Annotated in this window: 205 protein-coding genes, 1 tRNA gene and 1 pseudogene (1 of these 207 running past the window's edge); 71 read left to right on the top strand and 136 right to left on the bottom strand. The window is 72.1% G+C overall.

All coding sequences use genetic code 11. The features are described from left to right. Positions 1 to 105: 105 nt before the first annotated feature. The 4 genes from AMA02S_RS26090 to AMA02S_RS26105 all read left to right on the top strand — a co-directional run bounded on the left by AMA02S_RS26090 (position 106) and on the right by AMA02S_RS26105 (position 3,259). Complete coding sequence (locus tag AMA02S_RS26090; RefSeq protein WP_067462520.1) at positions 106 to 465, top strand: histone-like nucleoid-structuring protein Lsr2; 360 nt, start codon at positions 106 to 108, stop codon at positions 463 to 465. An 18-nt stretch (positions 466 to 483) separates the two neighbouring features. Further along, entirely contained in the window at positions 484 to 810 is a 327-nt protein-coding gene (locus tag AMA02S_RS26095; RefSeq protein WP_067462523.1) for a histone-like nucleoid-structuring protein Lsr2, read from the top strand. A 177-nt stretch (positions 811 to 987) separates the two neighbouring features. After that, positions 988 to 2,862 (top strand): CASTOR/POLLUX-related putative ion channel, encoded by a 1,875-nt coding sequence (locus AMA02S_RS26100; protein ID WP_067462526.1) that lies wholly within the window; start codon positions 988 to 990, stop codon positions 2,860 to 2,862. Positions 2,863 to 2,968: 106 nt separating this feature from the next. After that, entirely contained in the window at positions 2,969 to 3,259 is a 291-nt protein-coding gene (locus AMA02S_RS26105; RefSeq protein WP_157430847.1) for a hypothetical protein, read from the top strand. A 2-nt stretch (positions 3,260 to 3,261) separates the two neighbouring features. On the opposite strand, the gene AMA02S_RS26110 is transcribed toward AMA02S_RS26105, so the two are convergent. The 3 genes from AMA02S_RS26110 to AMA02S_RS26120 all read right to left on the bottom strand — a co-directional run bounded on the left by AMA02S_RS26110 (position 3,262) and on the right by AMA02S_RS26120 (position 6,963). Continuing rightward, on the bottom strand, positions 3,262 to 4,275 hold the full coding sequence (locus tag AMA02S_RS26110) for a hypothetical protein (RefSeq protein ID WP_067462532.1): 1,014 nt from the start codon (positions 4,273 to 4,275) through the stop codon (positions 3,262 to 3,264). A 169-nt stretch (positions 4,276 to 4,444) separates the two neighbouring features. Then, the gene (locus tag AMA02S_RS26115) at positions 4,445 to 6,007 is read right to left on the bottom strand and encodes an FAD-dependent monooxygenase (RefSeq protein WP_245667841.1); all 1,563 of its coding nucleotides are present in this window, start codon (positions 6,005 to 6,007) and stop codon (positions 4,445 to 4,447) included. Then, positions 6,004 to 6,963, bottom strand: a complete 960-nt coding sequence (locus AMA02S_RS26120; RefSeq protein ID WP_067463432.1) for an MBL fold metallo-hydrolase — start codon at positions 6,961 to 6,963, stop codon at positions 6,004 to 6,006. Before AMA02S_RS26120 ends, AMA02S_RS26115 begins: the two co-directional genes overlap by 4 nt. A gap of 309 nt (positions 6,964 to 7,272) precedes the next feature. On the opposite strand from AMA02S_RS26120, the gene AMA02S_RS26125 reads away from it, so the two are divergent. After that, positions 7,273 to 8,607: a hemolysin family protein gene (locus tag AMA02S_RS26125; protein ID WP_067462537.1), complete on the top strand. Its 1,335-nt coding sequence runs from the start codon at positions 7,273 to 7,275 to the stop codon at positions 8,605 to 8,607. Further along, positions 8,604 to 9,623: a CNNM domain-containing protein gene (locus AMA02S_RS26130; RefSeq protein WP_067462541.1), complete on the top strand. Its 1,020-nt coding sequence runs from the start codon at positions 8,604 to 8,606 to the stop codon at positions 9,621 to 9,623. The genes AMA02S_RS26125 and AMA02S_RS26130 overlap by 4 nt, the downstream gene beginning before the upstream one ends. Positions 9,624 to 9,674: 51 nt before the next feature. Here AMA02S_RS26130 and AMA02S_RS26135 read toward each other — a convergent pair whose 3' ends face one another. After that, positions 9,675 to 10,247 (bottom strand): hypothetical protein, encoded by a 573-nt coding sequence (locus AMA02S_RS26135; RefSeq protein ID WP_067462544.1) that lies wholly within the window; start codon positions 10,245 to 10,247, stop codon positions 9,675 to 9,677. A gap of 256 nt (positions 10,248 to 10,503) precedes the next feature. Here AMA02S_RS26135 and AMA02S_RS26140 point away from each other — a divergent pair, with 256 nt between their 5' ends. The 4 genes from AMA02S_RS26140 to narI are packed head-to-tail and all read left to right on the top strand — an operon-like array spanning position 10,504 to position 17,169. Further along, complete coding sequence (locus AMA02S_RS26140; protein ID WP_067462548.1) at positions 10,504 to 14,169, top strand: nitrate reductase subunit alpha; 3,666 nt, start codon at positions 10,504 to 10,506, stop codon at positions 14,167 to 14,169. Continuing rightward, positions 14,169 to 15,848, top strand: coding sequence for a nitrate reductase subunit beta (narH, locus tag AMA02S_RS26145; protein WP_084265614.1), 1,680 nt, complete (start codon positions 14,169 to 14,171; stop codon positions 15,846 to 15,848). Before AMA02S_RS26140 ends, narH begins: the two co-directional genes overlap by 1 nt. Continuing rightward, positions 15,845 to 16,456: a nitrate reductase molybdenum cofactor assembly chaperone gene (gene narJ / locus AMA02S_RS26150; RefSeq protein ID WP_067462551.1), complete on the top strand. Its 612-nt coding sequence runs from the start codon at positions 15,845 to 15,847 to the stop codon at positions 16,454 to 16,456. The genes narH and narJ overlap by 4 nt, the downstream gene beginning before the upstream one ends. Then, positions 16,453 to 17,169, top strand: coding sequence for a respiratory nitrate reductase subunit gamma (gene narI / locus AMA02S_RS26155; RefSeq protein ID WP_067462554.1), 717 nt, complete (start codon positions 16,453 to 16,455; stop codon positions 17,167 to 17,169). The genes narJ and narI overlap by 4 nt, the downstream gene beginning before the upstream one ends. A 126-nt stretch (positions 17,170 to 17,295) precedes the next feature. Here the strand turns inward: narI and AMA02S_RS26160 are convergent, their stop codons facing one another. From AMA02S_RS26160 to gnd, 3 genes are all read right to left on the bottom strand, one after another. Beyond that, positions 17,296 to 18,093 (bottom strand): carbon-nitrogen hydrolase family protein, encoded by a 798-nt coding sequence (locus AMA02S_RS26160; RefSeq protein ID WP_067462557.1) that lies wholly within the window; start codon positions 18,091 to 18,093, stop codon positions 17,296 to 17,298. Between the two features lie 15 nt (positions 18,094 to 18,108). Beyond that, a complete protein-coding gene (locus AMA02S_RS26165) occupies positions 18,109 to 20,613 on the bottom strand; it encodes a DEAD/DEAH box helicase (RefSeq protein ID WP_067462560.1) in 2,505 nt (834 codons plus the stop codon). A gap of 135 nt (positions 20,614 to 20,748) precedes the next feature. Continuing rightward, the gene (gene gnd, locus AMA02S_RS26170; protein ID WP_067462563.1) at positions 20,749 to 22,173 is read right to left on the bottom strand and encodes an NADP-dependent phosphogluconate dehydrogenase; all 1,425 of its coding nucleotides are present in this window, start codon (positions 22,171 to 22,173) and stop codon (positions 20,749 to 20,751) included. 153 nt (positions 22,174 to 22,326) lie between these two features. Here gnd and AMA02S_RS26175 point away from each other — a divergent pair, with 153 nt between their 5' ends. Further along, on the top strand, positions 22,327 to 23,076 hold the full coding sequence (locus tag AMA02S_RS26175) for a beta-phosphoglucomutase family hydrolase (protein WP_067462565.1): 750 nt from the start codon (positions 22,327 to 22,329) through the stop codon (positions 23,074 to 23,076). Further along, on the top strand, positions 23,073 to 25,469 hold the full coding sequence (locus AMA02S_RS26180) for a glycoside hydrolase family 65 protein (RefSeq protein WP_067462568.1): 2,397 nt from the start codon (positions 23,073 to 23,075) through the stop codon (positions 25,467 to 25,469). The genes AMA02S_RS26175 and AMA02S_RS26180 overlap by 4 nt, the downstream gene beginning before the upstream one ends. A gap of 218 nt (positions 25,470 to 25,687) precedes the next feature. On the opposite strand, the pseudogene soxR reads toward AMA02S_RS26180, so the two are convergent. The 7 genes and pseudogenes from soxR to AMA02S_RS26215 all read right to left on the bottom strand — a co-directional run. Beyond that, positions 25,688 to 26,152, bottom strand: a pseudogene (gene soxR, locus AMA02S_RS26185) (redox-sensitive transcriptional activator SoxR); the annotation flags it as partial. 52 nt (positions 26,153 to 26,204) lie between these two features. Beyond that, complete coding sequence (locus AMA02S_RS26190) at positions 26,205 to 26,786, bottom strand: HdeD family acid-resistance protein (RefSeq protein WP_067462570.1); 582 nt, start codon at positions 26,784 to 26,786, stop codon at positions 26,205 to 26,207. 106 nt (positions 26,787 to 26,892) lie between these two features. Then, on the bottom strand, positions 26,893 to 28,710 hold the full coding sequence (locus AMA02S_RS26195; RefSeq protein ID WP_067462573.1) for a phosphoenolpyruvate carboxykinase (GTP): 1,818 nt from the start codon (positions 28,708 to 28,710) through the stop codon (positions 26,893 to 26,895). Between the two features lie 176 nt (positions 28,711 to 28,886). Beyond that, the gene (locus AMA02S_RS26200; RefSeq protein ID WP_067462577.1) at positions 28,887 to 29,939 is read right to left on the bottom strand and encodes an ABC transporter ATP-binding protein; all 1,053 of its coding nucleotides are present in this window, start codon (positions 29,937 to 29,939) and stop codon (positions 28,887 to 28,889) included. Beyond that, positions 29,936 to 30,760 carry a molybdate ABC transporter permease subunit gene (gene modB, locus AMA02S_RS26205; RefSeq protein WP_084265616.1) on the bottom strand — a complete coding sequence of 275 codons (825 nt, stop codon included), beginning with the start codon at positions 30,758 to 30,760 and terminating at the stop codon, positions 29,936 to 29,938. Before modB ends, AMA02S_RS26200 begins: the two co-directional genes overlap by 4 nt. Further along, the gene (gene modA, locus AMA02S_RS26210) at positions 30,757 to 31,494 is read right to left on the bottom strand and encodes a molybdate ABC transporter substrate-binding protein (protein ID WP_157430857.1); all 738 of its coding nucleotides are present in this window, start codon (positions 31,492 to 31,494) and stop codon (positions 30,757 to 30,759) included. The genes modB and modA overlap by 4 nt, the downstream gene beginning before the upstream one ends. A 67-nt stretch (positions 31,495 to 31,561) precedes the next feature. Continuing rightward, complete coding sequence (locus AMA02S_RS26215; protein WP_067462583.1) at positions 31,562 to 31,969, bottom strand: TOBE domain-containing protein; 408 nt, start codon at positions 31,967 to 31,969, stop codon at positions 31,562 to 31,564. A 195-nt stretch (positions 31,970 to 32,164) separates the two neighbouring features. On the opposite strand from AMA02S_RS26215, the gene AMA02S_RS26220 reads away from it, so the two are divergent. Next, complete coding sequence (locus AMA02S_RS26220; RefSeq protein ID WP_067463447.1) at positions 32,165 to 32,596, top strand: PPOX class F420-dependent oxidoreductase; 432 nt, start codon at positions 32,165 to 32,167, stop codon at positions 32,594 to 32,596. Between the two features lie 109 nt (positions 32,597 to 32,705). Further along, positions 32,706 to 33,326 carry a hypothetical protein gene (locus tag AMA02S_RS26225; protein ID WP_067462586.1) on the top strand — a complete coding sequence of 207 codons (621 nt, stop codon included), beginning with the start codon at positions 32,706 to 32,708 and terminating at the stop codon, positions 33,324 to 33,326. Positions 33,327 to 33,395: 69 nt separating this feature from the next. Here AMA02S_RS26225 and der read toward each other — a convergent pair whose 3' ends face one another. The 13 genes from der to AMA02S_RS26290 form a co-directional block, all read right to left on the bottom strand. After that, entirely contained in the window at positions 33,396 to 34,781 is a 1,386-nt protein-coding gene (gene der / locus AMA02S_RS26230) for a ribosome biogenesis GTPase Der (protein ID WP_067462589.1), read from the bottom strand. 19 nt (positions 34,782 to 34,800) lie between these two features. Next, the gene (cmk, locus tag AMA02S_RS26235; protein ID WP_245667842.1) at positions 34,801 to 35,463 is read right to left on the bottom strand and encodes a (d)CMP kinase; all 663 of its coding nucleotides are present in this window, start codon (positions 35,461 to 35,463) and stop codon (positions 34,801 to 34,803) included. Positions 35,464 to 35,614: 151 nt separating this feature from the next. Then, positions 35,615 to 36,694: a prephenate dehydrogenase gene (locus AMA02S_RS26240; protein ID WP_067462592.1), complete on the bottom strand. Its 1,080-nt coding sequence runs from the start codon at positions 36,692 to 36,694 to the stop codon at positions 35,615 to 35,617. A gap of 104 nt (positions 36,695 to 36,798) precedes the next feature. Next, positions 36,799 to 37,161, bottom strand: coding sequence for a chorismate mutase (gene aroH / locus AMA02S_RS26245; protein WP_067462595.1), 363 nt, complete (start codon positions 37,159 to 37,161; stop codon positions 36,799 to 36,801). A 53-nt stretch (positions 37,162 to 37,214) separates the two neighbouring features. Next, positions 37,215 to 37,946: a pseudouridine synthase gene (locus AMA02S_RS26250; RefSeq protein ID WP_067462598.1), complete on the bottom strand. Its 732-nt coding sequence runs from the start codon at positions 37,944 to 37,946 to the stop codon at positions 37,215 to 37,217. Continuing rightward, complete coding sequence (gene scpB / locus AMA02S_RS26255; protein WP_067462601.1) at positions 37,943 to 38,521, bottom strand: SMC-Scp complex subunit ScpB; 579 nt, start codon at positions 38,519 to 38,521, stop codon at positions 37,943 to 37,945. The genes AMA02S_RS26250 and scpB overlap by 4 nt, the downstream gene beginning before the upstream one ends. After that, complete coding sequence (locus tag AMA02S_RS26260) at positions 38,514 to 39,389, bottom strand: segregation and condensation protein A (protein ID WP_067463453.1); 876 nt, start codon at positions 39,387 to 39,389, stop codon at positions 38,514 to 38,516. Before AMA02S_RS26260 ends, scpB begins: the two co-directional genes overlap by 8 nt. 25 nt (positions 39,390 to 39,414) lie before the next feature. Next, positions 39,415 to 40,050 carry a SecDF P1 head subdomain-containing protein gene (locus AMA02S_RS26265; RefSeq protein ID WP_067462604.1) on the bottom strand — a complete coding sequence of 212 codons (636 nt, stop codon included), beginning with the start codon at positions 40,048 to 40,050 and terminating at the stop codon, positions 39,415 to 39,417. A 25-nt stretch (positions 40,051 to 40,075) separates the two neighbouring features. After that, the gene (locus AMA02S_RS26270) at positions 40,076 to 40,942 is read right to left on the bottom strand and encodes a ParA family protein (RefSeq protein ID WP_245667868.1); all 867 of its coding nucleotides are present in this window, start codon (positions 40,940 to 40,942) and stop codon (positions 40,076 to 40,078) included. 146 nt (positions 40,943 to 41,088) lie between these two features. Next, positions 41,089 to 42,144: a site-specific tyrosine recombinase XerD gene (xerD, locus tag AMA02S_RS26275; RefSeq protein WP_245667843.1), complete on the bottom strand. Its 1,056-nt coding sequence runs from the start codon at positions 42,142 to 42,144 to the stop codon at positions 41,089 to 41,091. 73 nt (positions 42,145 to 42,217) lie between these two features. Beyond that, positions 42,218 to 42,847 (bottom strand): NUDIX domain-containing protein, encoded by a 630-nt coding sequence (locus tag AMA02S_RS26280; RefSeq protein WP_067462610.1) that lies wholly within the window; start codon positions 42,845 to 42,847, stop codon positions 42,218 to 42,220. Beyond that, positions 42,844 to 44,547: a CTP synthase gene (gene pyrG / locus AMA02S_RS26285; protein WP_067462613.1), complete on the bottom strand. Its 1,704-nt coding sequence runs from the start codon at positions 44,545 to 44,547 to the stop codon at positions 42,844 to 42,846. Before pyrG ends, AMA02S_RS26280 begins: the two co-directional genes overlap by 4 nt. A gap of 183 nt (positions 44,548 to 44,730) precedes the next feature. Then, positions 44,731 to 46,437 carry a coiled-coil domain-containing protein gene (locus AMA02S_RS26290; protein ID WP_067462616.1) on the bottom strand — a complete coding sequence of 569 codons (1,707 nt, stop codon included), beginning with the start codon at positions 46,435 to 46,437 and terminating at the stop codon, positions 44,731 to 44,733. A 288-nt stretch (positions 46,438 to 46,725) separates the two neighbouring features. On the opposite strand from AMA02S_RS26290, the gene pip reads away from it, so the two are divergent. The 9 genes from pip to ehuA all read left to right on the top strand — a co-directional run bounded on the left by pip (position 46,726) and on the right by ehuA (position 54,723). Next, positions 46,726 to 47,694, top strand: coding sequence for a prolyl aminopeptidase (gene pip / locus AMA02S_RS26295; protein WP_067462619.1), 969 nt, complete (start codon positions 46,726 to 46,728; stop codon positions 47,692 to 47,694). Positions 47,695 to 48,334: 640 nt separating this feature from the next. Next, positions 48,335 to 48,868, top strand: a complete 534-nt coding sequence (ectA, locus tag AMA02S_RS26300) for a diaminobutyrate acetyltransferase (protein WP_067462622.1) — start codon at positions 48,335 to 48,337, stop codon at positions 48,866 to 48,868. Positions 48,869 to 48,944: 76 nt separating this feature from the next. Then, entirely contained in the window at positions 48,945 to 50,207 is a 1,263-nt protein-coding gene (gene ectB / locus AMA02S_RS26305; protein WP_067462626.1) for a diaminobutyrate--2-oxoglutarate transaminase, read from the top strand. A 45-nt stretch (positions 50,208 to 50,252) separates the two neighbouring features. Then, entirely contained in the window at positions 50,253 to 50,648 is a 396-nt protein-coding gene (locus tag AMA02S_RS26310) for an ectoine synthase (protein WP_067462629.1), read from the top strand. After that, entirely contained in the window at positions 50,648 to 51,553 is a 906-nt protein-coding gene (thpD, locus tag AMA02S_RS26315) for an ectoine hydroxylase (RefSeq protein ID WP_067462632.1), read from the top strand. Before AMA02S_RS26310 ends, thpD begins: the two co-directional genes overlap by 1 nt. 94 nt (positions 51,554 to 51,647) lie before the next feature. Next, complete coding sequence (gene ehuB, locus AMA02S_RS26320) at positions 51,648 to 52,538, top strand: ectoine/hydroxyectoine ABC transporter substrate-binding protein EhuB (RefSeq protein ID WP_067462635.1); 891 nt, start codon at positions 51,648 to 51,650, stop codon at positions 52,536 to 52,538. Positions 52,539 to 52,542: 4 nt separating this feature from the next. Then, positions 52,543 to 53,262, top strand: coding sequence for an ectoine/hydroxyectoine ABC transporter permease subunit EhuC (gene ehuC, locus AMA02S_RS26325; protein ID WP_067462638.1), 720 nt, complete (start codon positions 52,543 to 52,545; stop codon positions 53,260 to 53,262). Beyond that, the gene (ehuD, locus tag AMA02S_RS26330; protein ID WP_067462641.1) at positions 53,262 to 53,915 is read left to right on the top strand and encodes an ectoine/hydroxyectoine ABC transporter permease subunit EhuD; all 654 of its coding nucleotides are present in this window, start codon (positions 53,262 to 53,264) and stop codon (positions 53,913 to 53,915) included. Before ehuC ends, ehuD begins: the two co-directional genes overlap by 1 nt. Next, complete coding sequence (gene ehuA, locus AMA02S_RS26335) at positions 53,902 to 54,723, top strand: ectoine/hydroxyectoine ABC transporter ATP-binding protein EhuA (RefSeq protein WP_067462644.1); 822 nt, start codon at positions 53,902 to 53,904, stop codon at positions 54,721 to 54,723. Before ehuD ends, ehuA begins: the two co-directional genes overlap by 14 nt. Before the next feature lie 121 nt (positions 54,724 to 54,844). On the opposite strand, the gene AMA02S_RS26340 is transcribed toward ehuA, so the two are convergent. Continuing rightward, a complete protein-coding gene (locus tag AMA02S_RS26340; protein ID WP_218005128.1) occupies positions 54,845 to 55,498 on the bottom strand; it encodes an HD domain-containing protein in 654 nt (217 codons plus the stop codon). 94 nt (positions 55,499 to 55,592) lie between these two features. Between AMA02S_RS26340 and AMA02S_RS26345 the strand changes: the two genes are divergently transcribed. Continuing rightward, entirely contained in the window at positions 55,593 to 56,549 is a 957-nt protein-coding gene (locus AMA02S_RS26345; protein WP_067463463.1) for a GlxA family transcriptional regulator, read from the top strand. Between the two features lie 38 nt (positions 56,550 to 56,587). After that, positions 56,588 to 56,755 (top strand): hypothetical protein, encoded by a 168-nt coding sequence (locus tag AMA02S_RS42175; protein WP_157430848.1) that lies wholly within the window; start codon positions 56,588 to 56,590, stop codon positions 56,753 to 56,755. Between the two features lie 6 nt (positions 56,756 to 56,761). On the opposite strand, the gene AMA02S_RS26350 is transcribed toward AMA02S_RS42175, so the two are convergent. From AMA02S_RS26350 to AMA02S_RS26370, 5 genes are all read right to left on the bottom strand, one after another. Next, positions 56,762 to 57,811 (bottom strand): SGNH/GDSL hydrolase family protein, encoded by a 1,050-nt coding sequence (locus AMA02S_RS26350; protein WP_067462647.1) that lies wholly within the window; start codon positions 57,809 to 57,811, stop codon positions 56,762 to 56,764. A gap of 149 nt (positions 57,812 to 57,960) precedes the next feature. Continuing rightward, positions 57,961 to 58,458, bottom strand: coding sequence for a GNAT family N-acetyltransferase (locus AMA02S_RS26355; protein WP_067462651.1), 498 nt, complete (start codon positions 58,456 to 58,458; stop codon positions 57,961 to 57,963). Between the two features lie 40 nt (positions 58,459 to 58,498). After that, on the bottom strand, positions 58,499 to 59,137 hold the full coding sequence (locus AMA02S_RS26360; protein WP_067462654.1) for a response regulator: 639 nt from the start codon (positions 59,135 to 59,137) through the stop codon (positions 58,499 to 58,501). Beyond that, entirely contained in the window at positions 59,134 to 60,306 is a 1,173-nt protein-coding gene (locus AMA02S_RS26365; protein WP_067462658.1) for a sensor histidine kinase, read from the bottom strand. The genes AMA02S_RS26360 and AMA02S_RS26365 overlap by 4 nt, the downstream gene beginning before the upstream one ends. A 5-nt stretch (positions 60,307 to 60,311) precedes the next feature. Then, positions 60,312 to 62,501, bottom strand: a complete 2,190-nt coding sequence (locus tag AMA02S_RS26370; protein WP_067462661.1) for an MMPL family transporter — start codon at positions 62,499 to 62,501, stop codon at positions 60,312 to 60,314. A 97-nt stretch (positions 62,502 to 62,598) separates the two neighbouring features. Between AMA02S_RS26370 and AMA02S_RS26375 the strand changes: the two genes are divergently transcribed. Then, entirely contained in the window at positions 62,599 to 63,498 is a 900-nt protein-coding gene (locus tag AMA02S_RS26375; protein ID WP_067462664.1) for a phosphotransferase enzyme family protein, read from the top strand. Between the two features lie 187 nt (positions 63,499 to 63,685). Here AMA02S_RS26375 and uvrB read toward each other — a convergent pair whose 3' ends face one another. Beyond that, positions 63,686 to 65,803, bottom strand: a complete 2,118-nt coding sequence (gene uvrB, locus AMA02S_RS26380; RefSeq protein ID WP_067462667.1) for an excinuclease ABC subunit UvrB — start codon at positions 65,801 to 65,803, stop codon at positions 63,686 to 63,688. A gap of 79 nt (positions 65,804 to 65,882) precedes the next feature. Next, positions 65,883 to 67,037, bottom strand: coding sequence for a sensor histidine kinase (locus AMA02S_RS26385; RefSeq protein WP_067462670.1), 1,155 nt, complete (start codon positions 67,035 to 67,037; stop codon positions 65,883 to 65,885). Between the two features lie 201 nt (positions 67,038 to 67,238). Here AMA02S_RS26385 and AMA02S_RS26390 point away from each other — a divergent pair, with 201 nt between their 5' ends. The 3 genes from AMA02S_RS26390 to AMA02S_RS26400 are packed head-to-tail and all read left to right on the top strand — an operon-like array spanning position 67,239 to position 70,013. After that, a complete protein-coding gene (locus AMA02S_RS26390; protein ID WP_067462674.1) occupies positions 67,239 to 68,252 on the top strand; it encodes a hypothetical protein in 1,014 nt (337 codons plus the stop codon). A 44-nt stretch (positions 68,253 to 68,296) separates the two neighbouring features. After that, positions 68,297 to 69,076, top strand: a complete 780-nt coding sequence (locus tag AMA02S_RS26395) for a hypothetical protein (protein WP_067462677.1) — start codon at positions 68,297 to 68,299, stop codon at positions 69,074 to 69,076. A 28-nt stretch (positions 69,077 to 69,104) separates the two neighbouring features. Beyond that, positions 69,105 to 70,013 carry an inositol monophosphatase family protein gene (locus tag AMA02S_RS26400; RefSeq protein WP_067462680.1) on the top strand — a complete coding sequence of 303 codons (909 nt, stop codon included), beginning with the start codon at positions 69,105 to 69,107 and terminating at the stop codon, positions 70,011 to 70,013. Positions 70,014 to 70,055: 42 nt separating this feature from the next. Here the strand turns inward: AMA02S_RS26400 and AMA02S_RS26405 are convergent, their stop codons facing one another. Then, the gene (locus tag AMA02S_RS26405; RefSeq protein WP_067462683.1) at positions 70,056 to 71,279 is read right to left on the bottom strand and encodes an ArsB/NhaD family transporter; all 1,224 of its coding nucleotides are present in this window, start codon (positions 71,277 to 71,279) and stop codon (positions 70,056 to 70,058) included. A gap of 66 nt (positions 71,280 to 71,345) precedes the next feature. Here AMA02S_RS26405 and AMA02S_RS26410 point away from each other — a divergent pair, with 66 nt between their 5' ends. After that, complete coding sequence (locus AMA02S_RS26410) at positions 71,346 to 77,210, top strand: WD40 domain-containing protein (protein WP_067462685.1); 5,865 nt, start codon at positions 71,346 to 71,348, stop codon at positions 77,208 to 77,210. Between the two features lie 224 nt (positions 77,211 to 77,434). Here AMA02S_RS26410 and coaE read toward each other — a convergent pair whose 3' ends face one another. The 6 genes from coaE to polA form a co-directional block, all read right to left on the bottom strand. Beyond that, entirely contained in the window at positions 77,435 to 78,025 is a 591-nt protein-coding gene (coaE, locus tag AMA02S_RS26415) for a dephospho-CoA kinase (protein WP_067462688.1), read from the bottom strand. Positions 78,026 to 78,041: 16 nt separating this feature from the next. Next, positions 78,042 to 78,533: a GNAT family N-acetyltransferase gene (locus AMA02S_RS26420; protein WP_067462691.1), complete on the bottom strand. Its 492-nt coding sequence runs from the start codon at positions 78,531 to 78,533 to the stop codon at positions 78,042 to 78,044. A gap of 37 nt (positions 78,534 to 78,570) precedes the next feature. After that, complete coding sequence (locus tag AMA02S_RS26425; RefSeq protein ID WP_067462694.1) at positions 78,571 to 80,520, bottom strand: endonuclease/exonuclease/phosphatase family protein; 1,950 nt, start codon at positions 80,518 to 80,520, stop codon at positions 78,571 to 78,573. A gap of 217 nt (positions 80,521 to 80,737) precedes the next feature. Further along, positions 80,738 to 82,228: a 30S ribosomal protein S1 gene (rpsA, locus tag AMA02S_RS26430; RefSeq protein WP_067462697.1), complete on the bottom strand. Its 1,491-nt coding sequence runs from the start codon at positions 82,226 to 82,228 to the stop codon at positions 80,738 to 80,740. Positions 82,229 to 82,467: 239 nt separating this feature from the next. Continuing rightward, the gene (locus AMA02S_RS26435; protein ID WP_067463466.1) at positions 82,468 to 83,595 is read right to left on the bottom strand and encodes a polysaccharide deacetylase family protein; all 1,128 of its coding nucleotides are present in this window, start codon (positions 83,593 to 83,595) and stop codon (positions 82,468 to 82,470) included. 501 nt (positions 83,596 to 84,096) lie between these two features. Next, positions 84,097 to 86,787 (bottom strand): DNA polymerase I, encoded by a 2,691-nt coding sequence (gene polA / locus AMA02S_RS26440; protein WP_067462702.1) that lies wholly within the window; start codon positions 86,785 to 86,787, stop codon positions 84,097 to 84,099. A gap of 135 nt (positions 86,788 to 86,922) precedes the next feature. On the opposite strand from polA, the gene AMA02S_RS26445 reads away from it, so the two are divergent. Together AMA02S_RS26445 and AMA02S_RS26450 are read left to right on the top strand one after the other, a co-directional pair. Further along, the gene (locus AMA02S_RS26445) at positions 86,923 to 87,270 is read left to right on the top strand and encodes a PaaI family thioesterase (RefSeq protein ID WP_084265655.1); all 348 of its coding nucleotides are present in this window, start codon (positions 86,923 to 86,925) and stop codon (positions 87,268 to 87,270) included. 261 nt (positions 87,271 to 87,531) lie between these two features. Continuing rightward, positions 87,532 to 88,077: a hypothetical protein gene (locus AMA02S_RS26450; protein WP_067462704.1), complete on the top strand. Its 546-nt coding sequence runs from the start codon at positions 87,532 to 87,534 to the stop codon at positions 88,075 to 88,077. 66 nt (positions 88,078 to 88,143) lie between these two features. Here the strand turns inward: AMA02S_RS26450 and AMA02S_RS26455 are convergent, their stop codons facing one another. From AMA02S_RS26455 to AMA02S_RS26480, 6 genes are all read right to left on the bottom strand, one after another. Beyond that, positions 88,144 to 88,962, bottom strand: a complete 819-nt coding sequence (locus tag AMA02S_RS26455; RefSeq protein ID WP_067462707.1) for an ABC transporter ATP-binding protein — start codon at positions 88,960 to 88,962, stop codon at positions 88,144 to 88,146. Next, positions 88,952 to 89,743: an ABC transporter ATP-binding protein gene (locus tag AMA02S_RS26460; protein WP_439951608.1), complete on the bottom strand. Its 792-nt coding sequence runs from the start codon at positions 89,741 to 89,743 to the stop codon at positions 88,952 to 88,954. Before AMA02S_RS26460 ends, AMA02S_RS26455 begins: the two co-directional genes overlap by 11 nt. Continuing rightward, a complete protein-coding gene (locus AMA02S_RS26465; protein WP_067462710.1) occupies positions 89,740 to 90,891 on the bottom strand; it encodes a branched-chain amino acid ABC transporter permease in 1,152 nt (383 codons plus the stop codon). The genes AMA02S_RS26460 and AMA02S_RS26465 overlap by 4 nt, the downstream gene beginning before the upstream one ends. Next, positions 90,888 to 91,853, bottom strand: a complete 966-nt coding sequence (locus AMA02S_RS26470; RefSeq protein WP_067462713.1) for a branched-chain amino acid ABC transporter permease — start codon at positions 91,851 to 91,853, stop codon at positions 90,888 to 90,890. The genes AMA02S_RS26465 and AMA02S_RS26470 overlap by 4 nt, the downstream gene beginning before the upstream one ends. 104 nt (positions 91,854 to 91,957) lie before the next feature. Further along, the gene (locus AMA02S_RS26475) at positions 91,958 to 93,124 is read right to left on the bottom strand and encodes a branched-chain amino acid ABC transporter substrate-binding protein (protein WP_218005129.1); all 1,167 of its coding nucleotides are present in this window, start codon (positions 93,122 to 93,124) and stop codon (positions 91,958 to 91,960) included. Positions 93,125 to 93,442: 318 nt separating this feature from the next. Then, a complete protein-coding gene (locus tag AMA02S_RS26480; protein WP_067462716.1) occupies positions 93,443 to 94,033 on the bottom strand; it encodes an ANTAR domain-containing response regulator in 591 nt (196 codons plus the stop codon). Positions 94,034 to 94,156: 123 nt separating this feature from the next. On the opposite strand from AMA02S_RS26480, the gene AMA02S_RS26485 reads away from it, so the two are divergent. Continuing rightward, positions 94,157 to 94,229: transfer RNA gene (locus tag AMA02S_RS26485), tRNA-Leu, on the top strand. Between the two features lie 227 nt (positions 94,230 to 94,456). Here AMA02S_RS26485 and pyk read toward each other — a convergent pair. Both pyk and AMA02S_RS26495 read right to left on the bottom strand, forming a co-directional pair. Continuing rightward, entirely contained in the window at positions 94,457 to 95,890 is a 1,434-nt protein-coding gene (gene pyk, locus AMA02S_RS26490; RefSeq protein ID WP_067463479.1) for a pyruvate kinase, read from the bottom strand. A 108-nt stretch (positions 95,891 to 95,998) separates the two neighbouring features. Then, on the bottom strand, positions 95,999 to 96,553 hold the full coding sequence (locus AMA02S_RS26495) for a type 1 glutamine amidotransferase domain-containing protein (protein ID WP_067462718.1): 555 nt from the start codon (positions 96,551 to 96,553) through the stop codon (positions 95,999 to 96,001). A gap of 49 nt (positions 96,554 to 96,602) precedes the next feature. Between AMA02S_RS26495 and AMA02S_RS26500 the strand changes: the two genes are divergently transcribed. Next, a complete protein-coding gene (locus AMA02S_RS26500; protein ID WP_084265617.1) occupies positions 96,603 to 97,322 on the top strand; it encodes a helix-turn-helix domain-containing protein in 720 nt (239 codons plus the stop codon). Positions 97,323 to 97,350: 28 nt separating this feature from the next. Here AMA02S_RS26500 and AMA02S_RS26505 read toward each other — a convergent pair whose 3' ends face one another. The 20 genes from AMA02S_RS26505 to AMA02S_RS40695 all read right to left on the bottom strand — a co-directional run bounded on the left by AMA02S_RS26505 (position 97,351) and on the right by AMA02S_RS40695 (position 118,782). Next, positions 97,351 to 98,229, bottom strand: coding sequence for a hypothetical protein (locus AMA02S_RS26505; protein WP_067462721.1), 879 nt, complete (start codon positions 98,227 to 98,229; stop codon positions 97,351 to 97,353). Between the two features lie 268 nt (positions 98,230 to 98,497). Further along, complete coding sequence (locus AMA02S_RS26510; protein WP_067462724.1) at positions 98,498 to 99,379, bottom strand: hypothetical protein; 882 nt, start codon at positions 99,377 to 99,379, stop codon at positions 98,498 to 98,500. A 94-nt stretch (positions 99,380 to 99,473) separates the two neighbouring features. Further along, entirely contained in the window at positions 99,474 to 100,937 is a 1,464-nt protein-coding gene (locus AMA02S_RS26515; protein WP_067462727.1) for a glutamate synthase subunit beta, read from the bottom strand. Positions 100,938 to 100,950: 13 nt separating this feature from the next. Next, positions 100,951 to 105,522 carry a glutamate synthase large subunit gene (gltB, locus tag AMA02S_RS26520; RefSeq protein WP_067462730.1) on the bottom strand — a complete coding sequence of 1,524 codons (4,572 nt, stop codon included), beginning with the start codon at positions 105,520 to 105,522 and terminating at the stop codon, positions 100,951 to 100,953. Positions 105,523 to 105,806: 284 nt separating this feature from the next. Continuing rightward, positions 105,807 to 106,541 carry a hypothetical protein gene (locus AMA02S_RS26525; protein WP_067462734.1) on the bottom strand — a complete coding sequence of 245 codons (735 nt, stop codon included), beginning with the start codon at positions 106,539 to 106,541 and terminating at the stop codon, positions 105,807 to 105,809. A gap of 346 nt (positions 106,542 to 106,887) precedes the next feature. Continuing rightward, positions 106,888 to 107,685 carry a hypothetical protein gene (locus AMA02S_RS26530; protein ID WP_067462737.1) on the bottom strand — a complete coding sequence of 266 codons (798 nt, stop codon included), beginning with the start codon at positions 107,683 to 107,685 and terminating at the stop codon, positions 106,888 to 106,890. Between the two features lie 69 nt (positions 107,686 to 107,754). Further along, positions 107,755 to 108,459: a VIT1/CCC1 transporter family protein gene (locus AMA02S_RS26535; RefSeq protein ID WP_067462739.1), complete on the bottom strand. Its 705-nt coding sequence runs from the start codon at positions 108,457 to 108,459 to the stop codon at positions 107,755 to 107,757. Between the two features lie 12 nt (positions 108,460 to 108,471). Then, on the bottom strand, positions 108,472 to 109,719 hold the full coding sequence (lgt, locus tag AMA02S_RS26540; RefSeq protein WP_084265619.1) for a prolipoprotein diacylglyceryl transferase: 1,248 nt from the start codon (positions 109,717 to 109,719) through the stop codon (positions 108,472 to 108,474). 11 nt (positions 109,720 to 109,730) lie between these two features. Further along, positions 109,731 to 110,537, bottom strand: coding sequence for a DsbA family protein (locus AMA02S_RS26545; RefSeq protein ID WP_067462742.1), 807 nt, complete (start codon positions 110,535 to 110,537; stop codon positions 109,731 to 109,733). Positions 110,538 to 110,668: 131 nt separating this feature from the next. Continuing rightward, on the bottom strand, positions 110,669 to 111,445 hold the full coding sequence (locus AMA02S_RS26550) for a DsbA family protein (RefSeq protein ID WP_067462745.1): 777 nt from the start codon (positions 111,443 to 111,445) through the stop codon (positions 110,669 to 110,671). 58 nt (positions 111,446 to 111,503) lie between these two features. After that, positions 111,504 to 111,995, bottom strand: a complete 492-nt coding sequence (locus AMA02S_RS26555) for a vitamin K epoxide reductase family protein (RefSeq protein ID WP_084265620.1) — start codon at positions 111,993 to 111,995, stop codon at positions 111,504 to 111,506. 122 nt (positions 111,996 to 112,117) lie between these two features. Beyond that, positions 112,118 to 112,930: a tryptophan synthase subunit alpha gene (gene trpA / locus AMA02S_RS26560; protein WP_067462748.1), complete on the bottom strand. Its 813-nt coding sequence runs from the start codon at positions 112,928 to 112,930 to the stop codon at positions 112,118 to 112,120. Further along, positions 112,927 to 114,144 (bottom strand): tryptophan synthase subunit beta, encoded by a 1,218-nt coding sequence (gene trpB, locus AMA02S_RS26565; protein ID WP_067462751.1) that lies wholly within the window; start codon positions 114,142 to 114,144, stop codon positions 112,927 to 112,929. The genes trpA and trpB overlap by 4 nt, the downstream gene beginning before the upstream one ends. A gap of 99 nt (positions 114,145 to 114,243) precedes the next feature. Continuing rightward, positions 114,244 to 115,050 carry an indole-3-glycerol phosphate synthase TrpC gene (gene trpC, locus AMA02S_RS26570; protein WP_084265621.1) on the bottom strand — a complete coding sequence of 269 codons (807 nt, stop codon included), beginning with the start codon at positions 115,048 to 115,050 and terminating at the stop codon, positions 114,244 to 114,246. Positions 115,051 to 115,328: 278 nt separating this feature from the next. Continuing rightward, a complete protein-coding gene (locus tag AMA02S_RS26575) occupies positions 115,329 to 115,736 on the bottom strand; it encodes a DUF2752 domain-containing protein (protein WP_245667844.1) in 408 nt (135 codons plus the stop codon). Between the two features lie 190 nt (positions 115,737 to 115,926). Beyond that, a complete protein-coding gene (locus AMA02S_RS26580) occupies positions 115,927 to 116,592 on the bottom strand; it encodes a response regulator transcription factor (protein ID WP_067462760.1) in 666 nt (221 codons plus the stop codon). After that, the gene (locus AMA02S_RS26585) at positions 116,589 to 117,167 is read right to left on the bottom strand and encodes a Trp biosynthesis-associated membrane protein (RefSeq protein WP_067462763.1); all 579 of its coding nucleotides are present in this window, start codon (positions 117,165 to 117,167) and stop codon (positions 116,589 to 116,591) included. Before AMA02S_RS26585 ends, AMA02S_RS26580 begins: the two co-directional genes overlap by 4 nt. Beyond that, complete coding sequence (gene hisI, locus AMA02S_RS26590) at positions 117,164 to 117,547, bottom strand: phosphoribosyl-AMP cyclohydrolase (protein ID WP_218005130.1); 384 nt, start codon at positions 117,545 to 117,547, stop codon at positions 117,164 to 117,166. The genes AMA02S_RS26585 and hisI overlap by 4 nt, the downstream gene beginning before the upstream one ends. 106 nt (positions 117,548 to 117,653) lie before the next feature. Continuing rightward, positions 117,654 to 117,860 carry a cold-shock protein gene (locus tag AMA02S_RS26595; RefSeq protein ID WP_018657218.1) on the bottom strand — a complete coding sequence of 69 codons (207 nt, stop codon included), beginning with the start codon at positions 117,858 to 117,860 and terminating at the stop codon, positions 117,654 to 117,656. A 253-nt stretch (positions 117,861 to 118,113) separates the two neighbouring features. Next, entirely contained in the window at positions 118,114 to 118,782 is a 669-nt protein-coding gene (locus AMA02S_RS40695) for a TIGR03085 family metal-binding protein (protein ID WP_084265622.1), read from the bottom strand. 186 nt (positions 118,783 to 118,968) lie between these two features. Between AMA02S_RS40695 and AMA02S_RS26600 the strand changes: the two genes are divergently transcribed. The 4 genes from AMA02S_RS26600 to AMA02S_RS26615 all read left to right on the top strand — a co-directional run bounded on the left by AMA02S_RS26600 (position 118,969) and on the right by AMA02S_RS26615 (position 124,415). Further along, positions 118,969 to 120,765, top strand: coding sequence for an ABC transporter ATP-binding protein (locus tag AMA02S_RS26600; RefSeq protein WP_067462769.1), 1,797 nt, complete (start codon positions 118,969 to 118,971; stop codon positions 120,763 to 120,765). Continuing rightward, positions 120,762 to 122,573: an ABC transporter ATP-binding protein gene (locus tag AMA02S_RS26605; RefSeq protein WP_067462772.1), complete on the top strand. Its 1,812-nt coding sequence runs from the start codon at positions 120,762 to 120,764 to the stop codon at positions 122,571 to 122,573. Before AMA02S_RS26600 ends, AMA02S_RS26605 begins: the two co-directional genes overlap by 4 nt. A gap of 72 nt (positions 122,574 to 122,645) precedes the next feature. Next, positions 122,646 to 123,896, top strand: coding sequence for a hypothetical protein (locus AMA02S_RS26610; RefSeq protein WP_245667845.1), 1,251 nt, complete (start codon positions 122,646 to 122,648; stop codon positions 123,894 to 123,896). A 75-nt stretch (positions 123,897 to 123,971) separates the two neighbouring features. After that, positions 123,972 to 124,415, top strand: coding sequence for a hypothetical protein (locus tag AMA02S_RS26615; protein WP_067462777.1), 444 nt, complete (start codon positions 123,972 to 123,974; stop codon positions 124,413 to 124,415). 124 nt (positions 124,416 to 124,539) lie between these two features. Here the strand turns inward: AMA02S_RS26615 and AMA02S_RS26620 are convergent, their stop codons facing one another. Further along, positions 124,540 to 125,736 (bottom strand): FAD-dependent oxidoreductase, encoded by a 1,197-nt coding sequence (locus AMA02S_RS26620; RefSeq protein WP_067462780.1) that lies wholly within the window; start codon positions 125,734 to 125,736, stop codon positions 124,540 to 124,542. Between the two features lie 102 nt (positions 125,737 to 125,838). Here AMA02S_RS26620 and AMA02S_RS26625 point away from each other — a divergent pair, with 102 nt between their 5' ends. Further along, positions 125,839 to 126,411 carry a TetR/AcrR family transcriptional regulator gene (locus tag AMA02S_RS26625; protein ID WP_067462782.1) on the top strand — a complete coding sequence of 191 codons (573 nt, stop codon included), beginning with the start codon at positions 125,839 to 125,841 and terminating at the stop codon, positions 126,409 to 126,411. Positions 126,412 to 126,428: 17 nt separating this feature from the next. Here the strand turns inward: AMA02S_RS26625 and AMA02S_RS26630 are convergent, their stop codons facing one another. Beyond that, complete coding sequence (locus AMA02S_RS26630; RefSeq protein WP_067462785.1) at positions 126,429 to 127,079, bottom strand: phosphorylase family protein; 651 nt, start codon at positions 127,077 to 127,079, stop codon at positions 126,429 to 126,431. A 143-nt stretch (positions 127,080 to 127,222) separates the two neighbouring features. Here AMA02S_RS26630 and AMA02S_RS26635 point away from each other — a divergent pair, with 143 nt between their 5' ends. Together AMA02S_RS26635 and AMA02S_RS26640 are read left to right on the top strand one after the other, a co-directional pair. After that, positions 127,223 to 127,555: a hypothetical protein gene (locus AMA02S_RS26635; protein ID WP_067462787.1), complete on the top strand. Its 333-nt coding sequence runs from the start codon at positions 127,223 to 127,225 to the stop codon at positions 127,553 to 127,555. A 48-nt stretch (positions 127,556 to 127,603) separates the two neighbouring features. After that, positions 127,604 to 128,779 (top strand): winged helix DNA-binding domain-containing protein, encoded by a 1,176-nt coding sequence (locus AMA02S_RS26640; RefSeq protein ID WP_067462790.1) that lies wholly within the window; start codon positions 127,604 to 127,606, stop codon positions 128,777 to 128,779. Between the two features lie 72 nt (positions 128,780 to 128,851). Here the strand turns inward: AMA02S_RS26640 and AMA02S_RS26645 are convergent, their stop codons facing one another. The 9 genes from AMA02S_RS26645 to AMA02S_RS26680 all read right to left on the bottom strand — a co-directional run bounded on the left by AMA02S_RS26645 (position 128,852) and on the right by AMA02S_RS26680 (position 135,852). Then, the gene (locus tag AMA02S_RS26645) at positions 128,852 to 129,427 is read right to left on the bottom strand and encodes a hypothetical protein (protein ID WP_067462793.1); all 576 of its coding nucleotides are present in this window, start codon (positions 129,425 to 129,427) and stop codon (positions 128,852 to 128,854) included. 178 nt (positions 129,428 to 129,605) lie between these two features. Next, a complete protein-coding gene (gene hisF, locus AMA02S_RS26650) occupies positions 129,606 to 130,367 on the bottom strand; it encodes an imidazole glycerol phosphate synthase subunit HisF (protein ID WP_067462796.1) in 762 nt (253 codons plus the stop codon). Continuing rightward, positions 130,364 to 131,083: a bifunctional 1-(5-phosphoribosyl)-5-((5-phosphoribosylamino)methylideneamino)imidazole-4-carboxamide isomerase/phosphoribosylanthranilate isomerase PriA gene (gene priA / locus AMA02S_RS26655; RefSeq protein ID WP_067462799.1), complete on the bottom strand. Its 720-nt coding sequence runs from the start codon at positions 131,081 to 131,083 to the stop codon at positions 130,364 to 130,366. The genes hisF and priA overlap by 4 nt, the downstream gene beginning before the upstream one ends. 59 nt (positions 131,084 to 131,142) lie before the next feature. Continuing rightward, complete coding sequence (gene hisH / locus AMA02S_RS26660; RefSeq protein ID WP_067462802.1) at positions 131,143 to 131,781, bottom strand: imidazole glycerol phosphate synthase subunit HisH; 639 nt, start codon at positions 131,779 to 131,781, stop codon at positions 131,143 to 131,145. Beyond that, on the bottom strand, positions 131,778 to 131,948 hold the full coding sequence (locus tag AMA02S_RS43015) for a CG2302 family histidine operon protein (RefSeq protein ID WP_169806895.1): 171 nt from the start codon (positions 131,946 to 131,948) through the stop codon (positions 131,778 to 131,780). Before AMA02S_RS43015 ends, hisH begins: the two co-directional genes overlap by 4 nt. Positions 131,949 to 131,950: 2 nt before the next feature. Beyond that, the gene (hisB, locus tag AMA02S_RS26665) at positions 131,951 to 132,544 is read right to left on the bottom strand and encodes an imidazoleglycerol-phosphate dehydratase HisB (RefSeq protein ID WP_067462804.1); all 594 of its coding nucleotides are present in this window, start codon (positions 132,542 to 132,544) and stop codon (positions 131,951 to 131,953) included. Continuing rightward, on the bottom strand, positions 132,541 to 133,641 hold the full coding sequence (locus AMA02S_RS26670) for a histidinol-phosphate transaminase (RefSeq protein ID WP_067462807.1): 1,101 nt from the start codon (positions 133,639 to 133,641) through the stop codon (positions 132,541 to 132,543). The genes hisB and AMA02S_RS26670 overlap by 4 nt, the downstream gene beginning before the upstream one ends. After that, a complete protein-coding gene (gene hisD / locus AMA02S_RS26675; protein WP_067462810.1) occupies positions 133,638 to 134,945 on the bottom strand; it encodes a histidinol dehydrogenase in 1,308 nt (435 codons plus the stop codon). The genes AMA02S_RS26670 and hisD overlap by 4 nt, the downstream gene beginning before the upstream one ends. 97 nt (positions 134,946 to 135,042) lie before the next feature. Then, complete coding sequence (locus tag AMA02S_RS26680; protein WP_067462813.1) at positions 135,043 to 135,852, bottom strand: PhzF family phenazine biosynthesis protein; 810 nt, start codon at positions 135,850 to 135,852, stop codon at positions 135,043 to 135,045. 155 nt (positions 135,853 to 136,007) lie between these two features. On the opposite strand from AMA02S_RS26680, the gene AMA02S_RS26685 reads away from it, so the two are divergent. After that, a complete protein-coding gene (locus AMA02S_RS26685) occupies positions 136,008 to 136,682 on the top strand; it encodes an LON peptidase substrate-binding domain-containing protein (protein ID WP_439951609.1) in 675 nt (224 codons plus the stop codon). A 20-nt stretch (positions 136,683 to 136,702) separates the two neighbouring features. Continuing rightward, positions 136,703 to 137,221 (top strand): Cys-tRNA(Pro) deacylase, encoded by a 519-nt coding sequence (gene ybaK / locus AMA02S_RS26690; RefSeq protein WP_067462819.1) that lies wholly within the window; start codon positions 136,703 to 136,705, stop codon positions 137,219 to 137,221. On the opposite strand, the gene AMA02S_RS42180 is transcribed toward ybaK, so the two are convergent. Then, a complete protein-coding gene (locus AMA02S_RS42180) occupies positions 137,105 to 137,707 on the bottom strand; it encodes a hypothetical protein (RefSeq protein WP_245667846.1) in 603 nt (200 codons plus the stop codon). The genes ybaK and AMA02S_RS42180 overlap by 117 nt on opposite strands. Before the next feature lie 131 nt (positions 137,708 to 137,838). On the opposite strand from AMA02S_RS42180, the gene AMA02S_RS26695 reads away from it, so the two are divergent. Together AMA02S_RS26695 and AMA02S_RS26700 are read left to right on the top strand one after the other, a co-directional pair. After that, complete coding sequence (locus tag AMA02S_RS26695) at positions 137,839 to 138,546, top strand: DUF6882 domain-containing protein (RefSeq protein WP_067462822.1); 708 nt, start codon at positions 137,839 to 137,841, stop codon at positions 138,544 to 138,546. 214 nt (positions 138,547 to 138,760) lie between these two features. Then, the gene (locus AMA02S_RS26700) at positions 138,761 to 139,669 is read left to right on the top strand and encodes an LLM class flavin-dependent oxidoreductase (protein WP_067462825.1); all 909 of its coding nucleotides are present in this window, start codon (positions 138,761 to 138,763) and stop codon (positions 139,667 to 139,669) included. On the opposite strand, the gene dnaE is transcribed toward AMA02S_RS26700, so the two are convergent. Then, on the bottom strand, positions 139,635 to 143,165 hold the full coding sequence (gene dnaE / locus AMA02S_RS26705) for a DNA polymerase III subunit alpha (RefSeq protein WP_067462829.1): 3,531 nt from the start codon (positions 143,163 to 143,165) through the stop codon (positions 139,635 to 139,637). The two genes, AMA02S_RS26700 and dnaE, sit on opposite strands and share 35 nt — an antisense overlap. Before the next feature lie 193 nt (positions 143,166 to 143,358). Further along, the gene (locus AMA02S_RS26710; RefSeq protein WP_439951610.1) at positions 143,359 to 144,189 is read right to left on the bottom strand and encodes an AraC family transcriptional regulator; all 831 of its coding nucleotides are present in this window, start codon (positions 144,187 to 144,189) and stop codon (positions 143,359 to 143,361) included. A gap of 292 nt (positions 144,190 to 144,481) precedes the next feature. Here AMA02S_RS26710 and AMA02S_RS26715 point away from each other — a divergent pair, with 292 nt between their 5' ends. From AMA02S_RS26715 to AMA02S_RS26725, 3 genes are all read left to right on the top strand, one after another. Continuing rightward, positions 144,482 to 144,904: a chorismate mutase gene (locus AMA02S_RS26715; RefSeq protein WP_084265624.1), complete on the top strand. Its 423-nt coding sequence runs from the start codon at positions 144,482 to 144,484 to the stop codon at positions 144,902 to 144,904. A gap of 67 nt (positions 144,905 to 144,971) precedes the next feature. Then, positions 144,972 to 145,787 (top strand): AzlC family ABC transporter permease, encoded by an 816-nt coding sequence (locus tag AMA02S_RS26720; protein WP_084265625.1) that lies wholly within the window; start codon positions 144,972 to 144,974, stop codon positions 145,785 to 145,787. Then, positions 145,784 to 146,089 carry an AzlD domain-containing protein gene (locus AMA02S_RS26725; protein ID WP_067462834.1) on the top strand — a complete coding sequence of 102 codons (306 nt, stop codon included), beginning with the start codon at positions 145,784 to 145,786 and terminating at the stop codon, positions 146,087 to 146,089. Before AMA02S_RS26720 ends, AMA02S_RS26725 begins: the two co-directional genes overlap by 4 nt. A gap of 16 nt (positions 146,090 to 146,105) precedes the next feature. Here the strand turns inward: AMA02S_RS26725 and AMA02S_RS26730 are convergent, their stop codons facing one another. The 3 genes from AMA02S_RS26730 to AMA02S_RS44355 form a co-directional block, all read right to left on the bottom strand. After that, on the bottom strand, positions 146,106 to 147,038 hold the full coding sequence (locus tag AMA02S_RS26730; protein ID WP_067462837.1) for an RluA family pseudouridine synthase: 933 nt from the start codon (positions 147,036 to 147,038) through the stop codon (positions 146,106 to 146,108). Continuing rightward, positions 147,038 to 147,652, bottom strand: a complete 615-nt coding sequence (lspA, locus tag AMA02S_RS26735; RefSeq protein ID WP_245667847.1) for a signal peptidase II — start codon at positions 147,650 to 147,652, stop codon at positions 147,038 to 147,040. The genes AMA02S_RS26730 and lspA overlap by 1 nt, the downstream gene beginning before the upstream one ends. Before the next feature lie 68 nt (positions 147,653 to 147,720). Next, positions 147,721 to 148,101, bottom strand: coding sequence for a TraR/DksA family transcriptional regulator (locus tag AMA02S_RS44355; RefSeq protein WP_067463500.1), 381 nt, complete (start codon positions 148,099 to 148,101; stop codon positions 147,721 to 147,723). A 791-nt stretch (positions 148,102 to 148,892) separates the two neighbouring features. Between AMA02S_RS44355 and ileS the strand changes: the two genes are divergently transcribed. Then, complete coding sequence (gene ileS, locus AMA02S_RS26745) at positions 148,893 to 152,081, top strand: isoleucine--tRNA ligase (protein WP_281181923.1); 3,189 nt, start codon at positions 148,893 to 148,895, stop codon at positions 152,079 to 152,081. Positions 152,082 to 152,183: 102 nt separating this feature from the next. Next, positions 152,184 to 152,960: a DUF1707 SHOCT-like domain-containing protein gene (locus tag AMA02S_RS26750; RefSeq protein ID WP_067462840.1), complete on the top strand. Its 777-nt coding sequence runs from the start codon at positions 152,184 to 152,186 to the stop codon at positions 152,958 to 152,960. Between the two features lie 50 nt (positions 152,961 to 153,010). Here the strand turns inward: AMA02S_RS26750 and AMA02S_RS26755 are convergent, their stop codons facing one another. From AMA02S_RS26755 to mraZ, 19 genes are all read right to left on the bottom strand, one after another. Continuing rightward, positions 153,011 to 154,360: a hypothetical protein gene (locus AMA02S_RS26755; protein WP_067462843.1), complete on the bottom strand. Its 1,350-nt coding sequence runs from the start codon at positions 154,358 to 154,360 to the stop codon at positions 153,011 to 153,013. A gap of 139 nt (positions 154,361 to 154,499) precedes the next feature. Next, the gene (locus tag AMA02S_RS26760) at positions 154,500 to 155,432 is read right to left on the bottom strand and encodes a DivIVA domain-containing protein (RefSeq protein ID WP_067462846.1); all 933 of its coding nucleotides are present in this window, start codon (positions 155,430 to 155,432) and stop codon (positions 154,500 to 154,502) included. A gap of 51 nt (positions 155,433 to 155,483) precedes the next feature. Then, positions 155,484 to 155,768: a YggT family protein gene (locus AMA02S_RS26765; RefSeq protein WP_067462848.1), complete on the bottom strand. Its 285-nt coding sequence runs from the start codon at positions 155,766 to 155,768 to the stop codon at positions 155,484 to 155,486. Positions 155,769 to 155,789: 21 nt separating this feature from the next. Next, a complete protein-coding gene (locus AMA02S_RS26770) occupies positions 155,790 to 156,335 on the bottom strand; it encodes a cell division protein SepF (RefSeq protein WP_067462851.1) in 546 nt (181 codons plus the stop codon). Between the two features lie 97 nt (positions 156,336 to 156,432). After that, positions 156,433 to 157,167 carry a YggS family pyridoxal phosphate-dependent enzyme gene (locus AMA02S_RS26775; protein ID WP_067462854.1) on the bottom strand — a complete coding sequence of 245 codons (735 nt, stop codon included), beginning with the start codon at positions 157,165 to 157,167 and terminating at the stop codon, positions 156,433 to 156,435. 31 nt (positions 157,168 to 157,198) lie between these two features. Next, on the bottom strand, positions 157,199 to 157,942 hold the full coding sequence (gene pgeF / locus AMA02S_RS26780) for a peptidoglycan editing factor PgeF (protein ID WP_245667848.1): 744 nt from the start codon (positions 157,940 to 157,942) through the stop codon (positions 157,199 to 157,201). Beyond that, a complete protein-coding gene (gene ftsZ / locus AMA02S_RS26785; RefSeq protein WP_067462857.1) occupies positions 157,939 to 159,396 on the bottom strand; it encodes a cell division protein FtsZ in 1,458 nt (485 codons plus the stop codon). Before ftsZ ends, pgeF begins: the two co-directional genes overlap by 4 nt. A 430-nt stretch (positions 159,397 to 159,826) precedes the next feature. Further along, complete coding sequence (locus tag AMA02S_RS26790) at positions 159,827 to 160,582, bottom strand: cell division protein FtsQ/DivIB (protein ID WP_067462861.1); 756 nt, start codon at positions 160,580 to 160,582, stop codon at positions 159,827 to 159,829. Between the two features lie 75 nt (positions 160,583 to 160,657). Continuing rightward, positions 160,658 to 162,079 carry a UDP-N-acetylmuramate--L-alanine ligase gene (murC, locus tag AMA02S_RS26795; protein WP_067462864.1) on the bottom strand — a complete coding sequence of 474 codons (1,422 nt, stop codon included), beginning with the start codon at positions 162,077 to 162,079 and terminating at the stop codon, positions 160,658 to 160,660. After that, positions 162,076 to 163,179: an undecaprenyldiphospho-muramoylpentapeptide beta-N-acetylglucosaminyltransferase gene (gene murG, locus AMA02S_RS26800; RefSeq protein WP_067462867.1), complete on the bottom strand. Its 1,104-nt coding sequence runs from the start codon at positions 163,177 to 163,179 to the stop codon at positions 162,076 to 162,078. Before murG ends, murC begins: the two co-directional genes overlap by 4 nt. A gap of 103 nt (positions 163,180 to 163,282) precedes the next feature. Further along, positions 163,283 to 164,539 carry a putative lipid II flippase FtsW gene (gene ftsW / locus AMA02S_RS26805; RefSeq protein WP_067462870.1) on the bottom strand — a complete coding sequence of 419 codons (1,257 nt, stop codon included), beginning with the start codon at positions 164,537 to 164,539 and terminating at the stop codon, positions 163,283 to 163,285. A gap of 2 nt (positions 164,540 to 164,541) precedes the next feature. Continuing rightward, complete coding sequence (gene murD, locus AMA02S_RS26810; protein ID WP_067462873.1) at positions 164,542 to 165,963, bottom strand: UDP-N-acetylmuramoyl-L-alanine--D-glutamate ligase; 1,422 nt, start codon at positions 165,961 to 165,963, stop codon at positions 164,542 to 164,544. Beyond that, the gene (gene mraY, locus AMA02S_RS26815) at positions 165,945 to 167,006 is read right to left on the bottom strand and encodes a phospho-N-acetylmuramoyl-pentapeptide-transferase (RefSeq protein WP_067462876.1); all 1,062 of its coding nucleotides are present in this window, start codon (positions 167,004 to 167,006) and stop codon (positions 165,945 to 165,947) included. The genes murD and mraY overlap by 19 nt, the downstream gene beginning before the upstream one ends. Beyond that, on the bottom strand, positions 167,003 to 168,397 hold the full coding sequence (locus AMA02S_RS26820; RefSeq protein WP_067462879.1) for a UDP-N-acetylmuramoyl-tripeptide--D-alanyl-D-alanine ligase: 1,395 nt from the start codon (positions 168,395 to 168,397) through the stop codon (positions 167,003 to 167,005). Before AMA02S_RS26820 ends, mraY begins: the two co-directional genes overlap by 4 nt. Beyond that, entirely contained in the window at positions 168,394 to 169,962 is a 1,569-nt protein-coding gene (locus AMA02S_RS26825) for a UDP-N-acetylmuramoyl-L-alanyl-D-glutamate--2,6-diaminopimelate ligase (RefSeq protein WP_067462882.1), read from the bottom strand. Before AMA02S_RS26825 ends, AMA02S_RS26820 begins: the two co-directional genes overlap by 4 nt. Positions 169,963 to 170,042: 80 nt before the next feature. Then, entirely contained in the window at positions 170,043 to 171,752 is a 1,710-nt protein-coding gene (locus AMA02S_RS26830) for a peptidoglycan D,D-transpeptidase FtsI family protein (RefSeq protein ID WP_501162064.1), read from the bottom strand. A gap of 538 nt (positions 171,753 to 172,290) precedes the next feature. Continuing rightward, the gene (gene ftsL, locus AMA02S_RS26835; protein WP_067462885.1) at positions 172,291 to 172,965 is read right to left on the bottom strand and encodes a cell division protein FtsL; all 675 of its coding nucleotides are present in this window, start codon (positions 172,963 to 172,965) and stop codon (positions 172,291 to 172,293) included. After that, positions 172,962 to 173,942 (bottom strand): 16S rRNA (cytosine(1402)-N(4))-methyltransferase RsmH, encoded by a 981-nt coding sequence (gene rsmH, locus AMA02S_RS26840; RefSeq protein ID WP_067462888.1) that lies wholly within the window; start codon positions 173,940 to 173,942, stop codon positions 172,962 to 172,964. The genes ftsL and rsmH overlap by 4 nt, the downstream gene beginning before the upstream one ends. 294 nt (positions 173,943 to 174,236) lie before the next feature. Next, on the bottom strand, positions 174,237 to 174,668 hold the full coding sequence (gene mraZ / locus AMA02S_RS26845) for a division/cell wall cluster transcriptional repressor MraZ (RefSeq protein WP_067462891.1): 432 nt from the start codon (positions 174,666 to 174,668) through the stop codon (positions 174,237 to 174,239). A 515-nt stretch (positions 174,669 to 175,183) separates the two neighbouring features. Here mraZ and AMA02S_RS26850 point away from each other — a divergent pair. The 3 genes from AMA02S_RS26850 to AMA02S_RS26860 are packed head-to-tail and all read left to right on the top strand — an operon-like array spanning position 175,184 to position 179,980. Beyond that, positions 175,184 to 176,203 carry an AAA family ATPase gene (locus tag AMA02S_RS26850; protein ID WP_084265627.1) on the top strand — a complete coding sequence of 340 codons (1,020 nt, stop codon included), beginning with the start codon at positions 175,184 to 175,186 and terminating at the stop codon, positions 176,201 to 176,203. 4 nt (positions 176,204 to 176,207) lie between these two features. Further along, complete coding sequence (locus AMA02S_RS26855; RefSeq protein WP_067462892.1) at positions 176,208 to 177,524, top strand: DUF58 domain-containing protein; 1,317 nt, start codon at positions 176,208 to 176,210, stop codon at positions 177,522 to 177,524. Continuing rightward, complete coding sequence (locus AMA02S_RS26860; protein WP_067462895.1) at positions 177,521 to 179,980, top strand: transglutaminase TgpA family protein; 2,460 nt, start codon at positions 177,521 to 177,523, stop codon at positions 179,978 to 179,980. Before AMA02S_RS26855 ends, AMA02S_RS26860 begins: the two co-directional genes overlap by 4 nt. 220 nt (positions 179,981 to 180,200) lie before the next feature. On the opposite strand, the gene AMA02S_RS26865 is transcribed toward AMA02S_RS26860, so the two are convergent. The 8 genes from AMA02S_RS26865 to AMA02S_RS26900 all read right to left on the bottom strand — a co-directional run bounded on the left by AMA02S_RS26865 (position 180,201) and on the right by AMA02S_RS26900 (position 186,858). Then, positions 180,201 to 180,590, bottom strand: coding sequence for an SCO2097 family morphological protein (locus AMA02S_RS26865; protein WP_067462898.1), 390 nt, complete (start codon positions 180,588 to 180,590; stop codon positions 180,201 to 180,203). Between the two features lie 129 nt (positions 180,591 to 180,719). Next, positions 180,720 to 182,003, bottom strand: a complete 1,284-nt coding sequence (locus AMA02S_RS26870; RefSeq protein ID WP_067462901.1) for a DNA polymerase IV — start codon at positions 182,001 to 182,003, stop codon at positions 180,720 to 180,722. Between the two features lie 49 nt (positions 182,004 to 182,052). After that, positions 182,053 to 182,838: a methyltransferase domain-containing protein gene (locus tag AMA02S_RS26875; RefSeq protein ID WP_084265629.1), complete on the bottom strand. Its 786-nt coding sequence runs from the start codon at positions 182,836 to 182,838 to the stop codon at positions 182,053 to 182,055. 104 nt (positions 182,839 to 182,942) lie between these two features. Continuing rightward, the gene (nusB, locus tag AMA02S_RS26880; protein ID WP_067462904.1) at positions 182,943 to 183,359 is read right to left on the bottom strand and encodes a transcription antitermination factor NusB; all 417 of its coding nucleotides are present in this window, start codon (positions 183,357 to 183,359) and stop codon (positions 182,943 to 182,945) included. After that, positions 183,359 to 183,916, bottom strand: a complete 558-nt coding sequence (gene efp, locus AMA02S_RS26885) for an elongation factor P (protein ID WP_067462907.1) — start codon at positions 183,914 to 183,916, stop codon at positions 183,359 to 183,361. The genes nusB and efp overlap by 1 nt, the downstream gene beginning before the upstream one ends. Before the next feature lie 33 nt (positions 183,917 to 183,949). Beyond that, positions 183,950 to 185,026: a M24 family metallopeptidase gene (locus AMA02S_RS26890; RefSeq protein ID WP_067462910.1), complete on the bottom strand. Its 1,077-nt coding sequence runs from the start codon at positions 185,024 to 185,026 to the stop codon at positions 183,950 to 183,952. 61 nt (positions 185,027 to 185,087) lie between these two features. After that, positions 185,088 to 186,134 (bottom strand): LLM class F420-dependent oxidoreductase, encoded by a 1,047-nt coding sequence (locus AMA02S_RS26895; RefSeq protein ID WP_067462913.1) that lies wholly within the window; start codon positions 186,132 to 186,134, stop codon positions 185,088 to 185,090. 58 nt (positions 186,135 to 186,192) lie between these two features. Further along, on the bottom strand, positions 186,193 to 186,858 hold the full coding sequence (locus tag AMA02S_RS26900; protein WP_084265660.1) for an enoyl-CoA hydratase-related protein: 666 nt from the start codon (positions 186,856 to 186,858) through the stop codon (positions 186,193 to 186,195). Between the two features lie 110 nt (positions 186,859 to 186,968). On the opposite strand from AMA02S_RS26900, the gene AMA02S_RS26905 reads away from it, so the two are divergent. Next, positions 186,969 to 187,544 (top strand): TetR/AcrR family transcriptional regulator, encoded by a 576-nt coding sequence (locus AMA02S_RS26905; protein WP_067462919.1) that lies wholly within the window; start codon positions 186,969 to 186,971, stop codon positions 187,542 to 187,544. Positions 187,545 to 187,705: 161 nt separating this feature from the next. On the opposite strand, the gene aroQ is transcribed toward AMA02S_RS26905, so the two are convergent. From aroQ to AMA02S_RS26950, 9 genes are all read right to left on the bottom strand, one after another. Then, complete coding sequence (gene aroQ, locus AMA02S_RS26910) at positions 187,706 to 188,155, bottom strand: type II 3-dehydroquinate dehydratase (RefSeq protein ID WP_067462922.1); 450 nt, start codon at positions 188,153 to 188,155, stop codon at positions 187,706 to 187,708. Further along, positions 188,152 to 189,225 (bottom strand): 3-dehydroquinate synthase, encoded by a 1,074-nt coding sequence (gene aroB / locus AMA02S_RS26915; RefSeq protein WP_067462925.1) that lies wholly within the window; start codon positions 189,223 to 189,225, stop codon positions 188,152 to 188,154. Before aroB ends, aroQ begins: the two co-directional genes overlap by 4 nt. Next, a complete protein-coding gene (locus AMA02S_RS26920; protein ID WP_067463515.1) occupies positions 189,222 to 189,728 on the bottom strand; it encodes a shikimate kinase in 507 nt (168 codons plus the stop codon). The genes aroB and AMA02S_RS26920 overlap by 4 nt, the downstream gene beginning before the upstream one ends. Before the next feature lie 19 nt (positions 189,729 to 189,747). Continuing rightward, a complete protein-coding gene (gene aroC / locus AMA02S_RS26925; RefSeq protein ID WP_067462928.1) occupies positions 189,748 to 190,926 on the bottom strand; it encodes a chorismate synthase in 1,179 nt (392 codons plus the stop codon). A gap of 117 nt (positions 190,927 to 191,043) precedes the next feature. Beyond that, positions 191,044 to 191,757: a prepilin peptidase gene (locus AMA02S_RS26930; protein WP_084265630.1), complete on the bottom strand. Its 714-nt coding sequence runs from the start codon at positions 191,755 to 191,757 to the stop codon at positions 191,044 to 191,046. Positions 191,758 to 191,767: 10 nt separating this feature from the next. Next, entirely contained in the window at positions 191,768 to 192,463 is a 696-nt protein-coding gene (locus tag AMA02S_RS26935; RefSeq protein WP_067462931.1) for an SseB family protein, read from the bottom strand. 141 nt (positions 192,464 to 192,604) lie between these two features. Beyond that, a complete protein-coding gene (locus AMA02S_RS26940; RefSeq protein ID WP_084265631.1) occupies positions 192,605 to 193,768 on the bottom strand; it encodes a pyridoxal phosphate-dependent aminotransferase in 1,164 nt (387 codons plus the stop codon). 291 nt (positions 193,769 to 194,059) lie between these two features. Next, complete coding sequence (locus AMA02S_RS26945; RefSeq protein WP_067462936.1) at positions 194,060 to 195,454, bottom strand: acyl-CoA synthetase; 1,395 nt, start codon at positions 195,452 to 195,454, stop codon at positions 194,060 to 194,062. Next, positions 195,454 to 196,611 carry a CaiB/BaiF CoA transferase family protein gene (locus AMA02S_RS26950; protein ID WP_067462939.1) on the bottom strand — a complete coding sequence of 386 codons (1,158 nt, stop codon included), beginning with the start codon at positions 196,609 to 196,611 and terminating at the stop codon, positions 195,454 to 195,456. The genes AMA02S_RS26945 and AMA02S_RS26950 overlap by 1 nt, the downstream gene beginning before the upstream one ends. Before the next feature lie 44 nt (positions 196,612 to 196,655). Here AMA02S_RS26950 and AMA02S_RS26955 point away from each other — a divergent pair, with 44 nt between their 5' ends. Then, positions 196,656 to 197,297, top strand: coding sequence for a uridine kinase family protein (locus tag AMA02S_RS26955; RefSeq protein WP_439951611.1), 642 nt, complete (start codon positions 196,656 to 196,658; stop codon positions 197,295 to 197,297). Here AMA02S_RS26955 and AMA02S_RS26960 read toward each other — a convergent pair. Together AMA02S_RS26960 and AMA02S_RS26965 are read right to left on the bottom strand one after the other, a co-directional pair. Continuing rightward, positions 197,225 to 199,069, bottom strand: coding sequence for a hydantoinase B/oxoprolinase family protein (locus tag AMA02S_RS26960; protein ID WP_245667851.1), 1,845 nt, complete (start codon positions 199,067 to 199,069; stop codon positions 197,225 to 197,227). The two genes, AMA02S_RS26955 and AMA02S_RS26960, sit on opposite strands and share 73 nt — an antisense overlap. Continuing rightward, the gene (locus AMA02S_RS26965; protein ID WP_067462945.1) at positions 199,066 to 201,093 is read right to left on the bottom strand and encodes a hydantoinase/oxoprolinase family protein; all 2,028 of its coding nucleotides are present in this window, start codon (positions 201,091 to 201,093) and stop codon (positions 199,066 to 199,068) included. The genes AMA02S_RS26960 and AMA02S_RS26965 overlap by 4 nt, the downstream gene beginning before the upstream one ends. Before the next feature lie 132 nt (positions 201,094 to 201,225). Here AMA02S_RS26965 and AMA02S_RS26970 point away from each other — a divergent pair, with 132 nt between their 5' ends. From AMA02S_RS26970 to AMA02S_RS26980, 3 genes are all read left to right on the top strand, one after another. After that, positions 201,226 to 201,600: an FKBP-type peptidyl-prolyl cis-trans isomerase gene (locus AMA02S_RS26970; protein ID WP_067462948.1), complete on the top strand. Its 375-nt coding sequence runs from the start codon at positions 201,226 to 201,228 to the stop codon at positions 201,598 to 201,600. A gap of 173 nt (positions 201,601 to 201,773) precedes the next feature. Then, positions 201,774 to 202,730 carry an ATP-binding cassette domain-containing protein gene (locus tag AMA02S_RS26975; RefSeq protein ID WP_067462951.1) on the top strand — a complete coding sequence of 319 codons (957 nt, stop codon included), beginning with the start codon at positions 201,774 to 201,776 and terminating at the stop codon, positions 202,728 to 202,730. Beyond that, positions 202,730 to 203,587 (top strand): ABC transporter permease, encoded by an 858-nt coding sequence (locus tag AMA02S_RS26980; protein WP_084265632.1) that lies wholly within the window; start codon positions 202,730 to 202,732, stop codon positions 203,585 to 203,587. Before AMA02S_RS26975 ends, AMA02S_RS26980 begins: the two co-directional genes overlap by 1 nt. Positions 203,588 to 203,670: 83 nt before the next feature. Here the strand turns inward: AMA02S_RS26980 and AMA02S_RS26985 are convergent, their stop codons facing one another. Next, positions 203,671 to 204,318, bottom strand: a complete 648-nt coding sequence (locus AMA02S_RS26985; RefSeq protein ID WP_067462953.1) for an SRPBCC family protein — start codon at positions 204,316 to 204,318, stop codon at positions 203,671 to 203,673. 204 nt (positions 204,319 to 204,522) lie between these two features. Between AMA02S_RS26985 and AMA02S_RS26990 the strand changes: the two genes are divergently transcribed. Then, the gene (locus AMA02S_RS26990; protein WP_067462955.1) at positions 204,523 to 205,365 is read left to right on the top strand and encodes a polysaccharide deacetylase family protein; all 843 of its coding nucleotides are present in this window, start codon (positions 204,523 to 204,525) and stop codon (positions 205,363 to 205,365) included. On the opposite strand, the gene cutA is transcribed toward AMA02S_RS26990, so the two are convergent. From cutA to AMA02S_RS27015, 5 genes are all read right to left on the bottom strand, one after another. Further along, complete coding sequence (gene cutA, locus AMA02S_RS26995; protein WP_084265633.1) at positions 205,311 to 207,785, bottom strand: aerobic carbon-monoxide dehydrogenase large subunit; 2,475 nt, start codon at positions 207,783 to 207,785, stop codon at positions 205,311 to 205,313. The two genes, AMA02S_RS26990 and cutA, sit on opposite strands and share 55 nt — an antisense overlap. Further along, on the bottom strand, positions 207,786 to 208,286 hold the full coding sequence (locus tag AMA02S_RS27000) for a (2Fe-2S)-binding protein (RefSeq protein ID WP_067462957.1): 501 nt from the start codon (positions 208,284 to 208,286) through the stop codon (positions 207,786 to 207,788). A 33-nt stretch (positions 208,287 to 208,319) separates the two neighbouring features. Further along, complete coding sequence (locus AMA02S_RS27005) at positions 208,320 to 209,198, bottom strand: FAD binding domain-containing protein (protein ID WP_067462960.1); 879 nt, start codon at positions 209,196 to 209,198, stop codon at positions 208,320 to 208,322. Positions 209,199 to 209,209: 11 nt separating this feature from the next. Next, on the bottom strand, positions 209,210 to 210,670 hold the full coding sequence (locus AMA02S_RS27010; RefSeq protein ID WP_067462963.1) for a uracil-xanthine permease family protein: 1,461 nt from the start codon (positions 210,668 to 210,670) through the stop codon (positions 209,210 to 209,212). A gap of 193 nt (positions 210,671 to 210,863) precedes the next feature. Continuing rightward, positions 210,864 to 212,648, bottom strand: a complete 1,785-nt coding sequence (locus tag AMA02S_RS27015) for a PucR family transcriptional regulator (protein ID WP_067462965.1) — start codon at positions 212,646 to 212,648, stop codon at positions 210,864 to 210,866. A gap of 211 nt (positions 212,649 to 212,859) precedes the next feature. Here AMA02S_RS27015 and AMA02S_RS27020 point away from each other — a divergent pair, with 211 nt between their 5' ends. From AMA02S_RS27020 to AMA02S_RS27035, 4 genes are all read left to right on the top strand, one after another. Next, positions 212,860 to 213,789 (top strand): oxamate carbamoyltransferase subunit AllH family protein, encoded by a 930-nt coding sequence (locus tag AMA02S_RS27020; protein ID WP_067462968.1) that lies wholly within the window; start codon positions 212,860 to 212,862, stop codon positions 213,787 to 213,789. A gap of 113 nt (positions 213,790 to 213,902) precedes the next feature. Further along, positions 213,903 to 215,381, top strand: coding sequence for an AllF/FdrA family protein (locus AMA02S_RS27025; RefSeq protein ID WP_218005131.1), 1,479 nt, complete (start codon positions 213,903 to 213,905; stop codon positions 215,379 to 215,381). After that, on the top strand, positions 215,378 to 216,805 hold the full coding sequence (locus AMA02S_RS27030) for a YlbE family protein (RefSeq protein ID WP_067462974.1): 1,428 nt from the start codon (positions 215,378 to 215,380) through the stop codon (positions 216,803 to 216,805). The genes AMA02S_RS27025 and AMA02S_RS27030 overlap by 4 nt, the downstream gene beginning before the upstream one ends. A gap of 29 nt (positions 216,806 to 216,834) precedes the next feature. Continuing rightward, entirely contained in the window at positions 216,835 to 217,752 is a 918-nt protein-coding gene (locus AMA02S_RS27035; protein WP_067462977.1) for an aldose 1-epimerase family protein, read from the top strand. Between the two features lie 72 nt (positions 217,753 to 217,824). Here AMA02S_RS27035 and AMA02S_RS27040 read toward each other — a convergent pair whose 3' ends face one another. Continuing rightward, positions 217,825 to 218,226, bottom strand: coding sequence for a MarR family winged helix-turn-helix transcriptional regulator (locus tag AMA02S_RS27040; RefSeq protein WP_218005132.1), 402 nt, complete (start codon positions 218,224 to 218,226; stop codon positions 217,825 to 217,827). A 97-nt stretch (positions 218,227 to 218,323) separates the two neighbouring features. Between AMA02S_RS27040 and AMA02S_RS27045 the strand changes: the two genes are divergently transcribed. The 6 genes from AMA02S_RS27045 (at position 218,324) to AMA02S_RS27070 (ending at position 223,594) form a co-directional block, all read left to right on the top strand. Further along, positions 218,324 to 219,391 (top strand): substrate-binding domain-containing protein, encoded by a 1,068-nt coding sequence (locus tag AMA02S_RS27045; protein ID WP_067462983.1) that lies wholly within the window; start codon positions 218,324 to 218,326, stop codon positions 219,389 to 219,391. A 147-nt stretch (positions 219,392 to 219,538) separates the two neighbouring features. Further along, positions 219,539 to 219,820, top strand: coding sequence for an FmdB family zinc ribbon protein (locus tag AMA02S_RS27050; RefSeq protein WP_067462984.1), 282 nt, complete (start codon positions 219,539 to 219,541; stop codon positions 219,818 to 219,820). 10 nt (positions 219,821 to 219,830) lie between these two features. Further along, a complete protein-coding gene (locus tag AMA02S_RS27055; protein WP_067462986.1) occupies positions 219,831 to 220,448 on the top strand; it encodes an AmiS/UreI family transporter in 618 nt (205 codons plus the stop codon). Between the two features lie 36 nt (positions 220,449 to 220,484). After that, complete coding sequence (gene fmdA / locus AMA02S_RS27060; protein ID WP_067462988.1) at positions 220,485 to 221,732, top strand: formamidase; 1,248 nt, start codon at positions 220,485 to 220,487, stop codon at positions 221,730 to 221,732. 155 nt (positions 221,733 to 221,887) lie between these two features. Beyond that, positions 221,888 to 223,129, top strand: a complete 1,242-nt coding sequence (locus AMA02S_RS27065; protein ID WP_067463529.1) for a DUF6986 family protein — start codon at positions 221,888 to 221,890, stop codon at positions 223,127 to 223,129. Positions 223,130 to 223,222: 93 nt separating this feature from the next. Next, positions 223,223 to 223,594: a nuclear transport factor 2 family protein gene (locus AMA02S_RS27070; RefSeq protein ID WP_157430851.1), complete on the top strand. Its 372-nt coding sequence runs from the start codon at positions 223,223 to 223,225 to the stop codon at positions 223,592 to 223,594. A gap of 31 nt (positions 223,595 to 223,625) precedes the next feature. Here AMA02S_RS27070 and AMA02S_RS27075 read toward each other — a convergent pair whose 3' ends face one another. Genes AMA02S_RS27075 through AMA02S_RS27090 form a run of 4 tightly spaced genes read right to left on the bottom strand, consistent with a single transcriptional unit; the run spans position 223,626 to position 227,396 of the window. Beyond that, positions 223,626 to 224,216 (bottom strand): nucleotidyltransferase family protein, encoded by a 591-nt coding sequence (locus AMA02S_RS27075; protein WP_067462990.1) that lies wholly within the window; start codon positions 224,214 to 224,216, stop codon positions 223,626 to 223,628. A gap of 44 nt (positions 224,217 to 224,260) precedes the next feature. After that, positions 224,261 to 225,385, bottom strand: a complete 1,125-nt coding sequence (locus AMA02S_RS27080; protein WP_067462992.1) for an XdhC family protein — start codon at positions 225,383 to 225,385, stop codon at positions 224,261 to 224,263. Next, complete coding sequence (locus tag AMA02S_RS27085) at positions 225,378 to 226,490, bottom strand: vWA domain-containing protein (protein WP_245667853.1); 1,113 nt, start codon at positions 226,488 to 226,490, stop codon at positions 225,378 to 225,380. Before AMA02S_RS27085 ends, AMA02S_RS27080 begins: the two co-directional genes overlap by 8 nt. A 3-nt stretch (positions 226,491 to 226,493) precedes the next feature. After that, positions 226,494 to 227,396 carry an AAA family ATPase gene (locus AMA02S_RS27090; RefSeq protein WP_067463538.1) on the bottom strand — a complete coding sequence of 301 codons (903 nt, stop codon included), beginning with the start codon at positions 227,394 to 227,396 and terminating at the stop codon, positions 226,494 to 226,496. Positions 227,397 to 227,503: 107 nt separating this feature from the next. Between AMA02S_RS27090 and AMA02S_RS27095 the strand changes: the two genes are divergently transcribed. Next, positions 227,504 to 228,781: a sulfite oxidase gene (locus AMA02S_RS27095; protein WP_067462994.1), complete on the top strand. Its 1,278-nt coding sequence runs from the start codon at positions 227,504 to 227,506 to the stop codon at positions 228,779 to 228,781. Between the two features lie 22 nt (positions 228,782 to 228,803). After that, on the top strand, positions 228,804 to 229,562 hold the 5' portion of the coding sequence (locus tag AMA02S_RS27100; protein ID WP_067462996.1) for a selenium-binding family protein. Its footprint extends 657 nt past the window's final position; only the first 759 of its 1,416 coding nucleotides appear in the window; it begins with the start codon at positions 228,804 to 228,806; its stop codon lies beyond the right edge, outside the window.

Genomic DNA, 229,562 nt, shown 5'->3' on the forward strand with positions numbered 1-229,562 from the left:
GACTGCCGTTTCCCGTGTCGCTCGCGCGCATGCCGTCATACCGGGTCCCGGAATCCGCTACGGTCAAGGTCGCCGCGTAGGCAAGGGAAGGAAGTCAGGGCACACATGGCCGAGAAGGTCATTCGCGTGGACGACATCGACGGCTCCGAAGGGGACGATGTCGCAAAGCGAGACTTCGAAGTCTTGGGTCGGACGTTCACGATCGACTTGAGCGATGACAACTACAAGCGCCTGAACGAGATGCTGGACGCCCTCGCGCCCTTCATCAGCAACGCCGTCGAGGTGAAGCCCGCGGGGAAGGGACGCAAGTCGGCCCGCACCGCGAAGATCAAGGGCTACACGAACGGCGATGTCCGCGCCTGGGCATTGCGGGAGGACATCGAAGTCTCCGAACGTGGCAAGATATCGGATGAGGTCTATGCTGCATTCATCGAGGCCCATCCGGACGCGAAGCCGGACGCATAGCTAGTAGGGAGTCCCCGCATGGCACAGAAGGTCGAAGTCCTTCTCGTGGACGACATCGACGGCGGCGAGGCTGACGAGACCGTCAGCTTTTCGCTCGATGGCACCACTTACGAGATCGACCTGAGCAAGAAGAACGCCGCCAAGCTCCGCACCGGTCTCGAACCGTTCGTCGCCGGCGCGCGCAAGGCGCGCAAGACGACTGGACGGGCGGGCCGTACCCGCACGACCAACAGCCGCGAGCGATCCGCCGAGATTCGCGAGTGGGCGAAGAGCAACGGCATCAAGGTCAATGAGCGGGGCCGTATCCCCGCCAATGTGATCGAGAAGTACGAGGCGGCGCACTAGCGCAGGCGCGTGGTCGGCGGCGTTCCGGCGACAGCGCCGGGGGCCGGGGTGGAATTTCACCCCGGCCCCTTGCGTATGTTCATCCGGGACGAATCGGTGCGAAAGAATTTCGCAAGGCGGAGATCAACCGTTAGCCCGTCCTTAACGGGGTGAAATGGGCGAAGGGGGCAGAGGCGGTTGGCACGAGCGACGCGCCGGGACCGGGTCCGGTACTGGTTCGACATGACCATGTCCAAGGGCACTCCGGCGCTCATCGGCTGGCTCGCCCTCGCCTCGGCCGCCCTCGTTCTGGTGGTCGCCACCGCCGCCGTCCTCATCGCCCCGCGCGACAGCGGCGCGCACGGGGACTGGCCCGGCATGGTGTGGCGGAGCCTGCTGCGCACGCTCGACCCCGGCACGATGGGCGGCGACACCGGCACCGGCCCGTTCCTGGCGCTGATGCTCGTCTCCACGATCGGCGGGATCTTCATCGTCAGCTCGCTGATCGGTGTGCTCACCACCGGGCTGGAAGCCAAGATCGGTGAGCTGCGCAAGGGCCGGTCGCGGATCGTCGAACACGACCACACCGTCCTGCTCGGCTGGTCGGAGCAGGTCTTCACCGTGGTCGCCGAGTTGGTCGAGGCCAACCAGAGCCAGCGCCGATCCTGCGTGGCGATCCTCGCCGACCGCGACAAGGTCGAGATGGAGGACGCGCTCCGCGCCCGGGTCGGCGAGTTCGGCCGCACCCGGATCGTGTGCCGCACCGGCAACCCGCTGAAGGTCGTCGACCTGGAGCTGGTCAGCCCCGGCACCGCCCGCTCGATCATGGTGCTGTCGCCGGAGGTCCCCGACGCCGACACCCACGTCATCAAGGTGCTGCTCTCGCTCGGCGCGCGCGCCTGGGAATCGCGACGGCCCCACGTCGTCGCCGCCGTGCACGACTCGGCCAACCTGCCCGCGGCGCGGCTGGCGGGCGGCACGGCCGCGCGGGTGATCGACGCCGACGACATCGCGATCCGGCTGATCGTCCAATCGCACCGGCAGTCCGGACTGTCGCAGGTCTGCACCGATCTGCTGGACTTCGCCGGCCACGAGTTCTACATGCGCCGTGAGCCCGCCCTGACGGGTACGACGTTCGGCGCGGCGCTGTCGGCCTATGACCTCGGCGTGCCGGCGGGGCTGCGGCGCGGTGACGGCACCGTCCTGCTGAACCCGCCGACCGGCACCGTCATCGACGCCGACGACGAGGTGATCGTGCTGGCCGAGGACGACCTGCTGATCCGGCTCGGCGGCGCCCCGCCGCCCGTCCGGGAGGAGCGGATCACCACGGCGACCCCGCGCCCGTCCGTGCCGGGCCGCACGCTGCTGCTCGGCTGGAACCACCGCGCCCCGAAGATCATCGACCTGCTGGACGACTTCGTCGCGGCCGGCTCGGAACTAATCGTGGCCGCCCCGCGCGAGGACCCCACCGGGGAGCTCGGCCCGTTCGCCAACCTCAAGGTCGGTTTCGCCCGCGCCGAGCCCACCGACCGCCCGTCCCTGGAGGCACTGGACGTCGGCTCGTACCAGCATGTCGTGGTGCTGTCGGATGCCGGCTTCGACCGTGAGCACGCCGACGCGCGCACGCTGGTGACGCTGCTGCACCTGCGCGACATGGAGGACGCGCTCGGCGACCCGTTCTCGATCGTCAGCGAGATCAACGACGACGCCAACCGGGAGGTCGCCCAGGTCACCAAGGCCGACGACTTCGTCGTCAGCGACAAGCTGATCAGCTTGATGCTCACCCAGCTCAGCGAGAACCGGCACCTGTACGACGTGTTCGCCGACCTGCTCGACCCGGCCGGGTCGGAGATCTACCTCAAGCCCGCCGCCGACTACCTCGCGCCGTGCGGCATCGCCGACTTCGCGACCCTGATCGAGTCCGCGCGACGGCGCGGCGAGGTCGCGCTCGGCTACCGGCTGCACGCGCGCTTCCATGAGCCGCCCGGTTACGGCGTCGTGCTCAATCCGGACAAGACCGCGCCCCTCACCCTCGCCGCCGAGGATCGCGTGATCGTGCTCGCGGAGAACTGACCGCATTTCCGGTCGGCCTCTAACCGCGAAAGCGGTAAAAAGAAATGCGGAGACATCCGGTAATCGCCCACAATTGTCACGCGGGGTGATCATTGTGGGCGAGCAGATGTTGACACTGGGAGCACGGATAGCAGAGATCGAGGCCCTCTACACCTGCGTCCTGGACACGACGGGGACGCGCGCCGAACGCCGCTTCCTGGCCGAGCTCGCGGAGACGGGCGCCCGGCTGGCGGACGAGGCGGGCACGGCGGCGCGCACCGCCAGGCCGCGGCCGGCCTCGACCCGTCCGGGTGGCGGCGCACGGCCGCGCCCCCGGCCGAGGCTGCGGCGCCGCATCGCCCGGACGCAGCGCACCGCCGACTGGATCATCGCTCGTACCGGGCGCCGGTCGGGCTGATCTCAGCGCTCCGGCTCCGCCGGCACCGCGAGCTCGTGCCCGGCACGCAAGGCGATCGTGATCCGCTCGCGCAGCGCCGTCTCGGCGCGACGGGCGTCCTCGGCCATGCTGTGGATCTCGGCGCCCGCCATCGCGTCACCGGCGGTACTGGCGAGCAGATCCCGATAGCGGGCATTCTGCTCGGGCAGCCCCGACAGCACCTGCGACTCGTGGTAGGCGTCGTCGGCCTCGCCCGCCCGGCACGCGTAGGACTCCAGCGCCTCGATCCGCGACGTGACGGAACGGACCGACAGGCGCAGCGCGCGGTCCTGCGGTTCCAGCAGCGCGCGGACCCCCGGGGAGAGCCTCTCGGGCTGCTGGGCGCTGCGCTCGCGACGCAACCGGGTGTGCTCGGCGAGCACGACGGCGATCGACCACTCCTGCCGCGGAAGGACGACCGTGTTGTTGACGTCGTCGAGCAGCCCGGCGCCGTGGGCCCGCGAGCCGAGCACGGCGTCGATGGCCCGCTGGGCGCGGACGAGCAGCCGCGCGGCGGGCCGGTCGAAGTCGGCGGGAAGCAGGTAGGAGCCGTGGTACCGGCGCGCCACACGGGCTGCGGCGGGCTCGCGAACGTACCGGAGCGCGCCGATCACCCAGCCGGTGAAGCTCGCCAGCGCCAGCGCCAGGGCGGCCTCGGGCTGCCCGAGCAGGATCAGCACGATCTGCAGGGCTGGTGTGAGCATCATCGCGAGGACGGGCCGCCGGCCCCACCGCATCGCGCCGCCCAGCAGCTCGTCCTGGTCCAGCGACGCCAGGAAGAACAGCCGCAGCCAGCCGCCGGGCAGCACACCGTAGAAGAAGGCGAACCCCGGAATCCACACGAGCCTGGCGACCACGGTCGCCGCGCTCACACGGGCACGCCGCGGCGGAGGCGCGCCCGCCGCGACGAGCCGCCCGGGCGCCCCCGCGAGAAGCGCGCGGTCGGCCTCAGGGATTCCGGGATCGAACACCGGACGGGGACGGCTGTCATCGTTCATCGGCTCTCCCCACCGTGTCAGGGGACGATTCGCCCGCGCTCCCCGTGCTATCACGCAGGCCCCGGCTCTCTCCAGATTGTCACGAGATCCGAACATTCACCGGATGCCATCTGGTGAGTCCCACATTCCCCGCAATCCCCACCGGAGTCCCGCAGACACTGAAACGCCACTAGAGAGCGGCGAAGCCCAGAGCTCGGTGGAGGGCGGCGGTGACGGCCGCGCGAGTCGGCCGTGGCAAGATCGCGGCCAGGTGCGCGTCGGGTCGGACGAGCCAGACCTCGCCGGGGCGCAGCCCGAGCGCGGTGGCGAGCCCGCCCCTGTGGTCCAGGTCGGCGGGCCGCAGAATGCGGAGGGGCACGCCCTCGGCGGTACCGGCCAGACCGGTCGCGAGGTCGCCGGGCACGTCGGCCGCCAGCAGCAGGGTGAAGCCGTCGCGCAGCAGCTCGCGCAGCCGGGTCCCGCCGGGCAGCGGCGCGTCCGGCACGATCACTCCGGGTGCGGGCGGGTGGACGGCGCCCTTGGGCGGGCGCCCGGTGGGTGGTCTCGTCGGCTCGGGCGTGGTCAACGGCGACGCGGTGTACCAGAACGGCTCGGCGAACCGCCCGGAGTCGATCGCCGCCACCGCGTCGGGGTCGCCGGCGGCGCGTTCCAAGGCGCGCCTGCGCGCCGTCCAGCCCGGCTCGGACTGCGGGACGAGGAAGCGCATGGTCGCCGACGTCACCTCCAGGTTCTCCAGGGCCGCCGCGCGGCGCTCGGCGTCATAGCTGTCCAGCAGTTGCGGCGGGGCCCAGCCGCGCAGCACGAACGCGATCTTCCAGGCGGCGTTCTCGGCGTCCGGAACGCCGGAGTTCAGACCACGGGCGCCGAACGGCGCGAACTGGTGGGCACAGTCGCCCGCCAGCAGGACGCGGCCACAGCGCATACGGTCGGCCACCCGCGAGTGGAAGGTGTACACCGACACCCAGCCCACCTCGTACGGACGCGACCCGACGATCTGCCGGATGCGGCGGTCGAGCCCGGGTCCCATCTCGTCGGCGAGGGAGAAGTTCGGCGGCACCTGCCAGTCGATCCGGTAGCGGGAGTCCGGGCAGGCATGGATGAGCACCTGCCGCCCCGGATTCCAGGGCGGATCGAAGTAGAAGCGCCGCTCGTGCTCGAAGCCGGGCAGGTCGGCGTGCAGGTCGACGATGAGGAACCGGTCGTCGAAGCTCTCTCCCGGCAGCCCGATGCCGAGGGACTCGCGGATCTCAGAGCGGCCCCCGGCGCAGGAGACCACGTAGGAGGCGCGGACGGCCGAGCCGTCCGCGCAGTGCAGGGTGACGCCGTCCGCGTCCTGGTCGAGTCCGGTGACGTCGCGGTTCCAGCGGATCTCGATGAGATCCTGGGCGGCCGCGCACTCCTCCAGGATCTGTTCGGTGCGGGACTGGGAGATGTTCACGCACGGCGGCAGCGTCCCGGCGTCGGCGAACCGCCAGGAGAACAGCTCGCGGGTGCGGTAGAACGTGCGCGCCGTGGTCCAGGCGAGCCCCTCCTCGGCGATCGCGCCGGCACCGGCCGCCGCCCAGATGTCCAGGACGTCCCGTTGCTGGCAGATCGAGCGAGACCCGATCGCCTCACGTACCGGGCGCCGCTCCAGCACGACCGAGGGCACGCCCCACCGGGCCAGCAGCAGCGCGGTGGTCAGCCCCACCGGCCCCGCGCCGACCACGGCGACGGGATCGGTCCCGGTCAATCCTGGAGCCCCGCCCATACCTCCCGGTCGCGTTCGGCCGTCCAGATGCGCGGGCGCTCCACGCCGGACAACTCATCCCAAAGGCGGGCAACGTCAAAGGGCAGGCAGTGCTCGAAGATCGGCCAGCCGCCGTAGGCGGGGGCCAGCGCGATGTGCACGGCGGCGAAGGCGTCCTTGAGGGTGCCGCCACCTTCGTGGACGCGACCGGTCTCGCGGAGCATCGTCGTCAGGAAGTCGCGGGTCTGGGCGACGGCGGCGCGGGCCGCGGCACGGCCGTGCGCGACGGCGCCACGCCCCCCGACGAGCGTCTCGGCGCCGAACGAGGCGACGTGGTCGAGGGTCCCGGACGCCCAGTCGCCGTGGAAGGCGTCGCCGGTGTAGAGCGCCGCCTGCGTCTCGACGAGGTCGCCGGCGAACAGGACCCGCTGCCGGGGCAGCCACGCCACGATGTCGCCCTCGGTGTGGCCGCGCCCGCAGTAGGCGAGGTCCAGGTCGCCGCGGTCGCCCCCGAGGTCGATGGTCAGGGTGCCGGAGAAGGTGAGGGTCGGCCACGTGAGCCCGGGGATGGACTCCGGCTCCTTGAACAGCCGGGGCATCCGGCCGAACTCCGACTCCCAGTCCTGCTTGCCGCGCTCGGCGATGAGCGCGCGCGTCCGGTCGTGCGCGACGACCACCGGGGCCCCGAAGGCGCTCGCGCCCAGCGTCCGCACCGCGTGATAGTGCGACAGGACGAGATAGCGGATCGGCTTGTCGGTGTGGGTGCGCAGGACGGCCAGCCAGTCGCGGGCCGCGGCCGGGGTGGCGAGGGCCTCGAAGCAGACGAGGAAGTCCTCGCCCTCAATCGCTCCTACGTTCGGGTCGCCTTCGGCGGTGAGCGCGTACACACCGTCGGCCAGGATCTCCAGGGTCTGCGTCTTGTCGTCCAGGTCGGCGGACGACGCGAACGGTCTGGGCACCGTTGCCCCCTCGCACTCGTGGCCGCGCCGTGCCACATTGGCCACGGCCGTTCCTGCGGAGGTTTTCATTCCACATCAGGGCGTTCGATAACCGTCGAAGCCGGATCTACGCGGCGGACGGGTCGATCACGCGGCGACCGATGACATGGTGGGTCTACGATGCCGCCGTTCTCGATCACGCGGATCTCATCATGCGGACGGGGTAGAGAAGATCATGGACAGTGGCCGGAGGGGCGGGCGCGGAGGAGGAACGGTGTCCGAGGGGACCGGCGGGCGGGCGGGCGCTCCGCGGGCCCGCGGAGGGCGGGCGTGACCGCCGTGCTGGGGCTGCTCGCCGTCCTGGTGCTGACCGCCGCGACCGGCTACTTCGTGGCGCAGGAGTTCGCGTTCGTCACCGCCGACCGCCCGCTGCTCGACCAGCGCGCCGCCGAGGGCGACCGCGCGTCGGCGCGGGCGGTGCGGGTGATGGAGCGGCTGTCGTTCATGCTGTCGGGCGCGCAGCTCGGGATCACCGTCACGGCGCTGGTGGTGGGCTTCATCGCCAAGCCCGCGCTGGCCGACCTGATCGACCCCGCGGTACGTGCGGCGGGGGTTCCGTCGGGCGCCTCCGGCGGGGTGGCGGTGGCGCTGGGGTTCGCGCTGGCCACGATCGTGCAGATGGTGCTGGGCGAACTGTTCCCCAAGAATCTGGCCTTGGTGAAGCCCGAGCCGCTGGCGCGCGCTCTGGCCTCGTCCACCCTCGTCTACCTGGCGGTGGCATCGCCGCTGATCAAACTGTTCGACGCGTCGGCGAACCGGCTCGTCCGCGCGGTGGGCATCGAGCCGGTGGAGGAGCTGCATCACGGCGCGACGCTCGAGGAGCTCGGGCGCATCATCGGCGAGTCCGGTGAACAGCTCCAGGAGGGCCACGCCGACCTGCTGGAACGGGCGCTGGCCTTCTCCGAGCGTGACGCCGAGGCCGTCATGGTGCCGCGGGTGGACGTGGTCACCGTCCCGGCGTCCGCGCGGGCGGGCGAGCTGACCGACGTCATCACCGCGAGCGGGCACTCGCGCTACCCCGTCGTCGGCGAGGGCGTGGACGACGTCGTCGGCGTGGTGGGCCTGGAGGAGCTGGTCCCGCTGAGTCCGGCGGAGGCGGACCGCACGGAGGTCCGCGCGCTCGCCACCCCGCCGCTGCTGGTGCCCACCAGCCTGCCGCTGCCGGATGTCGTGGCCCAGCTGCGCGGCGCGGATGCGCCGTTGGCCTGCGTGATGGACGAGTACGGCGGCTTCGCCGGGATCGTCACCTGGGAGGACGTCGCGGAGGAACTGGTGGGGGAGATCGCCGATGAGCACGACGCCGAGGAGGACCTGGCCGTCCGGCGCGGCGAGTGGTGGACGACGGACGCGGGCCTGCGGGTGGACGAGGTCGCCCATGAGACCGGCATCGCGCTGCCGGAGGGCGACTACGAGACGGTCGCGGGCCTGCTGCATGAGCGGCTCGGCCGGGTCGCGCGGCCGGGAGACGTCGTCACCGTCGAACTGCCCCCGGAAGGGATGGACGAACCGGCTCGCGCCGCCATGGTGGAGGTGCTGACGATCCGCCGGCACGTGCCGGAGCTGATCCGGGTCCGCACCGTCCGGGGCGGGGGCGAGGCTCGGTGAACCTCACGCTGGGCGCACTGCTCACGCTTGTGCTGCTGGCCGGCAACGGCTTCTTCGTCGCCACGGAGTTCGCGCTGGTGGCGGCCAAGCGGCCACGGCTGGAGCGGGCCGCCGCACGGGGCAGCCGGGCGGCGGCCGCGGCGGTGGCGGGCATCGGCGAGCTGTCGCTGACCCTCGCGGGAGCGCAGCTCGGCATCACGATGTGCTCGCTCGGCCTCGGCCTGGTCTCCGAGCCGGTGTTCGCCGAGACGCTGACGCCACCGCTGCACGCCGTGGGCCTGCCAGGCGGCGCCGCGCACGCGGTGGCGTTCGTGCTGGCCCTGGCCGTGGTGACGTTCCTGCACATGGTGATCGGCGAGATGGCGCCGAAGTCGTGGGCCATCGCGGGCCCGGAGCGGTCGGCGACCGTACTGGCGCCGCCGTTCCGCGCGTACACGACGGTCGTCCGTCCCGTCCTCGCGGCGCTGAACGGCGCCACGAACCTGCTGCTGCGGGCGAGCCGCGTCGATCCGGACGGGTCGCGGGACGTCTCGCGGACGCCGGAGCAGCTGCGCAGCATCGCGGTGGAGTCGCGGCGGCTCGGGCTGATCGAGGAGAGCGACCTGTCGCTGCTCACCGCCGCCCTGGACGCGCCGCGCGCGCCGCTGTCGGAGTTGATGATCCCCGTCTCGCGGATCGTGTCGGTGCCGGCGTCGGCGACGCCGCAGGAGGTCGTCGACACCGCCGCGCGCACCGGCCGTACCCGGATCATGCTGCGCGGCGCCCCGGCGCCCGTTCAGGCGCGGATGGTCCACGTCCGGGACGCCTACGTGGCGCGTGCGCGGGGACGGGACACCCCGGCGCGGGAGCTGGCGCACCCGGTGCCCGCGATCCCGGTCGGCACCCCGGTGGGCGAGGCCGTCGCCACGCTGCGCGACCACCACAGCAAGCTGGGGCTGGCGGTGACGCCCGACGGCCGGATCGCCGGTCTGATCAGCCTTGACGACCTGCTCACCACGCTGCTGAGAGCGGCCTGAGCCTTCCGATCCGTCAACGTTGGTTGACATGGCCGGGTGTCAGCACGGGGGTCACCGGGCGAAATGACCGGCGAGGACCGCAGCGCAGGCGGCCTGGCGACCCGGATCGAACGGGAACCGCTGGCGGCACTCCGCGGTGACCCACGCCGGTGGGCCCGGCACGGCGGGCGCCTTGTGCGACGACGGACGGGGCGCGGGACGCGGCCGGGGACCGCGCGGGGCGCGCGGGGCGCGCGGGCGCGGCCGGGCGGCGGAGCCGGACCGCCCGCCCGGCTCCCGGGACTGGCTCGCCACAGGCGAGCCACCCGGGGGCGACGGCTGACCGGCGGGCGCGGACGCGGGCGGCGCGGATCCGGCGGGCGCGGACGGGGTGGACGGCGTCGCCGAGGACGGGGCGGACGGCGGCGGCATCGACGGGATCGTCGGGACCGCGTCCGGTGTCACCCGGTGTGCCGGGGCCGGGCGCAGCAGGCCGTAGCCGACGGTCAGCACGACCCCGGCCGCCAGCACGACCGCGAGCGCGACGGCCGGCAGGGATGACCGGGACCGGTAGGGGCGGCGGCGCGGCGGCGCGGGCGCGGCGCGCGTGTAGCCCGCCGGCGGGAACTCGCGAGAATGACGCACTCACAGATAGTCACGCTCCGCGCCTGCTCAGACACGGAGAATCGCCGTGACCGTTGCGCCCTCGATACATGAATCGGAGCTCGAATTAGCCCTTAACCAGGCTAAATAACCGGATATAAGATCAGGTCATGATTGTCCATAGCTGACATTTTGGTCAGCATACGGCAAAAATCCTTGACCCAATCGGTAAACGGAACGCACCATCTTCACGGCGCGCGCCACTCACCGCCCCCTCACGCCCTGCGAGGACGATGCCATGAGGCGACTCCGGAGGCTGGACCGTGCCGCCGAAACGGCGGCCGAACGCCTGTTGAAAGCCGGTACGCTGCTGCGACACGCCGAGACGACGCCCGATCTGCGCGCCGAGTACCGGCGCGACGAGAGCGTCAACGACACCCCCTATCGCGAGCGCTGGGCACACGACCGGGTGGTCCGTTCGACCCATGGCGTGAACTGCACGGGTTCCTGCTCCTGGAAGGTGTATGTCAAGGACGGATTGATCACCTGGGAAACGCAGCAGACGGACTATCCGAGCGTCGGACCCGACCGTCCGGAGTATGAGCCCCGCGGCTGTCCCCGGGGCGCGTCCTTCTCCTGGTACACCTACTCGCCGACCCGGGTGCGGACCCCGCACGCGCGTGGCGTGCTGGTGGAGATGTACCGCGAGGCCCGGCGGCGGCTGGGCGATCCGGTGGCCGCGTGGGCGGAGATCACCACCGATCCGGTCAGGCGGGAGCGCTACCAGTCGGCGCGTGGCAAGGGCGGGCTGGTGCGCGTCGGCTGGGACGAGGCGCTGGAGATCGCCGCCGCCGCGCACGTGCACACCATCCGCGAGCACGGCCCCGACCGGGTGGCGGGATTCTCGCCGATCCCGGCCATGTCGATGGCCTCGCACGCGGTGGGGGCCAGGTTCATGTCCCTGATCGGCGCGCCCATGCTGTCGTTTTACGACTGGTACGCCGACCTGCCGATCGCCTCCCCGCAGGTGTTCGGCGACCAGACCGACGTTCCCGAGTCCGGCGACTGGTGGGATGCCGCCCACCTGATGCTGTGGGGCTCCAACGTTCCGGTGACCCGCACGCCCGACGCGCACTGGATGGCCGAGGCGCGCTACCGGGGACAGAAGGTCGTGGTGATCTCACCCGACTACTCCGACGCCACCAAGTTCGCCGACGAGTGGGTGCATCCCCATCCCGGGACGGACGCGGCCCTCGCCATGGCGATGGGGCATGTGATCCTCACCGAGTTCTTCGTCGGGCGTGGTGTCCCCTACTTCACCGACTACGTCACCCGCTTCACCGACCTGCCCTTCCTGGTCGAATTGGAGGAACGGGACGGCGGCCACGTCCCCGGACGGTTCGTCCGGGCCACCGGGCTGAGCCAGGGCACGGGCACCGACGCCGACCGGTGGAGGCCCCTGCTCATCGACGCCGTGACAGGGGAGCCGGTCGCCCCCAACGGCACGGTCGCCGACCGCTGGAGCCCGGAGGGCGCCGGGCGCTGGAATCTGGACCTCGGGGACGTCGAGCCGCTGCTCACCCTGTACACCGGCGCGGACGGCGACGGCGCGGAGGTCACACTGCCGCGTTTCGACGTCCCGGACGCGACGGTATGCCGCGGGGTCCCGGTCCGGCGGGTGGGCGGCCGGCTGGTGACCACGGTGTTCGACCTGCTGCTGGCCCGCTACGGGGTGGGCCGCCCGGGACTGCCCGGGCGGTGGCCCGACGGCTACGACGACGCCGAGCCCGGCACGCCCGCCTGGCAGCAGGAGATCACCTCGGTGCCGGCCGCGCAGGCGGTGCGTCTCGCCCGCGAGTTCGCCGAGACCGCCGAGAAGACCCGCGGCCGCGTCATGATCGTGATGGGCGCCGGCACCAACCACTGGTTCCACTCCGACACGATCTACCGGTCGCTGCTGTCACTGCTGATGATGACCGGCTGCCAGGGCGTCAACGGCGGCGGCTGGGCCCACTACGTCGGGCAGGAGAAGGTGCGGCCGCTGGCGGGGTGGCAGCAGCTCTCCACGGCCGCCGACTGGGTGCGGCCCTCCCGGCAGATGGCGGGCACCCCGTACTGGTACCTCCACACCGACCAGTGGCGGTACGAGCGGTACCCGGCGGACGCGCTGTCCGCCGCCACCGGCCGCGGCCTGTTCTCCGGGCGGCACACGGCCGACCTCGTGGCCGAGTCCGCGCGCCGCGGCTGGATGCCGTCCTACCCGACCTTCGACGCCAACCCGCTCGACCTCGGCGACCGGGCGCGTGCCGCCGGCGGCGACCCCGGGCGCTGGGCCGCCGCCGAGGTCGCGGCGGGCCGGCTCGGCTTCGCCGGCGAGGACCCCGACTCCCCCGCGAACTGGCCCCGGGTGCTGACGGTGTGGCGCGCCAACCTGATCGGCTCATCGGCCAAGGGCAACGAGTACTTCCTGCGGCACCTGCTCGGCGCGTCCGACAACGCCGCCGCGGCGGAGGCACCGCCCGGCGACCGGCCGCGCACGGTGGCGTGGCGGGAGGACGCGCCGCACGGCAAGCTCGACCTGCTGCTCGCGCTGGACTTCCGGATGACCTCCACGACCCTGCACGCCGACCTGGTGCTGCCCGCCGCCACCTGGTACGAGAAGCACGACCTGTCGTCCACCGACATGCACCCCTACGTCCACGCGTTCTCCCCGGCGATCAACCCGCCCTGGCAGGCGCGTACCGACTTCGAGATCTTCCACGGGCTGGCACGCAGGTTCGCCGAGCTGGCGGCGGAGCACCTGGGCACCCGGCACGACCTCGTCGCGACGGCCCTCCAGCACGACACCCCGGCCGAGCTGGCGGAGCCGGACGAGGCCGGGCCCGGCGACGCGTTCCCGTCCGTCGCGCTGATCGAGCGGGACTACACCGCCGTCGCCGACCGGCTCGCCGCGCTCGGCCCGCTGCCCGAGCAGGTGGGTATCACGGTCAAGGGTGTCACCGTCAGGGCCGGCGCGGAGACGCGGTGGCTCGCCGCGCGCGCCGGGACCGTCCAGGACGGCCCGACGCGCGGCCGGCCCCTGCTGGACACCGACGTCGTGTTCTGCGAGGCGATCCTGGCATTGTCGGGCACGACCAACGGCAGGATCGCCGCCGAGGGTTTCGAGCGCCTCGCCGAGCGCTGCGGCGGCTCGGGCCTGCGGGAACTGGCGGCGACCGTCGCCGAGCGGCGGATCGTGTTCTCCGACACCCAGCAGCGGCCCGTAGCGGTCGGCGCGAGCTTCGAGTGGTCGGGCAAGGAGGCACCCGACCGCCGTTACTCCCCGTTCACCATCAACACCGAGAACGGCAAGCCCTGGCACACCCTGACGGGCCGCCAGCACTTCTTCCTCGACCACGCGTGGATGGCCGAGCTCGGCGAGCAGCTCCCGGTGTACCGCCCCCCGCTGGACATGGCCGCGCTAGGCGAGAGCCTTCAGGCGGAGGGGCACGCGGGCGGGGGCGGCCCGTCGGTGACCGTCCGGTACCTCACCCCGCACTCCAAGTGGTCGATCCACTCCGAGTACCAGGAGAACCTGCTGATGCAGACGCTGGCGCGCGGCGGTCCGGTGATCTGGCTCAGCGTCGAGGACGCCGCCGCCGTCCAGGTCGCCGACAACGACTGGATCGAGGCGGTCAACGCCAACGGGGTCGTGGTGGCCCGGGCGATCGTCTCCCACCGGATGCCGCCCGGCACGGTCTTCATGTACCACGTGCAGGAGCGGCTGGTGAACGTCCCGAAGTCGCAGGCGACCGGACGGCGCGGCGGCACCCACAACGCCGTGACCAAGCTGCTCATCAAGCCGACCCATCTCATCGGCGGCTACGCCCAACTCTCGTTCGCCCCCAACTACTACGGCCCCACCGGAAACCAGCGGGACGCGGTGACGGTGATCCGCCGCCGCGGACAGGAGGTGCAGTACTGATGCCCGGCCGCGACGCTCCCCGCCGCGTGATGGCCCAGATCGCCATGGTGATGAACCTCGACAAGTGCATCGGGTGCCACACCTGCTCGGTCACGTGCAAGCAGACGTGGACCAACCGGCCCGGTACCGAGTACGCGTGGTTCAACAACGTCGAGACCCGTCCGGGCCAGGGGTACCCACGCGGGTACGAGGACCAGGACCGCTGGAAGGGCGGCTGGCGGCGCACCGCGGGCGGCCGTCTGAAGCCGCGGTCGGGCGGGCGGGGCCGCCGGCTGGCGCGGCTGTTCGCCAATCCCGACCTCCCCGCGCTCGACGACTACTACCAGCCCTGGACCTACGACTACGACAACCTGATCACCGCGCCGCTCGGCGACGACCTGCCCACCGCGCCGCCGCGGTCCCTGATCGACGGGCGGCCCACCGAGGTCACCTGGGGCCCCAACTGGGACGACGACCTCGGCGGCGGTCCCGAGCACCTGGCAGGAGACCCGGTGCTGCGCCAGGTGAGCGACACGGTGCGGCTGGAGTACGAGCAGGCGTTCATGTTCTACCTGCCGCGCATCTGCGAGCACTGCCTGAACCCGTCGTGCGTGGCGGTGTGCCCCTCCGGCGCCCTCTACAAGCGCATCGAGGACGGCATCGTCCTCGTCGACCAGGACCGGTGCCGCGGCTGGCGCATGTGCGTGAGCGGCTGCCCGTACAAGAAGGTCTACTTCAACCACCAGACCGGCAAGGCCGAGAAGTGCACCCTGTGCTACCCGCGGATCGAGGCGGGCGAGCCGACCGTCTGCTCGGAGACCTGCGTCGGGCGGCTGCGCTATCTCGGCGTGATCCTCTACGACCCCGACCGTGTCGGGGAGGCCGCCGCCGTCCCCGACGAGAAGGACCTCTACGAGGCGCAGCTCGGCTGCTTCCTCGACCCGCGCGACCCGGCCGTCGCGGCGGCGGCCGAGTCGTCCGGCATCCCGCACGACTGGGTCGAGGCCGCCAAACGGTCGCCGGTGCGCGCGCTGATCTGCGACTACCGGGTCGCCCTGCCGCTGCATCCCGAATACCGCACCATGCCCATGGTCTGGTACGTCCCGCCGCTGTCGCCGATCGTGGACGCGCTCGCGAACGGCGGACACGACGGGGAGGAGGCCGGGAACCTCTTCGGCGCCATCGACGCCCTGCGGATCCCCGTCGAGTACCTCGCGGGCCTGTTCACCGCGGGCGACCCGGCACCGGTCGAGGCGTCCCTGCGGACGCTGGCCGCGATGCGCTCGCACATGCGCCGCGCCAATCTCGGTGAGCCGCCCGACCCCGCCATCGCCGCGAGCGTCGGCATGGACGCGGCGGGGATCGAGCGGATGTACAGGCTCCTCGCCCTGGCCAAGTACGAGGAGCGATACGTGATCCCCACCGCCTACGCTGCCGGGCCCGGGGCCGGCGACGAAACGGACGGCTGCGGGCTCGACGGGCCGGGCGGTCCCGGGATGCTGGAGGAAGCCTTCCACGCCCCGCTCGCCTCCCCGGCCCTCGCGGGCGCTCCTGGGCCGGGCACGGGCGGGCCGAGCGCGGACGGCGCACCGGCCGGGGCAGGTGACGCCAGGTTGCGAGGCCGGGTGAACCTGCTCGGCTGGAACGGCAAAGGCCGTCCCAAGGGCCTGTTCCCCACACGCGAGGAGGGGGACCGGTGATCGACGTGGTGATCCGGCAGTCGGCCTCACTGCTGCTGCGCTACCCCGGCCCCGAGTGGCCGGAGACACATCGGCTCGTCCTCGACGTCGCCGGCGCGTTCCCGGACAAGCGGTGCACGTCCCTCCTGCGGTTCTGCGCGGACGTCGCCGCCGTAGCGCCGTTGGACCTGGAGGCCCGCTATGTCGCGACGTTCGACCGCAGCCCCCGCCGCACACTGCAGATGACCTACTACACCGATGGCGACACTCGCCGGCGCGGGGCGTCCATGGCCCGGATGAAGGGCGAGTACCGGCGGCGGGGATGGGAGCCGCCGGACGACCAGTTGCCCGACTTCCTGCCGGTGATGCTGGAGTTCGCGGCCCGGTGCCCCGAGCCCGGGGAGCGGTTGCTCGCCGGTCACCGGTCGGGGTTGGAGCTGCTCCGGCTCGCTCTGCAGGACCACCGCAGCCCTTACGCGCACGTGCTGGAGGCGGTGTGCGGGACCCTGCCCGGCCCGTCCGTCCACGACCGGCGGGCGGCCCTGGAACTGGCCCGCACCGGCCCGCCGACCGAGGCGGTCGGCCTGGACGGGTACGGCGGGCCCACGCCGCTGGGAGGGCGGCGATGAAACATCTCCAGGTCGCGCTCTGGGGTGTCTTCCCCTATGTCGCTCTCATCCTGTTCTTCGCCGGGTCCTTGTGGCGCTACCGCTACGACCGCTTCGGGCTGACGACCCGCTCCAGCCAGCTGCACGAGAGCCGCCTGCTGTCGATCGGCGGCCCCCTCTTCCACTTCGGGCTCCTGTTCGTCCTGGCCGGTCACGTCGTGGGGCTGATCGTCCCCGAGTGGCTGACGGAGGACGTGCATGTCAGTGAGCCGCTCTACCGGGCGAACGCGCTGCTGGTCGGCGGCGTCGCGGGGACGGCCACGGCCGCCGGCCTGGCGATCCTGCTCTGGAGGCGGCTGCGGGTGCGGGCGGTCCGCGCCGGGACCGGCCGCAGCGACCGCGTCCTGTTCCCGGTGCTGGCCGCCGTGCTGCTGGCGGGTCTCACCGCGACTCTGATGGGCCCGGTGTCCGGCAACTACGACTACCGGCTCGGCGTCTCGGTGTGGTTCCGGAGCGTCTGGGAGCTGGACCCGAACGTGCCGGCGATGACGTCGGCGCCGCTGGTCTACCAGGTGCACGCGCTGCTCGGCATGGCGCTGTTCGCCCTCTGGCCGTTCAGCCGGCTCGTCCACGCTTTCGCGGCGCCGGTCGGGTACGTGACACGACCCTACGTCGTCTACCGGTCCCGAGGGGCCGGGCCGCCGTCGGGTGCGCGAACCGGCGCCCGCCGGTGAACGGCACCACGCCGACGGCGGGCACGATCAGCGGCCCGCGTGGAGTTCCGGCACGGGCGCGAACGCCTCGTCAACGTCGCGCGGACACCATCACCTACGAGACACCGAGTTCGTCCCGGCGGGTGGTCAGCCGGGGGTGACCGTGAAGCGCCGGAGGGACAGAGCCGGATTCTTCTCCCGAACGGCGGCGACACGCTCGGGGTCGACCTCGCCGGACGCGATACCGGGCCCCTCGCCGAGCGACGCCACCACCACACCCATCGGATCAACGATCATGCTGTTGCCCGCGCCGGTCGGGGCACACTGGTCGGCGGCCGCCACATAAATGGTGTTCTCGATCGCGCGGGCCCGCACCAGCGTCCGCCAGTGGTCCTCCTTCAGCGGCCCCGGGACCCATTCGGCGGGCAGCGCCAGCACGTCGGCGCCCGCGTCCACGATCCGCCGCGTCACCTCCGGGAACCGGACGTCATAGCAGGTCTGCATGCCGAACGTGACACCGTCGACGGTGAACGTCTCCGGATCGGTGATCTCGCCGTGCCGCACCAGCGTCGACTCCTTGTACCCGAACGCGTCGTACAGGTGCATCTTGCGGTACACGGCCGAGATCCCCCCGTCCGGGCCGACCGCGACCAGCGTGTTGGAGATGCGGCCCGGCTCGTCCAGCCGCTCGTTGACGCCCGCGACGACATGGACGCCGTACCGCCGTGCCGATTCGCCGAGCGCGGTGGCGAACGGCCCGTCCAGGGGTTCGGCGGACTCGACGAACCGCTCGTCCATCTTCGGCGCCGTGAACATCGCGAACTCCGGCACCACCACCACCCGCGCACCGCGTCCCGCCGCCTCGTCCACGAGCTTGCGGACGGCGGCCAGATTCTCGTCCTTGTCCACCCCGGGCGCGAACTGCGCCACCGCGACCTGCACCACTGTCACCCCTCCACATCAGAGCCGATCCACGGCCGTCACTCGGATGACGGCCTCCCCCGCCTGGTCCGATCCCGCCAGGTCGACCTCGGCCGAGATACCCCAGTCGTGGTCCCCCTCAGGATCGTCGAAGACCTGCCGGACGCGCCACAGCGCGTCCTGCGGGACCTCCTCGATCTGCAACAGCTTCGGCCCGCGCGCGTCAGGCCCGGTGAGCAGCTCGTCGTGCTCGGCGAAGTAGCCCTCCATCGCCGCCCGCCAAGCGTCGCCGCCGAAATCGGGATCCAGCTCCGCCAGGTCGCCGTACCGCTCGATCGCGGCGAGCTCCACCCGACGGAACAGCGCGTTGCGCACCAGCACACGGAACGCCCGCGCGTTCGCGGTCACCCTCGTGACCCGCTCCTCGATCGGCTCGTCCACCTCCTCGGCGGGATTGGCGAGCTGCTCCCACTCGTCCAGGAGGCTGGAGTCCACCTGCCGTACCAGTTCCCCCAGCCACTCGATCAGGTCGATGAGGTCATCGGTCTTGATCGACTCCGGGACCGTCTGCTGCAACGCCTTGTAGGCCCCCGACAGGTACCGCAGCACCAGGCCCTCGCCCCTGGCCAGCTCGTAGAACGCGATGTACTCGGTGAACGTCATCGCCCTCTCGTACATGTCGCGCACGACCGACTTCGGGCGCAGCGGATGGTCGCCCACCCACGGATGCCCCGCCCGGTAGATCTCGTACGCGGCGTCGAGCTCGTCCTCCAGCGGCTTCGGATGGTCGACGTCCTGGAGCAGCTCCATCCGCTCCTCGTACTCGATCCCCTCGGCCTTCATCTCCTGGACGGCCTCGCCGCGCGCCTTGTTCAGCTGCGCCGCGATGATCTGCCGGGGGTCGTCCAGCGTCGCCTCGATCACCGACAGCACGTCCAGCGCGTACGAGGGCGAGCCGGGGTCGAGGATCTCGAACGTCGCCAGCGCGAACGTCGACAGCGGCTGGTTGAGCGCGAAGTCCTCCTGAAGGTCCACGGTGATCCGCGCGTACCGTCCGACGTCGTCGGGTTCGGGCAGCACCTCCACGACCCCGCCCGCCAGCAGCGACCGGTAGATCGCGATGGCCCGCGAGATGTGCCGCCGCCGCGCGGCCGGCTCCTCGTGGTTGTCGGTCAGCAGCCGTTTCATCGCCTGGAACGCGTTCCCCGGGCGCGCGATCACCGACAGCAGCATCGCGTGGCTGACCTGGAACCGGGACCGGAGCATCTCCGGCTCGGCGGCCTGCAGTTTGGTGAAGGTGTCCTCGTCCCACCCGACGAACCCCTCCGGCGGCTTCTTACGCTGGACCTTGCGCCGCTTCTTCGGGTCGTCACCGGCCTTGGCCAGGGCCTTCTCGTTCTCCACCACATGATCGGGTGCCTGCGCCACCACGAACCCCACGGTGTCGAACCCGGCACGCCCGGCCCGTCCGGCGATCTGGTGGAACTCCCGCGCCCGCAGCCGGCGCACCCGGTGCCCGTCGTACTTGCTGAGCGCGGTGAACACGACCGTCCTGATGGGCACGTTCACGCCGACGCCCAACGTGTCCGTCCCGCAGATGACCTTCAACAACCCCGCCTGCGCGAGCCGCTCCACCAGCCGCCGATACTTCGGCAGCATCCCCGCGTGGTGCACCCCGATCCCGTGCCGGACGAACCGCGACAGGTTCCGCCCGAACTTCGTGGTGAACCGGAAGTTCCCGATCAGCTCGGCGATCCTCGCCTTCTCCGACTTGGTGCACACGTTGATGCTCATCAGCGCCTGCGCCCGCTCGATCGCCGCCGCCTGCGTGAAGTGCACCAGGTACACCGGCGCCTTCTGCTCGGCCAGCAGTTCCTCGATCGTCTCGTGCAGCGGCGTGACCCGGTAGTCGTAGATCAGCGGGACGGGCCGCTCCGCCGACGTCACCAGCGCCGTCGGCCGTCCCGTCCGCCGTGTCAGGTCCTTCTGGAAGAACGCGACGTCGCCCAGCGTCGCCGACATCAGCAGGAACTGGGCCTGCGGCACCTCCAGCAGCGGGATCTGCCACGCCCACCCCCGCTCGGGCTCGGCGTAGAAGTGGAACTCGTCCATCACGACCACGCCGATGTCGGCGTCCGCGCCGTCCCGCAGCGCGATGTTGGCCAGCACCTCCGCCGTGCAGCACACGATCGGCGCGTCGGCGTTCACGCTCGCGTCCCCGGTCATCATGCCGACGTTCTCGCGCCCGAACATCTCGCACAGGTCGAAGAACTTCTCCGACACCAGCGCCTTGATCGGTGCCGTGTAGAACCCCACCTGCTCCTTGCCCAGCGCCGCGAACAGCGCGCCGGCCGCCACCAGGCTCTTTCCCGACCCGGTCGGCGTCGACAGGATCACGTTCGCGCCCGAGACCACCTCGATGAGCGCCTCTTCCTGCGCGGGGTACAGGGTGATCCCCCGCCCTGACACCCATCTCTCGAACGCCTCGAACAGCGAATCGGGATCGGTGTCGTTTCCAGCGGGCAGCTCATCGATAAGGCTCACCCCTCCATCCTGCCCCCGCCCGCGCACTCCCCGTGTCACCGCCTCCTCCGAAGCGAGGTGAAAGCTGGGCAGGGGACGACGGGCACCCTCGATAGGGCCGGATGGGGTCCGGGCCACCGGGGGCGCCCGTGAAGGTCAGGCGTCCACTTCGCGGCGGTCGCCGCCCCAGAGCGTGTGGTAGGAGCCGTCACGGTCCACGCGGCGGTAGGTGTGGGCGCCGAAGTAGTCGCGCTGGCCCTGGGTGAGGGCCGCGGGCAGGCGGACGGCGCGCAGCGAGTCGTAGTAGGCGAGGGCGGTGGAGAAGCCGGGGGCGGGGATGCCGAGGCGGGCGGCGGTGGCGACGACGTCGCGCCAGGCGCCCTGGGCGTCGCCGACGGCCTCGGAGAAGTGGTCGTCGGTGAGGAGGGTGGGGGTGTGGGGGTCGGCCGCGTAAGCGGCGCGGATGCGGTCCAGGAAGCGGGCGCGGATGATGCAGCCGCCGCGCCAGATCGTGGCCATGGCGCCGGAGTCGATGTCCCAGCCGTATTCGGCGCTGCCGGCCTGGATCTCGTGGAAGCCCTGCGCATAGGCGACGATCTTGGAGGCGTACAGGGCCTTCTCGACCGCGTCGGCGAAGGAGGGGTCGGCGACGCGCACGCGCGGCGGGCCGGGGAGGTTGCGGGACGCGTCGCGCAGGGCGGCATGACCGGAGACGGAGCGCGCGAAGACCGCCTCGGCGATGCCGCCGACGGGGACTCCGAGGTCGAGAGCCGTCTGGACCGTCCAGCGGCCGGTGCCCTTCTGCTCGGCCTGGTCGAGCACGACGTCCACGAACGGGCGGCCGGTGACGGCGTCGGTATGCGCGAGGACCTCGGCGGTGATCTCGATGAGGTAGGACTCCAGCCGGCCGGTGTTCCAGGTGCGGAAGACCTCGGCGATCTCGGCGGGTGTGAGGTCCGCGGCGTACCGCAGGAGATCATAGGACTCGGCGATGAGCTGCATGTCGGAGTACTCGATGCCGTTGTGCACCATCTTGACGAAATGCCCGGCGCCGTCCGGGCCGACGTGGGCGCAACAGGGCGTGCCGTCGACCTTGGCCGAGATGTCCTCCAGCAGCGGGCCGAGGGCCTCGTAGGACTCGGCGGAACCGCCCGGCATGATGCTGGGGCCGTGCAGGGCCCCCTCTTCGCCACCGGAGATGCCGGCGCCGACGAAGTGGATGCCGCGCTCGCGCAGGGACGCCTCGCGGCGGCGAGTGTCGGCGAAGTGCGCGTTGCCGCCGTCGACGATCATGTCGCCGGGTTCCAGCAGGGGCGCGAACTCCTCGATGACCGCGTCGGTGGGCGCGCCCGCCTTGACCATGATCACCAGGCGGCGGGGACGTTCGAGGGAGGCGACGAACCCCGCGGGCGTCTCGGCGGGCAGGAAGGTCCCCTCGTGCCCGAACTCCTCGACCAGGGCCTTGGTCCTGGCGGAGGTGCGGTTGTGGACGGCGACGGGGTGGCCGTGCCGGGCGAGGTTTCGGGCCAGGTTCCGGCCCATCACCGCCAGCCCGGTGACGCCGATGCGCGCCTTATCCATTGGCTCTCTCCTCCTCGTATGCGAACCTGGCCAAGGGTGGTACGCGGGGAACCACTTCCCCGTTCGAGCGCAACCCTCCCGCGCATGGCGTTGTTCCACGCGGGAACGGGCCATGCGACGACTCGTCCGATACTGACATTCCAGGGGGTGCGGATGCTGGGACTGCCCGACGAGACGCAGGCGTGTCTCTTCGATCTCGACGGAGTCCTCACCGACACGGCGGCGGTGCACGCCGCCGCGTGGAAGGAGATGTTCGACGGCTTCCTGCGCGACCGGGCGGAGCGGACGGGCGAGGCGTTCGTGCCGTTCGACCCGGTCAAGGACTACGGCGGCTACGTCGACGGCAAGAAGCGCGAGGACGGGACACGCTCGTTCCTCCGGGCACGCGGCATCGACCTTCCCGAAGGGACCCCTGACGACCCGCCCGAGAACGAGACGGTGCGGGGCCTCGGCAGTCGCAAGAACGCCCTCGTCCTGAAGTTCATCCAGGAAAAGGGCGTGAAGGTGTTCGACGGGTCGGTGGAGTATGTCCGCAGGGTTCGGGAGGCCGGGCTGAGGACGGCCGTGGTGTCGTCCAGCGCCAACACCGTCCAGGTGCTGGAGACGGTGGGCATCACCGACCTGTTCGACGCGCGGGTGGACGGCGTCGTGGCCGCGCAGCGGAAGATCCCCGGCAAGCCCGCCCCGGACATGTTCCTCGCGGGTGCCCGCGAGGTGGGTGTCCCGGCGGCGCGAGCGGTGGTGTTCGAGGACGCGCTCGCGGGCGTCGAGGCGGGCCGCGCCGGAGGGTTCGCCTTGGTGGTCGGCGTCAACCGGGTGGGCGAGGAGCACGCGGCGGCGCTGGCCGCGCACGGCGCGGACGTGGTGGTGGCCGACCTGTCCGAACTGCTGGAGGGCAAGTGACACAGAGCGAGGGGCAGGCCGCCGACCGTCCGGTGTACCTGGTGGAGCCGTGGTGCGTGCGGGAGCCCGAACTGCGGATGGACCGGCTCGCGCAGAGCGAGTCGGTCTTCGCCCTGTCGAACGGGCACCTCGGCATCCGCGGCAACCTGGACGAGGGAGAGCCGCACGGGCTGCCGGGCACCTATCTCAACTCCTTCTACGAACAGCGGCCGCTGCCGCAGGCCGAGGTCGCCTACGGCTACCCCGAATCCGGCCAGACGGTGATCAATGTCACCAACGGCAAGGTGATCCGGCTGCTGGTGGACGATGAGCCGTTCGACGTGCGCTACGGACGCTGCCACCATCACGAGCGGACGCTGGACCTGCGGACGGGCACGCTCACCCGGCACGTGGAGTGGACGTCGCCGGCCGACCGCCGGATCAAGGTCACCTCGGTGCGGATGGTGTCGCTGACGCAGCGGGCGGTCGCGGCGATCTGCTACGACGTCGAGCCGGTGGACGCGGCGGTCCGGGTCGTCGCGCAGTCCGAACTGGTGGCCAACGAGGCGCTGCCCGACGGCGGCAAGGACCCGAGGTCCTCGGCGATCCTGGAGAGCCCGCTCGTCAGTGAGGAACATGTCGCCAACGGCACGAAGGTGCTGCTGCTGCACCGGACCCGCAAGAGCGACCTGCGGATGGCCGCGGGCATGTCGCACGAGATCGAGGGCCCCGGGTCGATGGCCATCGACACCGAGAGCTCGCAGGACGTGGGACGGCTGACGGTCGCGACGCGGCTGGAGCCGGGCCAGCGGCTGCGGATCATCAAGTACCTGGCGTACGGATGGTCGAGCCAGCGGTCCCGGCCCGCGCTGCACGACCAGGTGGTCGGGGCGCTGGCGGGCGCGCGGCAGACGGGGTGGGAGGGACTGCTGGAGGAGCAGCGCACCTTCCTGGACGAGTTCTGGTGCGGCGCGGACGTGGAGGTGGACGGCGACGCCGAGATCCAGCAGGCGGTCCGGTTCGGGCTGTTCCACGTCTTGCAGGCGGGGGCGCGCGCAGAACGGCGGATGATCCCGGCCAAGGGGTTGACCGGTCCGGGTTATGACGGGCACACGTTCTGGGACACCGAGACGTTCGTCCTGCCGGTCCTGACCTACACCTCCCCCGGCGCCGCCGCCGACGCGCTCGCCTGGCGGCATATGACGCTGCCGCTGGCACGCGAGCGCGCCGTCCAGCTCGGGCTGCGCGGCGCGACGTTCCCCTGGCGGACGATCCGCGGCCACGAGTGCTCGGGATACTGGCCTGCCGGAACCGCCGCCTTCCACATCAACGCCGACATCGCCGACGCCGTCGTCCGGTACGTGGACGCGACCCAGGACGAGCGGTTCGAGCGGGAGACCGGGCTGGAGATGGTGGTCGAGACCGCGCGCCTGTGGCGCAGCCTCGGCCACCACGACGTCGGCGGCGTCTTCCGCATCGACGGGGTTACCGGCCCCGACGAGTACAGCGCGATCGCGGACAACAACATCTACACCAACCTCATGGCGCGCCGTAACCTGGAGTCGGCCGCCGACATGGCGATGCGCCACCCCGACCTCGCCGACCGGCTGGGCGTGACCACCGAGGAGGCGGCGTCCTGGCGGGACGCGGCGGCGGCCATGCTGATCCCCTACGACGACCGGCTGGGCGTCCACTCGCAGAGCGAGAACTTCACCAACCACGCGCGCTGGGACTTCGGGGCGACCAAGCCCGATCACTACCCGCTGCTGCTGAACTTCCCCTACTTCGACCTGTACCGCAAGCAGGTCGTGAAGCAGGCCGACCTCGTCCTCGCGCTGCACCTGTGCGGGGAGGCGTTCACCAGCGAGCAGAAGACCCGGGACTTCGAGTACTACGAGGGCCTGACCGTCCGGGACTCCTCGCTGTCGGCGCAGACGCAGGCCGTCGTCGCGGCGGAGGTGGGGCATCTGGAGCTGGCGCACGACTATCTCGGCGAGACGGCGCTGCTGGATCTGCACGACCTCAACCACAACACCCGCGACGGCCTGCACATCGCGTCGATGGCAGGCGCATGGAGCGGCTTGGTGGCGGGGTTCGGCGGGATGCGGGCGGGCGGTGGCACGCTGCGGTTCGCGCCACGGCTGCCCGGCGGCATCAGCCGGCTGGCGTTCCGGATGCGGTACCGCGGCAACCGCCTGCGTGTCGAGGTGACCGCGGAGTCCGCCCGCTATGAGCTGCTCGACGGCCCCGGCCTCAAGCTCTGGCACCACGGCCAGGAGGTCACGCTGGCCGACGAGCCGGCCGAACTGCCCATCGAGCAGGTGCCGTCGCATCCGGCGCCGATCCAGCCGGCCGGCCGGGAGCCGGCGCCACGCCGCATCGACCCGCACGGACGTGACCCCCGCCGGACCTGATCCGGCGGGCCGCCACCCCCCGGGCCGCTGTCCATGGCGCGGCCACCCCTCTGGCGGTACCCCTCTGGCGGCTACCCCTCGGGGGCGCAGGCGGGGGCACAGCTCTCCGGGAGCCCGCCCGGGGCCGCCGCCGGTTCGCCGCCGGGGCCGCAGTCCGTTCCCCGGCCCTCGTCCTGCGCGGGACGGGGCGGGGCGTCGTCGCCGTGGCAGCACGGACCGCCCTGGACGAGGAGCCTACGCGGCCCCGGCCCCTCGTCGCCGAGCCGGTCGTAGGGGTTGGCGAGGGCGCACTTGCTGATGGACAGGCAGCCGCATCCGATGCACTCGGTGAGATCGTCGCGGAGCCGTTCGAGCTGGGAGATACGGGCGTCCAGGTCGCTGCGCCACGTTTCCGACAGCCGCGCCCAGTCCGCCACGGTGGGGGTGCGCTCCTCGGGGAGGGTGGCGAGGGCGTCCCTGATGTCGCTCAGCGGGATGCCGACCCGCTGCGACACCTTGATGAACGACACCCGGCGCAGCGTGTCTCGGGCGAAGCGGCGCTGGTTGCCCGCCGTGCGGCGGCTGCTGATCAGGCCCTTGGCCTCGTAGAAGTGCAGCGCCGAGACGGCCACGCCGCTCCGCTCGGCGAGTTGCCCCACGGACAGTTCGTGTACCCGGTGCTCCAGCCGTGTCATGCCCCGCATCCTATGCGGCCTCAACCCCGGTTGAGGTTGCCGCCGGACACCTGGTACGGCGCTAGTACGCCGCGGGGCGCGCGCCCCCCACGCCGTGGCCGGCCCGCGCGTCCCTGCCCAGCTTGCGCAGCCGGAACGCGGCCCCGACCATCACCGCGCCGAACAGGATCGCGAACAGGCCGATCAGCCAGACGATGGCGACCGCGCCCGACGCCGGCCAGGCGAACAGCAGGATCCCGAACACGACCGAGATCACACCGGTCAGCGCGTACGCCCATTCGCCCCGCAGTTCCTTGCGCAGCGCGAACGCGGCGACGATCTCCATGACGCCCGTCACGACGGCCCACGCGGCGATCAGCATGAGCAGGACGAACGCCGTGACCCCCGGCCACGCCATCGCCACGATCCCCAGCACGATTCCGGCGACGCCGGACAGCACCAGCATCCCGCGGGGCTGCCCGCGCGTCCCGCGGAAGGCCGCCGCGAGCGCGAAGATCCCGTCCACGAGCGCGTACGCGCCGAACAGCACCACCAGTGCCCACACGGTGATGTCGGGCCAGACCCAGGCGACGACACCGAACAAGATCGCAAATGCGCCCCGCAGGGCGAGCACCCACCAATGGCGGGTCATCAGGTCGAACATGTCAGCCTCCCCCGTACCAGAAAGCCCTTCCCCGTTTTCGGCCCGCCACACGGCGACGCGCCCGCCGGCGGGGCCGGCGGGCGCGGGGCGGGCTTGCGGCGGGCTCCTACGACTCCAGGCGGCGGACGAGCCCGTGGTACTCGTCCCACAGCGCCTTGGGCAGGTGGTCGCCGAACGTCTCGAAGTGCTCGGGGACCAGCGCGGCCTCCTGCTTCCAGACCTCGGTGTCGACCGACAGCAGCGTGTCGAGGTCGGCGTCGTCGATCTTCAGCCCCTCGGTGTCGAGCGCCTCGCGGGTCGGTAGGTGCCCGATCGGGGTCTTGACGGCGTCGGCCTGGCCGTTGAGCCGCTCGACGATCCACTTCAGGACGCGGCTGTTCTCGCCGAAGCCGGGCCAGATGAACCTGCCGTCGGCGTTCTTGCGGAACCAGTTGACGTAGTAGATCCGGGGGAGCTTCTCGGCGTCGGTGGCCTTGCCGATCTCCAGCCAGTGGCCGAAGTAGTCGCCCATGTTGTAGCCGCAGAACGGCAGCATGGCGAACGGGTCGCGGCGCAGCTCGCCGACCGTGCCCTCGGCGGCGGCGGTCTTCTCGGACGCGACGTTGGCGCCGAGGAACACGCCCTGCTGCCAGTCGAAGGACTCGGTGACCAGCGGGACGGCGGACGCGCGGCGGCCTCCGAACAGGATCGCCGAGATCGGGACGCCCTTCGGGTCCTCCCACTCGTCGGCGATGATCGGGCACTGGCCGGCGGGAGTGGTGAAACGGGCGTTGGGGTGGGCGGCCGGGGTCTGCGAGTCCGGCGTCCAGTCGTTGCCCTTCCAGTCGGTGAGGTGCGCGGGCGGCTCGTCGGTGAGCCCCTCCCACCACACGTCGCCGTCGTCGGTGAGCGCGACGTTGGTGAAGACGCTGTTGCCCCACAGCGTCTTCACGGCGTTGGCGTTGGTGCTCTCGCCGGTGCCGGGCGCGACGCCGAAGAACCCGGCCTCGGGGTTGATCGCGTAAAGGCGGCCGTCGTCGCCGAACCGCATCCAGGCGATGTCGTCGCCGATCGTCTCGACCTTCCAGCCCGGGATGGTCGGCTCCAGCATGGCGAGGTTGGTCTTACCGCACGCCGACGGGAACGCGGCCGCGACATAGCGGGTCTCCCCGGCCGGCGGGGTGAGCTTCAGGACGAGCATGTGCTCGGCCATCCAGCCCTCGTCGCGGGCCATCGTCGAGGCGATGCGCAGCGCGTAGCACTTCTTGCCCAGCAGCGCGTTCCCGCCGTAGCCGGACCCGTAGGACCAGATCTCGCGGGTCTCGGGGAAATGCGTGATGTACTTGGTGGAGTTGCACGGCCAGCTGACGTCGGCCTGGCCGGCCTCCAGCGGCGCGCCGACGGAGTGGACGGCCTTGACGAACGAACCGCGCTCCTCGATCAGCCGCAGGGCGCCGGTGCCCATCCGGGTCATGATCTTCATCGAGACCGCGACGTAGGCGGAGTCGGTGATCTCGACGCCGAGCTGGGAGATGGTGCCGCCGAGCGGGCCCATGCAGAACGGCACCACGTACATGGTGCGGCCCTTCATACAGCCGTCGAACAGGCCGTTCAGGGTGTCGCGCATCTCGGCGGGCGCGATCCAGTTGTTGGTGGGGCCCGCGTCCTCTTCCCGCTCGGAGCAGATGAAGGTCCGGTCCTCCACACGGGCGACGTCGGTCGGGTCGGACGCGGCGTGGAAGCTGTTCGGCCGTTTGGCCGGGTCGAGCCGCGTGAAGGTGCCCTGCTCGACGAGCAGGCCGGTCAGGCGTTCCCACTCCTCGTCCGAGCCGTCGCACCACTCGACGCGGTCGGGCCGGGCGAGCTCGGCGATCCCGCGTACCCAGTCAATCAGTTCGGTGTGACCGGTTGGGGCCTGGTCGAGGCCGGGGACCTGGTGGGACACGGGCTACTCCTTCAGCTGTTCGCAGGATCTTTGCATGATGAACAAGACCGGCTGTTTTTGCCATTTGGTCTGGACCAATCCCGTCGCTTTTGGGCCTTCCTGTACCCTTTTGTGATTGATATCACCTAAGCGCGGGCGCCCGATGGGTGCGCGGCCGTCTCCCGGTCAGCGTGCGCTCAAGCTGGGTAAACGTGCGTTTCGGTGGCCTTCACGGCCGCCCATATGACGCTGCCCTCCGTCAATTGGAGCTCCGCGACGGCCGCCGGAGTCACCTCCGCGACGGCGGGGAAAGGCGGCGCGGAGAGCTGGACCCGCACCCGGTGCCCCTGCTGCTCGACCGCCGCGACGCGGGCGCGCCAGAAGTTGCGGGGACTGCCGTCGGGGCGGGTGGGGAACAGCGCCACCGAGGATGGCGCGAACGCCAGGAAGACCTCACCTTCGAGTGAGTCCACAGTGTCGAGGCTCCCGGCTCCGTCGCCGATCAGGACCGTTCCCGCCTCCGCTCGGCCCCGGTAGAGGTTCAACCCGACGAGCCGCGCGACGTAGTCGGTGCGGGGCCGCCGCGCCACCTCGGCGGGTGTGCCCTCCTGGACGAGCCTCCCGCCTTCCACGACCACGATCCGGTCGGCGAGCACCATCGCGTCCAGGGGATCGTGGGTGACCAGGACGGCGGCGCCGGCGAAACCGGCCAGGTGACGCCGGAGCGCGGCGCGGATCTCCAGCCGGGTGTGGGCGTCGAGCGCGGCGAGCGGCTCGTCCAGCAGAAGCAGCCGGGGCCGGACGGCCAGCGCGCGGGCCAGCGCGACACGCTGTGCCTGGCCGCCTGACAGGGCTCCGGGCCTGGCAGCGGCGTGCTCGGCGAGCCCGACCCGCTCCAGCCACCCGGCGGCGCGGCGGCGCGCGGCGCGGCGGCCCTCCCCCTGGGAGCGCGGGCCGAAGGCGACGTTCTCCAGAGCGCTGAGGTGCGGGAAGAGCAGGTAATCCTGGAAGACCATGCCGATCCTCCGCCGCTCGGGCGGGAGGGGGCGCAGATCCGTCCCGTCCACCGTGAGGTGCCCGCCCGCCATGGGGACGAGGCCCGCGAGGGCGCGCAGGGCGGTGCTCTTGCCGGCCCCGTTGGGGCCGAGCAACCCGACGACCTCGCCGGGCGCGGCGGTGAGGGTGAGGTCGAGGTCGAACGTCCCGCGCCGCACGACGAGCCGCGCGTCCAGCCCGGTCGGTGCCGTCATGGTGTGCTCACCCAGCGGTCCCGGAGCGCGGCGAGCACCAGTACCGAGACGGCCAGCAGGACCAGGCTGAGCACGATCGCCGCCTGCGGGTCGGTCTCCAACGCCAGGTAGACGGCCAGCGGCATGGTCTGCGTGCGGCCCGGGAAGTTGCCCGCGAAGGTGATCGTCGCGCCGAACTCGCCGAGGGCCCGCGCCCAGCACAGCACCGCGCCCGCCGCGATACCGGGTGCGACGAGCGGCAGCGTGACCCGCCGGAAGATCGTCCAACGGGAGGCACCGAGCGTCGCGGCGGCCTCCTCATAGCGCGGGTCGGCGGCCCGCAGCGCACCCTCGACGCTGATCACCAGAAACGGCATCGCCACGAACGTCTCCGCCAGGACGACCCCGGCGGTGGTGAACGGCAGCGTGACCCCGAACGCCTCGTCCAGCCACTCCCCGACCAATCCGCGGCGTCCGAGGACCAGCAGCAGGGCGACGCCGCCGACGACCGGCGGCAGCACAAGGGGCACGGTGACCAGGGCCCGGACGAGGCGCACGCCAGGGAACGGCACCCGGGCCAGCACCCAGGCCAGCGGGACGCCGAGCAGCACGCACAGCCCGGTGGCGAGGGTGGCGCTGACCAGCGACAACCGCAGCGCCTCCAGGACCGGCCCCTCGCCGAGCCGGGTGCCGAGCGTCGACCACGGGGCGCGGACGAGCAGCCCGGCCAGCGGCAGCACCAGGAACGCCAGCCCGGCGAGCGCCGGCAGCACCAGGACCAAGGGCGGGCGCGCGGAGGGGTTCAGGGGCGGTCTCGGGCGCGCGTCCGGGGCCGGGCTCACGGAGACTCGAACCCCGCCCGGGCCAGGGCGTCCTTCCCCTGCCCGCCGAGCACCAGCGCGATGAACTCCTTCGCCAGCGCGGGCCGCGGCGCCTTCGCGACCTGGGCGATCGGGTAGTCGTTGATCGCCTTGGCCGACTCGGCGAACTCGATGCCCTTGACCTGTGCCCCCGCCGCCTTCGCGTCGGTGCGGTAGACGAGCCCGGCGTCGGCCTCACCCAGGCGGACCTTGGTCAGGACGGCCTTCACGTCCTGCTCCTGCGACGCGGGCTTCACCGTGACCCCCGCCGCGCCCAGGGCCTTCTTCGCGGCGGCGCCGCAGGGCACCTGCTCGGCGCACAGTACGATCTTCAGCCCGGGCCGGGACAGGTCGGCGATCTTGCCCACCCTGCCCGGATCGTTCGCCGGGACGGCGATGACCAGGCGGTTCCTGGTGAACACCTGGGGAGGTCCGGCCGCGTCCCCGGCGTCGGTCACCGTCTTCATGGTGGCGGGGCTGGCGGCGGCGAACACGTCCGCGGGCGCGCCCTGCGTGATCTGCTGGGCCAGCGCCGAACTGCCGCCGAAGTTGAACCTGACCTTCACACCGGGATGCGCGGTCTCGAAGGATCTGCCGAGCGCGGTGAAGGTCTCGGTGAGCGAGGCGGCGGCGAACACCGTCAGCGTCCCGCCCCCCGACGTGCCGGACGCGGCGGACGATGAGTCGTCGGTGTCGCCGCAGCTCGCCACGGTCATCAACAGCAGGGCCGCCGCAGCGGCGGCCGGAGCGCGCTTGGACACAGGTCCTCCAGAGGGACGGGGGTCAGCCCGGGTCGGCCAGTTCGACGACGACGTTGGTGGACTTCACGACGGCCTCGGCCACGACACCGGCGCGCAGCCCGAGCTCGTCCGCCGCCTCCCGGCTCATCAGCGAGACGACCCGGAAGGGACCGGCCTGGATCTCCACCTGCGCCATCACCCCGTCCCGGACGACCTCGGTGACGATGCCCCGCATCCGGTTGCGCGCCGAGGAGAAGCGGTCACCCGGCTCGGACGCCGTGTCACGGCGCGCCTGGTCCCGCACGAACGCGGCGAGATCCTCCCCCGGCACCCGCCGGTGGCCGTGCGCGTCGCGCTCGGCCGGGAGGCGCCCGCCGTCCACCCAGCGCCGAACGGTGTCCGCGCTGACCCCGAGCAGCGCGGCCGCCTCACTGATCCTGAACGTCGTCACCGGCCAAGCCTAGCCGCTCGCACATGCCAGTCATATTCGTTCAAACCGAAGGAAATACAAGCTCACAACCCCAAATAGTCTGGCAGATGCGACAGCCGCCGACCCGATCTCGTGATGCGAGGGTTGACCTGAAGTCCAGTTGAGGTCCTAGCGTCATCTCCGTTCACGTGCTGTACACGGATGGGAGAGACCGGCATGACCTCCACGGACCCGTTCACCGCGGCGGAGCGCGCCTACCTGGCCGGGAACGGCCTCGGACGGCTGTCGACCATCGGCCCGGACGGCGGCCCGCACGTCCGGCCGGTCGGCTACCGGCTGAACGACGACGGCACGATCGACATCGGCGGGCCCGCCAACGCCGCGAGCCGCAAGTACCGCAACGTCCAGGCGAACCCGAAGGCGACGATCGTCGTGGACGACCTGACCTCCCCCGACGACCCGGACGCGGTCAAGCCCGGGTGGGGACGCGGTGTGGAGGTGCGAGGCCGGGCCGAGCTCGTCAAGGGCCGGATGCACATCGGCGAGGGCTACTTCAGCGACGACCTGATCCGCATCCACCCGGTCCGGGTGATCAGCTGGCACATCGATCCCGAGCGTCCCGAGCAACTGGCGCGGACGGTCGCCTGAACGCGACGCCGGCGAGAGCCCGTCGCGGCGGAACGCGCTTGGAGCAATCCGGTCCGGGTAAAGGGTGACTCAAAACAGCTTCATTCCGCCCTGGTCAGGAGGAGCGATCATGACTCGGACCACGCGGGTACCGCGCACCCGGGGCGCTGTCTGCGGCACGCTGCTGGTTCTGCTGGGCCTCTGGGGCGGCCTCCTGCCCTTCGTGGGCCCCTACCTGGACTACGGGTTCGAGCCGGATGACCCCTGGTTCTACGACACCGACCGGCTCCAGCTCAGCGTCGCGCCCGCGGTGGCGACGGTATTCGGCGGGCTGGTCGTCCTGATCACCGCCAACCGCGCGTTCGCGATGTTCGGCGCGGGGCTGGCGGTACTCGGCGGCGCCTGGTTCACCGTCGGCGGGCCGGTCGCCGCACTCTGGGACGTGCCGGGCGTCGGCGCACCCCTCGGCACCGAGGAGGGACGGCGGGTCGCCGAGCAGCTCGCCGGGTTCACCGCGCTCGGCGTCGTCATCGTGTTCCTCGCCGCGCTCGCGCTCGGCCGGTTCGCGGTGGTCGGCGTCCGGGAGGCGGCCGCTGCCGAGGAGTCCGGTGCCGACGGGCCGCGCGGCTCCGGGACGACGCAGCCGCTGGTGTACGGGCGGTACGCCCGGGAGAACCCGCCGGCCGGGCCGCAGCCGCCACCGCCGCCGAGGGACCACCGGGTGGCCGGCGAGCAAGGCTGGGACCGCTAGCCGCCCACGTCAGCGGTCGCGGCCCCGCAGGGCACGCAAAGCGCCACCCGGACGGCGGCGAGGGGCGGGCTACTTCTTGGGCTTGCCGCGCTTCTCGCGGATCTTCATCGCGATGTCGAGGGGCGTGCCGGCGAAGCCGAACTCCTCCCGCAGCCGCCGCTCGATGAACCGCCGGTAGCCCTCTTCAAGGAACCCTGAGGTGAACAGCACGAACCGCGGCGGCCGCACCCCCGCCTGGGTCGCGAACAGCACACGCGGCTGCTTACCGCCGCGCACCGGATGCGGATGCGAGTTGACCAGGTCGGCGAAGAACTGGTTGAGCTTGGACGTCGGAACGCGGGTGCTCCACCCCTCCAGCGCCGTCTCGATGCCCGGCACCAGCTTCTCCATGTGCCGTCCGGTCTTGGCGGAGATGTTGACCCGCGGAGCCCAACGCGCGTTGTGCAGCTGCCGGTCGATCTCGCGCTCCAGATAGTGGCGGCGCTCCTCGTCCAGCAGGTCCCACTTGTTGTAGGCGACGACGAGGGCCCGGCCCGACTCGACCACCATCGAGATGATCCGCAGGTCCTGCTCGGCGAGCGGCTCGTCGGCGTCCACCAGGACGACCGCGACCTCGGCCCGCTCCAGCGCCGACCGGGTGCGCAGCGTCGCGTAGAAGTCGGCGCCCTGGTTCTCGCGGTGCCGTCGCCTGATCCCGGCCGTGTCGATGAACCGCCAGGTCTTCCCGCCCAGCTCGATCATCTCGTCGACCGGGTCGCGGGTCGTGCCGGCGACCGCGTCCACCACGGCCCGTCTCTCCCCCGCCAGCTGGTTCAGCAGGCTGGACTTGCCGACGTTCGGGCGCCCCAGCAGCGCGACCCGCCGGGGCCCGCCCGTCTCACCGAACGTCTCCGCCGGGGCCTCCTCGGGCAGCGCCTCCAGGACCGCGTCGAGGAGGTCGCCGCTGCCGCGCCCGTGCAGGGCGCTGACCGGGTGCGGCTCCCCGATGCCGAGCGACCACAGCACCGCCGCGTCGGCCTCGGCGCCCGTGTCGTCGACCTTGTTGGCGACCAGCACCACCGGCTTCCCGGAGCGGCGCAGGATCTCCACCACGGCCTCGTCCACGTCCGTCGCGCCGACGGTGGCGTCGACGACGAACATCACGACGTCGGCCAGCTCGACCGCCAGCCGTGCCTGCTCGGCGATCGCCGCGGCCAGCCCGGACGCATCCGGCAGCCAGCCGCCGGTGTCGACCACCGTGAACCGCCGCCCGGACCACGTCGCGTCGTAGGCGACCCGGTCCCGGGTGACGCCCGGCACGTCCTCCACGACCGCCTCGCGACGCCCGAGGATCCGGTTGACCAGCGTGGACTTGCCGACGTTCGGCCGCCCTACCACCGCCACGACCGGCGCGGGCCCCGCGTCCTCGGCGACGTCCTCGACGATGCCCGCCGTCTCGATCTCGTATTCAGTCATTCCGTTTGCCCCGAGGGGCTCATCCCGTCTCTTTCGCGAGGCGGACGACCGCCTCGATGACCTCGCCGAGCCCCAGCTCGGTCGAGTCGATCTCGTGCGCGTCCGCCGCCTTGGCCAGCGGTGACGCGGTGCGGGTGGAGTCGAGCCGGTCCCGCCGCGCCTGCTCGGCCAGGGTCAGGGTCACCGAGGCGCCGGGATCGGCGGCCGGGTCCTGTGCCCGGCGCAGGGCACGGGCCTCCTCGCTGGCGGTGAGGTACACCTTGACCTGGGCGTCCGGCGCGACGACGGTGCCGATGTCGCGTCCCTCCACCACGATCCCACCGATGCCGATGATCTCACGCTGGAGCGCGACCAGACGCGCCCGGACCGCCGGGACCGAGCTGACCGCGCTCACCGCGTTGGTGACCTCGCGGGAGCGGATCGGGCCGGACACGTCCGCGCCGTCCACCGTGATCGTGGGCGCGGCCGGGTCGGTGCCCGACTCCAGCACCGGCTCCAGGCTGCGGGCCGCGACGGCGCCCGCGTCCTCGACGGGCACGCCGTTAACCAGCATCCACCACGTCATGGCGCGGTACATGGCGCCGGTGTCGAGGTAACGCAGGCCGAGCGCGGCGGCGACGCCCCTGGACGCGCTGGACTTCCCCGACCCGGACGGGCCGTCCATGGCGATGACGAGCGGCACGAGCGCTCCCTTTCCTTCGGCGTCGGAGCGCCCGCCGGCACGGGCGGCGGCGGGCGAAGCGGGCGGCGGTGCGGAGGTGTTCCCGCAGGGGTCCCAACGCACCAGGCTACCGGCCCCCCGGGACCGCCGGGGCCGCCTGGACCACGCCGGATCAGCGCGGGACGGACCAGCCCCGGGCACGGAGCTCGGCGGCCAGCCGCTCGGCCTCCTCCGGGACGACCGCGATCTCCAGCACGCCCAGCGGGCGGCCCGGCGAGTGCTCGATCCGCAGGTCCTCGATGTTCACCTGGGCGATCCCCACCGCCTGGAAGATCATCGCCAGCTCACCGGGACGGTCCGGGACGACCACCTGGACGGTCGCGTAGGTGGACTGAACGCCGCCGTGCTTGCCCGGAATGCGCGACTGGCCGGCGTTCCCGCGCAACAGCAGGTCGGCGACATGGGTGGCGGCCTCCTCGCTGCCGTCGCGCAGCAGCGAGGCGGCGACGGCCAGGTCGGTGGCGACGGCCTCCAGGACGTCGGCGACGGGCGCGGAGTTGGCCGACAGGATCCCGATCCACAACCGGGGGTCGCTCGCGGCGATCCGGGTGACGTCCCGGACGCCCTGACCGGACAGGCCGAGCGCCACCTCGTCGGCACCGGTCAGCCGGGCGGCGACGGCCGCCGACACCACGTGCGGGGCGTGCGAGACGAGCGCGACCGCCCGGTCGTGCTCGGCGGCGTCCACCGCCACGGGCATCGCCCCGCAGCCCCGAGCGAGGGCCGTGACGATCTCGACCGCGTCGGGGGTGGCCTCGGGCGGTGCGCACAGCGCCCAGGGGCGGCCGAGGAACAGGTCCGCGCGGGCCGCCGACGGGCCCGACCGCTCACTGCCCGCGAGCGGATGGCCGGCGACGAACACCGACAGGTCACAGCCGAGATCGGCGGCCTGCGCCAGCGGCAGCGCCTTCACGCTCGCCACATCGGTGTAGGCCGCGGCCAGGCGGCGCTTCTGCGCGTCCAGGAGGGTGACGGCGACGGCGGCGGGCGGCACCGCGAGCACCGCGAGGTCGGCGGGCCCGTCGGGCGCGCCGTCCGGAAGCGGATCGCCCGCGCCCAGCTCGACGGCCAGCGACAGCGCCGCCGCGTCCCGGTCGGTCAGCAGCACCTCGGCGCCGCGCTCGCGCATCGCCAGCGCGATCGACGTGCCGATCAGCCCGGTCCCGACCACGATGATGCGTCGGCCGGTCATCCCCTCGTCCACCTTGTCACCCTATCGGCGGCACGCGGCCGGGCGCGCTGTGGCGCCACATCCGGGCGTGCAGTTGAACAGTCCCGGGTACTACCGCGCCCGCGTCACTGCGCGATGTCCAGGCGGAGCGCGGTGGCGCCGCGCAGGTAGACGTGCTGGACGTCCGCGCGGGGCCGGTCGGTCTCGATGTGCGCCATCAGCCGGATCACCCGGGGCAGCGCCCGCGGGACACCGATCTCCGTCGCGCACAGCAGCGGCACCTCGTGGAAGCCGAGCTTGCGCGCGGCGAGCGCCGGGAACTCCGCCGTCAGGTCCGGCGTGACCGTGAAGATCACGCTGATGACGTCGTCGGTGCTGAGCGCGTTGCGGGCCATCACCTCGGTGACCAGCTCCGTCGTGGCCTCCAGTATCTGGTCCCGGTCGTCGGCGTCGATCTGCGTCGCCCCCCGGACCGCGCGTACCGCCACTGTCGTCCCCCTCCGTCGGTGTGCTCTGGCCCTGTCCCCTGAAGTCCCGGTCCCTAGAGTCCCACGGCCTTGTAGAGCTCGCCGACCTCCCGGACGGTCAGCGCGCGCATGGTCCCCGGCTTCAGCGAGCCGAGCTTGATCGGCCCGAACTCGATGCGGGCGAGCTGCTGCACCGGGAACCCGGCCTCCTTCAGCAGCCGCCGGACGATGTGCTTGCGCCCCTCGTGCAAGGTGATCTCGACCAGCACCCGCCGCCCGACCTGGTCGAAGATGCGGAACGCGTCGGCCTTGGCGGGGCCGTCGTCGAGCGTCATCCCGGCCTTCAACCGCTTGCCGAGGTCACGCGGGATGGGCCCGTGCACCTCGGCCAGGTAGGTCTTGAAGACCCCGTACGAGGGGTGGGTGAGGCGGTGCGACAGCTCCCCGTCGTTGGTGAGCAGGATGAGACCCTCGGTGTCGGTGTCGAGGCGGCCAACGTGGAACAGCCGCTCGGGTACCTCCACGTAGTCGGCGAGGGACTTGCGGCCCCGCTCGTCGGCCATGGTGGATACCACCCCGCGTGGCTTGTTGATCGCGTAGTAGCGCATCTCGGCGCGGGTCTCGACGCGCCGGCCGTCCACGTGGATGACAGCGCGCCGGGGGTCGACGCGCTCACCGAACCGGAACACCTTCTTCCCGTCGACGGTGACGCGGCCCTCGCCGATCAGCTCCTCGCAGTGGCGGCGGCTGCCGATCCCGGCCTCGGCCAAGACCTTCTGCAGCCGCACGCCCTCGTTGTCGCTCACTTGTCCTCAACTATGTCTTCTGGCAGGTCGTCGGGAAGGTAGGGGGCGAGCTCGGGCAGCTCGCCGAGTTCGCGCAACCCCAGCCGCTCCAGGAAGTACCCGGTGGTCCGGTAGAGGTGCGCCTGCGTCTCCGGCTCCTGCCCGGCGTCCTCGATCAGGCCGCGCAGCGTCAGGGTCCGCATGACACCGTCGCTGTTGACACCCCGGATCGCCGACACACGCGCACGGCTGACCGGTTGCCGGTAGGCGACGACGGCGAGCGTTTCCAACGCGGCCTGGGTGAGCCGCGCCTGTTGGCCGTCGGTGACGAACCGTTCCACGACCGGAGCGCACACGTCCCGGGTGTAGAACCGCCAGCCGCCGGCGACCTCCCTGAGATCGAACCCCCGGCCTTGTTCAGTGTATTCCGCGGCCAGACCCCGCAGGGTCTCGGCGACCTCGCCGCGGGGCCGCTCCAGGAGCTGCGCGAGGGTGATCTCGGCGACCGGCTCGTCCACGACCAGCAGGATCGCCTCGATCGACGCCCGCAGGCCGGGCAGCTCGGGGCCGTCGCCGGCGGCGGGCTCCTCAGTCATCGTCCTCCCCGTCCCCGTCGCGCCCGGCCGGCGCGTCGTCCTTCTTCGGCTCCTGGGAGCCCTCGTAGTCGTCGCCGACCCGGATGTCGCCGTCGTCGGTACCGGTCCAGGTGACGTGCAGCTCTCCGAGGGGCTCCAGCTGCTCGAACGTGACCGCCTGCTCCCGGTACAGCTCCAGCAGCGCCAGGAAGCGGGCGACGACCTCGTAGGTGCCCTCGGCGTCGGACGCCAGGACGCGGAACGTGGTCCTGCGGAGCCGGCGCAGCCGCTCCACGACGATCGCTGCCTGCTCCTTGACGCTGGCCCTCGGCTGGTACATGTGCTCGACCGACACCGACGGCGGCGCCTTGGGGGCGAGTGCCTTGGCCGCCAGGCGCGCGAACTCCTCGGGACCGAGGCCGAGCAGCACCTCCGGCAGCAGGTTGGCGAACTTCGGCTCCATCGGCACCAGCCGCGGGAACCGCCGGTTCTGGTCGGCGATCCGCCCGGCGATGACCTGCGCGACCTCCTTGTAGGCGCGGTACTGCAGGAGCCGCGCGAACAGCAGGTCGCGGGCCTCCAGCAGCGCCAGATCCTCCTCGTCGTCGACCTCCCCGGACGGCAGCAGCCGCGCCGCCTTGAGGTCCAGCAGGGTCGCCGCGACCAGCAGGAAGTGGCTGGCCTGGTCGAGGTCCCATTCCTTGCCGTGCGAGCGGATGTGGGCGATGAAGTCGTCGGTGACCTTGTGCAGCGACACCTCGGTGATGTCGAGCTTGTGCTTGGAGATCAGCCCCAGCAGCAGGTCGAACGGGCCGTCGAAGTTGTCCAGGTGGACGTGGAACCCGTGCTCGTCCTCGCCCTGGTCCGGCTTCGGCGGCGTCTCGTCCACGCCGCTCACGGTAGCGGAGCCCACGTCAGGAGGTCTCGCGCCCGGTCATCCGGCGGATCAGGTCCGTCACCTCGGTTCGGGTGAACCTGCCGCTGATGGTCAGCGCGCCACCGGTGATCGGACCGCCGGCGATCTCCGGCGCGGCCAGGACCCGGCCGCCGACCACCATGGCGATCTGCCGGGTCGGGGTCCCTGGCGGGGCCTGGGCGGCCAGCCCGCTGAGCCGGGCGAAGCCCGCCGCGTCCGCCGTGTCCAGCGTCAGCTGGACGCCCCACGTCTGGCCGGTGGTGGGGCCGGGCGGAGCCACCTTGATCTCCTGGACGTGCGTCACCGTCATACCGCCGGGGGCCGGCCGGTAACAGGAGGTGCTCGTGGTGTCGGGGAGCGTCCCGGCTGCGCACGGTGGCTGAGTGATCGCCTCGACCTGCTGGAACCTCAGCGGTTCGCGCAGGTCGGCGGGCCCGGAGACCTCGGCGTCGGCGTCGCCGTCACGCAGGAGGAGATAACCGGCGACGCCCGCGACGAGCAGGAGGACCACCGCGGCCACGGCAACCAGGACGACGACGAGCCGCCCCGGGCCGCGCGAGGCGGACGGGGGCGGAAGCGGCGGGAAGGCGCCGGGCGGCGGAGGCCCGTACGGCGTTCCGGGGGGCTGGCCCATCTCGATCCCTACCGGCGGCAGGCCCTCACTCGACGTGCGCCCACCGTTCGAGCACCTCCCGCGCCAGGCCGCGGTAGGCGTTCGCCCCCATCGAGTTCGGGTCGAAGTAGGTGATCGGCTCACCCGCGACGGTCGCGTCGGGGAACCGCACCGTGCGATTGATGACGGTATGGAAGACCTTGTCGCCGAAGGCCTCGACGATGCGGCCGAGGACCTCGCGGGTGTGCAGGGTGCGCGAGTCGTACATGGTGCCGAGGACGCCGTCGATGACCAGGTCGGGGTTGATGCGCCCCTGCACCTTCTCGATGGTCTCCATCAGCAGCGCGACGCCGCGCATCGCGAAGTACTCGCACTCCAGCGGGATCAGCACGCCCTCGCTGGCGGCCAGCGCGTTGATGGTGAGCAGGCCGAGCGACGGCTGGCAGTCGATGAGGATGTAGTCGTAGTGCGGGATCGCCGACTTCAGCGATCCCTGGAGGATGTACTCGCGGCCGACCTCGTGGACGAGCTGGACCTCGGCACCCGACAAGTCGATGTTGCTGGGCAGCAGGTCCATGCCGTCGACGCCGGTCTCGATGACGACGTCCTCCCACTCGGTGTCCTTCTCGAGCAGCATGTTGTGGATCGTCAGGTCGAGCTGACGCGGGTCGCCCTTGCCGAGCCCGACCGACAGCGCCCCCTGGGGGTCGAAGTCGACGAGCAGGATACGGCGGCCGTACTCGGCGAGCGCCGCGCCCAGGTTGATGGTCGTGGTCGTCTTGCCGACGCCGCCCTTCTGGTTGCAGACGGCGACGATCCGCGCGGGCCCGTGCTCCGCGGGCGGCTCCGGTTCGGCAAAGACGGGCACGGGTCGCTGAGTGGGACCGAGGGCTCGGCTCGGATCGGTCTCTATGGTGGCGGAGGAGAGCACTCCCTCCGCACCCTTTGTGCTGGTCACCAGATCCCTCCCCGGACAGGCCGGAAACGCCATCCAGAACGGGGACTCTAGGCCCCCGCCCCCCGCGGCTCAAGCCGACGCGCGCCGATCGTCGGGAATTGTCAGCTCCGCGCGCGGGGATGCGAGGTGGCGTAGACCTCGCGCAGCAGCTGCACCGTGACGAGAGTGTAGACCTGTGTGGTCGTCACGGAGGCATGTCCGAGCAACTCCTGCACGACCCGCACGTCAGCGCCGCCGTCCAGCAGGTGGGTGGCGAAGGAGTGCCGCAGCGTGTGCGGGGAGACCTCCGACAGCCCGGCCCGTCCGGCGGCGGCGCGCAGCACCATCCAGGCGCCCTGCCGCGAGAGCCGCCCGCCGCGGGCGTTGAGGAACAGCGCGGGGCCGCCGCGTCCGGCGTGGGCCAGCTCGGGGCGAGCGCGGACGAGGTAGGCCTCCACCGCCTGCCGTGCGTAGTCACCGACAGGGACGATCCTCGCCTTTCCCCCCTTTCCCGCGACGCGCGCGAAGCCCTCCCGCAGGTCGAGGTCGTCGACGTCCAGGCCGACGGCCTCGGAGATCCGCGCACCGGACCCGTACAGCAGTTCCAGCAACGCGCGATCGCGCAGGCCGCGGGCGGCGCCGGCGTCGCCGTCGGACGGGCCGGCCGCCACGGCGAGGAGCCGCTCGACCTCGTCCAGGGAGATGGCCTTGGGCAACCGCCGGGGCGGCGTGGGCGGCTTGACGTCGTGCGCGGGATCACCCGACGCCAGGCCCTCGCGCAACGCGAACCGGTGCAGCCCGCGGACGGCGACGAGCGCCCGCGCCGCCGAGCCCGCCGACAGCGGCGGGTGGTCGGCATCGCCCTCACGCAGGCCCACCAGGAACGCCCGGACGTCGTCCTCGGTGATCTCGGCGATGGACGCGTGGCCCCGCGCGTCCTGCATGAGGGCGTAGCGGCGCAGGTCACGGCGGTAGGAGCTGAGGGTGTTGGCGGCCAGGCCGCGCTCGACGGCGAGGTGCCCGAGGTAGGTGCGCACGGCCGAGTCCAGCGGGGAACCCGTGCCGGCGTCTTCCGCGGGGGGCCGCGCGGCGCTCCGGCCGGTCGTGCTCGTGGACAGTGCGGCACCTCTTCTGGCGGTCGGGCGGGGCCGGTCGGCCGTGCGGGTCGTGCCCATCATGCCCCCTCCCGAACCCCCGGGAGACCTCATCCGCGCGGCGCCCGCGCCGCACGCGGGGCGTGGCCGCCGCCCGTCAGCCCTCGGGAGCGTCGACGGGCCGCAGGTCGCGGTAGCCACCGGCGCGGGCGGCGTGCACGGCGAGGATCCCCACCACCGCGACCATGTTGTGCACCTCGCCCGCGAGCACCTTCCGGACGGCCTCCTCCAGCGGGACCCACACGATGGGCATGTCCGCCTCCTCGTGCACCCGCTCGAAGTCGATCTCCACAGCGGGCACCTCGGTCAGCCCCCGGGCAAGGAAGATCCGGACACGCTCGTCCGACATGCCGGACGAGGGGAACACGTCGGCCAGGGTGTCCCAGCGGTCGGCGCGATAGCCGGCCTCTTCCAGCAGTTCCCGCTCGGCGAGCTTGTGCAGCGGCTCCCCGGCGACGTCGCGGAGCCCCGCGGGAGCCTCCCACAACAGGTGCCCGACGGGATGCCGGTACTGCCGCAGCAGCAGGACACGGTCCCGGTCGTCGAGGGCGAGGATCCCGACGGAGCCGGGATGCTCGATGACGTCCCGCCCGACGATCTCGGTGCCGTCGCCGCGCGGCATCTCCACCTGGTCGCGGCGGACCGCGAAGACGTGCCCCTCGAACGCGGTGTCCCGCCCGGTGACCGTCCACCGCTCCGGACGGTCGCGGACGTCGTCGGCGCTCACCGGGCGGTCACGCGACCGGCGTCGCCCTCCGGTCCCGTGCCCCCGCGGGCCTCGGCGTAGTCGAGCGCGGCGGAGACCAGCCCGAGGAACAGCGGGTGCGGACGGGTCGGCCGGGACCGGAACTCCGGGTGCGCCTGGGTGCCGACGAAGAACGGGTGCTGATCGCGGGGCAGCTCGACGTACTCGACGAGCCGCCCGTCGGGCGACAGCCCCGAGAACCGCAGACCGGCCTCCTCCAGCCTTTCGCGATAGCCGTTGTTCACCTCGTACCGGTGCCGGTGCCGTTCGGAGACCTTCGCCTCCCCGTACAGCTCCCGGACGGAGGATCCCTCGGCGAGATCCGCCGGGTAGAGGCCGAGCCGCATCGTCCCGCCCATGTCACGCTCCCCCGCGACGACGTCGAGCTGGTCGGCCATGGTCGCCACGACGGGGTGCGCCGTGGTCGCGTCGAACTCGGCGCTGCCGGCGTCGGCGAGCCCGCCGAGCGTCCGGGCCGCCTCGATGACCATGCACTGCAGGCCGAGGCAGATGCCGAGCAGCGGGATCCGGTTCTCACGGGCGTACCGGACCGCGCCGAGCTTGCCCTCGATCCCGCGGACCCCGAACCCGCCCGGGACGAGAACCCCGTCCACACCGTCCAGCTCACGCTTGGCGCCCTCGGGGGTCTCGCAATCGTCGCTCTTGACCCAGCGGATATGGACCTTCGCATCGTTGCCGAACCCGCCGTGCCGCAGCGCCTCGGTCACCGACAGATACGCATCGGGCAAGTCGATGTACTTGCCGACCAGCGCGATCGTGACCTCCCGCGCCGGCTTGTGGACACGGCGCAGCAGCTCGTCCCAGGCCCCCCAGTCGACGTCACGGAACGGCAGGCCGAGGCGGCGCACCACGTAGGCGTCCAGCCCCTCCGAGTGCAGCACCTTCGGGATGTCGTAGATGCTGGCGGCGTCGACGGCGGACACCACGGCCTCGCGGTCCACGTCGCACATCAGGCTGATCTTGTGCTTGAGCCCGTCGGTGATCGGCCGGTCCGAACGGCACACGATCGCGTCGGGCTGGATGCCGATCGAGCGCAGCGCGGCGACCGAGTGCTGCGTCGGCTTGGTCTTCAGCTCACCGGACGGCCCGATATAGGGCAGCAGCGACACGTGCAGGAAGAAGCAGTTGTCGCGCCCGATCTCGTGCCGGATCTGCCGGACCGACTCCAGGAACGGCAGCGACTCGATGTCCCCGACGGTCCCCCCGACCTCGGTGATCACGATGTCGACCTCCGGGTCGGTGGCCATGCCCCGGATCCGGTCCTTGATCTCATTGGTGATATGCGGGATGACCTGGACGGTATCCCCCAGATACTCCCCGCGCCGCTCCTTGGCGATCACATTCGAGTAGACCTGACCCGTGGTGACGTTGGCGGACCCGTGCAACTCGGTGTCCAGGAACCGCTCGTAGTGCCCGATGTCCAGATCGGTCTCGGCCCCGTCGTCGGTGACGAACACTTCACCGTGCTGGAAGGGATTCATCGTCCCGGGGTCGACGTTCAGGTAGGGATCGAGCTTCTGCATGGTGACCCGCAGGCCACGAAGTGCCAGAAGCCGCCCGAGACTGGACGCCGTCAGTCCCTTGCCGAGGCTTGAGGCGACGCCGCCGGTGACGAAGAGATGCTTGGTAGGTCGTGTGCTACCAGTGGCTGCCGAAGGCAAGAAGACACTCCCGTGGTCGTTGCGAGGCGGAACAGACTCACTGTCCACGGAGCACCAGCTTATTGCATAGTTCATGGCAGTGCCCTCGGCGGCGGGCCCAGCGGCCCTCCTTCCACGGCCACCGCGGCGATCGCAGTACCCGTTGAAGGGAGGGCCTCCAAGGCCCGACCGCCAACGGCACTGCTATAGACGGGGCGCCGCTGTGGGCATGATGGTGCGGAGTTGTCGGGTGAGTTCGTCGATGAGGGATCTTGCCTGGTCGGCGGCGTTGCGGGCGGCGTCGCGCTCCTGGGAGAGTTCGGCGATCGAGGCGCGCTGCTCGGTGACCGCCTGGGCGAGTTGGTCGACCCATTGGTCGCGTTCGGCGAGTTTTTCGGCCACGGCGTCGCGTTCGGCGGCCATCTGGCGCATGCCGGCGACCGCCTTGTCGCGTTCGCGGCCGGCCTGGTCGGCTCGGCCGCGGGCGAGGGTGAGCTCGGACTCGGCGCGGGCCTGGGCCTGGACGGCGGCCTCCCTCGTGCGTTCGGCGGCCTCCCTGGCCTTGGCGTTGGCGTCGCGTTCGCGTTCGGCCTTCTTGGCGGCGTCGAGTGACTGGGCGGCGGTGTCGAGGGCCTGCTGCCGTTCGGTCTCGGCCACCTCGGCGCGCCCGCCGGACTCCTGGGCGCGGCGTTCGGCGTCCTGTGCGCGGCGCTCGGAGTCCTGCGCGCGGCGCTCGTTCTCCTGGGCGCGACGTTCGGCGACCTCGGCGCGGCGGCGGCTCTCGTCGGCCTCCTTGCCCGCGGCGACGACGGCGTGCTGGAGGTTCTGGGCGGTCATCTCGGCGTCGGTGACCTTGGCGCGCAGTGTCGCCAGCTCGCTGTGCGCGTTCTCCAGGGCCCGTGACAGCTCCGACGCCTGCTCGGCGACGCGGTCGCGTTCGGACTCGGCGGAGCGGCGGCCGCCGACGGCGTCCTCGACGGCGCGCAGGGCGTCGTCGCGGGCCTCGCTCATGGCGTCGCGTTGCTGGATGGCCTGCCGGACGGTGGCCTCGGTCTCGGCGACGCGGCGTTCGGCTTGCTCGACCTGGGCCTGGAACTGTTCCATCTGGGCTCGGGCCTGGTCGGCCTGAGCACGCGCCTGGTCGGCCTGGACGCGGGACTGTTCGGCCTGGCCGCGCAGTTGGTCGGCCTGGGCGCGGCCTTGTTGGGCCTGGTTCCACGCGGCGGCGGCGTCGCGCTGCGCTGATTCCTTCTCCGTCTGCAGCGCGGCGATCTGAGTGACGGCCTCGTTCTGAACCTCGGCGGCGCGGCGGTCGGCTTCGGCGACCTTGCGTTCGGCCTCGACGGCACGGCGGTCGGCCTGCTCGGCCTGACCCCGGGCGCGCTGCACCTCACCCCACGCCGCGGCCGCGTCCCGCTGCGCCGACTCCTTCTCCGCCTGGACGGCGGCGATCTGCGCGGCGGTCTCGGTCTGCGCCTCGGCGACGCGGCGTTCGGCCTCGACGGCACGGCGGTCGGCCTGCTCGGCCTGACCCCGGGCGCGCTGCACCTCACCCCACGCCGCGGCCGCGTCCCGCTGCGCCGACTCCTTCTCCGCCTGGACGGCGGCGACCTGGGCGGCGGTCTCGGTCTGCGCCTCGCTGACCTTGCGCTCGCCGGCGGCGAGCGCGTCGCCGATGAGGTCGGCCATCTGGCGGAGCCGCTCGACGATGTCCCAGGGCTGGGCCTCGGGCTGTTCGACCTCGGGACGCGGCGGCTCGCCGGTCTGCTGGGGCTTGGCCATCTGTATCGGCTGCTGGGCGGCAGGGACGGGCACGTCGGTCCCCCGTCCGGGGTCACGTCCCATCGCGGGCCAGGGGGAGCCCGCGTCCGGGACCCCGCGCGAACCACCCGATCCGTTCAGCTCACTCACGTTGTTCCTCGCCTGGCGGCTTGCGGGGCTGCCATGGACATGGTGCTCGCTTCACTCCTCGCCCTGCGGCTCGTCGCTTCGCTCACGAAAGGCACTCTAGTGCCGACCCGCGCAGCGTTTGCCCAGTTTGGGGTTTAGTTTCGTGATCCTCGTGGCGTGTTCGCGCACGCCGGATGCCTGATCACCGCCCTTGTGGGGCCCCGAGGAGACCTCCGACGGTGCCGGGGGTCACATTCCGAGGGCGCGGGAACACGGCGACGAGGGGCGCTGGTGGAACAATCGCACCCCATGGAGCCTCGCACCCTGTATCCGCCGATCGAGCCGTACGACTCTGGCCTGCTCGACGTCGGCGACGGACAGCAGATCTACTGGGAGGTCTGCGGGAATCCCGACGGCAAGCCCGCGGTGATGCTGCACGGCGGCCCCGGTGGCGGGTGCAACGCGGAGCACCGCAGGCAGTTCGACCCGGAGGCGTACCGGATCGTGCTGTTCGACCAGCGCAACTGCGGGCGTAGCCTGCCGCACGCCAAGGACCCGAAGGTGTCGCTGGAGGCGAACACCACCTGGACCCTGGTCGCCGACATGGAGCGGCTCCGCGAGCACCTCGGGGTCGAGCGCTGGCTGGTGTTCGGTGGGAGCTGGGGCAGCGCGCTGTCGCTGGCGTACGCGCAGACGCATCCGGAGCGGGTCACGGAGCTGGTGCTGCGGGGGATCTTCACGCTGCGGCCGTTCGAGCTGTACTGGTTCTACCAGGAGGGGGCGTCGCTGCTGTTCCCCGACCTGTGGGAGAAGTACATCGAGCCGATCCCGGAGGACGAGCGGGAGGACCTCATGTCCGCGTTCCACGAGCGGCTCAACTCACCCGATCGGGACGTGCGGGTCGCCGCCGCCAAGGCGTGGGCGACGTGGGAGGGCTCGACGATCACGCTGCGGCCGGACGCCGAGCTCGCGGGTGGGTTCGGCGAACCGGACTACGCGGTCGCGTTCGCCCGGATCGAGAACCACTACTTCGTCAACGAGGGCTTCTTCGAAGACGAGCAGCTGATCAGGGACGTGGGCAAGATCCGGCATATCCCCGCCGTCATCGTCCAGGGCCGCTACGACGTGTGCACGCCGGTCGCGACGGCGTGGGACCTGCATCGGGCGTGGCCGGAGGCGGAGTTCCACATCGTCGACGACGCCGGGCACGCCTACAGTGAGCCGGGGATCCTGCACCATCTCATCGAGGCGACCGACCGCTTCGCGAAGAAACCCTGAATGCCCCCTGAAGACAATCTGAAAACCCGCCGAGTGCCGTCTGACCGGTTCCGGCAAGCGGAGATTCCGGGGCCGCCGCAACATGGACGGCGGTGGGCCCGGAATGAGCTTGGGGCCCGGCTTCCCGTGGGGTCCTCAATTTTGCTCCCGGACGTCCCAAAAACAGCAGTTCCCTCACCTAACAGCAACCATCGCCTTACTCAGAAATAAGTCATGTCTCGATCGAAGGAGAGTGTGAACCCCGTCCCCGAGCCCACGTGGACGCCTTGATCCCCATCCGCCCCAGGGTCCGCGCGACCTGCCCGACCTCCGCAGACAGGTGACGACGTCCGCATACAGGGCCGCGTTGACAACGAATCCAAGTGATTCACCTCACAGAACCGATACACAAAACTGCTCGCCAAACTCGGGGGAATCACTAGAGTGACCCGCAGATCGGCAGCATGAGGCGCCTTCCGCCCATTCAGCCGTCCCGCCTGCACAGCGCGGGAAAATACGCGCCTTCGGCCCGCGTTAACATGGCCGAAATATCTTCGGATTTGGCAAGCCTACTGCCATACCCGCGGTAGCTGCGGATCAAACATCTCGCAGATAACATTCGGGAACGATCACTCGGCGAGATTCGCTAAGTTGCCTGGACATGGCAGCGCAATACCTGGAATCAACGACCCGACGCCCCGACAACGAGACGAACGTGGACGTGCAACTCCAGGAGCCGAGCCTCGCCGACGGCCCCGACCTCTGGCGGATCGCCCGTGACTCCCGGGTCCTGGACGTGAACTCGCCCTACAGCTACACGCTGTGGTGCCGCGACTTCGCCGGCACATCCGTGGTGGCGCACGACGGCGGCGCCGCCTGCGGGTTCATCACCGGCTACGCCCGCCCGTCCCGTCCCGACACACTCTTCGTGTGGCAGGTCGCCGTCGACGAGGCCCACCGTGGCCAGGGCCTGGCCCGGCGCATGCTGGACTGGCTGGCCGCGCGCGGCCACCGGTTCATGGAGGCGACCGTGACGCCGGGGAACACCGCCTCCACCGCGATGTTCGAGTCGTTCGCCCGCGACCAGGGCTGCGAGCTCTCCCGCAGCCCCCTGTTCGGCGCGGAGCACTTCCCCGAAGGGGGACATGAGCCGGAGGTGCTCTTCCGGATCGGGCCGCTCTCCACCGCGGACTGACCGCCCGTCGCGGGAGGACCGATCCCACCCGACCCCGCACCAACCCCGCTCCCCATCCAACCTGCCGGAGGCAGACATGGACGTTTTCGCCCGCATGGAATCGGAAGTCCGCGGCTATTGCAGGGGCTGGCCCACGGTGTTCACGACGGCACAGGGCAGCCACATGACCGATGAGAACGGACGTCGGTACCTCGATTTCTTCGCCGGCGCGGGGACCCTGAACTACGGGCACAACAATCCTCAGCTGAAACGCCGGCTGATGGACTACCTCGCCGAGGATGCGGTCGTGCACAGCCTGGACATGTACACGACCGCCAAACGGGATTTCTTGGAACGGTTCAATGAGTACGTGCTCGCCCCGCGTGGGCTCGACTACAAGGTCCAGTTCCCCGGCCCGGCGGGCAACCACTCGGTCGAGGCCGCGCTGAAGCTCGCGCGCAAGTACACCGGCCGGGAGACCGTCGTCAGCTTCACCAACGCCTTCCACGGCATGACGCTGGGCGCGCTCGCCGTCACCGGGAACTCGATGAAGCGCACCGGCGCGGGCGTGCCGCTCGGGCACGGTGTCGCGATGCCCTATGACAACTACCTCGACGGCCGGACGCCCGACTTCTTGCTGTTCGAGACGATGCTGGAGGACAGCGGCAGCGGGCTGGACAAGCCCGCCGCGGTGATCGTGGAGACCGTCCAGGGCGAGGGCGGCATCAACGTCGCCACCGCCGAGTGGCTGCGCGGACTCCAGGACCTGTGCCGCCGGCAGGACATTTTGCTCATCGTCGACGACGTGCAGATGGGTTGCGGTCGCACGGGACCGTTCTTCAGCTTCGAGGACGCCGGGATCACCCCGGACATCGTCTGCCTGTCCAAGTCGCTCAGCGGGTACGGGCTGCCGTTCGCGGTGACGCTGATGCGCCGCGAGCTGGACGTGTGGGAGCCCGGCGAGCACAACGGCACCTTCCGCGGCTTCAATCCGGCGTTCGTGACCGCCGTCGCCGCACTGGAGGACTACTGGGTCGGCGCCGGGATGGAGAAGCAGACCATCGCCAAGGGCCAGCAGGTCGAGACAGCGCTGAACGAGATCGCCCTCGCGCACGCCGGGGCCGTCGACTCCGTCCGGGGCCGCGGCATGGCCTGGGGCCTGGTCATGTCCGACGCCGAGCTCGCGCCGAAGGTCTGCGAGGAGGCGTTCGGCCGCGGGCTGCTGATGGAGACCTCCGGGCCGGAGGGCGAGGTGGTCAAGCTGCTGCCGCCGCTCACCACCTCCGAGGCCGACCTCGGCCGCGGCCTGGAGATCATCGCCGAGTCGGTCGAGGCCGTCCGCACGACGGTCGCCGTCTGACCCGGTCCCGGTATCGGCCCGGCATCAGCGGAAAAGAGGAGATTCATGATCGTTCGTTCCCTTGACGACATCATCGGCACCGAGCGCGACGTACAGGCCCCGACCTGGTGCAGCCGCCGCTTCGTCCTGGCCAAGGAGGGCGTGGGGTTCTCGCTGCACGAGACCATCCTGTACGCGGGCACCGAGACGAAGATGTGGTACGCGAACCACATCGAGGCGGTGTACTGCATCGGTGGTCAGGGGGAGCTGGTCAACGAGGAGACCGGCGAGAAGCATCGGATCGAGCCTGGAGTGATGTACCTGCTGGATGGGCATGAGCACCACACCCTGCGGGCTCACACCGACCTGCGGACCGTCTGCGTCTTCAACCCGCCCTGCACGGGCCGGGAGGTCCATGACGAGAACGGCATCTACCCGCTGCTCACCGAGGAGGACGCCTGATGAGCATCATCGAATCCCACCCGACGATCGACGACGCCTACCCCACCCGCAAGGCCGCCGAGGCCGCGCTGCTGTACCGGCAGGACCCCGTCGTGTACGGCGGCCCGCAGGACGGTCCGATCGACGCCGCCACGCTCGACTCGTTCGACGCCAACGGCTACCTGTCGGTCCAGGACCTGCTCGCGCCCGCCGAGGTGGAGGACTACCGCGCCGAGCTGCGCCGGATGGCCTCCGACCCCGCCATCCTGGCCGACGAGCGCACCGTCACCGAACGCGGTTCGGACGAGGTCCGCTCCATTTTCGAGGTCCACAAGATCAGCGAGGTCTTCGCCACCCTCGTCCGCGACCCCCGCGTCGTCGGCCGGGCCCGGCAGCTCCTCGGCTCCGAGGTTTACGTGCACCAGAGCCGGGTCAACTACAAGCCAGGGTTCACTGGCAAGGACTTCTACTGGCACTCGGACTTCGAGACCTGGCACGCGGAGGACGGCATGCCCCGCATGCGCGCGGTGAGCATCTCCATCGCGCTCACCGAGAACTTCGTGCACAATGGCGGGCTAATGATCATGCCTGGCTCGCACAAGACCTTCGTGGCCTGTGTCGGGGAGACCCCGTCCGACCACTACAAGGAGTCCCTGCGCGGTCAGGAGATCGGCACTCCCGACCCCAACAGCCTGTCGATCCTGGCCGACAAGCACGGGATCGAGCTGTTCACGGGCCCGGCGGGCTCGGCGACCATGTTCGACTGCAACTGCATGCACGGCTCGAACGGGAACATCACACCGTTCCCCCGCTCCAACGTGTTCGTCGTGTTCAACAGCGTGGAGAACACGTGCGTCGAGCCGTTCTCGGCACCCGCGCCGCGTCCCTCGTTCATCGGGGCACGCGACTTCACACCGGTCGCCTGACAACAATTCGATAATCCCGACCCATCGGCCCCGCGCCCGCGGGGGGCGTCCGGCCCCCCGCGGGCGCGGTGGCACACCATCCTGGAGTTCAACGATGACTTCGAGACGCGACTTCCTCCGCACCGCCGTGCTGCTGTCCGCCGCGGTTCCGCTGGCCTCGGCGGGCTGCTCCACGACGGACCCGGACAAGGAGAAGTCGGGCGGCGGCTCGCTACAGAAGGCCAAGGACGCAGGCAAGATCACGGTCGGCTTCGCCAACGAGGCCCCGTACGGCTACACCGACAAGTCCGGCAAGCTGACCGGGGAGGCACCCGAACTCGCGCGGGCGGTCTTCAAGGAGCTCGGCATCGACAAGGTGGAGGGCGTCCAGGTCGACTTCGCCGGCCTGATCGGCGGGCTCAACGCCAAGCGGTTCGACGTGATCGCGGCCGGCATGTTCATCACCCCCGAGCGCTGCGGCTCGGTGGCGTTCTCCGACCCCGAGTACGTGGCCAAGAGTGCCTTCATGGTCCGCAAGGGCAACCCCAAGGGGCTGACGAAGCAGGACGACCCGGGCAAGAAGGACGTGAAGGTCGGCGTGCTGGAAGGCGCCGTCGAGCAGGGGTACGCCGAGAAGAGCGGCGTCAAGAAGGGCTCCATCAAGGTCTTCCCCGACCAGGCGAGCGCCTACGAGGGGCTGAAGTCCGGGCGCATCGACTGCATCTGGCTGACCCGCATCTCGCTGGCGGACCTGCTGTCCAAGCACCAGGGCGAGCCGTACGAGGTCACCCAGCCGTTCACGCCGGTCATCGACGGCAAGGAGCAGCTCGGCGCCGGCGCGTTCGCGTTCCGCAAGGCCGACACCGACCTGGTGACCGCCTTCAACGGCAAGCTCGCCGAGCTGAAGAAGGGCAACCGGCTGTTGCCGATCATCCAGCCGTTCGGGTTCACCCAGGCGGAGATCCCCGCGCCGGGCGACACCGCCGCCAAGTTCTGCCAGGGCTGATCAGGTGTCCGAGGTCCTCGACGGCTACGAGCAGTGGCTCAGGGGCGCGTGGCTCACCGTCCAGCTCACCGTCTACGGCAGCGGCGTGGCGCTGGTGCTCGCGCTGGTCTTCGGGCTGGCGGGCACCTCGCGGCACGGGGGGATCCGCGCGCTCAACCGGGTGTATGTGGAGTTCTTCCGCGGCACCGCGACGCTCGTCCTGCTGTACTGGTTCTTCTACGCACTGCCCCTGGTCGGTATCAAGCTCACCTCGACGATGTTCGCGGCGGTGCTCGCGCTCGGCCTGAACGTCGGCGCCTACGGCGCGGAGGTGGTGCGCGGCTCGATCAAGGCGGTACCGCGGGCGCAGTACGAGGCGACGGTGGCGCTGAACTTCCCGCCCGTCCAACGGCTGCGCCGGGTCCTGCTCCCGCAGGGCTTCGCGCTGATGCTGCCACCGTTCGGCAACCTGCTCATCGAGCTGATGAAGGGAACGGCGATCGTCTCGCTGGTCGGCCTGGTCGACCTGACGAAGGTCTCCAAGAACCTCCAGGGCAGCACGGGCGAGACCGTCGCCGCCTTCTCGGTGGTCCTCGTCCTGTACTTCGTCGTCGCGCAGATTCTGCAGCTGTTCGTCCGCCTCGCCGAGCGCCGCGTCGACCGGATGCTCGGCCGGCGTCCCTCCCGTGAGCCCTCGCTCGGGACGATATCGGCCGGCGCACCCGGGACGGGGGTGTCGAGCTGATGGAATGGGACTGGCAGTACACCGGCGACATCATCCCCGACCTGCTGAAGGGCCTGCGCTACACCGTCATCGCGACGCTGCTCGGCTACGTGATCGCGATCCTGCTCGGCCTGGTCTGGACGCTGCTGCGGCGCACACCGAACGTCCTCGTCCGGCAGGCGGTCCGGTGGGTCACCGAGTTCATCCGCTGCACCCCGCTGATCCCGCAGCTGTTCTTCGTCTACTACGTCATGCCCGTGTGGGGGGTGACGCTCTCGTCGCTGACCGCCGGTGTGATCACGCTCGGGGTGCACTACTCCACCTACACGGCCGAGGTGTACCGGGCGGGGATCGCCGACGTCCCGCGCGGGCAGTGGGAGGCGGCGACCGCGCTGAACCTGCCGAGATCGCGGGTGTGGCTGGACGTGGTCCTGCCGCAGGCGATCCGCAAGGTGATCCCGACGCTCGGCAACTACCTGATCGCGATGTTCAAGGACTCGCCGCTGCTGCTGGCGATCGGCGTCACCGAGTTGCTCAGCTCCGCGCAGTCCATCGGATCCAGAACCTTCGAGTACCTGGAGCCGATGACCATGGTGGGCGTGCTGTTCATCGTGGTCAGCGTCATTTCCTCGATTCTCGTCCGCCGCCTGGAGAGGCGCTATGCCACCAACTGACACCACACCAGAAAAGGGCGCGGCGCGTCCGCACGGCGACGCCCCCGGCATCCGCTTCGAGAAGGTCGTCAAACGGTTCGGCCACAACGTCGTGCTCCGCGAGCTCGACTTCACCGTGGCCCCGGGCGAGCGTGTGACGCTCATCGGGCCGAGCGGATCGGGCAAGACGACGATCCTGCGGCTGCTGATGACGCTGGAGAAGCTCGACGACGGCGTCATCTGGATCGGCGACGACACGCTGTGGCACATGGACCGCGGCGGCAAGCGCGTCCCCGCGAACCAGAAGCACCTGCACGAGATGCGCAAGCAGGTCGGCATGGTGTTCCAGCAGTTCAACCTGTTCCCCAACATGAACGTGCTGCGCAACCTCACCGAGGGGCCGGTGCGGGTGCTGGGGGTGTCCAAGGGCGAGGCGGTCGAGCGCGCGCGCGGGCTGCTCGACATGGTCGGCCTCGCCGACAAGGTAGACGCGCATCCGTCGCAGCTGTCGGGTGGGCAGCAGCAGCGTGTGGCGATCGCGCGGGCGCTGGCGATGGAGCCGAAGGTGCTGCTCCTGGACGAGGTGACGTCCGCGCTCGACCCCGAGCTCGTCGTCGGCGTCCAGGACCTGCTGCGCGACATCGCCCGGGAGAGCGATCTGACGCTGCTGTGCGTCACCCACGAGATGACCTTCGCCAAGGACATCTCCGACCGGGTCCTGATGTTCGACCAAGGGCAGATCGTCGAGGAGGGCCCGCCGGACCAGATCTTCGGCGAACCGTCCGAGCAGCGCACCCGGGACTTCCTGCAAGCCGTGCTCGCCTCCTAGCGGACAGGACGGGCGCGGCCGCCCGTGCCTCGCCCGCGTCCCCGTCGCCCCGGGGACGCGGGCGATCCCGCGCGAACGCCGCGTCTTGGGAGCGGGCACCGAGCATGGGGCGCCGGTGCAGTCAGCCGACGCCCTTCCAGGCCCGCGCGATCGTGCCGGCCCAGTCCGGGATGGAGATGTCCGCCCCGGCCTGCCGTGCGACCTCGTAGGGCAGCGAGCCCACGGGTGCCTTGTCGGGGTTGCGGACGATCTGGCCGAGGATGGCCTCGGTGAGCCCGCATCCCTTCTCCAGACGCGGGAACGCCTCGTGCACCCGCTCGGTGAAGCCGTCCGGGAACTGCTCGACGCCGAGCGCGACGACGTCGGCGCCCGCGCCGGCACTGGTCAAGGCGATCTCGGGACGCATCCGGTGGGCGATTCCCACGCTGGTGTGCAGGGCGATCGCCTCCCACACCACCTGGACCCGGTCCCGGGCCAGGCCGCGTTCTTCGAGGAACCCGGCGGCCACGTCGGCGCCGTCCACCTCGAAGCGCTGGTCACCATCGCCGCGCTCGGTCAGTCCCGCGTCATGCAGGATGCAGGCCAGAAACAGCAGCTCGTCGTCGTAGGCGATGCCGGGTCGCAGCCCCCGCGCCTCTCCGGCCGCACGCCCGAACAGGTACGTCCGCACGCTGTGGTGGGCGAGCGCGGGCGTCTCGGAGGCGAAGGCCAGGTCCAAGGCCCGGCGGGTCAGGTCGGTGTCGGGCATCGCGAACTCGGCGAACTGGTCGGCCACGGCGGTCGTCTCCTTCGGTCGGGTTCCCCGATGGTCCGGCACGCACGGAACCCCGACCAGTGTCCGGACTGCCGATGTGCGCTACGTTCTGGCCATGCATGTGATCGCGGTTCTCGCCCTGGAGAACGTGGTGGCGTTCGACCTGGCGGTCCCCGGCCAGGTGTTCGGCTCGTCCACCACGGAGCGGGATGTCCCGCTCTACGAGACGCGGGTGTGCACGGGCCCGGACGGCGCGGTGACGTCGGCGGCCCTCGGCCGGATGCGGCTGGAGAGCCCGTTCGGGCTGGACGCGCTGGCCACCGCGGACACGATCGTCGTCCCCGGCCATGACGGCCTGGCCGACCCGTCCGCCGAGGTGCTGGACGCGTTGCGGGACGCCGGCGCCCGGGGCGCGCGGATCGCGTCCATCTGTGTGGGCGCGTTCGTCCTCGCCGCCGCGGGCCTGCTGGACGGACGACGCGCCACCACGCACTGGATGTTCGCGCGAAGGCTGGCCCGGCGGTATCCGCGCGTCAAGGTCGACCCGTCCGTGCTGTACGTGGACGAAGGGCAGGTGCTGACCTCTGCGGGGATCGCCGCTGGGATCGACCTGTGCCTGCATCTCGTCCGCCGCGACCACGGCGCCGCCACGGCCGCCCGCACCGCCCGCCGGATCATCATGCCGCCGCAGCGGGACGGCGGGCAGGCGCAGTTCATCCGGCACGAGGACCCACCGGACGGCGACACCGCGCTCCAGCCGACCCTGGCGTGGCTGGAGGCGAACCTGCACCATCCGCTGACGCTGGACGACCTCGCCCGGCACGCCCGCGTCAGCGTCCGCACCCTGACCCGCCGTTTCGCCGAGCAGGCGGGGACCACGCCGCAGCGGTGGGTGTCGCGGGCCCGCCTCCGCCGCGCGCAGCAACTGCTGGAGAGCACGGACCTGCCGGTCGAGCGTGTCGCCGCCGAGTCCGGCTTCGGCTCCCCGGTGACGTTGCGCGCCCACTTCGCCCGGCATGTGGGCGCGTCGCCGCAGTCCTACCGCGCGGCGTTCCGCTCCCGCGCGTCCTGATCCCGCCACGCACCGTACCCAATGGTGTTCGGCACGGTGTGCGGGAGGCCGGCGCGGCGGGCGGCCGTGCTGAACGCGTTCGGCGCGAGGGGATGCCGTTGCGCGCCGTGTTCGTCCACCCGGACGAAGGCGAGTCCTACCTCCTGTTCACTGAAGCGGTGGACCGCCTCGCCACCGTGAGCTCCCCCGGCCTCCCCGCTTCCTGACCACCGTCAGGAGACCGGACGGCCGGGCCCCTTCTTGATCTGGTCGATGAACAGGCCGGCGAGGGCGTGCTGGCCGTTCACGGTCGGGTGGTAGCTGCGCGCCTCGGCCTGCAGCGCGGAAAGGTTCAGCGTCAGGCCGTTCATGTACGGGTCGGAGCTGCCCACCTCGTGTCCCGCGAACGCGCTGTAGGCGTCGACGAACTCGACGCTGCCGTGGCCGCGCCGGGCCACGATCCGCGCGTCCGCCTCGGCGGCGGCCTGCCGGACGAGCTGCCCCAGGTCGTACGCGCGGGCGTTCAGCCACTGCTGCTCGGGCACGCTGATGTTGTCCCCGCTCGTACCCTTGACCTCGGAGAACGCCTTCGGGTAACCCATCAGGATGATCCGCGCGCGCGGCGCGCGGGTGTGGACCTGGCCGATCAGGTCCGGCAGGTTGCGGCGGAGGTCCGACATCTTCCCGGCGATGTCGTCGCCCTGCCTGGTGCAGCTTCCGCTCCATGGCAGCTTCACCACGCACCCGGCGACGACCCGGGAGAAACCGATGTCGTTGCCGCCGACGCTCATCGTGATCAGGCTCGTGTCGGCGCCGATGCGCCCAAGCTGCGACGGCTCGCCGTGCCGGCCGTTGCGGACGTCCGCGGTGGTGGCGCCCGAACACGCCCAGAACGCGGTGCCCTTCGGGAACGGGAACGCCTTGGAGACCTCGTGGTAGTACGCCTTGGACGTCCGGTGGCAGCGCTCAAGGGGGTTCTGGTCGGCGACGGACGCCTCGGCGCCGACGCCGGCGGAGTAGGAGTCACCAAGCGCGACGTAGGAACCCCGGGTCGCCGCCTCGACGGGGGTGAGCTGCTTGCCCGGAGCCGACACCGGGTCGGCGCGGACCTCCTCCGGCGGGGGCTTGCGGCAGCCGCCGCCGAACACCTCGCAGCGCGCGGCCGGCAGCGCCACCAGCGGGACGATCCCGAGGATCACCAACCCCACCAGCACCGAGACGGCGAGACCCCGCTCGCCGAGATGGCCCCGCACCCACCGCACCCATGACCCCGGGCTCGTCATCGCTCTCCTTCGGTTCCATCGGGGAGACGTCCGCGGGGCGCCACGGGTTCCCACCTTTACATTGTAGATTCGCAAATGGGGCGCGGGCGGGGTAGGCCGCGCGTCCCACGGGCCCACGATACGTGCGGAGGGCACCGGCTCAGGGGCCCTCAGACGGACGGCGCCCACATGACGACCCGCGGGCCGAGGTCGTGCAGGCCCGCCTCGATCTCGGCGTCCCAATAGGCCCGCAGGCCCTGCCCCCAGCGCTCCTCGGGCAGTTCGGTGAAACCGTGCCGGGCGTACCACGGTCCGTTCCACGGGACATCTCGGAACGTCAGCAGACTGACGCCCGGCGCACCGGCCGCCGCCGCACGGTCCAAGACCGCCCGCAGCAGACCGGCGCCGATCCCACGGCCCACCAGGTCGCCGCGCACCGAGATCTGTTCCAGATGCACGGCCCCGTCCAGCTCTTCGAGCGCCGCGAACCCCACCGGCGGGTCACCGGCCACCAGGATCTCCGCGTCCTTGCCGATCATCTGCTCGACCACCGTCGGCCCCGGCGGAAAGACGATCCCGAGCGGGGCGAACAGCGGGTCGGCCGAGTCCTCGATCGCCGGCAGCCCCGCGAGATCCGCGGGGCCCGCCAGGCGCACCTCGTGCTCCATACAGCGATCGTAGAACCCCGTGCCGGCCGCGCCGGAACCGTCACGGCCGGGGCAGCAGCCCGCGCTCCATCGCCACCACCACCGCATGCGTACGATCGCCGACGTCGAGCTTCGCGAACACCCGCAGCAGGTGCGTCTTCACCGTCGCCTCGGCGATGACGAGCCGGCGGCCGATGTCGGCGTTGGACAACCCGTCCGCGACGCCGTTCAGCACGTCCACCTCCCGCGCCGTCAGCGGCACCGGCGCGGGTCGCCGCATCCGCGCCACCAGCCGCTCGGCGACCCGCGGCGCGAGGACGGTCTCGCCGCGCGCCGCCGAGCGGATCGCGTCGGCGAGTTGCTCGCGCGTGGTGTCCTTGAGCAGGTAGCCGATGGCGCCCGCCTCGATCGCCCGCTCGATCTCGGAATCGGTGTCGTAGGTGGTGAGGATCAGTACCCGCGTCCCGCCGCCGCCCGCGACGATCGCTTCCGTGGCCGCCGCCCCGTCCAGGACGGGCATCCGCAAATCGATCAGTGCGACGTCGGGGCACAGCCGCTCGACGAGCTCGACGGCCTCGCGCCCGTCGCCCGCCTCACCGACGATCTCGATACCGGGCTCCGCCGCCAGCAACGCGACCACCCCGGCGCGCATGACCGAGTGGTCGTCCACCACGATGACGCGAAGCGTGCCGTCCGTCATGCCACTCCCTGGGCGCTCGTCGGGATCATCGCGAGGATACGGGTGCCGTCGCCGACGGAACTGGTGACCGTGAGCTCCCCGCCGAGCTCGGCCAGCCGCCTGCGCATTCCGTCCAGCCCGAAGCCGCGGGACTCGCCGACCACGAAGCCGCGGCCGTCATCGGTGATCTCCAGCTCGACGCCGTGCGGATACTGCTCCAGCACCACGCCGACCGCGGAGGCGCCCGCATGCTTGCGGACGTTGGCGAGCGACTCCTGCGTGCAGCGCAGCAGCGCGATGCGGGTCTGCTGATCGCACTCGACCTCGGGCAGCTCCGCGCCGACGCTGATGCCGGTGTCCTCGGTGAAGCGGTCCAGGGTCCGGCGGAGCATCGCCGCGACCGAGCCCGGCGCCTGGCCGCCGGCCGGGGCCGACCCGACCAGGACGCGCGCCTCGGCGAAGTTCTCGCGCGCCGTCTGCTCGATCGAGCGGAGCTGCTGACCGCTGCGACCGGGATCGGTGCCGAGCCCGGCGCGGGCGGCCTCCGCCAGGACGATGATGGACGCGAAGCCCTGCGCGAGTGTGTCGTGGATCTCCCGCGCAAGACGCTCCCGCTCGTCCGCCGCGCCCTGCCGCCGATGCGCCTCGGCCAGGTCCCGTTGCGCGACCGCGAGTTCGGCGGCGAGGCGGCGGGCCCGCTCCTCGCTCTGCCGGACGTAGCGGAACGCGGCCAGCCCGAACACCAGGCCGACCGCATAGCCGCTCACGGTGAACACCGTGTTCCCACCGGCGCTCCCACTCCGGATGATCTCACCGGCGACCGTCGTGACGGCGGCGGCGCCGCTCAGCGCGACCGCCCGCCGCGCGCTCCCGGCGAGGATCCAGAAGTGCGGGAGGCACGCGATGTACAGCGACGCGCCGCCGTCGCGCAGGTACGACACCGCCCCGACGCCCACGACGAGAACGCCCAGGAAGGCGGTGGCGCCGAGGACGCGCGGAGCGAGGGTCGTGACCGCGAAGCACACCCCGAGCACGACCGGCACGCCGATCGCCCAGTACCTCATCGCCCCGGGATCGTCCAGCGCGGCGATGATCTGGGGGCACAGGCCAGCGAGCACCCACAGCACGGCGTACCACCGTACGAGCGCCCGGATCTGGGGCCTGTCCTCGGGCCGCGGCCATGCGTTCATGCCGGTCAGCCTACTTTTGCGAAAGGCCGCTCGACGGCCGCCGCCTGGGCCCGGCGCATTCCCCGCGAGGGCCACCAACCGCCGCTGCCGAGCAGCAGCATGATCGCGGGCAGGATCAGGATCCGGATGACTGCCGCGTCCAGCAGCACCGCCACCGCCAGGCTGAAGCCCATCTGCTTCATCTCCATGATGTGCAGGAAGATGAAGCTGGCGAACACCGTCACCATCACGAACGCCGCGCTGGTGACGACCCGCGCCGAGCTGCCCACCCCGTCCAGGACGGCCTGCCGGGTGGGCACGCCGCGCAGCGCGGCCTCCCGGATCCGGCTGATCACGAACACCTGGTAGTCCATCGACAGGCCGAACAGGATCACGAACAGGAACAGCGGGACCCGGGAGCCGATCGAGCCGGTCGAGGTGAAGTCGAACAGGCGCTCCGCCCACGTGTGCTGGAAGACCGCCACCAGGATGCCGAGGGACGCACCGGCCGACAGCAGGTTCAGCACCACGCCGACCAGGCCGAGCACCACCGACCGGAACGCCCACACGGTCATCGCGAACGTCACCAGCAGCAGCGCCCCGATGATCAGTGGCAGCTTCTGCCTCTGGTGCTCGGGGTAGTCGGTGTAGCGGGCGACGTCCCCGGTCACCGCGGTCTCCACGCCCAGCTTCCCGACGGTGGCGGGGATGTACTCGTGCCGGACGTCCCGGAGGGACGCGCGGGCGGCCTCGTCGCTGCCGTAGTGCGGGACGGGCAACTCCAGGAGGCTGATCCGCCCGTCCGGCGAGGTGCGCAGGTCCGACGTGCCGGCGAACCTCGGGTCCTGCTTCGCGCGCCCGGCCAGGTCACCGAGCGCGGCCCGCACCTCGCCCGCCCGTCCGGGATCGGCGCGGACGACGATCTGGTGCATGGACTTGAGCTCGGGGAAGGCCGCGTTCATCCGGTCGTAGGCCTGCATGGCGGGGATGTCACGGGGATGGGTCTCGCGCCCCATGTCGGTCAGGTTCATGGTGAGCAGAGGCGCGGCCAGCACGAGCATCACCAGGACGCCGACCGCCAGCGTGAGGGCGGGGTGCCGGGCCGTGGACCGCAGCATCGCGGCGGTGAGCCGGCCAGCACCGCTCTCGTCCCGTGCCGCTCGCGGCGCCGGGGTGGGCGTGCCGCGCCGCTCCCTGCGCAGCGCCCGGCGCTCGGCGCGCCGCTCCGCCCGCATGCCGAGCTTCGCCAGCAGGGCGGGCAGGACGGTCAGCGAGCTGGCCACCGCGACCAGCGTGACGAGGATCGCACCGGTGGCGATCGATGAGAAGATCACGTCGTCGGCCAGGTACAGCGTCGCGCTGGACACCGCCACCGCGAGCCCGGACACCACCACGGCCCGTCCGGAGGTCGCGGCGGCCAGTTCCACCACGGCCCGCGGGCCGAGCCGTCCACCCGAGCGGGCCCGTTCCTCCCGCTCCCGCTTGAGGTAGAAGAGGGTGTAATCGACGCCGACGGCCATGCCGATCAACAGGATGACGTTGGTGCCGACTCCGGCGTCGGGGAAGGCGTGCGAGGCGAGCATCGACAGGCCCACCGCCGCCGCGATGGACGACAGCGCCAGCAGCAGCGGCACCACGGCGAGTGCCACGGACCCGAAGACGGCCAGCAGCGTGATCAGCGTGATCGGCAACGCGATCACCTCGGTGCGCGAGAGGTCCTTGCCGCGCAGTTCCTCGACGCCCTTGCTGACCGACGGCCCGCCGGTCTCCTCGACCCGCAGCCCCGGATGCGCCGCCTGCACCCGCGCGGTCTGCTCCCTGAGCGGCTCGACATGCTTTCTGCCCTCCAGTTCGGGCCCCTTGAGGGTCACGTCGACACGGAGGACCCTCCCGTCCGCCGACCGCACGGGCGCGGCCACCGACTCCACCTCGGGCATCCGCCGCATCCGGTCGCCGACGTCCTGGGCGGCGGCGTCCACCGCACCCGCACCGGAGATCATCACCCTCTCGACGGGCCGCTGCTGGAGCCCGCCCTCGGCCGCCATGGCCTCGGCCCGCCCGGCCTCTCCGACGCGGAAGTCCGCCGACACGGCGGGGTTGCCGCCCACCGCGATGCCCACACCGAGGCACAGCGCGACGAAGAGGAACCACCCCGCGATGGCGCTCCAGGGGTGCCCGGCGCTCCACCGGGCCGCACGTACAGGAAGATTCTTCATACGAAAGATGCTGCTGGTCACGCCGCACCCGCCGACAGCGGCGACCGGTTGAACCTCCCGTCCACCGATCGGTGGACCCGGCCGAACAGGAGCCACGATGATCTACGCCGAGACCCCGCTGACCGACCCGATGCGGGAGTCGATCCGGCGGTCGTGGGACCGGCCGGCGGACGGGCCCGCCGTGCGCCTGTTCGGCGGCGAGGAGTCCGCCGCCTACCGCATCGGTGACCTCGTCGTCCGCATCGGCCCCGCCTGGCGGGGCGAGAGCGAGACCGAGTGGTGCCACGCGGTCGCCCTGCACGCGGCGGAGCGGATGCCCGAGGCGGTCGCACCGCTGCGCGCCCGGAGCGGCGCCACGGTCGTGCGGGTGGAGGGGCGTCCCCTGTCGCTCTGGCCGCACGTCCCGGGCGAGTGGCCCGACGAGGACGACCCCGCCGTGCGGACGCGGGCCGCCGAGCTCCTCGCCCGGCTGCATCGCGCCCTGGCCTCCCACCGCCCCCCGCCACGTCCAGCGCCGTCCTTCGCCGAGATCGGCATGTACGGCGAGCCGCCCGAGGACGTGCCCGCGCTCGCCGACCCCGACCTCGACTGGTGGCTGGCCGCCTTCCACGACCGCGGCCTGGCGCGCCAGGTGGTCCACGGCGACTACTACTCCGGCAACACCCTCGCCCGCGACGGCCGCCTCGTCGCCGTCCTCGACTGGGACGAGTGCCTCGTCGCGACCCCCGAGTTCGAGGTGGCGGCGGCGGCCCTGGAATGGTCGGACGCGCCCGCCGGCTCAGCGGAGCAGCGCTGCCGCTTCGTCGCCGACTACCACCGCGCGGGCGGGACCGCGGGTCCGATGGACGACGAGACGGTGGTCCAGCTCATCCGGCACCGGCTGCGCCGCGAGGCCGCCTACTTCGAGCTCGCCAGAAAGCGCGGCGTCCAGCATGACCAGGACGACCTTGAGTACCACGAGGAACGCAACGCGGCCTTCTTCGAGCTGAAGCCGTGACGCCCCCAGGAAAGGGATGCGTGCGCGGGACGTCGTCTCAGCTCATGAGGGATGGCCTGGAGACCGACGGAGAACGCCGACGCGCGTCACTCCCGTCTCGACGCCCGCGCGATCCGACGCCGGGGAATGGGCCGTCAGCTCGTTCCGGTGATGCGGTAGCGTCTCCGCGGCCGTGGCGCGGCGGGGGTCAGCTGACACCGGCCTCCTTCATGTCGCGCAGTTCGCGCTTGAGCTCCTTGATCTCGTCGCGGAGGCGGGCGGCCAGCTCGAACTGCAGGTCGGTGGCCGCCTGGTGCATCTGGTCGGTCATCTGCTGGATGAGGCCCTCCAGCTCCTCGCGGGGCCGTTCGCCGACGAGGTCGGCGGCGTGCCGGCCGACCTCCCTGGTGCGGGAGGCCAGGCCCGGGACGGGCGCCTTACCGCGGCTCTGCTGGCGGCCGGCACCGCCGATGAGGGTCTCGGTGTCGGCGTCCTCGCGGGCGAGGGAGTCGAGGATGTCGGCGATCCGCTTGCGCAGGGCCTGCGGCTCGATGCCGTGTTCCTCGTTGTAGGACCGCTGCTTGGCGCGGCGGCGGTTGGTCTCGTCGATCGCGCGCTCCATGGACGGCGTGACCGTGTCGGCGTACATGTGGACCTGGCCGGACACGTTGCGGGCCGCGCGGCCGATCGTCTGGATGAGGGACGTCTCGGAGCGCAGAAAGCCCTCCTTGTCGGCGTCCAGGATCGCGACGAGGGAGACCTCGGGCAGGTCGAGCCCCTCCCGCAGGAGGTTGATGCCGACCAGCACGTCGAACTCTCCGGCGCGCAGTTCGCGGAGCAGCTCGATGCGGCGCAGGGTGTCGACCTCGCTGTGCAGGTAGCGGACCTGGATGCCGAGTTCGAGGAGGTAGTCGGTGAGATCCTCGGCCATCTTCTTGGTGAGGGTGGTGACGAGGACGCGCTCGTCCCGCTCGGTGCGCAGCCGGATCTCGTGGATGAGGTCGTCGATCTGGCCCTTGGTGGGCTTGACGACGATCTCCGGGTCGATCAGCCCGGTGGGCCGGATGACCTGCTCGACGACGTCGCCCTTGACACGGTTCATCTCGTAGGTGCCGGGCGTCGCCGACAGGTAGATCGTCTGGCCGATGCGGTCGAGGAACTCCTCCCACTTCAGGGGCCGGTTGTCCATGGCGGACGGCAGCCGGAAGCCGTGCTCGACCAGCATCCGCTTGCGGGACGCGTCGCCCTCGTACATCGCGCCGATCTGCGGGACGGTCTGGTGCGACTCGTCGATCACGAGGAGGAAGTCCTCCGGGAAGTAGTCCAGGAGGGTGTTGGGCGCGGTGCCGGGCCCGCGGCCGTCGATGTGGCGGGAGTAGTTCTCGATGCCCGAGCAGGTGCCGACCTGCCGCATCATCTCGATGTCGTAGGCGGTGCGCATCCGCAGCCGCTGCGCCTCCAGCAACTTGCCCTGCCGCTCCATGACGGCGAGCGTGTCCTCCAGCTCGGCCTCGATGTCGCCGATGGCCCGTTCCATACGCTCTGGTCCGGCGACGTAGTGGGAGGCGGGGAAGACGTACAGTTCCTCGTCCTCGGTGATGACCTCACCGGTGAGGGGGTGCAGGGTGGCGAGCTTCTCGATCTCGTCGCCGAACATCTCGATGCGGACGGCGAGCTCCTCGTACTGCGGGATGATCTCGATCGTGTCGCCGCGGACGCGGAACGTGCCCCGGGTGAACGCCAGGTCGTTGCGGGTGTACTGCATGCCGACGAGCTGGCGGAGGAGGTCGTCGCGCTCGATCTCCTGGCCGACGCGCAGCCGGACCATACGGTCGACGTACTCCTGCGGGGTGCCGAGGCCGTAGATGCAGGACACCGACGCGACCACGACGGTGTCGCGGCGGGTGAGCAGGGAATTGGTCGCCGAGTGGCGGAGCCGGTCGACCTCGTCGTTGATCGAGGAGTCTTTCTCGATGTAGGTGTCGGTCTGCGGGATGTACGCCTCGGGCTGGTAGTAGTCGTAGTAGGAGACGAAGTACTCGACGGCGTTGCCGGGCATCATCTCGCGCAACTCGTTGGCGAACTGGGCCGCGAGGGTCTTGTTCGGCTGCATGACCAGGACGGGCCGCTGGAGCTTCTCGACCAGCCACGCGATGGTGGCGGTCTTGCCGGTACCGGTGGCGCCGAGGAGGACGGCGTCCCTGGCGCCGTCGCCGATGCGCCGGGCGAGCCCGGCGATGGCCTGCGGCTGGTCGCCGGACGGGGTCATCTCGGTGACGACCTCGAACGGCGCCACCCGGCGTCGAAGATCGGTGACTGGCCGCATACCGGCTCCCCTCCCTTGGCTACTCCCCCACTGTATGCAGGGACTACGACAAACGCGGACGCGCCGTTATTTCCGCAGCTCAGGAGGCCGGCAGTGGGAGCCTCGCGCGGACCGCGTAGCCGCCGTCCACGCCGGGCCCGGCCTCGAAGCTGCCGCCGAGGGCGGTGACCCGCTCACGCAGCCCGACCAGGCCGTTGCCGCCGCTCGGCAGGCCGTGGTCGGGCGCGGCCGTGGGGGCGCCGTTGGCGATCTCGACCTCGACGGCCTCGGGGAGGAGCCCGAGCTCGATCCTGGTGTCGGCGGCGCCCGCATGCTTGTGCACGTTGGTGAGGGCCTCCTGGACGAGCCGGTAGACCGTCCTCCCGACGGCGATGGGCATGGGCCGCTCCTCGCCGTGGATGGCCAGGTCGACGCGCAGGCCGGCGGCGCCGGATTGGCCGACGAGCTCGCGGACGTGGGCGAGGGTCACCTCCTCCTGCGGCAGTGCCTCCTCGCCCTGCCGCAGGACGCCGATGACGTGGCGGAGTTCCTCCAGCGCCTGCCGCCCCATGTCACCGATCACCCCGGCGGTCTCGGCCGCGCGGCCGGGGTCACGGACGGCGATGGCCCGGAGCGCGCCCGCATGGACGACCATGACGCTGATCCGGTTGGCGACCACGTCGTGCATCTCGCGGGCGATGCGGGTGCGTTCCTCGCCCCGGGCGCGCTCCGCGAGGAGATGCTGTTCCCGTTCCAGCCGCGCCGCCCTCTCCTGGAGGGAAGCCAGCAGTTGCTTGCGCGCTCCCATATAGAGGCCCAGGAGGACGGGGACGGCGGTGAAGGCGACGCCGAAGACGACCTGGGCAAGGAACGGCTGGTCCCTCGCGGTGGGCCCGGGGAAGGCGAGGGTCACCACGTAGCCGATTCCGGCGAGTCCCCACGCGGTACGGCGGGACGGGGTGTAGGCCGCCAGCGAGTAGAGGATGACGACGCCGGTGAACATGCCCGCGCCCGTGACCGTTCCGAAGACGATCGCGAAGACGGTCAGCCGGACCGGATGGTGACGGCGGAAGATCAGCGCGAGGCCGAGGAGCACGCTGCACGCCGACACGACGGGTGGCGGGAGGTAGAACTCCTGGTCGGTGAACCACAGGGCCACGCTGTCCACGGCGGCCAGGGACACCGCGAGGGTGACGTCCAGCGCGCGTGAACGCCGTGTCGGCCACGCCGCCGACCACCAGCCCCGCAGCTGCATGCGAGCGAGTCTATGGGCAGGATGGGATCAAGGTCGTCCGGAAAGGTGAAGGTGATGTGCGGCACCCTCGCCCCCGACCTGTCGCAGGTCGTCACTCAAGGCGCGGAGCGCCCAACCTGTAGGGGTTTGCGGACGGTGGCCCCCCTCCCGGTGCAGTGGTTACGATGACGGCGCCGACAAGGACTGGGGTAACCGCATACAATGACCCGTTTCGCCACCTGGCTCGGGAAGAACGCCGACGCCTTCATCGCGCTGGTCCTGGCCATCGCCGTCGCGGTGCTCGGCGTCGGAGTGGACCTGCCGCACGAGGACGACGTCACCAACAGCGCGATCCTCGCGGTCGTCGGGCTGCTGGCGACCTCGGTGCTGCGTGACCGGGGGCGGCGCATCCCGGTGGAGGCGGAGGTGCGCGACACCCTCCGGGCGTCGTCGGCGACGCTGGACGAGCTGAGCGGCAAACTGACCCACATCGAGGCGTTCGAGGGCGTCCTGTCCGACACCAAGCGCGCGCTGGACGAGACCACCGTCGTCCGTGTCATCGGCGGCGCGCAGGTGGCGCACGTCCTGGAGGAGGCGCGCCGCGACACCGACCGATGGTTCTTCAAGGGCGGCACCGGAACCTACATCCGCGCCAAGACGCTGCCCGAGTGCGTGGCGGCGGCCCGCCGGGAACGGCGGACGCTGCTGTTCCGCCTGGAGATCATCGACCCGACGGACGTCGAGGTCTGCGAGGCGTACGCGCGGCACCGCCGCTCGGTGGCCGACGGCCCGGACGCCACCGGCGAGCCGTGGACACTGGAGCGCACCCGTAAGGAGGCCTACGCCACGTTGCTGGCGGCCTGCTGGCACAAACAGCGGTTCGGGATGCTCGACATCGACATCGGCCTGGCGCGGACGATGACGACGCTGCGCTACGACCTGGCGTCGTCACGGGTCGTGGTCACGCGCGACGACCCGCGCGGCGAGGCGCTGGTCGTCGACAGCACGAAGTTCTACTACAGCTGGGTGAGCGCGGAGTTGCAGACCAGCCTGGACCAGGCGCGGCGCGTCCCGGTCGAGCAGGCGAGGCTGGCGCCGCTGGACGACGAGCCCACCGTCGAGGAGGTCCGCAAGCTCTTCGAGGTGATCGGCATCGACCTCGCCCAGGGCTACACGGACCGGGACGTCATCGAGATCATCAGGAAGGCGCTGCGGGCCAAAGACCCGTATGAATGACACCACCGAGGGCGACAGCGATCGAATGCGAGCGATTGCGGGCGATGAGATACGAGGAGATCCGTGGGGAGATCGGCGCCGGTACCGCGGCGCGCACGCTGCCGGCCTGGGCGGCCCGGGTGGTGGAGGACGTCGTGGCCGGCCGCTCCCTCGTTCCGGCCGTCCGGCATCCCCTCGGATTCCTGTGCCTTCCCGTGGAGCGCACCGGTGATTACGGCGTCTGCCTGCACATCTGGACGCCCGAGGTGGAACCGGTGCCCTCCACGACTTCGCCGGTGCACTGCCACAGCTGGGACCTGATCAGCTTCGTCCTGTACGGGACGGTGCGGAACGTCCGGATGAACGTGGACGAAGGGCCCGGCGGCGCGGTGTTGCAGGTCTTCGAGGTGGTCAGCCGGGGCGATGTAGACGAGCTGAGGGCCACCGGCCGGTCCGTCCGGTGCTCTCCCGGGCGTTCCACCACCCACGGGACCGGGGAGTCGTACACTCTGCCCGCGGGTGTGTTCCACAGCACGCTCATAGAGGACGGGCGAGACGCCGCCACCGTCGCGTTGGGTCGCCAGACACCCGGAACTGGCGACCTGTCGCTCGGCCCTCTGGACATCGCGAGCCATCGGGTGCATCGTTCACGGTCCGACCCCGGCGAGGCCGTGCGCGCACTCCGGCGGTCGGCGCGCCGAATCGCCGACGCGCACCCGCCCGGGGTGGATCCCCCGGACGCCGACTCGCCCGCAGACCCATCCGCACCCTCGTCCAGCGACCCGCTCGACGGGTCACGACCGTCCGTCCCGCACCCGCGGCGTCACCGCCCGGCGCGCCGGTAGGCCGCCGGACACCCCTGGAGAGACCCCGATGAGATCCAGCCCCCCGTCACCGCCCCTTCCGGTCGATCTCGCCGAGGCCCGCCAGGTGGCGGTGGAGGCCGCGGAGGCGGCCGGGGCCCTGCTCCGCGCCGGAACGGGCGGGCCGGTGGAGGCGCGCCCCAAGGGCGACGGCGGGGACGTGGTGACCGAACTGGACACCGCCGCCGAGGAGCTCATCCTCGGGCGGCTGCGCGCCGCGTATCCGGGACACCGGATCATCGCCGAGGAGTCGGGGGTGCTCGCCGGGGCCGCGGGCGCGAACGGATCCTCGGCGGACCTGGTGTGGCTGGTCGATCCGCTCGATGGCACCAACAACGTCGCGATCGGCATGCCCGTGTACGCGGTGGGTCTGGCGCTGTGCGCGCGCGCCGTCCCCGTCTTGGGAGTCGTCCACGACCCGGTATCGGGACGCACGTGGTCGGCGGTACGTGGGGAGGGCGCTGTGGGCCCGGAGGGTTCGCCGCTCACCCTCGCGGACCGTCCACGCCCGGGGCGTGAGAAGAACCCGGTGCTGGCCTGGACGCAGGGGCACCAGGTCAAAGCAGATGACCCGGTCGCGTTCGCGCTCCGCTCGGCGTTGGAGATGCGCTGCTCGCGGATGCTCCAGCTGTGGGCGCCGCTGGTGGCGTGGGTGATGCTGGCGCGCGGCGACATCGACGGGATCGCCGGATACCTACCCGAGATCGTGGACCTGCCGCCCGGCGCGCTGCTGGCGGCCGAGGCGGGCGTGGAGTTGCGCCGTCTGGACGGCCGTCCCTACGAGCTGGACATCGACCGTCCACCGTCGGAGCTCGGGTTCGTGGCGGCCCGACCGGAACTGCTGGGCCGCCTGCTGGAGACCACCGGCACGGTTCTCGGCAACGTCGGCGAGGACGGTCGCGTCCGCCTCGCCTGGTAGCACCCGGGTAGTGGCTCACCACCACCGATCAGCTTCAACCAGTCAGCCGGCCGCCAGAAGGGCCCCGACCGTGGCCGCGCAGCCCAGCACGGCGAGCACGGTGCCGGTCAGCACGAACTTGCGCATCGGCACCCGGACGTCCCACCGGCGGCACCATTCGAACCACAGCAGCGTGGCCAGCGACCCCCATGGCGTGATGACCGGCCCCACGTTCGTCCCGATCAGCAGGGAGAGAAGCTGGTCCTTGTTGGACGCGGGGACGGCGGACTCTCCCGCGACGTAGGCGGGCAGGTTGTTCAGGACGTTCGACAGGCCCGCGCCGGCGAACGCCGCCCGCAGCGCGCCGACCACGCCGTCGTCCCCGCCGACGAGGGAGCGCATCGCCTCGTCCAGCCCGTACCGTTCGAGGGTGGGGACCACCAGGAACAGGCCCGTCACGAACACCATGAGCTGCCACGGGATCAGGGCGGGCCGCAGCGCCGACCGGTCCCGGACGACGAAGGCGCCCACCGCCACCGCGGCGGCGGCGGTCGCGGCGACACCGAGCTGGATCCCGGTGTGCACGCCCGCGAGGATCGCCGCGATGAACAGCAGGCACGCGATGCCCGTTGCGGAGAACAGGACCCGGTCCCGCACGGGGGCCACCTCGGGCAGGTCGTAGGAGTCCGCGCCGCGCATGCTACGCCGCCAGTAGAACACCCACAGCAACGCCATGGTGACCGCCAGGACGGTCACCTGGGGGAACCACATCCGAGCGGCGAACGCCGGTGTCTCCAACGCCACGCGTTCGGCGGCCAGCAGATTCGTCAGATTGGACACCGGCAAGAGCAGACTCGCCGTATTCGCCAACCACACCGTGGTCATGGCCAGCGGAAGCGCCGCGATCCGCGCGCGCGCCGCCAGCGCCAGCATGACCGGCGTGAGCAGCACGGCGGTCGTGTCCAGGTTGAGGAACACGGTGATGACGGACGCGAACGCCACGCACAACAGGAACAGCGCCGCGTAGTTGCCGCGTCCCACGCGCGCCATCCGCTGGGCGATGGCGTCGAAGACCCCGGCCTCCTTCGTCAGCTCCGCCAGCACGATGACGCTGAAAAGGAACAGCAGCAGCGGCGCGATACGTCCGACGCTTGAGCGCGCGGTCTCGGCCGGAAGCAGCCCCGTGGCCACGAAGACCAGCCCGAGCGCGAGCACAACGATGCGCACCCAGTCGAGAACGCCCAGCGAGCGGGCGGCGTGGCGCAGGAGGGCGAGCGGGGACGGCACCGCGACATGATCCCATAGCGGTGCCGGTGTGCCCGCTTTCCCGTCCGGGCACGCGATACTGACGATATGACACCCCCCGGTGACCACTCCAAACAGGAGCGCCCGACCGACTTCTTCATCAGCTACTCCCCCGCGGACGAGCGGTGGGCCTCCTGGATCGCGTGGCAACTGGAGGCCGCAGGGCACCGGACGATGATGCAGGCATGGGACTTCGTGCCCGGCACCAACTTCATCGACTTCATGGACCGGGGCCTGTCGGAGGCGAAGGCCGTCGTGGCGGTCCTGTCGAGCAACTACCTCCGGTCGCGGTACGGGCGGCTGGAGTGGATGGCGGCGTTGCGCGCCGATCCCGACGACCCGGCGCGCAAGCTGGTCACCGTGCGGATCGAGGACTGTCCGATCGACGGCCTGCTGTCCACGATCACCTACGTGGACCTCGTGGGGGTGGACGACCCGGACGAGGCGCGGGGCCTGCTGATGCGACGCATCCAGGAGGCCCTGGCGGGCCACGCCCGGCCGCTGAACGGCCCTGGGTTCCCGGGCGGGGCCCCCAACCAGGCGGGCCGCCCGCCACTCGTCGGCCATGTCGAGGGCGGCGGCGAGAACGGCGGCAACAGGCTGCCCGGACCGGCCGGGGAACGGCCCGTCCGGCGCGCCCCCGTGGCCGCTCCCGCCTTCCCGGCCCGCGAGGACTCCCCCCACCAGGAACGGGACCACGTGAGCGTCCTGCACGTCTCCGGGCCCCGGTTCGGGCGGACGCTCGCCGAGCCCGGCGAGCCGACCACTGCCGCGGAGCTCCAGGACCGCATCTGGAGCGACGTGACTCGGCTGGCCGACGCCGGTGTCCCACGCCCGGACCTGCTGGTGGTCACCGGCAACCTCACCCACTCCGGCAGCCGCAAGGAGTTCACCGAGGCGCTGTCGTTCCTGACGAGCCTGCGGGCGCTGCTCGGCCTGGAGGCGCAGCGCGTCATCGCCGTCCCGGGCACGCACGACGTGACGCGGGCGGCGTGCCAGGCGTACTTCTCCAGCTGCGAGGCCGACGACATCGAGCCGCAGCCGCCCTACTGGCCGAAATGGCGGCACTTCGCGGGGCTGTTCAAGGAGTTCTACCAGGGCCTGGACTCGCTCATCTTCGACAGCGCCCAGCCGTGGACGCTCTTTCCCGTCCCCGACCTGAGGATCGTCGTGGCCGGGCTCAACTCCACGCTGCCGCAGACCCACCGCCCCGAGGACCGCTACGGCCGGATCGGGCAGGCACAGGCCGCGTGGTTCAACGAGCGGCTGCGGCACTTCGAGGACGAAGGGTGGCTGCGGCTCGGCGCGATCGAGCACACCCCCGTCGCCGGTGAGCCCGGCGTGCTGCGCGACCCCGAAACCGTGGAAACGCTGCTGAGCGGGCACATCAACGCCTTCTTCCAGGGCACGGAGTCGGAGCTGCGGGCCGTGCCGCTTCTCGGGTCCGGCGTCCCGTCCGTGCCCGCGCTCGGACCTGGCCGCCACCAGGTCGTCGTGCTGCGGCCCGACGGCCTGGAGCGGTGGATCCCCGAGGAGGCGGCACGGCGCGGCCCCGAACGCCTCGACATGTCCTGGACCGGCGTCGGCGGAACGTTCCCCCCGCCGCGCGGGCGGGCGGCACCGGCGGGACCCGCGCCGGCGATCGGCCCCGGCGCGGGTGGGGGGCCCGGCTCCGGCACGCCCGACGCCGACCCGGCGCCCGACCCCACCGAGCGGCTGCTCGACCGGCTGACCGAGGCGTGCGAGACGCGCTTCGAGCGCGCCACGATCCGGCGCGTCGTCCCCCCGCCCCGCGCCGACGGGCAGACCGACGCGCCGCACCTCCTTCTCACCCACATGGAGGACGGTTTCGTCCGGCAGTACCGGATCGGCGCGCACGTCGGCCAGGTGACCGGGGACGATGTGGACGCGTTCGTCCGGCACGTGCACGCCGACGGCGCCGACCACGGGTCAGAGCTCGTCTACCTCGGCCCGGCCCCCGCCCGTTCCCTGCGCGACGACGCGCTGCGCCGCGGCATCCGGGTGCGCAGCCTCACCGAATTCCAGGGGCTGCTGGACCTGTCGGAGTACGTCACGGCGCAGAGCGGACGGTTGTCCGCCGGTGACCTGTACCCGCCGTCGCTCTACGTCCCGCAGCGTTTCCGGGAGCTGGACCGGTTCCGGACGGCGGGCGGCCCCTCCGACAGGGACGACGGCGACGTCACCGGGGACGTCCATGACGACGTCGTCGGGGAGATGCTGCGGCTGCTGGCCGCCGACCACGGCCGGTTCCTGCTGCTGCTCGGCGACTTCGGGCGCGGCAAGACGTTCTCGCTGCGGGAACTGGCCCGCCGCATCCCCGAAGAGCTGCCGCATGTCGTCCCGATCCTGATCGAGCTGCGCGCGCTGGACAAGGCGCACTCGGTGGACGGGCTGGTCGCCGCGCACCTGGCGAACCACGGTGAGGAGCTGATCGATCTCAAGGCGTTCCACTACATGCTCCGGCAGGGCCGCATCGTCCTGCTCTTCGACGGTTTCGACGAGCTGGTGACCCGGGTCACCTACGACCAGGCCGCCGACCATCTCGACACCCTGCTGCGGGCCGCCCAGGACAAGGCGAAGATCGTCGTGGCGAGCCGCACCCAGCACTTCAAGTCGCAGGCACAGGTACTGACCGCCCTCGGCGAGAAGGTCGGCGTGCTGCCGCACCGGCGCGTCCTCGGGCTGGAGGAGTTCACGCCCGCGCAGGTCCGCTCGTACCTGGTGAACCGGTACGACGACGAGCAGGCCGCCGACGACAGGCTCGGCCTGCTGTCGGGCATCGAGGAGCTGATGGCCCTCACCCCCAACCCGCGGATGCTCAGCTTCATCGCCGACCTGCCCGAGGAACGGCTCCGCGCCGTCGCGCAGGCCCGCCGCGCGGTCAGCCCCGCCGACCTCTACCAGGAGATCCTGGCGTCCTGGCTCGCGCACGAGGCCGACCGTGTCCGGCCCTCGGGCGGCCCGTCCGGGCTGCGGGAGGAGGACATGTGGGAGGCGGTCGGCACGCTCGCGCTGCGACTCTGGGAGGGCAACGAGCAGTTCCTGCGCCTCGCCGAACTCACCGACGTCGCCGACGCCCTCACCGGCCTCGCCGACGGCCACCTGTCCCCGCACCAGGTGACGCACGCCGTCGGCGCGGGGAGCCTGCTCGTCCGGACGAACGAGGGCCTGTTCGGGTTCATCCACACGTCCGTCATGGAGTGGCTCGTCGCCCGTCACATCGCCCGCGAGTTCGGCGGGGACGGCGCGCCGGGGACACTCGGGCGGCGCGCACTGACCCAGCTCACCGTCGACTTCCTGTGCGACCTCGCCGACACCCGCGCCTGCCAGCAGTGGGCGGACGGGGTGCTGGCCGACCCCGACGCGGGCGACATCGCCCGCGCGAACGCGATCCGGATCACGACGCGGCTGCGCACCCCCGCCCGTACCGACCTTCGCGGCGCGCGCCTCCAGGGCGAGGACCTGTCCTACCGCGACCTGCAGGAGGTCGACCTGACCGGCGCGGACCTCACCGACGCGCAGCTCGTCGGCGCGAACCTGTCGCGGGCGGTGCTGCGCGATGCGTCCCTCGCCGGCGCCCGCCTGGACGAGGCGCGGCTGACAGGCGCCGACCTGCGCGGCGCCGATCTGTCCCGTGCCCGGCTCGCCCGCGCCGACCTGCGTGACGTCGCGGTCGAGGGGAGCCGCTGGACACGCGCCGCCCTCGTGGACGCCGCGCTCCCCGACCGGATCGCCGCGGCGCCCGAGCTCCGCGAGGCGGCCATCGCCCCCGGCCGTCCCGTCGAGATCCAGGTCGCGCCCGCCGCGGTGGGCGTCCCCTACGGCTTCCACTTCCAGACCAGCCGCCTCCCCCAGCCGCTCGCCTACAGCCCCGGTGGTTCCGTCCTGGCCGTGGGCAGCGAGGACGGTGGCGTCCTGATCTGCGACGCGGTGACCGGCGTGCCGATCCGGACCCTCCAGGGGCACAGCGACCGTGCCTACGCGGTGGCGTTCGACGCGGGCGGCAACCTGCTGGCCAGCGGCTCCGCCGACGGCACCGTCCGCCTGTGGGACCTCGCCACCGGGCAGTGCGCGCACACCCTCGACGTCCACCCCGAGGGCGTGTGGCCCGTCGTCGTCGGCGGCCCCGGTCTCGTCGCCGCCGGCGCCGCCGACGGGACGATCCGCGTCTGGGACGCCGCGACCGGAGCCCCCCTGCACGAACTGCGCGGGCACACCTCGCCCGTCTACACCGCCGTCTTCGACCCGGCCGGGACCCTCATGGTCACCGGCGACGCCGGCGGCACGCTGCGCGTGTTCGACCTCGCCACCGGCGCGCTCCGCCGCGAGCTGACCGGCCACCGCGGCGCCGTCTTCCGTGCCGTGTTCCACCCCGGCGGGTCGCTGCTGGCCGCGGGTGACGAGGCGGGCGTCGTCCGGCTCTGGGACATCCGCACCGGCGAGATCCGGCGGGAGCTCCTCGGCCATACCGGGCGTGTCTACGCCATCGCCTTCCACCCGGACGGACACCTCCTCGTCACCGGCGACACCGACGCCTCCATCCGGCTCTGGGAGGACGGCACGCACCGCGCCACCCTGACCGGCCACGGCGGCGCCATCTACCAGGCCGCCTTCAGCCCCGACGGGGGCCGCCTCGCCACCGCCGACAGCGCCGGCTCGGTCCGCCTGTGGGACCACGACACCGGACGGCAGCGCCTCGAACTGGCCGGGCACCGCGGGGCCGTCTGGCCGTTCGCCTTCCGCCCGGACGGCGCACAGCTCGCGACCAGCAGCAACGACGGCACCGCCCGCCTGTGGGACGCCGAGACCGGGCAGTGCCGCGTCGTCCTGCGCGGCCACGGCCGCCGCGTCACCGGCGTCGCCTTCAGCCCGGACGGCGGGCTGCTGGCCTCCAGCGGCAACGACGGGCTCGTCCGCCTGTGGGACCCGCGCTCGGGACGTCTGATCCGCGAGCTGCGCGGCGTCGCCGACAACCTCACCTCCGCCCTGTTCAACACCCGCGACTCTCAGCTCGCCACGGCGACCAACGACGGCGGCGTCCACCTCTGGCAGGGCGGGACGGGCTCCTTCGAGCGCGAACTGAACGTCGAGACCGACCACGTGTGGGCGCAGGCGTTCGCGCCCGCCGGTGACGTTCTCGCCACCGCCAACGACGACGACAGCGTCCGCCTCTGGTACTGGACGACCGGCCGCGAGATCGTCAACCTCGCCGCCCACCGCGGCCGAGTCCGCTCCATCGACTTCCACCCCGGCAACGAGCTGGTCGCCACGGGCTGCGACGACGGGCTCGTCCGCCTCTGGCATCCCGAGACCGGCGCGCTCACCGCCACCCTCCGCGGCCACCGCGACCGTGTCTACCGGGTGGTGTTCTCCCCGTCCGGCGACATCCTCGCCAGCAGCAGCAACGACGGCACCGTCCGGCTGTGGGACCCCTCCACCGGGGAGACGCTGCACGTCCTCACCGGCCACGCGGGCCGTCTCTGGACCGCCGCCTTCCATCCCTCCGGCACCCTGCTGGCCAGCGCGGGCGACGACATGGTCGTGCGCCTGTGGGACCCGTCGACCGGCACACTCCTGCACACCCTCAGCGGCCACACCCGCCGCGTCTGGTCGGTCGCCTTCAGCCCCGACGGCACCCTGCTCGCCACCGCCGGTGACGACGGCGCCATCATCCTCTGGGACGTGCGCGACCCGGCCGCCCCCGCGCGCCGCGCGACCCTCCTCGGCCTCGCCGAAGGCTGGGCCGCGCTCGCCCCGGACGGCCGCTACAAGTGGGAGGGCAACGCCACCGCCGAGTTCTGGTACGCCGTCGGCATGTGCCGCTTCGAGCCCGGCGAACTGGACACTTACCTACCCGAAGTCCGCCAGATCCCCATGGAAGGGAGTTTTTGATTTTCCGTGTTTGCTAGCAGCGCCTCGGCGGTCGGGCCTTGGCGGCCCTATCCTTCAACGGGCACTGCGGCGATCGCTGCATCGCTTTCGACTCGCCCTGGAGGGCTCTCTTCGCGATCAGTTCCTCGCAAGCTCGGAACCGGCTTCGCACGCGACCGCAACGTTCGGGTCGTTGGTGTTGAGGCGTGGGCCGAGGTTGGAGCGGGGCTGTGCAGGGCCCCTCTTCAGCGGGTGGTCAGTGCTTTCCAGAGGGCGTCTACCTGGGTCTTGAGGTCGTCCAAGGTGCCCGAATTGTCGATTATATGGGTGGCGATGGCGCGGCGTTCCTCACGGGTGGCCTGGTTCGCCATGCGAGCACGGGCGTCCTGCTCGGTCATACCGCGTTGGGACGTCAGCCGGTCCAGCTGCGTCTCCTCCGGGGCGTCGACGACCACGACCTCGTCGTAGCCGGGGGCGAGGCCGTTCTCGGTGAGGAGGGGCACGTCGTAGACGACGATCGCGTCGGGGGGCGCGGCGTCCATCAGCTCCCGCATCCGCTCCCCCACCAGCGGGTGGACGATCGCGTTCAGCGCCCTGAGCCGCTCGGGGTCGGCGAACACGATCGACCCGACCTTCTCCCGGTCGAGCGCACCGGACGGCAGCAGCACGCCGTCGCCGAACTCGGCGGCCACGGCGGTGAGACCGGGGGTGCCGGGCTCGACCACCTCGCGGGCGATCCCGTCGGCGTCGATGACCACGGCGCCGCGCTCACGCAGCAGCGCCGCCACCGCGCTCTTGCCCGAGCCGATCCCCCCGGTGAGTCCCACTTTCAGCACGGGACTCACCCTAGTGTCACGGGGTTCCGGCCGGGACGAGGGGCTTGCGCATGTGGACGAGGGTCAGGTGCGCGGCGATGCGCTCGCGGTGGGTCTCGGCGTAGCCGAGGCGGCGGTACAGGCGCAGCGTCGGCTCGCTGAGGTGCCCGGTGAACAGCACGCAGGCGTCGGCGCGTCCGACGACCTCCCGTTCGAGGGCGCGCATGAGGTCCGCGCCGATCCCGCGGCTCTGCATGTCCGGGACGACGACGAGCCGCCCGATGAGGCAGGTGTGGTCGCTGAACTGGGCGCGGACGGCGCCGACGAGCCGCCCGTCCAGCATCGCCTTCAGCACGACCGCGTCGCCGGCGAGGGCCTTCCCGAGCTGGTCGAGGGACTCCACCAGCGGCGGGAGGAAGGGGTCGCCGTACAGCTGCGCCTCGGTGACGTAGGCGGCGCGCTGGACGGTCAGCAGCTCTCCCGCGTCCTCCGGGCCGGCCCGCCCGATGACGACGGTCGCATCACTCATGCGCCCGACCCTAGCCCCGCCCGGCGCGCCGGTCTGCTCACCGCCCGATCCGGACGGTCACCGCGACGGGATAGTGATCCGACGCCTCCGAGCGCGGCACGTCGTAGTCGGTGAACATCAGCCCGTCGGAGCCGAGGACCTGGTCGACCCGCCGACCGTCGGACGTCGTCGGAGGGGTTTCGGCGCCGAGTGCGGCGCTGCGCAGGTCGGTGTCCATCAGATCACCGAGTTCGGGGCTGCCCGGCTCGGCGTTGAAGTCCCCGCCGATGACGGTGCGGGGGGCCCCGCCCCAGGCGCGCACGAGCGCGGCGACCTCGCGGGCCCGCTCCTCCGCCTGGTCGTCGCCGCCCTCCAGGTGCGTGGACCACACGTCCATCGTGGTCTCCCCCACGGCGAGCCGCGCCCACACGTAGCCGCGGATCTGCGACCAGTCGCCCTTCGCCATCCGCCCCGTCCCGGACGAGCGGACCGGCAGGGACGTCAGGATCGCGTTGCCGAACTGGCCGTCGGCGGCCGGGCCCCAGATCAGCTTCATGCCGAGGCGGCGCGACAGCCACACCCCGACGTCGGTGGTGCCCGACAGCAGCGACCCGCGGCTCGCCTCCTGCAGCAGGACGACCTGGGCGCGCTGCGCCTCGATGGTCCGGGCGACGCCCTCGGGGTCGAGCCGCCCGTCCTGGTTGACGGAGTCGCGGATGTTGTAGCTGAGGAGCCGCACCTGGCCCGGGACGGGCCCGGCCTTGGCGGTCCCGTCCGGCGCGGCCACGGTGAAGATCAGGGTGCCGGCCAGCAGGAGCAGCGCGGCGGCGCCGGCGGTGAGCGCGCGCAGCGGTGCCCGCGCCGGCAGCGGCCCGCCGCGCGCCGCCGCCGCGGCGGCGAGCGCGCCCAGCAGGATCCCGGCGAGACCAGGGAGCGCGTTGTTCGGGAACGGCAGCGGCGAGACGGCGCTGACCTGGTAGGGGACGAGGATCAGCGCGATGAGCAGGCCGCCGAGCGCGGCGCCGACGTCGATCCGCCAGACCGGGCCGCCGGCGCCGGCTCGGCGCAGCGGCGCCCGGCATGCCACCGCCAGCAGCCACGCCGACAGCACCTGCCCGACGATCACGATGGGCACGACCTCGATGCCGGAGACCGCGTACGTCCCCGCGACCGTCCCGGCGCCGACCCCGAGCAGGGTGCCGCCGAGGACGCACACGCCGCCCGGCACGGCCCGGACGGCGAGGCCGGAGGCGAGGAACGCCAGCGCGAGGCCCTGCCCCGCGACGATCACGACGTGTGCGGCGGTCAGCGACCGCCAGCCGGAGGACGCCACGAACGCGGGGCTGGACAGCACCAGCACCTGCAGCGCGAGGAACGGCCCGATCGCCGCCGCGCCCAGGGCGTCCCGCCAGGAGATGCCGGGCGCGGTGACGGGGCCGGAGGCCAGCTCACGGTAGAGGGCGGCGGCGCCGAGGCCGACGAACAGCAGGCAGGGCAACCACGGGGCGATCCCCGACCGCCATACCGGGTCCCAGGTGGCGAAGCACATCCGGATGGCCGAGTCGGCGGACAGGCCCGCGACGGTGGCGGTGGCGAAGCCGACGCCCGACAGCCCACGCGCGCCCTCGAACAGTCCCGCGACCGCGATCATGCCGATGGCGGTGCCGACGAAGGCCAGCCAGGTCTGCGGCCCGATGGCCTGGGCGAGCAGCCGCACGGCGAACAGGCCGCCGACGCCGGCGAGCAGCAGCCCGCGGGGGCCGGCGGCGCGCCGGATCAGCGGCGCCGCGAACCCGGCGAGATAGACCGCCAGCACCGCCAGCGCGGCGACGCCCGTGCCGGTGCCGTCGGCGAAGTGGTCGAGCTGGGGAAGCGAGAAGCGCAGGGTCTGCGCCAGCACCGCGACCGTGATCGCGATCAGCGCGAGCCGGGCGGGGCCCTGCGGGACGATCGAGGGTCCGGCCGCCGCGGGGCCGCCGGTCTTGGTGCCTACGTCTGTGCTGGCCAATTGAACGAGTGCTCCCGGGGACGAGCGGACCTACGGGGGACGGCGATTCCCGCCGGCTCCGGACCACCGCGGCCCACGCGGGCCGCGCCGCAGGGGGACTCTATTGCCCCGGCGGGTGGTTCCGCGCGCGAAACCGGCCACGGCCGGAGCGCGATCTCGGAAGATCGCCCTCCGGCCGTGGCCAGGTGTCATCGGCGCGCCGGTGGACGGTGACGGGTCACTGTCCGCCGGAGAGCTTCTCCCGCAGGGCCGCGAGCGCCTCGTCGGTGGCCAGTGCGCCACCGGTCGTCTCGCTCTCGCCGCCGCCGGAGTAGGAGGTCTCGCCGCCGCCTCCGCCGCCACCGCTCGCGGGGGCCGTGTCGGCCTCCGCCTCGGCCTTGCGGGCCTCTTCGATCTGCTTGCGGTGGGCATCGAAGCGCGTCCGGGCCTCGGCGTACTGCCGCTCCCAGGTCTCACGCTGCTCGTCGAAGCCCTCCAGCCACTCGCCGGTGTCGGCGTCGAAGCCCTCGGGGTACTTGTAGTTGCCCTGGTCGTCGTACTCGGCGGGCATTCCGTACAGCGTCGGGTCGAAGTCCTCTTCCTCGATGCTGGCGGCGCCCTCGTTGGCCTGCTTGAGCGACAGGCTGATGCGGCGCCGGTCGAGGTCGATGTCGATGATCTTCACGAAGATCTCGTCGCCGACCTGGACGACCTGCTCGGGGATCTCGACGTGGCGCTCGGCCAGCTCGGAGATGTGGACCAGGCCCTCGATGCCCTCCTCGACCCGGACGAACGCGCCGAACGGCACCAGCTTGGTGACGCGGCCCGGCACGACCTGGCCGATCTGGTGGGTGCGGGCGAACTGCTGCCACGGGTCTTCCTGGGTCGCCTTGAGCGACAGGGAGACGCGCTCGCGCTCCATGTCGACGTCCAGGACCTCGACCGTGACCTCCTGGCCGACCTCGACCACCTCGGAGGGGTGGTCGATGTGCTTCCAGGACAGCTCGGACACGTGCACGAGCCCGTCCACGCCGCCGAGGTCCACGAACGCACCGAAGTTGACGATCGAGGAGACGACGCCCTTGCGGACCTGACCCTTCTGCAGGGTGTTGAGGAAGGTCTGGCGGACCTCGCTCTGGGTCTGCTCCAGCCAGGCACGACGGGACAGCACCACGTTGTTGCGGTTCTTGTCCAGCTCGATGATCTTGGCTTCGAGCTCGCGGCCGACGTAGGGCTGCAGGTCGCGGACACGGCGCATCTCCACCAGGGAGGCGGGCAGGAAGCCGCGCAGGCCGATGTCCAGGATGAGGCCGCCCTTGACGACCTCGATGACGGTACCGGTGACGATGCCGTCCTCGTCCTTGATCTTTTCGATCGTGCCCCAGGCGCGCTCGTACTGGGCGCGCTTCTTGGACAGGATCAGCCGGCCCTCCTTGTCCTCCTTCTGGAGGACGAGGGCTTCGACGTGATCCCCGACGGCGACGACCTCGTTCGGGTCGACGTCGTGCTTGATGGACAGCTCGCGCGAGGGAATGACGCCCTCGGTCTTGTAGCCGATGTCGAGGAGGACCTCGTCACGATCGACCTTGACGACAGTGCCCTCGACAATGTCGCCGTCGTTGAAGTACTTGATGGTCTCATCGATCGCGGCGAGGAAGGCTTCCTCTGACCCGATATCGTTGACCGCTACCTGCGGGGTGGTCGAGGTGGCCTCGGTGCTGCTCGTCATGTGTCGGCTGGCTCCGGTACGGACATGGTAGTCGTATGGGTTATGCGCGGAGGGCCGTTATCCGCCCTGCCGAGAACCGGAAGGGAGACGCGGACGGAGCCGCGTCGAAGAACCGAACCGATGTCGCCGACCTGACCGAGCGCGAGCCTGCTCCGTCCGAAGCGCGCGCAGGCCCACAGCGCAGCGATCAGGATATGGGACCAATCTCTCGTGGTCAATCCGGTTCCGGCGCGTCCCGGCTAGTACAAGCGTCCCCAGTCCCGATACTGCTTGGCCAGCCGGTCTTCTGAAGTCTTCGGAAACGTGATCGTGTTCGGATCACCGTCAGAGGTGTACCGCTCCGCGGGGTTCTTGTCCAGGTGCTCCAGCCAGGCGGTGGAACAGAACCGCGTGCAGTCGTTTTCCTTGATCTTTCCCTCGGACCGCACCCGGTTGATCGCCCACCGGTCGAAGGCACCGTCGAACGGAGACTCCGACGGCTTCCACCCGGCCAGGAAGATCCCCTGGAACCGGTACTTCCCCGCGTCCTCCTGCGCCCACGCCTTCTTGCGGGGCGCGGAGCCGAACGGGTAGGCGAGGGTCGTCGTGTGCGCACCGGTGATGCCGACGATCTGATCCTCCATGCCGCCGAGCTCCGCCCGGACCCCCTTCTCGGACATGCCGGACAGGTCAGGGTGCGTCATAGTGTGATTGCCCAGCTCGAACCCGTGCTGGATGAGCCAGCGAAGCCCCGCGGCGGCCTCGGCGCCGGTGAGCTGGAACAGGTCCTTGTTCAGGTAGAACGTCGCCACCGGACGGAAGCCGGGGTTCTCCCGCGCCACCTGCTGGATGATCGCGACGGCCGTGTCGGGCTTGGGGTTGCCCTGCGGGTCCAGACCGAACTGCCCGGGTGTGCTGTCGTCGAACGTCAGCACCACCGGATGCCTCCCGGCAGGCACGTCGAATCGCCCGCTGACGAACTCGGCGGCCGTGACGGGGACGTACCCGCTCTTGGCGAGCCGCGTCAGCTCGTCGTACAGCTCCTTGCTCGACCGGTCCAGCGACAGCTCGGCCTTCTTCATGATCCGGTGGTACATGAGCACCGGCACCTGGCCGAGCTCGTTGGCCTTGGCGGCCACCGCCGCGGGCACCGCCGCCGCGATCGGCCGGGTGACCGACTGCGCGGCGGCCTCGGACCTCGGCGGCGCCGAGGCGCCCGCCCGGCCGCCACCGGGCGCCCCGCGAGCGGGAGGCGTCGTCCGCGTGGCCGCACCGGCCCGGGTCGCGGTGGCGCCCTTGTCATGTCCCCGCCGGACCCCGGGCAAGGTCAGCCCGAGGATCACGGCACAGACGATCACGACTCCAGCGATCTTGTGTAGGAGAGGCACGTTCCCTCCGCCGATCGACCCGAACCAGGACCAGGGGACAGCGTACGGCGCCCCGGACATCCACGGACACCTACTCGCTTACCCGTCCGATCCCCACGCACCACCCCCACGCCGCCCCGCATCCGCCAAAGTCCAAAAAGCCCCCGGTAAAACCCCCCTTCCTCCACAACCGAAAACGACCTAAGGCCCGCCCCAAAAGGGGACGGGCCAGACAAACAGCGAGGCAGGAAGACCGTCAAATAGACCGACCGCACAAGTCAGATGAACAAGACAATCCGCCAACCAGGGCAAGCGAAACACAGCCAAGAAGGCAACCCGAGGACTGAACAACCGTGGAACGTCAGTCGGAGGCGCACCTCAACCGTCACCCGAGCGCGCTACCTGACCCGGTGAGGCAAAGCCGAAGGCGAGTCTCACCGGGGAAGATCGCGAAGCGATGTCGCGCTCGCCCAAGCGCGGTCAAGGGCGAGCCGCCAGGCGAGCCCTTGGGCCGGGATTGAATCAATGAGCGGCGTCCTGCCAGGTGCGGCCGGTGCCCATGGAGACGCCCAGGGGGGCGCGCAGTTCGTAGGCGCCCGCCATCTCCTCGCCGACGAGGGTCTTCAGGGCATCGAGCTCGCCGGCGGCGACCTCGAAGACGAGTTCGTCGTGGACCTGGAGGAGCATGCGGGACTTCAGGGCGGCGGCGCGGAGGGCGCGGTCGACGTTGAGGCTCGCGACCTTGATGATGTCGGCCGCCGAGCCCTGGATGGGCGCGTTGAGGGCCATCCGCTCGGCCATCTCGCGGCGCTGGCGGTTGTCGGAGTTCAGGTCGGGCAGGTAGCGGCGGCGGCCGAGGATCGTCTCGGTGTAGCCGTCCTGCCGGGCCTTGGCGACGATGTCGTGCAGGTAGTCGCGGACGCCGCCGAACTGCTGGAAGTACTCCTCCATCAGGCCGCGCGCCTCGTCGGGCGAGATCCGCAACTGCTGGGACAGGCCGTACGCCGACAGGCCGTAGGCGAGGCCGTAGTTCATCGCCTTGATGCGGGCGCGCAGCTCGGAGTCGATCTGCTCGGGCGGCAGCCCGAAGACCCGGGAGGCGGTGATGGTGTGGAAGTCGGCGCCGGAACCGAACGCCTCCAGGAGCGCCTCGTCCTCGGACAGGTGCGCCATGATGCGCAGCTCGATCTGCGAGTAGTCGGCGGTCAGCAGCGACTCGAAGGTCTCGCCGACGACGAACGCCTCGCGGATCTGCCGGCCCTCGGCCGTCCGGATCGGGATGTTCTGCAGGTTCGGGTCGGTGGAGGAGAGGCGGCCGGTCGCGGCGACCATCTGGTTGAACGTCGTATGGATGCGCCCGGCGTCGTCGGCCATCGGGATGAGGGAGTCGACGATGCTCTTGAGCTTGGCGACCTCGCGCCAGCGCAGGATGTGCTCCAGGACGGGGTGGCCGTCCTTCTCCAGCAGGTTTGTGAGCGCCTCGGAGTCGGTGGTGTAGCCGGTCTTGGTGCGCTTGGTCTTGGGCAGGTTCAGCTCGTCGAAGAGGACCTGCTGCACCTGCTTGGGGGAGCCGAGGTTGAACTCGTGGCCCACGGCGTCGTGCGCACGCTGCTCCTGCTCCTTCACCTGGCCGCCAAGGGAGGCCGAGAGGCCGGCGAGATGGTCGGCGTCCACAGCGATGCCGGCGCGCTCCATGCCGGCCAGCACGCCGACGAGGGGCAGCTCGACCTCGTGCAAGAGGCGGGTGGCGCCGCGCTTGTCGAGGTCTGCGTCCAGCACGTCGGCCAGCTCGGCGACGGCGCGGGCGCGCACGGCGAGGGCCTCGGCCGCCTCCTCCTCGCCGGAACCGTCGAGGGTGAGCTGGCCGGAGTCCTCGGTCTCGTTGCGCAGCTCGCGGTGCAGGTAGCGCAGGACGAGGTCGGACAGGTCGAACGTGCGCTGGCCGGGCAGGGCGAGATAGGCGGCGAGGGCGGTGTCGCTGGTGACGCCCTCCAGGGTCATGCCGCGCGCGGCGAAGGCAAGCATCGGCCCCTTGGCCTCGTGGATCGCCTTGGGGCGCGCCGCGTCGGCCAGGTAGGCGGCCAGGGCGCGCTCGTCGTCCTCGATGAGCTCGGCCGGGTCCAGGTGGACGGCGGGGCCCTTCTTGGACGCGAGCGCGAGGGCGGTCAGCTCGCCCGTGCCGCGGCCCCAGGTGCCGGTGACGGCGAGGCCGAGCCGGTCACCGGCGTTGGCCTCCAGCCACGAGCCGAGCGCGCCCGGCTCCAGCGCGTCCAGATCGACCTCGAATCCCTCATCGGCCTCGGGTTCCGCGGCGGAGATCGAGGAGTAGAGCCGCTCGCGCAGGACCCGGAACTGGAGCGAGTCGAACAGGGTGTGGATCTCTTCGCGGTCCCACTGGCCCATGGCGAGCTGCGGCGGGGTCAGGTCCAGGCCGACCTCGGTGTCGAGCTTGTTGATCTGCTGGTTGCGCAGGACGCCGGCCAGGTGCTCGCGCAGGTTGTCACCGGCCTTGCCCTTGATCTCGTCGACCCGGGCGACGAGGGTGTCGAGGTCGCCGTACTTGACGAGCCACTTCGCCGCGGTCTTCGGGCCGACGCCGGGTACGCCGGGCAGGTTGTCGCTGCTCTCCCCCACCAGCGCGGCCAGTTCGCGGTAGCGCTCGGGCGGCACGCCGTACTTGCCCTCGACTGCGGCGGGGTTCATCCGTGCCAGCTCGGACACGCCCCGCACCGGGTACAGGACCGTGACGTTGTCGTTGACGAGCTGGAACGCGTCCCGGTCGCCGGTGACGATCAGGGTGTCGAGGCCGGCCGCGGTGGCCTGGACCGACAGCGTGGCGATGATGTCGTCGGCCTCGAAGCCCGCGACCGACAGTCGCGGGATGCGCAGCGCGTCCAGAACCTCGAAGATCAGGCTGACCTGGCTGCGGAACTCGTCGGGCGTCTTCTGGCGGCCCGCCTTGTACTCCACGTACTGCTCGTGCCGGAACGTCGGCTCGGAGCGGTCGAACGCCACCGCGATGTGGGTGGGCTGCTCGTCGCGCAGGACGTTGATGAGCATGGAGGTGAAGCCGTACACCGCGTTGGTGGGCTGCCCGTCAGTGGTGGAGAAGTTCTCCACGGGCAACGCGAAGAACGCGCGGTAGGCCAGGGAGTGCCCGTCGAGCAGGAGGAGCCGGTCACGCTTGTCAGGGGTCGATGCTGTCTTCGCCACACCAGGACTCTAGTCTGCGCGTGGGACAGTTTTGTGGAGGCGTAAGTGAGCGACACCGACGACCGGCTGGCGCAGGAACTGCGGGCGAAGATCTTCGCCGGCGTCGACGACGCGCACGGTGACCTGGCGAAGGCCATGGGCCTGGAGTACTTGGAGGGTACGCCGGAGCGCGTCGTGGGCCGTATGCCGGTCAGGGGGAACACGCAGCCGTACGGGCTGCTGCACGGCGGCGCGTCCTGCGTCCTCGCGGAGTCGCTCGGCTCGGCGGGCGCGGCGATGCACGCCGGCCCCGGGCGGATCGCCGTCGGCATCGAGATCAACGCCACCCACCACCGGTCCGCGACCGAGGGCTACGTCACGGGCGTCGCGACGCGGCTGCACGGCGGCCGGACGCTCGCCACCTACGACATCGTCATCACCGACGAACAGGACCGGCGGGTCTGCACCGCGCGCCTCACCTGCATGCTCCGCGACCGTCCCTGATCCGAGGCTTTTCTTTGCGATGGACCGCCCGGGGTCTGTAGCGTGGATCGGAACGGCCCGGGATCACCGAGTAGACAACGTACGCGCCCGGGGAAGGTTCGTACGGCCCCAAAGGTGATCCCGGGTCAACGCATGTCCAGGGACACGCGGGGCATGCCGTGCTCCCCGGCGACACCGGCAAGGGCCCGTCGGTGGTCGCGGTTGGATTGCGATCCTCCCTGGGGAGTTCACCTGCGCGGAGATCGGCCGTACGTTCCGTTCATGCCTCCACGTGCTCCTCTCGCGGGCGCGGCGCTCGTCCTCGCCGCCGCCACCGCGCTGCCGGGCTGCTCCGGATCCGGACACGCCACGTCCGTCCCCGACTACCGGATCCCGCCCGAGAAGGCGCGCGAGTCCGAGATCGCCACGACGGGCAAGGCGGGACGCAGCGCCGACATGCGGTTCACGGTGATCGGGTTCCGTGAGGGGATGACCGAGGTGATGGGCACCCATGCCGCCATGGGCGCCCACGGCAGCTTCACCCGGATCCGGCTGCTCGCGGTGAACACGGGCCGCGACATCCAGGTCTTCGACACCTGGAAGCAGCGGCTGGTCACCACCGACGGCGTGGTCCACGAGCCGGACGTCAACGCCACCATGATCAAGCGGCAGCCGGAGCGGCTGTCGGTCGGCGCCGCGATGCGCTGCGAGTTCGACCTCTGGTTCGACGTGCCGCGCGGCGCACGGACCAAGGCCGTCCGGCTGTACGGGTCGCCTCCGGTCGGTGCGGTCAGCGACCCTCCCCCGGCCGAGATCCCGCTCCCCTGACCGGAACGTGGACGCGGAGCGCCCGCCGGGCCGGACGAACCGGCCCGGCGGGCGCGTACCCGTGTCCTACTCGGCCGATCCCTTTCCGGCGTCACCGGTGGGCGTACCGTCCGGACGGGTGTCGCCGGGGCCGGCGTCGTCCCGCGGGGGCGTACCGCCCCGCGTCGCCGCCGCGTCGCCCAGGTCACCGCCCAGGTAGGCGGCCCGGACCTCCGGGTCGTCCAGCAGGTCGGCGGCGGGCGCCGACTTCACCACCCGGCCGGTCTCCAGGACGTACGCGCGGTGCGCGATCTGGAGGGCCTGCTGGGCGTTCTGCTCGACGAGCAGGACGGTGACGCCGCGCCGGTTGATCTCCTGGATGATCGCGAAGATCTGCTGGACGAGCATGGGCGCGAGCCCCATGGACGGCTCGTCCAGCAGCAGCACCTTCGGCTTGGCCATCAGCGCCCGGCCGATCGCGAGCATCTGCTGCTCGCCGCCCGACATCGTGCCGCCCGCCTGCGACTTGCGCTCGGCGAGCCGCGGGAACAGTTCGTAGGCCTCGGCGAGCTCCTTGGAGGCGTCGTCCTTGCGGGCGTAGGCGCCCATCTGGAGGTTCTCCTCCACCGTCATGCCGGGGAAGATCCCCCGGCCCTCCGGTGCCTGCCCGATCCCTGCGAGGACCCGCTTGTGGCCTCGCATGGAGCTGATGTCCTTGCCGTCGAAGCGGATCGCTCCGGACGTCAGGGGCCGCAGCCCCGAGACCGTCTTCAGCGTGGTCGTCTTGCCGGCGCCGTTCGCACCGATCAGCGTGACGATCTCGCCCTGGTCGACGGACGCGGTGATGCCCTTGAGCGCCGCGATCTTCCCGTAGTGGACGTGGATGTCCTCGATCTCAAGAAGCATCGGCCGGAGCCCCCAGATACGCCTCGATGACCCGCGGGTCGTTCTGTACCTCGGCCGGCAGCCCGTCGGCGATCTTCTGACCGAAGTCCAGCACCGCGATCCGGTCGCTGATCCCCATGACCAGGCTCATGTCGTGCTCGATGAGCAGCACCGTCACGCCCGTGTCGCGGATCCTGCGGATCAGGTCCTGGAGCGCGACCTTCTCGGCCGGGTTCATGCCGGCCGCCGGCTCGTCCAGCAGCAGGAGTTTCGGATTCGTGCCGAGCGCCCGCGCGATCTCCAGACGGCGCTGGTCGCCGTACGGGAGGTTCTTCGCGGCCTCCCCGGATCGGTGCGGGATGCCGACCAGCTCCAGCAGTTCCCGGGACCGCTCACGGCCCTGGCGCTCCTCACGCCGGTGCCACGGGAGGCCGAGCGACGCGCCGGCCACGCCCGTCCGATGGTGCGCGTCGGTGCCCACCAGGACGTTCTCCAGCGCGGTCATGTTGTGGAACAGCCGCACGTTCTGGAACGTGCGGGCGACGCCCAGCTTGGTGACGGCGTAGCGCTTCTTGCCGTCGATCCGCTTGCCGTCGAACACCACCTGGCCCTCGGTCGGCCGGTAGACGCCGGTGGTCACGTTGAACACCGTGGTCTTCCCGGCCCCGTTCGGGCCGATCAGGGCGAAGATCTCGCCCTTGCCGACGGTGACGTCGACCTTGTTGAGCGCGACGACGCCGCCGAACCGCATGACGACCCCACGCAGCTCCAGCGCCGGCGTCCGCTCGCTCGCCTCGCTCACTTGCCCACCTCCGCCGCGGCGGACTGGCCTGGCCCCGCCACCTCGGCTCCCATACTGCCCATCCCGCCGGTGCCCTCGGCCAGCTCGGCCTTGCGGCGCCGGGACGGCCAGAGGCCCTCCGGACGGAAGATCATCATGACCACCAGTGCCGCACCGAAGATCAGCATGCGGTAGTCGTTCATGAACCGGAACCGCTCGGGCAACCAGGCCACCACGAACGCGCCGAGCATGACGCCCGGGATGTTGCCCGAGCCGCCCAGGACCACGCCGGCCAGGATCAGCGCCGAGACGAGGAACGTGAAGTTCTCCGGATTGATCGAGGTCTGCTTCGCGGCGAACACCACGCCGCCGCTGCCGCCGATCGCCGCGCCGATCGCGAACGCCGCGAGTTTGAACTTGAACGTGGGGACGCCCATCAGCTCGGCGGCGTCCTCGTCCTCGCGGATCGAGGCCCACGCGCGGCCCACCCTGGATCTGTCGAGCCGCTTGACGAAGATGATCGTCAGGATGATGAAGAAGAGCAGCAGGTAGTAGTACGGCCGTGAGTCCAGCAGCCCGTACTTCAGCGGCTGCACGCCCATGATCTCGAACTCCGACAGCGTCGGAGGGTGCGGGATGCCCTGCACGCCGCGCGGACCGTTGACGTAGGAGCTGTTGTTCGCGGTCTTCTTCACGATCTCGCCGAACCCGAGCGTGACGATCGCCAGATAGTCGCCACGGAGCCGCAGCGTCGGCGCGCCCAACAGGATCCCGGCCAGAGCGGAGAAGGCGATCGCGAGGACGAGCGTCTCCCAGAACGTCCAGTCGTACTTGGTGGCGAAGATGGCGATCGTGTAGCCGCCGACCGCGTAGAACGCCACGTACCCGAGGTCCAGGAGGCCGGCCATGCCGACCACCACGTTCAGGCCGAGCGCCAGCAGCACGTAGATGGCGATCTGGTCGCTGAGCATCGTCGGCCAGTCGCTGCCGCTCGGGGCCATGAAAGTGCCGATCGACTGGCTCGGCAGGAACAGCGCCGCGACGACGAGCAGCAGGTAGACGCCCCAGCGTGCCCAGCCGGGAGCTTCCGCCCAGGCCCCGCGCAGGGCGTCGAGCGAGAGGGCGGACGCGCGTCCGCCACTTCCTTTTCCGTTCTTCGACAGGTTCATGCGCGCGCCTGCTGGAGGGACTCACCGAGGATGCCGGTGGGACGGAACATCAGGACGAGAATGAGGACGGAGAACGCGACGACGTCCCGCCAGCCCGAGCCGAAGAGGCTGGAACCGTAGGTCTCCAGCAGCCCGAGGAGGAAGCCGCCCGCGAGGGCCCCGCGGATGTTCCCGATCCCGCCGAGGACCGCCGCCGTGAACGCCTTGATGCCGAGCAGGAACCCGACGAAGTAGTTGGTCGTCTCGAAGCGCACCATGTACAGGGCCGCGGCGACGCCCGCCATGATGCCGCCCACCAGGAACGTGACCGTGACGACACGGTCGATGTTCACGCCCATGAGCACCGCGGTCTCCGGGTCCTGGGCGGTCGAGCGGATACCGCGTCCGAGCTTCGTCCGGTTCACGAACTGGTCGAGCGCGACCATCATCAGGACCGCGCCGAAGAACACGATCAGCTTGTCGTTGCTGATCTGGATGGGCCCGGCGTCCACCACGTTGGTGAGTTTCTTGAAATGCTCGTTGACGTCGAGCTTTCCGCCCTCCTTGGAGGTGCCGAACACCTTGTGGATGATCACCGTGCCGAAGAGCTGCTGGATGAAGATCGACGCGCCGATCGCCGAGATCAGCGCGGCCAGCCGGGACGCCCCCCGTTTGCGCAGCGGCCGGTAGGCCGCCACCTCCAGCAGCATCGCGCCGCCGCCGGACACCGCGCCGGCCACGACCGCCATCAGCACGACCACGCCGATCAGCGCGATCCCGCCTGCCTGGTCGATGCCCGCGGTCCGCACCGTCCACAGCGCGGCGAAAGTGCCGATCATGAAAATGTCGGCATGGGCGAAGTTGATCAGCCTCAGGACGCCGTAGACCATCGTGTAGCCGAGCGCCACGAGCGCGTAGATCGCGCCGAGGGAGAGCCCGTCGATGGTCGACGGCCAGAATTGATTGATGAAGTCGTCGAGCACCTTTGGTCGCCTTTGGTAAAAGGAGCGGGAGCGCTGTAGCGCTCCCGCTCCCGCGCCATCAGGGGGCCCCGGAGCGGGGGAGGTCGGTCAGGCGTGGTGACGCCTTACGCGACCTTGGCCTCCTTGCTGTTCCCGAGTAGCGGCAGCGTGTTGCCCTTCACCTCGTAGATGAAGATGTCCTGCGCCGCCAGCTCACCGTGTTCGTCGAACTTGATCGGCTTACCGACGCCGTCGAAGCTCAGCGTCTTGAGGAATCCGTTGATGTCCTCGGCCTTCGTCTTGCCTGCCTTGAGCGCCTCGATGAACGCCGTCGCCGCGTCGAAGCCCTCGGTCGAGTAGATCGCGACCTCGGACCCGAACTTGGCCTTGTAGTCCGCGGCGAACTTCTTGGCCTTCTCGTTAGTCTTGCCAGCGGCGTCGATGAGGCAGCCGCAGCTGAGCAGGGCGCCCTGGGCGTTCTGCTGGCCCGCGCCCTCGATCAGGCCGGCCGCGAGCGACCCGTCACCCGACATCATCTTGCCCTTGTATCCGCCCTCGCGCAGCTGCTTGAACAAACGGCCAGCAACCGCGTAGTACCCGCCGAAATAGACCGCGTCAGGCTTGAACTGGTTGATCTGGTTGACGGTCGAGGAGTAGTCCGCGGCCTTGTCGTCCACGGCGTCGCTCTTGATCTGCGCGCCCTTGGCCTGGACGGCCTTCCCGACGGCGTCCGCGAGGCCCTTGCCGTAGTCCTGGTTGTCAGAGACGGTGAAGAGCTTCTTGACCCCGGCGTTCGCGAGGAACTCGCCGGCGCCGGCGCTCTGCACGGCGTCGTCGGCGACCACGCGGTGCCAGTACGTCCAGCCCTTCTCCGCCAGGGTGATCTGCGTGGCCGACGGGGTCACGCTCGGCACCTTGGCCTCGTTCAGGATCGGGTTGACGCTCTGCGACTCACCCGAGAAGGCGGGGCCGATCAGGCCGACAATCTTGTCCTGCTTGATCGCGCCCTGCACCAGGGTGGTGGCCTGCTCCGGCTTGCCCTGGCTGTCGTACTTCTTGAGAGTGATCTTGACCTTGGGGTTCGTGGCGTTGTACTGCTCGATGGCCAGCTGCGCGCCCTGGTAAGGCGGGACCACCAGACCCGAGTTCTCGCCGGTCAGGTCTCCCATGAACCCGATCGTGACTCCGTCGCCGCCGGAGCCGCCATCGTCATCGCTGCACGACACGGCACCGAGCGCGAGCACCGCGCTCACCGCCACCGCGCCGGTCACCCTCATCTTGTTGCGCCGCAAGGTGCCCAACCTTTCCATCCGGATCCGGGAGGGGATCGGGTACGAGTCAAACCCCGATGCCGACCTCTGGTGGAGGAAACGGTCACTCGGGGACCAGCTATGTCGTACACCGTGGAGCACACTCAGATCAGCACCCCCGGATAGAAGGGTTACTCGTTCGTTACTCCGCCGTGCTCATCTGATATACGGCATTTCCAGGGACGATTACACAGCGCGACCGGAAGCCGTCGCGCACGGTGCCCGCACGAAACCTTGACGACACAAAGGGTGACGAGCGTAGTCAGATGAGGTGAGTCAGGCTGAGAGTGACAGAAGGGGTCAGCCTGCGGAGGGCTCGTCGCGGCCGGGGCCGCCGCCCGTCGCGCCGGCCACGACGGCCTCGGCGACGGCCCGCATGGTGAGCCTGCGGTCCATGGAGGTCTTCTGTATCCAGCGGAACGCCTCGGACTCACTCCATCCGTTGGCCTCCTGCAGCAGCCCCTTGGCGCGGTCCACGAGCTTGCGGGTCTCCAGCCGCTCCTGCAGCCCGGCGACCTCGGACTCCAGCGCGCGCAGCTCGGTGTAGCGGCTGACGGCCATCTCGATGGCGGGGGCGAGGTCGGTCTTGGTGAACGGCTTGACGAGGTAGGCCATCGCGCCGGCGTCGGTGGCGCGCTGGACGAGCTCGCGCTGGGAGAAGGCGGTCAGGATCACGACGGGCGCGATCCGGTCCGCCGAGATCCGCTCGGCCGCGGAGATCCCGTCCAGGACCGGCATCTTGACGTCCAGGATGACCAGGTCCGGTTTGAGGTCGCCGGCCAGCCGCACGGCGGTCTCGCCGTCGCCGGCCTCTCCCACCACGTCGTAGCCGTCCTCCTGAAGCATCTCCTTGAGGTCCAGGCGGATCAGGGCTTCATCTTCCGCGATCACTACTCGCCGAGCGGTCTCCACGCGCACGAGCCTACCGGGACCCGCTACGCTGGTCTCCGGCAGGGCGTCCCAGGGCTCCCGCTCATGCGACATAGCATGTATGTCCGATTTGATCGGGCATAGGCCCCGATATCCCAATGGCAGAGGAAGCGGTCTCAAACACCGTTTAGTGTGGGTTCGAATCCCACTCGGGGCACCTCTCCCGCAGCACCGGTGCCCGCAGCCACGGCGCCCGCGCTTCCCCCCGCCCGCCGGTCCCGTCCGAGCCTGCCCGGCCGGTCTCCCCGCCCCCTCGCTCCTCGTCCCGGCGCTGGTCATCATGCATGATCGCGGAGATGGCGGCGCCCGTCGCCCGGTTGCCCGGAGCGAAGTGGAAATGAGACCGCCCGGTGATCACCGCGCGACCGGCGGAGGCCGCCTGGGTCAGGGGGCGGCCATCGAGATGGTGTCGCCGATGTTGTGGACGCGCAGTGCGTTGGTCGAGCCGGGGGTACCGGGAGGCGAACCCGCCACGACGACCACGCGGTCGCCCTTCTGGCAGCGCCCGATCTCCAGCAGCGCCTGTTCGACCTGACCGACCATGTCGTCGGTGTGGTCGACCTGGGGGACGATGAAGGTCTCCACGCCCCACACGTGCGCGAGCCGGCCGCGGACGGCGGGCACGGAGGTGAAGGCGAGCAGCGGGATCGGGGACCGGTAGCGCGACAGCCGGCGGGCGGTCTCGCCGGACATCGTGAACGCCACGAGCGCCTCGGCGCCGACCGTGGCGCCGACCTCCGCGGCGGCACGGGCGATGGCGCCGCCGACCGTCTCGGGGATGCGGTCCAGCGTGTGAGTGGCCTGCAGCGCGGCCTGCTCGGCGGTGCTGACGATGCGGCTCATCGTCAGCACGGACTCGACCGGGTACTGTCCGACGCTGGTCTCGCCCGACAGCATGACGGCGTCGGCGCCCTCGAAGACGGCGTTGGCGACGTCGGAGGTCTCGGCGCGGGTGGGCCGGGGCGCGGAGATCATCGATTCGAGCATCTGCGTCGCGACGATGACCGGACGGGCCTTCTCGCGGCACAGCTCGATGGCGCGCTTCTGCACGATCGGCACCTGCTCCAGCGGCAGCTCGACGCCGAGATCGCCGCGGGCCACCATGATGCCGTCGAAGGCGGCGACGATCTCGGGCAGCCGCTCGACGGCCTGTGGCTTCTCGATCTTGCCGATGAGGGGGACGCGGACGCCCTCCTCCTCCATGATCTGGTAGCAGATGTCGGCGTCGGCGGGGGTCCGCACGAAGGACAGGGCGACCAGGTCGACGCCGAGACGCAGCGCCCAGCGCAGGTCGGCCTCGTCCTTCTCGGTGAGCGCGGGCACACTGACCGGCACACCCGGCAGGTTCAGGCCCTTGTTGTCGGAGACCATGCCGCCGACGGTCACGGTGGTGCGCACGCGGTGACCGTCCACCTCGTCGACCCGCAGGGCGACCCGGCCGTCGTCGATCAGGACGGAGTCGCCCGGGCTCACATCGCCCGGGAGGCCCTGGTAGGTCGTGGAGACCTCGCGGCGGCTGCCGGGAACGTCCTCGGTGGTGATGGTGAACTCGTCGCCGAGGGTGAGGCGCACCGGACCGTCCGGAAAGCGTCCGATGCGGATCTTGGGGCCCTGCAGGTCGGCGAGGATGCCGACGCCGCGTCCGGTGGCCTCGGCCGCGGCACGGATCCGGTGGAAGACCTCCTCGTGGATGGCGTGCTCGCCGTGGCTCATGTTGAGCCGGGCGACGTCGACGCCGGCCTCGACGAGGGCGTTGATCTGCTCGACGCTGGAGCAGGCGGGTCCGATGGTGCTGACAATCTTCGCTCGACGGGTCACGTGCACAACGGTACTTAGTTACCCACCAGTACGGATATTCGTGCAGGATATGGTCACCACGGGTCAGCCGATTGGTCTAGCTCAGAGGTCTAGACCACATGTGGCCGATCAGCCCCTGAACGCCTCGATCGTGGCCTGACCGAACGCCTTCAGGTCGTCCGGCTTCGGGCTCGTCACCAGGACGTTGGGTCCGTCTTCGCAAACCTTCACCTCTTCGTCCACCCAGGTGGCGCCCGCGTTGCGCAGGTCCGTCCGGAGGCTCGGCCACGAGGTCATCGTGCGGCCCCGCACCACGTCGGCCTCGATGAGCGTCCATGGCGCATGGCAGATCGCCGCGACCGGTTTGCCGGCGTCGAAGAACGACCGGGCGAACGCGACGGCCCCGGGCTTGGTCCGCAGGAAGTCGGGATTGGCCACGCCGCCCGGCAGCACGAGCGCGTCGAACTCCTCGTGGCCGGAGACGTCCACCGTCGTGTCGACCGGGAACGTGTCGCCCTTGTCCAGATGGTCGAACGCCTGGATGCGGCCGGACTCGGTGGAGACCAGGCGCGGACGGCCGCCCGCCGCCTCCACCGCCTTCCACGGCTCGGTCAGCTCGACCTGCTCCGTGCCCTCCGGGGCGCAGAGGAAGGCAATCGTCTTGCCCTGCAGTTCTGTCGACATGGGATTCCTCCGTTCTCTCCCTTGGCCCCTGCCCAGGGAAAGGGGTGGTATGCAGGAATATGTGAACCCCACCGGCTACCACGAGATGCCGGCCCCACGCCGCGCCGGGCTCGTGTGCTCCTGGACTGCCGCGCTACCGCCGGCCGCCACGCCCTTCGTGCAACGCGTCGTGCCGGACGGGTGCGTGGACCTGATCTGGTCGGACGCGGAGATCCTGGTAGCCGGGCCCGACACCGGCCCGATCCCGGCCGCCATGCGTCCCGGCGACTCGGTCGTGGCGGTGCGGTTCGCGCCGGGCGCGGCGCCGCCGGTGCTCGGCGTGCCCGCCGACGCCGTCCGAGACGCGCGGCTCTCGCTGCGCGAGCTGTGGGGCGCCGACGCCGAGCGGCTCGCCGCGGAGGTGGTGGCCGCCGAACCGGACGCGCGGCACACGGCCCTGGTCGCCGGGGTGATGGCGCGCGCCGCGGGTGCCGCGCCCGCAGACCCGCTCGTGCCCGCCGTGGTGAGCGGCCTCGCGCGCTCTTCCGTCCGCGCGGTCTCCGACGACCTCGGGCTCGGCGAGCGGCAGCTCAGGCGCCGTTCCCTGGCGGCCTTCGGGTACGGGCCGAAGACGCTGCAGCGCGTGCTGCGCTTCCAGCGGGCGTTGCGGCTGGCCCGCGCCGGGGAGCCGCTCGCCGACGTCGCCTATGCGGCGGGCTACGCCGACCAGGCGCACCTCTCGCACGAGGTACGCGACCTCGCGGGCGAACCCCTCGGCGCGCTCCTGTGACCGCCGGGCCGTACGACCACTTCGAAGGTCAGCGCTTGAGCCGCCCGTACGCCTGGAGCGTCCGCAGCCGCTCGACGGTCGTGTAGCCCCGCCATTCGAAACGGGTGACCGGCGTCCAGACGAGGAAGCCGATATCCCAGCCGCCGTCCTCACCCTGCGCCTCGATCAGGGCGTCCAGGTGCGCGTCGACCACGTCGTCGGTGAACAGGCGCCTGCCGAGACCGTCCGGTGCCGGGGCGAAGTCCAGCGGATTGTGCTTCTCCCCCTCGTCGGACGCGCCGGACGCCACGGACGCGGCAAGGGCGTCGCGGTGGCGGGCGAACGCGGCCTCGGCGCGGTCCCGGTCGGGGACGTGGTCCAGGAAGGTGAGAATGGACAGGACGTCGTAGGGGCCGAGTTCAGCGTCCGCGTCCTCCAGAAACCGCCAGCAGAACGCGGCGGCGGGTCCGAGCCACGGGTGGGCCGCCCCGGCGCGGTACAGCTTCCCGGCGAGCGTTCCAGTGGGATTGATGCTGCCCGGCGGGTCGTCCGGCGTCTGCCACCACGGCCCGCGCGGGGCGCCCCGCACGGACGGCAGGACGAACGGCACTCCCCCATCATCGCCCGTGATGGACGCCAGGTAGTCGCCTATGCGCGCCACGGCCGGATCGTCGTTCGCGCCGGCCTGATCGAGGAAGTCCAGTGCGTGCTGCGCCGGAACGGGCTGGCTGCCCTCCCCTCGCAGGTCGGGTTCGAGGGCGTGACCGTATCCTCCGTCCGCGTTCTCGTAGGCCCTGAGCGCGGCGAGGACGGGCGCGGCCGGTCCGCCGCGGAAGTGCAGGGCGAACCGGTGGCGGTCTATGAGACGGCCGTTGCGCCGCATGAAGTCCTGGGCGCGGGCGAGGTCAGCTTCTTGTAGGACTCTCATAAGGCCAACGCTAGGACGGCGCGAGGAGCCGGTCTTGTAGAAAACGGACGCCGCTCGGGCGACTCCGAGCACGGGCGGGCCCGGCCACCCCAGCGGTGGGTGGCCGGGCCCCTGATGTCCCGCGTGCGGGGGTGCGGGAGTCTCCGCGGCCGGCCGTCGGCGCGGCCCGCACAGCGGACGGCCGGCGACCGGCCGTCGCGTCGCTGAAGGTAGCCGACCACCTCGGGGAGCACAAGGGCGGGCATGTGGGCCCGGCGTGTCACGCCCTCTAGCAGGGGACCTCGTCCAGCCGTAGCCGGCGCACCGTGCCGCCGAGACCTCGGACGAGGAAGCGCACGTCGGGCTCGTCCCTGAGGACCTCGCTGTCGCCAAGGACCTCCAGGTAGGCGCGAACCCTCGGGTGGGGTGTGCCCTCGCGGGCGAGGTCCCACGACTCGATGATCCGCAGGGTCTGCAGGGACAGCCCGGCGAGGTTGGCAGACGCCCGCCGCAGGCCCCCGGCCAGAGCCTGGACGCGCGGGTGGCCGATCAGGACCCGCGTGGCCTCGGCCGGGGCGAAGGTATAGCGCAGCAGGTGATCGGCCCGGAGCACCTCAAGGCCGGTGCCGGCGGGCAGGATGCCCGCCTCGGTCTCCTCGGTCTCCCCCGTCAGCACGACCGACCGCCCCGAGACCGGTCCCAGCCCCGGCTTCGCCAGGTGCGGGAACCGCTCGACCGTCGGGTCCATGAACATCTTGACGCCGGGGAGCCAGAGCACACAGTGCCCGTCGTGCGTGGGGCCCGTCCAGGATGGCTCGGACGTCCCGTAATGCTCGGCCGTCCCGCGGGAGCGGCTCATCACCGCCAGATCCACGGCGCGAGTCTCGGCCTGGATGCCGAGCAGGCCGTAGGCCAGGCGCAACGTCTCGCAGGAGGCGATGCAGTCGTCGAGGACATCGTCGTCCTTGGCCGCCTGCAGTTCCAGGACGTACAGCAGGAGCAGCGGGATCGCCTCCGGACGGCACACGCCGTCGGGCCCCGCCGCTCCGGAGATCCGCGTGAACGCCCGCTCCACCGCGTTCCCCGGCCATCCCTGCGCGCGCTTGCGCGGGTCGCCCGACCGGCCGAAGGGACGGCTGCTGTTCTTGTGCTGCCTCTGGGACTTCGCCATGTCACGGAGAGTACGGTAGCGATCACGCAAACGTACCGCGATCGGGGAAGCCGGCCGGCACGGCCCCGGAGGCGAGGGCCTCCGGGGCCGTGACTCAGGCCATCGGACGTGCCGTGGGCGGGATCGGGTACGGCAGGGCGGTCTCGCCACTGAGGAACGCGTCGACGCCGTGCGCGGCGGCGCGACCCTCGGCGATGGCCCAGACGATCAGCGACTGGCCACGGCCCATGTCCCCGGCCGCGAAGACCCCGTCCACGGAGGTCTTGTAATCGCGGTCGCGGACGACGTTGCCGCGCTGGTCCAGCTCGACGCCGAGCTGGTCGAGCAGCCCCTCACGCTGCGGGCCGAGGAAGCCCATGGCGAGGGTCACCAGCTCCGCCGGGATCTCCCGCTCGGTGCCCTCGACCGGCTGGAAGCCGTCCTGCGGCCCGCCGACCTCCACGAGCCGCAGCGCGCGGACGTTGCCGTCGGCGTCGCCGAGGAACTCGGTGGTGGACACCGCGTACACCCGGTCGCCGCCCAGGTCGGCGAGTTCCTCATGGGCGCTCTCCACCTTGAACAGCAGCGGGAACGTCGGCCACGGCTGGGCGTCGGGGCGCTCCTGCGGCGGCCTCGGCATGATCTCCAGCTGGGTGACGGACGCGGCGCCCTGCCGGATCGCGGTGCCGATGCAGTCGGCGCCGGTGTCGCCACCGCCGATGACCACGACGTGCTTGCCCCTGGCGGAGATCGGCGACTCCTCATAGTCGCCCTCCTGCGCCTTGTTGGACGGCGGCAGGTACTCCATCGCCTGGTAGACGCCCTTGAGCTCCCGTCCGGCGACGGGCAGGTCGCGCCAGGCGGTGGCGCCGCCCGCGAGGACGACGGCGTCGTGACCGGCGCGCAGGTCGTCGGCGGTGACGTCCACTCCCACGTTCACCGAGGTCTTGAACTCGGTGCCCTCGGCACGCATCTGGGCGATACGCCGGTCGAGGTGACGCTTCTCCATCTTGAATTCGGGGATGCCGTAGCGCAGCAGGCCGCCGATCCGGTCGGCGCGCTCGTACACCTTGACGTCGTGCCCGGCTCGGGTGAGCTGCTGGGCGGCGGCGAGCCCGGCGGGCCCGGAGCCGACCACGGCGACCTTCTTGCCGGTCTTGACGGCGGGCGGCCGGGGACGGACCCAGCCCTCGGCGAACGCCCGGTCGATGATCTCGACCTCGACCCGCTTGATCGTGACCGGGTCCTGGTTGATGCCGAGGACGCAGGCGCTCTCGCACGGGGCGGGGCACAGCCGCCCGGTGAACTCCGGAAAGTTGTTGGTGGCGTGCAGCCGCTCGATCGCCTCGTGCCAATCCTTGCGGTACACGAGGTCGTTCCACTCGGGGATGAGGTTGCCGAGCGGGCAGCCCTGGTGGCAGAACGGGATGCCGCAGTCCATGCAGCGGCTCGCCTGCTTCTCCAGCCGGTCCCTGCCGAAGTCCTCGTAGACCTCGGACCAGCTCCTGATCCGGACGTCGACCGGGCGGCGCTTCGGGAGCTCCCGCCGGACGGTCAGGAAACCCTTCGGGTCTGCCATGGGAATCCCCCTCTCAGCTCTGCGCGGCGGCCATGACGGCCTCGTCGACGTCGCGTCCCTCGGCGCGGGCCTTGGCCATGGCGTCCAGGACGCGCCGGTAGTCACGCGGCATGATCTTGGTGAAGCGGGCGCCGGCGGCGTCCCAGTCCGCGAGCAGGCGGCCCGCGACCCGCGACCCGGTCTCGGCGAGGTGCCGCTCGACCAGCGCCCGGACGAACTCCAGGTCACCGTCGTCGAGGGGTTCCAGGTCGACCATCTCGCCGTTGACCCGCTCGGGTACCAGGTCCAGCACGTAGGCGATGCCACCGGACATGCCGGCCGCGAGGTTGCGGCCCGTCCGGCCGAGGACCACCGCGCGGCCACCGGTCATGTACTCGCAGGCGTGGTCGCCGACGCCCTCGACGACGGCGGTCGCGCCGGAGTTGCGGACGCAGAACCGCTCGCCGACGACGCCGCGGGCGAACAGCTCGCCCGAGGTGGCGCCGTACAGGATCACGTTGCCGCCGATGATCTGCTCTTCGGCGGCGAACGCCGCGTCCGCGTGCGGCCGCAACGTCAACCGCCCGCCCGACAGGCCCTTGCCGACGTAGTCGTTGGCGTCGCCGGTCAGCCGGAGCGTCACCCCGCGTGGCAGGAACGCGCCGAAGGAGTTGCCCGCCGAACCGGTGAAGGAGACGTCGATGGTGTCGTCGGGCAGGCCCGCGCCGCCCCACTTCTTGGTCACCTCGTGGCCGAGCATGGTGCCGACCGTCCGGTTGACGTTGCGGATCGGCAGCTCCAGCCGCACCGCGTCACCGAAGGCGATGGCCCCTTCGGCAAGCTGGATCAGCGTGTTGTCCAGCGCCTTCTCCAGCCCGTGGTCCTGGTCGGTGACCCGGTGCAGGGCCGCGCCGGCGGGACGGTCCGGGGCGTGCAGGATCGGGCTGAGGTCCAGCCCGGCCGCCTTCCAGTGCTCGACGGCCTTGCGGGTGTCGAGCATCTCGACGTGCCCGATCGCCTCGTCCAGCGAGCGCAAGCCGAGCGCCGCCAGGTACTCGCGGACCTCCTCGGCGACGAACTCGAAGAAGTTGACGACGAACTCGGGCTTGCCGGCGAACCGCCGCCGCAGGACGGGGTTCTGGGTGGCGACGCCGACCGGACAGGTGTCCAGGTGGCAGACCCGCATCATGATGCAGCCCGACACCACCAGCGGCGCGGTGGCGAAGCCGAACTCCTCGGCGCCGAGCAGCGCGGCGATCACGACGTCCCGGCCGGTCTTCATCTGCCCGTCAGCCTGCACGACGATGCGGTCGCGCAGCCCGTTCAGCAGCAGCGTCTGCTGGGTCTCGGCGAGGCCGAGCTCCCAGGGCGCGCCCGCGTGCTTGAGGGAGGTGAGCGGCGAGGCGCCGGTACCGCCGTCGTGCCCGGAGATGAGGACCACGTCGGCGTGCGCCTTGGACACCCCCGCCGCGACCGTGCCGACCCCGACCTCGGCGACGAGCTTGACGTGCACGCGCGCCGCGGGGTTGGCGTTCTTCAGGTCGTGGATGAGCTGCGCCAGGTCCTCGATCGAGTAGATGTCGTGGTGCGGCGGCGGGGAGATCAGGCCGACGCCGGGGGTGGAGTGCCGGGTCTTGGCGATCCACGGGTAGACCTTGTGGCCGGGCAGCTGGCCGCCCTCGCCGGGCTTGGCGCCCTGCGCCATCTTGATCTGGACGTCGTCGGCGTTCGTGAGGTACTCGGAGGTGACGCCGAACCTGCCGGACGCCACCTGCTTGATGGCGCTGCGGCGCAAGTCCCCGTTCTCGTCCGGGGTAAACCGGATGGGGTCCTCGCCGCCCTCGCCGGTGTTGGACTTGCCGCCGAGCCGGTTCATCGCGATGGCGAGGGTCTCGTGCGCCTCGGCCGAGATCGAGCCGTAGGACATCGCGCCGGTGGAGAACCGCTTGACGATCTCCGACACCGGCTCGACCTCGTCGATCGGCACCGGCTCGCGGTCGCCCTCCCTGAGCCCGAACAGCCCGCGGAGGGTCATCAGCTCCTCGGCCTGCGAGTCGACCTTGGACGTGTACTCCTTGAAGATCTCGTAGCGGCGGGTGCGGGTGGCGTGCTGGAGCTTGAACACCGTGTCCGGGTTGAACAGGTGCGGCTCGCCCTCGCGGCGCCACTGGTACTCGCCGCCGATCTCCAGGGTCCGGTGCGCGGGCTCGTTGCCGCCCGCCGGGTAGGCGCGGCGGTGCCGCTCGGCGACCTCGCGGGCCAGCACGCCGAAGCCGACGCCGCCGAGCCGGGAGGTGGTGCCGGTGAAGCAGCGCGCCACCACGTCCGCACCGAGGCCGATCGCCTCGAAGATCTGCGCGCCGGTGTAGGACGCCACCGTGGACACGCCCATCTTGGACATGACCTTCAGGACGCCCTTGCCATAGGCCTTCACGAGATTCCGGACGGCCTGGCCCGGCTCCAGGCCCTCGAGGCTCCCGCCGCGGACGAGATCCTCGACGGTCTCGATGGCCAGGTACGGGTTGATCGCCGACGCGCCGTACCCGATGAGCAGCGCCATGTGGTGGCACTCGCGGGCCTCGCCGGTCTCGATCACCAGGCCCACCCGCGTGCGGGTCTTCTCCCGGATCAGGTGGTGGTGGACGGAGCCGGTGAGCAGCAGCGACGGGATCGCCGCGCGGGCGGAGTCGGCGCCGCGGTCCGACAGCACGATGATCCGCGCGCCGGCGTCGATGGCCCGTCCGACCTCGGCGTTGATCTCCTGGAGGCGCGCCTCCAGTGCCTCTCCCCCGCCGGCGACGTCGTACAGGCCGTGCACCACGTGCGCCTGCAGGTGCGGCAGCGAGCCCTCGTCGTTGATATGGATGATCTTGGAGAGTTCGTCGTTGTCCAGGATCGGGGTGGGCAGCACGAGCCGCCGGCACGAGTCCGGGCCGGGTTCGAGGAGGTTGCCCTCCGGGCCGAGGGTGGACTGCAGCGAGGTGACGAGCTCCTCGCGGATCGCGTCCAGCGGCGGGTTGGTGACCTGGGCGAACAGCTGCTTGAAGTAGTCGAACAGCAGCCGCGGGCGCTCCGACAGCACCGCGATCGGGGTGTCGGTGCCCATCGACCCGATCGGCTCGGCGCCGGTCCGCGCCATCGGCCCGAGGATGATCCGCTGCTCTTCGAAGGTGTAGCCGAACGTCTGCTGGCGCTTGACGAGCGTCGCGTGCGTCGGGATCTCCCGCTCGCGCTGCGGCAGCTCCTCGAACCGCACGAGGCCCTCGTGCAGCCACTGCCGGTACGGGTGCTCGGCGGCCAGCTCGGCTTTGACCTCGTCGTCCTCGACGATCCGGCCGGCCTCGGTGTCGACGAGGAAGATCTTGCCGGGCTGCAGCCGGCCCTTGCGGACGACCTTGCCGGCCGGGATGTCCAGGACGCCGGCCTCGCTTGCCAGCACGACCAGCCCGTCGTCGGTCATCCAGTAGCGGCCGGGGCGCAGGCCGTTGCGGTCGAGGACGGCGCCGACGACGGTTCCGTCGCTGAAGCTGACGCTGGCCGGGCCGTCCCACGCCTCCATCAGGGTGGAGTGGAACTCGTAGAAGGCGCGGCGGTCGGCGTCCATCTCGGCGTGGTTCTCCCACGCCTCGGGGATCATCATCAGCACGGCGTGCGGCAGCGACCGGCCGCCGAGGTGCAGCAGCTCCAGGCACTCGTCGAACGAGGCGGTGTCGCTGGCCTCGATGTCAATCACCGGGTAGATCCGGGACAGGTCGCCGGGGATCAGGTCGGAGCGCAGCAGCGCCTCGCGGGCGCGCATCCAGTTGCGATTACCCTTCACCGTGTTGATCTCGCCGTTGTGGGCGATGAACCGGTACGGGTGGGCCAGCTCCCAGGCGGGGAAGGTGTTGGTCGAGAACCGCGAGTGCACGAGCGCGATCGCGCTGGTGAAGCGGCGGTCGGACAGGTCGGGGAAGAACGGCTCCAGTTGCGGGGTCGTCAGCATCCCCTTGTACACGATCGTCCGGCTGGACAGGCTCGGGAAGTAAACCGGCACGTCCTGCTCGGCGCGCTCGCGCATGCAGAACACGGCACGGTCCAGTTCCAGGCCCGTCTTGGCGCTGTGCGGGCCGCCGGCGGCGGGGGCGATGAACAGCTGGGCGAAGTGCGGCATGACCCGGCGGGCGGCGGGGCCGGTGAACTCGGGGTCGTGCGGGAGCTCGCGCCAGCCGAGGACCGTCAGGCCCTCCTCGACGCACAGCGTCTCGACGCGGGCGACCGCGGCGGCGCGCTCGCCCGCGTCCGCGGGCAGGAACGCGACTCCGGCCGCATAGGCGCCGGCCTCGGGGAGCCCGAAGCCGCACACCTCGCGGAAGAAGGCGTCCGGGATCTGGACGAGGATGCCGACACCGTCGCCGTCGTCGGGCTCGGCGCCGACGGCGCCGCGGTGGTCCAGGTTCTTCAGGACGGTCAGGGCGTTCTGGACGATCTCGTGGCTCTTGCGCCCGTGCAGGTCGGCGACCATGCCGACACCGCAGGCGTCATGCTCGTTCGCCGGGTCGTACAGCCCCTGGGGATGAGGGCGGCCCGGGGGCCCGGCAGCAGGTGTGAGGGCAGCAGAAGCCATCAACCCTCCCGTCGTCGTCGTGTCGTGTCACTGCTTCGATGTCAGTGCAGTCCGGGACGACGTTGGCCCTGCTGCGGTGAGATGACATTACATCACTGTCGGGATCATGCCCGACTACACCGGATAGCGAAACTTCTCCGCGCTGATCGGCTTGTGCGTCATCTCTGAGTGGTTTAGACCATCATACCGGGCGCGCCTGCGGGCACCCGGGCGCTGACCTGGTGAGGATCATCACCGGGACACGATGTTTACCGTGCGAAAACGGAAATGTGCCCGTAACCCGCTCAGTCGGAGGGGCGTCCGGAGGCACGCGCCGCCCGGCCGAGCACCGCCGGCGCCTTACCGCCCTCGATCAACATCGACAGCAGCGTCTCGTCCCTCTCGTCGCCCCTGCCGTCCAGGCGCTGGACCCAGGAGACGACCGCGAAATGACCCATGGCCAGACCGCGCGCCATCCCGAAGTCCCGGCCGAACGAGGCGAGCGGGGCCGGGGCCTCCAGGGGGCGGACGAAACCGCCGCCGCGGGTGTGGTCCAGGAGGTCGACGAACCGGTCGGCGTCCGCCGAGCCGGTCAGGTTGAACACCGCGACGGCCAGCCCGTACCCGCGTTTGGTGTCGGCGTAGATCCCCCGGGCGACCTGCGCGCACCCGCCGCGCCTCAGGTCCCCGGCGACGGTCGCGCCCCACACGGCGGCGGTGCAGTCACGCTCCACGCGCTTGGAGCGCAGCCTCAGCGTGACACCGCTGTCCGGAACGATCACCCTCTCCGCCGAGGACGGGAACGCCTCCTCCACCGTCAGCGGTGCCGGGTCCGCGGTACGCGCGGCGATGCCCGCGTATGCCTCGGAGGTCGGCGAACTGGAGTAGGAGGTGGGTGAGGGGCCGCTACTCGCCGCACTGCCCAGCACCACGGCAGGCGCACGTCCCGCGACGGAGTCGTCGCCGCCCTGGAGCAGGACCCCGGCACCCAGGGCAACCATCACGACGGCGCCGAGTGCCCCGGCGGCCCAGAAGTACACCTTCGCTCCGGCCCTCCGGCCAGGTCCAGGCCCGCTGTCCGGGGCGGCCGGAGCCCTGCGCTCGCTCTGCCGGGCCGGCGCGCGTCCTGCCGCGCGCTTCTTCGCCTTGGCGGAACGCCGGGGCGCCGGCGGGACGTCGGAGCTCGCGGTCTCCGCACCGCCGAAGTTCGGGGGAACGGACCGGCCGGGGGCCCTGCCCGGATTCCTGCGCGGGGCGGCCCGTCCCCGGCCGGATCGGCTCACCGGGGCTCGGCGTGGGCCGCCTCCGCGGCGGCCGGGCTGATCGGGATCCACGACGGCGCAGACTACCGCCCGCGGGCGGGTGACCCGCCCCTGCACGGCAGGGTCACCGCCGCTTCCCGCCGCCAACGAGGTCGAGCCGTCCCCACACGAAGTCGGCGGGCTTCTCGATCACCAGGCTCACGTCGATCATCTCGTTGAGCGAGGCGGGCTGGACGCCGCCGGCCCGCTCCACCCAGGTCACGACGGCATAGTGGCCGTAGGTCTTGGCGTAGGCGGCGCTGAACCCGGCGCCGAACGCGGGCACGCCGGGTGGGTTCAGGGGCCGTACCCAGCCCGCCCCGGTGGCCTTGTCGAGGTCGCGCTGGACCTGCTTGACGCCGTCCTCGCTCGCGAGGTTGACCACGATGAACTGGCCGACGTACTTCTTGTCGGCGCTCACGTAGGCGCCGCGCAGGATCTGCGAGCATCCGTACTTGGCCAGGTCGCCCTGAAGGCGGGCGCCCCAGGTCACGCTCTTGCAGTCGGCCGTCAGGTTCGAGGCCGCCAGGGTGAAGGAGTACTTGCCGGACGCGAGTGTCTTGGCGTCTCCGCCGAGCGCCTCAGCCTCGGTGATGGGCCGCTTGTCGACGTCGCGCGAGGCGATCCGGGTGAATCCCTCACCGCTGAAATCGGGGGTGTAGGCCGTCGGCAGGACGTTCTTGGGTGCGCTCCCACCGTCACCGCCGCCCAGCAGGACCACCGCCGCGACCGCGACCACCACGGCGGCCACCGCGGCGCCCGCACCGTAGAGGATCTTGCGGTTCGGGCGCTTGCGGTCGCCCTCCGGTTTGTCGGCGGGCCAGAAGTCCTGTCCGCCTTCGGGTGTGGCCCCTGGGGAACCTGTGTCACGAGCCTCGATCACGTCCCGGAGCTTAGCGGTCCGCCCTACCCCCGCGTGGCCAAAAGGGCGTTTCATCCGGATTCATTGGCGCTAGATTCCGTTACTGCCGATCAGCGCGCCGACCCCGTACGTGATCGCGGCCGCGGCGGCTCCGAACAGCAACTGCCGCAGCCCGCCGTACCACCAGGCGCGGGTGGTCACACGCGACACCAGCACCCCCGCGCAGAACAACCCGACCGCCGCGAGCGCCGCGGCGGGCCACAGGCTGCTGCCGCCTAGCAGGTACGGCAACACCGGCAGAAGCGCGCCCACCGCGAACGCCAGGAACGACGAGCCCGCCGCGAGGACCGGCGAGGGCAGATCGCCCGGGAACACCCCGAGTTCCTCTCGCGCGTGCATCTCCAGGGCCTCCTCCGGATCGCGCGACAGCTGTCGGGCGACCTCGGCGGCCGTCACCGGGTCGACGCCGCGCGCCTCGAAGACCTCGGCGAGCTCGCGCTCCTCGGCCACCGGGTGGCGCGCCAGTTCCAGCCGCTCCACCTCGATCTCGGCCTGCGCCAGTTCGCTCTGGGACGCGACGGAGATGTACTCCCCCGCCGCCATCGAGAACGCGCCCGCCGCCAGCCCGGCCAGGCCCGCCAGCAGCACGACCTTCTGACTCGCGTGGCCGCCCGCGATCCCCGCGATCAGCGCGAAATTGGACACCAGCCCGTCCATCGCGCCGAACACCGCCGGCCGCAGCCAGCCGCCGCTCACATCACGGTGCTCGTGGTGATGCTCATTCGCCCCGGACACCTCAGCCGCTTCCTACTTCCCGTCCTTGACGGGCTCTCCCTTCCCCGCGTCATCGGACGCGGCGGCGGCACCGTCGCCGTTATTGTCCCCGGCCGCCGCATCAGTACCGGTTCCGGGGTCCCGGTCTGGTTCTTCGCCCTTGTCCTCGTCGGGTCGAGCGTCCTCGGCCGTGGGCTCGACCACCGGTTCGGACTCCTCGGCCGTAGGCTCGTCGGGCTCGGCTTCCTGGGCCTCGGATTGCTCGGTCTCGGGCTCCGGCGCCTCGGAATCCTCGGTCTCCGGCTGCGCGGGCTCGGCGGCCTCGCCCGCCTCGCCCGCCTCGCCCGCCTCGGCCTTCTCCGCCTCCTCGGACTGCGCGTCGGACTCCGCGGCAGGTTCCACCGCGGCGGTGGACGATCCGTCCGCGGCCACCTGGCCGACGTTCTCCACGCCGGTCCGCCCGCGGGAAAGGTAGAGGTAGGCGACCGCGCCCAGGAACACGACGATCGACGTCCAGTCGTTCAGCCGCATGCCGAGGAAGTGGTGGGCGTCGTCGATGCGCAGCGCCTCGATCCAGAACCGGCCCACGGTGTAGGCGGCGACGTACAGGGCGAACGCGCGTCCGTGGGTGAGCTTGTACCGGCGGTCGGCCCAGATCACGAGGATCGCGACCCCGACGCACCACAGCGACTCGTACAGGAACGTCGGGTGGTAGGTCGCCACGTCGGCGTACTTCGGGTCGAGCGGGGCGAGGCCGTTGCCCGACAGCCTCGGCCGCTGGTCGCGGTCGATCTCCAGGGCCCAGAAGGTATCGAGCGGGCGCCCGTACAGCTCCTGGTTCCAGTAGTTGCCCCAGCGGCCGATGGCCTGGCCCAGGGCGATCCCGGGCGCCACCGCGTCGCCGAGGGCCAGCACCGAGATGCCACGGCGGCGGCACCCGATGATCGCTCCGACGGCACCCAGCAGAACGGCGCCCCAGATGCCGAGTCCACCCTCCCAGATCTTCAGCGCCCTGGCCGGATCACCGTCGTCGCCGAAGTAGCGCTGGTAATCGGTGATCACGTGATAGACACGCCCGCCGACCAGGCCGAACGGGACGGCCCACACCGCCACGTCCACGATCACGCCGGGCGTGCCGCCCTTGGCGGCCCAGCGCCGCTCGCCGAGCCACACGGCGACGACGATGCCAAGGATGATCATGATGGCGTAGGCGCGGATCGGGAGGGGCCCGAGGTGCCAGACGCCCTGTGCGGGACTCGGGATGGAGGCGAGCGGCTGCATGGGCGTGAACGTTACCGCGTCCCGGCCGTCCCCGTGGCACTCCTGCCGCCGGAGCCCGGTGCGCCCCCGCCCGCCTCGGCGACGGCCTTGCGGAGCGCGTCCGGTGAGCCGAGGACGTCGTCGCCGGCCTTCCTGCCGTCGAGGGCCAGATACGGGGTCGAGTTGACGCCGGCCTTCCCCGCGAGCGCGGTGACCTGTTCGACCGTCTCCATCTTCTCGGCCCCGTTGACGCAGGCGGCGAACTCGGCGTCGGTGATACCGGTCTCTCCCGCCCACGCGATCAGTTGCGGGTTGGTGAAGCCGGTGTCGCCCTCATCGGGCTGGTGGGCGTAGATGGTGTCGTGGTACTGCACCCACTGGTCGGCGGGAGCGCAGGCGGCGGCGTTCGCGGCCCGCCGCGAGTTGGACATCAGCGGGTCCTGCTGGAAGAGCTGGAACGGCCGGTAGACGACCTTCGCCCTGCCCTGCGCGGCGAGTTCCTTGAGCGTGCCGCCCTGCCGTTCCTCCAGCGCCAGGCAGGCGGGGCACTGGAAGTCCTCGTACAGCTCCAGGACGGGACCGGTGACACCCGGCTGCGCCATCGCGATCGAACCGTCGCGCTGCCGGACCGCCGGTGCGAGGGCGCCCTTGTAGTCCCCGACGGTCGCATGGTCGCGGCCGCCGACCACGATCACCACGGCCGCGACCGCGGTCGCGGCGAAGACCACCGTCCCGGTGACGACCACCAGCGCACGCCTCCGCCGCCCCCGGGCCGCCGCGCGTGCCCCGTCGTCCGCGAGCCGGTGGCGCGCGGTCTCCTTGCCTTCGGCCTTGCTCATCGATCCCTCGTTTCAACCCGTCACCAGTTCGCTACGCAGCGTACGAGCGCGGGACGCCGGGACGGCAACGCCGCGCCGTTCCCAGTGGAACGGCGCGGCGTGTCTGCCGGAATTGCGCGGATCTCAGCCGGTCACTTGCCCCCGCCCGCGGCGGCGACGGCCGCCTTCAGCGCGTCGCTGTTCATCAGCTGGCTCTGCAGATCCAGGGGCTTGCCGTCCAGGAAGACGGTCGGGGTGCCCTCGACCTTGCGGGTCTCCAGGGCGTACTTCGTCATCGCGTCGACCTGGGGCTTCTTCTGCTCGTCTCGGACGCACTTCTCGAAGTTCGGGTCGGTGACGCCGACGTCCTTGCCCCACTTGACGAGGTCATCGGGCGAGAAGCCCTTGGAGCCCTCGGCGGGCTGGAACTTGAAGAGCGCATCGTGGTAGGAGATCCACTTGTCGGCGGGAACGCACAGCGCCGCCTCGGCCGAACGCAGCGAGTTGATCTTGACGGGGTCCTTCTGCTGGCCGAACAGGTGGAACGGCCGGTAGACGACCTTGACCTTGCCCTCGGCGGCCAACTGCAGGACGGTCTTGCCGCTGCTCTCCTCGAACTGCTTGCAGATCGGACACTGGAAGTCCTCGAAGATCTCCAGCACCGGTTTGGTCACGCCCGGCTTGGCCATCACGATGGAGCCGTCGGCGTCGCGGCTGAGCGGAGCGACCGCGCCCTGGTGGACCTCGGCGCGGCTGTTCTTCCCGCGCTGGTCCATCACGATCACGACCGCGACGACGATCACCGCCACCGCGACCACCGAACCGACGACGATGGCGAGCAGCCGCCGCTGCTTCTGCCGCGCGGCCTGCCGCTTGCGCTCGACGGCCAGGCGCTCCCGCGCGGACCGCTCTCGTGCGGCCTTGCTCATGGGTGGATCTCCTATGCATGGGGGCCGCGACTGCCGCGCGGCGCGGGTTCCGGCGAGACTAGTCGACTTGACCGATCCGCTGGAATTCGTCAAAAAGGATCAAGAAGAAAAGGACGATCGTGATGGCGTGGACGCCGGTGCACCACAAGCAGATCTTGTGCAGGATCGCCAGTTCCACGGTAACCAGATAGACGACCATCAGCACACCGGTGGACACGGCCGCCAGCCGGCCCCAGCGCAGCGGCGGCCATGGGGATCGCAGCGCCCACGGCGTGATCAGCGCCGCGAACCCGACGAAGAACGCCAGCCCGAGCAGCGGCATCGGAATCCCGATTAGCGTCGAGTACTTGCTCGTGGTGACGGCGTGGCAGTCCACGGTGCCGGACGCCGAGCACACCAGCGCGTCCTCGTCGTAGTGCGAGATCGTCAAATAGACCGAGATCCCGAAGCCGGCCAAGGTCAGCAGCCAGGCCACGGGCTGGAACCAGAGGGGCCGGGACGGGCCGGGCGCCGTCCCGTCCCGCTCCCCGGCCGTCATCTCTTGCGTCATCGTGATCCTTCCGGGAGCGCCGCCTCGCTGCGTCGGCGAACACACCCTACGGGAGAGCGCGGGCACCACAAGCAAGAACCTGGTGGGGCACGCGCGAGTTCCCGGAAGGACGAGGAACCCCCTCAGCGGCCCTTGCGGACCCCGGCGGCGAGCTCCTCGGTCAGCGCGCGCACACCGGCCACGCCCGAGGCCAGGTCGGGCGCGTCCAGCAGCCGCCGGACGTACGCCGACCCGACGATGACACCGTCCGCGAACCCGGCGACCTCCGCCGCCTGGGCGCCGTTGCCGACACCGAGTCCAAGCCCGATCGGCAGTTCCCGGCCGCTCTCCCCGATGATCGCCCGGGTGCGCTCCACCAGCTGGGGCGCCCCGGTGTCGACGGCGGTGCGGGCGCCGGTCACGCCCATCAGCGAGGCCGCGTAGACGAACCCGCGGCACGCGCTGGTGATCGTCTTGATGCGCTCGTCGGTGGAGCTGAGCGCGACGAGGAACACCCGGTCGAGACCGTGCCCGTCGGACGCCGCGAGCCACGCGCCGCCCTCTTCCGGAGTGAGGTCGGGAGTGATCAGCCCGCTGCCGCCCGCGGACGCCAGGTCGCGGGCGAAGGAGTCGACGCCGTAGTGGTCGACGGGGTTCCAGTAGGTCATCACGAGCGTCGGGACGCCGGTGGCGGAGACGGCCTCGACCGTCCTGAACACGTCGGCGACGCGGACGCCGCCCACGAGCGCCTGGTGCACGGCGTCCTGGATGGTGGGGCCGTCCATCATCGGGTCGGTGTAGGGCAGGCCGATCTCGATGACGTCGCAGCCCGCGTCCACCATGGCCTTCGCGGCCTCGATGGCACCCTCGCAGCTGGGGAACCCGGCGGGCAGGTAACCGACGAGCGCCGCGCGGTCCTCGGCGCGGGCCTTGTCGTAGGCGGTCTGGACGCTCACTCGCCCGCTCCTTCCGGCATCAGACCGAAGAAGCCGGCGGCCGTGTGCATGTCCTTGTCGCCCCGCCCGGACAGGCACACCAGCACGGTGGCGTCCGGGCCGAGCTCCTTGCCGACCTTGAGCGCCCCGGCGAGCGCGTGCGCGGACTCGATGGCGGGGATGATCCCCTCCGTCCGGCACAGCAGCGCGAACGCCTCCATCGCCTCCGCGTCGGTGATCTCCCGGTACTCGGCGCGGCCGGAGTCGTGCAGCCACGAATGCTCGGGACCGACACCGGGATAGTCGAGTCCCGCCGAGATCGAATGGGTCTCCAGGGTCTGGCCGTCATCGTCCTGGAGCAGATAGGTGCGCATGCCGTGGATGACGCCCAGGGACCCGCCGACGAGCGTCGCCGCGTGCCGGCCGGTGCCCACGCCGTCCCCGCCGGCCTCGAACCCGAACAGCCGGACGGACTCGTCCGGGACGAACGCGTGGAAGGTGCCGATCGCGTTGGACCCGCCGCCGACGCACGCCACGACGGCGTCCGGCAGAGCGCCGGTCAGTTCCAGACACTGCCGCCGGGCCTCGACCCCGATGATCCGCTGGAAGTCGCGGACCATCATCGGGAACGGGTGCGGGCCCATGACCGAGCCGATGCAGTAGTGGGTCTTCTCCACACTGGCGACCCAGTCGCGGAACGCCTCGTTGCAGGCGTCCTTGAGCGTCCGGCTACCGGTCCGCACCGGCACGACCTCGGCGCCGAGCATCCGCATCCGGGCGACGTTGAGGGCCTGCCGCTCGGTGTCGACCTCGCCCATGTAGACGGTGCACTCCAGGCCGAGCAGCGCCGCCGCCGTGGCGGTGGCGACCCCGTGCTGGCCCGCGCCCGTCTCGGCGATCACGCGAGTCTTGCCCATCCGCCGGGTGAGCAGCGCCTGCCCCAGCACGTTGTTGATCTTGTGGGAACCGGTGTGGTTGAGATCCTCGCGCTTGAGCAGCACGCGGGCACCGGCATGCTCGGAGAAGCGCTTGGCCTCGGTCAGCAGGCTCGGGCGGCCCGCATACCCGGCGAGCAGTTCGTCCAGCTCGGCGGTGAAGGCGGGGTCACCCTTGGCGGTCTCGAACTCGCGGGTGAGCTCGTCCAGCGCCGCCATGAGCGCCTCGGGGGCGAACCGTCCGCCGAAGGGGCCGAAGTGGCCCGTCGCATCGGGCACGGCAGTGGTGTCGATGGTCATCTGAGAAACGCGTCCTGTCGAGAAGAAGGGGCTGATCCGGTCATGGGGACGTGGGAAAAGCCCGCCATCGCTCCCGTAGCGGCTCCGCTCGCACGGCCGTCAACTCCCCTGCCGCAGGGCCGGATGCGCGCCCGCGGCGACCAGATCGGCGACGGCGGCCCGCGGGTTCTTGCCGATCACCAAGCTCTCCCCCACCAGCACCGCGTCGGCACCGCTGGAGGCGTAGGCGAGCAGGTCGTGCGGCCCCCGTACCCCAGACTCGGCGATCTTGACGACGTCCTTCGGAATCAGCGGCGCGACCCTCGCGAACACCCCGCGGTCGACCTGGAGCGTCCGCAGATCCCGCGCGTTCACGCCGATCACCCTGGCGCCCGCGTCCACCGCGCGCGCCGCCTCCTCCTCGGTGTGCACCTCGACCAGCGGCAACAGCCCGATCGACTCGGCGCGCTCCACCAGCGAGACCAGCGCGTCCTGCTCCAGCGCGGCGACGATCAGCAGCGCCATGTCGGCCCCGTAGGCGCGGGCCTCCCACAGCTGGTAGGAGGTGACGATGAAGTCCTTGCGCAGGACAGAGACCCCGACATTGGCGCGCACCTCGGCCAGATCGTCCAGGCTGCCGCCGAACCGGCGCCGCTCGGTCAGCACGCTGATCACCCTGGCACCACCCGCCTCGTAGTCGCGGGCCAGCGCGGCGGGGTCGGCGATGGCGGCGAGCGCGCCCTTGGACGGGCTGCTGCGCTTGACCTCGGCGATGACCGACACCCCCTGCCCGCGCAGCGCGCCGAGCGCGTCACGCGGAGCCGGAGCGGCCGCCGCCTTCTCCTTGAGTGCGTCGAGCGGGACCTCTCGCTGCCTGTCCGCGAGATCGGCCCGGACGCCCTCGATGATCTCGTCCAGCACGCTCAAGGTGGTAGGCCCCCTATTTCAGGTCGTTCCGTGCACCGATCGTAGCCCGGTTTATCTGGAGGCGACCCCCAGACCCCCGCTGTTGTCTACCTGGGGGGCGACCCCCAGACCCCCGGCTGCGCGACTCGCCACCTCCTCACTCCGCTAGCGCTCCGCTCCGGGGGCGCGGCGCGCCGGGCATGCCCGCTGCGCTCGCTCCGGTGCCTGTCCCGTAACCGCCGGCTGAGGTTCAGCCTGCCGACCGAGGTACGACCTTGTCGGGGGCTGAGGTTCGGTTCTCAGGGCGCCAGCACGTGGCCGAAGGGGAGGTTGCGCACGATCCAGAACACGAGCAGGACGCCGAGGAGGCCGTAGGCAGCCACCGGCCGAAGCAGGAGTGACTGCATCGGCTGACCCCGCGCGGCCAGGACGGTCCATCTGACGTACAGGTATCCGAGCACGGGCAGGAGCAGGAAGACCACCGGGTTGAGCCCGAACGCCGTCCCCACGTCCCCGTGCGCGAGCGCATGAACGAGCCGCGTCGCTCCGCATCCCGGGCAGTAGTACCCGGTCAGAAAGAGGAACGGGCATCCCGGATAGTGACCGGGCTCGTTGGGATCCACCTTGGCGACGACCAGCACCGCGGCCGCGATCCCGCCCAGTACGACACCCTGCCGCCACAACCCCCGCAAAGACGCAAGCGTCACCCCCCAACCGTAGAGGAGCACGCAGGCAAGCACGAAACCCCGACCCCGGCGGATTCGAACCCCAGCCGACGGCCTGAACCGCACCCCGGCAGAGTTGAACCTCAGTTGACGGTTACGAGAAAGGCACGCGGAGCGAGCGCCAGCGATGTAGGAGGGGCGAGCCGCGCAGCCGGGGGTCTGGGGCCCCCAATTAGCTATCGAGCACGTAGCCGACGCCGCGGACTGTGCGGATGGGGCTGGCCTGGCCCAGTTTGGCACGGAGTTGGGCGACGTGGACGTCGACGGTGCGGCTGCCTGCGCCGGCGCCGGTGCCCCAGGCGGCGTCCAGGAGTTGCTCGCGGGTGAAGACGCGGCCGGGGTTGCCCATCAGGAATTCGAGCAGGTCGAACTCGGTGACGGTGAGCGCGACCTTGCGGTCGCCGACGGTGGCGGAGCGGCCGCGGGTGTCGAGGGCGACGGGGCCGGCGTGCAGGAGGCCGGGGGTGTCGGGGAGGTCGGTGTGGCGGAGGGCCTCGGTGACGGCGGTGACGAGGACGCGGGGGGCGAACGGGCGCTCCACGCGGTGGTCGCCGAAGGCGCGCTGGACCGCGGGGTCGAGGGGGCCGGTGACGGCGATGACGGGGGCGGGCGTGGCGGCGTCGGCGACGCGGCGGTACAGGTCGGCGGGCAGCGCGGTGGTGGACAGGTCGAGGACGACCGCGTCGGGTCCGGCTTTCGCGGCGGTTGCGGGGGCCTGGGCGGGGTCGGGCTCGATCTCGACGTCGAAGCCCTCGCGGGCGAGGTAGCGGCGTTGCAGTTCGGCGACGGCCGGGTCGTGCTCGACGACGAGGACGAGGCCGCCACCGTCGGCGGTCATGGGCGGCCGTTCCGGTGGGCCGTCGGGTCCTCGCCGCGGTCGAGCGACTTCCATAGGGCGGACGGGTCGTCCTCGGCGGTGGGCTTGGGGGCGCGGTCGTAGCGGGACGACATGCCGGGCCAGCGGGCGCCGCGGACGAGGGTGAGCAGGCCGCCGGCGGCGAGGACGACGCCGCCGGTGACCGAGGCCATCCACCACAGGGTCACGTCCGTGGCCGGGTGGCCGTCGAGGCTCAGCAGGGTGCTGCGCTCGGCGACGGCGGACAGGACGTGGGCGCGCTGGACGGAGGCGGCCGAGGCGTAGGCGATCCCGGCGCCGAAGAGGGCGATCAGGCCGCCGACGGCGGCGCGCAGCCGTCCGGACGTGGCGAACAGGGCGGCGAGCCCCGCGAGGCCGGCGAGACCGAGGGCGGCGGCGGTGCCGCTGAGGTCGCGTCCACTGAGGTGGTGCGCGACGGGGGTGATGGAGTCCCCGGCGTGCACGGTGGCCCAGGTGCGGCCGGCGGCGAGCAGCGCGAGCCCGGCGCCGGCGGCGCACAGCAGCGCCGTCAGGCCGCGTTCACGGCCGGGGGTCATGAGCCGGTGTCAGGGCGTTCCCCGACCACGGCGTCCAGGACGTCGGCGTCCCAGCAGGTGCGGTCGCCGGTGTGGCAGGCGGCGCCGACCTGGTCGACCTTGACGAGGATGGCGTCGGCGTCGCAGTCGAGCGCGACGGACTTGACCCACTGCTGGTGCCCGGAGCTGTCGCCCTTCACCCAGTACTCCTGGCGGCTGCGCGACCAGTAGGTGCAGCGGCCGGTGGTCAGGGTGCGGTGCAGGGCCTCGTCGTCCATCCAGCCGAGCATGAGCACCTCGCCGGTGTCGTACTGCTGAGCGATGGCGGGCAGCAGGCCGGCGGGGTCGCGCTTCAGGCGGTCTGCGATCGTGGGGTCCAGGTCGGACGGTCGGGCTGACATGCGGTCCATTGTGCCGGGTGCGGCGCCGAGGGCGGCACAAGGGGCCCTGCGACACGAAAGGGCCCGGCCCCCGAGGGGGACGGGCCCTGACGTACGACTACGGGTGTTACAGGGGGACGACCTGGTCGGCCTGCGGACCCCGGTTACCCTGCGTCACCTCGAACTGGACGCGCTGGTTCTCGTCCAGCGTGCGGTATCCGGAGGACTGGATCGCCGAGTAGTGCACGAAGACATCAGGTCCTCCGCCGTCCACGGCGATGAAACCGAAGCCCTTCTCGGCGTTGAACCACTTCACGGTGCCCTGCTGGGGCATGTCTTTCTCCTTGCGGCAAAACACGGGCCCACACCTCGCGGGCCCGGCGCGGTCGCTGCGGAACGCTCTCGCCCCCCGGTACGGTCCCGGAAAAGCCAAAACGCCCGCTGCCATCAGTCCGCGGGCGTCTGGACAAACGATCGAGAACCACGACTGCAACCGACGGGCCCACCGTATCACCGGTTCCGCGTAAAGCGGAGGAGCCGCAAGGCTTGCGTTTCTTCTTCCAGCGAACCCTGCCGTTACCTGCCCGTTAAAGACTCCAACCGGTCTCGGTCAGGGTCTTGACAGAGTCCGTGGCGCCCGTGAGCCGGACGCGCGCGACGTCCCGCCGACCCAGTGCCCACAGGACGAGTTCGCCTACGGGGCCGTGCACGCGCACCGGTCCCGGTGCCCCAGCGCGACGGGCTCGCCGGCCGCCCGAGACCCGCAGGCTGCGACCGTCCGGCTGGACGAGTGTTACCTCAACGTGAACTTTTCTTAGGACAAAGCGGGCAATTTTTATCCTTCGCCAGAGAACGTCCTCTAGTTCGACGGGAAGCTCCCTGGGCTCCCAGTCCGGACGTGCTCGCAGGATGTCCTCATGGTGGACAAAGAACTCGACCCCGTTGGCGATTTTGTCCACGCCGGGAAGCGCGTAGGGCGAGAACTTCGGCGGACCTTGCCGAAACCGTTCCACCAGCTTGTCGAAGGGGACGGCACGCGCCGTGCGACGGCGGACGCGCTCGGTGTAGAAGGCGAGCGGAGGCAGCAGTATTCCGGGCCCGGCGTCCGGTCGTCCCTCGCGGATGACCAGATGAGCCGCGAGGTCTCGGGCGTCCCATCCGGCGCATCGGGTGGGCGCGCTCGGGCCCGCCTCGGCGAGTGCCGCGGCCAGCAGCCGTCGCTCGCCGCGCACGGGGTCGGTTTCGGTCGTGCTCATTGGATGATCGTAAGCCGCGGCGGTAGGGCCGGGAATAAGCGCCCCGCGCCGGTGGTAGGCATATCCAGGCCCGCAAACCCCCCGAGCGCGGAACTCAGGGGGCATTCCCCCCGGGTCGCCGCCGATCGAGGAGTAGCCGTGCCACCTGCGTCCAGACGCGCCGGGCCGTCCGTGTTGCGCGAGGGAATGCGTGTGCTGGGAGTGGCGGTGCGGGCCGAGCCCCGCGTCTTCACGATCTCCGTCCTCGCCAGCGCGCTGTACGCCGCGATGACGGTCGCGACCGCGCAGGTGCTCGGCTGGACGACCGAGGAGGTGATGCTCCCGGCGTTCCGGTCGGGGCACACGACCGCGGGGGCCCTCACCGGGGCGGCCCTGGCCATCGTGGGCGTGGCGGCGCTCAAGGCGCTCGGCGTCGCGGGCCGCCGGTTCTACGCGGGCCTCATGCAGTACCGGATGCAGGCCGCGTACCGGCGCGCGGTGACGCGGCAGTACCTGCGGCTGCCGCTGGCGTGGCACCATCGCCATCCGACTGGGCAGTTGCTGTCGAACGCCAACGCCGACGTGGAGGCGGTGTGGGCTCCGATCGCACCGCTGCCGATGGCCGTCGGCGTGGTGTTCATGCTGCTGATCGCGGCTGTGTCCATCCTGGTGACCGACCTGGCGGTGGCGGCGGTCGGCTTCCTGATCTTCCCGGCGATCGCGCTGGTCAACGTGGCCTACCAGCGGCGGCTGGCGCCGGTCGCGACCCGTGCCCAGCAGCTGCGCGCCCAGGTCAGCGAGGTCGCGCACGAGAGCTTCGAGGGCGGCCTGGTCGTCAAGACGCTCGGCCGCGAGGCGTCCGAGACCGGGCGGTTCGAGGCGGAGGCGCTGGCCCTGCGGGACGCGAACGTGGCGGTCGGCCGGATCCGGGGGCTGTTCGACCCGATGCTGGAGGCGCTGCCCAATCTCGGTGTGCTCGCCGTCCTGCTGATCGGGTCGCTGCGTCTGGAGGCGGGCGCGATGACCGCCGGCGATCTGGTGCACGTGGCGTACCTCTTCACGCTGCTGGCGTGGCCGATCCGGGCGCTGGGCTGGGTACTGGCGGAGATTCCGCGCAGCGTCGTCGGCTGGGAGCGGGTGCGTGGCGTGCTGGACGCCAGCGGTTCCCTGCCGTACGGGGACGGCGCGCTCGGTGGCGACGAGGCCGCGGCGCTGGAGGTCAGGGACGTCCGCTTCGCCTACGAGGGCTCCGGCGGGGGCGGCGGCCGGCGTGTGCTGCACGACGTGTCGTTCACCGCGTCCCCCGGCAAGACGGTCGCGGTGGTGGGACCAACCGGGTCAGGCAAGTCCACGCTGACCTCGTTGCTGGTGAGGCTGGTCGATCCAGCGGACGGGTCCGTCCTGCTGGACGGGGTGGACGTGCGGGACGTGCGGCGGGGCGGCGTGGCCGGCGCCGCCGCGCTCGTCCCCCAGCAGACGTTCCTCTTCGATGACACCGTCCGCGGGAACGTCACGCTCGGCTTCGACGTCCCGGACGAGCGGGTGTGGGAGGCCCTCCGTCTGGCCCAGGCGGAGGGTTTCGTCGCGGCGCTCGCGGACGGGCTCGACACGAAGGTGGGCGAACGTGGGGCCACGCTGTCGGGCGGGCAGCGCCAGCGGCTCGCGCTGGCGCGCGCACTGGTCCGGCGACCCCGGTTGCTCGTCCTGGACGATGCGACGTCCAGCGTGGACCCGCAGGTGGAGGCGCGCATCCTGGAGGGCCTCCGGGAGGCCCGCTCGGCCGGTGACAGGGCGGGGGCGACCGTCGTGGTCGTCGCCTACCGCAAGGCCACGATCGCGCTGGCGGACGAGGTGGTCTTTCTGGAGCACGGCCGCGTCACCGGGCGCGGCCCCCACGCCGACCTGTTGGAGCGGTCCGAGGGCTACCGCAACCTCGTCAACGCCTATGAGCGCGCGGAAGCGGAACAAGAGGCGATCGAAGGCGGCGAGGGGGCCCTGGCATGACGGTGTCGAATAGAACAGCGCCGGGCGGCACGGGGCTGAGCGGGACGGCCGCGACCGAGGGCGCGCTGAGCACGCTGCGGCGGGGGCTGCGGCTGAGCCCCGAGTTCCGGGCGGGGCTGGCGGGGACGCTCGCGCTCGCGCTCGCCTCGACGGCGGGACGGGTGGTGGTGCCCGTCGCCGTCCAGCAGACGATCGACAAGGGGCTCGGGCAGCCCGGCAACCCCGACATCGGGTTCATCCGGACGGCGGTACTGCTGTGCGCGGTGGCGGTCCTGCTGACCGCGCTGTGCGCCTACGCGATGAACGTGCGGCTGTACAGGACGTCCGAGAGCGGCCTGGCGGGCTTGCGGGTGAAGGCGTTCCGGCACGTCCACGACCTATCGATGCTCACCCAGAGCGGAGAGCGGCGCGGCGCGCTGGTGTCGCGGGTGACGGGCGACGTCGACCAGATCAGCACCTTCATGCAGTCCGGCGGACTGATGTTCATCGTGTCGATGGGCCAGCTGGTCGTGGCGAGCGCGCTGATGCTGGTGTACTCCTGGCAGCTCACCCTGCTGGTGTGGGCCGCATTCCTGCCGCTGGTGTTCGCGCTGCGCCGCTTCCAGCGGATCGTGTCCGCGGCCTACACGCAGGTCCGCGAGCGCATGGGCGATCTACTGGCGGCGGTGAGCGAGTCGGTGGTGGGCGCCCCGGTCATCCGCGCGTACGCGTCGGAGGAGCGCACCGGACGGCGCGTGGACGAGACCGTGGAGTCACACCGCAGGACCCAGACCCGTGCGCAGGGCCTGGTCGCGCTCACCTTTCCGGTGAGCGAACTGGTCGCCGCGCTGGCCACGGCCGGGGTGGTCGTGGTCGGGATCCTGCTGGGCGTGGACGGGCATCTGACGGCCGGTGAGCTGATCGCGTTCCTGTTCCTGGTGACCCTGTTCGTCAGCCCGTTGCAGACCGCCACGGAGGTCCTCAACGAGGCACAGAACGCCATCGCCGGATGGCGGAGGGTCCTCGGCGTGCTGGACACCGTCCCGGACGTGGCGGACCCGGGTGAGGAGGGCGCGACCCTGCCGCGCGGCCCGATCGAGGTGCGGTTCGAGTCCGTGGCTTTCGCCTACCCGGGCGGGCCACCCGTCCTACACGACGTGGACGTGGCGATCGCGCCCCGCAGCCGTGTCGCGATCGTCGGGCAGACCGGGTCGGGCAAGACCACCTTCGCCAAGCTCCTCACCCGGCTCATGGACCCCTCGTCCGGCCGGGTGCTCGTGGACGGCGTGCCGCTGGACCGGGTGCGGTTCTCGTCCCTGCGGGAGCGCGTCGTCATGGTCCCGCAGGACGGCTTCCTGTTCGACGCCTCCCTCGCCGACAACGTCCGGTACGGCAGTCCCGGCGCGTCCGACGAGGACCTGGTCCTCGCCATGACCGAGCTGGGGCTGGCCGACTGGCTGGACGGTCTCCCCGAGGGTCTGGACACGCCCGTCGGCCAGCGGGGCGAGTCGTTGTCGGCGGGCGAGCGGCAGCTGGTCGCGCTGGCCCGCGCCTACATCGCCGACCCCGACCTCCTCGTCCTGGACGAGGCGACCTCCGCCGTCGACCCCGCCACCGAGGTCCGTATCCAGCGGGCCCTGGACGGTGTCACCCGGGGCAGGACCGCGATCTCCATCGCGCACCGGCTGTCCACGGCCGAGGCGGCGGACGAGGTCATCGTGTTCGACGCGGGCCGGATCGTCCAGCGCGGCCCCCACGCCGACCTGGTGGCGGAACCAGGCGTCTATGCGGACCTTCACGCCTCCTGGACCGCCCAGCGGGGGTTGTGATCTCGGGTGAGGACATCACGACCTGGGGTAAAGCACTTGCCCGATATCTGCTTGAGTGCGCATTCTGCTTAGGTGAGCAACGAGGTCGTGTTGGAATCGGCGGGCACGCTGCATGGTCAACTGCAGCGAGGGTTGGGCAGGGCCGCGCGCCGCGCGGCGGAGAGGGCGGGGGCGGGCGAGTACGTCTACGACTGCGTCCGCCGCGACCCGCGGTGGGATCCGCAGTGTGAGTCACGGGGGTTGTACTACGCCCGGTTGATAGTCGACCTTGAGTTGCCGGTCGGACCGGTCGCCGAGCATCTGTTCGACCCGTCCGACCACACCGACCCGGATGACTGGCGGGTCGAGCTGGCGCTGGACGTGCTGTCCCAGATGGTGCGGCTGAGCCGCCGCGAGGCCGCTCCGATCCTGCGCCGGTACGCCGAGGAGGGGGCGCACTGGTTCGACGCCCTCGACACGCTCGTGGAGCTCGCCGACCCGTCCCTGACGATCGGGCTGGACGAGCTGGCGGCGGCCCGGTGCGACGACCAGGCGCTCGGCATGCTGATCCCCGGCGCCTACAACCCGGTGATCGAGACGTGGGCGGCTCGGCAGCCGCGGATCGCCGAGGCGCTGGCGCGGCGGCGGGAGGCGGGCGGCGCGCGCCGGGTCGTGGTCGCGGGAACCGAGCGGGGGGAGCGCACCGAGGCCGAGTTGCTGGACCTCGCCCGCCGGCAGGGCGAGGGCGCGATCGGGGCGATCTTCGAGTTGGGGCGCAGGAGGACCCTCGCGTTGCTCGATCTCGCTGAGGAGCTGCTGCCCGACAGACCCAGCAGATTCGGCGGGGCCGTGTGCCGGGCTTTGCGCGAGTACGGCCCTGAGACGCTCCCTCGTGCGCGCGCGTGGGCGACCCAAAGGGCGGGTTGCGAGGACATGGGATTGCGGATCCTCGCGCGCTATGGCACACGCCAGGACATCCCGTTCCTCATGGACGAACTACGCGGGGCCGTCGAACGGCGCGAGTGGCACGACGCGGCGAGCCCGATCGAAGGCCTCGGACGGCTCCGTGCCGGTGAGACCGTCCCCTTGCTGAAGACCGCTTGGACCGAATCGACCTACGCCTATCTGCGGCCCCGAATCCTGACGGCGCTGACGCGGACCGCCCCGCACACCGCCGAGTCCTACACCGTCGAGGGCCTCTGGGACTGCGAGGAGGGCGTCCGCAGGGAAGCCGTACGGTCCGCACCGCTGACCGAGGACACACGGATCCGCCTGCAACGGCTGCACCTCGACGCCGCCGAGGAACCCGACATCCGGGCCGCCGCCGCGGGCCGCGCCCTCTGAGCCGCCGCTGAACCCGCCGGACGCGGGATGCGTATTGCACCGACGAACTGCGCATCTCACCCGGGAGGAACGGCCATGGGCTCCACGCACCACCTCGGAGCGATCAAGACTGGGCTGCTGTGCGGCGTCGCCGTCCTGGCACTGCCGCTGGCGGCGGGCTGCTCCGGCAAGTCGGCGGCGTCCGGTAACGCCGCGACCAGGGAGGGTACCCCGGCCACTCTCGACCAGCTCGCCTCGCGCACCGGCTGCACGCTCACCGGCCAGCGCAAGGCCCAGGAGCTTGAGCAGGGCAACTGCACCAACTCGCGTGGACGGTACGTGCTGGTGAGCTTCACCTCCGACAAGGGCATGACCTCCTGGATGGAGGAGGCCAAGCCCTGGGGCGGCTCGTACCTGGTCGGGACGCGGTGGGTCGCCGTGAGCACCCCGACGACCCTGGAGTCCCTCAAGAAGGATCTGGGTGGGCGCATCATGTCCGGCGACTCGCACGGGGAGATGCCCGGGATGAATCACAGCTAGGGACGGCAGTGTTTCAGAGACACGGCGTTTCAGAGAGCCGGCCCACGCTGCTCGGCCTGGCGACTCGCACCGTGACCGCGCCTGGGCGAGCGCGACAGTTGAGGCACTTCGCAACAGCCCCGGTCTAGGCATGGCCGCCGGCGTTCAGCTCGGACAGGTTCATCGCCATCCTGCGGCGCACGGCCGGGATCCGGCCCAGCACGCGCAGGGCGGCGTTGCGCGCCCGGCGCCGTGAAGCGCTCCCCGTGGTGGCGATCCGGGTCATCCGGTCGGTGAACCGCACCACCCTCGCCGCGACCGGGCGGCGCTCCTCCGCATAGCCGTCCAGGGTCCCGGCGGGCGCACCGTCGCGCAGAACGGCCCCCAACCGGGCCGCGAGCGCCACCGCGTCCTGGATTCCGGTGTTCATCCCCTGGCCGCCCGCAGGGCTGTGCACGTGGGCGGCGTCCCCGGCCAGCAGGATCCGGCCGGCGCGGTAGGCGTCGGCGAGCCGGTGGTGCACCCGGAACCGCGAGCTCCACACGACCTCGGAGACCCGCGCGAGCTGCTCCTGCGGGCCTCGGGCGTCCAGCACCGCCTGGACGTCGGTCAGGCCCGGGTGCTCGGGGGCCTCGTCCACGGTGGCGACGATCCGATGCCGTCCGCCCGGCAAGGGAGCGACGACGACCAGGCCGGCGGGCGAGAAGAACAGCATGACCTCGTCGGCGCGGACGTCCCCCTCCAGCCGGACGTCGGCGAGGACGAACGACTGCGCGTAGGTGTCGCCGGTGAAGCCGATCCCGGCGTGCTCGCGGACGGTGCTGTGCATGCCGTCCGCGCCGACGGCGTAGCGCGCGCGGACGGTCTCACCGGAGGCCATGGTCGCGGTGACGCCCTCCCCGTCCTGGGTGAGCGAGGCCACCTCGTAGGGGCGGTGGACGTCGCCGCCGAGCGTACGCAACCGGCGCAGGAGCACTTCCTCGGTGATGTTCTGCGGAACCATCAGCGTGTACGGGTAACGGGTGGGAAGGCCGTCGAAGTCGACCGTCAGCAGGGCCTGGTCGCGGTCGCGGACGGTGAAGCGCGGCACGATCACGCCCACGCCCACCAACTCGTCCGCGATCCCGACCGTCTCCAGTACCTCCAGCGTGCGGGCGTGGACGACGGCGGCGCGAGAGGTGTTGGCGCCCTCGGCCTGCCGGTCGACGAGCGTCACGTCCACGCCGCGTGCGGTGAGCGCGGCGGCCAGGGTCAGCCCGACCGGACCGGCACCGACGACCAGGACATCGGTGGTCTCGGGCAGCGGGCTGGTGGGGTGCGGGGCCCTCGGATGCTCGGACATGGCGTCCTCCTGATACCAACATCTGTTTGCCAACATCTGTTGGCACAGACGTTAGCGCGCCCGGGACGGTTTGCCAACAGGCGTTGGCCTACCATTGTGGGCATGGCCTTCACAGCGCGCTCCGATCAGACCAGAGCGGCGATCCTCGACGCCGCCCGCCGCCGTTTCGGCACCGACGGCTACGAACGGGCGACGATCCGCGCCATCGCCGCCGACGCCGGCATCGACCCGTCGATGGTGATGCGCTACTACGGCAGCAAGGACGGGCTGTTCGCGGCGGCCTCGGACATCGACCTGCGGCTGCCCGACCTGTCCGCGGTGCCGCCCGAGCGCGCGGGCGAGACGATCGTCCGGCACTTCATCGAGCGGTGGGAGGGTGACCTGGCCGACGAGGTGCTGATCGTGCTGTTCCGGTCGGCGATCACCAACGAGGCGGCCGCCGGGCGGCTGCGCGAGATCTTCGGCGCGCAGGTCGCGGGTGCCCTGGCGGCGGGCGTGGACGACCCGTCCGAGCTGCCGGCGCGCGCCGGGCTCGTCTCCACCCAGCTTCTCGGCGTCGCGCTGTGCCGCTACATCCTGCGGCTGCCGCCGGTCGTGGCGATGGACGTGGACACGCTGGTGGCGAGCCTGTCCCCCACACTCCAGCGCTACCTGACCGGACCCCTGCCGGCCTGAGCGGCGCGCCGGCGCCCTCAGGGAGTGCGGACCTCGTCGCCGCCGACGCCGTCGATGCCGTCACGGTCGTCGCGATCGTCGCGGCTGACCAGGAGGGCGGCCCAGCGCTCCAGGGCGGGACCGGTCCGGGCCAGGATCCGCCGCGCGGCGAGCCCGCGGGCCACCGTCCCCGGGTGCAGCAGCGGATGCCCAGGCCCGTCGACGACGACCCGGACGGCGGCGACCGGTCTCCCGCCCGCGCGGGCGGCGATCACGGCCGACTCCATGTCGGCCACGCGCGCGCCCTGCGCCGCCCAGACGGCACGCTCCGCGCGACCCACGACGTGGTCGGTGGTCACCAGGGGCCCGACCTGGACGCTGAGGCCGTCCCGGATCAGTTCTCCCGCCAGCATGTGCGCGGCGTTGCACGGCACCGGCCGGCCGCCGCCGCGGATCTCGTCGGCCACCAGGACGTCCCCCGGCCGGAGGCGCTCGTCGAGCGCGCCGCCGAACCCCATCACCACGAGCGCCGCGCACGCCGCCGGCAGCCGGTCGATCCGGCGAGCCCGGTAGCCGACCACCACGACCGGGGTGCGGGCCAGCCCGCGCCGCACCGCGCGCGCCTCCATCCGCAGCCCGGCGCACACCACCGGCCCGACCATCGGTCGCCAGGCGTCGTCACTGGTCATCCCCCCAGCGAAACACGGGGCCAGGCGAAGTTCCAGCTCGCGCGCCGACGACCCGGCGTCACCGTGAGGTACTACTTCCGATCCCGCGAATCCCGCCCCCGGGAGGACGGGTCGAGGGGCCCACGACCTCTAGACTCGCCGACATGACCTCCTCCGTACGCCGGAAGCTGGCCGTCCTGCCCCTCCTTCTGCTCCCGCTCGGCGGCCTCGCCGCCTGCGGCGGCGAGAACAGCAAGACCGACTGCAACGCCAACTCGTGCACGGTGACGTTCGACCGCGGAGTCGACGCGAGCGCCTCCGTCCTCGGTGTGAAGGCCGAGCTGGTGAGCGTCCAGGGCAACACCGTCACGCTCAAGATCGCCGGCCAGACGGTGACCGTGCCCCGGGGCGACGGCGAGCAGGCGGAAGGCTTCGACATCTCGGTCCAGTCCGTCAACAAGGACAATGTCGTCGTGAAGTTCTCCCACAGCGGCTGAGAACGACCGCAAGCCCCACCAGGCGGACGCCCCGCATAGTATTCGTTCATGCGTTCGATGAACATCGCGGAGCGGCGCGCTCGCCTGGGCGTTCGGCATCGGCTGGCCGCCGCCGAGCGGACCGACGACGTCGCGGCGGTCGCCCGATCCCTCGTGGTGCTGCATGCCACCGACCCCGCCACGGTCTTCCTGTCCGTGGCGGCGCGCAGCGTCCAGGCCGTCCCGTCGATGGTGGAGCGGGCCCTGTACGACGACCGGACCCTGCTCCGGATGCTGGCGATGCGCCGCACGATGTTCGTCGCGCCGGTCGAGCTCGTCCCCGTCCTGCAGTCCTCCACGGCGACCGCGCTGGCCGCCAAGCAGCGCCGCACCTACTCCCGCTTCATCGAGCAGGCGGGCGTCGTCGAGGACGCCGTGGCCTTCTTCGGGGAGGTCGAAGAGGGCGCCCACCGGGCCCTGCTGGCCCGCGGCGAGGCGACGGGCGCACAGCTCAGCGCCGACGAGCCGCGACTGCGCACGCAGGTCGACCCCGCCCCCGGCAAGCCCTACTCCCGGCCGACGAACATCACGACATGGGTGCTGGTCACGCTCGGCTGCGAGGGCCTGATCGTCCGGGGCCGCCCGAACGGCACCTGGATCAGCAGCCAGTACCGGTGGTCGCCGATCGAGGCGTGGCTCCCCGCCGGGATTCCCGAGATCCCCGCCGACGACGCCCGCGCCGCCCTCGTGGAACACTGGCTGCGCGCGTTCGGCCCGGCGCCGCTCAGCGACCTCAGATGGTGGACGGGCTGGACCGTCGGTGAGGTCCGCAAGGCCCTGGCCCCCCTTGGGGTGACCGAGGTGGACCTCGACGGGACGACGGGCCTCGTCATGACCGACGATCTGGAGCCGGTCGCGCCGCCCGAGCCGTGGGCGGCGCTGCTGCCCGCCCTCGACCCGACGCCGATGGGCTGGCAGGAGCGTGGCTGGTTCCTCGGCGACCACGGCCCCGCGCTGTTCGACAGGAACGGCAACATCGGCCCGTCCGTCTGGTGGGACGGCCGTATCGTCGGCGGCTGGGCCCAGCGCAAGGACGGCGAGATCGCCGTCCGTCTCCTGGACGACGTCGGCGCCGACGCCCGCGCCGCCATCGACCGCGAGGCCGTCCGGACGGCCGCCTGGTACGGCGACGTCCGCGCGATTCCGCGGTTCCGCACTCCCCTGGAGCGCGAGCTCACGTCATGACCCGCCCCCGCCACCCCGGGACCCCGCGCGGTGGCGGATCGCGGGTCAGCCGCCGACCCGCGGCCGTCTGCGTCAGTACGGGTACCGGAATGCGGCGGCGGCGCGGCGCTTGGCGCTGCCGCGCCGCACCGGCAGGAAGATGAACGCCAGGATCGCCAGGACGCCGAGCAGCACCGCCCCGAGCACGGCGATCCCCAGATAGAAGTCCGCGGTGTCGTCGGGCGTCACCAGCATCCGGGCGCCGGTGCCCCGGCAGGTGATCAGGGCCGGCCCGTTCACGGGGGCCGCGAACGTGGCGGCGTACTCGTAGCCTGGATGGTCGGAAGCGCTCCAGGAGTTCTTGTGCGTCAGCGAGATGGTGCCGGTAGCTGTTCCCTGCCGCAGCGAGCACGAGTAGGGATCGGACGCACCGGACTGGACGTAGACGAAGTACGTGTACCCCTCGGTCAGTTCGACGCGCACCCCAGCCCGGGGGTCGCCGGACGCGGACGGCCCTTCGGCGACGTCGGAGTCGTCCAGGAAGAGCCCGAGGGCGACGGCCAGGCCGATGACCGCCACCAGCGTGAACACGACCGGCAGGGCGTACCAGCCGGCGCTCGGTTTGATCGGCAGCGGTGACCACGGCACGCCCGCCGGCGGCGGTCCCATGGGCGGCGGTCCGACCGGTGGATTCGACCCGGGCCACATCGTCGTTCTCCCCCTAGCCGTCGCGTCGAACGCAACGATTCCAGAGAAACGGGCACCCCGCCAGCGGCCGGCAGTGGCCGGCCCGCCGTCCGCGGAGCCCGCCACAGTCGAACCTCCGCGTTGACGGGGCGGTCTCCGCTCAGCGGACGGGGTGCCCGGCCGCGCCGAGCGCGGCCTTGACCTCGGCGATCGTCAGCTCCCCGAAATGAAAGACGCTGGCGGCGAGCACCGCGTCGGCGCCCGCGTCCACGGCGGGTGCGAAGTGCGCCAGGTCCCCGGCGCCGCCGCTGGCGATCACGGGCACCGTGACGGTCTCGCGGACGCGGCCGAGCATCTCCAGGTCGAAACCGGCCTTGGTGCCGTCGGCGTCCATGGAGTTCAGCAAGATCTCCCCGACACCGAGCTCCTGGCCCCGGCGGGCCCACTCGACCGCGTCGATCCCCGTCCCCTCGCGCCCGCCGTGCGTGGTCACCTCGAAGCCCGACGCGGTGGTCTCCGCCCGCCGGGCGTCCACCGACAGCACCACGCACTGCGACCCGAACCGGTGTGCGGCCTCGCGCAGGAACTCCGGCCGCGCGATGGCGGCGGTGTTGATCGACACCTTGTCGGCGCCGGCGCGCAGCAGCCGGTCGACGTCGTCCACCGTGCGGACGCCGCCGCCCACCGTCAGCGGGATGAACACCTGCTCCGCCGTGCGGCGCACCACCTCGTACGTGGTGGAACGATCAGCGCTGGAGGCGGTGATGTCGAGGAACGTCAGCTCGTCGGCGCCCTCCGCGTCGTAGCGGCGGGCCAGCTCGACCGGGTCGCCGGCGTCGCGCAGGTTCTGGAAGTTGACACCCTTGACCACCCGTCCGGCGTCCACGTCCAGGCACGGGATCACCCGCACGGCCACGCTCACTGCACGGCCTCCAGCGCCTCTTCCAGCGTGAACGCCCGCGCGTACAGCGCCTTCCCGACGATCGCCCCCTCGACGCCCGCCGGGACGAGCCCGGCGATGGCGCGCAGGTCGTCCAGGGACGCCACGCCCCCGGACGCGATCACGGGCTTGTCCGTGCGGGAGCACACCTCGCGCAGGAGATCGGTGTTGGGGCCGCGGAGCGTGCCGTCCTTGGTGACGTCGGTGACCACGTAGCGGGGGCAGCCGTCACCCTCCAGGCGGGCGAGAACCTCCCACAGGTCGCCGCCCTCCCGCGTCCAACCGCGGGCGGCGAGGGTGGTCCCGCGCACGTCCAGCCCCACCGCGATCTTGTCGCCGTGCGAGGCGATGATCTTCCGGCACCAGGCGGGGTCCTCCAGCGCGGCCGTCCCGATGTTGACCCGGGCGCAGCCGGTGGCGAGCGCCGCCTCCAGCGAGGCGTCGTCACGGATGCCGCCCGACAGTTCCACCCGTACGTCCAGCCGCCCGGTCACCTCGGCCAGCAACTCCCGGTTGGAGCCCCGGCCGAAAGCCGCGTCCAGGTCGACCAGATGGATCCACTCCGCCCCCGCCTCCTGCCAGGCCAGCGCGGCGTCGAGCGGCGCACCGTAGGAGGTCTCGGAACCGGCCTCGCCCTGCACCAGGCGCACGGCCTGGCCGTCGGCGACGTCGACCGCGGGAAGGAGCGTCAAAGTCATGCGGAAACCCTATCGATGCGGGTGGAGGGGCGGATGCGGGGACAGCCGGGCAGGGACGTTCAGTCGAGGGTGGTGAGCCAGTTGCGCAGGAGCGCGGCGCCGACGTCGCCGGACTTCTCCGGATGGAACTGGGTCGCCGAGAGGGGACCGTTCTCGACGGCGGCGACGAAGGGGTCGCCGTGCTCGGCCCACGTGACGAGCGGGGGCTCCAGGCGTCCGGCCGGGTCGGGTTCGAGGTCCCAGTGGCGGACGGCGTAGGAGTGGACGAAGTAGAACCGGGTGCCGGCGTCCATGCCGTCGAACAGGACGGAGCCGGGCGGGGCGTCCACGGTGCTCCAGCCCATGTGCGGGACGACCGGGGCCTCCAGCCGGTCGACGGTGCCGGGCCACTCGTCGCAGCCCTCCGTCGTCACGCCGTGCTCGATGCCCTTGGTGAACAGGATCTGCATGCCGACGCAGATGCCGAGGACGGGCCGGCCCCCGGCGAGGCGGCGGCCGATGATCTGGTCGCCGCGGACCGAGCGCAGGCCCGCCATGCAGGCGGCGAACGCGCCGACGCCGGGAACGACGAGGCCGTCGGCGGCGAGCGCGGCGTCCCAGTCGGCGGTCACCGTGACGTCGGCGCCGGCGCGGGCGACGGCCCGCTCGGCGGAGCGGAGGTTGCCCGAGCCGTAGTCGAGGACGACGACCCTCTTCACAGCCACATCACACCCCCGGCGAACGCCAGGCCCGCCAGGACCAGCACGACCAGCGCGGCGATCTTCAGGCCCTGCTTGACGAAACTGTAGACGCCCGCCAGCAGGAACAGCGCCACCGCGAAGACCGCGACGTTGCCGTAGGTGAACTCCACACCGCCGACCTCCACGGCTACAGCGCCCCCTTGGTGGACGGGACGCCGTGCACCTTCGGGTCGAAGGCCACCGCGTCGCGCAGCGCGCGGGCCAGGGCCTTGAACTGGGCCTCGACGATGTGGTGGGCGTTGCGCCCATACGGGACGTGGACGTGCAGCGCGACGCGGGCGTTGGCGACGAACGACTCGAAGACGTGCCGGGTCATCGTGGTGTCGTAGTCGGGCCCGATCATCGGGGCCATGCCCTCGGGTTCGACGTGCACGAGGTAGGGACGGCCGGACACGTCCACGGTGACCTGGGCGAGGGCCTCGTCCAGCGGGATCGAGGCATCGGCGAAGCGGTGGATGCCGGCCTTGTCGCCGAGCGCCTCCCGGAACGCCTGGCCGAGCGCGATGGCCGTGTCCTCGATGGTGTGGTGGCTGTCGATGTGCAGGTCACCGGTGGTCTTGACGGTCAGGTCGAACGACCCGTGCTTGCCGAGCTGGGCCAGCATGTGGTCGAAGAACCCCACGCCGGTCGCCACGTCGACCTGCCCGGTGCCGTCCAGGTCGATCTCGACGAGGACCTGCGTCTCGCGGGTCCCGCGCTCGACTCGTCCCTTGCGCGTCACAGACTCTCCTTCAGTACTTCTCGAAGTGCGGTGCGGAACGCCGCCATCTCCGCGGGGGTGCCGACGCTGACCCGCAGCCACTCGGGCGGGCCCACTTCCCGGATCAGCACGCCGCGTGCGAGGAGGCCCTCCCACACCCGCCGGCGGTCGGGGAACGTCCCGAACAGGACGAAGTTGGCGTCGGAATCGGCCACCGTCAGGCCCTCGGCGCGCAGCCACGCGACGATCGCGTCGCGGTCGCGGCGCAGCGCCTCGACGCCGCCGAGCAGTTCCTCACCGTGGGCGAGGGCGGTGCGCGCCACCGCCTGGGTGACGGCCGACAGGTGGTAGGGCAACCGGACGAGCAGCAGCGCGTCGACCACGGCGGGGCCGGCGGCGAGGTAGCCGAGCCGCGTCCCGGCCATCGCGAACGCCTTCGACATCGTCCGGGTGACGATGAGGCGCGGGTACCGGTCGAGCAGCGTCAGCGCGGACGGGGTGCCCCGGCGGCGGAACTCCGCGTACGCCTCGTCCACCACGACCATGCCGGGCGCGGACTCCAGGACGGCCTCGATCGCCTCCAGCGGAAGAGCGGTGCCCGTCGGGTTGTTCGGCGAGGTGAGGAACACGATGTCGGGCCGGTGCTCGCGCACCGCGGCGATCGCCCGCTCGGGCTCGATGCCGAAGTCCTCGTCGCGGACGGCCTCCACCCAGCGGGTCCCCGACACGCGGGTGATGATCGGGTGCATCGAGTAGGACGGCTCGAAGCCGACCGCGGTGCGCCCCGGCCCGCCGAACACCTGCAGGATCTGCTGGATGATCTCGTTGGAGCCGTTCGCCGCCCAGACCCGGCGACCGGTGAGCGCGACACCGGGCGTGTCGGCGTTCAGGAACGCCGCGAGGTCCTCGCGGAGCGCGGTCGCGTCGCGGTCGGGATAGCGGTTGAGCGTCCCGGCCACGTCCATGACCGCCTCGCCCAGGGCCTTCACCAGACGTTCGGACGGCGGGTAGGGGTTCTCGTTGGTGTTCAGCGCGTACGGGACGTCGAGCTGCGGCGCGCCGTAGGGTTCCCGGCCGCGAAGGTCGTCGCGGATGGGCAGCTCGGACAGTGAGCTCACGACGGGACCTCCCAGTCGAACCGGGCCTTGAGGGCGGCGCCGTGTGCGGGCAGGTCCTCGGCCTCGGCGAGGGCGACGACCCGGCCGGTGGCCTCGGCGAGGGCGTCCCGGTCGTACTCGACGACATGGACGCCGCGCAGGAACGACTGCACCGACAGCCCCGAGGAGTGGCAGGCGCAGCCGCCCGTCGGCAGGACGTGGTTGGACCCGGCCAGGTAGTCACCGAGCGACACCGGCGAGTGCGGGCCGATGAAGATCGCCCCGGCGTTGCGGACGCGGGCGGCGACGGCGGCCGCGTCGGCGGTCTGGACCTCTAGGTGCTCGGCGGCGTAGGCGTTCACCACCGTCAGGCCGTCCTCGGCGGAGTCGACCAGCACGATCCCGGACTGCCGCCCGGCGAGGGCCTCGGTGATCCGCTCGGCGTGCCGGGTCCGGGCGACCTGGTCCTTCAGCTCGGCCTCGACCTCGTCGGCGAGCCGGACGGAGTCGGTGACCAGCACGGCGGCGGCGAGCACGTCGTGCTCGGCCTGGCTGATCAGGTCGGCGGCGACCTGCACCGGATCCGCGGTGGCGTCGGCGAGGATCGCGATCTCGGTCGGGCCCGCCTCGGCGTCGATGCCGATCACACCCTTGAGCAGCCGCTTGGCGGCGGTGACGTACACGTTGCCGGGGCCGGTGACCAGGTCGGCGCGGGGGCACTCGTCAGTGCCGTAGGCGAACATCGCGATCGCCTGGGCGCCGCCCGCGGCGTACACCTCGTCCACGCCGAGCAGCGCGCAGGCGGCGAGGATCGCCGGGTGCGGCAGGCCGCCGTGCTCCTTCTGGGCGGGCGAGGTGACGGCCAAGGAGCCGACGCCCGCCTCCTGAGCCGGGACGACGTTCATGACCACGCTGGACGGGTAGACGGCGTTCCCGCCCGGCACGTACAGCCCGACCCGGCCGACCGGGATCCACCGCTCGGTGACGGTGCCCCCGGGCACCACCTGCGTGGTGACGTCGGCGCGGCGCTGGGCACGGTGCACGGCGCGGGCGCGGCGGATGCTCTCCTCCAGCGCATCCCGGACGGCCGGGTTCAAGCCGGCGAGAGCCCGGTGGATCTCCGCGACCGGGACCCGGGTGCGGTCCAGCTCGACCCCGTCGAAGGCCAGTGTGTGCTCCCGGACCGCCTCCGAGCCGCGATGGCGGACGTCCTCGCAGATCGGCCGCACCTTGTCCAGGGCGGCGTCGACGTCGAGTTCGGCGCGGGGCAGCACGGAGCGCGGGTCGGCCGGAAGGCCGCCGCGCAGGTCGATACGGGATATCACCCGCCCAGTCTACGGAGTGGCCTCCGGTGGCCCGTGCAGCGTCTCACGTGCCGAGACGCCATGTCGCGGACCACCGTGCCGGAGGTCCCCACCCCTGTCAGACCGCGAGCGTCCCGTCCAGGACGGTGACGGCGGTACCGGAAAGGATCACCCGATCGCCGCGCAGCGCGACCCGGACCTGCCCGCCGCGGGCCGACGCCTGGTAGCCGGTCAGCTCCGTCCGGCCGAGCCGCTCCGCCCAGAAGGGGGCCAGCGCGCAGTGCGCCGACCCCGTCACGGGATCCTCGGCGTCGCCGGGGAGCACCCGCGCGCCGAAGAACCGGGACACGAAGTCGTGGCCACCTCCCGCGCCGGCCGCTGTGACGATCACCCCGCGCGCGTCGATCCGGGCGAGCCCGGCGATGTCGGGGGCCAGGCCCCGGACGGACCTCTCGTCCGCGACCTCGACCAAGAGGTCGTTCTGGAAGTTCCGCCCGGTCCAGAGCAGCGGCAGGCCGAGCGCCTCCGCGAGCCCCGCGGGGGCGTCCACGGGCTCGGCTGGCCCGGCCGGGAAGTCCATCGACAGGAGCCCGTCCCCCGCGCGGGTCACGGTGAGCGCGCCGCTCTTGAGCGTCCGGAACCGGATCGGCCGGTCCGGCGCCACCGTCCCGGTGTCGTAGAGGGCGTGCGCACTCGCCAGGGTGGCGTGCCCGCACAGCGCCACCTCCACGACCGGCGTGAACCAGCGCAGCTCGAAATCCGCGTCCGGGTCCTCGGCCGGAAGGACGAACACCGTCTCCGAGTGCTTCATCTCCGCGGCGACCCGCTGCATCCAGCCGGGATCGGCGGGTTCCGCGAGAAGGCACACCCCGGCCGGATTGCCGGCGAACGGGCGGTCGGTGAAGGCGTCAACGACGAGCATCCGCATGGCCCCGACGGTACCGATCGCCGCGCTCCCGATCTCAGGGCCAATCGCGTGAAAGTGGCCCGCGGCTTCAGATTGTGAGAATTCCAGGCATGCCAAGATCATCGTCAGGCACGTACCCTGACGCACGGGGCGTCGTCCCGGAGGCGCCCAGGAGCGTGGGAGAACCTGTGACCGAGCGGCTCGCCCTGTTTCCGCTGGGCACCGTCCTGTTCCCGGGGCTGGTGCTGCCGCTGCACCTGTTCGAGGAGCGCTACCGCCTGCTGATCGGCGACCTGCTCGAACGCCCCGAGCCGCGCGAGTTCGGCGTGGTCGGCATCGAGCTCGGCCACGAGACCGGCGACGAGGCCGCGCACCGGCTGGCGCCGGTCGGCTGCGTCGCCGAGGTGCACGACGTGACGCCGCATCCCGACGGGCGGTACGACATTGTCACCATCGGGACCCGCCGGTTCCGGCTGAAAGGGCTCGACCGATCCCGGCCCTACCTACAGGGCGAGGTCGAGTTCCTGCCCGAGGAGCCGGGCAGCGGGGCGGGGGCGCCCGCGCGCCGCGTCCGGCGGCTGTTCCAGATCTACCGGGCCCGGCTGACCTCGGCCGGCGCCGGTCCCGCCGAGGACATCGACCTGCCGGACGACCCGGTGCGGCTGTCCTACCTGATCGCGGCGGCCGTCGTGCTGGACGGCCACGAGAAGCAACGGCTGCTGGAGTGCGAGGACGCGACGCTCCGGCTGGCCGCCGAACGGGACCTGCTCACCCGGGAGAACCGCATCCTGGACGTCCTGCCCATGATCCCGGCGGGCCAGTTCCTGGACGGCTCGTTCCACCCGAACTGACGGCCCGGCAGACTGTCCCCATGAGCGCTGCCAGATCAGGTGCCAAAGCCGCCGGTTCCACGGGCGGCAAGGGCACCCCGGCCACCGTCGCCGCCGCCAGGGCCGGCATCGAATACACGCTGCACGGCTACGAGGCGGACCCGAACGCCGAGTCCTACGGGCAGGCCGCCGCCGACGCCCTCGGCATCGACCACGGCCGGATCTACAAGACGCTGCTCGCCGAAGTGGACGGACGACTCACCGTCGGCGTCGTGCCCGTGTCCACGAGCCTCGATCTGAAGGCACTGGCCGCGGCGGCCGGCGGCAAGAAGGCGCGGATGGCCGACCCGGGCGACGCCGAGCGCGCCACCGGATACGTCGTCGGCGGGATCAGCCCGCTCGGACAGCGCCGGCGGCTGCCGACCGTGATCGACACCTCGATCTCAGCGCTCGCGACCGTCTACGTCTCGGCCGGACGGCGCGGACTGCAGATCGAACTCGTCCCCGCCGACCTCGTCCGCCTCACCGGCGCCCGGCTCGCCCCGATCGCCCGGGGATAGCCGGCCGAACAGCAGCTCCAGCAACCCGTACACGGCGACGGCCACCAGCGGCCAGAACACCAGGACGCCCTTGGCCCGCAGATCGGCGACCCCCGTGACGGTGGTGCCGTCGCCGCCGTGCCGCGCCGCGTCCCGGAAGGCGTCCAGCCCGATCATGTGGCCGGTCCGCCAGGCGAGCACGGCCGCGGCGGCGCCGCCCGCGGCGAGCCCGAGGACCAGCGCCAGATCGCCGAAACGGCGGCCCGCCGCGTACGCGGCCGCCCCGCACGCGATCCCGGCGACCAGCATGATCAGCGCGAACCGGCCGTCGATGCCGATGGGGCCCTGCCCCTCCGGATCAGCGAACAAAGGCTCACCCTGCACTATTACGTATGTCACCTTGGGGACGGTCTTCGCCCACAGCAGTCCGGCGGGCGGGCCGAGCAGCGCAACGATGGCGGTGGTGACGCCCCAGGTCGCAAAGAGCCTCCCGGCAGGTCGCCGCACCTCGTACGCTCCTTGGTGGAAGTCTCGTCCGACAGCGAAAGCCTAGCCTGCCGAGGTCGGCCGAATCGACCACCCGATGGTGCCCGATTCCCGCCCACAACCGCCCCGATCACTGGGATAATGTGCCCGACATGTCCGGATTCAGTCCTGCGTTCGAACGCCTCGGCGCCGCCCTGGCGGCCGTCGTCCTGCAGCGGCAGGAGACGCTCGCCGAGTTCCTCCCCCGCGAGGACTGGAGCGCCGACCTGACGGCCCGCACCTACGCCAGCGGCGGCGTCACCGTCCGGGTCTCGCTGCTCGGCAGCTACGCCGCACGCGAGCGCACCTGGCTGTGGGGCTGGGCGAACCCGCAGTTCGGCGCCGAGCACCCCGCGGTCGGCCCGACACTGATCATCCGGAAGCTGGGCGAGCGGCTCGGCATCGCCGAGTTCACCACACCCGAGGTCGACCTGTCCTGGTACGAGGGACCCGCCGGGCACGGCGGCGAACTGATCGCGATGGCGGCGGGCGGCGTCCTCGGCGGCGCCGGATACATCGGCGCCGGATACGACGGCGGCTCGGCCTACCTGCACGTGAACGACCCCCAGGCCCCGCCCACGGTCTGGGACCCGATCCCCCTCCCCCGGCTGCTGTCGAACGCGGCGAGCCTGTTCCCCCACGAACCTCGGCTCACCCTCGCCGGATTCCTGTCCCACCACCGCGTCCCCTACCGCCAGACCGACGCGCTCACCGAACTGTGGCCTCCCGGCGGCGGCACCGCCCGCGCCCACTTCGACGGCCTGGGCCGCTTCATCAACTGGACTGTATTGGATCGCAGTGTCCTTGGCGTCGGGCGTTGAACGCCCTCCTTCAACGGACACGGCAGCGATCGCTGCATCGCTCTCGACTCGCCCTAGAGGGCTCGCTTCGCGATCAGGTTCTCGCTTCGCTCGCGCCTGGCTTCGCTCGCGATCGCGGCGGCAGCTCGCTGGGCCTCTCCTCGACGGCGTCCGAGGGGCTCGATGCGGGAAATGTCGCTGATCAGGGCTTGGGCTGGTGGGTAGCTTCGGTGTCATGATCTATCGATTCGGGATCCAGCTGGCGCCGTCCGCCGGCGGGCTCGGCGATGTCCGGGCGCTCGCCCGCCTCGCCGACCGGGACGGGCTCGACCTGCTCGGTGTCCAGGACCACCCGTACGCCTCCGGTCTGGCCGACACCTTCGCGGTGATCGCCGCGGTTCTCGCCGACACCGAGCGGATCCGGGTGTTCCCGGACGTGGCGTGCCTGCCGTTGCGCGGGCCCGGGGTGCTGGCCAAGCAGGCGGCCACCCTCGACCTGCTGAGCGGCGGCCGGTTCGAACTCGGGCTCGGCGCCGGCGGTTTCTGGCCCGCCATCGCCGCGATGGGCGGCCCGCGCCGCAGGGCACCCGAGGCTCTGGCCGCGATGGAGGAGGCCATGGCGATCATCAGGGCGATGTGGCGTCCTGGTGAGACCGTGAAGGTCAAGGGCGAGTACTACACGGTGGACGGCGTCCATGCGGGCCCGGCCCCCGCCCACCCGGTCGGCATCTGGCTCGGCAGCCAGGGCCCGAAGGCACTCGCGCTCACGGGCCGCATCGGCGACGGCTGGGCCGCGCCCATCCCGCACTACCTGCCGTACGAGCAGTGGCGCGGGGCGCAGGACACCATCACGAGCGCCGCCGAGGACGCCGGGCGCCCGCCGTCCGCGATCACGCGTATCGCGCAGCTCGTCGGCGACATCACCGACGCGCCTCGGCCGGTCCGGCTTGAGGGTGAGGAGCCGATCCGCACCGACGCGGCGGGATGGGCACGCATCCTCGCCGAGCTCGCCACGGAGACCGGCTTCGACTCGTTCATCTACTGGCCCGAGACCACCGATGAGACGCAGTTGCGCCGCTGGACGCAGGAGGTGGTCCCCGCCATACAGCTCAGATCAGGCAGGACGGGCCCAGGAGTTGCTTGAGGTCGCCCATCAGCGCCGGGGAGGGGGCGACGCGGAGCTTGTCGTCGAGGCGGACGACGGTGGTGCGCGGCCCGTTCTGCAGGTGGAGGTGGACCTCGGCGGTGCCGGGGTGGGTGATCAGCACCTCTTTGAGGCGGGTGACGATCGGGGGGGTGCAGCGGCCCAGGGAGAGCGTGACCGAGAGCGGGCCCGTCGCGTCGGTGATGGTGAGGTCGGGCTGGGTGACCTCCATCGCGATGATCTTCGCGACGTCCTCGCGGCGGTCGAGCCGTCCCTTGACGACGAGGATGGCGTCTTCGGCGAGAAGGGTGGAGCACAGCTGGTAGGACGAGGGGAAGCACATCACCTCGATGGAGCCGCCGAGGTCCTCCAGCTGGAACATGGCCCACGAGTTGCCCTGTTTGGTCACCTTGCGCTGCAGTCCCGACAGCAGCCCGGCGACGATCACGACCTGGCCGTCCGGGCGCTCGCCCTCGTTCAACACGGCGATCGTGCAGTCGGCCTCGCGTTCCAGGATGTGCTCGACGCCGAGGAGCGGGTGGTCGGAGACGTACAGGCCGAGCATCTCCCGCTCGAAGGCGAGCAGGGTGGTCTTGTCCCACTCCTCGGCCTCGGGGATGACGACCGCGAACGCGTCGTCGCCGCCGTCGTCCTCCAGCGCGCCGAACAGCGAGTCCTGGCCGATGGCCTCTTTGCGCTTGATGTCGATGACCGAGTCGATGGCCTGCTCGTGCACCATCAGCAGCGCCTGGCGCTGGTGGCCGAGCTCGTCGAATCCGCCCGCCTTGATCAGCGACTCCACGACCCGCTTGTTGCACACGATCGGGGGGACCTTGCTGAGGAAGTCGTTGAAGTCGGCGTAGGCGCCCTTCTCCCGGCGCGCGGCGACGATGCCGTCGACCACGTTGGTGCCCACGTTGCGGACGGCGGACAACCCGAACCGGATCTCGGTGTCACCGAGCGGCGTGAAGTCGGCCTCGGAGGTGTTGACGTCCGGGGGCAGCACCTTCAGCCCCATCCGGCGGCATTCCGACAGGTAGAGGGCGCTCTTGTCCTTGTCGTCGCCGACGGAGGTGAGCAGGCCCGCCATGTACTCGGCCGGGTAGTTGGCCTTGAGGTAGGCCGTCCAGTAGGAGACCAGGCCGTACGCCGCGGAGTGCGCCTTGTTGAAGGCGTAGTCGGAGAACGGGACGAGGATGTCCCACAGTGTCTTGACGGCCGCCTTGGAGAAGCCGTTGTCGATCATGCCTTGTTCGAACCCGACGAACTGGGCGTCCAGCTCGGCCTTCTTCTTCTTGCCCATGACGCGGCGGAGCAGGTCCGCTTTGCCGAGCGTGTACCCGGCCACCTTCTGCGCGATGGCCATGACCTGCTCCTGGTAGACGATCAGGCCGTAGGTGGTGTCGAGGATCTCCTTGAGCGGCTCCTCCAGCTCGGGGTGGATCGGCGTGATCTCCTGCTGGCCGTTCTTGCGGAGCGCGTAGTTGGTGTGGGAGTTGGCGCCCATCGGACCCGGCCGGTACAGGGCGCCGACGGCGGAGATGTCCTCGAAGTTGTCGGGCTTCATCAGCCGCAGCAGCGAGCGCATGGGGCCGCCGTCGAACTGGAACACCCCGAGGGTGTCGCCGCGCGCCAGGAGGTCGTAGGTCGGCTGGTCGGTCAGCGGCAGGGCGAGCAGGTCGACCTCCACGCCCTTGTTCTTCTTGATTCCCTCAAGCGCGTCGTCGATGATCGTCAGGTTGCGCAGGCCCAGGAAGTCCATCTTCAGCAGGCCGAGCGTCTCGCAGGTCGGGTAGTCGAACTGCGTGATGATCGCGCCGTCGGCGTCCCGGCGCATGATCGGGACGTGGTCGGTGATCGTCTCACCGGACATGATGATCCCCGCCGCGTGCACACCGGTCTGCCGGATCAGCCCCTCCAGGCCCTGCGCCAGATCCATGATCTGTTTGACGTCGGTCTCCTCCTCGTACAGCTTCCGCAGCTCACCGGCTTCGCCGTAGCGCGGGTGCTTGTCGTCGAAGATGCCCGACAGCGGGATGTCCTTGCCCATGACCGCGGGCGGGAACGCCTTGGAGATGCGATCCCCGAGCGCGTAGGGGAAGCCGAGGACGCGGCCGGCGTCCTTGATGGCGGCCTTGGCCTTGATGGTGCCGAACGTGGCGATGAAGGAGACCTTGTCGGCGCCCCACTTCTCGGTGGTGTAGCGGATGACCTCGGCCCGCCGGTCTTCAGGGAAGTCGATGTCGATGTCGGGCATGGACGCGCGCTCGGGGTTCAGGAACCGTTCGAAGATCAGCCCGTGCGGGATCGGGTCGAGGTCGGTGATGCCCATCGCGTAGGCGATCAGCGACCCGGCGGCGCTGCCGCGCCCCGGGCCGACCAGGATCCCGTTCTCCTTGGCCCACATGATGAAGTCGGCGACGACGAGGAAGTACGACGGGTACCCCTTGCCGAGGATGACGCCCATCTCGTACTCGGCCTGCTCCTTGTACCCGTCGGGAAGCCCCTCCGGGAAGCGGCGCTCCAGCCCCTTCCAGACCTCTTTGCGGAACCAGGTCTCCTCCGTCTCGCCCTCGGGGACGGGGAAGCGGGGACTGAGGTCGCGGTACTCGAACATGCCCGCGGGGTCGACCTTCTCGGCGACCAGCAGGGTGTTCTTGCACCCCTCCAGCCAGACGTCGGACGAGTCGATCGACCGCATCTCGTCGGCGGTCTTGATGTAGTAGCCGCTGCCGTCGAACCGGAACCGGTCGGGGTCGGCCAGCTGCTTGCCCACCTGGACGCACAGCAGCGCGTCGTGCGCGGTGGCCTCCGACTCGTGCGTGTAGTGCGAGTCGTTGGTCACGACCGGCGGGATGTTCAGCTTCTTGCCGATGTCGATGAGGCCCTGCCGGACGCGGCGTTCGATGTCGAGTCCGTGGTCCATCAGTTCGAGGAAGTAGTTGTCCTTGCCGAGGATCTCCTGGAAGGTGGCCGCCGCCTTGAGGGCCTCGTCGAACTGGCCGAGCCGCAGCCGCGTCTGCACCTTCCCCGACGGGCAGCCCGTCGTGGCCATCAACCCGTCGGCGTGCTCGGCGAGGAGTTCCTCGTCCATGCGCGCGTACTTGAAGACGAACCCCTCGGTGTAGGCGCGGCTGGAAAGCTTGAACAGGTTGTGCAGGCCCGTCCTGTTGCGCGCCCACAGCGTCTTGTGGTTGATGAGGCCGCCGCCCGAGACGTCGTCGCGCTTCTGGCTCGGCTCCCCCCAGTGGACCTTCTTCTTGTGGAAGCGCGATTCCGGCGCCATGTACGCCTCGATGCCGATGATCGGCGTCACGCCCGCGGCCGTCGCCTGCTTGTGGAAATCGTAGGCGCCGTGCATGTTGCCGTGGTCGGTCATGGCGATGGCCGGCATCTTCTGCCGGCCGACCTCGTCGAACATCTGCTTCAGCCGGGCGGCGCCGTCCAGCATGGAGTACTCCGTATGGACATGCAGATGAACGAACGAGTCCGCCATGCCTGATGCGCCTCCTGATCGTCGACATGCGACCGCCCACGTGCGGCCGGCACGTGTGCGTCGCCATCGGTCCCGGGGGAAGATCGTCAGCCCGGACGGGGCGCCGGGATGACGCGGTCCTGAGAGCCTAACCCGCCCCGCCGACAGCGCGGGCCCCGACACTCCGGATGCCTCGTCCGCCCCATTTGTCCCACTACGGACGGCGCGTTCCCTTCGATGCGCTCTGGTAGGCGCCCGGCGGAACGCCCACGGTCCGCTTGAAGTGGCGGGTCAGGTGGGCCTGATCGGCGAAACCGATGCGGGCGGCGACCTCCGCTGGTCGCAGCCCCTCGTCGAGTAGCGCGCGCGCCGCTCGCACTCGCACCTGGTTGAGGTAGGCGTGCGGCGGCAGGCCAAGAGTCGTGCGGAAGGCCCGCAGCAGGGGGAAGGGACGGGTCCCCACGGACGCGGCCAACTCTTCGAGGGACGGCGGTTCGAGGAGGCTCGCATGCAGGATGTCGCGGGCGTCACGCACCACGGGCGGCAGTGCGGCGGAGCCGTCGTCCCCCGGCACGCGCCGGGCGTGCCGGGTCAGCAGCCCCGCCAGAGCCGTCCGCAGCGTCGTGGAGGCGGCGAGGGTGTCCCCCACCTCCCCCGCCCGGTGGAACGCCCGCAGTGCCCTGGCCGTGGACGGGTCGACGAAGACGGGCGCGGGAAATGAGACCGTTCCACGCGGCGCTCCCAGTTCGGCGGCGACCTCCTCCACCACGGCCACCGCCGGGTAGAGCACCCGGTACGTCCAGCCCTCGGGCGTCCCCGCGTGCCCGGTGTGGACGACGTCGGGATTGACGACCGCGATGGAGCCGGGACCCGCCCGTTCGACGCCGCCCCGGTGTTCGAACTCCTCCACGCCCGACTCGATCAGGCCGATCGTGTAACCGGGATGGGTGTGCCGGCTGAACCGGTGGGTGACGAACCGGGCCCGCAACAGATCGACCTCCGGCAACGCCGGATGCCGGAAATAGTGCGCGACCTCGCCCCCCATGTCGGACATGCTAGCGGCGGGGTCTCACGGGCCGAGATGATCCGTCCGGGAGTTGACGAACCCCCGGCGCCCCGTCCTACGATCGGACGCATGGAACGTCGCCGATTCAGGTTTACGAGGCCGGCTCCGGGCGAGCCGGTCGACGTCACGACCTGAGCGACGACCCCGGAGCCGGCCAAGGCAGAGCCCCCATGGGCTCTGCCTTTCTCATGGGCGGAACGCCCCGCGAACGAGCGCGGCCCCGGGCATGGACCCACTTGCGCGACCGGCCGCCGCAGGAGAGGGAACCCACATGCACGAGAAGGTCATCGACGCGTCCGGCGCCGAGCCCGGGGCCGGAGCGCCGGACAGGTCCGACGCTCCGGACGGGACCGGCGGTCGGGCCGAGCACGCCGCCTGTCCGGCCTGCGGCCCGTCCGGCGAGTTGCGCGTCCGGCTGCCTTCCCTGGCGGACATCACCACGCTCGGCGACGCGCGCGCCGCGATCGACGGCCTCGACGCCGCCCTGGCGACCCTGCTCGAGCGCCGGGCCGCCGTCGCCGCGGTCGTCCAGCGGCTGAAGCCCGTCGGCGGCTTCGCCGGGCGCAACCCGGAGCGGGAGCGCCAGATCGTCGAGGCGATGGCCGAGTACGCCCCCTCCCTCGGCCCGGAGCGGCTGGCCCGCATCATGAACGCCGTCATCGAGGCCGGCCTGGACGCCGCCGACGAGCGGTGACGCCCCGTCGGGCACGGGCGCAAGAACGTTCAAGACCGCCGCAGGCCCGGCCGCCTACGGTCCCGGTATGAGTGCGACGGAGTGCGAGGTCGCCGCCGGGGAGGCGCCGTCCATCCCGGCGGGGAACGCGCGGGCGGCGGTGCGGGACGGGCTGGGAGTGGGGCTCGCGGTGGGGGTGTCCGGCCTGGCGTTCGGCGCGGCCGCCGTCACGGCGGGGCTGTCGGTGGCGCAGGCGTGCGTGCTGAGCCTGCTGGCGTTCACCGGGGCGTCCCAGTTCGCGCTGATCGGGGTGATCGGCGGAGGCGGCGGTCTTGTCGCCGGGACGCTCGGCGCGGTGCTGCTCGGCGGCCGCAATGCCTTGTACGGGCTGCGTCTCGCGCGGACGCTGGACGTGCGGGGCTGGCGGCGGGCGCTGACCGCGCAGACCGTCATCGACGAGACGACGGCCGTGGCGACGGCGCAGGAGGGCCGGGCGGCGGCGCGCGCCGGGTTCTACACGACGGCCATCACCCTGTACGTGATGTGGAACATGACCTCGCTGCTGGGCGCGGCCGGCGCCGCCCGGCTCGGCGACCCGAAGTCGGTCGGGCTGGACGTCCTCGGGCCGGCCGTGTTTCTGGCGCTGTTGTGGCCGCGCCTCACCGGTGACCGGGGCGGAGCGCCGGCGGAGCGGAGGGCGCCGGTGAGGCGCCTTTTGCGGAAGCCCGGGGCGAGTCGGACCCCGGCTGTGAGACTCACCGCGGTTCGGGTCGAGGTCCGGGTGGCGGTGGGAGCCGCCGTGATCGCGGTGGCGGCGACCCCGCTGCTGCCGCCCGGGGTCCCGGTGATGCTGGCCGCCGTCGCCGCCCTGCCCGCCCTCGTCGCCCGGGAGGGCGCCCGGTGAACGTCTGGATCGCGATCGTCGTCACCGGGCTGGGGTGCTACGCGCTGAAGTTCGGCGGGCTCGTCACCCCACAGCGGGTCCTGGACGAGCCCCGGGTGCGCCGGTTCACCGAAGTGGTCCCGGTCGCGTTGCTGACCGGGCTGGTCGCGGTGCAGGCACTGGCCGACGGCAAGGCCCTGGAGTTCGACGGCGCCCGCATGGCGGGGCTGAGCGCGGCCGTGGTCGCGCTGCTGCTGCGGGCGCCGTTCCTGGTGGTGCTCGCCGTGGCCGCCGGAGTCGCCGCGGGACTGCGGCTGCTCTGACCCGCTCCGGCAGAAGTCAGGACTCGTCGGAGACGATCTCCAGGGCGCGGGCCAGGTCGTCCGGGTAAGGGCTCTGGAACTCGACCCAGTCGCCCGTGGCGGGGTGCTCGAAACCGAGCCGTGCCGCGTGCAGCCACTGCCGCGTCAGGCCGAGCCGGGCCGCCAGGGTCGGATCGGCTCCGTACGCCATGTCGCCTACGCACGGATGCCGGATCGCGGACATGTGCACCCGGATCTGGTGCGTCCGCCCTGTCTCCAGGTCGATGTCGAGCAGCGAGGCGGCCCGGAAGGCCTCCACCGTGTCGTAGTGGGTCACCGACGGTTTGCCGCCGGCGACCACGGCGAACCGGCCGTCGCCGGACGGGTGCCGGTCGATCGGCGCGTCCACCGTCCCTCGGAACGGGTCGGGATGGCCCTGGACGAGCGCCTGGTAGCGCTTGTCGACGCGGCGCTCCTTGAACGCCCGCTTCAGGCGCGAGTAGGCGATCTCGCTCTTGGCCACGACCATCGCGCCGGTGGTGTTGGCGTCGAGCCGGTGCACGATGCCCTGCCGTTCGGACGCGCCGCTCGTGGCGATCGTGTGCCCGGCGCCGAGCAGCCCGCCGAGGACGGTCGGCCCCGTCCAGCCGGTGGTGGGGTGGGCGGCCACACCGATGGGCTTGTCGATCACGACGACGTCGTCGTCCTCGTACAGCACGCCCATCCCCGGGACGGGCTCGGCGACCGGGGCGGGCGGCGCGGGCGGCGGCGGGAGGGTGACCTCCAGCCAGGCGCCGGCGTGCAGCCGCTCGGACTTGGTCGCCACTGCGTTGCCGTCGAGCAGGACCTCCCCCGCCGCGATGATGTCGGCGGCACCGCCCCGGGAGAGGCCGAACAGCCGGGCGAGGGCGGCGTCGACTCGCTCGCCCTCCAGCCCGTCGGGGACGTGGAGGCCGCGAACCTCGCCCATCAGGTCTTCTCCCCGGTCTCCCCCGGGGTGCCCTTCCCCGCGTCCTGCGCGGGCTCCTTCGCCGGGGCGTTCTCGGCCTCGTCCGCGGAGGGTTGCGCGGGCGGCGGCGCGGGGGGCTGCTGCTCCGGCTCCGGTTCGGCGTCGTCGTTGTCGGTGAGGCGTGTCCCGTCGATCTGGAGGCCGCGCGCCGCCAGGGCCACGGCCAGGAAGCCGCCGCACACGATCGCCGAGTCGGCCAGGTTGAACACCGGGAAGTGCGGCACCTGGATCCAGTCGACGACGTGGCCCTTGAACGGCGCCGGGGCGCGCAACAGCCGGTCGATGAGGTTGCCGATCGCGCCGCCGAGCAGCAGGCCGAGGCAGATGGCCCAGGGCAGGCTCCGCAGGTTGCGGGCCGTGCGCAGGATCGCCACGACCACGCCGCACGCGATCAGCGTGAACACGATCGTGTAGCCGGTGCCGATCGAGAACGCGGCGCCGCTGTTGCGGGTCTCGCGCAGCGTCAGCAGCCCGCCGAGCAGCTCGATCGGCTCCTCGTCCTGCAGTGTGGCCACGACGGTGATCTTGGACAGGATGTCGGCGGTGAGCGCGACCAGCGCCACGACGATCAGCACGCCGACGCGGCGCGGCCGAGGAGATCCCGTGGATTCCCCGGCCCCGCCCTCTGGGTTCGTTGAGTCGCTCAGCGACGTTCCTCGCGTTGTTTGCATGTCACACACAGGGTCGCACGCGAGAAGACCTGAAGGCGCGCCTTCCCGATCGGCTTGGCGCAGGACTCGCAGATCCCGTACGTGCCGGCGTCCATCCGCTGGACGGCCCGCTCGATCTGGGCGAGCAGGTCCTGCGAATTGTAGGACAGCGCGAGTTCGTGCTCGCGCTCGTAGGTCTTGGCCCCGGCGTCGGCCTGGTCGTCGCCGGCGCCCTCGCTGGTGTCGCCCTCAGCGATCTGGCTGGCGGACGCGGCGATCTCCCTGCGCAGCGCGCTGATCTGCTCTTCCAGCTCCGCCCGCACCTCGGCGAGCTCGGGGGCGGTCCAGTGGTCCTCGCCCTCGCGGACCGGCAGCTCCGCCGCCTTCGCGGCGGCCCGGCCGGCACCGCGTTTCGCGGTGGGCTCGGCCGTGGACTTGGCCGTGGGCTTGGCCGTGGACTTGGCCGCGGGCTTGGCCGGTCTGACCGCGCCCTCCCCGCCCCCTGGACGGGTGGCCGGCGCTTTCGTGGCGCCCTTCTTGGCCGAAGACGGCCTGGTGCCCCGGGCCTTCTTCCCGGGGGGCGGCGTGCCCTTCCCCGCGGCGGCCATGGCGGCCTCCCTCGCGCTGATCGCCTCGACAGGCAGTGCGGGCAGCATAGGTCCCCTCTCTCGGGCACGGCAAACAACCTGGCGGTGTTACCGACCGCTTATGCCCGGTAGCCGATCGTCAAGAAACCCCGGAGATCGCAGAATCTCGGAAAGGAACCGGGCATCGGCCGCCCCCGCGGGCCGCATGCCGGCGATAACGGGAAGTGGATCGGTGCCCGGTGCGTTAAAGTTGGGACGAGAAGTCGAACGGCAGGCGCTGAAGGGGATACCTGCCGCCGCACGCAGCCATGAGCGACCCGGGGACGGTGCGAGCCCGGGGGTGAGCCCGGCGGTCTGATCGCCCCGGAGCCGCCGGAAGAACCGTCCCGGACCTTGTCCGCGGACCCAGTAGACCCGGCCGCCGAGACTCGAACGAAGCGGACCGTGCCGTCGTCGGGCACGGTCAAGGAGGGTGGTACCGCGGGACCTCGTCCGGGCATCCGGGCAGGTGTCTCGTCCCTCCGGTCCACGTGCAGTGCCCCGCACTGACATTCACGTCGATTCGGAGGTCCGCCCAAGTGAGCCGCCGTAGTTTCCGGCCGCTGCCCGCGCAGGTCGATCTGCCCGCCATGGAGCGGGATCTACTGCGCCGCTGGCGGGAGAGCAAGGTCTTCGAGCGGTCGCTGGAGCGCACCGCGTCCGGTCCGCGCTGGGTGTTCTATGAGGGGCCGCCCACCGCCAACGGCATGCCCGGCGTCCACCACGTCGAGGCCCGCGTGTTCAAGGACGTGTTCCCGCGCTTCAAGACCATGAAGGGGCACCACGTCCCCCGCAAGGCGGGTTGGGACTGCCACGGGCTGCCCGTCGAGGTGGCCGTGGAGAAGGAACTCGGCCTCACCGGCAAGAAGGACATCGAGGAGTACGGCGTCGCGGAGTTCAACGACCGCTGCCGTGAATCGGTGCTACGCCATGTGGACGCCTTCGAGGAGATGTCCGAGCGGATGGGCTTCTGGGTCGACACCGACCAGGCGTACCGCACGATGGACCCCGAGTACGTCGAGGCCGTGTGGTGGTCCCTCAAGGTGGTCTTCGACAAGGGGCTGCTGTTCCGCGACTTCCGCATCACGCCGTACTGCCCGCGCTGCGGGACGGGCCTGTCCGACCATGAGCTGGGCCAGCCCGGCGGGTATGAGACGGTCACCAGCCCGTCGGTGTACGTACGGATGCCCGTCACGTCCGGGCCGCTGGCCGAGATGGGCGCCGCTCTGCTCATCTGGACGACGACCCCGTGGACGTTGGTGTCCAACACCGCCGTGGCCGTCCACCCCGAGGTCACCTACGTCGCCGCCCGCCCGGCGGACTCCGACGAGGTTCTCGTGGTCGCGGAGCCGCTGCTGGACCAGGTCCTCGGCGAGGGCGCCGAGCGGCTCGCCACCTTCCAGGGCGCCGACCTGGAACGCACGACCTACACGCGGCCGTTCGACCTGGTCGACATCCCGGACGCGCACTACGTCGTCCTGGGCGACTACGTCACCGTCGAGGACGGCACCGGTCTCGTCCACCAGGCGCCCGCGTTCGGTGCCGACGACATGACCGTCTGCAAGAACTACGGGATGCCGATCGTCAACCCCATCGGGCCGGACGGGCGGTTCCTGCGCGCCGTACCGCTCGTGGGCGGGAAGTTCTTCAAGGACGCCGACGAGTCGCTTACCGACGACCTGCGCGCGCGCGGGCTCCTGTTCCGCGGCGGCCACTTCGACCACAGCTACCCGCACTGCTGGCGCTGCCACACACCGTTGCTGTACTACGCGCTTCCCGCCTGGTACATCCGCACCACGCAGATCAAGGACCGGTTGCTGGAGGAGAACGAGAAGACCAACTGGTTCCCCGAAACGGTCAAGACCGGCCGGTATGGGGAGTGGCTGCGCAACAACGTCGACTGGTCACTGTCGCGGAGCCGCTACTGGGGCACACCCCTGCCGTTGTGGGTGTGCGGCGAGGATGAGGACCACATCACCTGCGTCGGCTCCCTGAAGGAACTGGGCGAGCTGGCCGGGAAGGACATGTCCGCACTCGACCCGCATCGCCCGTACGTGGACGACGTCACGTTCCCGTGCACGCGCTGCGGCGCAGAGGCCCGCCGTGTACCGGACGTGATCGACGCGTGGTACGACTCCGGCTCGATGCCGTTCGCCCAGTGGGGCGCGCCGCACCGCAACAAGGAGATCTTCGAGGGCTCCTACCCGGCCCAGTACATCTGCGAGGCGCAGGACCAGACCCGCGGCTGGTTCTACTCCCTCATGGCCGTCGGGACGCTCGTGTTCGACCGATCGTCCTACGAGGACGTCCTGTGCCTCGGTCTGATCCTCGCCGAGGACGGCCGCAAGATGAGCAAGCACCTCGGGAACGTGCTGCGTCCGATCCCGCTCATGGACCAGCACGGCGCCGACGCGGTCCGCTGGTACATGCTCGCCAGCGGGCTCCCCTGGGCTTCCCGCAGGGTCGGCCACGCCGCCCTGGAGGAGATCGTCCGCAAGGTGCTCCTCACGTACTGGAACACCGCGTCGTTCTTCGTCCTGTACGCCAACGCCGCCGAGGCCCAGGGCCGCTCCTGGACGCCGGACCGGCGGGCGGAGGCGCCCGACCCCGCCGACCGGCCGCTCCTGGACCGGTGGGCGCTGGCGGAACTGCACCGAACCGTCGGTGAGGTCGACGCGGCGCTGGAGCAGTACGACACCGCGCGCGCCGGACGGCGACTGGCCGAGTTCATCGACGACCTGTCCAACTGGTACGTGCGGCGCTCCCGCAGGCGCTTCTGGGAGGGGCCGGGGACGCCCGAGGGCGCGTCGGCGTTCGCGACGCTCTACGAGTGCCTGGAGACCCTCACCCGCCTGATGGCACCGATGGTCCCGTTCGTGACCGACCACGTCTGGGACGTCATCCGTCCCGAGGACGGTCCGGAGTCGGTGCACCTCACCGATTGGCCGTCCGTCCGGCAGGACCTCCTGGACGCCGACCTGAGCGCGCAGATGGGACTCGCTCGGCGGCTGGTCGAGCTCGGCCGGTCCGCGCGGGCCGCCAGCGGTGTCCGCACCCGCCAGCCCCTCGGACGCGCCCTCGTCGGCGCGTCCGGCTGGACGGCCCTGCCGGAGCAGCTGCGTGCCCAGATCTCCGAGGAGCTGAACGTCCTGGCCTTCGAGGAGCTGTCCTCGATCGGTGGGGACCTGGTCCAGTACGAGGTCAAGCCGAACTTCCGGGAGCTCGGCAAGCGGTACGGCAAGGACACCCCGAAGGTCGCCAAGGCGGTGACCTCCGCCGATCCCGCGGCTCTCGTCGGAGCCCTGCGCGGCGGCGGTTCCGTCGAGGTCGAGGCGCAGTTCGACACGGGGGCCGGCACCGTCCGGTTGTCGGCGGACGATGTGATCGTCACCGAGCGGCCGCGCAGCGGGTGGGCGGTGGAGAGCGCCGCGGGCGAGACCGTCGCCCTCGACCTCACCGTCACGCCCGAGCTGCGCCGGGCGGGCCTGGTACGCGAGGCCGTCCGCCTCGTCCAGGAGGCTCGCAAGGCCGCCGGGCTGGAGGTCATCGACCGTATCGAGCTGTGGTGGGAGGCCGCCGGCGACGACCTCGCCGAGGCCCTGCGCGCCCACGGCGCCGAGGTCGCCGCCGAGGTCCTCGCCACCTCGGTGACCGAGGGCCGCCCTGGCGGACTGAAGGCCGGCCGCGATGACGAGCTGGGGCTGTCCTACTGGCTCCGCAAGGTCTGACCGCCCCGGCGTGCCGCCCCCATCACCATCGGGGCGGCACGTCCCGCCCGAAACTCCCGAAAGGGGTTCTTCGCGACACATCGCGTTTGCGATGATGGACGGGTGAACCTTCCCGAGCAGCCCTCCGACCCGTCGTCCCCCGCTCGGCTGCGCGCATCGGACGCCGACCGCGACCAGGTCGCCGACCGCCTGCGCGAGGCCCTCGCGGAGGGACGCATCACGCCGGAGGAGCACGCAGAGCGCATCGACGCCGTCTACAGCGCCAAGACCTACGCCGATCTGGAGCCCGTGCTCAGCGACCTGCCCGTCGACGACACGCCTAGACCGCGCGTGGACCTGCGCAAGGAGGCCCCGCTTCCGCCACCTCCCCCGCAGTCGCCCACCCTCGCCGCCGTGTTCTCCGGCGTGGAGCGCAAAGGACGCTGGCTGGTCGAGGAGAACACCACCGTCGCATGCGTGTTCGGCGGCGCGGACCTGGACTTCCGGCAGGCGGTGCTGAGCCGCAGCGAGGTGACGGTCAACATCACCTGCATCTTCGGCGGGGTGAACATCATCGTCCCGCCGGGGGTACGGGTGATGTCGTCCACATTCGCGATCTTCGGCGGGACGGACTATCCCGAGGACGACGTCGTCGCCCCGGACGCGCCGGTCATCCGGCTGACCGGCATGCTCGCCTTCGGCGGTGTGTCGGTGGAGCGCCGCGAGGTGGGCGAGTCACGCAGGCGCCGCCGGCGCGGTGCCTCCCACGAGCTCCACCGGGAACGGCACCGGGAACGCCACGAGGAGCACGTGCGCCGCCGGGACGAACACCTCCGCGTCCGCGACGAGCGCCGCGGCCGCCGCCGGGAACTGCGCGCCGAACGCAGCCGCGACCGCTGACACGCGCCTCCGCGCGCAGGGCGGCGCAGGGCGGCCGGGTCGGTGCCGGGTCAGTCGCGGGCGTGCTCGCGGTCGGGCTGGCAGACGAGGCACGGCGTGCAGCCGCGGGCCTTGGCCTCGGCCCGGGACAGGGCCTCCAGGTCCTCGGCCTCGTCGCCGATGTCCTCGATCAGGGCGCAGTCGGTGCGGTGGTAGCGCCGGGTGCCGCTGAGGATGCGCACCTGCGGCCCCTCGTCCTCGGACGACTCGGCGGCGGGCTCTGCCGCGGCGGAACCGGCGATTTGTACGGCTTCGCCAGCCTCGTCCGCATCGCGGGGCCGTGGCGCGGCGGTGTCACGCACGTTCAGAGGGTCCTCGGCCTCGGCCGCCGCCTCCCGCGTCACCGACGCGGTCTCAGCGGGACGTTCCGGCGCGGAGGGTGTCTCTGGCTCGGGCTCGGCGGGCACGGCCGCCAACGGGGCGCTGAGGGCGTCTTCGCGTCGCTGGGCGCCGGGCAGGTCGGTCACCGTCGGCTCGGGCGGGCGCCGGGCGGATTCGGCGGTCGCGGGCTCGGGCACCGGCCACGACGAGTCGGTCAGGGGGTCGGACGGCGCCTCGGGCGCACGGGACGGAGCAGCCGCCGCGGGCTCGGCGCGAGAGATCTCGGCCGTCTTGTCGAGGCTCGGCGGCGGCGTGGACGAGGCCATGGAGCGGCCCCCGGGCTGGGACGCGGACTGGGTCTCAGGCTGGGACGCGGGCTGGGACATACCCGCCAGCCGCTTCTCCGGACGGGACGGCGCGGGACGGTCACCGCCAGGCTTCGGAGGTTCCGCCTTGCCCGCGCCGGTCTTCGGCGTGGTGGGCGACACCGCGGCGCGCGCCGCCAGTGCGGTGTCGGGCATGCAGGCGGTACAGGGGCTGAACCCCTCCTCCTTGGCCTCGGCGTAGGTGAGCTCCTCGGTGTCGCGTCCGGCGAGCTGCCGGCAGGTGTCCAGGTGGTACCGCTTGCGACCGCGGACGACGAACACCACCGCGTCCTCGGGGACGTCGGCCGACGGGGCAGGGATCTCCACCTCGTCGTCGGCGGACTCTGTGGGGGGCTTGGCCACCGGCGGGGCGGGCATCGCGCCCCTGGCCGGTGTGGTGTTCTGGGCCGGGACGGGGGAAGCCGGACGCTTGCGCTTGGGGCTCTTCTTCTTTCCGGCGGAGGACGGTGCCCCCGCGCCGAACAGCTCCTTGCGCCGCAGGAACACCCCGATGGCGAGGCACAGCGCGGACACGATGCTGACGGCGATCGATATGTAGATCACCACCAGCGCGTCCAGGCCGAACACCTGGGCGCTGTCTCCGTTGCCGGCGACGATCCCCGCGACCAGCAGGGCGATGGCCGCCACCACGAGAACGCCACTCAGGATGATCACAGGGTCTCTTCCCCTCGTTCAGACCGCTCGGCTCCGGGCCGTGCGAAGCCCGGTGGTCGACCCGCCGGCGCCGCCGAAGCGACGGCGCTGCCATCACCGGCGCGGCGATCGGGACGACACTATCGCCTGTGTCGCGGCGTCAGCGCCTCTCGTGCGGCGGGTTGTCACTTCCGCCCGCGTGGAACGCGCCGGTCGCCGAGTGCTGGATCTGCTGAGCGGGCTCCGCGGGCGGCGGGAACGGCGAGGGACCGGTCGGGTTGGCCCCGGTGGCACCGTTGCGGTTCTCGGCGTGCGGGATGGCGCTCTGCGGACCGGTCTGCTGACCGCCCTGGGGGTTGCCCTGGTGCCCGGCGGCGGGTGCGGCGCCCGGGACCGCGGCGAACGCGCCGGTCTCGGTACTCCCGGCCTCCAGGTCGCGCAGCTGGCCCTCCAAGTAGACCTTCAGACGGCTGCGGTACTCACGCTCGAACGCACGCAGGTTGTCGACCTCGCGCTCCAGTTCCTCACGCTGCTGCACCAGCGACCCCATGACCTGGCGGTGCCGCTCCTGGGCGTCGCGGTCGAGGGCCTCGGCGCGAGAGCGGGCCTCGCTGACGATCTGGTCAGCCTGACGGCGCGCCTTGCCGAGGATCTCCTCGGCCTCGCGGCGGGCACGACCGAGCGTCTCGTCGGCCTCCCGGCGGGCGTCGGCGATGGCCTGGTCGGCGGTCTGCTGCGCGAGCGCGAGGACGCGGGCGGCGGTGTCCATGTTGTCCTCGCCGGTGGGCGCGGGCGCCATGCCGAGGCCCATGACGGGCTCCGGCTCGGGCTGCGGCTGCGGCTCCGGGCGCGGCGGCTCGGGGATCTTCTGGACGTCCGGCTTCGGCTCCACGATGGGAGCGGCCATGGCGGGGACCTTGCCGCGCAAGCACTCCGCGAGCTTGGCCCGTAGCTCCTCGTTCTCCTGAATGAGGCGGTCCAACTCGGCCTCGACCTCGTCGAGGAAGGCGTCCACCTCCTCCTCGTCGTACCCCGGCCTCAGCCTGGTGGTACTGAACTGCTTGTTCCGCACATCGGCGGGTGTCAGCGGCATGTTCGTCTCCTTGGCGCGCTTGGAGTCTTGTCCCCAAAGGACGGTATCCGATCAGAGCCTCTGCACGAAGATGATCATGACCCAGACCACAAGGATGAGGAAGGTGAAGCTCAGGTCCAGCGCCACGTTACCCAGCCGGAGGGGCGGGATGAAACGCCTCAGCAGTTTCAGTGGCGGATCGGTGATGGTGTAGGTCGCCTCGGCGATCACGAGCACCACCCCGGTCGGCTTCCATTGCCGGGCGAACGACTGCAGGACTTCGAGGATCAACCTCCCGATCAGAAAGAGGAGGAAGAAGTACAACACGTACAGCAGTACGTCTCCGACGATGTTCACGGACTCTCTCGCTTGTGGCTGTCAGCTTTGGTTGAAGAACCCTCGTTCTGCCATCCGGGCCTTGTCCTCCGCCGTCACCTCCACGTTGGCGGGTGAGAGGAGGAACACCTTGTTGGTAACACGCTCGATGCTCCCGTGCAGGCCGAATACGAGACCTGCCGCGAAGTCGACCAGACGCTTGGCGTCGCTGTCGACCATCTCGGTCAGGTTCATGATCACCGGTGTCCCCTCACGGAAGTGCTCCCCGATGGTCCTTGCCTCGTTGTAGGTCCTAGGGTGCAGCGTAGTGATACGCGCAAGGTCGGTGGTACCGGACTCGTAGAGCGCCACGGAGCGTCGCTCCACGGTGGACGCGGCGTGATGATCGCGATCACGGTCCGCGGTGTCCTCGGCTCGGGTAAGCTGACCGCCGGATTCGTCCTCGCGGCGGCGCCCCTGACCGGTGTCGGTCTCCTCGTCGTAGACCTCGTACTCGTCATAGTCGTCGTACTTGCCGTACTTGTCGTCGTAGCGGTCGTCCTCCACGAGGCCGAGGTAGACCGCCATCTTGCGCATCGCGCTGGCCATACGCCCCTCCTGTGGCCGCGGTGACCGGCGAGTCCGGCCTCCGTTGGACTGATCCGTCTACGTGGTCCGCTTTCCGGCAGGTACCACTGGGGGGACATTACCTGACGATTGCCCGTCGACCTCCGAGCAACGCCGTACCGACCCGCAGATGTGTCGCGCCGCACGCGACGGCCTGCTCCAGATCGCCGCTCATCCCGGCCGACAGCACGGTCGCAGACGGGTGCGCCCGGCGGATCCCGACGGCGACTTCGGCGAGCCGGGCGAAGGCGGGCCGCGGGTCGGCGCCGAGCGGCGCGACCGCCATCAGCCCGCCGAACTCCAGGTTCGCGGCGCCCGCGATCTCGTCGGCGAGGCGCGGCACGTCGGACGGGGCCGCTCCGCCGCGTCCCGGCCCCTCCTGCGGCACGTCCTCGTCCAGCGAGACCTGGACGAGGCAGCGCAGGGTGCGCCCGGTGCGTCCGGCGGCCTCCGAGAGCGCGGTGACCAGCCGGGACCGGTCGACCGAGTGGACGACATCGGCGTACCCGGCGACGGCGCGGGCCTTGTTGGTCTGGAGCCGCCCGACGAAATGCCAGGTCAACGGAAGATCGGCGCACGCGGCGGCCTTCGGCCGGGCCTCCTGGTCGCGGTTCTCGCCGACGTCGGTGAGACCGAGTCCGGCCAGCAGCCGCACATCGGACGCGGGGAAGGTCTTGGTCACCGCGATCAGCGTGACCTCGCCGGTGTCCCGCCCGGCTGCGGCGCACGCGGCGGCGATACGGGCGCGGACCTCGGTGAGGCCCTCGGCCAGTTCGGCGCGGCGCTCGTCCGACGACGGGAGTGCGCTGGTCATCGGCTCTCCCCGGCCGGGAGCGCGTGCGGGGTCATGCAGCGTCCTTGAGCCAGACGTATCCGGCGAAGCGGCCGGTGCGGCCCTCGCGGCGGTAGGAGAACAAACCGCGGGTCTCGATGGTGCAGCGGGGGTCAATTCGGACATCGCGGACGCCACCGGCGGCGAGTTGCGCCACGATCCCGGCGCGGATGTCGAGACCGGCGGTGCCCTTGGAGGTGGTGGCGTAGGCGGCGGGCACCACCGCGGCCACCTCGTCGCGCATCTCGTCGGGGACCTCGTAGCAGCCGCCGCACGCGGCGGGCCCGATCGCGGCGCGCGTCCGGGTGGGGTCGGCGCCTCGCGCGCACATCTCCTTCAGCAGCGCCGGGACGACCCCGGCGGCGGTGCCGGGGCGGCCCGAGTGCGCGGCGCCGACGACACCCGCGGCGGTGTCGGCCAGCAGGACGGGCGCGCAGTCGGCGACCAGGACGGCGAGGACGAGTCCGGGGACGGTCGTGACGACCGCGTCGACGGGGTCGGGGAGGGCCGGGGCGGTGACGAAGGCGACGTCGGCGCTGTGCACCTGCCGCATCCAGACGGTGCGGTCGGGGTCGATGCCGAGGGCCGCGGCGGCGTGCCGCCGGTTGGCGCGGACGGCCGCCGGGTCGTCGCCGACCGCGCCGCCGAGGTTGAGGGAGTCGTAGGGGGCGGTGCTCACGCCGCCGGCGCGGCCGGTGAACCCGGCGCCGGCGCCGTCGCCCAGGGCGACGGTGGTGATCGCGTCGTGCCGGATCACTTCAGGAAGTCGGGGACGTCGAGGTCGTCGTCCTCGTCGAACACCACCGGGCGGCGGCGCTGCCCGGTGGCGGCCGGGCCGCCGTCGTTCTCCCCGGCGTGCACGCGGGAGGGGGTGGGCTCGGCGGCCGGACGCGGCGCGGGCGCCCGGGAACCGGGCTCGCCGGACGGGCCGTCCCGGTCGATGGACGGGCCGGTGGGGGCGGGCGCGGGCGGAGGCTCGGCGCGGGCGGGCTCGTTCTGCACGGCGGCGGCGACCCGCTCGTCGTTCACGGGCGGCCGGGGACGCTCGGGCTCGGGGCGCGGCGGCGAGGGAGCGGACGCGTGCGGCGCGGCGGCGGCCTGCGCCACCGACTGCTGCGGCGGGACGGGCTGCTGCGCGCTCGGCGCGTCGGACCGGCCGACCCGGCTCGGGATCGGGTTGTGCGGCGTGGCAGGGGGCGGCGGTGCCGGCCGCGGCGGCGGTGGCAGCCTGCGGGCCTCCGGCTCGGGGGTCGGCTTGGCCGGGCGCCCCTCGTCGAAGCCCGCCGCGATCACGGTGACCCGGACCTCGTCGCCGAGGGCGTCGTCGATGACCGCGCCGAAGATGATGTTGGCGTCGGGGGCGGCGGCGTTGGAGACGAGCTGCGCCGCCTCGTTGATCTCGAACAGACCGAGGTCGGAGCCGCCGGAGATGGACAGCAGCACGCCGTGCGCGCCGTCGATGCTGGCCTCCAGCAGCGGGCTGGAGATCGCCATCTCGGCCGCCGCGACGCTGCGGTCGTCGCCGCGTGCGGAGCCGATGCCCATCAGCGCCGACCCGGCACCGGACATGACGGACTTGACGTCGGCGAAGTCCAGGTTGATCAGACCCGGGGTGGTGATCAGGTCGGTGATGCCCTGGACACCGGACAGCAGCACCTGGTCGGCCGCTTTAAAGGCGTCCAGCACGCTGACCTGCCGGTCGGAGATCGACAGCAGCCGGTCGTTGGGGATGACGATGAGGGTGTCGACCTCGTCGCGCAGCGTCTCGATGCCGGCCTCGGCCTGCATCGCGCGGCGCTTGCCCTCGAAGCTGAACGGGCGGGTGACCACGCCGATCGTCAGCGCCCCGAGCGAGCGCGCGATGTTGGCGACCACGGGCGCGCCGCCGGTGCCGGTGCCGCCGCCCTCCCCCGCGGTGACGAACACCATGTCGGCGCCCTTGAGGACCTCCTCGATCTCCTCCCGGTGGTCCTCGGCCGCCTTGCGGCCGACGTCGGGGTTCGCTCCGGCGCCGAGGCCCCGGGTGAGCTCGCGGCCCACGTCCAGTTTGACGTCGGCGTCACTCATCAGCAGCGCCTGGGCGTCCGTGTTGATCGCGATGAACTCGACGCCCTTGAGTCCCTCTTCGATCATCCGGTTGACGGCGTTGACGCCGCCGCCGCCGATTCCGACGACCTTGATGACCGCGAGGTAATTCTGCGGTGCTGCCACGACGAGGGGCCTTTCCGCTCTATCCGACCGCCCTGCCCGGTCTGCCGACCGTGCCGTCGCGGTGTTCCTGACCTGTGTGCATTTCTGGCGGGGCCGGGGACGATACCGGCCGATACGCCGGGCCGCCCTCCAGAAACCCTCACCCTCAACTTGAGGCTTACAGTTATGTCAACCTGAGGACTGATACGGACAGTAGGGCGGCCTTACCGCCAGGGTCAACTAACCTCCCCCGAACTCCACCGGCGTGTCGCACTGAGCCCGGGTCGCCCTGGTTGCCCTGGTTGACCGAGGAACGTCTGCCGTCCATGGTGCCGCCCGCCTTTCCTCGTCCGCGCGACGCGCGCCCTTCCGGCCCGTCGCTTCCAGCGTGCCCCATCGGACCGCCGGAATCGCCCCGACACACGCACCTGCCCCGAACCGCGGGCCGGGTTCACTGAGTCGTGACGACCTCGGGTGAACTCACGTCGATGGTGCGCGCCGAGCGTCCCGCCGCGGTACGCCGCAGCGCCTCGAACAGCCGGAGCTTCTCCTGTGCCCGTTCCGCGGGCCCCCACACCACCGTCGGGCCGCCGGCCAGGTGAAGGGTGACATCGCCGGGTCCGGTCGCCGTCACATCCGTCAACCTCGTCCGGAGACGCTCGGGAAGAGCGGTGAGCACGGTCAGGGCCGCGAGGGTCGCCGGGTCGGACGGACCGGCCGAGGCGACGGTCAGCGTCGGGAGCCCCGCCGGCCGGGCCGGGCCGTCGGCGACGGTCACGCCGTACCGGTCGATCTGGTGGTAGCGCCCGGCGCGGAACAGGACGGCCACCGGGACGCGCTCGCGCACGGTGATCCGAACGGTGGCCGGCCAGTGCCGCTCGACCTCCGCGGACTCCACCTCCCGCAAGCCCTCGACCCGCGCCCGCACCTCGCCCGTGTCGAGCCGCACCATCGGCACGCCGAGCCGGATGCCGGCCGCCGCGACGACCCGGTCGCTCGGCGCGAGATCCGTGCCGGCCACCTCGACGTGGCGCACCACGAGCAGCCGCGAGCCGAGCAGCACCCACGTCACCGCGCCGAACACGCCCAGCACCAGCAGGGCGACGAAGGCCGCCTTCCACCGGCTCGGACGGCGCCGCCGCCCGGGCTCGGCAGGGTCGCCGGGCGGGGCGGCGGTCCCCCGCCGGCTGGTCCCGGCCTCGGTCATGACCCCAGCTTGACAGTGATCCGCCCGAAGGCCGCCCATAGCGGACGCCACGGCGTGTTGCGCCTCCACCGCACGTCACGCTCTGGTGAGGCGCTCCAAGATCTTCGGTCCGAGCCGGGTAACGTCGCCGGCGCCCAGCGTGATGACCACGTCGCCGGGCCTGGCCAGGTCCGCCACGACAGGGGGCACCTCGTCCCGGAGGGGCACGTACACCGCCCGCGTACCGGGCGGGACGGCGTCGGCGACCAGCGCGCCGGTCACGCCGGGCTCGGGGTCCTCGCGCGCGCCGTACACGTCCAGGACGACCGCGACGTCGGCCAGCCCGAGCGCCGCGCCGAACTCCGCCGCGAAGAACCGGGTGCGACTGTACAGATGCGGCTGGAACACCGCGATGATGCGTCCCCGCTCCCCGCCGGCCGACGCCTTCTCGCCGAGGTAGTCGCGGGTGGCCTCCAGGTCGGCGGTCAGCTCGGTCGGGTGATGGGCGTAGCTGTCGAACACCTCGACCCCGCCCGCCGCGCCCTTGGGCTCCAGCCGCCGCATCGCCCCGCCGAATGTGGCGAGCCCCACCCGGACGGCCTCCTCGTCCAGGTGCAGGGCCTGAGCGACGGCGACCACCGCGGTGGCGTTCAGCGCGTTGTGACGGCCCGGGACCGCCAGCGCGACCTCGCCGACGCCCTCGATCGCGAAGCGTGAGCCGAGACCGCGCGGGGTGAAGCCGGTGACCCGCAGGTCGGCGGACTCCGCCTCCCCGTACGTGAGCACGGTGAGCCCGCGTGCCCGCGCCTGCCCGGTCAGCTCCATCGCGACCGGGTCGTCGGCGCCCGCGACCAGCGCGCCGCCCGGCTCGATACGTTCCACGAACCGGGCGAAGTTCTCCTTCACCATCTCGAATCCGCCGTAGTTGTCGAGGTGGTCGGCCTCGACGTTGGTGACGACCGCGATGTGCGGGCTGTACATCAGGAACGAGCCGTCGCTCTCGTCCGCCTCGGCGACGAACACCTCGCCCCGGCCCTCGTCGGCACCGAGCCCGGTGGTGACGAGCTGCCCGCCGATGCAGTAGGACGGGTCCGCCCCGGCGTGCTGGAGCGCGACCGTCAGCATCGAGGTCGTCGTCGTCTTACCGTGCGTGCCGGCGACCGCGACGGCCCGGCGTCCCGCCATCAGCGCGGCGAGCGCGGCGGAGCGGTGCAGGACCCGCAGCCCGCGCTCGCGGGCGGCGACCAGCTCGGGGTTGGTCTCGCGGATGGCGGTGGAGACCACCACCGTGTCGGCGTCGCCGACGTGCGCGGCGTCGTGCCCGACGAAGACCTTGGCGCCGAGGTCGCCGAGCTGGCCGAGCAGCTCGGAGTCGCGGGCGTCGCTGCCCGACACGGCGATCCCGCGGCGCAGCATGATCCGCGCGATGCCGGACATCCCGGCGCCTCCGATGGCGATGAAGTGCACCCGGCCGAGGTCGCCGGCCGGGACGATCTCACCGGGGCTGATCAGGCTCATCGGGCGGCGCCGGCCGCGCCGGCGGCACCCACGACGTCGTACACCATCTTCGCCAGCGCCACGTCGGCGTCCCGCCGGCCCATCCGCCCGGCCGCCTCCGACATGTGCGCGACCCGGCCCGGGTCGGCGAGGACGGGCAACAGGTTGTGCGCGATCCAGTCGGGCGACAGCTCGGCGTTGTCGACCAGCATCCCGCCGCCCGCCGCGACGATCGGCTCGGCGTTGAGTTTCTGCTCGCCGTTGCCGATCGGGAGCGGCACGTACACCGCCGGAAGGGCGACGGCGGCGAGCTCGGCACAGGTCATCGCGCCGGCCCGGCACATCGCCATGTCCGCGGCGGCGTAGGCGAGGTCCATCCGGTCGCAGTAGGGGATGGTGACGTACTGGGGACCACCGGCGGCCGCCTCGGGCTCCTCGGTGTTCTTCGGCCCGACGATGTGCAGGACCTGGATGCCCGCCTGCCGGAAGTACGGCGCCGCGGCCACCGCGGCCTGGTTCAGGGACCGGGCGCCCTGCGAGCCACCGAAGATCAGCAGCGTGGGCAGGTCGGGCAGCAGACCGAAGTAGGACCGGGCCTTGTCGCCCATGGCCAGCCGGTCGAGGGCGGCGATCTCGCGGCGCAGCGGGATGCCGACGAACGTGGCGTTCGGCAGCGGCGAGTCGGAGTGCGAGACCGCGACGTGGTCGGTGAAGCGGGCGCCGAGCTTGTTGGCGAGGCCGGGCTTGGGATTGGCCTCGTGCACGATGATCGGCACCTTGCGCTTGCGCGCGGCGAGGTAGCCGGGGGTGGCGACGTAGCCGCCGAAGCCGACCAGGACGTCGGCCCCGGCCTGGTCGAGGACGGAGGCCGCCGCGTTGATGGCGCCGCGCAGCCGGCCGGGGACCGACAGCAGTTGCGGGGTCAGCGTGCGCGGCAGCGGCACCGGGGGGATCAGGGCGAGCTCGTAGCCCCGCTGCGGAACGAGCCGGGTCTCCAGGCCCCGCTCGGTCCCGAGGCAGGTGATCCCGACGTTCGGGTCGTTGCGGCGCAGCGCGTCGGCGAGGGCCAGCGCGGGCTCGATGTGTCCGGCGGTGCCGCCGCCGGCCAGGACAACCCTCATGCTCGTTGACAACTCCTCAGCGTGTTCGACTTGTCAGGTGCCGCGCCCCGCGGCGCGGGACGGCGTTCGCGGGCGCCGGATCCGCCGGCACCCCGGAGGGGGTTCAACGCCGCGCCAGGCCCAGCCAGCTTAGAGCCCTTACGACCGGTCCGGGACCCCGTGCGGAGAGTGCCTGCCGCGCACCGGGCTCGCGTTTCGCGAACGCGAGCAGCATCCCCAGCGCGAGAAGCGTCGGGATCAGCGCCGAACCGCCGTAGGACACCAGCGGCAGCGGGATCCCGGTGATCGGCAGCACGCCGATCACCGCGCCGATGTTGACGATGGCCTGCACCACCAGCCAGGCCGTGGCGCCCGCGGCGGCCAGCCGGGTGAACGGGTCCTTGACGCGCCGGGCGATCCGCAGCCCGGCATAGGCGAGCAACCCGAACAGGCCGAGCACGACGAGCGTGCCGACCAGCCCGAACTCCTCCCCCACGATCGCGAAGATGAAGTCGGTCTCGGCGTGCGGCAGGTAGTCCCATTTGGCGCGCCCCTCCCCGAGGCCGGTGCCGAAAAGGCCGCCGGAGGCGACCGCGAACAGCCCTTGGATGCCCTGGTAGTTGCTGGTGAGCTGGTTGCCCGACGGGTCCAGGAAGCCGGTGAGCCGCTGCATCCGGTACGGCTCGACGACGATGAGGATCGACACCAGCAGGCAGACGAGCCCGGCGATGCCGAGGAACAGCCGCCCGGGCGCGCCGACGACCCACAGCAGCGCCAGGAAGATCGTCAGCAGGACCAGCGTGGTTCCGAGGTCGTTGCCGAGCATCACCAGCAGCACGAGCAGGCCCGCGCCGGGCAGCAGCGGGACGAGCAGCGGCCGCCACTCGGTGAGCTGCCCGAGCCGCTCCTTGCGGGCCAGCAGGTCCGCGCCCCACAGCACCAGGCCGAGTTTGGCGGGCTCGGACGGCTGGAGCTGGAAGGGCCCGAAGCTGATCCAGCGGGTCGCGCCGCCGGCGCTGCGTCCGAGGCCGGGGATCAGCACCAGCGCCAGCGCGACGACCGAGAGCAGCAGCAGCGGGTACGCCAGCGCCCGGAACGTCCTGACGGGCAGGCGGGACGCCAGCCACATCCCGGGCAGTCCGATCGCCATCCAGATCGCCTGCTTCTGGAACAGCGTGTACGCCGAGCCGGTCTCCTGGAGCTGCTTGACGCTGGAGGCCGACAGGACCATGGTCAGGCCGAGCGCCAGCAGCATCACCGAGCAGCCCAGCACCAGGTAGTAGGAGGTGAGGGGACGGTCGAGCAGGCCGACGGCGGCGGCCACCTGCTCGCGCGGCCCCGAACGTCCGCCGCCCTCCTCTTGCGCCGGTACCGCGGTCATCGCTACCGCGCGTCCCCGGCGAGCCGCTCGACGGCCGCGATGAAGGCGTCCCCGCGGGCCGGGTAGTTGGCGAACATGTCGAAGGACGCCCCGACGGGGGCGAGCAGCACGGTGTCGCCGGGGCGGGCGAGCCCGGCGGCTTCGGTGACGACGCGGTCCATGGCCCCAGTGTCGGTGTCGGCGACGTCCACGACCGGGACATCCGGGGCGTGTCGCGCGAGTGCCGCGGCGATCCGGTGCCGGTCGCGTCCCATCAGCACCACGCCCCGCAGCCGCCCGGCGCAGGAGCGCACCAGATCGTCGACGTCCAGGCCCTTGAGCAGGCCGCCCGCGATCCACACCACCGGCTCGTAGGCCGCCAGGGACGCGGCGGCGGCGTGCGGCTGCGTCGCCTTGGAGTCGTTGATGTAGGTCACGCCCGCGACGTCCGCGACGTGCTGGATGCGGTGCGGGTCGGGCACGAAGTCCCGGAGCCCCTCCCGGACGGCCTCGGGCGGCACCCCGAACGCCCGTGCCAGGCCCGCCGCCGCCAGCGCGTTGGCGACATTGTGCGGCGCGAACGGGCGGACGTCGTCGACCGCGGCCAGCTCGGCGGCCTCGTGCGCCGGGTCGGCGGTGAACGCCCGGTCGACCAGCAGGTCCTCGACGACACCCAGTTCACCGGGCCGCGGTACCCGCAGGGTGAAGCCGGCCCGGCGCGCCACGCCCTCCGCGGTCTCGGCCAGCGCGGTGGACGTCGCGTCGTCGGCGTTGTAGACCGCGACCGTGCCCGGCGCGAAGATCTTGGCCTTCGCGGCGACATAGGCGTCCATGGAGCCGTGCCAGTCGAGGTGGTCGGGCGCGATGTTCAGTACGGTCGCCGCGGCCGGGGCGAGGGAACTCGACCAGTGGAGCTGGTAGCTGGACAGCTCCACGGCCAGCACGTCGTTCGGCTCGGTGACGGCCTCCACGATCGGCGTCCCCACGTTGCCGACCGCGAGGGCCTTGTGCCCCGCCGCGGCGAGCATGCACGCCAGCATCCGCACGACGGTGGTCTTGCCGTCGGTCCCGGTGATGGCCAGCCAGGGCGCCGCCCCCTCGGCCGGGCGGAGCCGCCATGCCAGCTCGACCTCGCCGACGATCTCGATTCCGGCGGCGGCGGCCGCGGCGAGCAGCGGCGCGTCCGGGCGCCAGCCGGGCGAGGTCACGACCAGGCCGGTGCCCGCCGGCAGCGCCTCGCCGTCGCCCAGCCGGACGGTGACGCCTCGGCCGGTGAGGTCGGCGGCGTGCCGCCGCCACTCGTCGTCGTCGCGGGCCTCCACGATGGTGACGCGGGCGCCGCGCGCCGCGAGCACGCGGGCGGCGGCACGGCCCGACACGCCGAGCCCGGCCACGCAGACGTTCAGGCCGTCCCAGGGACTGGTGGTCACTTCTTGGGCATCCATTCCAGGTAGAACAGGCCGATGCCGATCGCGACGAACAGCGCCGACATCAGCCAGAAGCGCACGACGATCGTGGTCTCGGCCCAGCCGGACAGTTCGAAGTGGTGCTGCAGCGGCGCCATCTTGAACACGCGCTTGCCGGTCAGCTTGAACCCGCCGACCTGGATCATCACCGACAGGGTGATCATCACGATCAGCCCGCAGAGGATGGCGAGCAGGAACTGGGTGCGGGTGAGGATCGCGAGGCCGACCAGTACGCCGCCGAGGGCCAGCGACCCGGTGTCGCCCATGAAGATCTTGGCGGGCGGGGCGTTCCACCACAGGAAGCCGAACACGCCGCCGAGCACGGCCGCGGCGACCACCGCGAGGTCCAGGGGGTCGCGGACGCTGTAGCAGTTGGGGGCGAGGGCGAAGTCGTAGCAGCTGTTGCGCAGCTGCCAGTTGCCAATGATCACGTACGCCGCCAGCACCATGCCGGCCGGCCCCGCCGCGAGGCCGTCCAGGCCGTCGGTCAGATTCACGCCGTTGGACATGGCGGCGATGAGCAGCAGCGCCCACACCACGAACAGGTAGGGGCCGATCGAGGGGCCGAAGTCGCGCAGGAAGGACAGGTGGGGGTCCGCGGGGGTGATGTCGTAGCCGTTGGGGAAGTTCAGCGACGCGACCGCGAAGACCACGCCGACGAGGATGATGCCGATCATCTTGGCGCCGCTGCGCAGGCCGAGGCTGCGCTGCTTGAACACCTTGATGTAGTCGTCCACGAACCCGACGAGGCCGAGGCCCGTCATCAGGAACAGCACGAGGATTCCCGAGACCGTCGGCGCGTTCCCGGTGAACAGATGCGCCGCCGCGTAGCCGACGAGCGAGCCGACGATGAAGACCGTCCCGCCCATCGTGGGGGTGCCGCGCTTGGTGAGGTGCGCCTCGGGGCCCTCGTCCCGGATCATCTGGCCGTACCCCAGCCGGTTGACGATCCGGATCCAGACTGGGGTGCCGACCATGACGAAGATCAGCGCCACCCCGGCGGCGATGATGATGTTGGTCATCGGGCGGCCTCCCCGGCGCGGCCGTCGAGGATCGCCTCGGCCACCCGTTCGAGGCCGGCCACGCGGGAGCCCTTCACCAGCACGACGTCCCGCGGCCGGAGCCGCTCGCTGAGCGCGGTCACGGCCGCGCCGACGTCATCCACCTGTACGCACTCTCCCGTCCATGACGCCACCTGCCCGGCCCCTTCGGCCATCGGCGCCGCGTTCGCGCCGACGACGATGAGTCCGGCGAACCCGCTGCGCGCGACATGCTGCCCGATCTTGGCATGTTCCGCCACAGACACGGCGCCCAGTTCGGCCATCTCCCCCAGCACCGCGAACGCGCGCCGGCCGCGGGCGAGGTGGCCGAGGGTGTCCAGCGCGGCGCGGGTCGAGTCGGGATTGGCGTTGTAGGCGTCGTTGACGACGGTCACGCCGTCGTCGCGCTCGGTGACCTCCATCCGCCAGCGGCTCACCGGCCCGGCTTCCGACAGCGCCGCCGCGACCGTGTCCGGCGCGAGGCCCGCCGCGCGGGCCGCCGCAGCCGCGGCCAGCGCGTTCGGGACGGCGTGCGCCCCGTACAGGCGCAGCGCGACCGGCGCCCTGCCCTCGGGCGTGACGAGGGTGAACCGTGCGCGGCCCTGCCCGTCGAGCGTCTCGTCCTCGGCGCGGACGGTCGCGCCGGGCGAGCGGCCGAAGGTGACGACCTCGCCCGCGGTCCGAGGCGCCATGGCCGCCACCAGGGGGTCGTCGGCGTTGAGGACGGCGGTGCCGCCCGCCGGGACGGCCTCCACGAGTTCTCCCTTGGCCAGGGCGATGTTCTCCCGGCTGCCGAACTCCCCGACGTGGGCGGTGCCGACGTTCAGCACGACGCCGATGTCCGGGCGGGCGATCCCGGTCAGGTAGGCGATGTGGCCGATGCCGCGGGCGCCCATCTCCAGCACCAGGTGCCGGGTGCCCTCGTCGGCGCGCAGCACGGTGAGCGGTAGCCCGATCTCGTTGTTGAACGACCCGGGCGGCCACACGGTGGGGCCGGCACGGGACACGACCTGCGCGATGAGGTCCTTGGTGGAGGTCTTGCCGGCCGAGCCGGTGACCGCGGCGACCGTGACGTCCGGCAGCCGCTCCAGGACGCCGCGGGCCAGCCGCCCGAGCGCCTCCTGGACGTCGTCGACCACCACGGCCGGGCCGTCCACCGGGCGCTGCGCGAGCACCCCGGCGGCGCCCGCGGCGAGCGCGCCGGAGACGAACGCGTGCCCGTCCGTCCGCTCGCCCTTCAGCGCCGCGAACAACGCCCCGGGCCCTGCCGCCCGGGAGTCGATGACCACGGGACCGCTCACCACGGCGCCGGGAGGCCCGTGGAGGGAGCCCCCGGTGATCTCCGCGATCGTCGATAGCGGAAGTGGGATCACGCTTGCGTCCCGTCCCCTCTTGTTCCCTTGTCCTGACGGCCGGTGTGCCGGCCGTGCCGGCGCAGCGCCTCGCGGAGGACCTCGCGGTCGTCGAACGGCTGCACCTCACCCGCTGCGTACTGGCCCTGCTCGTGCCCCTTGCCGGCGATGACCAGCACGTCGCCGCGGCGGGCCCGGCCGGCGGCCAGCGCGATGGCGGCGGCACGGTCGGGCTCGACGACGATGTGGGCCCGCTGCGCCTGCGGCACCTTCAACCCGCCCTCGACCATAGCGGCGAGGATCGCGAGCGGGTCCTCCGACCTCGGGTTGTCGTTGGTGAAGTACGCCATGTCGGCGAGACGGGCCGCGGCCTCACCCATCAGCGGGCGCTTGCCGCGGTCGCGGTCGCCGCCGCAGCCGAGCACCACCATGAGGCTGCCCTCGGTGACGCGGCGCAGCGCGGTCAGGACGGCCTCGACCGCGCCGGGCTTGTGGGAGTAGTCGACGAGCGCGACGAACTCCTGGCCCTCGTCCACCCGCTCCAGCCGGCCGGGCACGCCCGGCAGCGAGCCGACCCCGCGCACCGCGGCGGGCAGCGGGATGCCCGCCTCCACCAGCGCGACGATCGCCGCGAGCGCGTTGGCGATGTTGAACGGCCCGGCGAGCTGGACGGCGGCGTCGGCCTCGATCCCGCCCGGCCCGACCACGCGGAAGACGCTCCCATCGGCGCCGATCCGCACGTCCTCGGCACGCCAGTCGGCCGCCGGGTCGCCGGTCGCCGAGAAGGTCGTGGTCGGGATGGTGGCGGTCGCCAGCAGCCTGCGGCCGTAGTGGTCGTCGAGGTTGACCACGCCCACCCGCGAGTACTCGGGCGTGAACAGCTTCGCCTTGGCGGCGAAGTAGTCCTCCATGGTGGGGTGGTAGTCCAGGTGGTCCTGGGACAGGTTCGTGAAGATCGCGACGTCGTAGTGGGCGCCGCCGACGCGTCCCTGCGCGAGCGCGTGGCTGGAGACCTCCATCGCGGCGGCGCCGACGCCGCGCTCGCGCATCATCGCGAACAGCGCGTGCAGGTCGGTGGCCTCGGGGGTGGTCAGCGAGCTCTGGACGCGGGAGCCGCCGACGCGGATCTCGACACCGCCGACGAGGCCCGTCTCGATCCCGGCGGCGCGCAGTCCCGCCTCCAGCAGGAACACGGTGGTGGTCTTGCCGCTCGTACCCGTCGCGCCGATGAGCAGCAGGTCGCGCGCGGGCTCGCCGTACACCCACGCGGCCGCCTCGCCGAGACGGGCGCGGACGTTCGCCACGGCGAGCACCGGCAGCCCGGTGGCGACCGCCTGGTCGTATCCGTCCGGGTCGGTGAGGACTGCGACCGCGCCGGCCTCGGCGGCCTGGGCGGAGAACTGGGCGCCGTGTGTGCGCGCGCCGGGAAGCGCGGCGTACAGGTCGCCGGGCATCACCGCGCGCGAGTCGTGCGTGATCCCGGTCGCGGCGATGTCGGCCCAGATGTCGCCCCAGTCGCCCCGCTCGATGCCGAGAAGCGCCGCGAGCCCGGTCAGCGGACGGGCCGGATTGGTGGTGGGACGCATGGCGTTTCTTTCGTTGCGAGCGGAACGGGACTGCGGGGACACGGGTCGTGAACTCACGGCGAGGAGGGTACTCGCTGGGCTCAGCCTCCGGCGTAGATCTTGGCGATCGGCGGCCTGCTCCCCGTCGGCGGGATCTTCTGGGTCTGGAGGGCGAAGCCCATCACGTCCCGGAAGACCGGCGCGGCCGCATCGCCACCATAGTGGCTGCCCCGCCTGGGAGCCTGCAGGACGACCTGGACGACGAGCTGAGGATCGTCGGCCGGGGCGAACCCGGCGAAGGAGGCGGTGTAGCCGCCGCCCCGGTAGCAGCCGCAGCGCGGGTTCACGATCTCGGCGGTGCCGGTCTTGCCCGCCACACGGTAGCCGGGGATCTGCGCCTTCGGCGCGGTGCCCTCGCCGGTGGTGACGCCCTCCAGCATGTCGCTGATCTGCCGAGCCGTCGTGGCGCTGATGACCTGCTTGCGCGACGGCGGGGACGCGGGGGTGAACCTGTCGTTCTCGCCGACGGTGCCCGCGATGAGGTTGGGGGTGACGCGCACGCCGCCGTTGGCGATGGTCGCGTAGACGCTCGCCATCTGCACGGCGTTCACCGAGACGGTCTGGCCGAACGCGATCGGGTAGCGGTCGGTGCCCGACCAGCGCGAAGGCGGCTGGAGCAGCCCGGCCGTCTCGCCCGGCAGCGGAAGGCCGGTCTTCTGACCGAACCCGAAGTCGCGCAGCGTCTGGTGGAGTTGCTGGGCGGTGATGTGCTCGCTGGCCATGATGGTGCCGACGTTGCTGGACTTGGCCAGCACCCCGGCGAAGGTGAGCCGCTCGGGCGCGTGGGAGTGCGAGTCGTGGAAGATCCGGTCGTACTTGCGGATCCGGTCGGGGACGAGGAACGCCGTGTCGGGGCGGATCCCGCCCTTCTCCATCACGGCCGCGGCGGTCACGACCTTCCCCGTGCTGCCCGGCTCGTACGCCTCCTGCACCAGGGGGCTTCCCCACCGGTCGGGGTCCGCGCGGCCATAGTCGTTGGGGTCGTAGCCGGGCGCCGACGCCATCGCCAGGAGCCGCCCGTCGCGCGGGTCCATCACGATCACCGTGCCGCCGCGGGCGCCGGTGGCCTTGACCTGCTTCTCGATCGCCCGCTGTGCCTCGAACTGCAGGTCGCGCATCAGCGTGAGCCGGACGCCCTTGCCGGGCACCGACGGGCGGCGCTGGTCCTCGCCCATCGGGATGTGCTGGCCTTCGGGGCTGATCTCGACCTGCTGCCAGCCCGCCCGTCCGGCGAGCACCCCGTTCATGGAGTGCTCCAGGCCGGCGGCGCCCTGCCCTTCTCCGTTCACGAAACCTATGACGCCCGCACCCACCGTGTTGTTGGGGTATTCACGACGGTATTCCGGCAATGTCCCGATGCCGAGGAACTTCCAGGACGTGATGAGCCGCGCCTGATCGGGCCGGACGCCGTGCGCCAGATACACGAACCGGGTGCCGGTCCTGCTGATGGCCTTCATCACCGAGGACGGGTTCAGCCCGAGCGTCGGGGCGAGCGCGTTCACGATCGCCTGCCGCCGCTGCGGCTTGATGACGAACGGGTCCGCGAAGATCGCGCGGGCCTCCACCGTCATGGCGAGCGGATGCCCCTGCGCGTCGGTGATCCCACCGCGGACTGCGGGCAGGTCGATCCGCTGGAGCCGCTGCCGCATCGCCTTCTCGGTGTACTTGCCCGACTCGATCGTCTGGAGTTGGACGAGGCGCCCGGCGAACAGCGACAGCACGAACGCCACGACGAGCAGCCCGACGTTCAGCCGCTTGAGCGGGTCGCGGCGGTGGAAGGGCGTCCGGGTGCGCGGCCGGCGCGTGGGGGGCCGCCGCCCAGATCCCGAGCCCGCGGCAGGGCGAGGCCCACGGGCGCCGCCGCCCTGGCGGGGCTTGGCCGGCGCGGCCGCGCCCGACCTCGACTTGGTGCTCTGATCCTTCTGCGACGCGGTGGCCTTGGGCTCCCGCGCCGCGGGCTTGGACCCCGGCCTGGGTTCGGACCTGACTCCGGTCGTGGAGTCGGACTTGGACCCGGCCTTGGGCCCCGCCTTGGCCCCGGGCTTTGCCGCCGCCTTGGGCTCTGCGGGCTTCGCACCGGACGGCTTCGCGCCCGAGGCCCCCTTCCGGGACGGTGGGACCACGCCGCCGCGCGCAGGGCGGCGAGGCGAGGCGCCCTTCTTGCCCGCGCGGCCGGCGCCGTCCGCCCGGCCTCCGGACGGGCGCGGACCGCCGGTCTGGCGTCCGGTGGTCCCGCGTCCCGGCCTCTTCGTCACCGCGTCACCCGCTCCCCGGTGCTACCGCGCGCCCTCACGGCGCGCCCGTCCCGGCCGGGGCGCCGTGGGCGCGGGGGTCGCCGGGCACGACGGTGCCGGGGATGCCGAGGACGCTGGCGGCGCCCGCCGACGCGGCCGCCGAGTGCGGCACCGGACGGAGCCGGGGACCGCTGGTCTGGCCGGTGTCGCCGTTGACGAACGCCATTCCCTCCCGCGGCCTCATACCGAGGCCCCGGGCCTTGTTCGCGATCGACTGCGGCGAGTCCTCGCGCGCGATCTCCTCCTCGTAGGCCTGCCGCTGCTGTTCGAGCATCTTGTTGCTCTGCTGCAGCCGGGTCAGGGTGAAGGCGTCCTTGGCGAGGACGGTGTTGAGGAGCAGCAGGCTCACCAGCGCGCCGCCGAGCAGCCCGACGATGAGCAGCACGAACGGGGTGCGCGGCGGCGCGTGGCCGGCGGTACGACCCGCCTTGCGGGCGGCCGAGGGCGCGGCCTTCTTCGGCACCGCCTTCTTCGGCGCGGCCTTCCGGGTCTCCGGCTTGGGCGCGGCCTTGGGCACCGTCTTCGCTGGTTCGGGCTTGTCGGGCGCGGGTTTCTTCGTGGGCGCGGTCTTGGCCGGCGCGGTCCTGGTGGGGGCGGCGCCCCCCGCGGACCGTGCCGGGACCTTCTTCTTGGGCGTGGAAGCCGGCGGTCGTCCGGTCGTCGTGGTCATGTCGCCTCCCGGACCCGCTCGGCGGCGCGCAACCGCGCCGATCCGGCCCGTGGGTTGGTCGTGGTCTCCTCGTCGGACGGCGCCTCTGCCCCGCGCGTCAGGAGCCGGAAGCGCGGCTCATGCTCGGGCAGCGGGACGGGCAGGTCCGGCGGGGTGGTGTCGGCCGCCTGGGCGGCGAGGACCTGCTTGGTGATGCGGTCCTCCAGGGAGTGGTAGCTGAGGACGGCGACACGGCCGCCGACCGGGAGGGCGCCGAGGGCCGCGGGCAGCGCCCGGCGCCAGACGTCCAGCTCGCTGTTGACCTCGATGCGCAGCGCCTGGAAGGTGCGTTTGGCGGGGTTGCCGCCGGTACGGCGCGTCGCGGCGGGGATGGCGGTGCGGACGAGGTCGGCGAGGCGGCGGGTGGACTCCAGCGGGGCGCGCTCGCGCTCGCGGACGATCGCCGAGGCGATCCGCTGGGCGAAGCGCTCCTCGCCGTACTGGCGCAGGATCCGCGCGAGGTCTGCGGCCGGGTAGCCGTTGACCACCTCGGCCGCGGTGCGCCCCCGCGTGCGGTCCATCCGCATGTCCAGCGGCGCGTCGTAGGAGTAGGCGAAGCCGCGGTCGGCCTCGTCCAGTTGCGGGGAGGACACCCCGAGGTCGAACAGGACGGCGTCCACGGCGGGAACGCCGAGCCTGCCGAGGACCGCGGGGATCTCGTCGTAGACGGCGTGTTCCAGGTTCACCCGGTCGCCGAACGGGGCGAGCCGGCGCGCGGAGCGCTCCAGCGCGGTGGTGTCGCGGTCGAGGCCGATGAGGCGCAGCCGCGGGTGGGCCGCCAGCATCGCCGCGGCGTGGCCGCCCATGCCGAGGGTGGCGTCGAGGTAGACGGGGGCGCGTCCGGTGACCGCCGCGATCGCGGGGGCGAGAAGTTCCAGGACGCGACCGAGCATGACCGGTACGTGACCGGCCTCGGCCGCGTGGTCTCCCACATCCATGGTTCACCCCCTGCTGTGCTGCCACTCGCTCGCGGACTGCGTGGCATCGCCGGACCGGACCTGTGTCGTCTGTGGGGGACGACCCCCACTCCCCCCGGAACAGGTCGTCTCACACCCCGGCTTCGGCCTCGCCCGGCCAGGTCCCCATCCGCTGCCCTAGAGGAAGATCACCGCGTTTTTCGCGCGGGGGGCCGCCGCCTGGCACCGGGGAAGCTGCGCCAGCTGGCTCGGAGAGCGGCTGGAGACCTGGCCGAACGTGGGCCAGTGCCGGTCAACGGACCGACGAGTCGATTCTCAGAGGATCCCTGGCAACACCTCCTCCGAGACGTCGGAGAACGCCTGTTCCTCCTGCTCCAGGTAGGACTCCCAGGCGCGCGCGTCCCAGATTTCCAGACGCGTGTTGGCACCGATGACCGTGCAGTCGCGGGTGAGCCCCGCGTACGCGCGCAGCGGCGGTGGGATCGTGACGCGGCCCTGCTTGTCGGGGACCTCGTCGGAGGCACTGGCGAAGAAGACCCTGCTGTAGGCGCGGACCGCCTTCTCGGTGACCGGCGCGGCACGCAGAGCCTCGGTGATGCGCTGGAACTCCGCCATAGGGAAGACGTACAGGCAGCGTTCCTGGCCCTTCGTAATCACCAATCCCCCCGACAGCTCCTCGCGGTACTTCGCCGGCAGGAACAGTCGTCCCTTGTCGTCGAGACGCGGCGAATGGGTGCCGAGGAACACCGGCCCCACCTCCCGCGCCGCATGGGGCGCTACTGCTCCCCACGGCGCCCCACTCTACTCCACTCTTCCCCACCGTCAACAAGAAAAACACGCTTCCGGCGATCAGTTCGCTTAGAAAGATGCAGGTCAGATGGGGTGGAGCGGAGTGGGGTGCGCGCGGTGGCCCTCCGCGCGCCGCATCCGGGCGGCGCGACGGCAGGACCGAACAGAACACCTCTGGCGCGGGGTGCGGGGGCACCGGGAGGGACCACGGTGGGGGGAAGTGGTGCCGCTCTTCGGGCTGTGACCGCGATCCCTGTGGAGCACAATGGGCTCGCGTTCCACATGAACATCGCGGTGGGCGTTCCGACAACGTACTGTCGGTTGCGCGGGCACTTAATAAGCGCCGTACCGGCTCGCCGGAAGGCCGGCCCCTCGTTCGGGGGCGGGCCCCGCGAGGGGCCTCCAGGCACACCACGCCGGCCGGGACGGCTGAGGAGGGTTTGGTGGCAGTAGGCACGCATGGCGAGTCGTTCATGGAGGCCGACCCCCCGGCATCCCCGCACTCCTCCCCGCACGGCGGTACGGGCCGTCCGGGGTCGGGCCGTGGTCTGGACGGGCTCGCGCAGGTCGCCAACAAGATCCGGGACGCGGTCGAGTCGGTGATCGAGGGAAAGCCGAAGGTCGTCCGGCTCGCGCTGACGGTGCTGCTGGCCGAAGGGCACCTGCTCATCGAGGATGTGCCCGGGGTCGGCAAGACGATGCTCGCCAAGGCGCTCGCGCGCTCGGTCGACTGCTCGGTGCGGCGGGTGCAGTTCACACCCGACCTGCTGCCCAGCGACATCACCGGGGTGAGCGCCTACAACCAGGAACTGCGCGAGTTCGAGTTCAAGCCCGGCCCGGTGTTCGCCAACATCGTGGTCGGCGACGAGATCAACCGCGCGTCCCCGAAGACCCAGTCGGCGCTGCTGGAGTGCATGGAGGAACGCCAGGTCACGGTGGACGGCACGACCTACGCGCTGGAGCGGCCCTTCATGGTGATCTCCACGCAGAACCCGGTGGAGATGGAGGGCACCTACCCGTTGCCCGAGGCGCAGCGCGACCGGTTCACCGCCCGCATCTCGATGGGCTACCCCGATCCCGCCGCCGAACTGGAGATGCTGGACGTGCACGGCCAGGCGTCGCCGCTGGACCGGCTGACCCCCGTCGCGCACGCCGCCGACGTCCGCGACCTCATCGAGGTGGTACGGCAGCAGCACGTGGCGCAGACCGTCCGGCAGTACGCCATCGAACTAGTCTCCGCCACCCGCAGCCATCCCGAACTGAGGCTCGGCGCGTCGCCGCGGGCCACCCTGCACCTCGTGCGGGCGGCGCGGGCCTACGCGGCGCTGGACGAACGCGACTATGTCGTGCCCGACGACATCCAGGACCTGGCCGTGCCGGTCCTCGCCCACCGGCTGCTGCCGACCGCGGAAGCGCAGGTGGAGCGGCGCCGCCCCGAGCAGGTCGTCACCGACCTCGTGCGCCGGCTGCCGGTCCCCTCCCCCCGGAAGTGACCCGGTGAGGCGAGCGCTTGCCGGTCTCACCACCCGCGGGCGGTCCTTCGTGGCCGCCGGTGTGACCGCGATCGTCTGCGCGTTCGTGCTCGGCGAGCGTGACCTGCTGCGCGCCGGGGTGCTCGTACTGGTGTTGCCGCTGCTGTCCACAGTGGCGGTGTCGCGCACCCGGTACCGGCTCGCGTGCGCCCGGCGGCTGGCCCCGGGGCGCCTGCCGGTCGGCCACGAGGCCCGCGTCGACCTGCGGCTGGAGAACGTGTCACGGCTGCCCAGCGGGCTGCTGATGGTGGAGGACCAGGTGCCCTACACGCTCGGCGGCCGGGCCAGGTTCGTCCTCGAACGCATCGAGCCGCGCGGCTCCCGCGAGCTCGGCTACCGGATCCGCTCGGACGTGCGCGGACGCTACCGGGTGGGGCCGCTGACCGTCCGGTTGGCCGACCCGTTCGGCATGGTGGAGCTCGTGCGCTCGTTCAGCCTGTCCGACCGGCTCACGGTGACGCCCGCGATCGTCGCGCTCCCGGCGGGACGCCTCGCCGGCGCCTGGACGGGCGGCGGCGACAGCGTCGCCCGGGCGGTCTCGGCCGCGGGTGAGGACGACGTCGCCCCGCGCGAATACCGGCACGGCGACGACCTGCGCCGGGTGCACTGGCGGTCCACCGCGCGGTACGGAGAACTGATGGTGCGGCGTGAGGAGCAGCACTGGCAGAGCAGCGGCACGCTGTTCTTCGACACCCGCCGATCCGCGCACTGGGGCGACGGCCCGGGCGGCTCGTTCGAGCAGGGAGTCTCGGTCACCGCGTCCATCGGCGTGCACCTGGGACGAACGGGGATGAGCCTGCGCTACGTCACCGACGCCGGTGAGGTGCTGCGTGCGGTCTCCTCGTTCGACGGGGCCTTCGAGGGTCTGCTGCTCGACCGGCTCGCGGTGAGCGACCGGTCGAAGAACAGGACGCTGACCCATGGGCTGGCGGAGCTGCGCGGCACCCTCGGCAGCGGCCGGGAGGGCGACGGGCTGGTCGTCGCGGTGTTCGGGGCGCTGTCGGCGGAGGAGGCGCGCGCGGTGGCCGCGGCGCGGCGCGGCACGGCGACCTGCGTCGCGGTCCTGGTCGGCGCGGGCGCACCCGAGCCCGGCACCGGGTCAGCGGCGGCAAACGATCCAGGGCTCGATCCAGGGAGCGAAGCGCGCGTCGCGTGCGAGACAGCGGCGGGGCTGCTGCGCGCCGGGGGGTGGCGGGTCGTGACGGTGCGGTCGGCCGCCGAGCTGCCCGCGGCCTGGGCCCAGGCGGGCCGGGCCAAGGACTTCGCCGGAGGCACCTCATGAGGATCCGGATGACGATCATGGCGGGGCTGGCCACGCTGGCCGGGTCCGCCGGGCTGTACCCGTTGTTCGAGAGCACCGGCTGGTTCTGGACCGGGCTCGGCTCGGTGCTGGCCGTCGCCGGCGGCGGGCTGCTCGTCCGCCGCTTCCGGCTGCCGGCGATCGTCAACCCGCTCGGCGGGCTGGCCGCCCTGCTGGTCTACCTCACCGTCGTGTACGCGCGCGACCATGCGTGGCTGTGGGTCATCCCGTCGCCCGCGTCGCTGCGCTACCTCGTCGACCTCGCCGCGGAGGGCTGGGACGCGGCGAACCGGTACGCGGCGCCGGTGCCGCTCGTCCCGGGGATCGCCCTGCTGGCAGCCGCGGGCGTGGGCGTCGTCGCCGTCCTGGTGGACCTGCTGGCCGTGCGGCTGCGCCGCGCCGCCCCGGCCGGGCTTCCGCTGCTGGCGATGTACAGCGTGCCCGCCGCGGTCCGCGACGACGGTGTCGGGTGGATCGCGTTCGGCGTCGGCGCGGCCGGTTTCCTCGCGTTGCTGATGACCGACGCGCGCGAGCACGTCGGCGGCTGGGGCCGGACGGTCACCCGCCGAGCCGATGACGTCCCGGCGCCCGGGGCGCAGCCACCGCCGGAGGAACCCCGGACGCGCCCGGACGCGGGCGCGCTGGCAGCCAGCGGCCGGCGGATCGGCGTCGGCGCGGTCGCGGTCGCGGTGGTGCTGCCAATGGCCGTGCCCGGCATCCACCCGCGCGGCATGTTCGGCCTGGGCGAGGGCTCCGGCGGCGGTACCCAGACGGTGACGACGCCCGACCCGCTCGTCAGCCTGAAGCGGGAGCTGACCCGGGTGGACGACTCGGTGGTGCTCACCTACCGCTCCGACGATGCCGCCGGCCCCGACTACCTGCGCCTGTACGCCCTGGACCGGTTCGACGGCGACCGATGGACGTACACGGCCCTGAAGAGCAGTTCCAAGGACCGGTTGTCGGACCGGGACATCCCCCCGCCGGCGGGTCTGGAGATCGCCGCCACCCATGAGGTGACGACGCGGGTGCGGGTCAGGCCCGAGGTCAGGAACATGACGTTCCTGCCGGTGCCGTACGCGCCCACCCGGGTGTCGATCAAGGGCGACTGGCGGGTGCACCCGGCGTCGCTGATGGTGTACTCGCTGCGCGACTCCGCGGGCGGGCGGTCCTTCACCGTGCGGAGCCTCCGCGCGCAGCCGACCGCGGCGAACCTCGCCTCCGCCGGCGGTTTCCCCTACCCGGCCGAGATCGCCTCGCGCTACACCGCGGTCCCGAGGAACGTCCCGCCGGAGATCAGGGCCCTGGCCCAGAAGGTCACCGCCGGTGCCTCGACCATGCACGGGCAGGCCGTCCGGCTACAGCGCTGGTTCACCGAGACCGGCGGGTTCGTCTATGACCTGTCCGCGCCGGCGCCGCAGCACGGCAGCGACCTGGTCGACTTCCTCCTGCACAGCAAGCGCGGCTACTGCGAGCAGTACGCCGCCGCGATGGCGCTGATGGCGCGGATCCTCGGCATCCCCTCGCGAGTGGCGATGGGCTACACGCCCGGCACCGAGACACGGCCCGGCGAGTGGACGGTGCGCTCGCGTGACGCGCACGCCTGGCCGGAGCTGTACTTCGGAGGCTCCGGATGGGTGCGCTTCGAACCGACGCCCTCCGGTTCGGCCGGTCAGGGCACCGCCACCACGCCCGTCTACAGCCAGCCCGCGGTCCCGGGCGGCGCGCAGCGGCCGGACGGCTCGTCCGACATCCCGTCCTCCTCCCCCACCGACGACCCGACGTCGGCGACCGGTGGCGGGCCCCGGCACCGCGAGGACGACGAGGGCCCGCAGAGCGCCCCGATCGAGGCGGAGAAGGACGGGCGGGGGTTCTCGGCGACACCGTGGCTCGCCGGCACGCTTCTGGTGGGCCTCCTGCTGGCGGTGCCGATGCTGCTGCGGCTGGTCGCGCGGCGGCGGCGCTGGGCGCTGCTGACCCCGCCGCCGTCCGCCGGTCCCGCCGAGCCACGGGCGCCGGTCGCCGCCGACCCCGCGGGCGCCGCGCACGCGGCCTGGCGGGAGATGCACGCCGACGCGCTCGACCACGGGCTGGACTGGCCGCCGAGCGACTCTCCGCGGGCCGCCGCGCGGCGTCTCGGCGAGCTCCTGGAGCTGGACGCGGCGGGCAGCGAGGCCCTCGGCCGCATCGCCCGCGCCGAAGAGCTCGCCCGCTACTCGCGGTCGCTTCCGCCCGCACCCGCGGAGCGGCTGCGCGCCGACGTGCGCGCAGTCCGGGAGGCGTTCGCCGCGTCGGTGGGCCGCCGCGCCCGCTGGCGCGCCCGCCTCATGCCGCCGTCCACCATGGCGGAGGCGAGGGGGACGCTGCGCTCCGTCTCCGGTCGCGCGGCCGAACTGACCGAGTGGCTGAACGGGCTCCCTGCCCGGCTGCGGCGCCGCTGACGCGCGGCGCGGCGGGCCGACCGTCAAGCTGACAGGCAGGGCCCGTGGAAGAGACGAAGCTCACACCAGAGAGGGCCGGAAACCGGGCCCGGAAAGCACGGCGTCCCGGCCCGCAGGGCGGGCCTCACCGGGAAGATCGCGAATCGATGTCGCGCTCGCCCGGGCACGGTCACGGTGTGAGCCGCCCGGCGAGACGTGGGCCGCAACTGCGAAAAACGGTTCAGTCGCCCTCGGTGCGGCGACGCCAGCGCTCCTCCATGCGTTCCATGAACCCCGCCTTGGCGGGACGGCCCTGCCGGCCTCGCTTGGCCGGCTCGTTGCCGATGCCGGTCATGCGCTTCCAACTCGTCAGAGCCCACACGCAGCAGACGACCATCAGCAGGAAGCCCGTCACGCTGACCGCGATCGTGGCCGTCCCGGCGTTGATCACCAGCCCGGCCATCAGGGCACAGACGCCCAGCACGAAGCCGAGGGCGGCCTTGACGATCCGGCGCTTGTAATGGACCTGGGGATTCGTCGAACGGACCGCGTGAGCGAACTTCGGATCCTCGGCGTACAACGCCGACTCGATCTGTTCGAGCATGCGCTGCTCGTGCTCAGAGAGCGGCACGGCGCCTCCCAACGACAGCCCCGCGACGGGGTATCCGGTGCAGGACGGGAACCTCAACGGTGATATGCCCAGAATACGAGCCCCGACGAGCGTACGAAAGCGAACAGCCGACCGAGGACCCCTTGCCGGTCACCTCACCGACCCCTTTCCTCGTGTTCCGCCACCGCCGTCACTCGTGTCCCGCCCGTCCGCGGGACGCATCAGCGAGGCGGGACGGACGGCACCTCGGCCGAACCGGTCCGACACCTGATCTATCGCGCGTTCGGCCTCGCGCCAGCCGGTTTCCGGCTCGTCCAAGGCCAGCTGACGGGGGGCCTCACCGGCGGGACCCAGATTCTCCACCCGAACCCCGACCAGACGGAGTCGTACCCGTTCCAGCCCGGCCCCCTCATAGAGCTCGCATGCTGTGATGTAGATCACACGTGCGAGATCCGTGGGTTCACGGAGCGTGCGCGCGCGGGTGATCGTCTTGAAGTTCGCCATCCGCAGTTTGACGGTGACCGTCCGTCCCGCGTTCCCGGCCCGGCGCAGGCGCGCGCCGACCCGCTCGGCCAGCCGCAGCAGCTCTCGGCGGATCACTTCGGGGTCGTCGATGTCGGTGTCGAAGGTCTCCTCGGCGCCGATGCTCTTGTCAGGGGTGTGCGGGACCACCGCACGGGGGTCGCGCCCCCACGCCAGCTCGTGCAGATGGCTCCCGACCGCGTTGCCCAGCTCCCGCTGGAGCGTCGTGAGCGGCACCTGGGCGAGCTGCCCGACCGTCCGCAGGCCCAGCCGCGTGAGCGTCTGCTCCGTACGCTCCCCCACGCCCCACAGCGCCGCGACGGGCAGCGGGTGCAGGAATCCCTCGACGCCGTCCACGGGCACCACGAGCAGTCCGTCGGGCTTGCAGTGGGTGGACGCCAGCTTGGCGACGAACTTGGTCTCGGCGACTCCCACCGAGCAGGTGATGCCCTGCTGGGCGTGGACCTGCTCGCGGATCTGCCTTGCGATCTCCGAAGGCCGGCCGAGCCGCCGCACCGCCCCCGCCACGTCCAGGAACGCCTCGTCCAGCGACAGCGGCTCCACCAGCGGCGTCACCGACCGGAAGATCTCGAACACCGCCGCCGACACCCGCGCGTACTTGGCGCCGCCGACGGGCAGGACCACCGCCTGCGGGCACAGCCGCCTCGCCCGCGACATCGGCATCGCCGAGTGCACCCCGAACCCGCGCGCCTCGTAGGACGCGGCGGACACCACGCCGCGCGGCCCGGCGCCGCCCACGACGACCGGGCGGCCCCGCAGTTCCGGCCGCTCCAGCAGCTCCACGCTGACGAAGAACGCGTCCATGTCGACATGCAGGATCGCGCAGCCGGTATCGTCGGCCGGCGGACCGGGCTGCGGGCCCGGCCGGTGCAGTTGCTGCTTGCGGCTCACGCGGCCTCCCGCGGGGGGCCGAGCCCCCACGCGCCCCGGTTCGCCCCGCTCATGAGACCGGCTTGTCGGCCACCAGGTGCAGCTGGGTCGCGAGGTCCCGCAGCACGGGGTGGACGGCCGCGACGGACTCCAGCGCGATCAGCGCCTCGGCCGAGTCGGCGTCGGCGTCGGCCAGGCCGCTCGGCACGAGGTCGGCGAAGATCCGGACACCGTGCAGTTCGGCGACCCGCAGGCCGGCGCCGCGCACCAGCGACGACAGCGTCTCCCGGGTGAAGCGGCGGGGCATCCGGTCGCCCTCGCCCCAGCGCCCGGACGTGCCCGTGAGCACCCGGCGGGCGTCGTCGAAGTGCCCGGCGATCGCCCGGTGCAGGGCCGCGGCGACCTGCCCGGCCGTCAGCAGGCTGACCGAGCCGCCCGGACGGACGGTGCCGGTCAGCGCCGTCATCGCCGCCGCGGGATCGTCGACGTACTCCAGCACGCTGTGGCACAGCACCAGGTCGGCGGCGTCCGGACCGAGCAGGTCGGGCAGGTCGATCGCGTCGCCCTGGAGGGAACGGACCCGCACCCCGGACTCGGCGGCGCGGCGTTCGAGCGCGGCCAGCGCGTCGGGGTTGGAGTCGACCACGGTGACGCGGTGGCCGAGCTCGGCGAGCGGCACCGCGAACCCGCCGGTGCCGCCGCCCACGTCCACGACGTCGCGGGGGCCGTCCTCGGGGGCGATGCGATCAAGAACGGTGCGCAGCGCATCCCACAGGACGGCGTTGCGCACCCGGCCGCCGCCTCGCGGCCGCTTCTGCTGCCGCCCGTCCACGGCCACTCCTTTAACGTCGCTCATCCCCGCCCACCCTAGCCGTCTCCCGCCCCAGACCGGGCGGGAAGCCGCCGGGCGTGCGGAGCGGGGGCGCGGCGAGGCCGCGGACGGGCCGGGCCGGGAATCAACTACAGCGTCAGGGAGGGCTTGAGCTGCTGGAGCCGCGACAGCAGGCCGTTGACGAAGCGCGGGGACTCGTCGGTGGACAGCTCCGTCGCCAGCCCGACCGCCTCGCTGACGGCGACGCCGTCGGGGACGTCGTCGACCCACAGCAGCTCGTAGGCGCCCATCCGCAGGACGTTGCGGTCGACGACGGGCATCCGATCCAGCGTCCACCCCGTGGCGTAGGTGGCGATCAACTCGTCGATCCGCTCCCGGTGTCCCTGCACGCCCTCGATCAGCCGGACGGCGTGTGAGTACTCGGCCAGCTCGTCCTGGTTGGGCCGGCCCCGTGCCGCCAGCACCGCGGTCGGCTCCTCCTCGCGCAGCTCGGCGGCGAAGAGGATGTCCAGCGCGAGTTTTCGAGCCTTGGTCCTGGCGGCCATCAGCCGCGGCCGAGGTACTCGCCGGAACGGGTGTCGACCTTGACCTTCTCGCCGGTGGTGATGAACAGCGGCACCTGGATCTGCGCGCCGGTCTCCAGCGTGGCGGGCTTGCTACCGCCGGTGGAGCGGTCGCCCTGCAGACCGGGCTCGGTCTCGGTGATCTGCAGGACGACGGCTGCCGGGAGCTCGACGTACAGGGGGTTCTCCTCGTTGAAGGCGATCACGGCGTTCTGCTCGGGGAGCAGGTAGTCCGCGGCGGTGCCGACGACGGCCCCGGGGATGTGGGGCTGGTCGTAGGTCTCGGTGTCCATGAAGACGAAGTCATCGCCCTCGCGGTAGAGGTACTGCATCTCCCGCTTGTCGACGCTGGCCACATCCACCTTGGTGCCGGCGTTGAAGGTCTTGTCGACGACCTTGCCCGACAGCACGTTCTTGAGCTTGGTGCGGACGAACGCGCCGCCCTTGCCGGGCTTGACGTGCTGGAACTCCTGGACGGTCCACAGCTGGCCGTCGAGGTTCAGCGTCATGCCGTTCTTGAGGTCGTTCGTCGTCGCCACTGCGTCATTCTCCCGGTCGCGGTCCCGCGCGCTCTACAGAACGAGCAGGTCCCTGGTCGTCGTGGTGAGGAGTTCCGGGCCGCCCGCGCGGACCACCAGTGTGTCCTCGATACGGACCCCGCCGCGGCCCGCGAGATAGACCCCCGGCTCCGCCGTGATCGGAACCCGATCCATCAGCCTACCGGTCCTGTCGTACCCCATGAGCGGTGCCTCGTGGATCTCCAGGCCGACACCGTGCCCGAGCCCGTGGGTGAACGCCTCGCCGTGCCCGGCGGCGCTGATGATGTCGCGGGCGGCGGCGTCGACCGCCGTGGTCTCGGCGCCCGGGACGGCGGCGTCGACGGCGGCCCGCTGCGCCTCACTGACCAGGGCGTATACGTCCCGCTGCCACCCCGCCGACTCGCCGATCGCGACGGTGCGGGTCATGTCGGCGTGGTAGCCGCCGTACCGGGCGCCGAAGTCCAGGGTGACGAGGTCGCCCGCCTGGAGCTCGCGGCCCCCCGGATGGTGGTGCGGGATCGCGCCGTTCGGGCCGGAGGCGACGATGGACTCGAACGCGGGGCCCTCGGCGCCGAGATCGACCATCCGCCGTTCCAGGGCGATGGCGACGGCCCGCTCGGTGACCCCGGCGCGGATCTCGGGGAGGAGGTCCTCGAAGGCGCGGCAGGTGATGGCGCACGCCTCCCGCAGCAGCGCGATCTCCTCCTCGTCCTTGACGAGGCGCAGGTCCTCGACGAGGCGGCCGAGGTCGAGGAGCGCGACGTCGGCCCGCGCCTTCAGCTCCTCGTGGCGCTCGACCGTGAGGTTGTGGGCCTCGAAGCCGATCCGGGTGAGGCCGATGCTCTCGGCATGCGCGGTCAGCGCGGCGGCGACCTGCCGGTCGACGATGACCCGGAGGTCGGGGCAGACCTCGGCGGCCATCCGGGCGTAGCGGCCGTCGGTCGCGAGCACGGCGGGGCCCTCGGCCGGGACGAGCAGCGCCGCGTTCGAGCTGTCGAGGCCGGTCAGGTAGCGGACGTTGACCAGGCGGGTGACCAGCAGCGCGCCCGCGTCCCGCTCGGCGACGAGCGCGGCCAGCCTGCGGCGCCGTCCGGTGTGCGACTCACCCATGACACGACTCTATTACCGCGCGCCCGGCCGGCGTCTCGCCGCGGCGGCCCATCGCCGGGGGTCACAGGTCGTCGGCCATCTCCCTGACCTTCTCGATCAGGGCCAGGCGGCCCTTGTGATCACCGGCGATCGGCGTGACGTTCAGCGTGGTGACGCCGGATTCCTTCATCGCGGCGAGACGCTCGCGGACGTGCCCCTCGGAACCGATGAGCGACATCTTCTCCAGCAGCTCGTAGGGGACCTTGGCGGCGGCCTCGTCCTTCTTGCCGTCGAGATAGAGATCCTGGATCTCCTCGGCCTCCTTCTCCCATCCGTAGCGGCGGCAGAGGTCGTTGTAGAAGTTCTTCCCCCTGGCGCCCATCCCGCCGATGTAGAGCGCGGCCATCGGGCGGCCGAACTCCAGGAGACCCTGGACGTCGTCGCCGATGGCGAGCGGGGCCTGGCCGACGACGTCCAGCTCTCCGAGGGACGGGTCACGCCTGGCCCTGCCCGCGGCCAGCGACGCGGCCCACACGTCGGCGGCCCGCTCGGGCAGGTAGAAGATCGGCTCCCAGCCGTTGGCGACCTCGGCGGTGAGCTCGACGTTCTTCGGGCCGATCGCGGCCACCAGGATGGGGATGTCGGGGCGCACCAGATGATTGATGATCTTCAGTGGCTTGCCGAGGCCGGTGCCCTCGCCCGCAGGCAGCGGCATCGTGTAGTACCGGCCCTCGTGGCGCAAGATCTCGCGGCCCCACACCTTCCGGCAGATCTCGATGATCTCGCGGGTGCGGCCGAGGGGAGCGGTGTAGGGCACGCCGTGGAACCCCTCGATGACCTGGGGGCCCGAGGCGCCGATGCCGAGCGTGAACCGCCCGCCGGAGACGTAGTCGAGGCCGGCGGCGGTCTGCGCCAGCGCGGTCGGTGTCCGCGAGTAGATGTTGAGGATGCCGGAGGCGATCTCCACGCGCTCCGTCTTCGCGGCGATGTAGCCCATCTGGCTCACCGCGTCGAAGCTGTACGCCTCGGCGACGTACACGATGTCGAGGCCGGCCTTCTCGAAGTCGGCCAGTTCCTCGACGGCCTCCTTGAAGCCTTCCGAGTACTTCAGCGCCATCCCGATGCGCATGCCGGCATCCCTTTCCTCAACCGAATCTGATTCAGCCGACCGTAGCCGAGTGGTCCCGTCAGGAGAACACCGGGCCACGCAGCGCCTCCAGCGCCGCCCGGTACATCTCGCCGCGGATCTTCCCCACGACCGTGCCGTCCTTGCCCGCCATCGACGCGGCCAGCCCCGTCGCGGCGGGCAGGACGCCGTCCTCGGCCGCGACGTGCTGGACGATCCCCGCGTCCCGCGCCTGCTCGGCGGTGTAGCGGCGGCCGGTGAGCATCGCCTCGTGCGCGGTCGCCGCGGACAGCCGCGCCTGGATCAGCGCGCCCATGCCCGGCGTGAAGCTCATCCCGAGATCGACCTCGGGCAGGCAGAAGTACCCGCGGTCCTCGCGCATCACGGCGAAGTCGTGCGCGAGGGCGAGCATCCCGCCGCCCGCGAACGCGTGCCCGTTGACGGCGGCGACCGTGGGCATCGGCAACGACAGCAGCCGCGCGTAGAGGCCGTGGACACGGCGCAGGTAGTCCTCGAACCGGTCCTGGTTGGCGCCGAGCCACTCCAGATCGAGCCCGTTGGAGTAGAACTTGCCGGTCCCCGTCGTCACCAGGGCGCGTGGCCCCTCGCCCTTCTCCACGGTGTCGAGGGCGCCTTCGACGGCACCGAGGAACTCCGGGCCGAAGCGGTTCTCGCCCGCGTCGAACCGCAGCACGAACACGTCCTCGGCACGCTGGAGGTCGATCACGAAGGTCTCCTTCATCCGTTTCCGGAACTGACCTTACTAGCTGGTAACGCTGACTATGACGGATGTCATGGTCAACCGAAGAACCATATGATGAATGTCATAATCAAGGCATGGGGACCGACAGCCGGGAACGCATGGTGCGCAGCGCCGTCTACCTCTTCCGCGAGCGCGGGTACAGCGGCACAGGGTTCCGCGACGTCATCGCGCACAGTGGCGCGCCGCGCGGCTCGATCTACCACCACTTCCCCGACGGCAAGGCACAGCTCGCCGAGGAGGCCGTCCGCTACGCCGGGGAGTTCCTCAACGCCGGCATCCTCGCCGCCACCGAGGGCGGCGACGCGGCGTCCGCGGTGGACGCGTTCGTCGGCTGGTGGCGGCAGGTACTGATCAAGAGCGGGTTCCGGGCGGGCTGCCCCATCGTCGCGGTCACCGTCGAGTCGAACGACGACGCCCCGCAACTCGCCGCCGCCGCTGCCGCCGCGTTCGACCGCTGGCAGGACACCCTGGCCACCGGCCTCGGCAACGCCGGCGTCCCCGACGACCGCGCGGCCCGGCTGGCCCGGCTGATCGTCGCCGCCGTCGAGGGCGCCACCATCCTCTGCCGCGCCCACCGCGACGTCGCCCCCCTGGACGACGTGGTCAAGGAGCTGAAGTTCTACTGCGCCGACCTCGGCGTCGGGCGTTGAACGCCCTCCTTCAACGGGCGTCGCGGCAACCGCTGCATCGCTTCCGGCTCGCCCCAGAGGGCTCGCTTCGCGATCAGTTCCTCGCAAGCTCGGAACTGGCGTCGCACGCGATCGCGGCCTGTAGGTCGACGCCAGTTCGGGCGAGAACCACGCCGGATTGCTCAGGTGAGTTCGTTCTTGGACACCAGGTCTGCGATGGCTTGGAGGGCCAGGACGTAGGAGGTCATGCCGAAGCCGGCGATGGTGCCGGTGGCCACGCCCGCGACCACGGAGGTGTGCCGGAACTCCTCGCGCGCCGCCGGGTTGGAGATGTGCACCTCGATGAGCGGCGCGGTGCGCTGGGCGAGGGCGTCGCGCAGCGCGTAGGAGTAGTGGGTGAACGCGGCGGGATTGACCACCATCGGGAGCCGCTCGTCGGCGGCCTCGTGGACCCAGCGGATCATCTCCGCCTCGTCGTCGGTCTGGCGGACCTCGGCGTGCAGGTCGAGGCGCCGCCCGGCGTCGCGGCACAGCGCCGCGAGGTCGTCGAACGTGGCCGTCCCGTAGACGTCGGGCTCACGGATTCCGAGGCGGCGCAGGTTGGGGCCGTTCAGGACGAGCACGCGGGTCATCGGGCGACCTCCCGGTACGCGGCGGCGAGCAGGTCCTCACCCGGGCCTTCGAGGCGTCCGGGCTTGGCGAGACCGTCCAGGACGACGAAGCGCAGCGTGGCGCCTCGCGCCTTCTTGTCGATCGTCATGGTGGCGCGCAGGCCCGGCCATTCGGCGCCGTAGGAGACCGGCAGGCCCACGGACGTGAGCACGGCGCGGTGCCGTTCGACGAGGCCGGCGGGCAGCCGCCCGGCGAGGCGGGCGAGTTCGGCCGCGTAGACCATGCCGATGGCGACGGCGTGGCCGTGCCGGAACCGGTAGTCCTCGGCCTTCTCGATGGCGTGGGCGAGCGTGTGCCCGTAGTTGAGGATCTCGCGGAGCCCGCTCTCCCTGAGGTCGGCCGACACCACGTCCGCCTTGACCTGGACGGCGCGCTCGACCAGCTCGCGGGTGTGCGGGCCGTCCGGGGACGCGGCGCCGGCCGGGTCGGCCTCGACCAGCTCCAAGATCTTCGGGTCGGCGATGAAGCCGGCCTTGATGACCTCGGCGAGGCCGCTGATGTAGTCCTCGCGCGGCATCGTCACCAGCGTGGTGAGGTCGCACAGGACGCCTGCGGGCGGGTGGAACGCCCCGACGAGGTTCTTGCCCTCGGGGATGTTGATGCCGGTCTTGCCGCCGACCGCCGCGTCCACCATGCCGAGCAGCGTGGTCGGGACGAGCACCGCCCGCACCCCGCGCAGCCAGGACGCGGCGGCGAACCCGGCGAGGTCGGTGGTGGCGCCGCCGCCCACGCCGACGACCACGTCGGTGCGGGTCATGCCCGCGGCGGCGAAACCCGACCAGAGCCCGGCGAGAACGCCGGCCTCCTTGGCGGCCTCGCCGTCCGGGACGGGGAAGGCGTGCACGGTGAGCCCGGCCCTCTCCAGCGCCCCGCACACCGGCCGCGCGATCTCCGGCAGGCCTTCGGCGTGGACGACGGCGACGGCGCGGGCACGCTCACCCGCCATGGCGGGCAGCTCGCCCAGCACACCCGTCCCGACGACCACGTCGTAGGGGTCGGCGCCGCCGACGCGGATCCGTGAGCCGCTCATGGTCCGAGCACCTTGACGATCTCCTCGACGATGTCCGCGGGTTCGCGGCCGTCGGTGTCGACATGCAGGGTGCCGAGCCGCTCGTAGACGGGCAGCCGCTCCTCCAGCAGCTTGCGCATCTGGCTGCGCGGGTTCAGGACCAGCAGCGGCCGCGCCGACGCGAGACCGACTCGCTTGATCGCCTCCGACAGCCCGACCCGCAGGTAGACGACGGTGTGCCCGGCGAGCAGCTCCTGGGTCTGCGGCGCGAGGACCGCGCCCCCGCCGAGCGCAACCACGCCCTCATGCTCGGCCAGCGCCGCGGCGACCGCGGCGCGCTCCAGCTCACGGAAGCGATCCTCACCGTCGTCGATGAAGATCTCACCGATCGGCTTGCCCGCCGCCGCCTCGGTGTCGGCGTCGGTGTCGCGCAGCGGCACGCCGAGCCGCTCGGCCAGCGCGGTGCCGATCGTGGTCTTGCCCGAGCCCGGCGGCCCGATGAGGACGGCCTTCGGTCGCGTCATGTCCACTCGATTCGGAGGGTCACTTGATCGTCAGCGAGGACACGTAGCCCCGCATGTTCCGGGCGGTCTCCTCGGCGGTGTCGCCGCCGAACTTCTCCAGCGCGGCGTCGGCCAGGACCAGCGCCACCATCGCCTCGGCGACCACGCCGGCCGCGGGCACGGCGGTGACGTCGCTGCGCTGGTTGATCGCCTTGGCCGGCTCGCCGGTCCGCACGTCGATGGTGTCCAGCCGCCGCGGGACGGTCGAGATCGGCTTCATCGCCGCCCGCGCCCGCAACACCTCGCCGGTCGTCATGCCGCCCTCGACGCCGCCGGCGCGGTTGGTGCGGCGGCGGACGCCCTCGGGGGTGCCGTCGATCTCGTCGTGCGCCCGCGAGCCGCGCCGCCGGGCGGTGGTGAACCCGTCGCCCAGCTCCACCCCCTTGATCGCCTGGATGCCCATCAGGATCCCGGCGAGCCGCGAGTCGAGCCGCCGGTCCCAGTGGACGTGGCTGCCGAGGCCGGGCGGCAGCCCGTACGCCAGGACCTCCACGACCCCGCCGAGCGTGTCCCCGGCTTTCTTGATCTCCTCGATGTGCGCGACCATCGCCTCGGACGCGGCGGGGTCGAAGCAGCGCACGGGACTCTCGTCCACCCGGCCGAGATCGCCGGGCCCGGGCAGCACCCCCGCGGGCGCCTCGACCTCGCCGAGCACGATCACGTGGCTGAGGACGTCGACGCCGAGGGCCTGCTTGAGGAACGCCTTGGCGACGGTCCCGAGCGCGACCCGCGCCGCCGTCTCCCGCGCGCTCGCCCGCTCCAGCACGGGCCGGGCGTCGTCGAAGCCGTACTTCTGCATCCCCACCAGATCGGCGTGCCCGGGCCGCGGCTGCGACAGGGGCGCGTTCCGGGCCTGCGCGGCGAGGGTGTCGGCGTCGACGGGGTCGGCGGCCATCACCGTCTCCCACTTGGGCCACTCGGTGTTGCCGATCTCGATCGCGATCGGCCCGCCCTGGGTCACCCCGTGCCGGATCCCGCCGAGGATCCGCACCTCGTCCTGCTCGAACTTCATCCGGGCCCCCCGCCCGTGCCCGAGCCGCCGGCGGCGCAGTTCCTCGGCGATGTCCGCCGAGGTCACGCGCACACCGGCCGGTAGGCCCTCCACGATCGCGGAGAGGGCCGGGCCATGGGACTCACCCGCGGTCAACCAGCGCAGCATGGCTCAGATCCTATTGACTCCCCGCCACCCCGCGTGACCGCAGTCCACCATCTGAGAGCCCGCCGCGGGCCGGCGGGCGATCCCCACCGGCGAGGGCGGCTGCGGCGGCGCGGCCATTCATGAGCCATGGACGAGGATCGCGACGAGGGTGCCGGCGAGCAGGAGCGGGCCGTAGGGGATCTGGGTCTTGCGGCCGCCGCGCCGGGTGACGAGCAGCGCGAGCACCACGGCCAGTGTGAAGGCGGAGGTCGCGGCCACGCCGAGGATCCAGGCGTCCCAGCCGAGCCAGCCGAGGTGCATGCCGAGCAGCCCGGCGAGGGTGACGTCGCCGAATCCGTAGGCCCCGGCGGGCAGGAGCAGCCACTGGACGCCGAAGAACGCGCCGAGCGCGGCCATGCCGTACAGCGCGTGCCTGAACCGGTCGCCGCCGTCGGCGGTGAACGACGCGGCGGCGCCGATCAGCAGGACACCGGCGGCGTAGGACGGCAGCGTGAGGGGTTCGGGAAGCCGTTTGAGGGTGGCGTCGACGACGCCGAGGAGGCTTCCGGCGAGGCCGAGCCACAGGAAGGCGGGCAGGTCGGGGCGGAGGCCGATCCGCCAGGCGATGAGGGTGAGGACGGCGACGCACAGCAGCGCGACGGGGACGGGGTGGCCGCGGATCGGCGCGGCCCAGGCCGCGTGCAGCGACCAGGACTCGGCCGCGGTCTCCGCGGACAGGTCCGGGGAGGCGGCGGGAGGACCGGGGGCTTCGGCGGTGTCGGGAGCGGCGGTGTCGGAAGTGGCGGTGTCGGGAGCGGGGGCGTCGGGAGCGGGAGCGTTGGAGGCGTCCACGGGGCCGACTTTACCGGCGGACGACGCTCAGCTCGACGCCTCCGACGATCCTGCCGCGCAGCACCGCGGCGAGCCGGTCGGACACGCGCTGGACGGTGAGCCGCTCGTCGTGGCCCGGGACGACAGCGAACCGGACGGCGAGCTCCGCGGCGGTGCCCTCGGTGACGCGGACGCCGCTGACCGCCTGGTCGGACCCGAACGCGGCCTCGACGGCGGCGAGGACGTCGGGGTCCTCGTGCGGCGGCGGGACGGGCCGGCCCTCGGCGAGCAGGTGCAGCCGCAGGCCGTCCACGGCGAACGGGACGGGACCGGCGACGTCCACGACCAGGGCGTGCGCGCCCTCGTCGAGCGCGGCGCGGCACGCCTGCCGGGCGTGCACGGCGACGGGCCGGGCGTCGGCCCGCCACGCCTTCATGGTCTCGGCGCAGGTGAAGCCGAGGACCCCGCGCCGCCCGTCCTCGCCGAGGAGCGTGGGCAGCGCCATGTCGCTCGACTTCTCCCGGCGCAGTTCTCCGGGCGCGACCGGTTCCTCCTCGGTGAGGACGGCGACGACCGGGACGAACAGCCGCGCGCCCTGTAGCCGTCGCAGCACCGCGTGCTCGCCGACGCGCCCCGCGGCGTACCCGGCGAGCGCCTCGCACAGCCGCGGGTCGGCGGCGCCGTCGTCCCCGGGGAACTGGGGCTCGGGAATGGTCAGTCCGGACACGGCAGGAAGGCTATAACCTCCGGCGACCGCCGTGGGTGGCAATACGGATACTCTCGGTCATCCGAGGTCGCCGATGCCCGCACGCACCTCGCGGAACGTCCTTCCGGCGGCGGGGCGTCCCCGGGTCGGGATCGTGCGGCCTCAGCCCAGACGGGCCAGCCGTGCGACGGCCTCGTCGATGACCTCGTCCTTCTTGCAGAAGGCGAACCGGACGAAGTGGGCGCCCGCCTCGGCGTGGTCGTAGAACACCTGCGTGGGGATCGCCACGACGCCCGCCTTGTCGGGCAGGGCGCGTGCGAGGTCCATGCCGTCGCTGAAGCCGAGCGGTCGGATGTCGGCCTGCACGAAGTAGGTGCCCTGCGGCCGGTACGCGGTGAACCCCGCGGCCTCCAGGCCGCTGATGAGACGGTCCCGCTTGCCCTGTAGCGAGGTGCGCAGTTCCTCCACCCAGGCGAGCTCGTTGCCCAGCGCGTAGGCGGCGGCCCGCTGGTAGGGGGCGTTGACGGCGTAGGTGAGGAACTGTTTCACCGTCTGGACGGCCCGGACGTATCGTGCGGGGGCGGTCACCCAGCCGGTCTTCCAGCCGGTGACCGAGAACGTCTTGCCGGCCGACGACACCGACACCGTTCGCTCGCGCATCCCGTCGAGCGTGGCGAGCGGGATGTGCTCGGTGCCGTCGAACGTCAGGTACTCGTACACCTCGTCGGTGACGGCGATCAGGTCGTGCTCGCGGCATACGTCCGCGATCGTCCCCAGCTCCTCGCGCGTGAAGACGGCCCCGGCGGGGTTGTGCGGCGAGTTCACCAGGATCAGCCGGGTGCGCGGGCCCACGGCGGCGCGCAGTTCGTCGGGATCGAAGGTGAAGCGGCCTTCCACCGGACGGAGCGTGACGGTCCGGCGCACCGCTCCGGCGAGCGCGATCACGGCGGCGTAGGAGTCGTAGTACGGCTCGAAGACGATCACCTCGTCGCCCGGTCCCGCCAGCGCGAGCACCGATGCCGCGACGCCCTCGGTGGCGCCCACGGTGACGAACACCTCGGCCGCCGGGTCGTACTCCAGCCCGTACCGCTGGAGCCGCTGCGCCGCGACCGCCTCGCGCAGCTCCGGCAGACCCGGGCCGGGCGGGTACTGGTCCTCGCCCGACCTGATGGCTTCGACGGCGACCTCCAGCATGGCACCGGGTCCCGCGACGTCCGGGAAGCCCTGCCCGAGGTTGATCGCGCCGGTGCGGACGGCGAGCGCCGACATCTCCGCGAAGATCGTCTCGCCGAATTCCTGCATGCGCGGTACGAGAGGCTCATCCACGCGATCAGCCTAACCGGGCCACTGCGGCGCGGTAAGGCCAAGCCTCGCTGGGTGGACAGCGGGGTCCATGCCGGTCGTCGGGTCGTCCAGGAAGAGGACGCGGAGCGGGCGAGGCCGAGATCGAGGCGACGCTTCTGCTCGCCCGGCAGCTACCGGACCCGCGCGTCCGGGTTCGTGTCCGTGCGCCCAGCCTCGCGGCCCGGCGCGCACGCCGGTAGAAGCGTGTGTCACCGCTTCCGGCGACGTCTGTCAGGCGTCCCGTATGACATCTGTCATGCGCGCAGGAACGGCTCAGCCCTCGCCCAGGCGGGTCTTGACGACCTTGCCCATGGCGTTGCGGGGCAGGGAGTCGACCAGGTGCACCACGCGGGGTCGTTTGTGGACCGACAGCCGCCCGGCGACGAAGTCGATGAGCTGCCGCTCCCCCACGCCCTCGGCGACCACGTAGGCGGTGACCTGCTCGCCCAGGTCGGCGTGGGGGGTGCCGACGACGGCGGCCTCGCGCACGTCCGGGTGCGCGAGCAGCGCGTTCTCGATCTCGCCCGCGCCGATCCGGTAGCCGCCGCTCTTGATGAGGTCGGTGGAGGCGCGGCCGACGATGCGGTGCCAGCCGTCCGCGCCGACGGAGGCGATGTCGCCGGTGCGGAACCAGCCGTCCGGGGCGAACGACCGCGCCGTGGCCTCGGGCCGGTTGAGGTACCCCTTGAACAGCAGCGGCCCCCGGACGTGCAATTCCCCCGGCGTCTCCCCGTCCGGCGGGACGAGGGCGCCGTTCTCGGCGACCAGGCGGGTCTCGACGCCGGGCAGCGGGGTGCCGACGTATCCGGGACGCCGGTCGCCGTCGGCGCGCGCGCTGATCGTGATGAGGGTCTCGGTCATGCCGTACCGCTCGACGGGCCGGTGCCCGGTGAGTTCGGTGAGCCGTTCGAAGACGGGCACCGGGAGGGGCGCGCTGCCGGAGACGAGGAGCCGCGCCCGGCGCAGGGCCTCCGCGGCGGACGGGTCCGCCGCGGTCCTCGACCACACCGTGGGGACGCCGAAGAAGAGGGTCCCGCCGTCGTCGCGTGCCGCCGCCGCGTACGCCTCGGGCCTGGGCCGCCCCGTGTGCACGAGCGGCGACCCGACCCGCAGGGGTCCGAGCACACCGAGGACGAGGCCGTGCACGTGGAAGAGGGGCAGCCCGTGGACGAGGACGTCGTCCGGGGTCCACGCCCACGCCTCGGCCAGGGCGTCCAAGCCTGCCGCCACCGCCCCGCGGGAGATCAGCACGCCCTTCGGCGGGCCCGTCGTACCGCTGGTGTACAGGATCAGCGCGGTCGCGTCCCCGGGCACGTCAGGCCGCGCGTGCGAGCCGCCGGCGGGCAGGTCGTCCACGGGGACGATCGGCGGGCCGTCCCCGCTCTCGGTGCCGCGTGCGGCCAGGAGCAGGCTCGCACCCGAGTCGGTCAGAATGTGGGCGCGCTCGTCGGGACCGGAGTCGGGCGGGAGCGGCACCACGGGGACGCCCGCGAGGATTCCGCCGACGACCGCAGTGACCGTCTCCAGGCTTGCCGTGGCGTGCACGGCGACGGTGCCCGCGCCGCGGACCTCGGCCGCCACCGCCGACGCCCGTTCGAACAGCGCGCCGCGGTCCAGCTCTCGGCCCGCGACCCGTACCGGGCCACCCGTCCCCGCGAGCAGGTCCATCACTCGCTCCTCTCCTGTTCGTCCAGCCACGCCATGACCGTGTCGTTGTGCTCGCCCAGCAGCGGCGGCGGGGTGTGCGCGCGCGGCGCGGCGCCGTCGAAGCGCAGCGGCGGCCCGGGCAGTTCGATCGGCCCGAGCTCGGGATGCTCGACCTCGACGACCAGTCCCTGCGAGCGTGTCTGCTCCCAGGAGTACACCTCGTCGATGGACCGGATCGCGCCGGCCGGGACGCCCGCCCCGCCCAGCCGCGCCAGCCACGCCTCGCAGGTGTCCCCCGCCAGGGCCCGCTCGATGTCGGCGGCCAGCTCGGCGCGACGGCCCGACCGCGCGGGGAGCGTGGCGTAGCGGGGGTCGTCGGGGTCGAGGCCGACGAGCGGCGCGAACCGCCGCCAGAGACCCTGGTTGGCGACCCCGATCTGGATCTGGCCGTCCGCGCAGCGGAACGTCCCGTACGGGGCGATGGACGGATGGTCGTTGCCGACCGACTCGGGCGCGTCCCCGGCGACCGTCCAGCGGGTGCCCTGGAACATGTGGGCGCCGACCACCGAGGCCAGCAGGGACGTGCGGACGACGGCGCCGCGGCCGGTGCGGGTCCGCTCGTACAGCGCGGCGAGCACCCCGGCGACGCCGTTGCCCGCCGCGAGGACGTCGGCGACCGACAGCCCGACCTTGCTCGGCGTGCCCGGCGGCCCGGTGACGCTCATGATGCCGGCCTCGCCCTGGACGATCGCGTCGTAGCCGGGCCGGCCGCCCTCGGGCCCGTCGTGCCCGAACCCGGTGATCGACAGGATGACCAGCCCCGGGTTCAGCTCGTGCAGCCGCTCCACGGGGAAGCCGAGCCGGTCCATGACGCCCGTCCGGAAGTTCTCGACGAGGACGTCGGCGTGCCGCACGAGCCGGGTCAGGGTCCGCCGCCCCTCGTCCGACCTGAGGTCGAGGGTGATCGACTCCTTGTTCCGGTTGACCGACAGGTAGTAGGTGCTCACGCGGCTCTTCCCCGCGAACGGCGGGCCCCATCCGCGGGTCTCGTCGCCGGTGCCGGGCCGCTCCACCTTGATCACCCTGGCGCCGAGGTCGGCGAGCGCCATGGTGGCCTGCGGGCCGGCCACCACGCGGCTGAGGTCGATGATCACGACACCGTCGAGCGGGCCGGGCACGGGCGTCCTCCTTCGGCGGGCGGTCACCTGGAAGTATGCCGTGCGTGCCGACCTTCACCCACCCCGCGCTGGCCGCGCGGCTGCTCGCGCTGGCGCCGTCCTGCGGGCCGGCGCGGCTGGTGGCCGTGGACGGACCGAGCGGTGCGGGGAAGTCCACCTTCGCCGGATACCTGGCGGCCGTGCTGCTCGGCGCCCCGGTCGTCCGCTCGGACGACTTCCGGGTCCCGTGGGACGCCGATCCGCTCACCTGGTGGCGGCCCTTGGAGGAATCGGTGCTCGCGCCGCTCCGGGTGGGACGGCCCGCGCGCCTGCGCCGCTACGACTGGCACCACGACCGCTATGGCCCCGAGGAGGAGGTGCCGCCCGCGCCCGTCCTGCTGGTGGAGGGGGTCGGTTCCGCGTGGGCGGGGTCGCCCGCCGCCTACCGCATCTGGATCGACGCCCCCCGCGTTCTGCGCCGCGCCCGCGCCCTTGACCGCGACGGCCCCGGGTACGCAACCGCCTGGGACGCCTGGACGGTCCGCGAGACGGCCTTCTTCGCCGCGGACGGGACGAAGGCGCGGGCCGACCTCCTCGTGGACGGCACCACCTTCACCTCACACCGCTTCCGGGCCTACACGAGGGGGCCGGGGTCGTCGCGGGCGTCGACGTCGGCGGACGTGGCGCCGCCGGAGAGCAGCGGGTAGCCGGGGCCGCGGTCGAAGAACGGAGCGGGCCCGCGCTCTGCACGCAGGCGCGTGCGCAGCGCAACGGTGGCGTCGGTGTCGACGGTTCCTCCGGCCAGGACGACGCCGTAATCATCGCGGGCTCCGGTGGTGGAGACCTTGCCGTCGCGAACGTCCCGGGCCACGCGGGCGGGGTCGCGGTCCAGCGGGTCGCCCCACCCGCCGCCACCCGTCGTCCGGATGCGGATGACCTGCCCGGCGCGGACGGGACGGCCGTCCACGAGACCGTCCATCTCCTCGCCGTCGATGTCCACCCGGAACGGGCGGCCGGCGCGTCCCCCGTTGACGCCCCAGCACGACAGGATCGAACGGTCGGCGATCGACATGTAGTGCGCGTCGCGGAGCATCCGCAGGTGCTTGTCGTAGCCGAGGCCGCCGCGGTGCTCGCCCGGCCCGCCGGAGTCGACCGCGAGGCCGAGGCGCTCGACGACGAAGGGCCAGCGGGCCTCGGCGAACTCGGCCGGGATGTTGCGGGAGTCGGGGACGATGTGGATCGTGTCCTCGCCGTCGGCGTAGTAGCGGCCGCCCGATCCGCCGCCGAGGACCTCCCGCATCAGGTACGGGCCCCGGTCGTCCTCGCCGTAGACGCCGGTGTAGCGGATGGTCTCCTGGTCGGCGGGCATCCGGCCGCCGGTCGCCTTGGCGAGCACGCCCGCCAGGACGCCGAGCAGCCGCAGGATCACGAACGTGCGCGCGTTGGTCGGGGCCGGGAAGACGGGCGTGAGCAAGGTGCCCTTCTCGGGGAACCGCATCTCGATGAGCGGCACCACCCCCTCGTTGACGTCCAGCTCGGCGGCCCGCTCGGGGCTGTCGGCGAGATTGCGCAGGACGGGCGCCAGCCACTTCTTCAAGAACACCCCGCCCGCGTAGTCTCCCGCGTGGTTGATGGGCCCCTTGGCCTGCGGGGACGTCCCGGTGAAGTCGATGACGAGGGGGACGTCCGCGGACTTGTCGACGGTCAGCGTGATGCGCTGGGCGTGCAGGCGCGGCGGGTCCACACCGTCGTGCTCGGCGTAGTCCTCCCAGACGAACGTGCCATCGGGGATCTTGGCGAGCAGCTCGCGACGGAACGTCGCGGTCGTCCGGGCGATGATGGCGTCGAAGCACGCCTCCACGGCGGCGCGGCCGTAGCGGGCGAACAGGTCACCGAGACGGCGGGCGCCCATCAGGCAGGCCGAGCACTCGGCGTCCAGGTCCCCGGCGAGGGAGTCGGGCATCCGGGAGTTGCGGGTCATGATGGTGAGGGCCGCCTCGTTGGGGACGCCCTCGTCCCACAGCTTGATCGGCGGCACCATCAGGCCCTCCTCGAAGGCGCTGCGGGCGTGGCTCGGCATCGACCCGGGCACCGCGCCGCCGATGTCGTCGTGATGGCCGAACGCCTGGACGAACGCGACGACCTCCCCACCGTGGAACACCGGGACGGTGACGCACAGGTCGGGAAGGTGCCCGATGCCGCCTTCGGACAGGTACACGTCATTGTGGAAGAACACGTCGCCGGGGCGCATCGTCTCGGGCGGGAAGTCCCGCGCGACCGGGTGGACGAGCGCCGAGTACGAGCGCCCGGTCAGCTTGCGCAGCCGCCGGTCGTGGACGCCCGCGCGGAAGTCGTGCGCGTCGCGGATCATCGGGGAGCGGGCCGTCCGGGCGATGGCGGTCTCGACCTCGCGCTCGACGGACGCGAGTGTGCCCTCGACGATCTCCAGCAGGACCGGGTCGGCGATCGGGCCGCTCACCGGGTCACCACCAGGTTGCCGAAGCCGTCGGGCCGGGCCTGGAAGCCCGGGTGCAGGGGCAACGTGGAGCCGAACTCCTCGACCACCGCCGGGCCCTTCACGACGTCGCCCGGCGCGAGCCCGTCCCTGCGGTAGACCACCGCGTCCTCCCACGAGTCGTAGTAGACCCGCCGGGTGCCGGTGCGGGCGCGCGACGGGTCGCCGTCGCCCGGCGGGCGTTCGCGCGGCCGCGGACGGGTGATCGGGCCGATCCCCGACACCCGGAGGTTCACCCACTCGACCGGATGCCGCGGGTCGTCGCGGTAGCAGTACCCGTAGAGGGCCTCGTGGGCGTCGTGGAAGCGCCGCACCACCGCGGCGCGGAACGCCTCGTCCGGTGGGCCGTCGGGGGCGGGGACCCGGACCTCGAACGCCTGCCCGTAGTAACGCAGGTCGGCGGAGCGGGCGTAGCGCCGGTCGTCGCCGAAACCCTCGCGGGCGAGCGCCTCCGCCGCCTCCCCCTCAAGCTCGGCGAACACCCCGGCCAGCAGCGCCGGGTCCAGTTCCGCGTCGCGGACGACGCGGGTGCGCACGTAGTCGTTCCTGACGTCCACCGTCAGCAGCCCGAACGCCGAGAGGTTCCCGGGATTCTCCGGGATCACCGCGGACGGCAGGCCGAGGACGTCCAGCAACCGGCAGGCCAGCAGGGGTCCCGATCCGCCGAACGCGACGAGCGGGTAGTCGCGGACGTCCAGCCCGCGTTTGACGGTGATCTGTCGGATGGCGTTGGCCTGGTTCCACGCCGAGATCTCCAGGATCCCGGCCGCGGCCCGCTCCACGTCCAGCCCGAGCGCCTTCGCGAGCGCGTCCAGGCCGGTGCGGGCCGCGTCCACGTCCAGGGGGACCTCCCCGCCGAGCAGGTGGGGCGGGATCCGGCCGAGGACGGCGTGCGCGTCGGTCACCGTGACCTCGGCGCCGCCGCGCCCGTAGCAGAGCGGGCCCGGGTCGGCTCCGGCGCTGCGCGGCCCCACCTTCAGCGCGCCCTCCGGCGACCGCCAGGCGACCGACCCGCCGCCCGCTCCCACGGTGACGATGTCGATCATCGGGATCTTGACCGGGTGGCGGCCGATCGCGCCCTCGGTGGTGAGGGTCGGCTCGCCGTCCAGGACGACCGCGACGTCGGTGGAGGTCCCGCCGCCGTCCAGCGTCACGACCGACCCGCCGACGGCGAACGCCGCGCCGAGCGCGCCCGCCGCCGGGCCCGACAGCACCGTCGTGATCGGCTGCCGGGCGACCTCCCCGGCCGACAGGACCCCGCCGTTGCTCTTCATCACCAGCAGCCGGGACGCGACGCGCCCGGCGATCCGCGCGAGGTAGCCGTTCATCGCGGGCTTGACGGCCACGTCGACCAGCGTCGTCACCGACCGCTCGTACTCGCGGTACTCGCGCAGCACCTCGCACGACAGCGACACCACCGCGTCCGGATGCTCGCGCCGCAGGACCTCCCGCATCGCCAGCTCGTGCGACGGATCGGCGTAGGAGTGCAGGAAGCACACACCGATCGCGCGGATCCCCGCCGCGCGGAACCAGCGCGCCGCCGCGACCGCGGACGGTTCGTCGAATGGGCGCAGCTCCGCGCCGGTGTGGTCGAGCCGCCCGCCGACGCCCCGGACCCGGTGCACCGGGACGATCCTCGGCGGCTTCACCCAGAAGTAGCTGTTGCCGTAGCCGTCCGGGACGCTCTGCCGGGCGATCTCCAGCACCGACTCGAAACCCGCCGTCGTGACGAAGCCGAGGTCCCCGACGCGGTCCTCCAGCAGCCGGTTCGTCGCCACGGTCGTGCCGTGGACCAGCGCCGTCACCTCCGCCGGTCCGGCGCCCGCAAGGCGCAGCGCCTTGGCCGCGCCGTCGGCGAACCCCTCGGCGGGATCGGCGGGCGTCGAGGGCGTCTTGGTCGTGACGATCTCGCCGGTGTCCTCGTCCAGCGCGACGACGTCGGTGAACGTCCCGCCCGTGTCGATCCCGATCCGCAGCCTTCGTGCCATGGACAACGGTCTACCGGACGCCGTCCACCTGCGGAACCGTCGCGATGTGACAACGGGCCGGACGTTCTTTGGCAGCACGCGCGGCACTAGGCTTGCACCTTCATCGACCGACACGACCGCTGGAGCCCGTCCATGGCGCTTGAACGCCCCGAGATCGACTTCCCCGAGGGACAGCCGCCCGCCTACCTCGACATCACCGACATCACCGAGGGCGACGGCCCGGAGGCCGCCAAGGGCTCGAACGTGTCGATGCACTATGTCGGCGTGTCCTGGTCCACGGGCGAGGAGTTCGACGCGTCCTGGAACCGCGGCGGCACCTTCGACTTCCCGCTCGGCGGCGGGCGGGTCATCAAGGGCTGGGACATGGGGATCGTGGGGATGAAGGTCGGCGGGCGGCGCAAGCTCGTCATCCCGCCGCACCTGGCCTACGGTGACCGCAGCCCGAGCCCCGCCATCAAGCCCGGCGAGACGCTCATCTTCGTGGTCGACCTCGTGGCGGTCGACTGAGCAGTGTTTCGAAGTCTTGGCCCACGGTGACCGTGCTGGGCGAGCGCGACATCCCTTCGCGGTCTTCCCGGTGAGGCCCCGAGGATCAAACGGCGGGCAATCCGGGGTGAAATTCGGCCCCGGGTGCCCGCCGTCGCTGTGCCGGCGTCCAGGCCGTCCGGTATCAGGGACGCATGATCAAGGCGCGGGGGCTGACGAAGAGGTTCGGCACGAAGACCGCCGTCGACCAGGCCGGGTTCACCGTCCTGCCGGGGCGGGTGACCGGTTTCCTCGGCCCCAACGGCGCCGGCAAGTCGACCACCATGCGGATGATCCTCGGCCTGGACCGTCCCACCTCCGGCGACGTCACCGTCAACGGCCGCCGGTACCGCTCGCTCGGCGCGCCGCTGCGCGAGGTCGGCGCGCTGCTGGACGCCAAGGCCGTGCACGGCGGGCGCAGCGCCCGCAACCACCTGCTGTGCCTCGCCAAGAGCAACGGCCTTCCGGTCCGTCGCGTCGACGAGGTGCTCGGACTCGTCGGCCTGCAGAGCGTCGCGCGGAAGCCGTCCAAGGGGTTCTCGCTCGGCATGGGGCAGCGGCTCGGCATCGCCGGGGCGCTGCTCGGCGACCCGGGCGTCCTGATGTTCGACGAGCCGGTGAACGGCCTGGACCCGGAGGGCATCCTCTGGATCCGCACGCTGATGCGGCGGCTCGCGCAGGAGGGCCGGACGGTGTTCGTCTCCAGCCATCTGATGTCGGAGATGGCGGTCACGGCCGAGCACCTGGTCGTGATCGGCCGGGGCCGGATCCTCGCCGACACCGGGATGCGCGAGTTCATCGACGCCAACGCCACCAGCCACGTCAGCGTCCGGTCGCCGCAGCTCGGCGACCTGGCGCGGCTGCTGGCCGCGCGCGGGCGGCGCACCGAGGCCGGCCCGGACGGGGCGCTGCGCGTGTTCGGGACGTCCGCGGCGGAGATCGGGGACCTGGCCGCCGACCACGCGTTCCGGCTGCACGAACTGGCGACCGTCCAGCCGTCCCTGGAGGAGGCGTTCATGCGGCTCACGGGCGACACCGTCGAGTACCACGCGGGCGTCCCGGGCGGCGAGCCGCCACCCGGTCCCGCCGGGGGCCCGCGGGGAGCGCGCTGATGGCCGCGCCCGCGCCACAGCCCGCCGCCGCGCCCCCGCCCGCGCCGCAGCCGGGACCCGCGGGCGCGCGCACCGCCCGGCGCGTGAAGTTCGGCCACGTCCTGTCCGCGGAGTGGACGAAGATCCGCACCGTGAAATCGACGTTCTGGACGTTGCTCGCCGGGGCCGTAGTCCTGATCGGGTTCTCCGCGCTGTGGGCGCTGGCCTTCAGCGCGTCCTACGACGAGATGAGCGCGGGCGACCGGGCGAGTTTCACGCCGATGCTGCCCACACAGGTCGCGTTCTACTTCGGCATGGTGATCTTCGGGGCGCTCGGGGTGCTGGTGATCACCTCCGAGCACGCCACCGGGATGATCCGGACCGCGCTGACCGCGGTGCCGCGCCGCGCCCACTACCTGGCGGCCAAGACGACCGTGCTCGGCACCGTCGTGCTGCTCGTCGGGCTCGTCGTCTCGTTCGCGTGCTTCTACGCCGCCCAGGCCATCCTCGCGACCAAGGACCTCGACGGCTCGCTCGGCGACCCGGGGATGCTCCGCTCGGTCGGCGGCGGCGGCCTCTACCTGGCGCTGATCGCGGTGCTGGCGCTCGCCATCGGCACGCTGCTGCGGCACACCGCCGGGTCGATCGTCGTGGTCTTCGTGGTGATGTTCGTCCTCGGGATCGTGGGCGGCTTCCTGCCCGGCTCGTGGGGCGAGAAGGTCAACGAGTTCCTGCCGTCCAACGCCGGGGGCGCGATCCTGTCGCCGGTGCGGCAGTCCGGTGAGCTCGCGCCGTGGACGGGGCTCGGGCTGTTCGCGGTGTACACGTTCGTCGTGCTGGCCGCGGCGCTGGTCATGTTCGAGAAGCGCGACGCATGAGCCCCACCCTTACGCCCGGCCCGGTCCCGTGCGGCGCTGGCCAGGCGGACCGGTATGTGGGCGGACCGGTATGTGGGCGACGCTCAGCGGGAGCGGCGGCGGCCCAGAAGGTAGCCGACGGCCACGCCCACGAGGGCGACCAGGCCGCCGGTCGCGAAGGCGGCGGCCATCGGCCAGACCGGGGGGACCGGGCCGCCGGACGGCGCGGCGGCGCGTCCGGTGTAGACCGCACCCGCAGACGGCACTGACGGTGCGGCGGGCGGCCCCGGCGGCGCGGGCGCGGCAGGCGACACGGGTGCGGTCAGGTCGTGCTCCACAGCGGCGAAGAACTCGGCCGCCGTTCGCTTCGCGACGCTGCCGAGCATGCGCTGTCCGACACCGCCGACCATCCCGCCCACGACCGCGTCCGCGTCGTAGTCGACGCGGGTCGAGCCGCCGCCGTCGGTCAGGCGGACGCGGACGGTGGCGTCCACCGTGCCGGGCGCTCCCTGTCCGCGGGCGCGCAGCGTGAACGAGCGCGGCGGATCGGGGTCGGCGAGCTCGACCCGTCCCACGTAGGTGCCCTTGATGGACGCGACGCCCGCCGTGACCGTCATGCGGTAGTCGTCGGGAGCGGTCTCCTCCAGGGAGACGCAGCCGGGGATCGTCCGCGCCAGGACGGCCGGGTCCTGGAGCGCGTCCCAGACGCGAGCGAGTGGAGCGGCGACGCTGGCACTACCGGTGACCTGCATGTCCCGACTCTAGAGAATGCCGCCACCGCGCCGAACGGCAACATGTGCCGAGGGCGCGCCGAGGATTGGGCAGTTCCGGCGGCGTGGGGCCGGGCATCGCCACAATGTCCGGTAGGTCCCGTGACTCCGCGAACCCCCGGCCGCTTCGGCGCGTCAACCGTTGCGGGACCAGACTCCCCCCGACTGGAACGGAGAACGCGGCTGATGCGAGGGAAGACGCCCGTGATCGCCATGGTGGCCGCCGGAGTGATCGGTGTGGCCGCGGGCGGCTGGCCCGTCGTACGGGCCCAGACGGGCGGCTCCGGCCCGTCCATGCGGACGGAGTTGAGCGCGGCGCTCGCCGACCAGACGTGGGCGAGCCCGAAGCCCGGGTCCTGGACGATGCCGACGCCTTCCCCCGACGGGCTGCCGCCCGTCGTCAGCCACATCGTCACCCAGGAGCGCGTCGTCTTCCTGACCATCGACGACGGCTACACCTACGACGCCGAGTTCGTGAACCTCGTCCGCAAGGAAAGGGTCCCGATCATGACGTTCCTGACCTCGACGTACATCAAGGGGCAGGGGCAGTACTTCTGGGCGATGCGCAACGCGGGCTCGGCGATGGAGAACCACACCGTCAGCCACCCCAACATGGCGACGCTCAGCCCCGAGGCGCAGAAGAAGGAGATCTGCGACTCCTCCACCGCCATCGCCGGGCAGTACGGCCGCCGCCCGCAGATCTTCCGCCCGCCGTTCGGCAGCTTCAACGAGACGACGCGCCGGGTCGCCAAGGAGTGCGGCATCAAGTCGGTACTGCTGTGGTCGGCGGAGTTCTACAACGGGACCTCAGGTCCGGGGGTCGGGTTCAACGGCTTCGCCCGGGGCGACGGGGGCAAGGGCTTCAAGCCCGGCGACATCGTCCTGATGCACTACCGCAAGGGTCTCGCGCAGCAGTTCCAGATGATCCTGGGGTGGATCAGGCAGCAGGGCTTCCGGCCCGCCGCCGTGCAGAACTACCTGCCGGTCTCGCTCGGCGGCAACGTCCCCGACCACCCGGCCGGCGGCTGAGGCGCGGGCCGCCCTGACGCGGTCCGCCCGGCGACCGGCGGCGTCTGCTCCGCGTGCCCGCGGCGCAGGGCGTACAACTCGTCCGGGGACAGGGGCATCGCGTCGATACGGATGCCCTCGGCGTCCTCGACGGCCGAGGCGATGACGGCCGACACCGGGATGACGCCCGCCTCGCCCGCGCCCTTGATGCCGAGCGGGTTGAGCGGGGAGGGGGTCTCCAGGTGGTCGGTCTCGATGCGCGGGACCTCCGTCGCGTAGGGCATCAGGAAGTCCATGAACGAGGCGTTCAACAGCTGTCCCGCCTCGTCGTAGACCATCCGCTCGTACAGTGCGCCGCCGACGCCCTGCGCGACGCCGCCGTGGATCTGCCCCTCGACCACCATCGGGTTGACGAGCCGCCCGCAGTCATGGACGACGACGTACCGCAGGATCGCGATCTCGGCCGTGTCGGGGTCCACCTCCACGATGGCGGCATGCGCCCCGGCGGCGAACGTGGACCGGACGGGCGAGTAGTAGTCGCGTCCTTCCAGGCCCGGCTCGTCCCCGGCCGCGACGGGCGGCTCGTCCGGCGGGCGCCCGACCGCGAACTGGGTCGCGGCGGCGGCCTCCGCGTCGAAGGCGTACCGCAGCGGGTTGGACAGCACCGCGACCGTCCGCAGCGGGACGGACGCCGACATGTCACCCCGGACGTGCACGATGCCGTCAGTGATCTCCAGATCTCCCGGGTCCGCCTCCAGCGCCTCGCCCGCGATGCGCAGCGCCTTGCCGCGCACCTTGCGGCACGCCAGCGCTATCGCGTTGCCGCTCATGACGGCGGCGCGCGAGGCGAACGTGCCGACCGCGTACCCGAAGCGGCGGGTGTCCCCCGTCGTCACCTGGACGTCCTTCATCGGCACGCCCAGCTCGGCGGCGGCGATCTGCGCGAACACGGTCTCGTGGCCCTGCCCCTGCGAGGTCAGCCCGGTCGAGACGTGCACGCGGCCCGCGGTGTCGATCTCGACGTGCCCGCCCTCGTACGGCCCGACCCCGGTGCCCTCGACATAGATCCCGAGGCCGATGCCGAGGCGCCGGCCCCGGGACGCGGCGGCGGCCCGCTCGGTCTCGAAGCCGTCCCAGCCGATCAGATCGCGCGCCCTGCGGAGCAGTTCCGGATAGTCGCCCGAGTCGTAGATCAGCGGACGGCCGTCCTGGAAGGTCAGGCCCTGGTCGTAGGGGAACTCGTCGGGCTGGATCAGGTTCGCGGCGCGGACGTCCGCGCGGTCGAGACCGAGGTGGCGGGCGATGTGGTCCATCGTCCGCTCCATGCAGAACACGCCCTGCGGGCGGCCCGCGCCCCGGTACGGCGTGACGATGACGGTGTTGGTGTACAGGCTCGTCACCTCCGCCCGGTATGCGCCGATCTTGTAGGGGCCGAGCAGCTGCGTGGAGGTGACGATCGGGATGATGATCCCGTACGGGGTGTAGGCGCCGTGGTCGTGCCGGATCCGCACGTCCAGTCCAAGGACGCGGCCGGCGTCGTCGAACCCGACGCGCACGTCCTGGAGCTGGCCGCGCTCGTGGGCGGCGGACACGAAATGCTCGCGCCTGTCCTCGGTCCACTTCAGCTCGCGATCCAGCAGCCGCGCCGCCCAGGGGATCAGCACCTCCTCCGGCCACGGGTGGACGATCTTGACTCCGAAGCCGCCGCCGACGTCCGGCGCGACGACCTCGACCTTGCCGTTCGGCAGCCCGAGCCGCGCTGCGACGGCGGCGCGCACGCTAGTGGACGCCTGCGTCGAGGAGTACACGCGCAGCGACCCGTCGTCGGCGTCCCAGCGCGCGTAGACGCCGCGCCCTTCGAGCGGCATGGACGCGCTGCGCTCGATCGCCAGCCGGAACTCCAGCACGTGCGGCGCCGCCGCGACCGCCGCCGCCGCGTCCCCGGTCTCCTGCACCAGCACGGCCCCGACGTTGCCCGGAACATCGTCGTGGACGAGGTGGTCTGCGCGCGCGGCCGCCTCGATGCCGACGACGGCGGGCAGCGGCTCGTAGTCCACCCGGACGCGTTCGGCGGCGTCCTCGGCGAGATAGCGGTCGCGGGCCACGACCATCGCGACGGGCTCACCGACGTGCCGGACGACGTCGCGGGCGAGCGGGTACCCGGTCCGGCCGTGGGTGAGCGCCGGGTGCGGGATGAGCAGCGGCAGCGGCTCCCCCACGCGGCCCGGCAGGTCCTCCCAGGTGTAGATGGCGACGAGGCCGTCCACGTCCAGCGCCCCGGACACGTCGATGTCGGCGATGCGGGCGTGCGCGTGCGGCGACCGGACGAACGCCGCGGCGAGCGCGTTCCGGCCGAGGTCGTCCAGGAAGCGGCCGCGGCCGGTGAGCAGCCGGGCGTCCTCGCGGCGCCGGACGGGCTCGCCGAACACGCGCGTCCCCATCTACGACTCCCCTTCGCGGGCCGATCCGGCGAGCAGCTCGGCGGCGCGGTGCACCGACGCGACGATGTTCTGGTAGCCCGTGCACCGGCACAGGTTGCCGGAGATCCCTTCGAGGACCTGGTCCCGCGTCGGGCGGGGCGTCTCGCGCAGCAGCGCGGTGACCGTGCACAGGAAACCGGGCGTGCAGAACCCGCACTGCAACCCGTGGCACTCGCGGAAGGCGCGCTGCACCGGCGAGGGCGTCCCGTCCGGGGCGGCGAGCCCCTCCACGGTCGTGACCTCGTGCCCGTCGGCGGTAACGGCGAGCATCAGGCACGACCGCACCGGCTCCCCGTCCAGCAGCACCGTGCAGCACCCGCACACGCCGTGCTCGCAGCCGACGTGCGTGCCGGTAAGGCCGAGGTCGTGCCGGAGCAGGTCCGACAGCAGCCGCCGGGCGGGCGCACGCGCGGTGCGCGGCGTCCCGTTGACGGTCAGCGCGATGTCGTGGCTCTGCTCCATCAACCCCGTCCTTCCATCAACGCCGTCCCTCCATCAGTCTCGCGTCCTTCGCCCGGCCACCCCGCGCAGCGCGACCGCGGCGGCCGAGCGCAGGGCGCGCTCGGTGAGCACGCCGGTCAGGTGCCGGCGGTACTCGACGCCCGCGTGCACGTCGGCCTCCGGCTCGATCCGGTCCCGCACGTGCGCGGCGGCGGCCGTCCAGTCGCCGCCCGGCCCGGCGGGCCCGGTCAGGTCGAGGACGAGCGGGGTCGCGGCGACACCGAGGTACCCGGCGCGCGCCGCGGCGACCCGCAGGTCACCGTCCAGGGTGACGAGGGCGGCGACGCCGGCGAGCGCGTAGTCGCCGTGCCGGCGGGCGGTCTCGGCGAACGCGGTGCCGGTGCGCGGCGGCACGGCGGGGAAGAACGCCGACACCGCGATCTCACCGGGCTCCAGGGCGGGTTCCAGCGGGCCGCGGAAGAACACGTCCGCGGGGACGGTACGGCGCCCGGCGGTCGAGGCGGCCTCGACGGTGCCGCCGACCAACGCCAGCACGGCGGGCAGTTCGGCGGCGGGGTCGGCGTGCGCGAGGCTCCCGACGACCGTGCCCCGGTTGCGGATGACGGGATGCGCGACGTGCCGCAGCGCCAGCCGCAGCAGCGGCTGGACGGCGGCGGCCTCGTCCGAGCGCTCCACCCGGGCGTGCCGGGCGAGCGCGCCGGCGGTCACCCCCTCCTCGCCGACGTGCAGGGTGTCCAGCTCGGCGACGCGGTTGATGTCGACCAGCGCCGACGGGGCGGCCAGCCGCATGTTCAGCATCGGGATGAGGCTCTGGCCCCCGGCCAGGACCTTCGCGGACGGGTCGGCGGCGAGCGCGTCCAGCGCCTCCCTGAGGGTGCGGGGCGCGTGGTAGGCGAACGGAGGCGGTTTCACCGGCGGCCCCGTCAGTCGGTGTCGGTCGTGGGCGGGCGTACCGGGCCGTCGATCTCGCGTTCGGCCGGCGCGATGACGCCGCCGCCCGCCCCGCCCGGCCCTCGTGCGCGCCGGGTCGCGATGTTCAGGACGTGGTAGCCGACCAGGACGGCGATGGTGCCGAGCGCGATGCCCTGCAGCGGGAAGTCGTCGGTGATGTCCAGTGTCACGTTCCCGATCGCGAGGATGATTCCGGCCGCCACCGGCACGAGGTTGACCGGATCGCCGAAATCGATCCGGTTCTCGACCCAGATCTTCGCGCCGAGCAGCCCGATCATCCCGTACAGCACCACGGTGATCCCGCCGAGGACACCGCCCGGCGTCGCGGCCACCAGCGCGCCGAACTTCGGGCACAGCCCGAACAGGACGGCGACCAGAGCCGCGACATAGTACGCGGCGGTCGAATAGATCCGGGTCGCGGCCATGACGCCGATGTTCTCGGCGTAGGTGGTGGTGGGCGAGCCGCCGACCGCGGTGGCGAGCGCGGTGCCGACGCCGTCGGCGGTGAGGGCGCGGCCGAGGACGGGGTCGAGGTTCTCACCGGTCATCGCCGCGACGGCCTTGACGTGCCCGGTGTTCTCGGCGACCAGCGCGATGACCGGCGGCAGCGCCAGCAGGATCGCCGAGGTCGTGAAGTCGGGCGCGTGCAGGTCGGGGAAGCCGAACCAGTCGGCCGCGTCCACCGTGCCGAAGCTCAGCCGCTCGTGCGGGAACGCCGTCGCGACGCAGTACGGGCCCTCGCTTGGGCAGGGTTTGCCGGACGCGTCCAGCAGGTTCTGCCCGGGCAGCACAGACGTGATCTTGCCTGCGGTGGCGTCGAGGGCCCACGAGAGCGCGAACCCGAACACGAGCGCGAGCAGGATCGCGATGCGCGCCCAGAACCCGCGCAGCAGCACCGTGCACAGGACAGCGAAACACAGCGTCAGCAGCGCCGTCCACTGATCCTGCGGCCAGTACACGGTGGCCACGACCGGCGCCAGATTGAACCCGATGAGCATGACGACCGCGCCGGTGACCACGGGCGGGAACACCCGGTGGATCACCTGGCCGCCGAGGAAGTGGACGACCAGGCCGACCGCGACGAGCACCACACCCGCGACGAGGATCGCGCCCGTCACGGTCGCGCTGTCCCCGCCCGCCGCGCGGATCGCGGCGACCGCGCCGACGAACGAGGCGCTGGTGCCGAGGTAGCTCGGCACCCGGCCGCCCACGATCAGCAGGAACAGGATCGTCGCGACCCCGGACATCATGATCGACAGATTGGGGTCCAGGCCCATCACGACGGGGAACACGAACGTCGCGCCGAACATCGCGACCACGTGCTGGGCGCCGATCCCGGCGGTGCGCGGCCAGGAGAGCCGCTCGTCCGGCCGGACGACCTCCCCCGGCGGCGGCGTCCGTCCGTCGCCGTGCAGCTTCCAGCCGATGGACATCCTGCCCTCCCCCGCTCATCCGCCCGCGGTCATGCGGGCAAGGTAGATCTACCCAGGTGGGAGGGCATCGGCGACATCTGCCAAAGCCCGTGCTCGCGATTGTGAGTACCGGTGATCAAGACCGCCTTTCCGCCGGCCCGAAGTGTCATCGGGAGCGTGTCGGACGGGACGCCATGCGACGTCCCAACTACCGTCAGATACCGCGCATGCGTAGCACGTGCAGGGCGAGGGTGAGGTTGAGCCGCAGATGCGCGTCCTCGGTGAACGCTCCGAGCATCCGTTCCAGCTTCCCGATGCGGTAGCGCAGGGTGTTGTAGTGGAAGTGGAGGCGGCGTGCGGTCTCGGCGACGTTGAGGTTGGTCTCCAGCAGCACCTGGAGCGTGCGGCGCAGGTCCACCAGCTCCGGTTCGTCGTCGGAGGCCAGGTCGCCCAGCGTCTCGCGGACGAAGGCGTGCAGCTCGTCCGGGTCCGACACCAGGCTCAGCAGCCGGTAGACGCCGAGCTGGTCGAAGTGCGCGCGGGCACCGGCGCCGTGCAGCTGGCGGCCCACCCGGACGGCCTTGACGGCCTGGTCGTATGCCTCCGGCAGCGCGGCCGGAGACGTCACCGTGCGGCTGATCCCGGTGGAGAACGTCCGTCGCACCGCCAGGTGCTCGGCGAAGACCGACGAGGCCTCCTTGACCATCGCTTGGACCGGTCCCGACGACAGTTCCGCGGGGTCTTCGTCGTCGGCGCCGATGACCGCGACGACCTCGTGGGCGAAGCTCGCGACGGCCGCGCCCTTGTCGTGGCGGCGGACGGCCATCGTCCACGCGGCGGCCAGCCGCTCCTGCGCGGACCGTTCCTCGGCGCCGCGGACGCCGCGCGTCGCGGGATCGGGCTCGGTGCCGCGCCGCCGGACGTCGCGGGCGGCCACCCGGCTCTCGGGCTCGGCGGGCGGCGGGACGACACCGCGCGGCCGCCCGTCCAACTCGGCCACGACCACCATCATCGGACGGTCCAGGTCCCAGCCGAACCCGTCGCAGTGCGCGACGACCCGGTCGTCGTCGCCGGCGCGCCCGGCGAGGATGTCGCGCAGGAAGTCGGCGCGGTACTTGCTCTCCACCGCCGCGACGGCCTGCTGCTTGGTCACCACGAGCGCGGCCACGGTGGCGGCCCGCTCCAGGATGCCGAGGTCGGTGCCCCGCAGGTTCCCCGCGGGGCTGAAGGCGATGATGCGGCCGTGGTCGAAACCGCCCGCGACGACGGGCACGACCAGGTGGTCGGAGGTGCCGTGCGCGCCGGTGATTCCGCAGCCGCCGCGCCCGCACGCCGTGTGCCGGCCGGCGTCGAACGCGCGCATCGCCTGGACGTGCTCTTCGGGGCCGGCACCCGCCAGCACCCGCTGCTCGCCGTCCAGCACGACGACCGCGACGTCCAGCAGCGTCGCGACCTCGTCCACGACCTCCTGGAGACCGCCGCCGCACAGCACGATCTGGACCAGCGCCCGGTGCACCTCCTCGGTGCGCGCGAGCACGGCCGCCTGCCGGTTCAGGATGTCGGTCAGGACCTGGTTCAGGATGTCGTCGAAACCGACGTCGTTCGGGAGCAGGATCAGGGGGAAGCCGCGCCGGTCGGCCTGCGCGATCATTTCCGCGGGGAGCGATTCCAGGTAGCGGCCCAGTTTGATGGCCAGGGCCGCGAGGCCGCGCTCGTCCAGGTCGGCGACCAGGTTGTCGAGCGACTGGGGGGTGTTGCGCAGGGGATAGCCGGTGGTGAGAAGGAGCTCGTTCGGCTTCACCCAGGAAAGGATGTCGGGGACCTCCATCACGTTGAGACGCTGAACGATCCGTTCGAGTCCGGCTCGACCGGCGATGAGGCGCGCGCCGTTCAGGGTGCTGACGCCGAGAACCTCGCCGACGGACAGGCCGTAGGTCAGTGTTCCGGTGCTCGCGAGCCGGAGGGCCGGTGGGCCCGGGTCCGCAGTGGTGTAGCTCATGCCAGGGGTCACCTCGCCTTTTGGTGCGTACATCGCCCATGGAGGCGAGATCGCTACCGCTTCCTGATCAAGCCTGACAATAAAGACGAACGATGACAACCAGTCTTGGCACCTTTTCCCATACGTCCGCCGCGCGGCCTCGATCTACCGTCTCGGCAGAGGTCGGTCCGTCCACGGGGCGAGGCATCCGACACCGGCCTCGGGAGGATCCGTGACTGCCCTCGTGCGCGAACCGATCCCGCTCCATGCGGGCGCGCGCCCGCAGACCGCGGGCGCCGCAAGCCTGGCGCTGCGTCCACTGCTCGACCCGCCGCGCCGCGCCGCGCGCGTCCTCGCCGTCTTCCCGTCCGCGCTGTATCTGGAGATGCGCGGCGAGCGGGAGCCGCGGGTGCTCGCCGTCGTCGGCTCCGATGCGAACCGGCTCCCGAACGCGGTGGTGGTCGTCGCCGGCCGCCGCGACCAGCCGTTCCGTTCGATCCGCGAGGGTGGGGAGGCGTGGGTCGGCGACGGGCGGGTGGATGCCGGGCTGCTCAGCGTGCGGGTCCGCCGTTGGTGGGACCCCTCGCCCGCGCTCGGCGGGATGCCGCGCTCCGCGCTGGCCCGCGGCGTCCGCACCCTGGAGACCGCGCTCGGCGCCGCCGGGATGACCGGCGGCGGGCTGGCGGGTCACCCCGACCCGGTGCGGCTCGCCGACTGCTGCGCCGCCGGCGACCTCGCGGGCGCCGTGGAGGCCGCCGAACGGATCGTCGGCCTCGGGCCGGGGCTGACGCCGAGCGGCGACGACATCCTGTCCGGGCTGCTGGTCGCGCTGCGGCTGGTCGGCGGCGCCGTCCGGGACGGCGGTGCGGCGGTGCGGCTCGCCGACTGGCTCGGCGCCGCCGTCACCGCGGACGCCGGCACCCGCACCACCGCCCTGGCCGCGACGCTGCTGCACTGCGCGATGGCGGGCGGCGCCGGCGGCGAGGTCGCCTCGGTGCTGCGCGCCGTCGCGGGCCACGAACAAGCGACCCCGGCCGTCCGGCGGCTGCTGGCGGTGGGCCACACCTCCGGCGCCGACCTCGCGTGGGGCGTGCTGGCCGGCTGCCGTGCTGCCCTCGCCCTCGCCGTCCCTGGCCGCCAGGCCCGGAGGGTGACAGCGTGAGCGGGGTGGCGGGGTGGCGGGTGAGCGGGCTGGAAGGCCGCGCCCAAAAGCGCCCCGCAGGCTTCGCGGGAAACACACCGTGAGGGGAGACATCGCGTGAAGGAGCGATGCCGGTGAGGCACTGGGTCGAGGTGCGGCGGGGGGCCTACCGCGATTCGGTGACGCTGATGCGAGCGAGCCGGCAGATGTCCGGGCGGGACGATGTCGATGGGGCGATGGCGGCGATGGGTACGCCGCTCAACGTCGAGATGCTGGAGCGGATGGGGTTCACCATCCCGGCCGGCACGGGCGCCGGTGACCTGGTGGTGGCGATCCGCGCGGCGGACGCCGCCGCGCTGGCGGGCGCGCGCGAGGCGCTGGACGGACTGCTGCGCGAGAGCTCCCACGGCCCCGCGGGCGGGGGCGGGCTCCTCGGCGCGGCCCCGGCGCCGCGGACGACGGCGTCGGCCGCGGCCCGCACGGACGCGGGCGTGGCGCTCGTGTCGGTGCCCGGCCCGCACGTGTTCCCCGAGGCGATGGACGCGCTGGACGCGGGACTCAACGTGATGATCTTCAGTGACAACGTGCCGCTGGCGCAGGAGATCGCGCTGAAGGAGGCGGCGGCGCGGCGCGGACTGATCGTGATGGGGCCGGACTGCGGCACCGCCGTCGTCGGCGGCGCCGGACTCGGTTTCGCCAACGCGGTGCGCCCGGGGCCGGTCGGGATCGTCGCGGCGTCCGGGACGGGCGCCCAGCAGCTGATGTGCCTGCTGGACGCGGCGGACGCCGGGGTCGGCCACGTCCTCGGCGTCGGTGGCCGGGACCTGTCGCCGGAGGTGAGCGGCCGGTCGTCGCTGGCGGCCCTCGCGGCGCTGGACGCCGACCCCGGCACCGAGCTGATCGTGCTGGTGTCCAAGCCGCCCGCGCCGCAGGTCGCGGACCTGATCCGGGAGGCGGCGCGGCGGTTGGACACACCGGTGCTGTTCGCGCTGCCGATGCCGGGCGAGGACGATCTGACCCGCGCGGCGGAGAAGGCGTTGACGGCGCTCGGCCGGCCGGTGCCGCAGTGGCCCCGCTGGCCCGCGGCGCGCCGTCCCGCGCCGGTACCGGGCCGGGCGGTGCGGGGGCTGTTCGCGGGCGGGACGTTGCGGGACGAGGCCGTGATGATCGCGCAGGCGACGCTCGGCTGGGACCTGGCGGCGCGCGGCCACGCGTTCACCGACTTCGGCGACGACGCCTACACCCGCGGCCGCGCCCACCCGATGATCGACCCGTCGCTGCGGCTGGAGGCGCTGGCCGGAGCCGCCGCCGACCCGGCCACGGGTGTCCTGCTCATGGACGTGGTGCTCGGCTTCGGGGCCGAGGAGGATCCGGCGGCGACGCTGGCGCCGGCGCTCGCCGAGGCCCTGAAGGACCGTTCCGATCTGGCCGCCGTGGTGTCGCTGTGCGGGACGCCCGCCGACCCGCAGGAGCGCGACCGGCAGGCGGCGGAGCTGCGGGACGCGGGCGCCGACGTGTTCGCCTCCAACGCCCAGGCGGCGCGGCACGCCGTCGGGTTCGTGGCGGGACCGGGGCGGGACGGACCCGCGCGCGCGGAAGGGGCACCGGGATGAGCGGCGGTACGGGCGGCGAGGCACGGCACCCGCTGGGCGGGCTGCTCACGCGCGGGCCGAGAGTGGTCGCCGCTGGCGTCCAGGTGCTGGCGGACGCGCTGGAGCGGCAGGCGGTGCCGGTCGAGACGGTCGACTGGAGACCGCCGCCGCCGGGAACGGAGGCGGCGCTCGCCGCCGTGCTCGGCTCCCCCGGTCACGCGGACGCCAACGCCCGCGCCGTGGAGCGCATGGTGACCTCGCGCCCGCACCTGGTGGACGTACGTCCCGCGCGGACGGCGCTCGGGCTGGAGCCCGGCGCGTTCCTGCACGCGGGGCCGCCGCTGGAGTGGGACCGGGCGTCCGGCCCGATGCGCGGCGCCCTCATCGGCGCGATGCTCCTGGAGGGCCTGGCGGAGACGCCGCTCGGGGCGGAGCAAGAGCTCGCCCGGGGCGCGGTGACGTTCGAGCCGTGCCACCATCACGGCGCGGTCGGGCCGATGGCGGGCGTGGTGAGCCCGTCCATGTGGATGCTGGTCGTCGAGGACGCCGAGCACGGCGGCACGTCCTACTGCTCGCTGAACGAGGGCCTCGGGAAGGTCCTGCGGTACGGGGCGTACGGGCCGGAGGTGATCGAGCGGCTGGCGTGGATGGGCGAGGTGCTCGGCCCGGCGCTGCGCGCGGCGGTGCGGCTGCACGGGCCGCTGGACCTGCTGTCGGTCATCGCTCAGGCGCTGCAGATGGGCGACGAGCTGCACAACCGGAACCGGGCGGCGACCTCGCTGCTGCTGCGCGAGCTGGCACCCGACCTCGCCGCCGCGTCCGACGTGCCGCGCGCGCAGGTCGCCGAGGTGCTGCGGTTCGCGGCGGGCAACGATCACTTCTTCCTGAACGCGGGGATGGCGGCGGCGAAGGCGGCGGCGGACGCGGCGCGCGGCGTCCCCGGCTCAAGCCTGGTCGTGGCGATGGCCCGCAACGGCACCGAGTTCGGCATCCAGGTGTCGGGGACGGGCGACCGCTGGTTCACCGGCCCTGCCAGCGTGCCGGACGGTCTCTACCTGGGCGACCACGGCCCTGCGGACGCCAATCCCGACATCGGTGACTCGGCCATCACCGAGACCGCCGGGATGGGCGGGTTCGCGCTGGCCGCCGCGCCGGCGATCGTCCGGTTCGTCGGCGGTGAGGTGCCCGACGCGGTGGCCGCGACGCAGCGGATGTACGAGATCACGCTCGTCGAGCACCCGGTGTTGCAGATCCCGTTGCTGTCGTTCCGGGGCACCCCCGTCGGCGTGGACGTGACCCGCGTCGTCCGCACCGGAATCCTGCCGGTGATCGACACGGGCATCGCGGGCCGGGAGGCCGGCACCGGCCAGGTCGGCGCGGGGCTCGTCGAGCCGCCTGAGGGGATCTTCACGGACGCGCTGCACGCGCTGGCCGAGAGGGCGTGAGGGCGGCCCGCCACGGGTACCGTCCGCATATGGCCGAGCCGATCACCGGGGAGCAGCACGCCCTCATCGCCGGGCACTACCAGGCCGTCGTCACCGAGGCGGGCGCCGCGCTGCGGGAGCTCGCACACGGCGGGCGGGCGCTGGTGCTGGCGCACGGCGCCGACGAGCCCGCCCCTGCCGCGTTCGGTCAGCTGCTGGTCCCGTGGCCGAACAGGATCGACCGCGGCCGATACGAGTACGCGGGCAGGATCCACCAGCTCGACGTGTCCGAGCCGGACAAGGACTGCGCCATCCACGGTCTTGCGCGCTGGTCGTCCTGGACGGTGGTGGAACGGGAACCGCACCGCGTCCGGCTGGCGCTGCGGCTCCTCGGGGCCGCCGGATACCCGTTCCGCCTCGACCTGGAGGTCGAGTACGTCCTGTCCGAGGCGGAGGGGCTCACCGTCCGCCTCAGTGCGCTCAACCCGGGGAGCGTCACGGCCCCGTACGGGCACGGCGCCCACCCCTACCTCACGGTGGGCGAGCCGATCGACGAGTGCACGGTCGCCCTGACCGCCGATCGCTACCTGCCCGTGGGGCCGCGCATGATCCCGACCGGGCCGGCGGTGGACGTGACCGGCACCCCGTACGACCTGCGCGACGGGCCCAAGCTCGGCGACCGGCGGATCGACAACGCCTTCACCGACCTCGGCCGCGACGGCGACGGCCGTGCCCGGCTCACCCTGACCGGCCGTTCGCACGCGGTCCGGCTCTGGTCGGACGAGGCGCACCCCTGGATGGAGATCTACACCGCGGACGAGGCACCCCGGCCGCGTCAGGGGCTCGGCGTGGAGCCCATGACGTGCCCGCCGAACGCGTTCGTGTCCGGTGACGATGTCATCGCCCTGGAACCGGGCGCCCGATTCCAGGGGACGTGGGGGATCCAGGACGCCACCGCGGACGCCTGATAGGCGGGCCCATCAGTCCTGGTTCGGTCAGCTTGGCTCGGTCAGCCGGGCCCCGGGTCAGGTCAGGTTCCGTCAGGCCAGGCGACCGGCGACACGCGTGAGCAGGGCGCCGAGGAGGGCCATGTCCTCCCGTCCCGCGAGCGCACCCAGCCGGTCCCATTCGGCGTCGATCGCCCCGGAGAGCGTCTCGTGCGTCTCGCGGCCGCGCGGCGTCAGCAGGACCAGGACACGGCGGCGGTCGGCGTCGTCCACACGGCGGTGCACGCGGTTGGCCGACACCATCCGGTCGATCAGCTTGGTGAGGGTGGGCGCCGGCAGCATCGCGTACTCGGCGATCTCGGTCATCGCGTGGCCGCGGCCGTCGGCCAGCAGCGAGAGCACGCGCCACTCGTCCACGCCGCAGCCGGCGCTGTCCAGTACCTCGTTCAGCCGTGCCACGACACGCCGTTCGACGAGCGCGAGGAGCTGGGACAAGTCCCTTTCACGGCTTCCGGTGCTTATTGCCTCCATCGATGTCACAGGGTACCGTTCACAGACGATTTATTCATCTCTCAACCATTCGGACCAAGCGATGGTCACGTCGGTCGGTGTCCCAGGGACGCTCACGATCGCGTTGGTGATACCGCTACAGGGTCCCGCGGGAATCTTCGGTCCCTCGTGCGAGCTGTGCGCACTGCTTGCCGCCGAGGAGGTCAACCAGGAGCGCGGCGTGCTCGGCCGCGAGGTACGGTTCACCGTGGTCGACGGCGGCGCCACGCCGGGCTTGGTCGCGGCCGAGGTCGACCGGCTGGTCTCGTCCGGGACGGTGCAGGCGGTCACCGGATGGCACATCTCCGCCGTTCGCGAGGTGCTCGCACCCACCATCGCGGGCCGGGTGCCCTACGTCTACACGCCGCTCTACGAGGGCGGGGAACGCGCCCCGTGGGTGTTCCTCACAGGCGAGACCCCGGGCCGCCAGCTCCGCCCGGCGCTGCGCTGGTTCGCCGGCGAGCTGGGCGTGCGGCGGTGGGCGATCGTCGGCGACGACTACGTCTGGCCCCGGCTGACGGCGGGCGCGATCCGCGGCTACCTGGACGGCCTCGGCGGCGAGGTGTGCGAGGAGTTCTTCGTCGGGCTCGGCACCCAGGACTTCCGCGGTGTGCTGCGGCGGCTGGCGCGCAGCGACTGCGACGGCGTGCTGATGCTGCTGGTCGGTGACGACGCGGTCGCGTTCAACCGGGCGTTCGCGCGCGCCGGCCTCGACCGCGACCAGATCCGGTTCAGCCCGCTGATGGACGAGAACATGCTGCTGGCGACCGGCGCGGACAACACCCGCGGGCTGTTCGCCGCCGCGGGGTACTTCGAGTCGCTGCCGACCGCCGGGGGCCTGGACTTCGGCGCCCGCTACCACCGCCGCTTCGGCGCCGAGGCCCCCGTCCTCAACAGCCTCGGCGAGTCCTGCTACGAGGGCGTGCGGCTGTTCGCCGAGCTGGCGCGCCGGGCGCAGAGCCTGGACGTGCGCCGGATGAGCACCATGTCGGACGGGCTCGGCTACGACGGCCCGCGCGGGCCCGTCGAGCTCCGCGACCGCCATCTTCGGCAGCGGGTCTTCCTCGCCGCCGCCGATGGCTTGGAGTTCGACGTCATTCACCGACTGTAGTCAACTCCCGGCCGTGCTCGTGTGAGTACGACGCCGTGAACGGGTACTCCCCCTCCGCACACAGCTTCTGTCTGCGGAAACAGCCATTGACAGGTACTTCCGCACGAAATAGTTTCTGTAGGAAGTAATTCGGCTGGGAGGCCCGTCATGGTGACGTACCGATACCGCTGCTCCGGTTGCGGCCCCTTCGATCTCGCGCTTCCGATGGGCCATGCCGGCCCTGAACGCCCGTGCGCGGAATGCGGCGACACCGCGCGCAGGGTCTTCACCGCCCCGTCGCTCGGCCGCCCGGGGAGCCCGCTGACCCGGGCCCTGGACGCCCAGGCGGCGTCCGCCCACGAACCCCAGGTCGTCTCCCGTCCGGCGGCGCCGCCGCCGCGCCCGGCGGCGCCGCGGGACCCGCGCCACGCCAAGCTGCCGCGGCCGTAGGGGGCCGGTCATGGGAAACGTAGGCCTGCTGTACGTCGGCGCCGTCCTGTTCATCAACGCCATGATGCTGCTCGGCCGCGTCGAGGCGCGGGCGGCCGCAATCCTCAACCTGTTCGTCGGGACCATGCAGGTCATCCTGCCCACGCTGCTGCTGCTGAGAGCGGGCGACGACCTCGCGGCGATCACCGCGGCGGCGGGCGTCTACCTGTTCGGGTTCACCTACCTCTACGTCGGCATCGGCCTGCTCACCGGGCTCGACACCACCGGCGTCGGCTACTTCTCGCTGTTCGTGGCGCTGGCCGCGCTGGTCTTCTCCGCGATCAACTTCTTCGACGTCAAGGACCACCCGTTCGGGGTCATCTGGCTCTGCTGGTCGTTCCTGTGGTTCCTGTTCTTCCTCCTCCTCGGCCTCAAACGGGAGGAGCTCACCCGCTACACCGGCTGGGTGACGCTCGTCCTGGCCTGGGGGACCTGTGTCCTGCCGGCGTTCCTGCTGCTCACCGACCACTACTCCACCTCCGCGACGTTCGCCGTCGCCATCGCCGTCTGCGCCGTCGTCGCCTTCGTGGGTCTGTGGATCTTCGCGGGCCCGCGGCGCACGCCCCGGCAGCCGTCCCCCGCCACCTGAACCGAGCAAGCCCACCGCATCACAACGGAGGACCTGATGCCCGAAGTAGTGTTCAGCGTCGACCAGGCCCGGTCCATGCGCGACCAGGCCCACCCGGGCCACAACCGGTGGCACCCCGACATCCCCGCGGCGGCGACCGTCCGCCCGGGCTCGGAGTTCCGCGTCGAGTGCCAGGAGTGGACCGACGGCCAGATCGGCAACAACGACTCCGCCAACGACGTCCGCGATGTGGACCTGTCGCCCTGTCACATGCTCAGCGGCCCGATCGCCGTGGAGGGCGCCGAACCCGGCGACCTGCTCGTGGTCGACATCCTCGACATCGGGCCGGTGCCGCAGGAGACCGGCCCGAAGCCCGGCCAGGGCTGGGGATACACGGGGATCTTCGCCAAGCAGAACGGTGGCGGCTTCCTCACCGACTACTACCCGGACGCCTACAAGGCGATCTGGGACTTCCACGGCCAGCAGGCCACGTCCCGGCACATCCCCGGGGTGCGTTTCACCGGGATCACCCACCCGGGCCTGTTCGGCACGGCGCCGTCGCCCGAACTGCTGGCCCGCTGGAACCGGCGGGAGCAGGCGCTGATCGACACCGACCCGGGCCGGGTGCCGCCGCTGGCGCTGCCGCCGCTGCCGGAGGGCGTGCTGGCCGGGACGCTCAGCGGTGACGCGCTGGCCAAGGTCGGGCGCGAGGGCGCCCGCACCGTCCCGCCCCGCGAGAACGGCGGCAACCACGACATCAAGAACTTCACCCGCGGCGCGCGCGTGTTCTACCCGGTGAACGTCGACGGCGCCCTGCTGTCGGGCGGCGACCTGCACTTCAGCCAGGGCGACGGCGAGATCACCTTCTGCGGCGCGATCGAGATGGGCGGGTTCATCGACTTCCACGTCGACCTGATCAAGGGCGGCATGGAGAAGTACGGCGTCACCACCAACCCGATCTTCATGCCCGGCAACGTCGAGCCTCGCTACAGCGAGTTCGTGTCGTTCATCGGCATCTCGGTCGACCACGGAAGCGACACCAACCTGTACAACGACGCCACCGTCGCCTACCGCAACGCCTGCCTCAACGCCATCGAGTACCTCAAGAAGTTCGGCTACAGCGGCGAGCAGGCGTACCTGCTGCTCGGCGCCGCGCCGATCGAGGGGCGGGTCAGCGGCGTGGTCGACATCCCCAACGCCTGCTGCTCGCTCTACCTGCCCACCGAGATCTTCGACTTCGACATCCGCCCGACGGCGGACGGGCCGCGCCGCGCCGACCGCGGGAGCTGCGCGGTCTCTTCCTGACCGCCCGTCCTGACGGTCCTTCGCCGGCCGTCCCGTTCTGACCGGCCCCAGGTCCCGGGCGGCCTCCCATACACGGCATGGGAGGCCGCCCGGCTCTCGGGGCCTAGGCGGGCTTGCGGGCGACGGCGCCGAACCGGTTCCCCATCCCCGCCGACATGGGGGATCATGGCGTGGTGAACCTCAGCGTCTCCTCGTTCGACGATCTGTCCGCACGCATCGCCGCCGCCCGCGCCGAGCACGGCGAGCGCCGCCCGGGGCCCGCCGACGGCCGCCAGCCGGTGCACACCGTGTACGTGCCGGCCGATCGGTTCTCCCGCTCGACGCCCGCCGACTTCGGGGCCGAGGCCCTGCGGCTGCTGAACACCCACACGCCGGGGGCGGGCTCGTTCGGCGCGGCCTTCGGGCTGGATCCGGAGGTCGCCGGGCTCGTCCGGGAACGGGTCGCGGCGAAGCTGTCGAGCGAGCCGGTCGAGGACGTGCGGATCGACTTCGAGGACGGCTACGGCGTCCGCCCCGACGAGGAGGAGGACGCGCACATCGCCCAGGTCGTCGAGGCCGTCGCCGCCGCCTACCAGGTCAAGGGTCTCCCCCACTACTGGGGGCTGCGGGTCAAGTCGTTCGCCGACGGCGACCACGACCGCGCGATGCGCACCCTCGACGGGTTCCTCACCGCGCTGCGCGACCGGCTCGGGCGGCTGCCCGGCGGGTTCACCATCACCTTCCCCAAGGTGGTCACGGCCGGGCAGGTCGCGCTGTTCACCGAGTACCTGGAGCGGCTGGAGACCGCGCTCGGGCTACCGTCCGGCATCCTGCGGTTCGAGATCCAGGTGGAGACCCCCGAGGCGGTCATCGACGAGGAGGGCCGGGCCACGTTGCCCTCGATCCTGTCCGCCGCCGCGGGCCGGCTCACCGCCGCGCACTTCGGCGTGTTCGACTACACCGCCGCGCTCGGGCTGCCCCCGGAGGAGCAGCGTCTCGACCACCCGGCCTGCGACTTCGCCCGGCACGTCATGCAGGTCGCGCTCGCCGGCACCGGCGTCCGGCTGTCCGACGGCTCGACGAACGTGATCCCCCGCAACGACGGGCCCGACGAGGTCAACGCGGCCTGGTCGGTACACGCCGCGCACGTCCGGCACTCGCTGCGGCACGGCTACTACCAGGGCTGGGACCTGCATCCCGCGCACCTGCCGAGCCGGTACGCGGCCGTCTACGCGTTCCACCTGACCGGTGTCGACGACGTCATCGGCCGCGTCCGGGCCTGGTACGAGCAGGCGGGCGGCGCGGGCGGCGTCCTGGACGAACCGGCGACCGTCAAGGCGCTGGTCGCCCGCCTCCGCCGCGCCGTCGACTGCGGCGCCCTGGACGAGAGCGTCCTGCCCGCGTCCGCGCCCGGCTGAGCACGCCCTTCCGCACCCCGCACGCCGTCCCGGGTTGTCATCTGAGTGTGCGCTCAGTATGATTGAGTGAGTACTCACTCATTAGGAGGGATCATGTCGACCGAGAACCAGGTGCGTGCGGTGAGCGACCGCTGGGCGGACGCCGAACGGCGGATGGACGGCGGGGACCTGGCCCGGATCCTCGACGAGGACTTCCGCGGCGTCGGCCCGGTGGGCTTCGTCCTCACGAAAGAGCAGTGGCTCGGCCGCTACGAAGGGGGCCTGACCGTCACCGGGTTCGATTGGCGCGACGTCGGGGTGCGCGTCTTCGGAGACACCGCCGTCGCGATCGGCACCCAGGTCCAGGAGGCGACCTTCCAGGGGCACGCGTCATCGGGCAGGTTCCGCGTCACGCAGGTGCTCGTCCAGCGTGACGGCGCCTGGCGCATCGCCGGCCTCCACCTCTCACCGCAGCAGGCGCCCTAGCCCTGCCCGCCCGCGCCCCCAGGGCGCGGCGTCACCGAGAGCGGCGGGTGAGGGCGGCGAGGTCCTCCGGGGTGTCGATGTCGGCCGGGGAGGCCACGTCGTCGCACGGCACAGCGGTGACGAGGTCCGGGTGCGCGCGCAGGAACGCCCGCGCCCCCCGGTCCCCCACCGCCGCGTCGGCGACGTCCGCGAAATGCGCCGCCCGCAGCAGGACGGGATTGCGCGGCGCGCCACCGTAGGTCGCCACCGCGAGCTCGGCGCCCGCCTCGTACGCGGCGATCAACCGCTCGGCCGCCGCCGCGGTGACCAGCGGCTGGTCGACGAGCGCGACGACCACGGCGGGACAGCCGGGCGGCAGCGCGGCGAGCCCGGCACGCAGGGACGAGCCCATCCCCTCCCGCCAGCCCGGGTTGGGCACGACGACCGCGCCGATCACCTCGACCTGCGCGGCCCCGGCCACCACCAGCACCGGGGAGCAGCCGGCGTCCCGCAGCATCCGCACGCCCCGGTCGACCAGCCGTTCGCCGTCCAGCTCCAGCAGCGCCTTCGGCCGGCCGAACCGGCGGCCCTCTCCCGCCGCGAGGAGCAGACCGGCCGGGGGCTCCGCACCGTGCAGGCTCATCGCTGACTCAAACCGTGCAGGGTCATCACGCGAGGGTAACCCCGTCACCCCGGGCCGGCGTGGATCCTGCCGGTGGTGTCGGTGAGCGGTCGCCCCGAGCCGCCCCAGCGGAGCTGGACGAGCTCGGCGGCGATCGACACGGCCGTCTCCTCGGGCGTCCGGGCGCCGAGGTCGAGCCCGATGGGCGAGCGCAACCGCGCCAGCTCAGCCTCGGTGAGCCCCACCTCGCGGAGCCGGGCCAGCCGGTCGTCGTGGGTGCGGCGCGAGCCCATCGCGCCGACGTACCCGGCGCCGGCGCGCAGCGCCACCTCCAGGAGCGGCACGTCGAACTTGGGATCGTGGGTAAGGACGCAGATCGCGGTGCGCCCGTCGATGACGGTGTCGGGATCCTCCAGGAACTTGTGCGGCCACCTCACCACGACCTCGTCGGCGTCGGGGAACCGCTTGGGGGTGGCGAAGACCGGCCGCGCGTCGCAGACCGTCACGTGGTAGCCGAGGAACTTGCCGACCCGCGCGACGGCCGCCGCGAAGTCGATCGCGCCGAACACCAGCAGCCGCGGCGGCGGGGCGAAGGAGTGCACGAACACGGCCAGCTCGTCCAGCCGCCGTTCCCCCTCGCGCCCGTAATGCCGCTGTCCGGTGAGTCCCTGCGCCAGCATGCCGCGGGCGTCGTCGTCGACGGCGGCGTCCAGGCGGGCGGCGTGCGGGGCGCCGGGCGCGAGCGTCCCGGACGCGCGGTCCTCCCACACCACCCGCCGCGCGCCGATCCGGCCGGGGCCGGAGACGACGGTCGCGACCGCGACGGGCTCGCGCGCCCCGATCGAGGCGGCCACCGCCGGGAACTCGGGGAACGTCGCGGGCCCGACCGGCTCCACCAGCACGTCGAGGATGCCGCCGCAGGTCAGCCCGACCGCGAACGCGTCGTCGTCGCTGACCCCGTAGCGCTGGACGACCGGCTCGCCGCCCTCCAGCACCGACCGCGCCAGCTCGTACACCGCGCCCTCGACGCAGCCGCCGGACACGCTGCCCGCGACCTCCCCGCCCGCCGACACCGCCATCGCGGCGCCCGGCGGGCGCGGCGCGCTCCGGAAGGTGTTCACCACCGTCGCCAGCCCGAACGTCTCCCCCGCCGCGTACCACCCGGCGATGTCCTCCAGCACGTCACGCATGCGCGTTTCCCCTTCCGGCGCCCGCCACCAGGCGGGCGAGGTCCTCCAAGGCGGCGAGGCTGTGCCCGGACGTGAAGTCGTCGACGTGCGGGAGGGCCGCCGCCATGCCCGCCGCCAGCGGCTCGTATCCGGGCCGCGCCTTGTGCGGGTTGGCCCACACCACCCGGTGCGCGAGCCTGCCCAGCCGCGCCATCTGCGCACCGAGCAGCCCCGCGTCGCCGCGCTCCCAGCCGTCCGAGGCGATCACGACGACGGCGCCGCGGGCCAGCCCGCGCTGCCCGAACCGGTCGAGGAACTCCTTCAGCTCCTCACCGAGGCGGGTGCCGCCGCTCCAGTCCGGGATGGCCGCCGACGCCGCCGCCATCGCCGCGTCCGGGTCGCGGTGCCGCAGTTCGCGGGTGAGCCGGGTCAGCCGCGTCCCCGCGCTGAACACCTCCACGGCCCGCCCGCCGGAGCGGGCGGCGGCGTGCGCGAACCGCAGCAGGGCGTCGGCGTAGGGGCCCATCGACCCGCTGACGTCCACGATCAGGACGACGCGGCGGGGACGGCTGCGGTGCGCGCGGTGCCGCAGCAGCGCGGTCTCGCCGCCGCGCCGCAGCGTCTCCCGGACGGTCCGGCCCGGGTCGAGCCGCCCAGCGGGCGCCGGCGCGAACCGGCGGGACCTGCGGCGCTCGGCGCCCGCGTCCAGCAGCGCGATCAACCGGGCGACCTCGGCGCGCTCGGCGGCGGTCAGCCGCGCCACGTCGCGGTCGCGGAGCACCTCGGTGGCGCTGGCCGCGGCCGCCCGCGGCTCGCCGGGCTCGGCGGGCCCCTCGGCCCGCGGTTCGAGCAGCGCCGTCCGGCGCGCCACGACGGTCGCCGGCCGGCGTCCCGGACGGGTCGTCGCGCCGGAGAAGTACGCGGCGAAGCAGCGGTCGTAGCGGGCGAGATCGCCGGGGTCGGCGCACAGTGTCAGCCGCCCCGCCCAGTACACCGCCGACGGATCCAGGACATCGAGGTGGTCGAGCGCCACGAGCATCGCCTGGACGCGCTCGGGACCGGCGGCGCCGCCCGCCGCCCGTACCGTCCGGGCGAAGCCCACCATCGTCTCGGTGACGTCCCGCACCGCTCAACCCCCGTTGAGCAGCGCGTCGAGCCCGCCGCCGAGCACGTGCTGCTGGTCTTCGCGGTACTTCAGGACGGCGCCGAGCGTGACCGCCGCGGTGCCCGGATCCAGCTCTCGGGCGCCGAGCGCGACCAGCGCCTCCGTCCAGTCCAGCGTCTCGGCCACACCGGGCGGCTTGAGCAGGTCGCGCTCGCGCAGCCGCTGGGCGGCGCGGGCGACCTGTCCGGCCAGCCGCCCGGCCGTGCCGGGCAGCCGCCGCCGGATGATCGCCACCTCGCGGTCGAACGACGGGTGCTCCAGCCAGTGGTACAGGCAGCGCCGCTTGAGCGCGTCGTGCACCTCACGGGTGCGGTTGGACGTGACGACCACGACGGGTGGTCGCTCCGCACGGATCGTGCCGAGTTCGGGCACGGTGATGGTGAAGTCGCTGAGAACTTCGAGGAGGAACGCCTCGAACTCGTCGTCGGCACGGTCCAATTCGTCCACGAGCAGGACGCTCGGGGTGGTCTCCAGCGCCTGGAGCAGCGGCCTGGCCAGCAGGAACCGCCGGTCGTACAGCTCGCCCTCCAGCCGGGCCACATCGGCGACGCCGGCGGCCTCGGCGGCACGCAGGTGCAGGAGCTGGCGCGGGAAGTCCCAGTCGTAGAGCGCCTGGGAGGCGTCCAGGCCCTCGTAGCACTGGAGCCGGATCAGCGGAGCGCCGAGCACCAGCGCGAGGGTCTTGGCCAGCTCGGTCTTGCCGACCCCGGCCTCGCCCTCCAGGAACAGCGGCCGTCCCATGCGCAGCGCGAGGAAGCACGCCGTCGCGAGCCCGTCGTCGCAGAGGTAGGCGTGCCGGTCCAGCAGGCCCGCCAGCTCGGCGGGCGACGCGACCTCATCCGCCGTCGTCGGCGCGCTCTCTCCCACGCCCCTCAGGCTACTCAGCCCGACGGTGAACTCGCATGTCAGCATATTTCACCGTTACCCAGTAGGGAATATTGACTTTCATCTCGTCACTCAGCAGCATCGTGCACATGCGATTCGGTGACCGGGACGACGGCGACCTGACCGACGAAGCGACCTACGAGCACGTCCGATCCCTGTCGCGGCGGGGGCTGCTGCGCCTGTCCGCGGGCGCCGGGCTGGGCGCCGCCATCGGCGCGGCCCCCGCCGCACCGATCAAGGCGTCGGCCGCCGCGCCGCTCGCCGCGGCCGCCGGCGGGATCGTCAAACCGCTGCCGCCCGAGCTGTTCATCCCGCACGGGACGAACGCCGAGACGCGGTGGGAGGCCATGTCCGGCCAGGGCTACCTCACGCCGGTCGACCGGTTCTTCGTCCGCAACCACGTCTCGACCCCGCTGATCGACCCGCGCACGTGGCGGCTCAAGCTGTGGGGCACGGGCCTGCGCGGTGCCCCGGCCGAGGACCGCCCGATCGAGTTCTCCTACGCCGACCTGCTCGGGTTCCGCTCCGAGACCCTCACGGCGTTCATCGAGTGCACGGGCAACGGGCGCGGGTTCTACACCACCCAGCAGGGCCAGCAGGTGTCCGGCACGCCGTGGCGGCTGGGGGCCGTGGGCGTCGCGCGCTGGCGCGGGGTGAGGCTCTCGGACGTGTTGAGGCGCGCAGGTCTGACCCGCGGGGCCGTGGACATCCTGCCGCGCGGGCTGGACGCTGACTATGTGGACAAGGGCGAGAACCTCGGCCGCGTCCGGCGCCCCCTCCCGGTCGCCAAGGCGCTCAAGGACGTCCTGCTGGCGTACGAGATGAACGGCGCGCCGCTCCCGCCCGACCACGGGTTCCCGGTCCGGCTGGTCGTCCCGTCCTGGGTGGGCATCGCCTCCGTCAAATGGCTCGGCGACATCCAGGTGGCGGACGAGCCGCTCTTCTCCCCGTGGAACACGCGCTTCTACCGGCTCTTCGGCCCCGGCTACCCGCAGGAGGGCAGCGCGCCGCTCACCCGCATGAACGTCAAGTCCGCGTTCGAGCTCCCCTGGGAGGGAACGCTCCAGGCCGGCCGCCGGCACGTCCTGCGGGGCCGCTCCTGGTCGGGCGGCGGCCGCGTCTGGCGCACCGAGGTCAGCGTGGACGGCGGCGCGTCCTGGCACCGGGCCCGGCAGCACGACGCCCACGCGAGCACGCGCGGTTGGGTGCGCTGGGAGTTCCCGTGGCGCCCGGACAAGCCGGGCGCCCACGAGCTGCTGGCGCGGGCCACCGACGTGACCGGCGCCTCCCAGCCGTCCACCGCGCCCTACAACACGCTCGGCTACCTGTTCGGCGCCGTCGTCCGGCACCCGGTCACCATCGCTTAACGAGCCGCCCGAAAGGAACCTCATGGCACTGTGGAAGCCCGACCCGACGTTCTACGCCTCGCCCCGCGACGCGGTGTCCGCCCCGCCCGAGAAGCTGGCCTATGTCGCCGCGTTCGACCGGGCCGCCGAGAAGCCGGACGCCATCGCCGTGCTGAACGTCGACCCGGGCTCGGCCGCCTACGGCGACGTCGTCGGATGGACGGAACTGCCCTACCTCGGCGACGAACTGCACCACTTCGGCTGGAACGCGTGCAGCAGCGCCCTGTGCCCGTACGCGCCGCACCCGCACGTGGAGCGCCGCTACCTGATCGTGCCGGGGCTGCGCTCGTCGCGGATCTACGTCATCGACACCAAGGACGATCCGACAGCGCCCAAGATCGTCAAGATCCTGGAGCCGGACGAGCTGGCCAAGCGCGCCGGGTACTCGCGCCCCCACACCGTCCACTGCGGGCCCGAAGGGCTCTACCTCACGGCGCTGGGCGGCGCGAACGGCGAGGACGGGCCGGGCGGCATCGCCCTGCTCGACCACACCTCCTTCGACGTCCTCGGCCGCTGGGAGGTCGACCGTGGCCCGCAGTACTTCGCCTACGACGCCTGGTGGCACATCGCCCACGACGTGCTCGTGACGTCGGAGTGGGGCACCCCGTCCATGATCGAGGACGGGGTCGTCGGGGAACTGCTGCTCGGCCGCAAGTACGGGCACGCGCTGCACTTCTGGGACCTGCGCAAGCGCCGCCACGTCCAGACGGTGGATCTCGGCGACGAGCACCAGATGGCCCTG

The organism is Actinomadura macra NBRC 14102, assembly GCF_001552215.1.
Lineage (GTDB): Bacteria > Actinomycetota > Actinomycetes > Streptosporangiales > Streptosporangiaceae > Spirillospora > Spirillospora macra.

Excerpts from the sequence above, each read along its gene's own strand:
- AMA02S_RS26385 (WP_067462670.1), bottom strand. The coding sequence starts at position 67,037 with ATGCAGCTGCGGGGCTGGTGGTCGGCGGCGTGGCCGACACGGCGTTCA.
- aroC (WP_067462928.1), bottom strand. The coding sequence starts at position 190,926 with ATGCTGCGCTGGTTGACCGCGGGTGAGTCCCATGGCCCGGCCCTCTCC.
- modA (WP_157430857.1), bottom strand. The coding sequence starts at position 31,494 with ATGACCGTGGCGAGCTGCGGCGACACCGACGACTCATCGTCCGCCGCG.
- AMA02S_RS26110 (WP_067462532.1), bottom strand. The coding sequence starts at position 4,275 with ATGAACGATGACAGCCGTCCCCGTCCGGTGTTCGATCCCGGAATCCCT.
- AMA02S_RS26515 (WP_067462727.1), bottom strand. The coding sequence starts at position 100,937 with ATGGCAGACCCGAAGGGTTTCCTGACCGTCCGGCGGGAGCTCCCGAAG.
- AMA02S_RS26945 (WP_067462936.1), bottom strand. The coding sequence starts at position 195,454 with ATGGACCTGCTCGCGGGGACGGGTGGCCCGGTACGGGTCGCGGGCCGA.
- AMA02S_RS26825 (WP_067462882.1), bottom strand. The coding sequence starts at position 169,962 with ATGCGTCCCACCACCAATCCGGCCCGTCCGCTGACCGGGCTCGCGGCG.
- AMA02S_RS26875 (WP_084265629.1), bottom strand. The coding sequence starts at position 182,838 with ATGAGCGACGTTAAAGGAGTGGCCGTGGACGGGCGGCAGCAGAAGCGG.
- AMA02S_RS26975 (WP_067462951.1), top strand. The coding sequence starts at position 201,774 with ATGATCAAGGCGCGGGGGCTGACGAAGAGGTTCGGCACGAAGACCGCC.
- AMA02S_RS26390 (WP_067462674.1), top strand. The coding sequence starts at position 67,239 with ATGACCCGTTTCGCCACCTGGCTCGGGAAGAACGCCGACGCCTTCATC.
- AMA02S_RS26680 (WP_067462813.1), bottom strand. The coding sequence starts at position 135,852 with ATGCGGATGCTCGTCGTTGACGCCTTCACCGACCGCCCGTTCGCCGGC.
- AMA02S_RS40695 (WP_084265622.1), bottom strand. The coding sequence starts at position 118,782 with ATGAGCACGACCGAAACCGACCCCGTGCGCGGCGAGCGACGGCTGCTG.
- AMA02S_RS26310 (WP_067462629.1), top strand. The coding sequence starts at position 50,253 with ATGATCGTTCGTTCCCTTGACGACATCATCGGCACCGAGCGCGACGTA.
- AMA02S_RS26410 (WP_067462685.1), top strand. The coding sequence starts at position 71,346 with ATGACACCCCCCGGTGACCACTCCAAACAGGAGCGCCCGACCGACTTC.
- xerD (WP_245667843.1), bottom strand. The coding sequence starts at position 42,144 with ATGATGGGCACGACCCGCACGGCCGACCGGCCCCGCCCGACCGCCAGA.
- ehuB (WP_067462635.1), top strand. The coding sequence starts at position 51,648 with ATGACTTCGAGACGCGACTTCCTCCGCACCGCCGTGCTGCTGTCCGCC.
- AMA02S_RS26630 (WP_067462785.1), bottom strand. The coding sequence starts at position 127,079 with ATGACCAGTGACGACGCCTGGCGACCGATGGTCGGGCCGGTGGTGTGC.
- AMA02S_RS26595 (WP_018657218.1), bottom strand. The coding sequence starts at position 117,860 with ATGCCCCAGCAGGGCACCGTGAAGTGGTTCAACGCCGAGAAGGGCTTC.
- AMA02S_RS26980 (WP_084265632.1), top strand. The coding sequence starts at position 202,730 with ATGGCCGCGCCCGCGCCACAGCCCGCCGCCGCGCCCCCGCCCGCGCCG.
- trpB (WP_067462751.1), bottom strand. The coding sequence starts at position 114,144 with ATGACCATCGACACCACTGCCGTGCCCGATGCGACGGGCCACTTCGGC.
- rpsA (WP_067462697.1), bottom strand. The coding sequence starts at position 82,228 with ATGACGAGCAGCACCGAGGCCACCTCGACCACCCCGCAGGTAGCGGTC.
- AMA02S_RS26905 (WP_067462919.1), top strand. The coding sequence starts at position 186,969 with ATGGGGACCGACAGCCGGGAACGCATGGTGCGCAGCGCCGTCTACCTC.
- thpD (WP_067462632.1), top strand. The coding sequence starts at position 50,648 with ATGAGCATCATCGAATCCCACCCGACGATCGACGACGCCTACCCCACC.
- AMA02S_RS26700 (WP_067462825.1), top strand. The coding sequence starts at position 138,761 with ATGATCTATCGATTCGGGATCCAGCTGGCGCCGTCCGCCGGCGGGCTC.
- AMA02S_RS26635 (WP_067462787.1), top strand. The coding sequence starts at position 127,223 with ATGACCTCCTCCGTACGCCGGAAGCTGGCCGTCCTGCCCCTCCTTCTG.
- AMA02S_RS27010 (WP_067462963.1), bottom strand. The coding sequence starts at position 210,670 with ATGTCCATCGGCTGGAAGCTGCACGGCGACGGACGGACGCCGCCGCCG.
- AMA02S_RS26920 (WP_067463515.1), bottom strand. The coding sequence starts at position 189,728 with ATGACGCGACCGAAGGCCGTCCTCATCGGGCCGCCGGGCTCGGGCAAG.
- AMA02S_RS26090 (WP_067462520.1), top strand. The coding sequence starts at position 106 with ATGGCCGAGAAGGTCATTCGCGTGGACGACATCGACGGCTCCGAAGGG.
- der (WP_067462589.1), bottom strand. The coding sequence starts at position 34,781 with ATGACTGAATACGAGATCGAGACGGCGGGCATCGTCGAGGACGTCGCC.
- AMA02S_RS26890 (WP_067462910.1), bottom strand. The coding sequence starts at position 185,026 with ATGGGTGAGTCGCACACCGGACGGCGCCGCAGGCTGGCCGCGCTCGTC.
- AMA02S_RS26695 (WP_067462822.1), top strand. The coding sequence starts at position 137,839 with ATGTCCGGATTCAGTCCTGCGTTCGAACGCCTCGGCGCCGCCCTGGCG.
- AMA02S_RS26585 (WP_067462763.1), bottom strand. The coding sequence starts at position 117,167 with ATGACCCCCGGCCGTGAACGCGGCCTGACGGCGCTGCTGTGCGCCGCC.
- AMA02S_RS27065 (WP_067463529.1), top strand. The coding sequence starts at position 221,888 with ATGGGGGATCATGGCGTGGTGAACCTCAGCGTCTCCTCGTTCGACGAT.
- mraY (WP_067462876.1), bottom strand. The coding sequence starts at position 167,006 with ATGACCAACATCATCATCGCCGCCGGGGTGGCGCTGATCTTCGTCATG.
- AMA02S_RS26105 (WP_157430847.1), top strand. The coding sequence starts at position 2,969 with ATGTTGACACTGGGAGCACGGATAGCAGAGATCGAGGCCCTCTACACC.
- AMA02S_RS26730 (WP_067462837.1), bottom strand. The coding sequence starts at position 147,038 with ATGGGCGAGGTTCGCGGCCTCCACGTCCCCGACGGGCTGGAGGGCGAG.
- nusB (WP_067462904.1), bottom strand. The coding sequence starts at position 183,359 with ATGGCCGCCAGGACCAAGGCTCGAAAACTCGCGCTGGACATCCTCTTC.
- AMA02S_RS26505 (WP_067462721.1), bottom strand. The coding sequence starts at position 98,229 with ATGAGAGTCCTACAAGAAGCTGACCTCGCCCGCGCCCAGGACTTCATG.
- AMA02S_RS27035 (WP_067462977.1), top strand. The coding sequence starts at position 216,835 with ATGGCCGAGCCGATCACCGGGGAGCAGCACGCCCTCATCGCCGGGCAC.
- AMA02S_RS26360 (WP_067462654.1), bottom strand. The coding sequence starts at position 59,137 with ATGACGGACGGCACGCTTCGCGTCATCGTGGTGGACGACCACTCGGTC.
- uvrB (WP_067462667.1), bottom strand. The coding sequence starts at position 65,803 with ATGCGGCCAGTCACCGATCTTCGACGCCGGGTGGCGCCGTTCGAGGTC.
- AMA02S_RS26545 (WP_067462742.1), bottom strand. The coding sequence starts at position 110,537 with ATGAGCAAGGCCGAAGGCAAGGAGACCGCGCGCCACCGGCTCGCGGAC.
- aroB (WP_067462925.1), bottom strand. The coding sequence starts at position 189,225 with ATGAGCGGCTCACGGATCCGCGTCGGCGGCGCCGACCCCTACGACGTG.
- AMA02S_RS26605 (WP_067462772.1), top strand. The coding sequence starts at position 120,762 with ATGACGGTGTCGAATAGAACAGCGCCGGGCGGCACGGGGCTGAGCGGG.
- rsmH (WP_067462888.1), bottom strand. The coding sequence starts at position 173,942 with ATGGATGTGGGAGACCACGCGGCCGAGGCCGGTCACGTACCGGTCATG.
- AMA02S_RS26970 (WP_067462948.1), top strand. The coding sequence starts at position 201,226 with ATGGCGCTTGAACGCCCCGAGATCGACTTCCCCGAGGGACAGCCGCCC.
- gnd (WP_067462563.1), bottom strand. The coding sequence starts at position 22,173 with ATGGATAAGGCGCGCATCGGCGTCACCGGGCTGGCGGTGATGGGCCGG.
- AMA02S_RS26640 (WP_067462790.1), top strand. The coding sequence starts at position 127,604 with ATGCGTTCGATGAACATCGCGGAGCGGCGCGCTCGCCTGGGCGTTCGG.
- AMA02S_RS26355 (WP_067462651.1), bottom strand. The coding sequence starts at position 58,458 with ATGGAGCACGAGGTGCGCCTGGCGGGCCCCGCGGATCTCGCGGGGCTG.
- AMA02S_RS26645 (WP_067462793.1), bottom strand. The coding sequence starts at position 129,427 with ATGGGACCGCCGCCGGCGGGCGTGCCGTGGTCACCGCTGCCGATCAAA.
- AMA02S_RS27000 (WP_067462957.1), bottom strand. The coding sequence starts at position 208,286 with ATGGAGCAGAGCCACGACATCGCGCTGACCGTCAACGGGACGCCGCGC.
- AMA02S_RS26200 (WP_067462577.1), bottom strand. The coding sequence starts at position 29,939 with ATGACGGCACCGACCGGGCTGGACGCGCGGCTCGTCGTGCGGCGCGGG.
- AMA02S_RS26140 (WP_067462548.1), top strand. The coding sequence starts at position 10,504 with ATGAGGCGACTCCGGAGGCTGGACCGTGCCGCCGAAACGGCGGCCGAA.
- AMA02S_RS26400 (WP_067462680.1), top strand. The coding sequence starts at position 69,105 with ATGAGATCCAGCCCCCCGTCACCGCCCCTTCCGGTCGATCTCGCCGAG.
- ectA (WP_067462622.1), top strand. The coding sequence starts at position 48,335 with ATGGCAGCGCAATACCTGGAATCAACGACCCGACGCCCCGACAACGAG.
- scpB (WP_067462601.1), bottom strand. The coding sequence starts at position 38,521 with ATGACTGAGGAGCCCGCCGCCGGCGACGGCCCCGAGCTGCCCGGCCTG.
- AMA02S_RS26790 (WP_067462861.1), bottom strand. The coding sequence starts at position 160,582 with ATGACCGAGGCCGGGACCAGCCGGCGGGGGACCGCCGCCCCGCCCGGC.
- AMA02S_RS26365 (WP_067462658.1), bottom strand. The coding sequence starts at position 60,306 with ATGAACGCATGGCCGCGGCCCGAGGACAGGCCCCAGATCCGGGCGCTC.
- AMA02S_RS26720 (WP_084265625.1), top strand. The coding sequence starts at position 144,972 with ATGAGTGCGACGGAGTGCGAGGTCGCCGCCGGGGAGGCGCCGTCCATC.
- AMA02S_RS27055 (WP_067462986.1), top strand. The coding sequence starts at position 219,831 with ATGGGAAACGTAGGCCTGCTGTACGTCGGCGCCGTCCTGTTCATCAAC.
- AMA02S_RS26715 (WP_084265624.1), top strand. The coding sequence starts at position 144,482 with ATGCACGAGAAGGTCATCGACGCGTCCGGCGCCGAGCCCGGGGCCGGA.
- AMA02S_RS26990 (WP_067462955.1), top strand. The coding sequence starts at position 204,523 with ATGCGAGGGAAGACGCCCGTGATCGCCATGGTGGCCGCCGGAGTGATC.
- AMA02S_RS26710 (WP_439951610.1), bottom strand. The coding sequence starts at position 144,189 with ATGGGGGGCGAGGTCGCGCACTATTTCCGGCATCCGGCGTTGCCGGAG.
- lgt (WP_084265619.1), bottom strand. The coding sequence starts at position 109,719 with ATGCAGCCGCTCGCCTCCATCCCGAGTCCCGCACAGGGCGTCTGGCAC.
- narI (WP_067462554.1), top strand. The coding sequence starts at position 16,453 with ATGAAACATCTCCAGGTCGCGCTCTGGGGTGTCTTCCCCTATGTCGCT.
- AMA02S_RS27095 (WP_067462994.1), top strand. The coding sequence starts at position 227,504 with ATGCGATTCGGTGACCGGGACGACGGCGACCTGACCGACGAAGCGACC.
- AMA02S_RS26190 (WP_067462570.1), bottom strand. The coding sequence starts at position 26,786 with ATGTTCGACCTGATGACCCGCCATTGGTGGGTGCTCGCCCTGCGGGGC.
- narH (WP_084265614.1), top strand. The coding sequence starts at position 14,169 with ATGCCCGGCCGCGACGCTCCCCGCCGCGTGATGGCCCAGATCGCCATG.
- ehuD (WP_067462641.1), top strand. The coding sequence starts at position 53,262 with ATGGAATGGGACTGGCAGTACACCGGCGACATCATCCCCGACCTGCTG.
- ehuA (WP_067462644.1), top strand. The coding sequence starts at position 53,902 with ATGCCACCAACTGACACCACACCAGAAAAGGGCGCGGCGCGTCCGCAC.
- murG (WP_067462867.1), bottom strand. The coding sequence starts at position 163,179 with ATGAGGGTTGTCCTGGCCGGCGGCGGCACCGCCGGACACATCGAGCCC.
- murC (WP_067462864.1), bottom strand. The coding sequence starts at position 162,079 with ATGAGCCTGATCAGCCCCGGTGAGATCGTCCCGGCCGGCGACCTCGGC.
- ectB (WP_067462626.1), top strand. The coding sequence starts at position 48,945 with ATGGACGTTTTCGCCCGCATGGAATCGGAAGTCCGCGGCTATTGCAGG.
- AMA02S_RS26770 (WP_067462851.1), bottom strand. The coding sequence starts at position 156,335 with ATGGCCAGCGCGATGCGCAAGATGGCGGTCTACCTCGGCCTCGTGGAG.
- AMA02S_RS26395 (WP_067462677.1), top strand. The coding sequence starts at position 68,297 with ATGAGATACGAGGAGATCCGTGGGGAGATCGGCGCCGGTACCGCGGCG.
- AMA02S_RS26370 (WP_067462661.1), bottom strand. The coding sequence starts at position 62,501 with ATGAAGAATCTTCCTGTACGTGCGGCCCGGTGGAGCGCCGGGCACCCC.
- AMA02S_RS26220 (WP_067463447.1), top strand. The coding sequence starts at position 32,165 with ATGACCTCCACGGACCCGTTCACCGCGGCGGAGCGCGCCTACCTGGCC.
- AMA02S_RS26850 (WP_084265627.1), top strand. The coding sequence starts at position 175,184 with ATGGAGGCCGACCCCCCGGCATCCCCGCACTCCTCCCCGCACGGCGGT.
- ftsW (WP_067462870.1), bottom strand. The coding sequence starts at position 164,539 with ATGACCGCGGTACCGGCGCAAGAGGAGGGCGGCGGACGTTCGGGGCCG.
- AMA02S_RS26895 (WP_067462913.1), bottom strand. The coding sequence starts at position 186,134 with ATGCGCATCGGGATGGCGCTGAAGTACTCGGAAGGCTTCAAGGAGGCC.
- AMA02S_RS26445 (WP_084265655.1), top strand. The coding sequence starts at position 86,923 with ATGGGCCTGGAGTACTTGGAGGGTACGCCGGAGCGCGTCGTGGGCCGT.
- AMA02S_RS26775 (WP_067462854.1), bottom strand. The coding sequence starts at position 157,167 with ATGACCAGCGCACTCCCGTCGTCGGACGAGCGCCGCGCCGAACTGGCC.
- AMA02S_RS26625 (WP_067462782.1), top strand. The coding sequence starts at position 125,839 with ATGGCCTTCACAGCGCGCTCCGATCAGACCAGAGCGGCGATCCTCGAC.
- AMA02S_RS26555 (WP_084265620.1), bottom strand. The coding sequence starts at position 111,995 with ATGACGCAAGAGATGACGGCCGGGGAGCGGGACGGGACGGCGCCCGGC.
- pip (WP_067462619.1), top strand. The coding sequence starts at position 46,726 with ATGGAGCCTCGCACCCTGTATCCGCCGATCGAGCCGTACGACTCTGGC.
- AMA02S_RS26965 (WP_067462945.1), bottom strand. The coding sequence starts at position 201,093 with ATGGCACGAAGGCTGCGGATCGGGATCGACACGGGCGGGACGTTCACC.
- cutA (WP_084265633.1), bottom strand. The coding sequence starts at position 207,785 with ATGGGGACGCGCGTGTTCGGCGAGCCCGTCCGGCGCCGCGAGGACGCC.
- AMA02S_RS26860 (WP_067462895.1), top strand. The coding sequence starts at position 177,521 with ATGAGGATCCGGATGACGATCATGGCGGGGCTGGCCACGCTGGCCGGG.
- fmdA (WP_067462988.1), top strand. The coding sequence starts at position 220,485 with ATGCCCGAAGTAGTGTTCAGCGTCGACCAGGCCCGGTCCATGCGCGAC.
- AMA02S_RS26345 (WP_067463463.1), top strand. The coding sequence starts at position 55,593 with ATGCATGTGATCGCGGTTCTCGCCCTGGAGAACGTGGTGGCGTTCGAC.
- AMA02S_RS27075 (WP_067462990.1), bottom strand. The coding sequence starts at position 224,216 with ATGAGCCTGCACGGTGCGGAGCCCCCGGCCGGTCTGCTCCTCGCGGCG.
- murD (WP_067462873.1), bottom strand. The coding sequence starts at position 165,963 with ATGGATGCCCAAGAAGTGACCACCAGTCCCTGGGACGGCCTGAACGTC.
- AMA02S_RS26095 (WP_067462523.1), top strand. The coding sequence starts at position 484 with ATGGCACAGAAGGTCGAAGTCCTTCTCGTGGACGACATCGACGGCGGC.
- ybaK (WP_067462819.1), top strand. The coding sequence starts at position 136,703 with ATGAGCGCTGCCAGATCAGGTGCCAAAGCCGCCGGTTCCACGGGCGGC.
- AMA02S_RS26600 (WP_067462769.1), top strand. The coding sequence starts at position 118,969 with ATGCGTGTGCTGGGAGTGGCGGTGCGGGCCGAGCCCCGCGTCTTCACG.
- AMA02S_RS26500 (WP_084265617.1), top strand. The coding sequence starts at position 96,603 with ATGCAGGAATATGTGAACCCCACCGGCTACCACGAGATGCCGGCCCCA.
- AMA02S_RS26420 (WP_067462691.1), bottom strand. The coding sequence starts at position 78,533 with ATGAGTGATGCGACCGTCGTCATCGGGCGGGCCGGCCCGGAGGACGCG.
- AMA02S_RS26350 (WP_067462647.1), bottom strand. The coding sequence starts at position 57,811 with ATGACGAGCCCGGGGTCATGGGTGCGGTGGGTGCGGGGCCATCTCGGC.
- AMA02S_RS26580 (WP_067462760.1), bottom strand. The coding sequence starts at position 116,592 with ATGACCGCCGACGGTGGCGGCCTCGTCCTCGTCGTCGAGCACGACCCG.
- AMA02S_RS26240 (WP_067462592.1), bottom strand. The coding sequence starts at position 36,694 with ATGACCGGCCGACGCATCATCGTGGTCGGGACCGGGCTGATCGGCACG.
- AMA02S_RS26985 (WP_067462953.1), bottom strand. The coding sequence starts at position 204,318 with ATGCAGGTCACCGGTAGTGCCAGCGTCGCCGCTCCACTCGCTCGCGTC.
- AMA02S_RS26550 (WP_067462745.1), bottom strand. The coding sequence starts at position 111,445 with ATGAGCAAGGCCGCACGAGAGCGGTCCGCGCGGGAGCGCCTGGCCGTC.
- AMA02S_RS27050 (WP_067462984.1), top strand. The coding sequence starts at position 219,539 with ATGGTGACGTACCGATACCGCTGCTCCGGTTGCGGCCCCTTCGATCTC.
- AMA02S_RS26620 (WP_067462780.1), bottom strand. The coding sequence starts at position 125,736 with ATGTCCGAGCATCCGAGGGCCCCGCACCCCACCAGCCCGCTGCCCGAG.
- AMA02S_RS26175 (WP_067462565.1), top strand. The coding sequence starts at position 22,327 with ATGCTGGGACTGCCCGACGAGACGCAGGCGTGTCTCTTCGATCTCGAC.
- aroQ (WP_067462922.1), bottom strand. The coding sequence starts at position 188,155 with ATGACCCGCGTGCTCGTCCTGAACGGCCCCAACCTGCGCCGCCTCGGA.
- AMA02S_RS27015 (WP_067462965.1), bottom strand. The coding sequence starts at position 212,648 with ATGAGCTACACCACTGCGGACCCGGGCCCACCGGCCCTCCGGCTCGCG.
- AMA02S_RS26760 (WP_067462846.1), bottom strand. The coding sequence starts at position 155,432 with ATGCCGCTGACACCCGCCGATGTGCGGAACAAGCAGTTCAGTACCACC.
- AMA02S_RS26510 (WP_067462724.1), bottom strand. The coding sequence starts at position 99,379 with ATGGCGAAGTCCCAGAGGCAGCACAAGAACAGCAGCCGTCCCTTCGGC.
- ftsL (WP_067462885.1), bottom strand. The coding sequence starts at position 172,965 with ATGACCACGACGACCGGACGACCGCCGGCTTCCACGCCCAAGAAGAAG.
- AMA02S_RS26465 (WP_067462710.1), bottom strand. The coding sequence starts at position 90,891 with ATGAACCTGTCGAAGAACGGAAAAGGAAGTGGCGGACGCGCGTCCGCC.
- AMA02S_RS26265 (WP_067462604.1), bottom strand. The coding sequence starts at position 40,050 with ATGGGCCAGCCCCCCGGAACGCCGTACGGGCCTCCGCCGCCCGGCGCC.
- gltB (WP_067462730.1), bottom strand. The coding sequence starts at position 105,522 with ATGGCTTCTGCTGCCCTCACACCTGCTGCCGGGCCCCCGGGCCGCCCT.
- AMA02S_RS27070 (WP_157430851.1), top strand. The coding sequence starts at position 223,223 with ATGTCGACCGAGAACCAGGTGCGTGCGGTGAGCGACCGCTGGGCGGAC.
- AMA02S_RS26615 (WP_067462777.1), top strand. The coding sequence starts at position 123,972 with ATGGGCTCCACGCACCACCTCGGAGCGATCAAGACTGGGCTGCTGTGC.
- AMA02S_RS26375 (WP_067462664.1), top strand. The coding sequence starts at position 62,599 with ATGATCTACGCCGAGACCCCGCTGACCGACCCGATGCGGGAGTCGATC.
- AMA02S_RS26225 (WP_067462586.1), top strand. The coding sequence starts at position 32,706 with ATGACTCGGACCACGCGGGTACCGCGCACCCGGGGCGCTGTCTGCGGC.
- AMA02S_RS26450 (WP_067462704.1), top strand. The coding sequence starts at position 87,532 with ATGCCTCCACGTGCTCCTCTCGCGGGCGCGGCGCTCGTCCTCGCCGCC.
- AMA02S_RS27030 (WP_067462974.1), top strand. The coding sequence starts at position 215,378 with ATGAGCGGCGGTACGGGCGGCGAGGCACGGCACCCGCTGGGCGGGCTG.
- AMA02S_RS26495 (WP_067462718.1), bottom strand. The coding sequence starts at position 96,553 with ATGTCGACAGAACTGCAGGGCAAGACGATTGCCTTCCTCTGCGCCCCG.
- AMA02S_RS27080 (WP_067462992.1), bottom strand. The coding sequence starts at position 225,385 with ATGCGTGACGTGCTGGAGGACATCGCCGGGTGGTACGCGGCGGGGGAG.
- priA (WP_067462799.1), bottom strand. The coding sequence starts at position 131,083 with ATGACTTTGACGCTCCTTCCCGCGGTCGACGTCGCCGACGGCCAGGCC.
- AMA02S_RS26455 (WP_067462707.1), bottom strand. The coding sequence starts at position 88,962 with ATGCTTCTTGAGATCGAGGACATCCACGTCCACTACGGGAAGATCGCG.
- hisI (WP_218005130.1), bottom strand. The coding sequence starts at position 117,547 with ATGTCAGCCCGACCGTCCGACCTGGACCCCACGATCGCAGACCGCCTG.
- dnaE (WP_067462829.1), bottom strand. The coding sequence starts at position 143,165 with ATGGCGGACTCGTTCGTTCATCTGCATGTCCATACGGAGTACTCCATG.
- AMA02S_RS27045 (WP_067462983.1), top strand. The coding sequence starts at position 218,324 with ATGGTCACGTCGGTCGGTGTCCCAGGGACGCTCACGATCGCGTTGGTG.